Raw genomic sequence first — 230,686 nt, forward strand, 5'->3', positions numbered from 1 at the left:
TTTGTTATGATCATTGTACCGCTGGGCGGGGAGAGCAACATGCATCTGCTCCGTGCGGAAACACCGGGTCCCACAGCCGGAAAACTGGTACCGCGGATGCGGGATACCGCAAAGATCCTCTACGGGATCTACCTGGTCATGACCGTGGTGGAAGTGGTTCTTTTATGCTGCGGCGGTATGTCACTGTTTGACAGTCTGATCAACTCCTTCGGATCCGCCGGTACCGGCGGCTTTTCCAACTGGGGGGACAGCATCGGCCATTACAACAGCGAGTTTTTTGAAGTGGTCATCGGCGTGTTCATGCTTCTGTTCGGTGTGAATTTCAGCCTTTATTATCTGCTGCTTTTAAAACGGGTAAAAGCGGTGTTTAAGAGCGAGGAGCTTCGCTGGTATCTGGGAATTATCGCTTTTGCCACCATCACGATCGCGGTCAATATCGAGCATATCTACGGCAGTTTCCATCAGGCGCTGCGGTATTCCTTTTTCCAGGTTTCATCGATTATTACCACCACCGGTTATTCTTCCGCGGATTTCAACCAGTGGCCCCAGTACGCAAAAACCATCCTGGTGATGCTGATGATCTGCGGGGCCTGCGCGGGAAGCACCGGCGGCGGCCTGAAAGTGTCCCGTGTGCTGATTCTGTTCCGTACCGCCCGCCGGGGACTGAAGCGTCTGATTCACTCCCATTCGGTGGAGGCTGTCCGGTTTGAACGCAAGGGACTGGAAGAAGGCACCATCAGCAACTGCGGGGTCTACCTGATCGTTTACTGCATGATCGCCATCGGCAGCCTGGTGGTGATTTCCATTGACAATTTCTCCTATGAGACCAATGTCACCGCAATGCTGTCCTGCCTGAACAATATCGGACCGGGACTCGGCACGGTAGGTCCCATGGGCAATTTCGCGGGTTATTCCTGGCTGTCCAAGCTGGTGCTTTCCTTTGACATGCTGGCCGGCCGTCTGGAGCTCTATCCGATCCTGCTCCTGTTTGCGCCGTCCATCTGGAGACAGGGACCTTATTCCCGCAGAGGCAGAAAGCGGACCGCCCGGAGAAGAATCAAAAAAGCTGGAAGGGTTATGCATGAAGAAGCATAAAAAAACAATTGCGAAAATTATTTTTCTGGCTGTTATTATCCTGATCATCTGGCGCACATTTAAAGATTCCGCCGGTTCCATTGTCCAGGAAATCAGCGAAACATCCCTTTGGGTCCTCATTGCGGTCTGTGTTTCCTCCGTGATTTACCATGTGTTTGAAGCAGGGATGACCTACAGCCTAGCCAGACGCTACAATCCGGAATTCAGATTTTACCAGGCGCTGTACTGCGCGTTTTACTGCTCTTTTTACCGTCTGTCCACCCTGGGCAGCGGGACAGGGGTAGCGGCCATCTATTATCTGGGCAAATTTGACATCGAATATTCGGAAGCCATCAGCCTGTATATGATCCAGTATGTGGTGCATAAGCTGGGGGTAGCCATATTCAGCGGGATTCTGTTTGCGGTATCCTGGCAGTTTATGATCACCAATTACTCGAAATATGTGTGGCTGCTGGTGCTGGCTTACGGCGTGACAGTGCTGATCTGTGTGGGGCTGGTGCTGCTGATCATGTGGAAGAAATTCCATGAACTGATCCTGAACCTGATCCGCCGGTTCAATAAAAACGGCCGGTTTGACAGTCTGCTCATGACCTTGGAGACCGATGCCGAAATTATGGGCACCACCGCGAAGAAAATTCTCAAAGACAGGGCACAGGTGCTGAAACTGCTGGTGATCACACTGGTGAAATATATCTTCTGGTTTGACATTCCGTTTCTGATTGTCGGCGGAGCGGGAAAAGTCAGCTTTCTGCACTCCCTGTCCGTCAGTTCCCTGGCCATTATGACGGCAGCCGTGATTCCGACGCCTGCCGGCGTGGGATCCAGCGAATTTGTCATGACACTGATGTACGGTCCCCTGGTGGGCATTGAACAGGCGGGAGCTGTGACGATCCTGTATCGTCTGGCGACTTTCATTTTTCCGTTTCTGGCTGGGGCAGCACTGATCATCATCCGCCGGCTCCGTCTGAAAAAGAAAGGCATCCGGGAAAAGAAGCCGTCTTTTCTGAAGGCGGATTAGCGAATGGGGGTAAATTCCTTCCCGCAAAACTCAGGAAAACGTTGCATACAGCAGGCAGGAGTGCTATACTGTCTGTGTCAGAAAGATAACAGACAAGAGCATATCGTATCTTCAGGGATGGGTGCAATTCCCTACCGGCGGTAAAGCCCGCGAGCGTCCGATACGGACAGCAGATCCGGTGAGATTCCGGGGCCGACAGTACAGTCTGGATGGAAGAAGAAGGATTCATTTTTTGCGTGCAAATGATTTCACATCCCTGCGGAGATTCCGCAGGGATTTTTTTACGCGGCGGGCGTCTGCCGGCGGGAATGCCGCCGGTTCGTGGCTGTGCCTGCTGCGGCAGAAAAGGCACGTACCGGAAGGGGCATACAGGATGACGCAGGAAGAACAGTACATGAGCCGGGCCATCCGGCTGGCCAGACAGGGAGCGGGGTATACATCCCCCAATCCGATGGTGGGCTGTGTTGTGGTCAAAGACGGCAGAATCATCAGTGAAGGATATCACGAAAGATGTGGCGAATATCATGCAGAGCGCAATGCGCTGCTGCGCTGCAGAGAGGATCCGGCGGGCGCCGACCTTTATGTTACGCTGGAGCCCTGCTGCCACCACGGGAAGACCCCGCCCTGCACAGAGATTATTCTGGAAAAGAAAATCGGCCATGTCTATGTGGGCAGTATGGACAGCAATCCCCTGGTGGCAGGCAAAGGCGTGCAGATCCTGAGGGATCACGGCATTCCGGTCACGACCGGCATTCTGGAAGAGGAATGCCTGAAATTAAACGAAGTGTTCTATCACTTTATTACCCATGGAACGCCCTATGTGGCGGCAAAATACGCCATGACGCTGGACGGCAAGATCGCCTGCGCTTCCGGCGACTCCAAATGGGTGACCAACGAGTCCTCCCGGCAGGATGTGCAGCAGCTGCGGAAACTGTATTCCGGCATTATGGTGGGAATCGGAACCGTGCTGGCGGATGATCCGATGCTGAACTGCAGAATTGCCGAAGGCGCGGATCCCGTCCGGATTGTATGCGATTCCGGTCTGCGGATTCCGATGGAATCCAAACTGGTGCAGACGGCCCGGGAAATTCCCACTATTGTGGCGGCCGGCGCGGATGCCATAAACCAGAAAAAAGAAAAAGCAGAGCAGCTGACCCGGGCAGGCGTGGAAGTGCTGTGCGCCGGGCAGACCAGGCCGGATCTGAAGGAACTGATGCGGCAGCTGGGAGAAAAGAAGATCGACAGTGTGCTGATCGAAGGCGGCGGAACCCTGAATGCCTCTGCCTTTGAAGCGGGAATTGTCCGCAAGGTATATGTATATATAGCCGGAAAGATCGCAGGAGGCAAAGACGCGCCCACCCCGGTGCGGGGCAGAGGCGTGGAACGGATGGCAGATGCCCTGGCACTGTCAGATCTGGAAGTCAGTCTTCTGGATGGAGACCTGCGGGTCGTCGGTTATCTGAAAGAAAAACAGTAAGAAGGTGATAAGATGTTTACAGGTCTGGTGGAAGAAGTCGGCCGGATCCAGAATATCCGGCGCGGCAGCAGATCCTGTGTGCTGACCGTGGCATGTACCGAAGTGCTGCAGGGCAGTAAGGTCGGAGACAGTATCGCGGTCAACGGCGTCTGCCTGACGGCCACGTCCATCGGCAGCGGTTATTTCACGGCGGATGCCATGCCGGAGACCCTGGACCGGAGTTCCCTGGGACAGTTAGGCCCCGGAAGCCCGGTGAATCTGGAGCGGGCCATGCCCGCAGACGGCAGATTCGGCGGTCATATCGTATCCGGACATATCGACGGTACCGGAATTATCCGTTCCCTGGAACAGGATGACAACGCGGTGTGGTACACTATCGCGGCTTCGCCGGAAGTGCTGCGCTATATCGTGGAAAAGGGTTCCATTACCATTGACGGGATCAGCCTGACGGTGGCATATGTGGATGAGGAGGTGTTCAAAGTCTCCATCATCCCCCATACCCGGGAAGTGACAGCCCTGTCATCCCGGGAGGCCGGCAGTATGGTCAATCTGGAATGCGATATCATCGGCAAATACATAGAAAAACTGATGCGCCCCTACAGCGGCGAAACAGCAGAGAAAAAAACAGAAAGCAGGATCTCAGAAGCATTTCTTATGGAAAACGGCTTTCTGTAGAGAAAGGAAGTAAATCATATGGCAAAAGAAATTGGAACAGTAGAACAGGCACTGGAGGATCTGCGCAACGGCAAGGTAATCCTTGTCATCGACGATCCGGAACGGGAAAATGAAGGAGACCTGATCTGTGCGGCAGAATTTGCCACCACAGAGAATGTAAATATGATGGCATCCGACGCCAAGGGACTGATCTGTATGCCCATGAGCGGCGAGTACTGCGATAAGCTGGAACTGGAGCAGATGGTCAATGTAAATACGGACAACCACTGCACGGCATTTACCGTATCCATCGACCATGTGGACACCACCACAGGCATTTCCGCGGCAGAGCGTTCCATTACCGCGCGGAAAACAGTGGAAGCAGACGCGAAACCTTCGGATTTCCGCCGCCCGGGCCATATGTTTCCGCTGCGGGCAAAAGAAGGCGGTGTGCTTGTCCGCGACGGACACACAGAGGCCACTGTGGATCTCTGCCGTCTGGCCGGCCTGAAACCGGTGGGCCTGTGCTGTGAAATCATGCGGGAAGACGGTACCATGATGCGCACCACGGAGCTGCTGGAATTCGCGGAAGACAGACAGCTGACCGTAATCACCATCGCGGATCTGATCAAATTCCGGTTAAACAACGAGAGCCTAGTACGCAGGGAAGCAGATGCCAAGCTGCCGACCAAATACGGCAATTTCCAGATTTACGGCTATGAAAATATCCTTACCGGCGATCATCACGTTGCCCTGGTCATGGGAGATGTGGCAGACGGGGAGCCGGTTCTGTGCCGGGTACATTCCGAGTGCCTCACCGGCGACGTATTCGGATCCAGCAGATGCGACTGCGGCGATCAGCTGCACAAGGCCATGGAGATGGTGGCGGAAGAAGGCCGCGGCATCGTTCTCTACCTGCGCCAGGAAGGCCGTGGCATCGGCCTGATCAACAAGCTGAAAGCCTACGAACTGCAGGAACAGGGCTATGACACGGTAGAAGCCAACATTAAGCTTGGGTTCCCGGCAGACATGCGGGAATATGGCGTAGGCGCCCAGATCCTCCGGGATATCGGAGCCAGAAAATTGCGTCTTCTGACCAACAACCCGAAGAAAATCACCGGCCTGGCAGGCTATGGCATCACCATCGAGGAGCGGGTGCCGATTCAGATCAAAGCGCAGAAATTCGACTATCGCTATCTGAAGACCAAACAGGAAAAAATGCACCATATGACAAATTACAAATAAAATTACAAAAGACAGCAGGAGAACGGATTATGAATAAGTTAGAAGGTAAAGTAGTAGCCGGAGATGTGAAAATCGGCATTGTAGCAGCGAGATTTAATGAATTTATCGTGTCCAAACTGGTCGGCGGCGCGCAGGATGCCCTGGTACGTCATGGTGTGGCCGATGAAAATATTGATCTGGCCTGGGTGCCGGGAGCGTTTGAGATTCCGCTGATCGCCCAGAAAATGGCAGAATCCGGCAAATATGACGCAGTTCTGTGCCTGGGCGCTGTGATCAAAGGCGCCACCAGCCACTATGATCTGGTATGCAACGAAGCAGCCAAAGGCGTTGCGCAGGTGGGACTGAAATCCGGCGTACCGACCCTGTTCGGTATCGTTACCACCGATAATATTGAGCAGGCCATTGAGCGCTCCGGCACTAAGGCGGGCAACAAAGGCTATGATGTGGCATGCTCCGCAATTGAGATGATCAATCTGATCAAAGAAATTCAGGGCTAGGAACGAGAAACACAGGAAAGTCCCGGAACCGCAGTGGTTTCGGGACTTTCTTTGTGTATGAAAATCTAAAATAAGTGAAGAAAGAATAGCGGACAGGGAATCTGTTTTATTCCGGATCAGGGACATCATTCCGCTGTTTTCTCAAAACCAAACAGCGCCGGTACTTCCTCGGCAGAGTCCAGGACCCAGGTAGCCATGGCGCGGACTTCCGGGGAGGGCTGTTTCAGATCCGGAATGCAGATGACGGGGATGTGTCCGGCGGCGGCTGCGCGGACGCCGTTTTCCGAATCTTCCAGGACCAGGGCGTGCTCCGGCGGTACACCGGCCCGGCGGCAGCAGGTCAGAAACATCTCCGGATCCGGTTTGGAACGGGTTACCTGATCACCGGTCAGAACGAAAGAAAAGGCATCATAGATGCCGCCGGCCTTCAGAAATGAGGCGGCATATTCCGATGTGGTGGAAGTAGCCACACAGGCCGGGATCTGATATACTTTCAGATAGCTGAGCAGAGACAGAATCCCGGGTTTTATTTTCGGGCCGTGGGCTTTCAGGTGGGCAAGTTCCGCCTCCCGTGCCTCGGTTGTAATGGCCTGTTCCGGATAGCCGGGGCCGTAGATTTCTGTGAGAAGAGCAGACAGTGTGCTGCCCGCGGTGCCCATGGTGCGGATATAATCTTCCTCACGGTGGATATATCCGTATTTTTCCAGGACTTTTCCGCGCAGTTCCATAAACAGGCGCTCCGTATCAAAGAGGAGCCCGTCCATATCAAAAATAAATAATTCAGGCAGTATCATAGGTGAATCCTTTCTGTAAGCAATTCGTCGTCCGTTCGGTTTAGCAGGAACAGCACCGCGGCCGGCGGTTACAGGTAGTATACACGATCCGTGCCTGAATGGAAAGAGAGGCAGAAGGCAGTCATGTATCTGGAAGAGGTATATCTGGGAGATGAAAACGGGGGAATCCGCTATTCCTTCCGGCAAGGCATCAACGTGATTTTCGGACCGGATGAAGCCGGGAAACGCAGGCTTCAGGCTGAAATCAGCGCCAGGATCCGACAGGCCCGGGAAGCAGGGAAGGCAGAGGGCGCTGACGCGGAATCGGAAAAGCAGCGCTGCCGGCAGCTGCAGCAGGAACTGGAAGCAGGAAGAACTGCCGTATCCGGCTGGGATCAGGCCACCGGCACGCCGGTGGGACATGCCTGGGGAGGAAAGGCGCGGCACTGGAATCCGCTGATGACGGCGGGAGTGGTGCTGTTTTTGGTGGTGATGTTCGGCTACCGTTCCGGAAATGTATCCCGGACGGCTGTGATTCCGGCCTGTGTGGTATTTGCCCTCATGGTAGCTGTCGGCGCCATACAGGAAAAGAAAAAGATGGATCGATCGGAAACCGCTGAAGAGCAAACGCGGGAAGCGGAAGAAGTGTATCCGGTGCTCGTGGAGGAATCGTATGCAGGGTACAGTGACGAGCAGCTGCGCGCCCGGTTTCGGGAAATCGCCGGCTGGGACTGCCAGGTGTTTCTGACCGGATGTCACAGCAGAGAAATCGAGCTTTTGAAATCACTGGACCTGGAAGTGCACCCGGTCTATGTGGAATAAGCGGCAGAGCTGAGCGGGATGGGAACGGTCCGGAAGTGCAGGGAAACAGCAGAAACGTTACCGGGCATGTGCTCCGGTGTGGAAACGGTTCGGAAGCGCAGGGAAACATCCGGAACGTTACGGGCATGTGTTCCGGCGTGGAAACGGTTCGAAAGCGCAGAGAACAGCCCGATGAAAACAGGTGAAATAAATGGGGAAAAACCGCTTGACGCTGGAAAAAAACCGGATTATAATCGTATCAAAGTTAAATAGCCTATTTACCAGATAGGCAATCGGGGTTATAAGAGAGAGGAAAGCGAAAATGAAGAATCGTCTGCATTATCAGATGACTGACTTTGACTGCGGTCCGGTTACACTGCTGAACGCGGTGAATTATCTGTTTGAACGGGAGGAGATTCCGCCGGAGCTGGTGCGGAATATCTTTTTATTCACGCTGGACGGTTACGGCGCCAGCGGGGTACGGGGCGAAGCAGGCACCACGGCGGAGGCGATGCAGCATGTGGCTTCCTGGCTCACCGGTCTGGGACGCAGCGGCCGCCTGCCGGTACAGGCAGAGTTCCTTTCTGGCGATCAGGTGTCCCTGGAGGAAGGCAGCCGGCTGATCCGGGGACTGCGTCAGGGTGACGCTGTGATCGTCCGGGTGTTCTGCGGCTGCGGCCATTATATATTGCTGACCGGGGAAGAGGGCGATGCGGTCCGGGCCTTTGATCCCTATCAGCGGGAGACTTTTTCTGACACTGACTGCTATCGGAGGATAGAAGGACACCCGTATACACACAATCATATCATTGCCAAGGAGTGCTTCCGCCCGGCCAGAGATGAAGGATTCTTCGCTTTCGGCCCCTATGAAAGACGGGAAGCGGTGATCCTGCACAGAAAATAATATGCCAAAATAATCCACAGGTTTTTAGGAGAATTGCATAAAAGAAGAAAAATGGTTGACCCTGCTTCCCGCTACAGATAAAATAAAAGAGATTATGAATCGCAACTATCATGTGATTGACAGAATAAGGAGAAGCACAATCTATGGACGTTGACCTCGGGCATTTAAGCAAGCCGCGGGTCTGCGGACGGGAGCATCCTGACGGGATCCGGGAGATCCGGATCGAACCGGGGGCTACCGCCAGACTGGATGATATTCTGCTGGAATACCAGTATCAGAATCCGGTCTTTATCTGCGACAGCAGTACGCGGGCCGCGGCTGAACCGTATCTGGAAGAAGAGTTCAAGGATTATCTGGTCATTGAACTGGACCCGACTGGCTTACAGGCCGATGAAGCAAGCAAACAAAAGATTTTGTCTCAGGTGGAGGACTGCGATCTCGGGTTGAGCAGTGTGCCGGTGGACATTCTGGTGGCGATCGGAGCGGGAACGATCCACGACCTGACACGTTACGCGGCAGAGGAGTTCGAGATCCCGTTTATCTCTGTCCCCACTGCGGCCAGCACCGACGGGTTCTCCTGCAGTATGATTCTGCGGGATCCGGACGGAATACGCAAAGAAGTGCCATCCGTGGCGCCAAGCTGGATCCTGGCGGACACAAATCTCTTTGTTCATGCGCCAAAACGCCTGACATTGGCGGGAGTATCCGATGTGATCAGCAGGCTGACCGCGCTGGCCGACTGGAAAGTATCCCATCTGGTAAGTGATGCCTGGTTTGATGAAGAGATTTATCAGGAGATGCGCAGCAGGATTTCCCGGGTGATCGATCAGCTGGAGGATATCTGCGCCGGAGATGTGTTCGCGACAGAAGCACTGATGGATACGCTGATCTATTTCGGTATTATGACGGGTGTACCGGGAGAAAATCAGGCAGTGTGCGGCGCGGAGCACCATGTGGCCCACCTGTGGAAGATGGCAGTGATCAATCCGGCGCCGGACGCGTTATACGGAGAAAGCGTGCTTACAGCCATGTTCCTGGTGCTGGATCAGTATAAGAAAATGGTTCCCGCCATCCGTCAGGGCAAACTCCGGGTGGATACCGAAGAATCCAAAGGGATCGAATACATGCTTCTGGAGCGGGTTTTCCGGGATCCTGAGGTACTGGAGCAGATCATTGCCGAGAATACTCCGAATCCGCTGGAAGACATCGACCTGGATGCCTTTGAAGACAGTCTGGAAGCAATCGCGGATGTCATTGACAGTCTGCCTCGGCCGGACGGTCTGCAGCGCCATCTGAGGGCGGCCGGCTGCCGGACGGCTCTGACACAACTCGGACTCCCGGAAAACATCGCCGCGCTTTCCCTGGACGCCGCGCCGTATCTGCGGGGTACCATTACCCTTCTGCGGCTGCGCAAGCTGCTGGAGTGATTTGCGATATTTGCTTTTTTGCGGGAAGCTGCCGGCTCGACAGATCCGGCGGACAGATAAAAAAGAAAAACAGAATCATACACCGGAGACAAAGGACTCCTGCCGCTGAAACTATGGGGCAAGCGTACCGAAGTCTCCGGTGTTTTTTATTTTTTAACGAAATTACCGCTTTCAGCGGCTGAGATAATCCAGGATCCGGAAGGACAGTTCGTAGAGAAAGAGCAGGCGGCTGTCAGTAATGGAAATTCCCAGGAGTTCTTCGATTTTTTTTACGCGGTAAAAAAAGGTGCTGCGGTGGATGTGCAGCGCTTCTGCCGTGCGGGTGGCATTCCGGTCACAGTCCAGATAGGTGCGCAGGGTGCGGATAAACTCTGTATGATTTGCTTCATCATGATCCCGCAGCTCAAACAGATGATGGTGGATGCCGATTTCCAGGCCGGGATAGTCACAACAGGAAAAGAGATAAGGTACCAGGGCATCCGTACTGTAAAAAAGAATTTGATCCGGGTCGGCAGTATCCGACAGAAGCTCCAGGGTGCGTACAGACTGCTCGTAAAACCGGTTGATTTTCAGAATATCAGAAAACGGCTGGCTGATGCCTGCAATCATGGAATTTCTGCGGCAGAAATCCTCCAGAGGGGACAGGTACTCCGGCGCGGTCTGCACTGGAGTATCCTGATTGATGAAAAGCACAATCCGATCCTTGTAGACCACGGACATGCAGTTAGGATAAAACTTGCGCAGGGTGGACATCTGCCGTTCGTTAAACAGGGAGCTGTCGTGGGGAACCGTGCAGTCCAGTGTGATAATACAGAAAAAATGTCCGAAGCGGCGGTTTAGCAGCTCCAGCCGGGAGGCGATCAGGTTGACATCGGAAAACCGCCCTTCCAGAAGCTCGATCAGAAAATTTTCATACTGCATACCGGTGCGTTCGATGAAAAAGTCGTGTTTCTGCATTTCCACGGAACAGATTTCCGCAAAGGCAGTCGTCAGCCGCAGTTCGTATTCTGAGGCCGTCTGATCGCCGGGCAGACAGACGGCCACATAACCGGTCATTACGTGGTGGATGCGGATGCCGGCAAAGATCCAGTTGGTCTCCGGGTGGTCTTCCGGACTGACGCAGAAGGCTTCGGAGGTGCCGTAGATCCGGTCTTCGATCTGCAGACGCCGGAGGCTTTCGATTTCTGAGGAAGCAAGGAACCGGTCGGTTCCGGATGTTTTGATGCCGAAAGAGACCTGGGACATGGAGGGGGAGGAGGCCAGTATGTTATAGGAGGCATCCAGAATGGACACCGGATGGGAAAGGCAGCGTTCCAGCTCAATGGCCAGGCGGTTCAGGCCGTCCCCGGTGTACAGCGTATGGCACAGGCAGGAGACCGCGGATTCCAGACGGTCTTCCAGGGCCAGCCGTTCATTCAGGACACGGAACAGTTCCGGGGCAGAGAAAGGCTTAGCGGCACAGAGTACGGTAAAGGGGGATGACTGGGGTCTGGCGAGCAGAAGCAGGAAGTCCTCCGGATGCGCCGGGAGATGCGCGGGCGCCGGGAGTTGTCCGTCACAGAGGTAGAGGGTGTCCGGGTCAAACAGCGTGTCCCGGCGAAGCAGGTCCACGTGGCGGATCATTCGGTTTTCCAGGGCGTTCCCGGCGGAAATTGGGCTTTCGCCGGGAAGGGCGTCTCCGCCGGGAAAAATGACGGTAAAGTCCGGCGGAAGACCATTCGCGGATTGTTTCAGAAGCTGGCGCAGGGACATCATAAGAAGAATCTCCTTTCTTGTAAATTCAACATTTGTTGAAAAAGAAAAAATATTTGAAGAACAAGTTTTAACTGGTGTTTGAGGTGTTTTATCCATGCATATGCTATACTTCAATTAAACTATCATAGAAAACACAGAAGTGTCAAACAACTGTAGAACTACCGGATTTCCGGGAAGCGTGAGAGGTGTGTTTTTCGGGACGCCGAAAGGAGAGAAAACATGGCAGAGATAACGATTGACGGTGTCAGGCTGACGGTGCCGGACGGCCAGAATGTGCTGCAGAGCGCGCTGGATGCGGGAATTTACATTCCCCATCTGTGCCATCACAAAGACCTTGCGGAAAACGGCAGCTGCCGCATGTGCATCGTAGAGGTGGAAGGGCAGGAGGAAGTGGTGCCTTCCTGTATGCTGAAACCGGAAGACGGCATGGTGATTCATACAAAGACGGAACGTGTGAACAAACTGCGCATGCTGGCCCTGGAACTGCTGCTGGCAGCCCATCCGGAGGATTGCTCTACCTGTCCGAAATATGGCAATTGCGAACTGCAGACCCTGATTCAGTATGTGGGCGCCAACAATGCCCGGGTGCGCACCCGGAACAAGGGCGCCGCGGCTGAGGAACGAAATCCCCTTCTGATCCATGACATGAACCGCTGTGTGTTGTGCGGCCGCTGTGTGCGGGCCTGCAGAGGCCTGCGCGGCGTGGGAATCCTGGATTATACCAAGAAGGACCTGGAAGTATACGTGGCGACGCTCCACGGAAAATTGTTAAAAGAGGAAGACTGCCGGTTCTGCGGAGCCTGCGCGGAAGTCTGTCCCACCGGTTCCATCCGTGACCGGATCCAGGCGGCAGAAAGCGGCAAAACAAGGGAAGAACTCCTGGTTCCCTGCCGTGCGGCCTGTCCGGCCCATACCGATGTGCCGCGGTATATCCGGTTTGTAAAACAGGGGGATTTTGATGCGGCCACAGCAGTGATCAGGGAAAAAGTGCCGTTCCCGACGGCGCTTGGCTATGTATGCAATCATGAGTGCGAAATGAACTGCCGCCGGGGCGAGGTGAATTCCCCGATGTCCATCCGCAACATCAAGCGGTACGCGTCGGAACACGACACCGGCAGATACTGGAAAGGCAAAGGCAGGCAGCTGCCGGATACCGGCAGGAAAGTCTGCGTGATCGGCGGCGGCCCGGCAGGACTGACAGCAGCGTATTATCTGAGAAAACAGGGACATACGGTGACCGTTAAAGAAGCCCTGCCGAAATGCGGTGGCATGATGCAGTACGGCATTCCTGCCTACCGCATGCCGCGTCATCTGCTGGATGGGGAGATCGATGTGATCCGGCAGCAGGGTGTGAATATAGAGACCGGCGTGAAAGTGGAGGATCCTCAGAAGCTGCTGCAGGACTATGACGCGGTGCTTCTGACCATCGGTTCGCACCAGGGTGTGCGTCTGCCCATGGAAGGCAGTGATCTGCCCGGGGTGCTGCTGAACATTGATTTTCTGCAAAACTGCGCCATGGAACAGGACACAGGCATTGGAAAACGGGTCATTGTGCTGGGCGGCGGAAATGTGGCCTTTGACTGTGCCCGCAGTGCGAAGCGGCTGGGTGCTGAGGAAGTGCATCTGGCCTGCTTGGAGGCGCGGGAGGCTATGACTGCGGATGAGGAAGAGATTCTGCAGGCGCAGGAGGAAGGCGTACAGATCTATCCGGCCCGGACGTTTGAGCGGATTACTGGCAGCGACCGGGTGACCGGCGTGGATTTTATGCAGGTAAGATCCTTTTCGTTTGATGAAAACCATCGGGCAGTCATTGAGAAGGAAGAAGGCTCCGAACAGCGTATTGCAGCGGATACGGTGATTTTTGCCACGGGACAGCATCCGGCGGGAACGGATCAGTTCGGACTGGAACTGGGCCGGGCCGGCAGTATCGCCGTGGCGGAAGATACGGGAGCGTCCTCGGTGGAAGGCATTTTCGCGGCCGGCGACGTGGTGTACGGCACAAAATCGGTAATCAAGGCAATTGCCGCCGGACGGGACGCGGCCTCTGCCATCGACCGCTATCTGGGCGGTGACGGCGATATTTCAGAGACACTGGCACCGGAACAGATCAGAGATCCCCATATCGGAAAAATGGAACACTTCGGCGATCTGGAACGAAAACAGCCCCGAATCCGTGCCTGCGCAGAACGGGCGGACAATTTTGACCAGGTGGATTTCGGCATCTGCGACGGGGATATCTGCGGCGAGACAGAACGCTGTCTTCAGTGCGACCTGCGCCTGGACATCGCTCCGCCGAGACTGTGGAATGAATTTACCGAACGCAAGGAGGTACAGGCCAATGAGTAAAGCAACAGACAGCGCGAAAGCTCTGGGCGCCCGGGGCATTCTGGAAAAAACTGCCGAAGCGGGACTCCTGGAATTCGGCATCAGCAGACAGCCGGTGGCAGAAAAATGGGAGGCAGTGCTGGCAGGAAAAGACACCGCGGAAGTGCCGGTGCGTGTGGCCTGCGGACTGGACAACGCAGATCTTACCGGCGCGCTGCTGGGCATCCTGCGGGAAACTCCCGATAAAGTCTTTGACGGCATGGCGATTGCCGCTCTGGCTCTGAATGTGGAAGAAAAATGGCTCTATCTGCCGGAAGAAGAGACGGAGCTTCGCAAAGAGCTGGAAGAAAAGGCACAGGCGGCAGGCGTGGAACTGATTTCCGGCATTATCAATATCCGTGCCAACCGGGCCGGAGCCATTCATCACATTGAGACCATGGCCGCCCTGGCAGACCTTATGGCGGACAGCTATGAACCGGGGACCTGTCTGGCGGTCCGCCGGATTGCGCCGGGTGACACAGAGACTGTCAGCGCCCTGAAAAAGGTTTCCTACGGGACAACGGTACGTCAGGTGCTTGAAGAAGCCGGCGTCGAGGCAGAAACCGCCCGGGCGGTACTGCTGGGAACCAAAGTGTATGACACCGGTGTGCTGGATACGGTCATCGAAGCGGAAACACCGATGGGCAATGGTGTCATTACCGTCTATGCGGAAGGTTGCTGCATGGTGCATGAGGCAGAACGGGTTCTGCTGGCAGAGCGCAGGCACAGCTGCGGCAAATGCAATTTCTGCCGGGAAGGCCTGTTCCAGCTGCATACCATGACCCGGGAGATGACCGAAGGAAAAGGAAAGAAGGACTACCTTGCGCTGATGGAGGAAATCGGCGAGGCAATGGTCTTTTCCACCCCCTGCTCCATGGGGCAGACCGCATCGGATTTTACCATGGGGACACTGAAACTGTTTGAAACGGAATACAGCGAGCATATCAAGAAAAAATGCAGGAAGGGGATCTGCACGGCTTTCCAGTCCATTTACATTGATCCGAAGCTGTGCACCGGCTGTGAAGAATGCGCGGATGTCTGTCCGGAAGACGCCATTGAAGGCAAGGCGAAATACATCCATATGATCGATGAGTTTTCCTGCACAAAATGCGGCAAATGCATAGACGTATGTGAAGAGGAAGCGATTATCCGCACATCCGGACGTGTGCCGAAACTGCCCACCCGTCTGACCAAGGTGGGAAAATTCAAAAAACACTGATCCGGACGGGATACAGGAAAATAAAACAGTATTTTAACATGTGACAGCTGAACAACAGCAGCGATACACCTGTAAGTAATGGCTGAACAACAGCAGCAATACACCTGTAAGCAATGGCTGAGAAACAGCAGTGATACACCTATGAGGAGGAAAAACTATGAAGACAATGGAAGCGGATGTAATTATCGCCGGCGGCGGCCCGGCAGGCCTGGCGGCAGCAGTGACAGCGGGGGAAAATGACCTGACCTCCATCCTGTTTGAGAAAACCAACACAACCGGCGGCGCGGCCAATATGGGTATGGGCCCCTTAGGCATTGACACCAAGATCCAGAAGCGAATGTTCAACAATATCACAGTGCAGGAAGCGCTGGATGAACACATGCGTTATACCCATTTCCAGGTGGATGAGGATCTGGTGCAGACCTATTTCAACAAATCTGCGGAAACCATCGAATGGCTGGAGGATATGGGTGTGGAATTTGCGGGCGCCTTCCGTTATTTCAAGGAATCCGCAGCCACCTGGCATATCGTTAAGCCGGAAAACGGTGTGATCGGCCCCCGGGCGGCAGGCCCCATGGCCAGAATCCTTGCGGAAAACGCGCAGGAAAACGGCTGTACCATCTGCCTGGAGACATCCATGAAGAGCCTGATTGTTGAGGACGGAAGAGTGATAGGTATCCGTGCTGTGGACAAAGACGGGGAGGAGATCGAAGCTCGGGGCAAAGCAGTCGTAGTCGCTACCGGCGGATTCGGCAACAATGCGGAAATGCTGAAAGAGGACTTCGGACTGGATCTGTGGGAGAACTTCTTTCCCTTCCGGATCCCGGCTCATCAGGGCGACGGCCTGAAAGGCATGTGGGAAGCCGGCGCTGAAAAATACGGGGAAAATCTGGAGATCATTTATCAGTTGAAGGATAATATGAACTGGTTCCTTCTGGACGCGGTGCTTCGACAGCCGAATCTGATGATCAACCAGCGGGGCGACCGTTTCATGAATGAACAGTATATGGGCAATACAACCTATACCGGCAATGCTATTCGGCAGCAGCCGGGCAAATATGCCTATGTGATCATGGACGACGCCATTCTGAAATATTACAAGAAAAACGGACCGGACATTTTTGACATCGTTCATCCGGAAGATGCGTTCCTGGCTGTGGACGAGGAGTTTGAACGCGCCCAGGCAGAAGGGTATGACGGTTATTTCGAGGCGGAATCCATCGAAGAACTGGCAGAGAAGCTGGGCATCGACGCGGACAAACTGGAAGAAACCATCGAAGACTACAACGATATGTGCGACGAAGGCAGAGATACCCAGTTCCACAAGAATCCGGATTTCCTGCATCCTATTATGGGCAAAGGCAAATATCGGGTTGGCAAATATTATGTGGCGGCCTACGGTTCCATCGGCGGCGTGCGGATCAATAAATACTGTGAAGTACTGGACAAAGAGCAGAATCCGATCCCGGGCCTCTATGCCTGCGGCAACGACTCCAATATTATCTACGGAGACAGCTATAACTTCACGCTCTGCGGCAACTCTATGGGATTTGCGGTAAACAGCGGGCGCATGGCAGGGGAAGCCATCGCGGACTATATCGATGAACTCGAAGACTAACTCGCAAGATACAGATCATACAGGGAAGGCGGTCTGGTGTGTCCGCCTTCCAGAAAGATTCCGGCAGTTTGCTGCCGGAATCTTTCTGTGTTTCAGGGAGAGCTGAATCTGCGGGCGGATTTTCCGCAGCTGCAGGCGGTGAACCATTCCGCGCTTGCGGGCACACTTGAATTTTCCTGCGGGAATGCGTATACTTACTCGGTATAACCATTAAAAAATTGCCGGAGGCAGCAGCATGCTGGAACTGAATCATATCACCAACCGATATGCCAATGAACTGTATTTAAATGACATCCATGTCACCATAGAGAAGGGTACCTTATATGGGATCGCCGGGACAGACCGGGAGGGAAAGGCGGCACTTCTGCGCACCATAGCAGGTATTTCACGCCCGGATATCGGTGAAGCGCGTCTGGATGGGGAACCGATCTATGAGAATCCGGAGGCGAAAAAGCGGATCTTTTTCATGGGCCGAACCATGTACATGCGCCCCTGGAGCATGCTGGCGGATACGGCGCGCTTTTACTCCGGGTACTACCCCAACTGGTCCGGCGATACGTTCCTGCAGCTTGCGGATGTATTTTCCCTGAAGACGGATCAGCGGACCGTAACCATGACAGAAGAAGAGCTGCAGCTGGCGAAAGTGGCCATTGGCCTGTCTGCCGGTACGGACTGCCTGCTGATGGAAAAGCCGTTTCACGATCTGGACGACGAGCGGATCGAAATGATCATCAAACTCCTGCATTCTTATATAGAAAAAAGAGAGGCCATCGTGATCCTGACAGCGAAGCATATTCATGAAAAAAATTACACTCGATATGGTTATATGGAGGACCGCATGCTGCTGGACAATGTGACGGAAGCGTATTACCGCAGTATGGAGGAAAAAAGCAAAAAGGAGGGAAAAGTCTATGACCTGGAACACTTCTTCCGATAATCTTTTTGCTTATGACCGAAAGATGCTCTTAAAGAGAAATATGGGAATCTTTCTTACATTTCTGGCGATTATGCTGGTGCTGATTCCCTTTGCGACGGCAGGGATCCCGGGGCGTTCTATTTTTAACGAGGCCATTCACCCGGCATTTGCCTATCGGATCATCAGCCCCCGGTTTGTGATTGTGTCCTATTATACGGTGATTGCCGGCAGCGTGATCCTGGGACTGAGCCTGTATTCCTTCCTGCGGGATCCTTCCCGGGAAGAGATGTTTTTCTCTCTGGGACTGACCAGAAAACAGCTGTTCCAGTCCCGGTTTCAGGTGGGAGCCTTTGGCATCGGCCTGGCTGTGGGAATCCCCATGCTGGTTTCCCTTATTGTGAATCTGATCGCCTACGGCGGATCTGCCCGGATGCTGTGCAGCTGGCTGGCGATCCTGTGCGGGCTGCTGATTCAGGGACTGACTGCTTTTCTGCTGACGGCGGCGGCATGCATCCTGTCCGGAACAGCGACAGAGATTGTGCTGTATGAACTGATGCTTTTCGGCGGCTTTACCGGCCTGGTCTACAGCATCAACCAGATTTTGTACCATATAGCCTGGAATAACCTGGAGCCTACCACGCTGATTCTCCAATATCATCAGGGCGTGGATTTGGTGCGGGGGCTGGATGCCTGGAATCCCATCACCCTGTACCTGCGCCTGATTCTGACGCATGCCTCGGCCGCGCCGGGACAGGAAGCGGCCGGCTACCAGATTGTCCGTCTGATTGTGTGGGCGGGAATCGCCTTTGTACTGTGGGTGCTGGCGGGAAAAGCAATGCAGATCAGGCATGCGGAGCAGGCCGGACGGGATGGCAGACGGATTCAAGTGACCCGGATAGTAGTCTTTCTGTCCATGTTTGTTCTGTTTGCGGTCATGTTTTCGCTGCTGGATTCCAGCAACCGTGTATTTGCGGTTGTCATCGGGCTGCTGGCGGATCTGATTCTTTACATCATCTGGCAGCAGAGCTATATTAAGCAGCATCCCGGTTTCTGGGTGCTGGCCAGCCGGTGTCTGACCATGCTGGTGGCGGTGGCCGTGCTGTTTGCGATCACATCTGTGGCGGGCACACGGCAGGCTGCGAAAAAAAACTTGCAGAATCCCTCAGTTTCGTATAAGATGAAACCATAGATAATTACTAGGAAATAAGGAATTAAGATTCCGCCACCGGGACTCTGCAGGATGCACAGTCTGAGCGCCGGAGAAGTGATTCCCCTGCATAGAAAGAAATTGAGGTGAAGGATGAAAGTATCGACAAAAGGCAGATATGCGCTGCGTCTAATGATTGATCTGGGCACCTATGGAAGCAGTGACACTTATATTTCACTGAAAGATGTGGCCAAAAGACAGCATATCTCCGCAAAATATCTGGAACAGATTGTGACTCCGCTGCATCGGGCAGGACTGGTGCGCAGTGTGCGCGGCGCGCAGGGCGGCTATCGCCTGTCCCGTTCTCCGGAGAAATATACAGCCGGAGAAATCCTGCGTTCCATTGAAGGAAGTTTCGCGCCTATCGCCTGCCTGGAAGATGACGTCAATGAGTGTGAAAACTACCATGACTGCCCGACAGTGGGCTTCTGGGAAGGCATGTATAAGGTGATATCGGATTATGTGGACAGTGTGACCCTGCAGCAGCTCATTGACGAATCCGAGACCAAGGAAAATCAGGAGTCTGTGGCAGAGTGCAAAGAGCGTTAGCATTCACCTGCTTCCGGATGGGAGTCTGCGGCAGAGTGCAGTGAATGATCCGTTTTTCTTCCGTGCTGGAAACAGCACGGAAGAATGAACAGAAGTTAAAACAAAATTTTGAAAAAAGGATCTTGACATTTACGGGCAAAATCGTATATCCTAGTACTTGGCTGTTATAGCTATCGATGCGTGGCTCAGCTTGGTAGAGCGCTGTGTTAGGGACGCAGAGGCCGCAGGTTCAAATCCTGTCGCATCGATTGCAGACGGGAGTCTGATACAAAAGCTGGAAAAAGTAAAAACAGCTTGACATATGATAGCAAAAATCATATACTGTACAGGTGCTTGCAAAACAGCACATGGCGATGCGTGGCTCAGTTTGGTAGAGCGCTGCGTTCGGGACGCAGAGGCCGCTGGTTCGAATCCAGTCGCATCGACTACTTGGCAGGGGCGCCGGAAATCATCGGAATGGATGGTTTCCGGTTCTTTTTTTATTTAAAAATATTCATTTTCTGCACCTTCCATTTTTGTTAATGTTTATTTCTTGTTTATCTAATGTTTGCATATTAACAAAACTGCAGACATTAGATAAAATCATGAGCAGAAGGTGATCAGATGTCCGCTAATATTTCGCAACAACAATTTATTCCGTTCAAGAACTTGAAACATGCAGGCTTTTCGCTGTATAAGATAAACCAGATGGCTGCAGCGGGAAAACTGAATAAGGTTACGAGAAGTTATTATGAAAATACGGAATATGATGGGGAAGTCAATGACTTTTATGCCGTTCCCGCCTATACGAAGGATAAAGGCGTGATCTGCCTGCTGAGTGCTGCCGCCTATTATGATCTGACTACGCAAAGGCCGTCTCGAGTTGATGTCGCTCTTCCCCGTGCATCAAGGATATCTGCATCTCCGGACTGGTCTCAGATGCAGTTCTATCTTTTCTCTGATACCCGATATTATACTGGAATAGAGAAAATCACTCAAAATGGAAATACTTCGGATCAGGACAGTTATGAAGCAATTTGTTGAGGTATTGCTATGAGAAGTGTCGCGTCTGTAAAAGACAGACTGAAAAACTATGCTCAAAAGAGCGGTCGGACGTTTCAGGATGTTTTGACCGTATATGTTCTGGAACGAGTGCTTTATCGGATTTCAAGATCTGTATACGCCGGTAATTTTACATTGAAGGGCGGCATTTTGTTCTATGATATGTATGTCGATGATTAAACCTTGCCCTATATACCAGGCGCACAGAAGATGCGGAAGCACGCCTTCTCACAGAAGCGAAATTTGCCAACGATGAAGATGTCCTGGCTGTTTCCAAGCGTCTGATTGCAGAAAATCGAAAGGCATATGAGGCACTTGCGGAATGATTCTTCGTTCAGGTGTGATAAAATTACATATCGATAACTAACTGGCCCGGAGAATTTTCCGGAAGAATTGCCGGATTTATCCGGGAAAGGACAGTGGTATGATAGAAAAATGGGAATTGAATTCGTTTATATCCTACGTATTTGAACATATGGTGGAAGGCGTTTTGTGCATTGACGCAGAGGGCGTGGTCCTGTACGCAAATGCGTCATATCTGAACTTTATCCATAAAACACCGGAGGAAGTGATCGGATATAAACTGCGGGAAATCCGGCCTCATGCGCAGCTGCCGCTTGTGGTGGAAACCGGTCAGCCGATTCTGCATGCACAGCGTCTGGAGGATCTGGAAGAGGCATACTTTGTAAATATGTATCCGGTCTATGACGGAGATAAAATTATCGGCGGGTTTTCCAGTATTACATTCATGGAGCAGGCATTACGCAACCGGATTGAACTGGAAAATTATGAAAGTACCAGCCAGAAACTTTTAAAACAGGTGAATCAGCAGGGAAGCCGTTACACCTTCGATTCGATCATAGCGGTTTCGCCGGAGTCCCGCGCGACAAAAGCATATGCGCTTCGCCTTGCGGATGGCGATATGACGGTCCTGTTGGAATCAGAGAGCGGAACGGGAAAGGAAGTATTCGCGCAGTCCATTCATAATGCCAGCCGCCGGAAAAATGGTGTTTTTCTGGCAGTTAACTGCGCCGGGTTCAGCAAGGATATGCTGGAAAGTGAATTGTTTGGCTACGCGGAAGGCGCGTTTACAGGGGCGAAAAAGGGCGGAAAAATCGGCCTGTTTGAAGCAGCTTCCGGAGGTACACTGTTTCTGGATGAGATCGCGGAAATGGATCTTGGACTGCAGGCAAAACTGCTGCGTGCGCTGCAGGAACATAAAATTCGTCCGATTGGCGCAGTGAAGGAGATCGACGTTGATGTACGGATTATCTGTGCGTGTAATGTGGATCTGAAAAAACGGGTAGAAGAAGGGCGTTTCCGGCAGGATCTGTACTATCGGATCAATTCTTTTCCGATTCGGATTCTTCCCCTTCGGGAGCGAAGAGAAGATATTCCCGCATTGGTGGAAAGTATTCTGTCTAATATTTGTGAGAAGGAGCATCGGACCATTACGATTTCAGAGCCTGCACTGGACTGCCTGATGCAGTATGACTGGCCGGGGAATGTGCGGGAACTGCGCAATATTGTGGAATTTGCTGCTTATATGAGCATCGATGGAAGGATTGATATGCTGAGTCTGCCGGATCAGCTGCGTTTTTTTGCAGCGGGCAGTCAGACAGAAGAGAGGCCGGATCTTGCAGAGCGGGTGAGAACTTTTGAGAAAAATGAAATCAAACGGACACTGGCGGCTTTCGGGAACACGGTGGATGGCAAGAAGAAGGCTGCAAAACAGCTGAATATTTCGCTGGCGACACTCTACAACAAGCTGAAAGAATAAAAATTCGATTCAGAAAAAAGACAGCAGAAAAAGGTTGTGAATCATTCTAAAATTCTGGAAGTGTTTCAAAAAAATTAGAAATAAATCAAATCCCTGTATTATCAACAGATACAGGGGTTTGTTTTTTAAAGTCTACAAAATTGCTTCCAGAAATTTAGAAAAACACACTGGAGGAAATTTTCTGGAAACCGCATAAAAACGGCATTTTTTAATTGAAGAAAAACTGGCATTGCTCTTGCACTTTATCAGGCAAAGAAGAAAATGTCTGGAAAATGAAAGGAGTAGTAGTTATGTTGGCATTTCTTGGATTTGCGACTGTCATAGTGATGCTTGTGTTGGTTATGACTAAAAAAACATCACCGACAGTAGCACTGATCGGCGTTCCTGTAGTTACAGGAATTATTTCATCGTTTTTTCGTGTCACAGACGCGAAAGCGGCTCCGGGAGTTGTGGATGTTCTGGCGAACATCAAAAATCTGGGAGGATTTATTACTGAAAAATCCGGAATCGGCTCTGTCGCTGCAACGGGTGTAATGTTTATCTTCTCGATTCTGTTTTTCGGAGTTCTCACGGATGCGGGAACCTTCCGTCCGATCATCGGAAAAGTACTGAAGCTGGTGGGGACTGATCCGGTGAAGATCACCATTGGAACAGCCGTGCTTGCCATGATTGTCCATCTGGATGGTTCCGGCGCGGTTACCTTCCTGATCTGCATTCCGGCACTGGTTCCGCTGTATGATGCGGTGGGGATGCGGCGTGTTACGTTGGCGACGATTGTGGCGATGTCAGCCGGCGTCATGAATATTATGCCATGGGGCGGTCCGACGATCCGGGCAGCAACCGCGATGCAGATGGATGTGATGGAGCTGTTCCGGCCGATGATGATTCCGGTAATTGCCGGTCTGGCCATGGTTATTGTTTTTGCAGTACTGCTGGGGAGAGCGGAAAAGAAGCGGATTGGCGCAAGCACACTGGTGCAGGTTTCCGAATATAAAATGGAACTGACAGAAGAGGAAAAGGCTCTGGAGCGGCCCAAACTGTTTGTGGTTAATGTGATTCTCATTATTGCCGCAATTGCAGCCCTTCTGAAGTCTGGATTTCCGCCGGCAGTTGTCTTTATGGTAGCGTTTATCGTGGCAGTGGTGATTAACTATCCGAACCCGGCAGAACAGAAGAAGCGGGTTGACGCACATGCAAAATCAGCTCTGATGATGGCGTCCGTGCTGTTTGCGGCTGGTTGTTTTACAGGAATTATGAAAGAAACCGGTATGATCACAGCTATGGCAACGACACTCTGTTCGATCATTCCTCAATCTCTGGGAAGATTCTTCCCGATTATAACAGGCGTAATTGCCATGCCTGCGTCGCTGCTGTTTGATCCGGATTCATTTTATTATGGTGTGCTTCCGGTGTTGTCCAGTACAGCGGAAGGTTTTGGCGTAGCCGGTGTGAATGTGGCGCGTGCTGCTATTCTCGGACAAATGACAACCGGTTTTCCGGTTTCCCCGCTGACTCCGGCCACATTCCTATTGGTGGGACTTGCCGGCGTGGATTTCGGTGAACATCAGAAACGTACGATTCCATTCGCTTTTATACTTACCATCGTGATGCTGATTGTATCGTTTGCAATCGGATCCATCGCCCTGTAACAATCTGCTGAATCATAGAAATGGAGGAAACACATAATGAAGACAATTCGTATCGGAAGCGGTGCAGGATACGCCGGAGATCGTCTGGAGCCGGCGCTGGAACTTATCGAAAAAGGAAATATTCAATATATCAGTTTTGAATGCCTGGCGGAACGTACCATTGCGATCGGACAGCAGGAGAAACTGAAAGATCCGGAAAAAGGTTATAACAGCCTCCTGGTGCACAGAATGGAGAAGGCAATCCCTCTGGCGGCAAAGCATGGAGTAAAGATCATCACCAACATGGGATCCGCCAATCCGGAAGCGGCTGCGAGAGTCTGTGCGGATCTTGCGGAAAAGAATGGCCTGAAAGGGATGAAAATCGCCTGCGTCCTTGGAGACGATTTGCTGCCGCAGCTGGACAAATATATGGATGTGGAGGTATGGGAAACAAAGAAGCCTTTATCCGAACTGAATGGTGAAATCGTATCTGCCAATGCGTATATGGGCGTAGAGGGAATTCTCAAAGCCCTGGAAGGAGGAGCGGATCTGGTAATCACCGGACGCGTCTCGGATCCGGCGATTTTTATGGCGCCGCTTATTTATGAATTCGGATGGTCTATGGATGACTGGGATAAACTTGGCAAAGGGACAAATATCGGACATTTGCTGGAATGCGGCGCACAGGTGACCGGCGGATACTATGCGGAACCCGGAAAGAAGGATGTCCCGGGAATCGGACATGTGGGATTCCCGATCATAGAAGTCAATGAAGACGGAGAATATTTTGTTACAAAAGTGCCGGAAGCAGGTGGAATGGTTACTGTGGATACCTGCACCGAGCAGATGCTTTATGAAATCCATGATCCGGAAAAATATTTTACCCCGGATGTGGTTGCGGATTTTTCAAAAGTAGTCTTTACACAGCTGGATAAGGACAAAGTAAAGGTAGAGGGGGCAACCGGACATCCGAAGACTGATACATTGAAATGTTCCATCGGTTATAAAGACTGCTTTATCGGAGATGGCGAGATTTCTTACGGCGGTCCGGGATGTGTAGCCAGGGCAAGATTGGCACTGGAAATTCTGAAAGAAAGGCTGGAACTGGTAGCTCCGGGCGCATTTGAAGAACTTAAATTTGATATTATTGGATGCAATTCCCTGTACTGGAATCCTGATTTTAAATATAACGAGGAGCCCAGTGAAGTGCGGGTGCGCGCGGCAGGACGCGCAAAAACAAAAGCAATTGCCGACATCGTTCCGAATGAAGTGGAAGCGTTGTATACAAACGGACCTGCAGGCGGCTGCGGTGCGGTAAAACGCACGCGTGAGATAATTTCCGTTGCGTCCATTCTGGTGGATCGCAGCCTGGTGACCCCTGCTGTAAAATTTTTTGAAGTGTGAGAAGAAAGGAGACTGCAGTATGAAATTATGGGAGATCGCGCATTCGCGCACCGGAGACAAAGGGAATATTTCCAACATTTCACTGATTGCATATGACAAAAAAGATTATGCGCTTCTGGCAGAAAAAGTTACCCCGGAGCGGGTGAAGGAGCATTTTAAAGGAATTGTCAAAGGAGAGGTCGTTCGCTACGATCTGCCGCAGCTCGGTGCCATGAACTTTGTAATGTATGATGCGCTGGGCGGCGGCGTAACCCGTTCGCTGTCTGTGGATATGCATGGAAAGGGGCTCAGTTCCTATCTGCTGAATATGGAGATCTGAGCCGGAATGGCAGTGGTTTCGGCTGCCCTGTTCAAAATCGGGAAAGCCTGAAACTGGTTTAAGAAGAAACGAATAATACTTAGTATGGAAAAGCATGGCGGAAAGATGCGCATTCTTTTTATCGGATGATCCGTGAAAGGGCGTATCATGCGCCATGTTTTTATAGTTCAGCTGCAGGAATTACAATGGTTTTTATTTAAGATGAGGCGCCTGATGGAACGCCCCGTTCGGATTTTGCACAGGTTCATTGACATTCTGTCCATAAGTCGGTAATATCGTTGTACATAACAGACCATGCGAAGCTCTCCGGGTTTTCCGGGGACATTTTCCGGCATGCCTGCACAGAATACCGCTGCGCGTACCGGAACTTTCGCAGGAAAAGGGGTAATTTATGAACAACGAAAACATTAAAATTATGGATCATCCGCTGATCCAGCACAAGATCACGAAACTCCGCGACCGGAGAACCGGCACAACAGAATTCCGGAATATCGTGACAGAGATTGCGATGCTGATGGGATATGAGGCACTGCGGGATCTGGAAGTTGAGGAATGTGAGATTGAGACACCGTTGGAAAAGACCCATTCCCCACAGATCTCAGAAAGGAAGCAGGCGGTGATTCCGATTCTGCGGGCTGGCCTGGGTATGGCGGACGGTGTGCTGCGCTTGATCCCTGCGGCAAAAGTCGGACATGTGGGAATGTACCGGGATCCGGAGACCCATGAACCGCATGCCTATTACTGCAAGCTGCCGGAGCGGATCGAAGATCGGACCATCGTGGTCGTGGATCCTATGCTGGCCACAGGAGGATCAGCCATTGACGCGATTCGCCTGATTAAGGAAAAAGGCGGCCGACGTATCAAATTTATGTGTATTGTGGCAGCGCCGGAAGGGGTAGAGGCTCTTGCAAAAGCACACCCGGATATTCAGATTTACATCGGTCATGTGGATCGGGAGCTGAATGACGCAAAATATATTCTGCCGGGACTGGGAGATGCGGGAGACCGTATTTTTGGCACAATTTAACCGTATGCCCATTATAGAATAACCGTATGTCCACAAGGTAAGCTGTGAGCATACGGTTAAATCATCAGGAAAATACGACTTCAATCAGATCATAATCGCTGTACTCTGACTGTTTCTTTTCCGTGAAGTCCGAGAAAGTCAGCGAAGAAGCGGGGGCAGGATAATAGCCGTAGATGGCCAGAGAGATTTTTTCTCCTTTTTTGATGGGGATCTGTTCCGTCTGGCTGCAGAGCAGACGATAATTCTGTTTGCTTTTTCCCTTCGGAACCGGCTGGGATTCTGTAGTATTCAGATAGCCGCTGTAGGAATCCTCTGACGGGCCGTACTGCATGCTGACAGCAATCTGGTTGGTATCGTGATTGCCGATGGAAATACGTCCCGCAATACTGCTGTCCGAGGCGTCAGACTGGCTGCGGAGCGCATGCTTGATCAGTGTGGAGCTGGATACTGCTTTTGCATTTTTGTATTGGGTCATGTAGACAGCGGCCTTTTTGATGGAAGAATCCCCGTGAAACGTATAAATCCTGTTGGTTCCTTCTCCCACCAGGTCCAGCAGCTGCTGTTCCGAGCTGTTCAGTGAATAGGGATTGAGTGCAGCCGTCTGTTCCGCTTCAGATCCGGATTCTGACTCCGCGGAGCCGGAGACAGACGCAGCAGAACTGCTGCCGGAGCTTGTCGAAGTTTCGGCCTGTGTACCTGCGCAGCTGACGCAAAACAGCGCGCCGCAGATCAGCATTGCGGTAAAAAACAGTTTTTTCTTCATTTTCATTTTCACCTCCAGTTGGATTTGGTTTGTTTCCACCTATCAAAAAAATAACACATTTCTTTGGAATATCCAATGTTTTGAATGACAACTCTGATATTTTTTTGCATTACTCAGACAAAAGAGCAGATTTGTAAGGAAAATCACAGACTCAACCAGCGGTTCGTGTCCTTTTCGGCTGACGTTTGTTAGAATCAAGGCAGAAAGGAGATTCCTACTATGATGAATCAGGAAAAAATCGGCAGATTTATTGCCGCATGCAGAAAAGATCTTGGCCTGACACAGGCGGCGCTTGCGGAGAAGCTGGGGATCACTGACCGGGCTGTGTCAAAATGGGAAACCGGAAAGAACCTGCCGGACACCGCGCTGATGCTGGAACTCTGCGATCTGCTGCAGATCAATGTCAATGAGCTCCTGACCGGAGAACGTCTGGTTTCTGAGGATTATCAGAAAAAGGCAGAAGAGAATCTGTTCCGGCTGCTGCAGCAGGAAAGACAGAACAATCAGAAGCTGCTGTCTTTGGAGACGGTAATCGGTTATGTATCCAGTGTGTCATTCTTGGTGCTTATTTTCTCGGCAAGTTTTGCAGTTACGCAGATGCAGTGGAGAATTCTCATGATTGCCGCAGGGGCGGTGATTTTTGCGGTCGGGCTGTATCATTCGCTGAAGCTGGAGCAGGGGGCGGGGTATTATGAATGCCCGAACTGTCACAAGCGGTATGTGCCCACGATGCGGGCAGTGTTTCTGGCGCCCCATATCGGGAGAAGCAGGAGAATGCGGTGCCCGTACTGCGGGCGGAAAGGGTATCACAGGAAGATGCTGACGAGGTGAGGGGAACTTGCCGCGTTTTAAACCATTTGCAGTCAGCAGCTGTAAAATAAAAATTGAATAATAAAAGCAGATATTGGATCCGGGGAGTAAGCCCTCGGATCTTTTTTACATAAATGAAAATTAGAGGTTGACATCAAAAATAAGTGATATATGATAGAAAAAGATAAAAAATAGAGCATATTGCTGAAACTAAAGACGATTTTTTGCGATTATCTATTACTTTTGACCATAAAATCACAGGAATTATGGGCAGCAGATGATCTGAGGCAAGTGGAGCGAGGAGGACAGGAGAGGAGAGGTCAGAAAATGCATGATAAACTGGGATTTATGAATGATATGATCACTCAGAAGGCGATTATATCAGAGATTTTCAGCAAGTCACTGTTGGATTCTCTGGAAAAACATTTCAGTCTGGATCATACGATGATCGTCTGTTACGATGAGCACCAGCGTTTTTTATCCTGGACAGACCGCAGTAAGTTAATGCTCAACAGCAAAACGCACCCTTACCACGAGTTTTCCAAACGAGATATTTTTACTCAAACGATTAACCAAGAGTCCAAGATGGAAAAATTATTTTATGATAATGTCACGCCAAAGATCTACCGGTCCAGTGTGATTATCCCGGAACATCAGTATGAACAGTCGGCGTATGTTCAGTTCCTGCAGAAACAGTTTGGGATGAAATACTCACTGGTTATGCCCTTTGGACCAAATGGATGCGTCCATATCAGTTCGTTTAAAAAAGATGAGGATTTCACAGAGGCAGAAATCAAAAAATATGAAGACATCTATCAATGCGTTGCGTTATCCTACAAAGATTTTAAAGTATTTGAAAAGGCAAGGATCATATCTTCGATTCAGGATGAAATAATCATGAGCGGCGAGAAGGCATATTTTATCACGGATTCCGGCAAACGGATCCTGGCGATGAACTGTCTGGCAAAGGCTTACCTGAAAGAACTTCTTGGGGAATCTGCCGTGCAGGATGAAGGAAAGAGTCCTTGTACGTGGCTGCCGTTTCTGCTGGAAGGGCATCATGACGAATGTATGGTTTCCACGAAAATCATTGCGCCGTTTTTATTTAAAATCTACTCGTTTCATCAGTCGTATTCCCATGGAATAGTAGAGCGTTATCACTGGATTGTCTTGGACAGACTGCAGGCTGACACGAAGATACAGCGGCAGACAGATCCGGATGTACTGACACCGGCGGAAAGAAAGGTTGCAGATCTCCTGACACAGGGGTATACCTATCGAGCCATTGCCGAAAAATTATTTGTCAGCTATCACACGGTAAAAAATCAGGTAGCGAATATCTATTCCAAATATGGTGTGAACAGCAGATATCTGTTCACTGCTTGTTATAAAAAAGAATAAAGCTGAAATCCGTCGGCTTTCGGAAGAGTCGGATTTTTGTACAGAAGCTTGTGAAATCATCGGCCGTGATTGTGCGGTTCCCCGCAGCAGAGGGAATCGTGCAGTCACGGCTTTTTTGCGAAATTTTTCATATAGGGAATATTACCTATAAAAAAAATAGGAATCTTTTGCGTTGTTGGAATAAAATGCTGGAAATATAATATATTCAAACAAAAGGAAAGAAAAAATGAAAGGTTTGGATAATATAGCGGGGGGTTAATGTATGGGAAAAGAGTGGAAGGGGACGGTATTTGATATTCAGCGGTATTCAATTCATGACGGAGAAGGAATTCGCACCCTGGTATTTATGAAAGGGTGCCCGCTTCGCTGCCGCTGGTGCTCGAATCCGGAAGGATTAGAAGAAGGCAGAAATCTGCTGTATCACACACGGCTGTGCTACGGCTGCGGGCGCTGTGCGGCGGTCTGTAAGGCAGGGGCGATTCAGATAGAAGAAGGCCAGATCGTGTGGAACCGGGAACTTTGTACAGAATGTATGAGATGTGCGGAAGCCTGCAGTATCGTACATGCGCGCCAGGTCTGCGGGAGGGTGTATACGGAAGATGAGCTTCTGGATACAATCGCGGAGGACAGCGTGTATTATTACCGGTCAAACGGCGGGGTGACGTTTGGGGGCGGCGAACCTATGCTCCAGGCAGAATTTGTGAGCCATATGATGGAACGGTGTCACGAGGAGCTTGGCATCAATACGGCGGTGGAAACATCATCCTGTGCGCCGGAGGAAAAAGCGGAACTGATTTACCGGGCGGCAGATTACATTTTTACAGATGTCAAGCATATGGACGCGGACAGGCACAAGGAGTTAACCGGGGTTGGTAATGCGCAGATTCTTAAGAATATCCGACGGGCTGCCGAGATACTGGATGAGAAGCGGCAGACACTGGTGCTTCGGATCCCGGTGATCCCCGGACTGAATGATACGGAAGAGAATATCCGGGAAACGGCAGATTTTGCGAAACACATTGGTAATGTGACCCGGATCGAACTGCTCCCGTATCACAATCTGGGTGAATCCAAATATCAGAAGCTGAGACGGACGGGGGATTATCCGCTGCATCAGCTGAAACCGCCCGCGGAGGAGCACATGGAGCAGCTGCGCCTGATTGCGGAAGCGCAGGGGATTATGGCTAAGACCGGCAGCCTGTAAGGCAGACGGCCGAGCGCAGACAGCCGGAGAGAACACCGGATGGATGCATAGAAAGCAGAAAATGATTTAGACAGAAAGAGGAAAGGAGGAGAACGGAACAAAAGGAGGAGATTCTATTAACCGGATGACCGGAAGAACCGGTCGTCTCAGAGAAGGTAAAAGAAAAGAAGGGTTGACATGAATAAGAGAGGATTATTGAACTGGGCGCTCTGGATTGGGGTTATATCCGGAATTTACTGTGCGGTCTATGCGTTAACACTGCTGCCGTTTACCAGCAATCATCTGCTTGCCGGATGTAATGTTATGTGCGCGACGTTTACGGCGCTTCCGATTTATTTTAACGGCGGGGCCAAACGGGAAGAATTTTTCAAGTACTGCGGAAGCTACTGGGTTGGAATCGCTTGGGCGATCCTTTATCTGTTTATCATTGACCGTCTGACAGCGGCAGGGGTTCCGGTATGGCTGAATTTCGGACTGGTTGTCGGAATCGTATGTACGGTGGAATGCGGACTTCATTTTATTCTTCCGGAAAAGCTGCCGTTTAATGTAATACCGGCACACTTCGGCGCCATTTCCAGTTCTTTCTGGTGCGCGGCGCTTACGATTCTTGCAACCGGTGAAGCCGGACGGACATCCATTGGCGGATGCTACAACCTGAAGGCATTTCCGATTCTTGGTGTTACACTCTGCACAGGCGCGCTGCTTGGACTGGTCTGCAATGAAGGCCTGCATCTGATTGATCCGAATACAGGCAGATGGAGATGGCCGGTCAGTAAGAAAAAGGTAACTGTGGATCAGATGCAGGTGGATCTTATGGACGAGGCGGAGTGATTCCGCACGTGAATTGCATATGGAGCAGAAATAAAACCGGGATAGGAGATCAAACCGGAACAGGGGGGTCAAACCGGAACAGGAGATCAAACCGGAACAGGAGATGAAAGCAGAACAACAGGAGGAGAAACAAATGGGAGCAGAAACAAACAAGAGCGTATTGTATGGTATGGAGAGCGGAACCGGCTGTACGGAGCGTGTGCGGAGACTGAACGCGCAGCTGCGGAAGAAAAAACCTGGGGTGGATCTTCACAGAGCAAGAGTTTTTACGAAGATTTATAAAGAACATGAGGCAATGGATCCGATTTCCAAGAAAGCGCTGGCGCTGAGTGAAACACTGGAAACGATTGAGCCGAAATACAGTGACGGTGAGCTGATTGTCGGCCTGTCCTGCGCGAAGGAAAAATCCCATCCGCTTCATCCGGAAGTGGAAAGCAACTGGATTATGGAGGAAGGCGGAGCAGCGGCGTTGGCGACCCGCGAATACTGCCCGTATCAGATTTCCGCGGAGGAACAGAAAGAGTTTGAGGAAGAGATTTATCCCTACTGGGCGGATAAAACCATCACGGCAAAATGGCGTGCGTCTTGCCCGGAAGATATCCGAAAGGCGATCAGCGGGACAGGATTCGGGGAACCGTCGTTTATGCTTTCCGTCTACGGCAGTCATATGACGCCGGACTGGCCGGAGATTCTTACGAAGGGAACCAATTATTACGTCGATTACGCACAGAAAAAGCTGGAAGAACTGGATCCGAATGATATGACAAATATGAAGCGGATTATTTTCTACAAGAGCGTAGTTCAGGTGTTCCGGTCGGTGGAGAAGTTTGCGCACAACTGGGCAGATTATCTGCGCGGCCTCGCGGAAAAGGAAACGGATGCGGCGAAAAAAGAAGAGCTGGAGAAAATCGCCGAAATATGCGACCGGGTTCCCATGGAACCGGCCAGATCCTTCCATGAGGCGCTGCAGGCGATCTGGTTTATCTTCTGCGTGGTAACGAATGACGGAACCGGCCCGCTGATTTACTTCGGACGTCCGGATCAGTATCTCTGGGATCTGTACAGACATGATATCGATCATGGAATCCTGACACAGGATGAAGCAAAGGAACTGCTGGAATGTCTGTTTATCAAGAGCAACAATACGCTGTTCTTTATTGATATCGAAACAGCACATTTCTTCGCGGGAAATTCTGTGTTCCAGAATCTTATGGTAGGCGGAACCGATCACATGGGAAATGACGCGTCGAATGAACTTTCGTATCTGATTATTGATGCCTTTATCGAACTGCGGGTGGTTCAGCCGGCCATGGTAGTCCGCATGGATGACAATACACCGGAAAAATTCCGGAATAAAGTACTGGAACTGGTAAAGACCGGAATGGGATATCCCTCGATTTACAACGATAAAGTTTCAAGGCAGACCATGCTGCGTTCAGGATTTAATTATGACGATGCCAATGATTATTTCTGCGGCGGCTGCATGGAAATCCAGAAGCCTGCCTACTGGTGGTGGGGCCCCGGACAGATGATTAATATGGGCATGGGCGTAGATCTTGCGCTGCATAACGGAGTCAAACAGAAGACAGCCGGAAACATGCAGGGAGAGCAGATCGGCATCGCCACAGGGGATCCGAGGACCTTTGAAACTTTTGAAGCCTTTGAAAACGCGGTAAAGGCGCAGGTGAAATGTCAGCTGGATTATGACTATATTTCCGCGCAGCACATTGTTAATGCATACCAGGATTATCCGCTGATTATCAATTCTGTGGTACATCATTCCGGACTGGAACGGGGGCTTCCGTTCCACAGCGGCGGCTGCTATGGCAGCGCGTGCCCGGGATACGTAATCCATGGCATTCCGGATGTGGGGAACAGTCTGGCCGCAGTCAAAAAGCTGGTATATGACGACAAGGTGATTACCATGGATCAGCTGATTCAGGCCGTGGACGCGGACTTTGCAGGTTATGACGATATCTATCAGATGTGCATGGCCGCACCGAAATTCGGAAATGATGACGATTATGTGGATATGATTGAACAGGAATTCTTCGCATGGTTTGCAGATGAAGTAAAATCCCAGCCGGGGATCCTTTCATTCTACGATCCGGATCAGGAAACAGCAAGAATCCGTCATCAGCGCGGCGCGGCTTTGGTTCCGCTGTCCGGAGCGATTCCGCAGGGCGCAACAGTGGGCGCACTTCCAAGCGGAAGAAAATCCGGGGAACCTCTGGGCGATTCGGTGGCAGCATATCCGGGAACAGATACCAACGGACCGACCGCTGCGCTGAAATCGGTTGGAAAAATCGATTTTGCCAGAATGCATGGTGAAATTACGAATATCTACATTAATCGCGAGGTGATGGATACGGCAGCAGGACGGACAAGGGTCAACAACCTGATCCGCGCGGCATTTGACAACGGCGTGGCCCAGCTGCAATTTAATGTGATGGATAAAGAAGTATACAAGGATGCGCAGAAGCATCCGGAAAAATATCCGTCCCTTCTTGTGCGCGTTACCGGCTACAGTGCGTACTTTGTAGATCTTGACCGGGAACTTCAGGATTATATTCTGGTTCGCACACAGCATGCGTGTTAATAGATGAGGGAAAGAAAATGGAGACAAAAGAAGTAGTGATTGTAAGCGCGTGCCGTACACCGATTGGAAAATTTATGGGACAGTTCAAAGATGTATCTGCCCGTGATCTGGCGGTGACGGTCGGAAGAGAAGCCATCCGGAGGGCTGGTATTGAGCCTGCGATGATCGAAGACGTAGCCATGGGAGAACTCTATACGGCAATGCAGGGCTCCCTGCCGGCAAAACAGGTGAGCTATCGGATCGGCTGCCCGGCCAGTTCCAATGCCGTCAGCGTCAATCAGAACTGCGCGTCCGGCATGCGCGCGCTGGAAGTAATCTGTAATGACATTCAGCTGGGAAAAGCGGAAATCGGCCTGGCAATCGGAACAGAGAACATGACCAATGCGCCCTACCTGCTGCCGAAAGGGAGAGGCGGCTACCGGATGGGCGCCGGTCAGATTGAGGATTCGATGCTTCATGACGGCCTGGTGGATGAACTGTCCGGCGGACATATGGGACTGACAGCCGAAAATGTGGCAGAACGTTACGGAATTACCAGGGAAGAATGTGATGAGCTGGCTGTGCGCAGCCATAAGAACGCATGTCGGGCCATTGATGAAGGAAGGTTTCAGGCGGAGATTGTTCCGGTTACCGTGAAAACCAAAAAAGGTGAAACAGTAATTGATACGGACGAACATCCGATCCGGAACTGCTCCATGGAGTCACTTTCCAGACTGCGTCCGGTATTTAAAAAAGACGGTGTGGTCACAGCGGCGAATGCTTCCGGAATTAACGACGCGGCAGCGGCCGTAGTGGTAATGAGCAAAGAGAAGGCAGAAGAACTCCATATCACGCCGCTGGTAAAGATGATTCACATATGTGGCGAAGGTGTAGAACCGGAAGTGATGGGGCTTGGACCGGCAGTGGCGATTCCGAAATGTTTAAAAGCAGCTGGAATGAAATACGAGGACGTGGATTACTGGGAAATCAATGAGGCGTTTGCGCCGCAGTTCATTGGAGTCGGACGCATGCTGAAGGAAGAGCATGACATTGAAATGAATATGGATCGGACAAATGTGAACGGTTCGGGAATTTCGTTGGGACATCCGGTGGGATGCACCGCACTGCGGATTATCGTTTCCATGATCTATGAAATGAAGCGGAGCAATTATAAAACAGGAGGCGCGTCACTGTGTGTCGGCGGCGGTCCGGCGATGGCGTCCCTGTGGACGACAGAGATTTAATGACGGGCAGCAGAACAGACCGCTCATGCACAGACGGATAAAAAGGGAATAGGTGTGTAAAGCGCTCACAAGAGAGAAGCAGGGGGCGAGGTATTATGAATGTCCGTATTGCGGGCGGAAAGAGTATCACAGAAAGATGCTGACGAGATGAGGAGAGGGAGCGCTTGCTGTCAGATCATTTGAACCATTTGCAGTCAGCAGTTGTAAAATAAAAATTGAATAATAAAAGAAGATATTGGATCCGGGGAGTAAGTCCGCGGATCCTTTTGTATATTGCGGTATACAGAAAAATTCAGATATATATAAGCAAAAAGCGTAATATTTGTTGAATGACAGATGCTTAGGTTTTTATAATTTATATAATTCAAGAAAAGTGCAGGGAGGAATTATATGTTTGCAGAACTTCTGGATGTGCGTCAGATTACAGAGCGAGATACTGTATATATATTTCAGGGGAGTGAAATTGCCAGGAAAGCAAAAGCAGGGCAGTTTGTTGAGGTCCATGTAAATCCGGGATTGGAACCATTTCTCAGGCGGCCCATCAGCATCTATGATATTGATGGGGAAAGATTCAGTCTCCTGGTACGTACGGTAGGGAGAGGAACAAAAGAAATGACCTGCTGGGAAAAAGGAATGAGAATCGATATCCTTGGACCGCTGGGCAATGGATTTCATCGGATGCTTTCAGATAGAAAAGTGCTTTTGGTTGGAGGCGGGATCGGAGCAGCTCCTTTATATGAACTTGGAAAACAGCTGATAAAAGCCGGTACCAGAGTGGAATTCCTGTTTTCGCCGAAGAGAGACGCAAGGGTTATGGATGCGTTTCAGGGATTGGGTTCTGATATGGAAGTGTATTTCAGCGAAAACAGAACGGAACTGCCAGTGCTGCTTGCACAGCTGTTATCCGGCAGCCATTGCCCGGATCGGGTATATGCATGCGGTCCAAATGCAATGATGCATACGGTAGTTAAAAAATGTGAAGAAGCGGGTATTCCGATTGAAGTGTCGATGGAGGCAATCATGGGATGCGGTATGGGAATTTGTTCCGGCTGTGTCATCAAGATAAAGGATGGAGATGATTTTTCCTATAAAAAAGTATGTCAGGAGGGACCGGTTTTTGATGGGAAAGAGGTGATTTTTGATGTGTGAAAAAAACAGGCTTGCGGTACAGATGGGCAGGATCAGACTTCAGAATCCGATTTTGTGTTCTTCCGGTTGCCTCGGGCATGCGTATGAGGTAGCGGAGTATACGGACCTGTCGAAAATTGGTGCAGTGACGGTTAAGACTGTGACCCTGCAGGAAAGGAAGGGAAATCCGACACCAAGAATTCATGAAATTCGAGCCGGAATCATGTCTTCCATTGGATTACAGAATCCTGGAATTGAAGCATATATTCAAAAAGAGATTCCAAAAATACAGGATGTGCTTCGGCCGGATCAGTTTTTTATTAGTATTGCAGGCGGTGGGCAGTCAGACTATAGGGAGCTTGTGGACCGTCTGTCGTCAGAGTATCCGGCCGGAACGTTTGCGGCGCTGGAAATCAATACGGCATGTCCGAATGTGGAAAAAGGAGCAGGGACAATTGCTCTGGACAGGCACCTGCTGTATGACATAGTGAAGTATGCGGTTGAAAAGGCTCCGTTCCCTGTAGTAGCAAAAATCAGTACAGATTTTGACGCATTCTGCGAATCCGCAAAAGCCGTGGAAGCGGCAGGGGCCGATGCTATATATACAACGAATACACCGCTGGGCATGGCAATTGATGTTCAAACAGGAAGGTCCTGCCTGGGAAGGCTGAAAGCCCCATTGAACGGACCGGTAGTAAAACCGATCGGTATCGGTAAGACCTGGGATTTGTATCATGCGGTTAAGCTGCCGATTATTGCAAGCGGAGGAGTCTGCTGTATGGAAGATGCCCTGGAGTATATGATGGCAGGCGCATCCGCGGTAGCAATTGGAACTTATAACTATATTGATCCGGATATCGCACCGAAAATAATCCGTCAGTTAGAAGAATATGCAGAACAAAAGGGATTGTCCGGGATTTCTGAACTGACCGGCTATACAGCGAGAATTTATGAAGGATGATGAAAGGAAGCAAATGAGAGAGATCAGTACAAAAGATCTGACTGCAGCAGTCAGAGAAATGTGTATGACGGCGAATCATGTCCTGTCAGATGATATGAAAAGCGCCCTAAATCAGGCGGCGGATACAGAGGCTTTCCCCCTGGGGCGGAAAATTTTAAACCAGCTGCAGGAAAACTTGAAAATCGCGGAAGAGGACCGGATCCCCATCTGCCAGGATACCGGCATGGCCGTTTTCTTCTTCGAAATCGGCCAGGAGGTACACTTTACCGGCGGGGACTTTACGGAAGCAGTCAATGAAGGGGTGCGCCGGGGATATCTCGACGGATACCTCCGGAAATCCGTGGTCAGGGATCCCCTGATCCGTGAAAACACCGGAGATAATACACCGGCAGTGATCCACACGGAGCTGGTTCCCGGCGACCGGGTGAAAATCACCTTTGCGCCGAAAGGCTTCGGCAGTGAAAACATGAGCCGTATCTTCATGCTGAAACCGGCGGACGGGATCGAGGGCGTCAAAGATGCCATCCTGACTGCGGTAGCAGACGCGGGTCCCAACGCCTGCCCGCCGATGGTGGTAGGGGTAGGTATCGGCGGAACGTTTGAAAAATGCGCCCTTCTGGCGAAAAAGGCCCTGACCCGGCCGTCAGGCTTCCATTCCGAAATTCCCTATGTCCGGGACCTGGAAGAAGAAATGCTGACAAAAATCAACGGTCTGGGCATCGGCCCCGGAGGGCTGGGTGGAACAAACACCGCCCTGGCCGTTCATATCAATACATTCCCGACACATATCGCGGGTCTGCCGGTGGCAGTAAATATCTGTTGCCATGTCAACCGCCACATCGTTCAGGTGCTGTAGGAAGAGGGGGAAACAGAGCATGGACAAACATATTCACACACCGATTACAAAAGCCGCTGCCGCCGGTCTGCATGCCGGTGACTATGTCTATCTCAGCGGTACGCTTTACGTAGCCAGGGACGCGGCCCACAAACGGATGACAGAAGCCCTGGACCGGGGCGAATTCCTGCCCATCGACCTGAAAGACGCGGCAATCTATTATATGGGTCCTTCCCCTGCCCGGGAAGGGCGTCCCATCGGATCCGCAGGGCCCACCACCGCCACCCGGATGGACCGCTACGCGCCCCGTCTGCTGGATCTGGGCCTTACAGCCATGATCGGAAAAGGGAAACGCAGCCAGGAAGTGATTGACGCCATTGTACGCAATGGAGCGGTGTATTTTGCGGCAGTCGGCGGCGCGGGCGCCCTGCTTTCCAAATGTATCAAAGAAGCGGAAATCCTGGATTATGAAGATCTTGGTGCGGAAGCGCTGCGCCGGATCAAGGTGGAAGATCTTCCGGTTATCGTCGTAATTGATTCCGAAGGCAATAATCTCTACGAAACGGCAGTAGAAGAATATCAGAAATAAGGGATTATGATATCCGAACCGGGCAATTGCTGGAGAATAACAGGGAAACAACCTGTTATTCTCTAGCAATTTTTTTGCCAGTTTGTACAGTATATCGAAAAATACAGAAGTATATCCGGTCAAACAATTGTATAAATAAGAACACGTTGAATGGCAGAGATAGCGAACGATATACTTGTTTCAGGAGAAAAAACAGACTTTTAAGATAATGGAGGGAGAATTATGAGTGAGTCAAAAATGAAATATGCTATCTCAAGAATGGGACCCGGTTTTATTGTAGCCGCTACAACAATCGGTGCCGGTTCGATTGTATCTTTTACAAATGCAGGGGCAAATTTCGGATTTAATTTAACTTGGTGGTTGATTGTGTTAGCAGTGGCGCAATATGCATTTAACTACGGGATGAAGAAATATACGATAGTCACTGGCATGACTGTGCAGGAAGGAATTTTGAAACATTATGGAAAAGGCTGGTCTGCTGTTGTAGGATTTGCAGCATTTGTGGGGCAGGTTATATATGGGATCGGTAATTTCATCGCGGTTGGACTAGGATTTAAAATGCTGTTCCCTATGCTTCCATTGCCTGTTGGTGGACTGATTGGATTGATTGCGTGTATCGCAATGTATGTTATGAAAGACATCTATAAAAAGGTTGAGCATGTAACTAAGATCTGTTCCATCGTAATGATAATAATTTTTGTCATTTCACTGATTGTCACTGCAGCAACCCGTGGATCCGAGAATGTTGTAAGTATGAGCCCTGTAGGAATGCCGGCAGGAAGCTTCCTGGTTATGCTCGCATTAATGGGAACTACATGCAATCTTTCGACACAGGCCTGGGCATGTAATCTGGTAAAACAAAAAGGTTATTCTGTCGAAGATATCAAGAAGGGCGGTTTACGGATCGATACGATTTGTCAGATTGTTGTAGTAATTGGAGTTTCGGCCTGCTGTTTGTTTATCGGAGCTGTTTTACTTGGAGGTACACCAATCACTAACGGAGGGGAACTGGTAGGTGCGTTAATCGGTTTGCTTGGTGTATGGATTCGCCCGGTATTTGGTATTGGCTTCCTGGCAGCTGCATGGTCTTCGCAGATTATGGCACCGCAGCTTGGAGTAGACCTGGTCTTTGATGGTTTGGGCGCAAAAAGAGACAAGAGAAAAATGGAGATTATTATTAATGTGATTCTTTTGATTTTTGCGGCGGTAATTGCGATTACTGCCGGCGGTATTCCGGCTCAGCTATTAACAGCTGCACAGGTTGGAGGAATAATTTGTACACCGCTTCTCGGAGTATTTGCGATTCTGTTAGTGAACAGAGAGGAAGAAATGGGTGAGTACAGAATTAAAGCGCCGTATACTGTGCTTCTGATTATCCTTTATATCATCCAGGTGGCAGTTATTATTAATAATCTGATCCGTTTGGTACATGCATGAAAGTAAATAAAAAATATGAAATTATAAGGAATATAAGGATGGAAAATAATGATGAAATTTGATTTAGTGATTAAAAATGGATTGGTGTGGCAGGAAGATAAAAATTTTTATCCGTTAACCGTATGTGTGAACGGAGAGAAGATTGCGGCGCTATTGGATCCGGGAACGGAAGTTGAGGCAGAACAGGTGATTGACGCTTCCGGAAAATATGTAATGCCGGGTTTTATTGATCCGCATTGTCACATGAGAGATCCCGGCTTAACACAGAAAGAGGATTATTACACGGGAACCATGGCAGCCGCTCATTCCGGAATTACCATGATTATGGCACAGCCGAATACCAAACCGGTGCCTTCCTCACTGGAGGCATATATGGAGCAGGTCAATGAGGCCAAGAAAAAAGCAGTGGTGGATTTTAATCCGATCGGGAGTCCTTTGGGTGATCGGGAGGAAGTGCATAAAATTGCGAAGGCCGGAGCACTTTGGTTTAAGATTTTTGAGAAAGTGGCTACGTATCCGTATAATACTACAGCAGGTACTCTTGATACGCACAGAATTTACGAAGCGTTTCAGGACTGTGAAAAAGAAGGTAAATACTGCTCGGTTCATCCGTTTGACAAACACTTTTTTGATGCAGCAGTGGCAAGGGTAAAAGCAGAAGGCAAGCCGCTTACTTTAGCGAATGTCCGTCATCAGTGGTACAGTGATGAAGAGATGACGGGAGCTGCATATCAGCTGGCTTATTTCGCGCGGAAGACTGGAATGAAATGGTACGCGATGCATTGCTGGATGCCCGGATATATTGACTTGGTAAGGATGCTGAAAAAACGCGGGGATATGACGATTGTATCTTCGTTTGAGTATATGCCGGCAATCGATGCGTCTGATGAAATCTGGGATAAAGAAGGACAGAAATTTATTTACATTAATCATGATGCGGCGCCGGATAAGGAAAAAATCTGGGAGGCTGTACAGGATGGAACATTGGATATGATTGGTTCAGATCATGCACCGTGTAAACCGAGTGAATACAACCCGGAGGATGCGCTGCACACCAGTGCAGGGTTTGCAATGCTGGATTATTTTGGTCATTTACTTCTGAATGAAGTAAACAGCGGGCATTTTTCCATGCAGAGACTGGTGGAAGTGACTTCTGAAAATTGTGCGAAAACTTTTGGTCTGTATCCGAGGAAGGGCTCTAATATTATCGGGTCTGACGCGGATTTTACAATTGCAGATATGAACTGCGAATGGGAAATTACAAAGGATGACATGGTATACACCAAAACGCAGACGGTTCCATATGTTGGAAAAAAACTGAAAGGAAAAGTGACTCAGACGATCGTTCGGGGACGTGTGGTTATGAACGACGGAATCGTAGACTGTGAACCGGGATACGGCAAATTCATTACCGTGGAATAGAACAGGACAGTGTGATGAAAAATACATTAACAGAAGTACAGCAGATATTATCTCGAAATGGAAAATTTACGCGTTGGCTGGCTGTGGAAAAAGCATTGGCAAATGCCCAGGGGAAACTGGGCATTATTCCTGCCAAAGCAGCAGAGCAAATTGATGCGAAAGCCAGTGTTGTGTGTCTTGCAATTGATCAATATGATGCGCTCTACCAAAAAACCGGACATCCGATGGTATCACTGCTGCGCTTATTGGAAGCAGCGGTGGGACCGGAGGCGGGGCAGTATATTCATCTGGGTGCCACAACACAGGATATTATAGATACAGCTACGGTATTAGCAATAAAGCGGACGATCGAACTGACGGAAGAAAAACTGGATCATATGGTTCAGGCAGCAGCCGGATTGGCAGAAAAATATGCCAGAACGCCTATGATAGGGCGAACGCACAATGTACAGGCATTGCCCATCACCTTTGGGTATAAGGCTGCGATCTGGGCAAGTGAACTGAATCGCTGTATGGAAAGAATCCATGAGAGCAGAGAGCGGATCCTTGTCATCCAGTTATCCGGAGCTGTAGGATCTATGGTTTCATTTGGAACGGACGGCCCAAAGATTCAGAAGCTTATGGCAGAAGAACTTGGTCTTGGAGAACCGGATATTTGTTGGCATGCATCCAGAGATCGATTTGCGGAATTTGCCGCAGATATGTCGTTGGTTGGAACGGCATTGGGCCGAATTGCCCAGGAAGTATATTTGCTGATGGGCACGGAGTATGGAGAACTGTCAGAATACTGGGGAGACGGGCGTGTAGGTTCCTCTACCATGCCGCATAAAGTAAATCCCACAAGTACCCAGCATATGATTGGACGCGGGACAGCACTGCGTTACCTGTCTGCACAGATACAGGAACTTGCGTTGGTGGATCATGAGAGAAATATGCAACACTCCATTGAAGAAGAAAGGGCACTGGAAGAAATATGCATGGCAGTCGCTGAACTTATGGACCGTGGCCAGCAGCTGTTGGAAACTCTGGTAGTGAATGAAGACAACATGCTCAGAAATCTGAAACTGCTGGGAGGGCTGACACAGTCGGAGCATATTATGCTGGAACTGGGAAAGACAATTGGAAAACAGAATGCCCATCGAGTTGTGACTAAGATCGCAGTGGACACATTTAAAAATCATTTGAATTTTGAGGAAGAATTAATAAAAAATCACCGGATTACTGAGGCACTGGGGGAAGATAAAATACATGATCTTCTGGATCCGATGAAATATATCGGACTGTGCCCACAGATGGCGATGGACATTGCAAAAAAGCTAAAGAGAAACCGAGAATGAATATGACGAATATAAATAAGCTTGCATTAGAAAAACATAAAGAATTGAAAGGGAAAATTGAAGTGGTTTCCCGCGCGCATCTGAATTCGCTGGAGGATCTGAGCATCCTTTATACTCCCGGTGTCGCAGAACCTTGCCGGGTGATTCAGCAGGATGTCAGCAAGAGTTATGAACTCACCAGACGCGGCAATATGATCGCTGTGATCACAGATGGAACGGCAGTGCTTGGCCTGGGTGATATCGGACCGGAGGCAGGTATGCCGGTTATGGAAGGAAAATGCCTGCTGTTTAAAGAATTAGGAAATGTAGATGCGTTCCCGCTCTGCATCCAGTCCAGAGATGTGGATGTTTTTGTAGAAACTGTTGTACAGATTGCCGGAAGTTTCGGAGGGATAAATTTGGAGGATATCGCTGCGCCGAGATGTTTCGAAATCGAGGAAAAGCTGAAGCAGCGTCTGGATATTCCGGTATTTCACGATGATCAGCATGGAACTGCGGTGGTTGTACTTGCAGGCCTGATCAATGCTATGAAAGTGACCAGAAAGAAAAAAGAGTCATGCAAAGTAGTTGTAAACGGTGCTGGAGCTGCCGGTACAGCGATTACAAAACTACTGTTGCGCTATGGATTTTCAAATATCCTTCTCTGTGATCGTTCCGGTATTATTGTGGAGGGAAGGCCCAATTTAAATAAGGCGAAAAAAGAAATTGCTGAGATAACAAACCGCAGCATGGAACAGGGCGAATTAAAAGATGCCTTGGTTGATGCAGATGTTTTTATCGGGGTTTCCGCACCGGGTATTATTACCCCGGAAATGGTCAGAACGATGCATAAAGATCCTATCATCTTTGCCATGGCAAATCCGATTCCGGAAATCATGCCGGATCTGGCAAAGGAAGCTGGAGCGGCAATTGTCGGCACAGGACGAAGTGATTTCCCGAATCAGGTTAATAATGTGATGGCATTTCCGGGAATCTTTAGGGGAGCACTGGACGTACGGGCATCAGAGATTAATGAAGAGATGAAGATGGCAGCGGCAATAGCAATTGCCGAGTCGATTCCGGATCAGGAATTATCGGCCAGTCGTGTACTGCCGGATGCATTGGATCAGAATGTGTTCCGTCAGGTATCTGAGGCAGTCGCACAGGCAGCAATAGATACAAAAGTAAACAGAATTTAAAATAAATAAACCAGGTGCCGGACATTTTCAGTGTATCATGTCCGGCACCTGGTTTTTATTGAGATGACCTGTTTGTCTGCGCTCCCGGATCATTTGTATACTGCAAATCGGTTCAATATTCATCCTGGAGATATGCAACAATCAGGGAATTCATATATTTTTTGCAAAGGGCATCATTATGCTCTTTATATTTTTTCAGTTCATCCCTGTTGTTGTCAATGATAGTTGCCAGCAGTTCCCGATGATTGTTTACATAGTTTTCTTCATAGTGAAATGGGAGAATATTGTTTGCGATGATTTTTTCTTTAAATTGCAGTCGTTCGGTAATATTGATGAGTTCCGTATTTCCGGTTGCTTTGATGAGCAGAGCATGGAATTCCGCATTGTTATCGTATTGTTTTTTAGGATCTGTTAACGTGGAGCCATATTTTAGATTGGCCTCTAGACGCATGAGTATGGGACGTGGAAGGTGACCTTGGAGAAATTCAATGGCGGCACTGCGCAGCCATTCTAATACCTCTAAGGTGTCGAGACACTCGTCCAACTGTAATTTTTTTATAATAGAGCCCTGCACATGGTCAGTGGTTACCAGACCTTCGTTTTCCAGTCGTTTAATAGTTTCGCGAACTGGAGTACGGCTGACCTGGAAGATTTCTGCCAGATCTTCTTCTTTCAAACGAAAACCGGGAATGAATACACCCTGTACCATAGCGTCCTTAAAAACATGGTACAGCATTTCACTTACCTGCATTTTATCAGTATATTTTTCTCTTATTTTCAGTAGACTATCACGCATAATTCTGCCTCCAGCAATGCATTTACAGTGCTATCAAAGAATTGACTGTTTCGATACTAAGTTTACCATAGGATGTACCCGTAAAGGAGATTTATTGCGGTGTTTTTCTTTTTATGTACCGTTCTGTCATCTCCCCGTTGCAAAACCTGCCGCCCAAAATTGCAGATCCGCAACAACATGAGAGCCAGTGTCGTCCGAATTCATTGGAAATAAAAACAAACGTTCTGACTTTTGGGGGATCCGGCGGAAAAACCGCAGGAATCCGGAATGATTTGCCCGATGATGCTGTTTGTTAAAACTGGCACGGTATTTGCTGTTAATAAAGCGTACAGCGATAACAAAAAAAGATTTATATATTTTTTAAGGAGGCTAATCATGTCAGAGATTCCACAGAGACACACAAGAGAGGAGTGCTTTGCACATACCAATGACTGGAAAAAACCCTATGATGGCAATATTTTCGATATGTTCAAGGATGGAAAATTCGAATTAGTGGATTTGTCCAATCCGTTCGGAAGAGGCAACCCGTTATGGCCGTCAAACGGAGATTTCCACATCGACCGTGTACAGCATATGCCGATGCATTATCGTCTGCTTCAGACTTTTAATTCCTTCCATATGCACAACTCGACCCATGCGGACTCCCCTTCCCATGTCATTCCGGAAAGCCCGTTTACCCATGAGCTTCCTATCGAGAACTACTTCGGAGAAGCCGTATGTCTGGACATTCCGAAAGGCAAATGGGAGCTGATTTCGGTAGAAGATATCGAGAATGCAGCCAAGAAAGTTCCGGGCGGAATCAAGGAAGGCGACTGGGTACTGTTAAATACCGGTACACACAGACGCTGGGGCGAAAATGATGACTATTTCGCATACAGCCCGGGATTATCCATTGAAGGCGCGCACTGGTTTGTGGATCATCACGTACGCGGCGTCGGATTTGATATGCAGGCTATCGACCACATTCTTTATACATACGCGGCAGAGCATGGCCCCGGCCCGTATGTACCCCGTGCGGTAGAAGAATATGAAGAAGAATTCGGCCATCCGGCCAAAGAGGACTTCCCGGAGTGGGAGCCGTGCCATGATATTCTTCTTTCCAACAATGTCATGGGTATCGAAAACCTGGGCGGCGATCTGGACAAACTGACCAACCAGAGATTCTTATTCTGCGCGTTCCCGCTTCGCTGGTACATGGGCGATGGTACAATCGTACGTGCGGTTGCCTTTGTTCCGTCTGACCGGATTGACAGAAGCGTGCCGGATAAAGAATATCCTTACGGTGTATACTAAGAATCACAGAGAACTTCCTGTCTTTTCTGCATGCCTGATGGAACTGTGCAGAAGAAGATCCGCGCTGTGCGGATGACAGAAGAAAATCGAAAAAAGAGTGCTGGAAAATAACAGGAGCTTTGGGGTGCCGCCGGCGGCATTCCAAAGCTCCTGTGCTTTCGTCGGGGATTCGCTGTCGCCATACCGGAGCCATTGTGCTTTCGACGGGGATTCGCCGCCGCCATATCGAACCCCCTGCGTTTTGGAAGGATTCGCCGCCGGTAGGCGCAGCTCTTGTGCTGTCAGGGACACCGTGCTATGATGCGGTAGGCGGGAAATGCACAGGCTTCAGAAGGTTTTTAGAAGGTGATGGTATACAATGGCAAATGATTTTTCCAGAGGAAAGGTATGGCGGATTGTGCTGGCACAGGCGATCCCGCTGACCCTCGCGTCCTTTGTACAGCTCCTGTACAATGTAGTGGACCGCATCTATATCGGACATTTATCCGGCAGCGGCGGTATGGCGCTGACAGGGGTAGGCGTGACCTTTCCGATTGTTACACTGGTGCTGGCCTTTACCATGCTGTTTGCCAGCGGCGGCGCGCCTTTGTTTTCCATGGCGCGGGGCGCCGGAGATACTGAGCGGGCCAGCCGTCTGCAGAGCAGTACACTGACGCTGCTGTTGATCTGTGCAATGTTGATTACTGTCATCGGGCTGGCGTTTGGCCGCCCGATTCTGTATCTTTTTGGCGCCACGGCAGAGAGTTATCCCTACGCAGCCGCGTATTTCCGGATCTATATCCTGGGAACCCTCCCTGTGATGTTTGCTACCGGTATGAATTACTTCATCAATGCCCAGGGATTTCCAAAGATCGGGATGCTGACCACTGTCCTTGGCGCCCTGATCAACCTTGGGCTGGATCCGGTATTTATTTTCGCGCTTCATCTGGGTGTGGGCGGCGCAGCCATTGCGACAGTGATCAGCCAGGCGGTATCGGCGCTCTGGGTTCTCCGTTTTCTGACAGGAGGCCAGTGTCTGATTCCCATCCGCCGTGCGCAGATGCGTCCGGATCTGCGTATAACCGGACAGATTGTGCAGCTGGGGCTGGCGGGTTTTGTGCAGCAGGGAACCAATTCGCTGGTGCAGATCGTATGCAACCTTACGCTTCGCAATTACGGCGGCGCAGTATATGTGGGCGTCATGACGATCCTGAATTCGGTCCGGGAGATCCTGCATCTGCCGATTATGGGGCTGACGACCGGTTCCCAGCCGGTGATGGGATTTAATTACGGCGCGCGCAAATATGAACGGGTCAAGTCGGCGATTCGCTTTAATACGGCAGTAGGTGTGACATTTCTTTTTGCTGCCTGGATTGTGGTGCTGCTTTTTCCTCACCTGTTTGTCTCGCTGTTTACCAATGATCCGGAGCTGATCCGCTTAGGCATACCGGCGATGCATCGGTATTTTTTCGGATTTTTTCTTATGGGACTTCAGTTTTCCGGTCAGTCGGTATTTACAGCATTGGGTTACGCGAAGCGGGCAATTTTCTTTTCTCTGTTCCGTAAGGTAATCATTGTGGTGCCCTTGACGCTGCTGCTGCCCGCCATGGGGATGGGGGTCAGCGGAGTCTTTACGGCGGAACCCATCAGCAATGCTATCGGCGGTATTGCCTGCGCGGTTACCATGTATGTTACGGTGTATCGAAAACTGGGCAGGGAGGACAGAAAGCCGGTGAAAAAACAGGACTGCGGAAACATGCAGTAAGGTTCAGAAGGATGGGAAAGCAGGCGGCGACAGAATGGCAATGACAGAAGAATTATGATATAGTATGGATACAGTTATTTAGAAAAGGAGAGGATTCGGAAATGCGTGAAAATAGAATGAAACGGATACGCAGATGCGGTATGGCTGCGGCACTTTCTGCGGCAGTTGCATGTTCCGCTGCGGCACCGGCTTTTGCAGCCGGAAATGATTTCGGAGACGCACAGCTGATGCAGAAGGGGAAGACTTATACAGGCACCCTGAAAGAAATGGAAGGAGCGCAGTACTATCGGTTCAAGACAGACAGCACAAAAGGAATGAAATACCGCCTGACGGGATCCAACAGCAGGAGCAACGCGCCGGCCGGCGCCTGGGCATTGTCTGTTCAGATATGGGATAAGGCGAACAGCGAAAGTGTCAAAGTATTCCACGCCAATAAGAACGGCAGCAATTACGTGACGTTATCGGACCTCAAGCCGTCGAAAACATACTATGTGATTGTGCAGTCGGAAGGTGGTACGCGGAATTATTATAATGAAAAGTATGCTATTCGCTATACGGCCAGTGCAGTGAAACCGTCCACAGGGAAAATCCGTTCCTTAAAGAGCGGCTCCCGCAAACTGACAGTTACTTACCGCAAGGCATCCTATGGAGAGCGTTACCAGATCAGCTATAAAAAGAAGGGCACGTCCTCCTGGAAGACCGTCCAGAATGGAAAGAAGCTGACCAAAACCATTTCACACCTGAAAAAAGGGAAGAAATACTACGTCAGAGTCCGCGCGCAGCGTAAGGTATCCGGTGTCTGGTACAGCGGCAAGTGGTCGGCGGTAAAGAGCGTAAAAGTTCGATAGAGTTTGTTTAAGGGAGACGGATGTGAGTTTTCGCCGGGGTCGAAAAGACTGCGGCAGATCTCATAACAGTTCGATACAGAATACAGAAACAGATGAAAACGCACAGATCGGGGATGCCGGTCTGTGCGTTCGTTTTCTGCAGTGCCGGGAGCAGCGCACCTGAATAGCAGGGAATGATTTCGCCTGCAGTGAGATTTTTTTAAAAAATCTGTAACGATTCCCGGGTTCCTTCGTCTAAGTTATGAAGACAGAAAGGAGAGTGGATCATGAGTGATCGCAGAAATGAGAAGCAAACAGCGGACTGCGCAGTGATACGCGATCTGCTGCCGCTGTATCAGGATCAGGTATGCAGTGAGGGCAGCAGAAGGCTTGTGGAGGAACATTTGAAATCCTGCGCGGCGTGCAGAAAGATAGCGGAATCTCTTTCGGATACCGAACTGGACCGGGAGCTGAAGCAGAATACGTCGGAGGTACTGAGCCGCCAGGCCAGAAAAGAGAAGCGGCGGGCAGCCAGAGCAGGAGGAATCATGGCAGGAATTTTGCTGATTCCGATCATTATCTGTCTGATCTGTAATCTGGCGGTTGGTCATGGGCTGAACTGGTTTTTCATCGTATTGACGGCTATGCTGATTGCGGCTTCCGTAACCGTGGTTCCGCTGCTGGCGGAAAAAGCCCGTCTGGGAAAGGCATTGATCAGCCTGATGGGATCCCTGATTCTTTTGTATCTGAGTACATCGGTATATGTCGGCGGAAACTGGTTCTTCGCGGCATCTGCAGGTACGGTATTCGGCCTGTCTGCAGTGGCAGCGCCGCTGATTCTGAAAAGTTTTCTGAACAGTTACGGTACCGGTGAAACAGCCGGAAGTCTGACAGATACGATTTCCTGCGGGGAAAGCCGGGCCGTGCAGTGGCTAAAAGGGAAAACAGGTGTGCTTTCCATGCTCTGGGAGAGTCTGTGGATCTATCTGCTGATGCTTGCGGCGGGATGGATGCAGAATCCGGCGGAGCGGGCGGAATTTTTACGGCCGGCGCTGAGCGCGGTAACGGTATTTCTGATTATTGCCTGGGCAGTGTTCCTGATCTGCAGATACCTTCCGCTGAACCGCTGGTTTAAGGCGGCAGCCGGTACGTGGATCGGCGGATTTTGCTTCTGCTTTATGAATGATATTTTTTACCTGCTGCTTGACGGCAGATGGAGACATTCTCTGCGGTTTGTGGATTTTTCACATCCGGTGACGGAGCAGACAATCAATGCGAATATTTGTCTGACAGGATTGCTGATTGGACTTGCAGCCGGTGGGGTATTTCTGATTCTGGGATTTATACGCAGACACAGGAGAGAGAACAGCTGACAGAAAGGTGAAGTTTTCATGGATTTTGACAAACTGTACCGGGTGTACTGGATGCGTGTGTATTCCTATGTCCTGACGCTCCTGCGGGATCAGAACGCTGCAGAGGAAGTGACGCAGGAGACATTTTTCCGCGCACTGAAGGCACAGCACAGTTACAAAGGGAAGGCAGAGGTCTTTACCTGGCTCTGTGCCATCGCGAAAAATCTCTGCATGGACCGGATGCGCGGAAAAAAGACGGAGGAGATTCCGGATACGCTGGCAGCTGCGGATGATACGATGCAGCAGCTGGAGGATCAGGAGGACGTGTTTCGGATCCATCAGGTGCTTCACGAGATGGAGGAGCCGTATAAAGAGGTGTTCCAGCTCAGGGTGTTCGGGGAGATGTCTTTCCGGGATGTGGGGCGGATTTTCGGGAAGACGGAGAATTGGGCCCGGGTGACGTATCATCGGGCCAGGCTGAAGATAAAAGAACGGATGGCAGCGAGGGAAGGAAAAAGTTCGGAGTAGAACTCCACAGTCGCAGCGTTCCGACAGAAAACAGAAAGCCGGATTTTCACCTGGTTTTCACATTCGCGTCATTGCACGCACACCTTCCTATGCTATAGTGACTCTGATAGAGAAACACGAAGAAAATGAGGGAGGTTTTCTTATGACAGCTTTAGGAATTATCGGCATCGTCGTGGGTGTCGCGGTCCTGATCTACGGCGCGTACAAGGGAATCAGCACGATTATCCTGGCGCCCCTCTGCGGACTGCTGATCGCTCTGTTTAACGGGATGGATCTGTTGTCTACGTTTACGAAAACGATGCTGCCGGCAACTTGCAACTATGTGACGGCCATGCTGGGTCCGGTGCTCTGCGGCTGCGTCATTGCGGCGTTATACAATCAGAGCGGCGCGGCGCTGTCCATTGCGAATGCGTTGTATGACCTGTTTACCATCAGAGCCAGAAAAAGGGCTTCCGCGGGCGAGCGTGTCGTGATGCGTCCGATTCTGGCCATTATTACGATTTATGTGATTGGTACAGTACTGGCTTACAGCGGAATGAATCCGGTAGTCCTGATGTTTATTCTGTTCCCCATTTCCATGGATCTGTTTTCCAAAGCGCAAATTCCGAGAGCAATGGGTCCCGGTGTGGTTTTAGGCGCGCTGGCAACCGCTGCCTGCAGTATGCCGGGTACCACATCGGATCAGAACGTTATCGCCGTACAGATGCTGGGAACATCCCCGATGGCAGCTGCCATTCCGGGCTTCATCGGCGGCGGGATTGTGCTGGCGATTAATATTATCATGATGAATGTGATCTCGAAAAAGGAGATTGCGGCAGGACATGTGTATACGCCGCCCAAGGAGCTGGCCGGGAGACCCACAGATGTGAAGACGCCTCACTGGGTGATTTCCGTCATTCCCATTGCGGTTACACTGGTTGCCTTTAACGGCCTGCACTGGAATATTCTGGTGGCCATGATGCTGAATATTATTCTGTCGCTTGTTTTCTTTTTCCCGTATTACGGTAAGTTTATGGGACTGAAAGAACTGATTCAGCCGGTGGGCGAGCAGACGACGATGCTGGTGCTTCAGGTAGGGCTGCTGGGAGCGATCGGCGCGGTTGTGGCGGCGTCTCCGTCTTTCCCGGTTCTGACCAAGGCGCTGCTGTCCATGGGCGGACCGGCACTGTTTAAGGTAGTTGTGGCAATTGCGCTCCTGACCGGCGCTTCCGGTTCCGGACCTGCAGGACTGTCCGCGACGCTGCCTTATATGTCCAAGACTTTCACCAGCATGGGAATCAATCTGAATGCCCTGCACCGGGTATCGGTATTCGCTTCTCAGACACTGGATACACTGCCCACCAATCCGGGTTATATCATTGCTACCGGTATTGCGGAAGTGGAAATTAAAGACTCTTATAAATATGTATTTCTGACAACTGTCCTGAGCACGACCATCACGGCCTTTGTAGTTGCGCTGCTGCTTACGGTTGTGCCGGGCTGGGCTTAAAGAAAGTTCTGACCCCGGTTTCGGAAGGTCTTACGGGCCCAGGGAAACCAGCAGTTTTCAGAGAACCGGCAGAGAATACCTGCCGAAGACCGCCAGTACCGGCAGATGCCGTACTGGCGGTTTCCGTTTCCGGAAAAGCATCCGCTGCGTGGAAAATAGATCTGCTTCATGCTATAATCGGACAAAATGAAGGCGCGGCATACAGCAGCGCCTGACAGATACGGAGATGAGGGACTATGTGCAGATTACTGGTGGCAGATGATGAAGCGGCGATTCGGCTGGGAATCAGGGAATATGCGGAATTCGAAGGCTATGAGGTAGATGAGGCCTGTGACGGCAGCGAAGCGGTGCAGATGTGCAGGGAAAAGGATTACGATCTGCTGATTCTGGACATTATGATGCCGAAGATTGACGGATTCGCGGCCTGCAAAAAGATCCGGAGCATGAAAGACATTCCGGTTATCATGCTGTCCGCGAAAGGGGAAGAGTACGACAAGCTGTATGGATTTGAGCTTGGGGTCGAGGATTATGTGGTGAAACCCTTTTCTTTAAAGGAACTGATGGCCCGGGTGGAAGTGGTGCTGCGCCGCTATCGGAAAGCGGCAGAAACAGAAAAGAATATTCTGAGCTTTGAGGGACTGGAGTTAAACATCACCGGCCGCAGTGTGACGATTGACGGGACACGGGTGTCTATGACACCGAAGGAGTACGATCTGCTTTTCTTCCTGGCGCAGCACAATGACATCGTATTTTCCCGGGATGAACTGCTGGATCGGGTCTGGGGCTATGATTACAGCGGGGACGGCCGGACGGTGGATACACACATCAAGATGCTGCGGCAGTCACTGGGAAACTACAGGAAATTTATTGTTACGCATCGCGGGGCAGGATATAAGTTTGAAAGCTGAGAGAAAAACAGCAGAAAATGGAAACGGCGGGAGATTCCTGTCGCGTATGGGCGTCCGTCTGTGGATTTCCTTTCTTCTGCTCACCAGTGCCATGACACTGCTGTTTTATTTTGTGCTGGCCCAGTCCGTGCGGCTGAACTACGTGCGGGAAAATACAGAAGATATGAATCGGGTCATCTGGGACGCGATGGGAGAGTATGGATCGAAAAACTATTATGACCATCTGTCGCTGATCGCGAAGACCCAGGGTTATTATGTGGCGGTCATGTCGGAAGAGAAGAGCGCGCCTGTTTTTGCGGTGGATACATCAGGAAACAGCGATCCCGCGGTGATGAAGGAACTGGTGCCCGTGGATCTGTATACCCGCCTGGATACGGCGGGCGGCGACTATCACAGCGAGCAGAATGCCCGGGGCGGAAGCGGGATCTGGGTCCTTCACGCGGTGGTAATCGCGGTAAAGGACGGAAACCGGCAGGTGCTGGTTATGGGAAAATCCCTGGTCCGCGTGGACCAGATGCTTCTGCTGCTGCGGAAACGGGCGCTGTTTGCCTTTTTCTGCGCATTGGGGATCGCTGTCATCCTTTCGCTGCTGCTGACACGTTTTTTCGCCCGTCCGCTGCAGCGGCTGACAAAAAAAGCGGAGCATCTGGCGCAGGGAGACTATTCGGTGCAGTTTCAGCCGGAAGGCTGCTATGAAGTCCGCCAGCTGTCGGACACCATGGAGATGGCGGCCCGGGAGTTTCAGCGAACGGAACAGATGCGCCGGGATATTATTGCCAATATTTCCCATGATATGCGTACGCCGCTGACGGTGATCCGGATGTATACGGAAATGGTTCAGACGGTGTCCGGAGAAGATCCGAAAAGGCGGGAGGCGCATCTGGCGCGCATTCAGGAAGAAGTGGATAAACTCACGGACATGATCAGGGAAAATATGGATCTGTCTAAATTGCAATCCGGGACATTTCCGGTAAAAATGAAAGAATTTGATCTGGGGAACCTGATCCGCTCCGCGGCAGAATCCTGCAGACTGCAGTACGGAAATACGGTCACGGTGGATTTCCGACTGGAAGCGCATCTGAATGTCCGGGCGGACCGGAAGCTGATTGCCCGTGTGCTGCAGAATCTGATCGGCAACGCGATGAAATTTTCGGATCCGGGCGGCAGAATCATTCTGCGGGCATACCGCTGCGGCAGCCGGATCCGCACAGAGGTGCAGGATTTCGGGCCGGGAATTCAGAAAGAAGAGCTGACGCAGATCTGGGATCGGTATTATACGTCGGATCCCCACGGAGAAACACGGAGAGGCACCGGCCTGGGACTGCACATTGCGGCAGCGATTTTTAACATTCATCAGATGGAATACGGGGTAGAAAGTGAACCGGGCAAAGGCAGCCGGTTCTGGTTCTTTTTGCCGGCAGCGGAAGGAGAATGACGCATGGGCAGAAGAAAAATCGTTGCATACAGAAAGCGGCTGCTGGATCTGGTGATTCTGGCGCTGGCGCTGCTTCTGCTGTTTCTGGCCTGCCGCCGGGATTCTGAAAATCTGTCTGCTTCTTTCCGGGAGAAGGAAGAGGTCACATACCAGCTTCCGCTGCTTCTGCCGCTGACCGGCACGCTCAGCAGCCTGGGAGAAGACGCGGCATGGGCGGCGGATTATGCCGTGGGGGAGATTAACGCTTCCGGCGGAATCCACGGGGTGCCGGTGCAGATCGTGAAATACGATTCAAAAAACAGTCAGCAGCAGGCAAAGAAATATGCCAGAGAGATCGGGGAAAAGTATCGCTTCTTCATCGGACCGATTGATTCTGTGGGCACAGCAGCCATTGCGGAGCATGTGAAAGAAACGGGTACACCCAATATCGCGGCATATTCCTACGCCTCGGTCCGGCAGCAGACCCGACCCTATGGGATTACTTACATGAGTGATTCCACTGCCGGGGAAAAACAGGCGGTGAAACGGTGGAAAGAATTGAATCCGGATATCCGGAAAACCGTGGTGCTTGTTACTAAAAACGAAAATTCCCAGATGGAGACCGCAGAGGATCTGAAAGCCTACCTTCCGAAACTGTCTATGTCCGTGGTGTCCGTAGTTGCCGTCGATCTGAGCGAACAGAACGGACTGCGGGCGGCAGCGCAGGCGCTGAATGCCAAAGCAGACGGGTACATTGTCCTGGCCCGGGCGGATGAATACGGACCGGTCCTGGCCGAACTGCGGAAACGTGGCATTACGGAGGGCAGGCGTTTTACGGCTTCCTTTGCCAGTTATGACCGCACCCTGATCCGGACCTATGCGTCCGAACTCCGGGACACCTATGTTTGGAACAAATTTGACCTGAATTATCAGGGGAAAAACTGGAAAGAACTGCGCAGACAGTATCGGTCCGCCCATCATGGTTCCGATCCGGATACCAGCATTGTTTCGGATATCTATAATGCGGTCTTTGCCTGGAAACAATGTGTGGAAACGCTTGGACTGAAGCCGGAACCGGAGAACCTGCGGAAGGAAAAACAGGCGATTGCCCGCTGGCTGTACCAGTCTCCGGTGCTGAACGGCGTACAGGGCGCCTATCAGTGGAAGAACGGGAACAAACGATCCGCCGTATATTATTTTCAGTTCGGAGCCTCCGGTGAACTGAATTCCCGCTAGGGATGTTTCCTGTCCTGTTGTCAAAATGGGACAGACAATGTGAAAAAAGCAACAAAACCAGAGAAGGAAAAGGGAAAACAGACAAGTTTCTCGTGGAAAAACGGGAAATTTGTCTGTTTTTTCTGCATTATAAGAAAATAATCCATGAAAATAAAACTGGCACGGGGATTGCACATTATTCAGGCAAATGGCGATTTCGCCGCAAAATGAAAAATATTGGAGGATGAGAAAGCTATGGATAAGAAGCATGTGGCAGTTCTCGGCGCAGGAAAGATGAGTCTTGGAATTGCACAGTTATTTGCCACAAAAGGATATCCGGTAAAAATCGTTGACATTAACAATGACAGGAGCCGTTATGATCCCTATGAGATCATTCGGGGCAACCTGCAGGTGTTGGCAGAGAATGATGCCCTGGAGGAATCCGAAATTCCTGCGATTCTGGATCAGATCTCCATTGTGGAGACGTTGGAGGAAATCCGGGATTTTGCGGACATTGTTTTTGAAGCGATTATTGAAGTGCTGGATATCAAGCAGGAGTGGTTCCGCAAAATGGATGAAATCCTGCCGGAGCATGTGATTCTGGCAAGCAACACATCCGCGCTGAGCATTACAGCTATTGCGGAAAAATCCGTACACAGAGAGCGGATCATCGGTACCCATTACTGGAATCCGGCCTACCTGATTCCGCTGGTGGAAGTGGTAAAGACAGAATATATCGCGGAGGATACGGTGACACGTACCTGCGAGCTGTTAAAAGGCGCAGGCAAGCATCCGGTAGTGGTACAGAAAGACGCGCCGGGATTTATCGCGAACCGCATGCAGCACGCGCTGTTCCGGGAAGCCCTGTATATCATCGAGCAGGGAATCGCAAAGCCGGAAGATGTGGATGACGCGATTAAATACGGCTTCGGCATGCGGCTGGGCATCGCGGCGCCGATCGAAGTCATGGATATGGGCGGCATGGACCTGACCTACAACATCCATAAATATCTGTTCCCGTATCTGAATAATTCCACAGAACCTTCTAAGCTGCTGACCGATGCCATCGCAGCGGGCAACCTGGGATTCAAGACAGGAAAAGGGATTGAAGAGTGGCCGCCGGAAGCAGTCAAAAAGGCAAATACCGAACTGGAGACCGGGCTGATCCGGGTGCTGAAAGCGCTGGATCGTTTATAAAGGAGGAAAGAAAAAGTGAGAAATGTAGTTATCGTTGCCGGATGCAGAACCCCCATCGGAAAGCTGGGCGGTCAGTTCCATACGATCACATCCCTGGATCTGTCGATTCCGGTTATGCAGAATCTGATTCAGCGTTCCGGGATTGATCCGGCAAGCATCGAAGACGTATTTTGGGGATGCAACTATCAGAGAACCTATAAGGAAAACAACTTGGCCCGTGTGGCCCTGGTGAAGGCGGGACTGCCGGACAGCGTGCCGGGCATCACACTGCACAGAAACTGTACCTCATCCATGTCCGCCATTCAGCTGGGATTCTATCAGATCCGGGCGGAAGAAGCGGACTGCATCATGGCCGGCGGCGCCGACAGCATGAGCACTGCGCCCCACATGGTGTTTGACGCAAGATACGGAAAGAAATTCGGCCATATGGAACTCAGGGATTCCATGTGGGATTCCCTGACCAACCTGGGCATCGGACCGGCCATGGGCATCACTGCCGAAAATGTGGCGGAAAAGTATGACGTGACCCGGGAACAGATGGATGCATACGCGCTGCGGTCCCAGCAGCGGGCAGTCGCGGCGATTGACGCGGGAAGATTTGAAGAAGAGATTATCCCGGTTACCGTACACGGAAGAAAAGGGGATATGACCTACTGCGTGGATGAGGGACCCCGGCGGGATGCCTCGATCGAAAGCCTGCGCAAACTGAAACCTACGTTCAAGGAAGACGGCAGAGTAACCGCAGGAAACGCCTCCACCATGAACGACGCCGCATCAGGAGTCATCCTGATGGCAGAGGAGAAAGCAAAGGAACTGGGCGTACCGATCCTGGCTCGTGTGGTCAGCGTGGCAACCACAGGTGTAGATCCCGCCCTGATGGGAATCGGACCGATCAGCGCCACTCAGAAGGCATTAAAGAAGGCCGGACTGACCATAGAGGATATTGATCTGTTTGAAATCAATGAAGCATTTGCTTCCCAGTGTCTGGCCTGCCAGAAAGAACTGGGCATTCCGGATGAGAAGCTGAATGTCAACGGCGGAGGCATTTCCCTGGGTCACCCGGTAGGAGCCACCGGTTCCCGTATCGTCATTTCCCTGATGTATGAAATGAGAAGACGGAAAAACCGTTATGGCGTGGCAACGCTGTGCGCAGGCGGTGGAATGGGTACAGCGGTAGTAATTGAAGCGGTATAGGTACGGAATATGAAGGATTTCATATGGGATAACCCGACCAGGATCCTGTTCGGACATCAGGCGGAAGAACAGGTGGGAAAACTGACAGCTTCCTATGGGAAGAAAGCAATGATTCTCTACGGCAGCGGCAGAATCCGCCAGAACGGACTGTTGGATCGCATCGAGCAGCGGCTGCGTGAGGAGGGGGTCCGGATTGAAACGTTCAGCGGGATAACAGAAAATCCGGAACTGTCTGTGGTGGAGGAAATCAGCGAAATCGTCAGAAGCAAAGGAATTGAAGTGCTGCTTGCGGTAGGAGGCGGCAGTGTCATAGATACCGCGAAAGCGGTCAGCATCGGAAGCTGCAATCCGGAGCCGGTGTGGGAGTTCTTCACACATCAGGCGGAGCCGAAACACGCACTGCCAGTGGGTGTGGTGCTGACCATGGCAGCGACCGCCAGCGAGGCAAACAGCTGCGCAGTCATTACCAATGACCGGATCGGGCGGAAAACGGCATATGAACATCCGCTGCTCTATCCGAAATTCGCGCTTATGAACCCGGAGCTGACAGAAAGCGTACCTCCCGCCCAGACGGCAGCAGGGGCGGTGGATATCTTTGCCCATGCGTTTGAACGGTATTTTGACCGTACGGAGTACGGTACCCTGCGCAGGCTGCTGTGCACCGCGGTGATGCGGACAGTGCGAATCGAGCTGCCGAAGGCGCTGGCCCATCCGGAGGACTACGACACCCGCAGTCAGCTGATGTGGGCCGCAACCATGGCACACAGTAACAGAATCGGTTTCGGCGGCGTATTTGCCTGCCATGAAATGTCACATATCCTGACGGAACGGTTCGGAATCAGGCACGGCGTCGCACTGGCCATTCTGATGCCTGCGTGGCTGAAATATATGATGATTCCCTATCCGAAGGAAATCGCGGAATTCGCGGCGGATGTATTTGATATCCCCGCGGAGGGAAGACCGTCCCTGGATGTGGCACAGGATGGCATATCCGCGTTTCAGCATTTTCTGAATCAGAGCGGACTGCCGGTGACCCTGAAGGACGCCGGGATCCAGTCCAGTGACAGCCGGGAACTGGCAGAGGAGCTGCTAGGCGGAACCGGAACTATCGGAGAGAATTTTTCAAAGCTCGGAAGTACGGAAGTACAGGACATTTTTGAGCTTTGCAAAGGTTAAATAGATGTAGTATCAGGAGGAAAATTATGGCAAAGAAATCATTAGTTGCACTGGCGAAAGGCCTGGATGTTCAGGAGAACATGACACGGGTATTTGACCTGATGGGCGGCGTAACCAACATGATCAAAAAAGGTGAGACGGTAGTCATCAAACCGAATATCGGTCATGCAGAGCCCCCGGAGACATCGGTCTGCACCAGCCCGGACGCAGTAAGGGCATGTATCCGTGAAATCAAAAAGGCAGAGCCGAAGCGGATCATTGTGGCAGAGGCCGCAGCCATCGGATGCGATACCCTGGAATGTTTCAAAGTCAGCGGAATCCAGGACGTCTGTGAAGAAGAAGGCGTGGAAATGATCGATATCAAACGGGATAAGGATCTGATCAATGTGGCGGTCCGGGATTACAAGTCCAATATCGATCATCTGAAACTCCCGAGATTTCTGCTGGAAGCCGATCATCTGGTGAACCTTCCGATTCTGAAGGCACACGCGTCTATGGTATTTTCCGGCGCGCTAAAGAACATCAAAGGTGTAGTTCAGGATAAGGTACATATGCAGATGCATCAGCAGAATCTGACCATGGCAATGATGGATGTGTGGAGCGCCTGCCGGGCGGATATCAACATTATGGATGCCATGCATGCCGCATCCGGATATTCTCCCCATATGCCGGTGCCCATTGATACCAACATGATTCTCGGCTCGAAAGATCCGGTTGCCCTGGACCGCGTGGCCTGCGAGGTGACGGGAATTGATACATCCGGCGTATCCTATTTCCAGGTGGCAAAAGAAACCGGTCTGGGCAATTATGACATGGATATGATTGATGTGGCCGGCGATTCCATTGAGGATGCTTATAAAAAGATGTGGATCCCTTATATCGGCGACATGAGCAAACGCTGGCCGGAATACGATGTGAAGTGTGAAGGCGCATGCTCCAGCTGCCAGGCCCTGCTGGCCATCAATATGGAAGAGTTAAAGGCCGTGGATGAGTATGACAAGAACGCGGGCATGACAATCGTTATCGGCGGAAAGAATGAGATTCCGAAGGATATTCCCGATGAGAAAATTGTCCTGCACGGCAACTGCACCAAGAAATATCTGAAGGATCATCCGAATGCATACTGGATCCTGGGATGCCCGCCCAATGAACCGGCGCTGTATCTGACGGTTCAGAGAAAAGAAGTCATCAACGGCATGGGCGATCAGGAAGAGGAAATCATCCGTCCCTGCATGGCAAGAGACGCTGCGGTATGGAAAGAATATGTGTACAAAGCAGCAGACGAGTACTACAAGGCACATCCGGATGAGAGCCTGCGCTGAAGAAAAGTAAGGAGAATAATGTGATGGAGAACATGAACGGTTATATCACGATTGAGATGGACGAGAAGACGAGGGATCTTCTGGAACTGATTTTTGATGATGAATTTATGCAGGAGAATACCAACTTCAGCAATTTTGAAGGGTTTCAGTATTCCAGCGCGGTTATCGCCAACTGGAAAGCGGACTATATGGTGTATGCGGAACTGCTGATGGACAATTTTGTCAAAGAAAGCACAAAATTCAGTACATTGAATGAAATGGTGAAGGCGGCAGCAGACAGAAAATTCGGAATCTCTGCTTCCGCGTAACCCCGGTCTCCATACAAAGGACTCTGTGCCGGCCCGGGAAACCGGCACAGAGATAATAGGTTAAGAGGTAAAAGTTATGAACAATAATAAAGTAAAAGTGGCTGGATTTGGTAAAGCCGGATGGGGAATTATCATCTTCTGTATGGCGATGTTCTGGTTTTTCGTCGGATTCTGTACGGATGGAAACAATGTATCGGCGCCTGCGGCGGCAGCGCACCTTGGAGTGGATGCGGGCATTGTGCTGACCAGGAACTCCTACGCGGGTCTGATCGGCGTTGTATTCTATATTCTGATGAGTCAGCTGTGCCGTAAGATCGGCGCGAAGAAAGTGGCAGGCATCTGCCTGATTATCTCCGGTATTTCCTTCTATTTCATCGGCAATCCGCCGAGTCTTCTGGGATACACCATTGCTTACACATTTCTGATTGGTTCTGCCATGTCTTCCGGCTATGTAGCCGGCGGCGCGCTGGTAGCAAAGTGGTTTCCGAAACGCAAGGGAATCGTTATGGGATACACCACCATGGGGCTGAATATCGCATCCGCCACCTGGGTGCTGATGATGACCAGTTTCTCCGCAAAGATTTCCTTCGAAAAAGCGGTAATTATTCCTTCTATTTTAGTCATTATCCTGGGCATTATCAGCTTTGCGCTGATCAAGGATGACCCGAAGGAAAGAGGACAGAACCCGGATAATGTATCCGATGAAGTGTATGCGGAAGAGTATGACACCAATGAAGCGGACGCCACCGACAGCAGATGGACCATCGGCCAGCTGCTGCGGACCAAGGAAGTATGGACCGTCGGACTGGCTACCGGTATCCTTCAGCTTTGCTCCACAGGCGTAATGTCACAGCTGGTATCCCGAAACATCGAGCTGGGAATGACTCAGCAGCAGGCAGTCCTGATGATGACTGTGGTAGCGGTTGTGGGAATCTTCGGCTCCTGGCTGATCGGTCTGCTGGATGATAAATTCGGTACCAAGAGGACCATGATCTTCTTCTGCCTCTGGTATGCTCTGGCGGTGCTGGCCAATGTACTGGGAACCACCTGGAGTATGTATCTGGCAGTTGTGATGATCGGTCTGTCCATCGGCGGATCCGCCAACTTTATGTCTTCCTTCCCTACTTCCGTATTCGGCCGTCAGGGATTTGAGAAAATGAACTCTGTCGTATTCCCGATTCAGGCGATCATGACCTGCGTGGCCTTTCTGATTGACGGACTTGCGCTCCATGCAACCGGAAGCTTACGAGGTGCTTATATTGTAGTGGCATGCTTCGCGCTGGGCGACATGATTGTGGTAGGAATTACAAAAGACCACAAATACAATCTGGATTGGCAGGAAGCTGAGAAGGCTGAAAATAAAGAAGGCGTGAAACAGGTAGAAAACGCGTAACTTCAGTGCAAATTAATCAACAGAATACCATAGAAAAAGAGAGCTGCAGGCTGCGGCTCTCTTTTTCTGATGCCTTCGGCGGTTCATCACCGTCTCTGACTCGATCAGCAGGTTCGGATTTCACACCGGTCAGCCAGCGGGATCGGTTTCTTATGATTTGCTGTTGGCGTATTCAATGCCCAGCTGCTTGATTTTCCGGGAAATCGTGGAGGCGTTCAGCCCGAGCTTCGCGCCGGCTTCCCGCAGGTTGGAGGATTCCGCCAGCGCCCGTTCCAGCAGCTGCTTTTCAAACATGGCAACGGAATCGCTGTAGTTCATGCCATCGGCGGATAAGGAGAGGGTCTCTTCCTCGCTGGATACATTCAGCAGGGAGCAGATGACATCATCCTGCACCTGGCCGATGCCGGAGCTGCACAGCACCAGATATTCCATGACATTTTCCAGCTCCCGGATATTGCCGGGCCACTGATACTGGCAGAGCAGGCTGTACTGATGCTCCGTCAGACGGAAGGGGCGGCTGTATTTCTTGGAAAAGATATCGATAAAGTAATTGCAGAGCGCCGGAATATCCACTGTTCTGCCCCGCAGCGGCGGCACATGAATGGGAATGACATTCAGCCGGTAATACAGATCCTGACGGAACTCGCCATTGGCGATTTTTGCCTTCAGGTCGGAATTGGTCAGCGCCAGGAAACGGATATCCAGATGGATCGGCGTGGTGCCGCCGATACGGGTGATTTCCTGGGACTGGATGGCGCGCAGCAGCTTGACCTGCAGGTCCATAGGCATGTCTCCGATTTCATCCAGCATGAGGGTGCCGTGGTTGGCCATTTCAAAGAGTCCGGTTTTTCCCTTGGAATTCGCGCCGGAAAAAGCGCCCTTTTCATAGCCGAAGAGCTCGGATTCCATCAGGGAGGCCGGGATCGCCGCGCAGTTTACTTTGACAAAGGGTTTGCCCACCCGGCTGCTGTTTTTGTAAATTTCATCCGCCAGCACTTCTTTGCCGGCGCCGGATTCGCCGGTGATCAGAACGGTGGCGTCGGAAGCGGCCACATGGCTGATCAGGGTATAGATATTGGCGAGGGACGTGTCTTTCCCGATCATTTCCCTGCTGAGGCTGTTTTCGCCGTTGACCGTGGAAGGGCCGGGTGCCTGCAGCTTTTGCAGTTCCTGGACAAAGGTGGAAAAGTCGGACTTCAGGGCACTCATTTTGACCAGCGGACGGCTGACAGCTACTGCGTGGGTCAGTTCACCCTTCTGATTGAAGATGGGAGTTCCCACCACATATCCAAGCAGAGGCTTGCCGTGGGCGTGGGTCGTGGAAAGCCGGAAGACCGGTTTCTTTGCTGTAAGCACATCGTTGATGGCACCGCCGGTAAACAGCTTGCCGGGGCCGCAGAGGTCGCTGATGTTTTTGTCCATGACATCTCCGGGCTGAATGCCGGTATTTCTGCTGTAGGCGGGATTGGTATAGATGACAGTGCCGGCGGCATCTGTGATAAAGATGCTGTCGTCCAGCTGGTCCACTACTTCCTTGTAATCAATTCCCCGGTCGGAAAATATGAGTAATTCATTTTTGATGGATTCCAGTTTCTGACGGGTATCGGAATCCGCAATCGTGCTGCTGAGGTTGTCAAGTTGTTCATAAATTCTGCGAATTGCTACATATTGATCCATAGGCTCCTCCAAAAGCAGTTAGTTTGTGTCAGCATGAGAATCCGGAAAACCGGATTCGGAGCATAAGAGCATTTTACCACATTATAGCAAAGGAAAAAATATCTGTAAACGGATGTTTCCGAAGCAGTTGCATAAACGCAACAAGAAAAACAGGAAAAACAATTCAAAAACGTTTCCCAGGCGCAACAGAAGCTGACGAATGATTTCTGAAATGCAACAAAAATTCAGAACATTTCGATAACAGCCGGCAGTCCTGCGGCCGAAGACGGCAGGTATTCTTCGGCGGAAGGCGGCAGGCAGCGAAAGGATCCGGGAGAAAACAGGCGGAAACCGGCTGATTTTCTGCAGAACCCGGCGGGGGAGCCGAAGGGCGCAGCTGTTCGAAGGGATTTTCCCGGAGCGGCGGGATCAGGCGGAGATAAGAAAAAAATCTGGCATAAAAGTTGCACTGTATTATAAAAAACAAACAAGAAAACCGATTGAATATGTAGGGATTTAATACAGAAAAGAGGAGACAGCATGGACAGAGCATACCTGGAACAGCTGCTGAAACAGGTGGCAGACCGCAGCATGGGGATTGATGAGGCCGTCGATACCCTGAAACGCCTTCCTTATGAGGAAATCGGCTGCGCGATGATCGACCAGCATCGAAATATCAGAACCGGACAGGCGGAAGTGATCTTCGGCCAGGGGAAAACGTCGAAGCAGATCCGGGAGATCGTGGACCATATGATGAAGTGGAATGAACGGGTCATGGTGACCCGGGCTTCGCGGGAGGATTATCAGGAAGTGCTTCTGGCCGCTTCCTACGCAAAATATCATGAGGCGGCAAGGATCATCACTGCGGGGGATTTCCACGAAACAGGAGAGGGAACCGGCCGGATTGCCGTTGTTACCGCAGGGACTTCGGATATTCCGGTGGCGGAAGAGGCGGCTGTGACGGCGGAATTTTTCGGCAATGAGGTCAGACGGGTCTATGACGTGGGCGTGGCAGGTATCCACCGGCTGTTTATGAAAATGGATCAGATCCTGGAGGCAGACGTGGTGATTGTCATCGCGGGAATGGAAGGCGCACTGGCCAGTGTGGTGGGCGGCCTGGTGCCGACACCGGTGATTGCGGTGCCGACCAGTGTCGGCTACGGAACCAGCTTCGGCGGTGTGGCCGCGCTTTTGTCCATGTTAAACAGCTGTGCCAACGGCATCGGTGTGGTGAATATTGATAACGGATACGGGGCTGCGTGCCTGGCCTCGAAAATCCTTCAGAAAAAACAGTAGAAAAGGACGGCCGGATATGTCAGAAACCAGGATTCATACGCATACAGATCAGGAAGGGAAGCGCCACATGCATGTGCATGCCCATGAGGAGACGGTAAAGATCAAAAATCGTCTGGCCCGGGCCATCGGCCATCTGCAGTCCATTAAGCGGATGGTGGAAGATGAACGGGACTGCGCGGAGATTCTGATTCAGCTGGCTGCGGTCAAATCCGCCATTAATAATACGGGAAAAGTGATTTTGAAGGAACACATCAGCAGCTGTATTGTAGACGCGGTGGAGCAGGGGGACCTGGAGGCCGTGGATGCGCTGAATCAGGCGATTGACAGTTTTATCAAATAAAACGGGAGTACAGGAAAACCGAGAAAAAGAAGGGAGATTTTCGATCGATGCAGACAGTGAACAGAGAACAGGTGGGGGATGAATTATTTGAAAAATATCAGGTACTGCGTGGATACCTGAAAGACATGGGAAGCGCGGCAGTGGCCTTTTCCTCCGGGGTGGATTCCACCTTCCTGCTGCGGACCGCCCGGGATGTGCTGGGGGACCGGACAGTGGCAGTGACTGCGGAGTCCTGTTCTTTTCCGGAACGGGAGCTGAAAGAGGCGCAGCAGTACTGCGCTGCGGAGGGCATCCGACACATGATCTGCCATTCGGAGGAACTGGAGATCGAGGGTTTCTGCGAGAATCCGGTAAACCGCTGCTATCTGTGCAAGAAGGAACTGTTTGAAAAAATGAAGGAGATTGCCGTTTCCCAGGGAATGGCGGAAGTGGTGGAAGGATCCAACATGGATGATAACGGGGATTACCGGCCGGGTCTGCAGGCAGTGGAGGAGCTGGGCATTCGCAGCCCGCTGCGGTACGCAAAGCTGAACAAGGAAGAGATACGGATTCTTTCCCGGGAACTGGGGCTGCCGACCTGGAAGAAACAGTCCTTTGCCTGCCTGTCGTCCCGGTTTGTATACGGGGAAAAGATTACCGAGGAAAAACTGAAAATGGTGGACCGTGCGGAACAGCTGCTGCTGGACATGGATTTCCACCAGGTGCGTGTGCGGATCCACGGGACCATTGCCCGGATCGAAGTAAAGCCGGAGGAACTGGAGCGGCTGGTTCAGCCAGCCATCCGGAAGCAGATCGCGGAACAGCTGCATGCATACGGCTTTTCGTATGTAACCATGGATCTGGAAGGCTACCGGACCGGCAGTATGAATGAAACCTTAAGCCTCTCCTGATTTCGTATGTGGACAGGCCCTCTGACGCCGACTGTGTCTGAAAAACACAGTCGGTGTCAGAGGGCCTGCTTTTTTCGGCAATTCAGAAAAGAAAATTACCGGACAGAGAAAGGGGACTGCCAATCCGGCAGCCCCTTCTCTGTCCTCCTGCCAGTGATCAAAATGGTAAAAATTTCAAAGGGTTAGACTCATAGAGGGTAGAAGTATCATTTATTTATTTTCAGATTCATCGATCTGTGCAATGGATCTGGCAAGAGCTTTTTTCATGGCAAGATTGCCCTGGCGGGCGATCATGATGCGCTGTGCCTGGGGAGAACCGGCGCCGTGCATGGATTCGGTGCGGTAGCCTACCGCTGCGGTGCCCAGCGTCAGGTTTTCAATCAGGCGGAGAATGCGCATCCGGTTCTTTGTGGATACATTGCTGACGCCTTTGAAGTATTTGTCAATGACCGGACCCAGCTTCGGATCGTCTAGATCTTTTTCCGAAGGAGCGGTTACCATCAGTCCGCCGGCAATATCTTCGGCCAGACGAGCGATTTCATAAGGGAAACGGGTGACATTCTGTTTGCACACATTGGCCAGCAGCAGATTGATCATGTAGTTGCCGGAAGGTGTGGCAGAGCCCTCTGCGGAACATGCGATGCCGCAGCAGAACAGGGTTTCGTTTAAATGGGTCATTTCGATCAGTTTATCCTTGATGTGGGAAGCGCGCTGTACGCCGTTGTATTCGGCGGCAACTGCAGCCGCGCCGATCAGCACATCACCTACGCCGACTTTGCAGCCGCCATAGGACTGACGGTGATAACCGGCGAACCGTTCTACCAGGACGCCGGCGAATTCGTATTCGCCGTTCAGGAAGATACGGTCATTGGGCACAAATACATCGTCAAAGACCACCAGCGCCTCTACGCCGCCGAACTCCTTGTTGCCCACATCAATGGTGTCGCCTTCTGCTTTTCTGGTGTCGCAGGACTGCCGGCCGATGATCATATAGATGCCTTCCGTATCGGACGGAACAGCAAAGGATACCGCGTAGTCTGTGTCGTCTTCGCCCATGGCGATGGTGGGCATTACCAGGACTTCATGAGAATTCACGATACCGGTCTGATGGGCTTTCGCGCCCCGTACCACGATGCCGTCCGGTCTGCGTTCCACGACGCGCAGGTAAAGATCCGGATCTTCCTGGGCATGGGGCGCTTTGGAACGGTCTCCCTTGGGATCGGTCATGGCGCCGTCCACCGTCAGGTCTTTTTCCTGGCAGAACTTCAGATAGTTCAGGAAGTTCTGATGATAGGATGTGCCGTGGGCCTGATCGCAGTCATAGGATGTGCTGAACACGGCATTGAATGCGTCCATGCCGACACAGCGCTGGAAGCAGGCAGCTGTTTTCTGCCCGAGCAGACGCTGCATTTTTACCTTATTGCGAAGATCTTCCGTGCTTTGATGGATATGGGTGAAACGGTTGACCTTTTCACCGGTATAGGGTGAGGTAACGGTCATTAGGTTTTCATATTCCGGGATCTGCGCCAGATCGTAGGTCATTTTGACGGAATTCAGAGAAGGCCGCAGAATGGGATCTTCTGTGGGATTTTCAATTTTTTTGCCGAACATATAGATCTGCATGTTCATTTTGCGGATACTTTCCACATATTGTTCACCTGTCATCAGTGCCATAATTCTTATGTTCCTTTCTGCTAATCGTTTGTTTATTTGACAATAAAAACTATGCAAACTTCATGCCAGAAGACAAAGGGCGCCGGCAGCGGATTTTTTCCCGGATTTTCCGGAAATTTGGCGGCCGGCGCTGAAAAACTGTTTCCGGTCTGCAACAGAAGGGCGGAACGTATGCTTCCGTTTTGCCACAGAAGGCGGTGCTGCTGCCTCCGTGGGATGGCTGCTTGGGCGCTTTGCCTGCCGAAGCGCCGGGAAGCGGGCGGAAAATCAGGCGAAAAGCCGGAAAAAACCGCCAGATTTTTTGCCGGACAGCAGAATGCGAAAATGGAACAGGAATTGCATATATAACTTAAAGAAGAGCATGCAGAAACAGAAAGGAAAGAACAGTGATTCAGAAAATAGAAGCGGTAATCGATGAAAAAGTACGCCCGGCACTGCTGGCCCACGAGGGAGATGTGCAGGTTCTGTCCTGTCGGGACGGAATCTGCAGAATCCGTCTGACCGGCAAATGTGCCGGCTGCCCGTCTGCGCGCATCACGACAGAAGAACTGATTGCGGAGGAAATCCGGAACGCGCTGCCGGAGGTGAAAGATGTGGTACTGGTGCAGGCAGTCAGCGAGGAACTGCAGGATCTGGCGAGGAGAATACTGAACCATGAGCAGATATAACATCGGGATCCGTTACTGCGGCGGCTGCAATCCCGCCTATGACCGATCCCGGCTGGTGGCGCAGCTTTTACAACGGTTTCCGGAGATTGCCATTCAGTATGATCCGGAGCGTTACTGCGCCCTGTGGATTGTGGTAAACGGATGCCTTACGGGCTGTGCGGACAGCAGCAGTCTGCCGGGAGATGAGATCTGTGTGATCCGCCAGCCTGCCGATTTGAAGCAGGCGGTGCAAAAGATACAGGAACTGATTGACCGGGGAAATTCCGGAAAATCGGGAGACAGCAATGCGCAGCCGGCAGGAGGCACTGATTCGCGGCAGCCGGGAGACAGCAATGCGCAGCCGGCAGGAGGCACTGGTCCGCGGCAGCCGGGAGACAGCAATGCGCAGCCGGCGGGAGGCGGTGATCCGCGGCAGCCGGAGGACAGCGAGGCGCAGCAACGGATGCGGACGAGAATCGCAGTGGGCGCCTGGGTATCTCTGACCCATACCTTTACAGAGGAAGAGGTCTGCCGGTTTGCGGAACTGACACAGGATGCCAGCCGCATGCACCTGGACCGCGGGTTTGCCAGAACCACACTGTATCACAGACCAGTGGTCCACGGCGTATTTGTCAGCAGTCTCCTGTCCGGGGTAATGGGAACAGAACTGCCGGGAGAAGGCACCGTGCTGCTGGAGGAATCCGTGCGTTATCTGGCGCCGGTGTATCCCGGGGAGACGGTCTGCGCGGAAATCCGGGTGACTGGGATTCAGGAATATCCGAATCATTACTGCTGCCTGCTGCAGGGCGTATGCACCAAAGAAGATCATACAAGGGCGGTGGAGGCTGAGTACCGGCAGCTGCTGCTGAAACGGCTGTTTCCGCCGGAAACGGTGCAGGTGGAACAGGCGCCGATGGAACAGAAGGAGGAAAAATCATGACAAATCTTGAAAAATACAATCGCGCGTTTACCACGATTCTCGGCGTTGCGGAAGAGGACCTTCCGGGCCTGAAATACCGGGGAATTCAGAAGTGGGACTCCATTGCCCACATGGATCTGATGAATGAAATGGAAGAACTGTTTCTGGTGCATCTGTCCACTCTGGATGTACTGAATTTTTCATCTTACGAAAAAGGGATGGATATCCTGGAAGCCTATGGCTGCCCGATCCGGGAGAAGGCATGACAGCCGGAGGAAAAAAACGGCCGGAAGCAGAAGGGGAGTGTCCGGCCGGCGGATTTGAGGAAAAGCTGAAAGCTTTAAACCGGTACCACCGGCTCCACTGCCCGCCTTATGAGCGGCTGTGCCGGGGACTGGGGGAAGAAATGCCGGCGCTGCCGGCAGCGGTATTTAAATCAGTGGATCTGTACAGCACAGAACAGGAAAATCTGATCGGACAGCTTTCTTCATCCGGGAGTTCTGGACAGAAAAGATCCAGGATCTGGCTGGATGCGGAAACCGCCAGGGCGCAGCAGATGGCGCTGTATCAGATTGTATCCGGTGTGCTGGGAACGGAGCGGGTTCCCATGCTGATTGTGGATTCCCCGGAGCTGCTGAAGCACAGCGCTTCCTTTTCCGCGCGGGAAGCGGGAATTCTCGGATTTTCACTTATGGCTTCGAAGCGGATTTACGCGCTGCATGCAGATCATACGTTAAACTGGGAAAATATCCGAAACTATGAACGGTTGGTCAAAGGAAAAAAAGGGCTGATCTTCGGCTTTACCTTCCTTTTGTGGAAGTATTTCTGTCAGCCCCTGTTGGAGGCAGACCATAAGCCGGATCTGTCAGACTGTCTTGTGATCCACGGGGGCGGCTGGAAGAAAATGCAGGATCGCGCCGTATCGCCGGAAGCGTTCCGGGATGGAATCCGAAAGGCCTGCGGCTGCGCAGAAATCTATGATTATTATGGCATGGCGGAGCAGACCGGGAGTATTTTTCTGGCGTGTGGACAGGGGCATCTGCATGAAAACCCCTACGGGCGGATCCGGATCGTGGATCCGATGACCGGCAGAGAATGTCCGGCGGGTACGCCGGGTGTCATTGTCAGTCAGTCTCTTCTGCCCGGTTCCTATCCGGGACACAATATTCTGACGGAGGATCTGGGGGTTGTGCTGGGGGAGGATGACTGTCCCTGCGGGAAAGCGGGCAGGTATTTTCGGGTGCTTGGCAGGATGAAACAGGCGGAAATCCGCGGATGCAGTGATACTTTCGCAGAATCAGAAGACGGTAGTCAGAAGGATGGCAGCGCAGGACAGCAGAAGGACGGGATCACTGTGCTGGCAGGAACCTTTCCTCCGCTGCGGAAGATCCGGAGAGTCGGCGACCAAAAGACGGCCGCGTTTTTCGGAACCCTGTCGGACCGGATTCTGTCAGACCCGGCATGCAGGAAGCAGCCGGATGTATATGCCTTCGGGTTCTGGTGCAGACCCGGCCATGTGCAGGGACTGCTGAGGTCTGGGGACGGATCTCGGCAGGGGAAAGGCACCATTTTGCACATCGCGCCGTCCAATATGCCGGTGATGTTCGGCTATTCCTGGGCAGCCGCGCTGCTGGCAGGAAACGGGAACATCGTCCGTATCCCGTCCAAAACACATCCGGAGACAGAACTTTTGTGCCGGAAAGTCAAAGAAGTGTTTGAACTTCCGGAATTCCGGGAATTTCACCAGTCCAACGCCTTGATTCGTTTTGACAGAAATGACCGGATCCTGGAAGGGCTGACGGACCTGTGCCAGGGGCGGATGCTTTGGGGCAGCACAGCAGTGACCGAACATCTGAGCCGGATCCGCGGCACAGGTTCGGGGTATCCGGCAGATCTGCTTTTTCCCGGAAAATATTCCATCAGTCTGCTGGACGCGGAGCGTATGAACAGACTGTCCCGAGAGGCGCTGGAACAGTATGCCATCCGCTTTTGCGGGGATACATACCCGGCGGATCAGAATGCCTGCTCCAGTCCGAAACTTCTGCTGTGGAAAACCGGAAATCTCAGCGCCGGAGAAACGGACCGGCTGCGTCGGACCTGGTGGAAGCTGGTGTGCCGCTATGCGTCGGATTACCCGATGGATGCCGGAAAAATGATGGAGAAATACCGGGAACTCTGCCTGGCTTATCTGCGGGAAACGGGGCTGAAGCCGGTGAAACGGAGAAGCAGGCAGGTGTGGACCGTGGAAGTTCGGGAGCTTCCGGAGCGTATCAGCCGTCTGGAGGGGAAGCTGGGGCTGTTTTTTGAAGCCCGGATTCAGCGGACGGAGGAACTGTTTCCTTTCCTGACCGGAGAAATACAGACGGTGACAGTGGCGGAAATCGATGGGGAGACACTCTGGAAGCAGATCCGGGCCGCAGGATGCGCCGGTGTGGACCGTGTGGTGCCAATGGGGGAGGCACTGCAGTTTTCTCTGTACTGGGACCGGAAGGATCTGCTGCGGCTGCTTTCGGAGCCGGGCAGGTGACAGAGCAGGGCTGCGTGCGGAAATGAATGCCGGCGGACAGGGCATAGAGATGGAGGAGTGGCACAGATGTATTTCTGGGAAAGACACAGAGAATATCAGGACAGGCCGATGCTGATCACCGAGCAGGGAGAAACGTTTCGCTACGGGGAAGTCTGGGACTGGCAGGAGCGTTTCCTGAGCGGCCTGCCGGCCCGCAGCCTGATCTTTTTTACAGGGGGCAGACGGGCGGCGGATCTTGCGATTTATCTCGGACTGCTGCGTATGGGCCATGTACCGCTGATGCTGCCGGAAACGCTGGGACAGGAGCAGAAAAGGCAGCTGGTGAAAAGGTATCAGCCCAACGGACTGATTGACGGCAGGCAGAAAAACATCCGGATGCTGCATTCCGAAAAGGTAAGGATGCATCCGGACCTGGCGCTTCTGCTGCTTACTTCCGGCAGTACCGGCAGTCCGAAAGCAGTGCGGCTGTCCTGCCGGAATCTTCAGTCCAACGCGGAATCCATTGCGGAATATCTGGAAATCACAGCGGCGGACCGGGCAGTGACCATGCTGCCCCTGTCCTATACCTATGGGCTGTCTGTGATTCACAGCCATGTGTACAGGGGCGCCTGCCTCCTGGTGACGGAACGCAGCATACTGGAGCAGCAGTTCTGGGAATTCCTGCAAACGGCCGGCGCCACGGCCCTGTCCGGCGTGCCCTATACTTACGAACTGTTCCATCGGTTCCATCTGGAAGATATCCCGGTGCCTTCGCTGCGGACGGTTACGCAGGCCGGCGGACATCTGCCGGAAGAGCTGCAGCGGTATATGGCGGAATGGACACGAAAGAGGGGGATTCGGTTCTATGTGATGTACGGACAGACAGAAGCGACGGCCCGGATGGCGTACCTTCCCTGGGAAAAATGTCTGGAGAAGCCGGGCAGCATCGGAAGAGCCATCCCCGGCGGAACGATGGAACTGGCGGATGAAACGGGGGCTCCGGTTACCGGGGCGGATCAGGAAGGCGAACTGGTCTATCACGGTCCCAATGTGTCGATGGGATATGCGGAAAACAGAGAAGACCTGCAGCTGGGGGACTGCCGGCACCAGACTTTGCATACCGGAGATCTGGCCCGTCGGGACAGGGACGGATATTACTATATTACCGGCCGGCGGGCGCGGTTTGTAAAACTGTTCGGAAAGCGAATCAGCCTGGATCAGGTGGAACAGCTGGTGACCGGCCGGTGGCCGGAGGTCAGCTGCGCCTGTGTGGGAGATGATACCGGAATCCTTCTGTGCATGGAACAGAAGGCCGGAAATCCCGCGCCGGAAGCAGTGCGGAACTTTCTGGAAAAGGAGGGGGGAATTCCGGGCAAGGCAGTGATATTACGGACCCTGGAAGAAATTCCGCGAAGGGAGAACGGGAAAACAGATTATCCACAGCTGAAAGCGCTGCAGGCGGAAGCCGGGATGTGACAGATCCGCACAGATTTTTCAGAACCATGACAAAAAAATGAAAACAGCCCCCGGGCAGATGCCTTGTAATTGTTACAAAAAAGAAACAGGAAAGATACATGTTTTAAACGGTATTTTCACATTCATCACGTACAATACAGGTATCAATCAAAGAGCAGGAGGCTGTGTTATGAAAAGAAGAATCATCACGAATGTACTCACAGGATTAGCAATCATATCTATTCCGGCACAGGTCTTGGCATATAGCGCTCCGGCGATGGCTGCGCCGAAAACCACATGGTTTGAGAAAACCTGCCTGAACAATCAGGTAAAAGCGACGAATACAAAAGTCATCACCAGAGGCAGAATCGAACAGGCATCTTCCGAACAGAAACTGTGGGAAGACAACAGCAAAATTTTAAAAGGAAAAACACGGAGCTACAAACTTACCAAACAGACAAAATATTATTCCTATGGGGAAGATGTTCTCCGGATTTCAAAGAAAGACTGGAAAAAACTGGTAAACGCAAACAATGGTCTCGGTATGATCATCCAGGTAAAAGGCGGAAAAGTGACGAAAGCAGTCATTTCCAGCTGAAGGAGAGGCAGGCGGCTGCTGTATCTGCTGATGGGCAGACATCGGTATGTGTGAGAACGTCTGCATGAAAAATAAAAAAATAAAACAGCAAAAATAAAAGATACCCATGCAGCCCGGTCCGCCGCATGGGTATTTGACGGTAAAGGAGCGGGCGATGACATGCAGCGGCTGCGGCATTTACTGAAAAAAACCAGGAAGCAATGGATTCCGCGGCAGGCGGATCCTGTGCTTCCTGGTTTTTTCGGTCACTGGGTATGGTATTCTTTCCGGCCGGTTTTGTCCGGGATGCCCAGTTCCTGCCGGTATTTGTTGACCGTGCGGCGGGAGATGGAGATGTCGAACTGTTCCAGCTCTTTGCGGATGGCTTCATCACTCAGGGGTTTCTTTTTGTCTTCCCGGTCGATGATTTCCCGGATTTTGGCCAGGATGTGTTCCTGGGTCTGCTCTTCCCCGGAAGTGCGGGAGACAGAAGCGACCGGTGTCAGGAAATAATTCAGCGGAAATACGCCCCAGCTGCACTGCAGATATTTGCTGTGGAGGGTCCGGCTGATGGTGGATTCGTGAAGACCGGTATCTTCCGCCAGATCCGCAAGTCCCATGGGCACTTTGTTGCCGGGTCCCCGCAGGAAGAAAAGCTTCTGACGGGTCACCAGGGCGTGCATGACTTTGGACAGGGTGGAAGTGCGCATGCCGATGCTGTCCGACAGGCTCTGGATCTGCTGGATCTTTTCCTTCAGATATTTTCTGGCGGTTTTGTCCGTGGTCTGTTTGGCCAGATCCACATAGAAAGGATTCATGGAAAACCGGGGATACTGGTATTCGTTGATGAGGATGTCGAATTCCTGGTCTGTCTTGATGACAATGGCATCCGGACTGATGTAGCGCAGGTGTTCCCGGTTGCTGAAGGAGTTGCCGGGCTTCGGATTGAAGGTGCGGATCTCCTCACAGGCGGCCAGCACATCTTCGGTGGTCACTTTCATTTTCTTTGCGATCTGAGGGATGTGGTTTTTGGCGACTTCGTCCAGATGGAACAGGATGACCTGTTCGGTGATGGCGGAGTAATTTTTCTTGCGGTGAAGCTGAAGCACCAGGCATTCTTTCAGGTCCCGGGCACCGACTCCGGCAGGATCCAGGTTCTGGATCTCCTGCAGCAGATGAAGCACCGTATGCTCTGACACATGGAACTGGGCGGCGGGAATCGCCGGATCTTCGGTATAGTATCCCTTGGAATCCAGGGAATAGATCAGATAGTTTAAGATCTGCTGTTCTTCCGGGCTGTAGCTAAAGAACATGAGCTGGGAATTCAGGTATTCGGACAGGGCTTTTCCATCTTCGGAAATGTCGTGAAGATTTTCCTGGGAATATTCGGCAGAACTGTCGGACTGATAGTATACTTTGTTCTGATAATCGGTGGATTCCAGCCACTCCAGCTTGCGCTGCCGGTCGATTTCGGAATCTGTGCGGGACGGCTGATCCGGATCCGCCAGTTCCAGTACCGGATTCTCCATGGAAACCGCTTCGATATGGGCTTCAAGTTCGGCTGCGCTCATCTGCAGGATGTCCATATACTGGAGCATCTGCTGGGATATGGTCTGCTTCTGGGTCAGTTCAAGCTGCATTTTATGATTCATGTGGATGCTCCTTCTGCAGGAAATAAATGATACAGTAGTTATCTTAATATTATTTTACAATTGCAGAGGACGGACTGCAAGGTGAAATCTCTTCCTTTGGCTGACGGACAGCGGCCAGGGTAAGATACAACGCGAGGGAAAGGGGGATCCAGCACAGCCAGATGCTCCGGGCACCGAGGTGCAGGACCAGGTACGCGCCTGCCGTGGCAGAGGCATAGAAGCAGATCAGAGTGGAAAGAAAGAAGAGAAATTTTTCTTTCATCCGTGGATCCCCGGTCTGGCGGTAATCCTGGAAGGAGAAGACCGTCTGCTTCAGATTGTTGGAAGAAAAGATGGTGGAACAGCTGAAGCCCCTGGCGCCGGCGAAGCTGCCCCACTGAAAAGCAGTCAGCGCAAACACCGGAAACAACGCGGGAATCGGCGGAGCAGATGGGGGAATCAGCCCCGTAATCAGGATTCCCGCGTATTCCGCCAGAATACAAATCAGACGGCTGCGTCCGGGCAGCCGGCGTTCCAGCATGTGGGCCAGTCCGAGAAACAAGGCAAACAGTCCCAGAGCTGTAGCGCGCCAGAGTACTTCATACCAGGAATGGCCGATTACGATTCGGCTGAAGAGCTCCAGCAGGTTGCCGGTGGCGGCCTGACCGAAATTGTGATCCCGCAGCATGATGGCATAGACGCCGGTAAAACCGCCGACACAGCTCATGGTCATGTGCAGGATGGTGTCATTATTTCGCTGAATCAGATCCATGGATCTACTCCTTTCTGCATCCGTACAGAGATACCTTCCAAAACAGTAACTATACGCTTTCCGGCTGAAAAAAACAATTTTGTATACTGTTTCGGACAATTTCAGACACATTTCGGGAAAAATCAGAGAAATACCGAAAAAACAGCGGGCTGCCCATTGCGAAATGCTGCCGGTGCGCTTATAATAAATGTAACGTGTTGGAAATCTGACAGACCGGCGGAATTATCTGCCTGGGGTGGATTTTGCGGCACTGCAATCACATAACAGGGAGCTTGCAGAAGCAGGCTGAGAGGAGACTGATACTGTCTCGACCGATACCTGATGTGGATAATGCCAACGTAGGGAAATAATCTGCATTCTGCCAAAACTGGGGCAGGATGCGGAAAAGAGTTCAGAACGATTGAGCGGCATCCGAGAGGGTGCCGCTTTTTTCTATGGCAGAAAACTTTGCGGAAAGTTTTCTGCCATGGACAGGTCCGGACATTCGGCGGCAGGATCCGCCATCAGGAAAGCGGCAGATTGGGGGCACCACCTTCTGTCGCGATACAAAATAATGAAGACTCAGACAGGAGGCAAATGTATGAGGACAGCATTAACAATCGCTGGCAGCGACTGCAGCGGAGGCGCCGGAATTCAGGCAGATATCAAGACGATGATGGCCAATGGCGTGTATGCCATGAGCGCGGTCACAGCTCTGACAGCGCAGAATACCACCGGCGTATCTGTGATCAGATGCACGGATCCGGAGTGTCTGGAGGCACAGCTGGATCAGGTGTTTACGGACATCTTTCCGGACGCGGTTAAGATCGGCATGGTGGCGGATACGGAACTAATCCGCTCCATCGCGAAGAAGTTAAAAGAGTATCAGCCGCGTTATATCGTGCTGGATCCGGTTATGGTATCTACCAGCGGAGCAGAGCTGCTGAAAGAAGACGCGGCAGATGCGCTGACCCGGGAGCTTTTTCCGCTGGCGACAGTTCTTACGCCGAATCTTCCGGAAACAGAGGCTTTGACCGGACAGAAGATCACGAAAGAGGGAGAGATGTGTTCGGCAGCAGCCAGTCTTGTCCGCAGATATGGATGCGCGGTACTGTGCAAGGGCGGACACAGCAGCCGGGGGGCCAGTGACCTGCTGGTCCGGAACCCCGCAGATCCGGAATTTACCTGGTTTGCAGGCAGGCGGATTGAGAATCCGAACACCCATGGAACCGGTTGTACATTGTCCAGCGCGATTGCGGCGAATCTGGCCAAGGGATTTTCCCTGACAGCATCCGTGCAGCGGGCAAAAGAGTATGTATCAGAGGCACTGGCGGCCATGCTGGATCTTGGAAATGGAAGCGGCCCGCTGAACCATGGCTTTGCGGTGCATGGTTATTACGCGGAGGATCCGGATCAGACCGCAGCCGGCAGACAGGGAGCGGAAGAGACCGAAGGCTGTCACGAAACAGCTGCACAGAATTTCTGAAAGAGAGGGAGTTTATCATGAAAACATATACCACACAGATGGACGCGGCACGGAAAGGCATTATCACCCCGCAGATGGAGACAGTGGCACGGAAGGAATATATGGAGCCGGAGAAGCTTAGGGAACTGGTGGCAGAAGGCAAAGTGGCGATTCCCGCCAATATCCACCACACATCACTGGATCCGGAGGGTGTGGGCAGCATGCTGCGTACAAAAATCAATGTCAACCTGGGAATTTCCAGAGACTGCAAGGATTATGACGTGGAGATGAAAAAAGTGATGCATGCGGTGGATCTGGGAGCGGAAGCCATTATGGACCTGTCCAGCCATGGAAATACACAGCCGTTCCGTCAAAAGCTTACGGGAGAATGTCCGGCGATGATCGGTACGGTGCCGGTCTATGACAGCGTGATTCATTACCAGAGAGATCTGGCGGAGCTGACGGCGGAAGACTTTGTGGATGTGGTTCGTCTGCATGCGGAAGACGGCGTGGATTTTGTCACGCTTCACTGCGGAATCACCAGAAAAACCATCGATCAGATCCGAACCCACAAGCGGAAGATGAACCTGGTCAGCCGCGGCGGCAGTTTGGTTTTTGCCTGGATGTGCATGACCGGAGAGGAAAATCCGTTTTATGAACACTATGATGAGATCCTGGAGATCTGTGAACAGCACGATGTGACCATTTCTCTGGGCGATGCCTGCCGGCCGGGATGTCTGGCAGACGCTACGGATGTATGCCAGATTGAGGAACTGGTGCGCCTGGGCGAATTGACCAAACGGGCCTGGGCCCACAATGTGCAGGTCATGGTGGAAGGACCGGGACATGTGCCGCTGGATCAGATCGCCGCAAATATGAAGGTACAGCAGACCATCTGTATGGGCGCGCCGTTTTATGTACTGGGCCCCCTGGTGACGGATATCGCGCCGGGATATGACCATATCACGGCGGCAATCGGCGGCGCTCTGGCGGCAGCCAGCGGAGCGGCGTTTCTGTGTTATGTGACACCGGCGGAGCATCTGGCGCTGCCGAATGTAGAAGATGTAAAACAGGGGATCATCGCCTCGAAGATCGCGGCCCATGCGGCGGATATCGCCAAAGGGGTTCCTCACGCCAGGGACATCGATGACCGGATGGCGGACGCCCGGCGGGAACTGGACTGGGAGGCGCAGTTTGCCTGCGCGCTGGATCCGGAAACGGCCCGGAAGATCCGGGAAGACCGCCTGCCGGAAGATGACCATGCGGAAGCCTGCAGTATGTGCGGCAAATTCTGCGCGGTAAGAAGCATGAATAAGGCGCTTTCGGGAGAATATATCGACATTTTGTAAAAAATCCGGTTATACTGTTCTGGAAGCAGCCAGATGAACCTGTGACATGCGCGGAGCATGGCAAAGATACATTTGAAGAGGTGTTCGGGGGGGGAAAACGATGGCCCCGCGCATGCGTGCAGCAGCATTGGAAGAAAGAAGGAGCAGCGTGATGGAGATCGAACGGAAATGGATGGTAGCCGGCTGGCCGGAAGAAAAAGATACGGGGAGACCGGAACATACCTATCAGATGCGGCAGGGCTATATCTCGGTGCGTCCCACCGTGCGGATCCGCCGGGAGGCGGAAGAAGCCGGGGAAACCCATGATATTCTGTGCTTTAAGGGAAAGGGAAGGCTTGCCCGGGAAGAAATCGAGACGGAAATCGATGCGGATTTGTTTGAACGGCTGGCCGCCTTCATCGGCGCGCCCCTGATTACCAAAGAGCGCCGGGATTACCGCCTGCCGGACGGCCATATGCTGGAGGTCAGCTGTGTGGACGCCGGCAGTCCTTCGGAATTTTATTATGCCGAAGTAGAATACGAATCGGAAGAAGAAGCGCGGCGCTGGGAGCCGCAGACTGCCGGGCTGGAAGCCTATCTGATCGATGAGGTGACTGATCAGCCGGGACAGAGCATGGGGGCTTACTGGGAGCAGACCAGACAGACGGAATAGGGTCCGGCGGAAACAGACAGGAAAGGTTCCCAAAATGGCATGCCTCGGATGAGGCAGAATAGCGCCTGGCGGCAGCAGCCAGCGCCAGAGATACAGTGTCTGCAGGGAAAGACCCGGAAAACCTGCGGATCAGACGTCTCCGGCAGGAGAATCCTGCCGGGACGGCTGAAGCCGTCCGGCGGTGACTGCGGCAGTCAGGGGAATAATCAGCAGGCAGCCGATATTTGCCGCGAAAATCAGCAGGACTTCCTGGAGAAGCGAGCGGGAATTCAGCAGCTGGGGCAGGGTATATCCCTGTCGCAGAAAGATCATCCAGATAAAGAACGATTCACCGAATTCCGCGAAAAGCAGCGTATTGATGGTGGTGCCGAGAATGTCCCGTCCGACTCTGCTGCCGGAGCGGTATAATTCCCGGAAACCCAGAGAAGGATTGTTCGCGTGGACTTCATACAGGGCGGAGGAGACGGCCAGCGCCGTATCGGTCAGAGCACCCAGTACGCCCAGCAGAATCGAACAGATCAGCAGGGCATTGGCGCTGATGCCGATTTCGCTGTTTAAAAAGGAGATCTCCTCATCGTAGATATAGAGTTCCCCGAAACCGCCGAGACTGCCGGCATAAATGACCCAGGCGCTGAAACCGGTGACAGCGCATAAGACGATCAGAACCGAAAGGAAGGAAGCGGCGGTCTTCGGATTGGCGCCGTTTTGGGCGAACAGGGTCAGCAGAAGGAACAGAAGGACGCAGACAGCAGTCACCAGATAGGGATTTTTCCCATGGGCGATCAGGTAGAAGCAGAGCAGCATCAGCAGCATATTTCCAAGGATGGTGAACATGGAGGCCACACCCCGTTCGTCCCCGATGGCCACCAGCAGGACGAAGAGAACGACAGTCAGAATCAGAATCATCATTTGCGAAGGGCTCCTTTCTTCAGTAATACAGCAAAAAATCCGGAGATAGGAATCGCGGCGGCGATACCGATGGCACCGGTCAGGAAGCGAATGATCTCAAATTCCGCCCCGTATTTAAAAAGGGTGATCATGGAATAGCCGTTTGCCAGCTTCAGAATGCTGACCGGAAGTTCCCCGCAGATAAAGGTAAAGAACAGGACATTGATCATTGTGCCCATGATGTCATTGCTGATAGCCCGGATGGACTGCACAATATCCCGGAGCCGGAGATCAGAGGCCGTGGCGGTGATCTCGCTGACAGCGGCGTGGATGGTAATGGCCACATCCGTTACCGCGCCGAGAATCGCGAAGACCAGACTGGCCAGATAGTAGGATTCCAGCGGCTCGTTGCCGTTGGCGTAATCAATGAATTCATAGGCGGGAGGGGCTGTGAACCGAAGGATCAGCTCATAGAGCCCGACCACAAGCAGCACCGTTGCCAGAGAGGACAGGATCGCGCCCCAGGACTTGGCGGTACTGCCGTTTAACAGCAGCAGGGCGGCCGTGATGAAGACTGCCGTCAGGACCGCCGTCAGTACGGCGGCGTGGGTGCCGTGGTACAGTCCCCGCATGCCCAGGATAAATACCAGAAGATTCAGTGCCAGAGAGGCAAAAATCAGCAGGCTGCGCCGGCTGGCAATCAGGATCACCAGGGAAATAAATACGGACAGCAGAAGCGCCCAGATGACATCCAGCTTAACCTGCAGGATTTGGGCGGACCGGATGCCGGATGCATTCGTGTTTAACTTCAGAAATAGGTACTCGCCTTTGTGATAGGCGGAGGTGCGGAACAGGGAAGTGGTATAGGTATTGGTGATGGATACCGTCTGTCCCTTATATTCGGTATTCTGAAGTGTCAGAGTCAGCTGCCGGGTATAAGTCTTTTCGCCGGAAGTCCCGGCGGCTCCGGAGACATTGTCTTTGGTGACAGCGGTAACTTTGCCCACTGGCTGCCGGTAAAACCGGCTGTCATGGGCTGTGAAGGTGACAGCAGCAGCCACAAAGATACACAGAAGCACCAGTTTAAGCACCATGGGACGGCGTGTTTTCATAAAATTCATGGTTTCGCCTTTCTGTAACCTGCCGGAAATCCGGCAGGGAAATCGTTCTTATTGTAGTCATGGGAGGCTTTCCGGTCAAGGGAGAAGGCCGGGGGGAGCGCGTTCTAATAAACAGTGAAAATGCGCCGTCTGCGTGCTATAATATATCTGCCGGTGTTTGCCGGTGAGATAAATATACAGGGAAAACCGCTGCATTTTCTGCCGAAAACCGGCAGGAACTGCCGCGGTATTTTTTGAGAGGAGAGAGCGTATGAAACGATGGTTTTACGCAGTAATCGGCGTAATTATTCTGCTGCTGGCAGGAATGGTCTATGCCTGGTCTGTGATGGCAAAGACTATAAGCGCCGCGCGGCCGGAATGGAGCGCAACGGCGCTGTCACTGACTTTTACGCTGGTGATGGCATTGTTCTGCATCGGTTGTCTGCTGGCAGGTATCCTGGCAAAGCGGATCAAGGTCAGAATCTATATTTTGCTGGCAGGTGTGCTGTTTCTGGCCGGATTCTTCCTGGCATCTCTGACGGGCGCTTCCATTCTGCCTTTGTATCTGGGGTTTGGAATTCTGTGCGGAATAGCCTCCGGATTTTGCTACAACGCGGTCATGAGCACCATGTCTGCCTGGTTTCCGGATAAGCAGGGACTGATTTCCGGAATTTTGCTGATGGGATTCGGACTCAGCGCGTTTCTTGTGGGCAAGCTGTTTGCGGCGGCAGCTCCGCCAACCGGGGATGACGCCTGGAAAATGACCTTTCGCATGATGGGAATCATTATTTTCGTGATTCTGATGGTATGCAGCATTTTTGTGACTGCTCCGCCTGAAAATTATGCGCCGGCATCTGATGGAAACCAAAAGAAAAAAGAAGGAAGGGCACCGGCGCTGGATATCGGAACCGGGGAAATGATGAAAAAAGTATCCTTCTGGCTCTATTATATCTGGGCGGTCCTTCTGAGCGTGGCAGGACTGGCGCTGGTATCGCAGGCCAGCGGAATCGCCGCGCAGGTAGGCAGTACGGTCAGTGCCGGCACCATTGCCACGGTTGTGGGACTGATTTCCATACTGAACGGAATCGGCAGGGTGATATTCGGGACAATGTATGACAAAGGGGGATATCGTCCCACGATGGCAGTGGTAATGATCGGATTTCTGGTGACCGGCCTGATCCTTCTGACAGCAATTCGAACCGGCAGCTTCGGGCTGATTATCCTGGGATTTGTCTGCGGCGGATTTTCCTATGGAGGGGTTACACCGACCAATTCCGCACTGATCAGTGATTTTTACGGGCGTACGCATTATTCCATGAATTTCTCTGTCATTAATACGAATCTGCTGATTGCGTCGTTTGGATCCACGATTGCGGGCAGACTGTATGACCGCAGCGGCTCTTATGTAAGCACAATCCTGATGATGATTTTTGTGACTGTTGCGGGATTTGCGGTATATCTCGGGATCCGGCGTCCGAAAAAAGCGTAAAAAAGGTCAGAATTGACAGAATCCGTGAGGACTTTTCCCGAATGAATCCTCGTATGTTCACCTGGTGACGGTCTATCTGATGGAATACTCAGAGGACTGGTCAACCTCCAGAGCGTATATCAAAGAGGAGTCGATATCAGTCTTGTTACCAAAGGAAGCCGCTTAATCATTCTGGCATGAGTCCGGATGGCTTTTGCGAACATTGCTTAACACTATCAAGAGAAGATTTAAAATAAAACGAAAGGAGCAATGTAGTAAATTGGAAATGATTCGTTTTAAAAAGACACTTCTCTTTGTGTTAGCCGTATCTTTGATAAGCTTTATATTTTGTGCGTGCGGAAAAGAAGATCAAAGTAAGACAACTTCAGAATCATCGGAAACATCAGAAACAACGGAAGAGAATGTTTATTATTCAGACATTACCAGTGATATTCTCGGTGGATGGGTTGTTTTACCAAAAAGCAGCGATGATTCAAAGGGTGCTAATGTCAAAGATCAAATGTACTGGAAATATTATAATTTTCTGGAAAATGGAAAATTGATAATTTCAAAAGCAACTATCTCAGATAAGAAAAATAGGGATGCACAGGTTCACGTTAACGTATCTGAAAAAGTTACTTATTCCGGAACTTATAAGTTAAATGGAACAAAATTAATCTGTACCATTAACAATAAAAAAATAATTTATTCCTATCGTGCTCAGACGGATTCTATTGTAGGCATGAATGGTTCGAAATGTACACTTTACCGCGATATTGACCGGATGGATCTAACAGAGCCAAAAGACAAGAGTTTTGCACAAAAATTAAGTGGTAGCTGGAAATGCTCCTGGAAGGTGAAATTAGATGAAAATGGTGAAATTTCTGCATTAAACGCAAGTCGGTCAAAGCTTATATTCAACAATGATTTTACCTGTAATTTGCAAAGAGGCACAAAGGAAGAAAAAACTGGGAAATATACTATTCATGGAAAAGTAATATATGCCAAACCGGGCAATTCCATTTATACAGGGATATTAATTAATGGTTCAGATTCTTCACTTCAACAGTTAAATTTGGGAAAAAAGATTAATTCGTCTGATGATTATTTAGAGATAACAGACAAAAACGGAGAAGTTACAATATGGGAAAAGTTGTAAAATAATTTTTTTGTCGAGCCGGGGGTGCGGACGTTTTCTTGGACAAGCTAGAGCCCTTTTTGTCCGCCCCTTCTATTTTTTGAACAGGGAATTTTTCTTGTTAAGATTATTTTCCCATTACCGTTCTTATATGTTAAAGTTTTACTTCTGGTATCAACTTTTAGCAAAACATGGAAATTTACCACGGATTGTCCTGTAGTAACAAACACGGTAGGATAAGGAGCAATCGGATGAAAAAGAATAAGCTTATTTCCAGCATTATACTGATATGCGCAAATGTTATCGCAATACTGAGGGATTCCTGGTGTGTTGTTTTAGTGCAGCACTTCGTGAAGTCCTATTCTGCCGCAGGATATATGGCAGTTCGCTGTATTCCCCTGATTGCAATTGGAATTTTACTGGCCGTGTATGCATTCATCAAGGCGGAGGACAAATATTTTATCGAACCGATTCTGTTAGTGCTGAACATAATTCTCCTGCTTCTGAGCTTTAAGTTTATGATATTCAGAGATTATACAGGAATTGCGGTCTTTGCCGGCTTCTGTATCGGAGCAGCGGTCTTCCGATTGAAACGAAAATAAACGGGGATTTATCAAAACCTGATAAGTTCATAGCTTTCCTGACACATCAGCCATCTGAGGTTCACAGACAGGATCCTTCTTCGGTAGTTATTTATCTGGGAGGGGTATCCTGTCGCCGCCCGGATGGCTGTTTTTGTACACATTTCTTCCGGTGCAGTATCGTGTATAATATGGTTGATAACACGGAGGCGTGAAGAGCAAAAAGGAGGCAGCCGCCCATGGCTGAAGGAAAAGAAACACATGTAGTGCACACGTTTGCACCGGTTTATGACGCAGACAGCCGGATTCTGATCCTGGGAACATTTCCTTCCGTAAAATCCAGAGAAAATCATTTTTATTACGGGCATCCGCGGAACCGGTTCTGGAAAGTAGCAGCGGCTCTGACCGGCAGTCCGGTGCCGGATACGATTCCGGAGAAGAAAGCGCTGCTTCTGAGCCATGGGATCGCGGTCTGGGATGTGATCGCCAGCTGTGATATCGTCGGATCCAGTGACAGCAGCATCCGGAATGTGACGGCGAATGACCTGTCACAGATCCTGGAGACAGCAGACATTCAGATGATCTGCGGAAATGGGGCGAAAGCCTGTGAACTGTATCAGAAATATACGATGCCGAAAACCGGCAGAGCTATCCGGCGGCTGCCGTCCACCAGCCCGGCGAATGCGGCCTGGAGTCTGGAGCGGCTGGTGGGCGCCTGGGGGGAAGTGATCGGTGCGCAGGTAAAAAAGATCCGGTAAGACAAGACCCTGGCGACTGAAAGCCAAAAACATGGAACCTGCGATTTTACCAAAGGACTGGAAGAGAATGGTGATCAGCAGGATAAAAGCGACACAGACCATGGTGATGAGCTGCCGGCGAAGCATGACGGTGCCAATGGATACGATGGAAGATCCTGCATGAAAATACGGATCAGTGCCGGGGCAAATCCGAAGACAAAGGCGGTCAGGAGCACAGACGCAGGCTGGTATTGGCGGTCTGCTCCACGAAAAAGGTGTCTGCCGGATCGGCGGGGGATGGTTCTGTATGCAGCAGAATGAGGAGGATGGCTTACAAAAGCGCAGCTACCTCATCCCGCAGCCGGCACAGGGCCTGCACGGTGTCCTCGATGGCGGCAGGGGTCTGCACATCCCGGGCTTTCAGCCGGCACAGGGTGTGGGTCAGAAAGATGTCGGCAATTTCCCGGTCGATGCAGGGCAGAAAGCCGCCGTCTAAGAGGAGCTGATCGTTGGCGGTCTTGATGCGGATCATCTGCGCTTTCAGGTCGTTAATCTGCATCTGGAGCTGTTCGACCTGCCCCTGGGCGTCGTTGGTGTCAAAGTATTTGAAGGTGTCCTCCGAGTAATCGATGTCATCGGTGGTATTGGGGTCTCTGGTGCTGTAGAGCTCGTGGATGGACGCGGCATTGGCTTTTGCCAGACGTCCCAGCGCGATGGCCCGTTCGATTTCTGCAAGCTGACGGGTAAGATAAGCGGTTCTGTCCATGCGGCGGTCTCCTTTCCGTGTGTTTTCATAAAACCGGTCCACTTATAATACAGCCGGTATTCTTTTATCATCATAGCATAGAAAAGCGGACAAAAAAACACTTGCAATTTTTTCCTCGGCGGTGTAAAGTAAAAACATAAAGATTGTGCACAATATAATTGCACGCAATAATAAAGCAAATGAGTGGCAGAGAAGCAGAACCGGAACCATGGGGCGCTTCGCTGGCACCCTGTATTTTTGAAATGGAGGAATGGACAGATGGAAATCAAAGCGGTCAGGTTATTTGAAAACGGGTATATGATTCAGTCGATGGCAATGGGCGGCGAAGAAGGCATGGAAGCCTATGATCCCACGGTCAGATACCGTTCCAGCCTGCAGAATTATGTGATTGACACCGGCCGGGAAGTGATCCTGGTGGATACGGGTGTGCCGAAGGAAATGCCGGAGCAGGTACCGGATGAAAAAACCGTGATCTATATGGGAACACGGGTGGATGACTATGTGTCCGGACTGGCAAAGCTCGGCTATCAGCCGGAACAGGTGGACAAGATCCTGGTGACGCACAAGCATGCGGATCACACCGGTGAGCTCAGAAGTTTTCCGCATGCGGAAATCATCTGTTCCGCGGAAGAGGCAGAGGCGGATGAGCTGAAGAACCTTCCGAATGTGCATCCGGCGGAATTTACGGACGGCCCTTACTATAATTTCCCGGCATCCAAAAAAATCGCGGAGGGCGTGTACTACATTCCGGCCAAGGGACATACCACCGGCAACTGTCTGGTCATTGTGGAAAAAGATGACAAATTCTATATGATCCACGGCGATGTCACCTATACGGATGAGGCTCTGTATGACAACAAGCTGTCGATCGTCTTTGAAGATGTGTCAGCAGCCAGAGAGACGCTGGACCGCGTGCGGGCCTTTGTGGCGGAGCATCCTACCGTATATATTTCCACGCATACGCCGCTGGGTTATGAGAATCTGGAGGCAGACCGGGTGATCGACCTGGATAATCCGCCGGAGACCATTGCGCCGGCAGAGATTCAGGCGGGCAAAGCCACCGGCAAATACGTCTGCTCCGTTTGCGGTTATGTTTATGACCCGGCCGTGGGAGATCCGGAACACGGAATCCCTGCAGGAACCAGATTTGAAGATCTGCCGGCAGACTGGAAATGTCCGCGCTGCAGACAGGAAAAGGGCAAGTTCCAGCGCGCGTAAATCAAGCAGGCGCATGTGGGAAGGAGCCGCGGTAAGCGGATCTTCCGTGAATGCCTGCTCCGCCCGGTGTTTCGGGTCCGGAGTGTCCCCGGCAGGCGTTTCTGCCGCGAAACAGCTGCCGGCATCGGGCAGGGAGCGGTTAGTGCAGGATTTTTTCATATTCAAAAGAAAGCAGCAGAAGCAGCCTGGTCTGGTAATCATCCAGATCCAGGCTGTATTTCTGTTCCATCCAGTGAATCCTGCGGATCAGTGTGCTGCGGTGCAGGTGCAGGAGCTCGGCGGTGCCGGACTGGCTGCAGAGGTGTGTCAGATAGGTATACAGCAGCCGGGCATAGTCGCTGCCGTGAGCCCGGTCGTAGTCCCGCAGCGCCAGTACAGCCGGGTGACGGATTTCCAGCCGGGTATTGTTTCGCACCGTCAGGAGAAGGAAGGGCAGGATATAATCTTCGCAGGGATAGAGCATCCCGGGTTCCGAGGGGCTGTATTCCATGGCTGTCCGGGCCTGGATCAGGAAGCCGGACAGTTCGGAAAGGCTGGAGAAGCTGTTGCTGATGCCGCCGTAGTACCCGCTGTTTTTCAGCAGGGGCTGGGCGATGGAACGCACGGTATCCAGGGATGCGGCGGATTCATTGACCAGGACTGCGATGCAGTTCTCATATTCCGCAGCGAAAAAAAGGTTTGCCCGGCGGTTGAGGATTTTTGCCACATGCTGGTTCATGTTCAGATGATCCGAAATGCAGTCCAGCAAAAGCAGACGCATGGAGGCGCCGGTCTGCCAGCCCAGGGTGTTTAAGGCACCCTGAAAGCGTTCCGGGTCGGCAGTGCGTCCGTTTAACATATCCCGGAAAGCGGTCTGCATCATCAGGATTTCGTTCTGTCTGGCGTAGAGAAAGAACCAGTTGATGACATACTGGCAGGCCACATCGAACCAGTCTTTTTCCGCATTGTCCAGGGTTTTTCCCTGCAGAATCAGAGTGACGAATCCCATAAACTCATTCTCAATATAGATGTTGCGGTTGTAACTCTGGAAGGGAAAAGGGTTGGCAGGGACCAGATACGGGGTTTTAGAGGGAATCAGATGCCGGTAGAGGCGGTTGTATTCCTCGATGATATCCACGCCGAAGGTGCCGGTGGCAAGCATTTTGTCCCAGGGCTCATCCACCGAACCGATGCCGTAATTGCCGGAGTGGGCCAGCACGACCTGGCTGGCGTCCAGCACCATGATGGGCATGGGAAGCACATCGGAAAATTCGGTCAGAACATCTTTCAGCATACAGTTGCCGGAGACCATGGCGGAGAGCCGGGTGGACCAGGCCTGTTTTTCCTCCAGAAAAGTAAGGATCCGGTTAAAGATCAGATTCATATCCGTTTCTTCCAGAATCATATAGTTTTTCCCGTGGAGACAGACGACCTTTTCACTGTCATCATGAAAAATATGGCTGCTTTTTTCAATATACAGGAACCGGTTGCGGCGTTCCTCCTGTTCGGAATACATACGGATGTTTTCGATGTTGCGGGCTTCGATGCCGCGAATATAGACCACGGGCTCATAATCGGCGAGAGCCTGGCGGATCATCCAGAGGCTGAATTTCACGGGTCACTCCTTTCTGCCTGTACACAGGAATCCCAGCAGAAACAAGACTGCCGGTCTGCGCAGGGCAATTCTCTGCTCCTGTCATAAAGGAACAAACTGTAGTGTATTTTTGATATTATAATATAATTTTGCTGCAAATTGTATCTTTTCTTCTGAAATCTGAGTTGTTACACTGGAAAAAGAATTGGATGACACAGTAACGAATAGAGAGTTTCAGGAGGAAAGAACTATGGCATTTCAGGTAATGGGCGTAACAGCCGGAAGAAAAGACAGCAATTCAGAGATTCTGCTGAAAGAGGCACTGTTAGCCTGTCAGGAAATGGGCGCGGAAGTGCGCATGATCAATCTGAAGGATTATAACATTATTGACTGCAACGGATGTACCTCCTGCACCATCGGCATGTCCATGGGCAAGTACACCGGCTGCTCCCTGGATGACGCGGATGACAAGAAGAAAATCATGGATGTGATGCTGAATCAGGACGCGGTGATCTTCTCGGCGCCGACCTATGATCTGATGCCGTCTTCCCTGTTCCTGAAATTTATGCACAGAAACCTGGCGTATGAATCCGCCTTTTTAACCAAGATCGGCGCCATTGAACCCAGAGACCGTGTCGGCGCGCTGATTGCAGTGGGCGGATCCACCAGATCCTGGCAGTCCATGGCCCTGGAGTGCATGCAGGCCACCACATTTACCAACAGCTTCAAGATCGTGGATATGTACATGGCGACACAGGTGCCGGCGCCGGCGCAGGTGCTTCTGTATGAAGAAAAAGTAGCCCGGGCCCGGGAAATCGGCCAGAATGTCATGAAAGCGCTGGAGACAAAACCCGAGGAACGCAAATGGCTGGGGGATCCGGATTACGGCTGGTGCCCCAACTGCCACAGCAATTCCCTCTGCCTGGGCGAACCGCAGTGGAAGGGACTGCAGTTCCCGGTGGAATGCACCGTCTGCGGCGCCGGCGGAGATCTGGAGCGTACGCCGGACGGCCGCTGGAAATTTGTCATTGCGCCCAATGGCCTGGAGCGGGACCGCACCACAGAAGAAGGCCGCGGAATCCACTGTGATGAGATCGCGGAAACCCAGGGCGGATTTTTCATGGATCCGGAAAAACGGAAAACAGTGGCAGAGCGTGTGGTAAAATATAAAGAGCTGAAATTCCCGGAACTGGACTGAAAGTAGGCATGACAGAGACGGCAGGAACAGCGGAGACAGCAGGAACTGCAGGAGATACAGAAGGGACGCGGATGAGCCCCTGGAAGCAGAAGAAAGAGGAAGCAAAAGGAGGATGTCAATGAAATTCGAACATTTATTAAGCCCGATGCAGGTGGGAAACCGAACCTATCGAAATCGCGTGGTCAGCGCGCCCATGGCCTTTGGCCTGATTGTACAGAACCCGGAAGCGCGGGAGTTCACCTACCGTAAGCTGGAGAGCAGCGCGGCCGGCGGCAATGCCTGTGTCATTGTCGGCGAGACAGACGTCAACTTTGTGGACGCGGTGCGTATCCCGGGTTTCCGTCCCTTTGACTTCGCGAAACCGGAAGAGGATATGGAGACCTTCCACGCGGTATCTGAGTATGCCACAAGGATTCAGCGCCACGGCGCCATTGCCCTGGCGGAGATCGTACACTGCGGCAAGGAGAAAGTGCCGTTTACACCGGAACAGGAAGCCATCGGACCGGTTGCCTGCAAAAATTCCGCAGGTGTGGACGTACGCCCTATGAACAAAGACGATATGGACCGGATCGCCCATGATTTCGCGGTAGCTGCGGTATACATGCAGAAGTGCGGATTTGACGGTGTGCTGATTCACGGCGGCCATGGATTCCTTTTTACCCAGTTCCTTTCCCCGCTGATCAATACCAGAACCGATGAATACGGCGGATCACTGGAAAACAGGGCAAAATTCCCGATCCAGATCATCAAGGCGATCCGTGAAGCCGTTGGCCCGGATTTCCTGATTGAGCTGCGGATCGACGGAACAGACCACCAGCCTCACGGCATTACCCCGGAGGAAACCGGACAGTTTGTGCAGTGGGTGGAGGATTATATTACTTCTGTGCATGTTACCTGCGGTATTTACGAGGAATCCGTAAAATCCGGTACGGAAAGCTCCATGTTCCATCCCCATGGTCTGAATATCGAACCGGCTTCCATTGTAAAGAAATATACCAAACTGCCGGTGGGGGCAGTCGGCGGGATCAACTCACCGGAAATGTGCGAACAGGCAATCGCGGAAGGAAAGATTGATTTTGCGATCCTGGGACGCCAGATGCTGGCAGATCCGGAATTCACCAACAAATGTATTGCCGGGGAAGAGGACAGGATCCGCAGATGCCTGCGCTGCTACAAGTGCTTCCCGGGATCTCCGGAGGAAGGCTACGATGATCTTCCGTTTACCAGTGAAGAGCTGGCGCTGTATGTGGGACACTGCACCATCAATCCGCTGGCCCATCTGCCTTTTGACCCGAACACCCTGCCGGATGCGTCGAAATCCGCGAAAGTGCTGGTGATCGGCGGCGGCCCTGCAGGTATGCAGGCAGCCATCACAGCCGCAGACAGAGGCCATCAGGTGACGCTGGTGGACAAGGCGGAGAAGCTGGGCGGACTGCTGTACTTTACCGATGTGGATATCGATAAGCCGGATCTGCGCAACTTCAAGAAAGTGCTGATCGGTGAAGTGGAGCGCCGTCCCATCGATGTCAGACTGAATACAGAGGCAACACCGGAATTTGTCCGGGAATTCGCCGCAGACGCAGTCGTAATCGCTACCGGTTCCGTACCTTCCTGCCCGCCGATCAAAGGCATTGAATGCGCGCATCAGGCCATGGAAGTATATGACGGCACCTGCAAGCCGGGGAAAAAGATCGTGATGATCGGCGGCGGCCTGGTAGGCTGCGAGACAGGCCTGTATCTGCAGAAAACCGGCCACGAAGTAACTGTTGTGGAGATGCTGGACCGGATCGCCAACGAATCCTTTGGTATGTACCGGGAAGCCCTGGTATGGGAAATGGAGAAGTGCGGCGTGGCTTCTATGGCAAAAACCAAATGCCTGGAGATCGAGGCAGACGGCGTGACCGTGGAGAACGCGGAGGGCGTACAGAAGCTTCCGGCGGATACGGTACTCTACGCGCTGGGTATGAAGACCGTAAACTATGACGCGCTGAAAGAAGCAGCCGGCGACGCGGAAGTATATGTCATCGGTGACGCGATCCATCCGGGTAAGGTGGATCAGGCCACACGGAGCGCATATCTTGCCGCTGTGGAAATCGCAAAATAATCATCCGAGCATATCTTCTGCCGGCAGGCGGTTTTCGAGACCTGCCGGCGGGATACGGACGCAGTCTGACCCGGGAGGGGAAGGCTGCGTCCGTTTTTTTACGGCTGGCGCATCGGGGAAAAGGTATCTCATGCCGTTTTTGCTGGGGGGTTAGTGATACAAAAAGGGGGAAACAGGAAAGAAAACAGACAAAACAGAAAAAACGGGATGAAAGACTATAAAATTACATGTTTCTGCCTGAAATATGATAAAATAAAAAAATAAACAACTATGAAATCGGAGCACCTGCCTATGACCAATATTTTTACCAACGCCCGCCGGAAAATACTGATCTATGTGCTTTTATTTTTTGGCATTCTTTTCTATTCAAACATCTGGAGGATACTTTCGGAAAACATGGGTTTCCAGGGATCCCTGACGGCTTCCGGGTATATTGCGTTGCTGCTGTCATGGACCATCGGACTGCGCCGCCGGATTCTGGCACCGCCGATTCGCAGGAAGCTGATCGGATGCGCGGGGCTGATGATCGCCTGGATGTTTTTCCGGAACTGCAAATACGATTACTTTTCCCATCTTGAGACCCTGGACCGCCAGATGTGGTACGCTTATTATATCCCGCTCATTTTGATTCCCCTGCTCTGCCTGCTGCTGGCACTGAGTATCGGGGAGGAGGATTCCTTTGTACCGCACCGGGCGAATCTGCTCTGGATACCGGCCTGCGCGCTTCTGGCCGGGATCCTGACCAATGATCTGCACCAGCAGGCCTTTCGTTTCCGGCCGGGTATGGCGCAGTGGAATACAGAGTACCGGTATGGGTGGCTGTACTTCTGCGCAGTGATCTGGATCGGATTTGTTTTAAGCGCAAGTGTGGTCATCCTGCTGCACAGGAGCCGGATCCGGCACAGCCGGCGGCAGCACCTGGTTCCTTTTTTATGGATTCTGGCGCTGGCGGTGTATTCCGTTTGCTATATCCGGGGACCGTTGTTTTTTTCCTGGCGCCTGATTCAGATGCCGGAGGCCTGCTGCAGTTTGTTTGTCGCGCTGATCGAAAGCTGTATTCTGATCGGCCTGATTCCGTCCAATCTGTCTTATGACAAATTTTTCGACGCCTCTTCGGTGGCGGCGCAGATTACGGACAGCGGGGGACAGGTGATGTATGTGTCGGAAACTGCCCGGTATCTGAATCCGATGGAAAAAAGGGAAGCGGCGGACAGCTGTATCTGGCTGGATGAGCATACCCAGCTGTGCGGCAAACGGATTGCCGGCGGCTGTGTGTACTGGGAAAATGACCTGGAAATGATCCATCAGATTCGGGACGAGCTGGCGGAGATCCGGGAGAGCCTGTCTGGGGAGAAGGATCTGCTGGTGGCAGAGAATGAGATGAAAGAGCAGTGGGCGGCGCTGGAAGAACAGAACCGGCTCTATGATTCCATGCTGCAGATCTGCCGGCCCCAGATGAACGCCCTGGAAAAGCTGCTGGATGAGCTGGAGGAGGAGCATGACGGGGACGGATTTCAGCGCAGATTGGGCGAGGCCTGTATCTGTGCGGCTTACATCAAGCGGCGGAGCAATCTGTGCCTGCTGGAGGAAAGAGAAGAAGGGATTGCGGCCGAAGAACTGGCTCTGTGTTTCCGGGAATCCGCGGAATACCTGAATCTGTACGGAGCGGCAGCCTCGTTCCGTCTGCAGGGGAACAGCAGCTGCCGGAGCGCGTATGGGGGAGAATATTACGAATTTTTCCAGAGAACTGTGGAAGAAGTGCTGCCGGTATTGGCGGCGGTACTGATCACGCTGACAGTAACGGAACAGGGGACGGAACTGCGGCTGAGTGTGGAACTGCTGGAAGACGGAAAGCTGTCTTCCGCCCTGTATCCGCTCAAACGGTACGCGGCGGAAGGACTGTTTTTTACAGCAGAGGAAGAGGATGGTGTATATTATCTGAGCCTGAGCCGGAAAGGAGGGGGACGATGACCGTATATCGGGAACTGCATCCGCTTCTGCACGGGCTGCTGCCGGTGATTCTGATGGTGATCACACAGCTGGCGCTGGTCTGTGTGATGATTGCCTTCCGGGACAGACATCAGAGGAAGGTACGGCTCTTCTGTCTGGGCCTTTTCGGCCTGGCGGCAGGTTTTCAGCTTGTCTGCATGCGCATGGAGTGGAAACTTTACGACAAAACAAGGGAATATGCCGGTGAAGCCCCGGCGGTCTTCCTGGCGGGACTCCTGATTGCTCTGGCGGTGCTCCTGATTTTGGAAATGAGGTATCTGCAGCGGTGGCACCGCAGTCATATTACGCAGGAGTCCATACAGGAAAGCATTAATTACCTTCCGGTGGGACTGTGTTTCTACGGCGCGGACGGAAGGGTTTTTCTGGTGAATTACCAGATGAAAGAACTGTGCCGGCGGATCTGCGGAGAGGAGCTGACCAACGGGATACATTTCTGGGAGTGCCTGCGTCAGACGGGAGAACACCCGATTCTGCGTATGCCGGACGGAACGGTGTACAGTTTTACCAGAAGAATCCGCAGCAGGGGCTATCCGGTCTGTGAACTGAAGGCGATGGATGTGACCCGGCAGTATGAACTCAGTATGGAAATCGCGGAAGAAAACAAAATGTTGGAGGCCATGAATGAACGGCTGCAGATCTACGGGGAAACGGTGGAAGCCGTCGCCCGGGAGCGGGAAATGCTGGAGGCCAGAATCCACATCCACGACAGCCTGGGGCAGCTGCTTTTAGCGGCCAGATATGTGCTGCAGCATCCGGAAATCGAGAGGGAAGAGCAGCGCCGGCAGCTGGTGACTCTGTGGCAGCAGAACCTGGGCATGCTCTGGAAGGGAGATCCGCCCGCGCAGGATGCCTATGAAGATCTGGCAGACATAGCGGAAACCGTGGGTGTCAGCATTTTTTATGACGGAAGCCTGCCGCCGGAAGACAGTCGGGAAGGTCGGGTTTTAGCCAGAATCATCCATGAGTGTCTGACCAATACAGTATCCCATGCGGATGGCACCGAGCTCTATGTCCGGATAAGATCCCGGGGAGACGGGCTGCATGTGACCTGCCGCAACAACGGGAAGCCGCCGGAAGGTCCCATTCGGGAAGGGGGCGGTCTGTCCGGCGTGCGCGGAAGCGTGGAAGGAATCGGCGGAACCCTGGAGATTGCCTCGGCACCGGAGTTTCAGCTGACCGCTTTTTTGCCCGCGTATGCGGGCGGCAGCAGAGGGAGAAAAGGATGGAGAAATACAAGGTGTTAGTGGTAGAAGACCAGGCGATGCCCCGGCATTTGTTTGAACTGTTTATCGAACAGTCGGAGCGGTATCAGCTGGTGAAAAGTCTGGAAAGCGCGGAACTGGCGGATATTTACTGCCTGAAGAACCCGGTGGACCTGATTTTGATGGATGTACTTACAAAAAACGGATCCAGCGGTCTGAAAGCGGCGGAACGGATCAAACGAAAAAAACCGGGCATCCGGATCATTATTGTGACGTCCATGCCGGAATATTCCTGGATGGAGCGGGCCAGAAGCATCGGCGTGGAGAGCTTCTGGTACAAGGATATCAGCAAAGAGCCCATTCTGTCTCTGATGGACCGGACCATGGCAGGCGAATCCGTATATCCGGACGCGCCGCCGGAGGTGGAAATCGGATTAACCACCAGCGCCAGCTTCAGCGTACGGGAACTGGAGATTCTCCGGGAGATGACGGGAGGATACAAAAATTCAGAGATCGCCGAGCATCTGTATCTGTCGGTCAATACTGTGAAAAAATATATTCAGTGCATGCTGGACAAGACCGGATTTCATACCAGGACGGAACTGGCGGTAAAGGCCAGGGAACATGGCCTGGTCATTATTGACAAGGAATGGCTGGATGAGTAATATAAAAATGCTGTGTATAAAATGATGTACATTGCGTGGAAAAGTTGAATTTTCTTGTCTGCAGATTGCCTGCATGGTAAAATAGTTCGTCATGTATATAAATAAGAAAGGTAAGCAATCTATGGAAGAAAAGAAAAAGCAGAAAAAGAAAATGCCCCTGGCAGGCCAGATTTTTATCGCGCTGGTTCTTGCCATTGTTGTAGGACTTCTGATTCAGAGTCAGGCAGGTTTTGCCAATACGTATATCAAGCCGTTTGGTACGATCTTTCTGAATCTGGTCAAATTCATTGTCGTGCCGATCGTTCTGTTCTCCATTATGGCAGGCGTAGTATCCATGAAAGATATCAAGACCGTAGGCGCCATCGGCGGTTCATCGCTGGTATATTACTTCTGTACCACGGCGTTTGCCACCATCATCGGCCTGTTTGTGGCGAACCTGTTCAAAAGCCACTTTCCGGCACTGGCTGTGTCAAATCTGAAATATACCGCGCCGGAGAAGGTGTCGGCGATGGATACCATTGTCAATATTTTCCCTTCAAACTTTATCACGCCGATGTCTGAGGCAAATATGCTGCAGGTAATTGTCATGGCGCTGATTATCGGATTTGCCATTATTCTGGTAGGGGAAAAAGCGCAGCTGGTAGTCAAGGGCGTCAATGCGCTGAACGAAGTGTTCATGAAGTGCATGGAGATGATCCTGAAGCTGTCACCGATCGGTGTCTTCTGCCTCCTGTGCCCGGTTGTGGCGGAGAACGGGGCGACGATCATCGGATCCCTGGCCAAGGTCCTTTTGGCGGCCTATATCTGCTACGTGCTGCATGCAGCGATTGTATACTCGATTGCAGTGCGGACCATGGGCGGAATGAGCCCGCTGAAGTTCTTCAGGGGCATGCTGCCGGCAATGTTATTTGCCTTTTCTTCCGCATCTTCGGTCGGCACACTGCCGCTGAACCTGGAGTGTACCGAGAAACTGGGCGCAAGAAAGGAAGTGGCAACCTTTGTCCTTCCGCTGGGCGCCACGATCAATATGGACGGAACGGCCATCTACCAGGGTGTGTGCGCGATCTTTATCGCTTCCTGTTATGGAATTCACCTGACACCCTCCCAGATGGTGACCATTGTTCTGACTGCTACGCTGGCATCTGTCGGTACCGCCGGAGTTCCGGGGGCAGGTATGGTCATGCTGGCCATGGTGCTGACATCCGTGGGACTTCCGGTAGACGGAATCGCGCTGGTGGCAGGCATCGACCGTGTCTTTGACATGGGACGCACCACCGTCAACATCACCGGAGACGCCTCCTGCGTCATGGTGGTCAGCAATCTGCAGAACAGGCGGGAAGCCAGAAAAGCGGCCAGACTGGCCAAAGAAAGCTGATCCGGAGCAAAAATCCGGAGATAGAAAAGGAGCAGTGAATTTTTATGCAAGAACCATCAAAAGTATATTTTACTGATTTCAGAACCCGGCTGGGGGTTTCCCTGACAGAGAAGCTGCAGCGCCTGATGCGGCAGGCCGGGTTTGACCGCATCGACATGGAAGGCAAGTTTGCAGCCATCAAGATGCATTTCGGCGAACTGGGCAACCTGGCGTTCCTGCGTCCTAATTACGCGAAAGCAGTGGCAGATCTGGTAAAGGAAAATGGGGGCATCCCCTTCCTGACCGACTGCAACACCCTGTATCCCGGCAGCAGGAAACATGCCCTGGAGCATCTGGACTGCGCCAATTTAAACGGATTCAATCCGATCTCCACCGGATGCCAGATCATCATCGGGGACGGGCTCCGGGGAACGGATGACGTAGAGGTACCGGTGCCAAACGGTGAATACTGCAAAACCGCCCGGATCGGCCATGCGGTTATGGACGCGGATATCCTGATTTCCCTGACCCATTTCAAGGGCCATGAGCAGACCGGATTCGGCGGAGCGATTAAAAACATCGGGATGGGCTGCGGCAGCCGCGCCGGCAAGATGGCACAGCACAGCAGCGGCCAGCCCCATGTGGAGGAAGAGAGCTGCCGCGGCTGTGAACGCTGCGCGCGGGAGTGCGGATCCGACGCCATTTCCTACAGCAGCCACAAAGCCTGGATTGATCCGGAGCGCTGTGTGGGCTGCGGAAGGTGTCTCGGGGCCTGCGCCTTTGACGCAATTGTGAACAACAACATGGACGCGCCCCAGCTGTTAGGCCGGAAAATGGCGGAATACACCGCGGCTGTGGTCAGCGGACGTCCCTGCTTCCATGTAAGCCTGATTCAGGATGTATCCCCCAACTGTGACTGCCATGGAGAAAATGACGCGCCGATTCTGCCGGATATCGGTATGCTGGCGTCCTTTGATCCGGTCGCCCTGGACCAGGCCTGTGTGGATCTGTGTCAGCAGGCGGCGCCGATCCGCAACAGCCAGCTGGGAGATAATATGGCCAGTCCGCAGTTCCATGATCATCATGACGTATTTCTGAACAGCAATCCGAATACCGCATGGAAGGAAACCCTGGAGCATGCGGAGAAGATCGGCATCGGCAGCCGGAAGTACGAACTGGTAACCATGCGGTAAGACGCAGAAGCGCCCGCGGATACAGATAAAAAGCAGACAGAATGTTATGCTGCAGAAACCTGTGGCATAACATTTTTTTAGCAGATAAAACAAAAAGTTGTATTCAAATAAGTACACAAATAACAAATAATCTGCTATACTAACTTTATGTAAGGAAAAGCCCGTTTTTTTGGAAAAAGGAGAAGGGAAGAAATGAGCAGACTAACGATAGTTACGAAAAACAAAGCTCAGGAAACCGTGGAAGAACTGTACAAGGATCTTGAGCGGAGAATCGTGGCCAGCCAGCCGGGGCTTTGTCCGGTGGAACTGACCTCCGCGTTTCTGCACATGAGTCATGCGCAGTCCTGCGGCAAGTGCGTGCCGTGCCGTGTCGGCCTGGAACGCCTGGAAGAGCTGGTGAATCAGGTTCTGGATCACAAGGCGGATATGGGGACGCTGAAACAGATCGAGAAGACCGCGGAAGTGATTTTTACCACTTCGGACTGTGCCATCGGATATGAAGCCGCGCGGATGGTCCTGAAGGGAATCCGCGGATTCCGGGAAGACTTTGAGGAGCATGTACAGAAGGGCAGATGCCGGATGATGACCAGAGAACCGGTGCCGTGCCAGTCTCTGTGTCCTGCCCATGTCAATGTGCCGGGATATATCGCGCTGATTCACGAGGGAAGATATTCCGACGCGGTGAATCTGATTCGTCAGGACAATCCGCTTCCGGCAGTCTGCGGACTGATCTGCGAGCATCCCTGCGAAGCCCGCTGCCGGCGCTCGCTGGTGGATGACGCCATCAATATCCGCGGCCTGAAGCGCTACGCAGTGGAGCACGAAGGCGAGATCCGCATTCCGGACAAAGCAGAGCAGACCGGCAAAAAGATCGCCGTGATCGGCGGCGGCCCGGCAGGTCTGTCCGCAGCCTATTATCTGTCCCTGATGGGACACGAAGTCATGGTCTACGAGCAGCGGAAGCAGCTGGGCGGCATGCTGCGCTACGGCATTCCGGCGTACCGGCTGCCCCGGGAGATTCTGGATAAGGAGATTGACGCCCTGCAGCTGTCCGGTTTCCAGACAAAGACCAACGTAAGTATCGGCAAGGACATTTCCCTGTCCCGGTTAAAAGAGCAGTATGATGCCCTCTATATTGCCATCGGCGCTCATCAGGACCGAAAGATCGGCATTGAAGGGGAAGACGCGGAAGGCGTGATCTCCGCGGTGGAGATGCTGCGTTCCATCGGCGACAGCTTCCCCATGGATTTCACGGGAATGGACATCGTCGTCGTAGGCGGCGGCAATGTGGCCATGGATGTGGCCCGCTCAGCAGTGCGCCTGGGCGCCAAGTCTGTCCGGGTGGCATATCGGAGAAGAAAGAACGATATGACCGCGCTGGAAGAGGAAATCGAAGGAGCTATCGCGGACGGTGTGGAGATCCGCGGCATGAACGCGCCGATTCGCATCGAAAAGGACGCGGACGGACGGGTAGCCGCGCTCTGGGTACAGCCGCAGAAAGTGGGCGCCATTTCCAAGGGCCGTCCCGCGCCGGATGCGGCAGCCAAGCCGGAGGAGCGCTGGGCCTGTGACCGGGTGCTGGTTGCCATCGGCCAGGGTATTGATTCCAGCGCCTTCCAGGAATTCGGCATTCCGTTCCACCGCGGAACCATTGACGCGCTGGAGTCCGCGGATGTCAAGGACGCGGAAGGCATCTTCGCCGGCGGCGACTGTGTCACCGGACCGGCTACCGTTATTCAGGCCATCGCGGGCGGCAAGGTGGCAGCAGTGAATATTGACGAATATCTGGGCTTCGAGCATGAAATCCGGAACGAAATCGAACTGCCGCCGGTACATCTGAATGACAACGAACCCCATGGACGTGTGGAACTGATCGAACGTCCGGCAGCCGAGCGGATCCATGACTTCTGTCTGATGGAATGCTCCATGTCTGATGAAGAAGCCCATCAGGAATCCGGCCGCTGTCTGCACTGTGATCATTTCGGCTATGGTATTTTTAAGGGAGGGGAAGCAAACGTATGGTAAACGCAATCATTGACGGAAAGAAAATCCAGGTTCCGGAGAAAACTACAATTCTGGATGCGGCGGCCAGCGTAGGCATTCTGATCCCGACCCTCTGCTACCTGAAGGAAATCAACGAAATCGGCGCCTGCCGGGTCTGTGTCGTAGAAGTGGAAGGCCATGAAAAACTCTTTACCGCCTGCAACAACACGGTGGAAGAGGGCATGGTGATCCATACCACCAGCAAGAAGGCGCGGGAAGGCAGAAGAACGAATGTACAGCTGCTTCTGTCCGAGCATGACGACCACTGCACCACCTGTGTCCGCAGCGGCGCCTGCTCCCTGCAGAAACTGGCAAAAGAACTAAACATACAGGAAGTGCCGTTTGAGAAGCATATCCCGGCGCAGAAAGGCAATCCGGAGTTCCCGCTGATCCGGGATTACACGAAGTGCATCCAGTGCCTGCGCTGCGTACAGGTCTGTGAGAAGATCCAGGCATCCAATATCTGGGATCTCATCGGCACCGGTTCCCGTGCCAAGGTGGATGTGCGTGAAGTATATGATCTGGAAGATTCCAAATGCGCGCTGTGCGGCCAGTGCATTACCCACTGTCCGGTGGGAGCGCTGAAAGAGCGGGATGATGTCACCGATGTGATCCACGCGCTGGATGACCCGGAGAAAGTGACGGTTGTTCAGATCGCGCCATCCATTCGTACCGCCTGGGGCGAGATGTTCGGCATGACACCGGAGGAGGCCAGCATGGAGCGGCTGTCAGCCACTCTGAAATTCCTGGGCTTTGACTATGTGTTCGATACGGATTTCTCCGCGGATTTAACCATTATGGAAGAAGGCTCCGAATTTGTTCAGCGTCTGAAGGACGGCAAGCGGGACTTCCCGATGTTCACTTCCTGCTGTCCGGGCTGGGTGCGTTTCTTAAAGGCCCATTATCCGGAATATGTGGACAACCTGTCCACAGCCAAATCGCCCCAGCAGATGTTTGGCGCTATTATCAAGAGCTATGTGGCGCAGATCAAGGGAATCGATCCGAAGAATGTATATTCCGTTTCCCTGATGCCCTGCCTGGCCAAAAAGCATGAATGCGCGATTCCGGTAATGAATGATGCCTGCGGGGATCCGGACGTGGATACAGTGCTGACGAACCGGGAACTGGTACGTCTGCTTCGTTCCCAGCATGTGAATCCGGGCCTTCTGGAGGAAGAACCGCTGGATGATCCGATGGGATTCGGATCCGGCGCCGGCAATATCTTCGGCGCGACCGGCGGCGTGATGGAGGCAGCGCTCCGTTCCGCCTACTACCTGGTTACCGGTGAAAATCCGGATCCGGATGCCTTCCGCGCAGTCCGCGGTATGGACGGATGGAAAGAGGCGGAATTCGAGATCGCCGGCATGACACTGAAGATAGCCGTGGTGAACGGACTGGCGAATGCGGACAAACTTCTGACCGCGCTGCGCAAAGGAAAAGTGCAGTACGACTTTGTGGAAGTCATGGCCTGCCCGGGCGGATGTGTCGGCGGCGGCGGACAGCCCTTCTATGACGGCAAGGAGATGGCCGCTTCCCGCGCGCCGATCCTGTACGCCTTTGACCAGATCACCGATCTGCGGTTCTCCCATGAGAATCCCTCGATTACCAAGGTATACAGTGAGTATCTGGGAGAGCCCCTCAGTGAGAAGTCCCACCATCTGCTCCATACGGATCATCACGCATGGAAGATGCCGGGAGAGAAATAGATTCCACAGGAAACAGAATCCACAGGAAAAAGACTCCACCAGGTGAAAAAAACAGAATCCGTTTCCGGGTATGATCTGGTGAACGAAAGAAAAATAATGTAAGATTAAGACAGTTCCTGAACAGGGGCTGTCTTTTTCTGGTTCAGGACAGGAAAATCAGAAACCAGGGGAAAGGAAAAAGTGAAGGGAAAAATGAAGGGAAAAAGCAGGAAACGCACCGGCAGAATCCTGCGGGCTGCGGCAGGGATCGGACTGTCTGCAGCGATGCTGGCAGCCCCGGCGGGAGATCATGCCGCCGGGGCATCACAGCCGCAGACCGACGCACATGCCGCCGGTGCATTACAGCCGCAGACAGACACGCATGGCGCCGGTGCATTACAGCCGCGGACGAGCGCGCATGCCGCCGGTGCATTACAGCCGAAAACGAGCGGGCGTGGGCTTCGCAGACCGGTGCTTTTGCAGGCGCAGAACCGGAAAGGAACCGTCATTCTGCTGAAGTGGAAAGGAGATCGGGCAGCGGACAGCTGGCGGATCTGCGCCAGAGCGGGCAAAAAGACAAAATATTTTACGGTGAAAGACGGCAGCAAGACGTCCTTAAAGATTCGGAAACTGTCGAAGAAGCAGACGTGGAGCTTTCGGGTGCAGAGCTGCGCGGAGACTGCTGCCGGTATGGTCCGGTCACCATGGAGCAAGGCAAAGAAGGCGAACTTTTTTACCGTGGTCATTGATGCCGGACATCAGAAAAAGGGAAATCTGAACAAAGAACCGGTGGGGCCGGGAAGTGCTGCCAGGAAATATAAGGTGGCCTACGGAACCGCAGGGGTGCGAAGCAGAGTACCGGAATCCAGGGTGACGCTTATGGAGGCGAAATGCCTTGCCGCGCAGCTGCGCAGCCGGGGCTACCGTGTGGTGATGGTCCGCAAAAAACAGAATGTAAATATTTCGAATATACAGAGGGCGAAAATCGCAAACCGGTACCGGGGCGGAGCTGTTTTTGTCAGACTGCACTGTGATGCTTCGGATTCTGCCGGGCAGACGGGATTTTCCATGCAGGCCGCATCCGGAAAGAATCCATACCTTACGAAGAAAAATATCCGGGAATCCGCCCGTTTGTCCGCAAAAATAGGCAGATCCTATCAGAAAGCCACCGGCCTGAAAAATCATGGAATTGTGTACCGGGACGATCTGTCCGGTACAAACTGGTGCAAAATCCCCACCGCGCTGATCGAGATGGGATTTCTGACGAATCCCTCCGATGAGAAAAAGCTGCTTTCTGCAGGGTTTCAGCAGCGGGCGGCCCGGGGGATCGCGGATGGAATCGACCGGTATTTTGGCAGAAAGTCCTGAACCGCATCCGCAGGCGCGCAGCTGCGGCCGGATCAGGAACCGTACTGCTGCGCCGCAATTTTCTGTTCTGCCAGTTCGCTGAACAGGGCAATGGCTGGATTGTAATTTGTTTTGTGCCAGGCAAGGAAGATTTCGTGGCTGCGGGCATCGGGCAGATCAATGGGGCGGATCACCACATGGGGGTTGTAGGCCTCCACGGAACGGCTGCTGGTGATGGCGACCCCGTTGCCTGTCTGCACCCACAGCAGCACATCTTCCATTTTTTCCACTTTGCGCAGGGCAGGGTGGAACCCGCAGCGGGCGCAGAGATTTTCCACATAGCGAAAGCCTTCTTCGCTGGCTTCCGGACCCAGCTGAACAAAGGTTTCGCCCTTTAAGTCGCTTAAAGACAGATCTTTCTTTCCGGCCAGCGGATGCTCGCGGTTTAACATGATGCAGGAGTCATAGCTCTGAATCGGTATGGTCAGAAGGTCCGGTTTGTCAAAGAGGGAAAAGTTGTAAGTGACAATGAGATCCAGCGCGCCGTCATATAATTTCCGGGGCAGTTCCACCAGGGAAAAGCGTTTGAGATCCAGACGGACCGCGGGATGGGCGGACTGGAAGTCTTTCAGCAGATTAGCGAAGAAATCCGAAATATCATACACATCCAGAATGCCGATGTGGAGCGCCCCTTCATAGCCCTGATTCGCGGAATGGGCGTCGTCTACTGCGTCGTGGTACAGCTGAAGGACCTGGGGCAGGCGGTTGTACAGCAGAATTCCGCCCGGAGTCAGCTGCAGCCGCTTTTTATCCCTGACAAATAAAGGCGTGCCCAGTTCCTCCTCCATCACACTGATCTGCCGGCTCAGGGCCGGCTGGCTGATGAAGAGACAGCGTGCCGCTTCTGTAAAATTCAGGCATTCCGCAAGCTTGATAAAATATTTGATCTGGTTAAATGTCATGCTGCCTTCCTCCTGCCTTGTTATAATCTGTTTAGGAAAAGATTATAACAAAAAGTTATAGTTCAATCAATGAATTGATTGTTTCCAGAAGCATACAGTGCGCCGCGGAAAAACAGAGTGTGATACACTGAAAGAAGAACAGGAAAGACTGCGGATTCCGCACAGCCTATGGTAAGACTGACGGGGTTTAAAGAAGGAGGAAAATGACATGAAAGTTATGGGTATCGTGGCAGGGCGCCACAACGGAAACAGCGAAATTCTGGTAAAAGAAGCACTGCTTGCCTGTCAGGAAGCAGGGGCAGAAGTGGAACTGGTGAATCTGTTTGATTACAACATTCTTCCCTGTACCGGCTGCGAAGCCTGCACCATGAGCATGGGGGATGTGGCGATGGGAAAAGGCGACTACAAGGGCTGTGTCCTGAAGGACAAGGATGATGTGGACGCGCTGGTTACAGAGATGCAGACCTGCAACGGACTGATTATCGGGGTACCGACCTATGATCTGATGCCCAGCACAGTATATACCAGATTTACTCATCGGTTCCTGGCCTATGAGCTGTCCTTCCTTCTGAAAATCGGAAAAGTGAAAGAAGATCCCCATCAGGTTGCCGGACTGATTGCAGTCGGCGGCTCCTGCAAAGACTGGCAGGGACTGTCACTGGATAGCCTGTCCGCGACCATGTTCACACAGTCTACCATGGTTGTGGACAAATTCCTCTCCACAAGAAACGGACGGCCGGGCAATGTGCTGCTGAAGGAGGATCAGATTGCCCGTGCCCATAAGATGGGAGAAAATATCATCCAGGCGATCCGCACACCTGTGGAAGAGCGCGGCTGGCTGGGTGATCCGGATCAGGGTCTGTGCCCGAACTGCCACAGCGATCTGATTATGAGAGGCGATAGGCACTGGGACGGAATCCAGTGGCCTTTCGAATGCGTGGTATGCGGCGCCGGCGGAGATATTGTCAAAGATGAGAATGGAAAAGTAAAATTTGTCATTGCGCCGGACGGACTCTCCAGGGACAGAAACGTGAATGAATGCCGGGAAAAACATCTGGAAGAAATTGTATCCACGAGAATTGACTTTATGAAGCGGCAGGAAGAAGCCCGGGCAAAGATGGAAAAATACCGGGAACTGAAGTTCCCTACGGTAGAAATCAGCCGCTAGAGCACGGAAGCGGATACGAAGATCAGATAAAAAGCAGACAGATATACGAAGCAGGTACACGAAACAACTGCGCGAAAACAGATATACGAAACCGATACACAAAACGGATCTGCAAAAAGAAAGGCCGTACGAACCGATGGAAGTTCGTACGGCTTTTTGCGATTCGACCGTATCAGGAACCAGGGTCCCGGACGGCAGAGGGAAGGGGGGACTCCTCACTGCCTGCGAATCGGCAGAAACTTTGCGGACAGCACGGATGAGAAAGCATTACATTCAGATGTAACACGTCCGATATCAAGCGCAACTGGCTGCCATGACAAAGACCCTGCAGCTTTGCGTCACAGATTTTCATCTGTTTTGCCATGATCAGCAGACGAATCGCGGGGGAGCGATCCGTCCTGATCGCTGTTCAAGTTTGAGCCATGCATATTTTAGTACGCGTGGAATATGAAGTCAATAAATACAATGGGTATAAAAACAGATACATGGGGCATGTTCTGCACAAAATACCGGATTCGGGATATGAAGAAGCCGGCGTGTCTGGTTATTTGCAGAGTTCGGTGACTACCTGGTTGATGACTTTGCCGTCTGCTTTTCCCTTCAGTTCGCCCATAACAGCCTTCATGATCTGGCCTTTGTTTTTGGTGGCGATGACAGCGGCAAATTTATCCTGAAGGATCGCTTTGATCTCATCTTCGGAAAGCAGCTTCGGCGCATATTCCGCAATGATATCATAGCGGGCCTGGTACTCTGCCTTCAGGTCGGCGCGTTCTGCCGGACAGGTGTCGATCTGCTCTTTGACGCTTTTCATCTCTTTCAGAATGACGGTATCGGTTAAATCTGCGGGCACATCGTCACGGCAGCCCTGATCGATGGCGGCTTTCTTGACCGCGGACACCAGGGAAGAGATGGCATCTTTGCGCACTTTATCCTTTGCTTTCATGGCCGCCATCATATCTTTTTGCAGTTGTTTTAATTCCATTTCGATTCCTCCTCGTATAATTCTGAACTGTCTTCTACTTTAGCGCAACAGAGAAAAAACTGCAAGTAGCAGGGAAAACAATCCACAGTTTACTGGTATTATTGCAAAATGTGCAAAAGAACTGTGTGGGAATTCAAATTTTTTGTGAAAATTTTAGAAAATGGTATCCACATCCATGCAGAAATGGTATAATTAAATCAGCAAAAATCTTGTGACACCGGCCAGGGTATTCCACAGTCACAGCAGGAGGATCTGACTGATCTGGAAGAATGGCAGCAGATTCCGGCAGGAATCTGACGAACAGAAAGAGAGGTAATATAAATGGATATTATCATTGTTGGAAAAAACATCGACGTAACCGCAGGCCTGAGATCGGTAGTAGAGGACAAACTGTCCAAACTGGAAAAATACTTTACCCAGGAGACTACGATTCATGTAACGATGAAAGCCGACAAAGGCAGACATAAGATTGAAGTGACAATTCCGCTGAAGGGAAGAATTATCCGTGCGGAGCAGGTCAGTGAAGATATGTATCAGACCATCGATCTGGTTGAGGAAGTCATTGAGCGCCAGCTCAAAAAATATAAAAACAAGCTGATCAACAGGAAACATCAGGCGGATGATTATTTCCGTCCGGAATACATTGAAAAGGAGTACGAGGACGAGGATGACGAGGTTCAGATCGAACGTGTAAAACATTTCGAAATGAAGCCGATGTTCATCGAAGATGCATGCGTACAGATGGAACTGCTGGGACATAACTTCTATGTATTCATCAACGCGGAGACGGATGAAACCAATGTCGTATACAAACGGAAAAACGGAGGATACGGTTTGATTGAACCGGAAGCATAAGTTTGTAGAATTCTGAAAACTCCGGAACGAAAGTGACGAGACTGCTGCATGAAAAAATGCGGCAGCCTCGTCTTTTTTATGGTCAGATGCGGGATAATGAGTTAGCCATGTGCACAGTGTGTTAGCGTAAAATATTTTATAATTGCAATAACACACAATAGTAAGTTATAATTAACTATGATTCACAGTATGTGAATCAGAAACAATCCATACAGAAAAAACAGAACAGGAGGCAAATTATGTTCAAAGGATGGAGTAAACTTGGTATTCTCGCAGGCGGTTTTCTGATTGGAACCTATGGCGTGAAATTACTCAGCGGAAGAGACGCAAAAAAAGCCTATACACACTGTACTGCAGCAGTTCTTCGGATGAAGGATCAGGTTGTGAAGGATTTGACCGTAATCGGTGAAAACTGCGGTGATATTGCAGCAGACGCAAAGGAAATCAACGAGAAACGCGCGCAGGAACAGGAAGCGAAAATTATTGAGAATGCAAAAGAAGTTATCAGCAAGACGGAGCAGAAAGAAGCATAGGTACGGAATCATATGAGATGCAGGATATTACATGAATCCCGCGGAAGAATCCGCGTCCGGGCAATGCAGCCCGGGATGAGTATGGAACAGGCGGACAAGCTGGAATATTTTTTGCGGTCGGTAGAAGGCGTCAGCAAAGCGAAGGTAAATGAGCGCACCTGTGATGCCATGATCTGGCACTGCGGTACCAGGGAAAACGTAATCCGCGCACTGTCGGAATATGACTGCCGGACTTTTGAGGCTGCTGTGCCTCAAAGCTCTGGCAGGGCCCTGGCCAGAGAATTCGAAGATAAGCTGTTTTTTCTGATAGCAAGAAGGCTGATCACACGTTTCCTTCTGCCTGCCCCGGTGTCTGCGCTGCTGACCGTGATCCGCGCAGTACCTTATATTACGAAAGGAATCCGCAGCCTGAAACACAAAAAACTGGAAGTATCGGTACTGGATGCCGTAACGATTGCGGTGTCTGTATTGCGGGCAGATTTTGCAACAGTAGGATCGGTAATGTTCCTTCTCAGACTGGGAGAACTGCTGGAGGAGTGGACCTACAGAAAATCTGTGGATGATCTGGCACAGCGCATGTATCTGAATGTTGAAAAAGTCTGGATGAAATGCGGAGATACGGAAGTGCTGGTCAGCGTAGACGAAGTGGAACCTGGTGATCGGATTGTGGTGCGGACGGGCAATGTGATCCCTCTGGACGGCATTATTGTATCCGGTGAGCCTGCAGTGAATGAGGCGTCCATGACAGGAGAATCCCTTCCTGTGAGAAAAGCGGCAGGAAATTATGTTTACGGGGGAACCGTGATTGATGAAGGAATCTGCGAAATAGAGGTGAAGAAGGAGTTTGGTTCCGGACGTTATGACCGTATTGTAGCAATGATTGAAGATTCCGAAAAACTGAAGTCGGCGGTTGAAACCAGAGCGGCTCATCTGGCAGACGCGCTGGTTCCATATAGTCTTGGCGGCACAGCGCTGGCCTGGCTTCTGACAGGAAATGTCGACCGGGCGCTGGCGGTTCTGATGGTGGATTTTTCCTGCGCGCTGAAACTGTCCATGCCGATTGCCGTACTTTCGGCCATGCGCGAGTGCAGCGAACACCAGATTGCGGTCAAGGGTGGAAAATTCCTGGAAGCAGTGTCGGACGCGCGGACGATTATATTTGACAAGACCGGAACCCTGACCCACGCAAGACCTTCCGTGGCCGAAATTATTACTTTTGGAGATTATGAAGAATCGGAGATGCTGCGTCTGGCGGCGTGTCTGGAAGAGCATTATCCGCACTCAATTGCCAACGCGGTGGTTGCGGAAGCAAAGCGCCGCGGCCTGGCACACAGGGAAATGCATTCGGAAGTGGAATATATCGTGGCACACGGAATCGCCAGTACCGTAAACGGGCAGAGAGTGCTGATCGGCAGCCCGCATTTCCTGATGGAGGATGAACACTGCAGAATACCGGACGGCGAACAGGATAAGTTTGAAGCACTGCCGGAAGAATATTCTCATCTTTATCTGGCGATCGGAGGAGAACTGGCAGCGGTGCTCTGCATCGAAGATCCCATTCGGGAGGACGCCGTCGGGATAATCAAAGAGCTTCGCCGGCTTGGATTTGACAAGGTGGTGATGATGACCGGGGACAGCCGGCGGACAGCGGAAACAGCGGCAGCCCGGCTGGGAATTGACGAATGTTACGCGGAACTGCTGCCGGAAGATAAGGCGCGTTTTATTCGTGAGGAGCATGACAGGGGACGCAGAGTCATAATGATCGGAGACGGCATTAACGATTCTCCGGCACTGTCGGAAGCGGATGCGGGAATTGCGATTGCTTCCGGCGCGGCGATCGCAAGGGAAGTGGCGGATATTACGATTTCCGCCGACAGCCTGCATGAGCTGCTTACCCTGCGCCGCATAAGCGACGGGCTGATGTGCCGGATCCGGAGAAACTACCGGGTGATTATGGGGTTCAACAGTCTGCTGATTGCTCTGGGTTTTTTTGGAGTCATTGCTCCGGCTGCAACAGCGACGCTGCATAATCTTTCGACCGTTCTGATCAGCCTGCACAGCATGACGAATTTGATAGAATCGGAAAAAGATCGGAAAAATCATGTTGACAATGAGGTTAGTGCTAATTTATAAACGAGTTAGATGCATTTAACCACAGAAGCTGAATGGAACCAGACATGTGCACAACGGCCGTGTCAGAAACAGGAATGAAGGAGAACCATAGATGTCGGAAGAAGTTCTGATACAGTACTGCGCACCGACCCTGGCGGGACTGAAGACAGGAAATCTGTTTACTTACACGTTTTCTGCCAGGGAGGAAATGCATGCGGAGATCCGCAGATATAATCGGATCCTGGCAGGGAAGAAGCTCTGTATCATACCCATGCGGTACCGAAATGGAAAGGCGCTGCTGTATCTCTACCGGCCGGATGCCCTGCGGCGGGATATCAGCGCTGCGGATACGGCCCGGATGTTGGAAGAGGCGGGCTATGGAAGCGATTCCGCCAGCCGCTGTATCCGGGAACTGATCCGGCGCCTGGAGAGCCAGGAACAGTTTCCCCATGAAATTGGCCTGTTTCTGGGATATCCGCCGGAAGATGTGCGGGGATTTATCGAACAGAAAGCGGACAATTACAAAATGATTGGCACCTGGAAGGTGTACGGCGATGTGGAAAAAGCAAAGCGTACCTTTCAGGCGTTCCGCTCCTGTACCGCCAGATGCCGGAGACAGTGGCAGAACGGCGCGTCATTGGAACAGCTGGCGTCAGAACGGCTTTGCACAGACAGAAGAGAAAGGACACAGAACATATGCGGAAAATAGCAGTAGTATACTGGAGCGGAACCGGCAACACAGAGGAAATGGCCCGGGCGGTGGCAGAAGGAATCCGGACAGCGGGCGCCCAGGCGGATCTGATGACTCCGGGCGAATTTGACGCTGCGAAGGCAGGGGAATATGATGCTATTGCCTTCGGCTGCCCTTCCATGGGAGCGGAACAGCTGGAGGAAACGGAATTCGAGCCGATGTTTGAAGCCGTGAAACAGAGCCTCAGCGGGAAAAGGATCGCCTTGTTCGGATCTTATGGCTGGGGAGACGGCGAATGGATGCGCAGCTGGGAAGAAGACTGCAGAGATGCCGGCGCGGATCTGGCCTGCGACTGCGTGATCTGCAATGAAGCGCCGGATGAAGAAGCCGTACAGGCTTGCGGCGCTCTGGGAAAAGCTCTGGCAGCCTAGCTGGTAAAGAAGCGGATAAATCATCAGACAGAAGGAAGCGGTGTATTGGCAGAGCGCCGATACAGTTAGAACGGCCGCCCCGGAAACCTTGATCGGGTTAACGATCCGGTTTCCGGGGCGGCCGTTTATGGATGAATTTTAGTTGTGGAAACGCGTGATACCGGTGCTATTTTACCTTAACTGTTTTTACCTTGCTGTATGCGCCGTATACGGTTTTGGAACCGGATTTTTTGTAAGCGCGCACGCGGATATAGTATTTCTTTTCGGATTTCAGCTTTTTCAGAACCACTTTGGTTTTGGCGGTACGTACAGTTTTTACGGAAGATTTTTTGAAGCTCTTTTTCAACGTGTACTGTAGCTGATAGCCGGATGCGCCTTTGACTTTCCGAACGGTGACGGCAGCTTTTTTCTTACCTGCTTTTACAGAGGAAATCTGCGCTTTGGCTACGGTTACTTTGGTTTTCTTCGCTTTTTTCAGTGCCTTCTGCGCTTTTTTCAGCGCTGCTTCGGCGGATTTCTGCGCTGCTTTTGCTTTTTTGGCGCTTGTCTGCGCGGCAGCCAGATCTTTCTTGGCTTTGGAAATGGCATTCTGGGCCGCATTCAGCTGCGCTTCCAGGTCGGCGATTTTCTTCGTGTTCGCGTCTGCGGATTCTTTTGCTTCTGCCAGATTGTTTTTGGCGTCGGCCAGTTCCTTTGCTTTTTCTTCCAGTTTGGTCTTTAAGGTGCCTGTTACGTCTGCCTTGTAGACATCGGTGCATGCCAGGATGGCAGCGCCTTCTCCCTGGAAGTCGTTGGCTCCGTCTCCGTTGTAGTCGATCTTCATGTTTTTGATCTGGAAGGTGGTATCCTGGGAGGATGCTTCCGCGATGATGCCGTTGAAGAAGGCGCCGTTGGAGGTCAGGGTGCCGTTTTTGATTCCGGTGCGGTTGTAGGTGGCAGAGGACAGCAGCTGGGGAATGGTTTCACCATCCAGGATATCGCCGTTGCTTAAAGTCAGCGCTGCCCGGTAGGTGTACTGCGCCGTGTTTCCGCCCATGTTTCCGAATTTTGCCATTTCGCTGTAGGACTGGCTGCCGGCGGTCTCGGCAATCGCGTAAGTGCCGGCCTTCAGGGTGGTCTTCTTCTGATATGCCTTCACCAGATTTTCTTCGGTGCCGTTGACTGCCAGAGTCAGAACACCGCTGTCAGAGGAGGCTTTTACCGTTTGTGTTCTGCCGACGCGGTCCTTTAAAGTGACAGAAGTCACATTGGTGGATGCAGAAGGGCTGTTGATGGTATCATCAGCAGTGGCCTTGGTAGCGGTGTAGTTCTTTCCGTAAGAAATGGAGGAAATGGTGACATCTCCGTATACTCTTCCGCTGGTGACCGGTGTCAGGGCCTCGGTGGTATCCACGGTGTCAGTATCCTGGGAATCGCCTCCGTCTCCGCCGGGCATCGGGCCGTCACCGCCGCCGGGCATCGGACCGCCGCCGGGCGTCTGGCCGCCGCCGGAAGAGGAGGCAGTCAGTTTGACAATAATGTTGGTATTTTCGGTGATTTTTTTGCCCGGATCTTTGATGGTGTAGGTGTTGTCTGAGTTTTTCGTAACTTGGATGGCGTCATTTTCCGAGGTGACGCTGCTGACGGAATAGCCGTCCGCCGGTGTGATTTCCATCTGAATGGATTCGGAAGCTACAGCATTTTCTAGTTTGACAGATGCCAGGGAAGAATTCGGTGTGCCTTCAGAATCCTGGGCCAGGACATGGATTTCCGTGCCGGAGCCGATGAAGGTGGAGGTGCCTAATTTGCCGCTGTCCGCGGTATCTTTGCCTTCGACTTCAGCTTCTTTCATGGTGATGTTGGCGCCTAAGGTTCCTTTGATGTCCTGTTTGCCGTAAACATACAGGGTTACCGGTTTGTCAGACTCAATGGAGCAGCCTTCCCCTACGGTCAGGTCATTGATGTAGCAGGCATCGGCTTCCCCGTTGCTCTTGTCTGCCAGCTGAATGTTCCAGGTGGAGCCGTTGCTTAAGGACACATTGACCGGATTGTTGACCTGGGCGCTGGCTACGTTGTACAGGGCGCCGATTTTGGCGTAGTCGCTCTTCTGACCCCGGTAGTCGCCGCCGTAATAGCAGTTCAGCTCCGTACCGTTTTCCATACGGGTGCCGTCGTCATTGACATGGTAGCCGTAGGATGAGGAAATGGTTCCGTTTAAGGTAGCTTTGTCCAGAGTGACATCCAGCGCCTGGTTGTAATTGTAGATATTGTTCCAGATATTTCCGGTGTAGGTCTGATTCTTCAGGGCTGCGGTGGAAGCAGTGATGGTGGACTTGGTATAGGTGGCATGATCCCCGTTGTCATTGATTTTGTAAGTAGTAACGCCCGGATTGCCGGCATCATCGGATTCGATCAGTTCCACCAGGGTGCCGCCCCAGTTGTTGCTGCTTTCCTTTACATTGTCCAGGTTGACTTTTGCGTTATCCAGCACCACATTGGTATATCCGTTGTTGGCGGAGCCGGATTTGATCTGTACGGCGGTGTCTTCCGCGTTGACGGTGGAATCCTTGATGCTGATGGTTCCGCCGGAGTTTTGCTGGGTCATGACGGCGATCCGTCCGGAGGTCAGCTCAGAATCCGTATAATAGGCGGAAGAAGTGCTGGAAGCCATGATCTGCACGTAATCCGGACTGTAGAATTTGGACTTTTCGATTTTGTCATGCACGCCGGAGTCCGCGTAGGCCACGTAGCCGGATCCTTCCATGGTATAGCCGTACTTTGTGCCGTTGACAGTCTTGGTGGCCGTGTATTCTTTGCCGTCTTTTGCTTTTTCCACGCTGCCGATGCCGGCGGTTACATTGGTGGCTTCGATGGCGTTCTTCCTGTTGTTTTTCTCATAAGAAGTGCCGGAATCGGTGGAAAGCACGCCCCAGCCGGAGGATACCATCAGGGAATCGCTGTAGAGTCCCTGGGCACTGCCGAGAATGTTGGTGGCGCGGACAGTTCCCTCTATGCCCAGCGCGAAGGGCGTACGTTTCATCATGGGAACCACGAGGGCATTGTACTCGTCGTCGGTGTCATCGCCTTCTTCCGCGTAGATCACAGAGTCGTCGATTTTCAGGACGCCATTGCCCTTCGCGGCAGCAGCAGTGCGTATGACGCCGGACGTGTGCACATACGTGTCATCGATTTTGACCGTGGACGTGACCGAGCTGTCATCTTCCGAGGTGCTGTCCGCCGCCAGTACGGGAAGTGCCTGACTGGCAGAGAGAGCCCCGATCATAGACATGACCAGGAAAAGTTTCACTTTCTTGTTTTTCATTTCGCTTTCTTATCCTCCTTTTTTTTCTCCGATTCTCCGCAGATGTACGGAAGCAGAGAATCGGATACGATTTGCAGATACTTAGATTTTATGCAAGGACAGGCGGAAGCAATAGGCGATTTTTTTGGAAAAATAAGAAGTTTTCTTGGAAATGTCTGAAAACGCGAAACAGGAATCGGAAAGGCGGGGAATCAGGCACTTTACAGAAAAGGCGTAAGAAGTGTACAATCATCCAGTGATCTGCTATGTTTTGCGGATCACTGGAATAACGGGACACAGTAAGGGAACTGATCAATATATGTTTGTATTATCAATAAATTACCGGATCGCGGGAGCGGAAGAACGGCAGAAATTTTCGCTGCAGGAGGCGGAAAAAGAGCGGCTGTATGCCGGACTGAAAGAACGGGGCATCTGCCAGGCCGTCTATCTGTTTACCTGCAACCGGTGTGAACTCTATGGCATCGGCAGGTTTTACGAAGCCCTGCAGGTCCTGGCGGAAGTCTGCGGAACGGATCCGTCGGAGATGAAGGAGCAGGTGCTGGTTTATGAAGGACGACGGGCCATGGTCCATCTTTTCCGGGTCATAAGCGGGATGGATTCCATGGTGGTCGGCGAGGATGAGATCCTGGGGCAGATGCGTCAGGCGTATCTGTACGCGAAGGACCGGGGCGCCGCGGCCTATGAGCTGAATACAATTTTTCAGGCAGCGCTGGCCGGAGCAAAAAAAGTGAAGACAGATACGCTGCTTTCGAAAAGTTCCGTCAGTGTGGCTACGCTGGCGGCAGCGAAATGCCATGAATGGAAAGAAGGAAAAAAACGGGTGCTGATGATCGGCGCCGGCGGGGATATCGGGGGCAAGACCATGCTGAACCTGCTGTCTTACGGGGACTGTGAGATCCAGGCCACCTACCGGCGGAGAAGGTTCCGGCAGCAGGGGGTGTCCATGCTTCCGTATGAAGACCGGATCGCGGCAGTCCGCGGCGCGGATATTGTGATCAGCGCAACCGCCAGCCCTCACTATACGCTGGTATATAAGGAACTGAAACAGGCCGGCCTGCCGGAGAAGCAGCGGCTTTTTGTGGATCTGGCGGTTCCCCGGGACATTGACGACGAGGTGCGCCGGCTGCCCGGGGCGGAGCTGATCCGGATCGATGATTTTCAGCAGATTGCCCGGGAAAACAATGCCCGGAAGGAATCCGCGGTGCAGTCCGCGGAGGAGATTCTCCGGGAGCAGCTGGATGAGCTGGAAAAGGAACTGGAATTTCACCGGTTTTTCCCCCGGTTTCAGAAAATGCGGCAGGAGCGGGGCGGGGAGTTTGCCCGTCTGGTCTTCCAGTACCGCAAGGCGGCTACCGCGGAGGAGTTTGACAGCTTTATCCGGGTGCTGGAACGGCTGGAATCCCGGGAATAACGGAACGGAATCGCTTCGGAAATGCCGGGGCAGTGCGGCAGAAGGCGGACCGGAACGGAGCAAACGGGAGTTGCAGCAGAAGGAGCAGGATATGGTTTTATTTCCGTTTTATCAGGATATTGAGAAGAAACGGTTTCTGATCATCGGCGGCGGAAGCGTGGCGGAAGAGAAAATCGGCCGTCTCCGTCAGTTTACGGAGCGGATCACGGTGGTGACGCGCCACAGCCATCTGCCCTATCCGGTGATCCCCGCGGCGGGACGCGCCAGGGAGGAAGTGTACCGGGAAGCTGCGGAAAAGGACCGGATCTGTGTGATTGAAAAATGCTATGAAGAAGCAGATCTGGTCCTGGGGGATTATGTCATCGGCACGGCCAGTGACCGGGAGGTAAACCGGAAGATAGCCCGGGACTGCCGCAGCCGCGGTATCCCGGTGAATATCGCGGATGACAGGGAACTGTGTACCTTTGTATTTCCGGCACTCGTGAAGCGGGGCGACCTTACTGTCGGAATTACGACCAACGGCAAAAGCCCCGCGGTCTCTTCCTATGTGCGGAGACGTCTGGAAGAAGCAATCCCGGAAAATATGGAAGAAATTGTGGAACGCATGGGTGCGCTGCGCGCGGTGCTGCCCCGGTATATTTCCAGACAGCCCGAACGGAAGAAAGCCTATCGGGAAATTTTTTCCCTGCTGCTGCAGACCGGCGGACAGGCGGAGGAATCAGAGGTCCTGGCGGTGATCCGGCGTTACGCGGACCTTTGGGAAGGCAGCCCGGCAGAGGACCGGAAAGAATAAGGGACAGGAAGAACAAGAGCAGGAGAGCAGAGATTTTATGAGAAGGATTCGATTGGCCACCAGAAGCAGCCGTCTGGCCCTGGCGCAGGCAGAAGAGGTCAGACATGCCCTGGAACAGCTTGGATACACGGTGGAGCTTAAGACCGTCACCACACACGGAGACCGGGACCGGAAGAGTCCGCTGACACAGATCGGCGGCAGCGGACTCTTCGTTTCGGAGATTGAGCAGATGCTCCTGCGCGGGGAGGCGGACCTGGCGGTGCATTCCGGCAAAGACCTGCCTTACCGGCTGATGGAAGGGATGGTGATCGGCGGCGTGCCGGCTGCCGAAGACGGCAGAGACTGCCTGGTTTCCAGAAAGGGCGAAGAACTGCCGGAACATCCGCGGATCGGCACCGGGAGCCCGCGGCGTGTGGCCCAGGGACGGGCGCTTTTCCCAGGGGCTGAATTTGCGGAGATTCGGGGCAACGTGGACACCAGGCTCAGGAAACTGTCTGAAGGAAGCTATGATGCGGTGATTCTGGCCCGGGCGGGACTGAACCGGCTGAAAGCGGATCTGTCGGCCTATGACTGCCGGGTGCTGGAACCGTCGGAAATGCTGCCGGCGCCCTGCCAGGGAATCCTGGCAGTGGAATGCCGGGCAGAGGATGAAGCGCTTTGCGCAGCGCTGCGGAAACTGTCGGATCCGCGGAGCTGGAAGCGCTTTACCGCGGAGCGCTGTCTGTTTCAGATGCTGCAGGCGGATTGTTCCATGCCTGTGGGCGTGCGGGCCGAGGTGTCTGCCGCCGCGGGATCTTCGGAAAAGGGGAACGCCTGGGAAAGTATGAAATCCGGGGAAAGGATGGAAGCCGGGGAAGCGTCAGATGCCGGACAGGAACAGCTGACCCTGCAGGGATTTTTCGGCGGACGCCGTGCGGTGCGGACCGGACGGTACGCGGAGTATCCGCGTCTTTGCAGGGAAGTGGCGGATGAACTGCTGCGGCAGACCGGCTCGGTCTGTCTGGTGGGCGCCGGCTGCGGCAGGGACCTGATCACCGTAAAAGGCCTGCGTGCCCTCCGCCAGGCAGAAGTGGCGGTCTATGATGATCTGGCGGACGGGGGGCTTCTGATGGAGACCCCTGCGGACTGCCGGTGGATCTATGTGGGCAAACGGAGCGGCAGACACAGCTGGAAACAGGCAGAGATCAATCAGCTGCTGGTGGAGGAAGCCGGGAAGGGATACCGGGTGGTCCGGCTCAAAGGAGGAGACAGCTTTGTCTTCGGCCGGGGCGGCGAAGAAATCCTGGCCCTGCAGGAAGCGGGGATTCCCTATGAAGTGATACCGGGCATCACATCTTCTGTGGCGGTGCCGGAGCATGGGGGGATTCCGGTGACCCATCGTCAGACGGCGCAGTCCTTTACCGTGATAACCGGGCATTCCGCCTCGGACCGGGAAGAAAATTACAGCGCCCTGGCGCAGCTGGACGGTACGCTGGTGTTTCTGATGGGACTGGGACGCCTGCCGCAGATCACCGGGGAACTGATGCGTCAGGGGAAACCGGCGGATACGCCGGCTGCGGTGATTTCTCAGGGATTTGAAGCAGGGGAACGCCGCTATACCGCCACCCTGGGCACCATTGCGGAAAAGGCGTCCGGTGCCCGGACACCGGCGGTGCTTGTGATCGGGGATACGGCAGGATTTCACATGGAAGGAACGGTCCGGCGGCCGCTGCAGGGAGTCGGGGTCACGGTAACAGGGACTGCGGCGTTTGCCGGAAAACTGGAAGCCAGGCTTGCGGAGCTTGGAGCAGATACCGAGCTGCTGCCCTGCCTGCGGATCCTTCCGGCGGGGGAACGCGTGCCGGAGGATCTGACCGCTTATCAATGGATTGTATTCACCAGCAGCAGCGGGGTGGAGATTTTCTTTGATCAGCTGCGCCGGCGAAATACAGATATCCGCAGGCTTTCCGCGGTCAAATTTGCCTGCATCGGCAGCGGGACAGCCGGAAGCCTGCGGAAAAACGGCATCCTGGCGGATTTTGTGCCTTCCGCGTACACGGCGGAATGCCTCGGCCGGGAGCTGCCGGAGGTGCTGGCTGCCGGGGAACGGGTACTGATTCTGCGGGCAGCGCACGGCTCGCCGGATCTGAATACCGGACTGGACCGGGCCGGCACTGCTTACGCGGATATTCCGATATACCGGACCTGCAGGGAGCCGCGGATTCTGAAAGGAAGCAGGGCAGACCGGGATTATATCGTATTTGCCAGCGCCTCCGGGGTGCGGGCTTATTTTGAAAACTATGGATCTATCGGCACTGCCTGTCCGGTGTGCATCGGAGAAAGCACCAGAAAGGCACTTCTGCCGTATAATACCGGCAGGTGTCTGGTGCCGCGGGTGCATACGGCAGAGGGGCTGGTGGAAGTAATACAGAGGGATATGGAAGCAGACAGGAGGAAACAGACACCATGAGACGTTTTCGCAGACTGAGACAGTCAGAAAAAATGAGAGAGTTTGTCCGGGAAAACCGGGTAACAGCGCAGGATTTGATCTATCCGCTGTTTATTGAAGAGGGAGAAAATATCAAAAACCCGGTTCCTTCCATGCCGCAGGTGTATCAGTATTCGCTGGACCGGGTGCATGAGATTCTGGATGAGCTGACCGAATTAAAAATTCCTGCAGTGCTGCTGTTTGGCATTCCGGCGCATAAAGACCCGGAAGGAAGCAGCGCTTACGATCCCCATGGGGTGGTTCAGGAAGCGATCCGCTATATCCGGAAAAATTATCCGCAGCTGCTGATTATCGCGGATATCTGCCTGTGTGAATATACGTCCCACGGACACTGCGGTCTGGTGCAGGGAGAAACCATTTTAAATGACGCGACCCTGCCCCTGCTGGCCCGTATGGCTGTGACTGCCGCACAGGCCGGCGCGGATATCGTGGCGCCTTCGGATATGATGGACGGCCGCGTGGCGGCGATTCGCGAAGCGTTAGACGCGGCGGATCTGTCGCAGGTACCGATCTTAAGCTACAGCGCGAAATATGCCTCCGGCTATTACGGCCCGTTCCGTGACGCGGCGGGATCCGCCCCCCATTTCGGCGACCGGAAATCCTATCAGATGGATCCGGCCAACGGAAGGGAAGCCATGCGGGAGATTCAGGATGACCTGGAAGAAGGGGCGGATATGATTATCGTAAAGCCGGCGCTGGCATACCTGGACATTCTGAGAGAAGCCAGAGAGCAGGTTTCTGTACCAATTGTAACTTATAATGTCTCCGGCGAATATGCCATGGTCAAGGCAGCGGCCCAAAACGGCTGGATCGATGAACGGCGGATTGTGCTGGAGAATATGACAGCCATGAAACGGGCCGGCGCCGACCGGATTATCACCTATCACGCGCTGGATGTAGCCCGCTGGCTGCAGGAAGAAAACTAAGCGGAACGCAGAGAGAGAGAATCCCGGAACGCGTGCACTTGGCGTGCGCCGGGAAGAGAGGTGGAGAATTTGAAGACAGATTGTTCCAAGAAGGAATTTATCCGGGCACAGCAGGTGATCCCGGGGGGAGTCAACAGTCCCGTGCGGGCCTTTCGCGCCGTGGGACAGGATCCGCTGTTTATCAGCCGGGCAGAAGGCTCCCATATCTATGATATGGACGGAAATGAATATATTGACTATGTATGCTCCTGGGGCCCGAATATTCTGGGCCACGCCCATCCCTGGGTGATTCATGAGGTACAGCGGGTCTGCGAGCAGGGGCTGACCTTCGGGGCGCCGACCGTACTGGAGACAGAGCTGGCGGAGATGATTGTGGATGCAGTGCCGGCGGCTGAACAGGTACGGCTGGTTTCCAGCGGGACGGAAGCGGTGATGAGCGCGGTGCGGGCCGCCCGGGGTTATACCGGACGGAATAAAATCGTGAAATTTGCCGGCAATTATCACGGCCACAGCGACGGACTCCTGGTAAAAGCCGGCAGCGGCCTGCTGACCGAGGCGGTTCCGGACAGCAGCGGTGTGCCGGAAGGCTATGTGCAGTACACGCTGCAGGCGGAATACAATGACCGGGATTCTGTGGAGCGTCTCTTTGCGGAACAGGGCGGGGAAATCGCTGCGGTGCTGGTGGAGCCGGTGGCCGCTAATATGGGCGTGGTTCCGCCGGAAGAAGGATTTCTGGCATTTCTGCGGGAGATTACGAAGCGGTACGGCGCGCTTCTGATTTTTGATGAAGTCATCACCGGATTCCGTCTGGCTTACGGCGGTGCTGGTGCCTGTTTCGGGGTAACGCCTGACCTGGTGACCCTTGGAAAGATCGTAGGGGGCGGAATGCCTCTGGCGGCTTACTGTGGAAAAAAAGAGATCATGCAGGTGGTTGCGCCGGCAGGATCTGTGTATCAGGCCGGTACCCTGTCCGGCAACCCGGTGGCGGTAACCGCAGGACTGGAAACACTGAAGATTTTAAAGGAAAATCCGGAGATTTACCGGGAGCTGGATGAAAAAGGGGCGCGGCTGGAAGCCGCTTTTCGCGCGGCCGGAAAGCAGGTAAACCGCGTGGGCTCCCTGTGTTCGGTGTTTTTCTCGGAGGGACCGGTGACGGATTACCGTACGGCACAGACCTGCGATACGGAGGCATTCGCCCGGTATTTCTCGCATATGCTGTCCCATGGAATTTATGTGGCACCCAGTCAGTTTGAAGCCATGTTTGTGTCCTGCGCCCATACGGATGAGGATCTGGAGCGTACGGTGGAAGCGATTCGCACTCTGGAGAACTGAGAAAAGCTGCAGCAAAATCAAAGAAAAATTTTTACATTTGCCCGTGTGTTCGGAAATCACAGCCCCGAACGCACGGGATTTTTTGTACATATATTCCGGAAAGGCAGGAAAACCAGGGGTGACAACGTTTTCATCCGTTGTGCGGGAGAGGCGCATCGCAGCGGATACTGTCCGCCATGGGCCAGAGGGTTCCCGTGAAACCGCCGTCAGAAGCCAGGAGGACGCCCCGCGCATTCTCTGGATACCAGCGGGTGGTAAAGACAAGGGCTCCGCGGTTGACATAGATTTCCAGGAGGGAGGCATCCATGAGGATCCGCAGTTCCCGCACCTGCGGGCAGACCCCATGGCGGATGGTGCGTCCGCGGCCGGTGTTGTTCAGAAAACGCAGGGAAAGCATTCCCTCCGCGAAGGTCAGGACCAGGTCCGAGGAAAACCGCAGGGTAAAGGCCTGCTGTGCCAGCGCCGTCCGGCGCTCCAGTTCCAGATCGAAGGAAAAGCCGGGAGTCAGCACCGTTTGTTTTTCCAGAGGACAGGAAACCGGCGCCTGCCGCAGGGCCTCCAGCTCCCGGATCGGGTACTGAAGAATACGGTCCGGGGTGACGGTAAGCTCCCGGAGCAGTGTCAGGGAATGCTGCCAGCCTTCCGCGACTGCCGGCAGATTGTCATAGGGCGCATCCGGCACACCGGCCCAGCCGATCAGAACCCGTCTCCCGTCGGGAAGGGAAAAGGTCTGGGGCGCGTAAAAGTCAAATCCCTGATCCCATTCCTGAAAACGGTCCGGAAGGAGACACTTGTTTAACGTGTCCGATGGGGCATCGGTCAGGGCCCCTTCCGGAAGGATCAGATAACCGGAGGAATAGATGTTCTGAAATTTTTCCGTGCCCTGGGGAATTCCCTGGGGGCAGAAGGCCAGAACTTCCGATTCGCCGCAGGAAAAGTAATCCGGACATTCCAGCATATAGCCAAAGGGGGCTTCCGGCCGGATATCCCGGGCCAGGGTCCAGTGTTTCCGGTCGGACGACCGGTAGAGCAGGAGCGCGGCCTGGGAGTCTCTGGTACGGGCTCCAAGCAGCAGATAACAGCAGCCGTCCGCCTGCCAGACTTTTGGATCCCGCACATGACAGCTCATGGCAGCCGGATAGTCTTCGTTGGTCAGCAGAACTTCTTTTGGGGAAAAGGACAGGCCGTCCGCGCTTTTCAGATACAGGACATTATGGCCGCGGCCTTCGTTGATATAGTCGTAGTTTCCGGGGTGCTTGACATTTCCCGTGTAAAACAGCTCCAGACTGCCGGATCCGGTGTAAGCGGTGCCGGAGTAGGCGCCGCTGCAGTCGTAGGGAGAATCCGGCGCCACGGCAATGCCTTCGTAGTCCCACCGGATCAGATCCCGGGATGTGTAGTGTCCCCAGCATTTGCTGCCGCTGCCGTGGGGGGAATCCGGCGCGTACTGAAAAAAGATGTGGCAGCGGTCCCCCCACCAGCAGCTTCCGTTGGGGTCATTCAGCCACCCTGCGGGCGGAAGCAGATGAAAATGATGACGATAACGGGGTGTAATCATGGCAGACCTCCTCAGGACGCGGCGGGCGCTTTTTTCTCCACCCGGAGAATCGGCTCCATGGCATTTCTGTGTCCCAGGGGTTCCGGTGTGACAGAAGCGAAATCGTCGGGATTTGCCACCAGTACCGGAGTGGCCAGCGGGTATCCGGCTTCTGTGATTTTCGGAATATCAAAGGAAATCAGCAGGTCGCCGGCTTTGACCGGATCGCCCTGTTTTTTGTGGGCAGTGAAATACCTGCCTTCCAGCTGTACGGTGTCAATGCCGATATGAATCAGCAGTTCGATGCCGTCTGTGGTGGTAATGCCCACCGCGTGCTTCGTGTCAAACAGCATGGACAGGGTGCCGTCTGCCGGCGCGTATACAGCGCCTTCCTCCGGTAGAATGGCGACGCCGGCGCCTAAGAAGCCCTGGGAGAAGGTTTCGTCCGGGACTTCGGACAGGGGGATGACCTCCCCTTTGATGGGCGTCAGCAGGAGGCCTTCTTCATAGGAAGCATAGACAGATGCGGCAGGAGCGGAGGCGGCATCTTCAGACGGACGGCCGGCGGATTCGCCGGAAAGTGACGCGTCAGAAGCAGAAGGGTCGGAAAGGGAAGCTTCCGTGTCATCGGCTGTGTTTTCTGCTGCTGTGGGATCGGCTGCTGCGGCACTGCCGTCTTTTGCCGGATCCCGGTACAGGATGAAAGAGATGAGGAAGGCCACCACAAAGGAAACGGCCATCACCAGCGCGTAGGTGGTAGCGAATTTGGTAGTAATCAGGAAACCAAACAGACCGGTGATTCCATAGGCATTGGCGTAGATTCCGCTGACTGCGGCCACAAAACCGCCGGCAGCGCCGCCGATACAGCCGGCGACAAACGGACGCATGAACCGGATATTGACACCGAAGATGGCAGGCTCGGTAATTCCCAGAAAAGCGGAGAGGGAAGCCGGCATAGCCATGGATTTGATTTTCTGGTCTTTGGACTTGATGCCTACGGCAAGGGCAGCTGCGCCCTGCCCCACATTTGCGGCAGTGGCAATGGGCATCCAGGTATTCATAGGAGTGGCCATCGAGCACATCTCTGCTTCAATCATATTGTACATATGGTGCAGGCCTGCGACTACGGTAATCGCGTAGACGCCGCCGATGATGATGCCGCCGATGCCAAAGGGCAGGCCGATCAGCGCCTGGGCGCCGTCCAGTACCCATCCTTCCACAGTGGAGAATACGGGGCCGATGATGGTCATGGTGAGATAGCCGGTCACCAGGACAGTTACCAGAGGGGTGACAAACAGGTCCAGCATGGCCGGGACGATTTTGTGCAGTTTTTTCTCAAGGACGCACATCAGGAAAATGGCGATAATCACAGGGATCACATGTCCCTGGTAACCGACCTGGTCCACATGGAAGAGCCCGAACCAGACACTCCAGGTGGGAATGGTCTTGCCCGCTTCTTTCAGGGCGGATACACTCCAGGAGTTGATCAGATTCGGGTGAATCATGATAAAGCCGATAACAGCCGCCAGGAACTGGTTGCCGCCGAATTTTTTGGCGGCGCTGATGGCGATCAGAATCGGCAGCATGGCCAGCGCGGCGCCGGCAAACAGATTGATGATGCTGTACAGGCTGCTGTCGGTAATGGAAGGAATGGCTGCGGCCAGACCGCCCAGGATACCGTTCAGAAGACCGCTGGCTACGATGGCCGGGATGATCGGCACAAAGATATCGCCCAGGGTCTTGATGCCCCGCAGGAAAATATTCTGCTTCTGGGCAGCGGCAGCCTTGACATCGTCCTTGGAACCGCCTTCGATCCCTGCCAGGGCGATAAATTCATCAAAGACATGATTGACAATTCCGGTTCCGTAGATCACCTGGATCTGCCCGGAGGCCTCAAAGCAGCCTTTGACTCCCTCGGCCGCCTCCACGGCGTCTTTGTTCAGCTTGCTGTTGTCCGCGATGACAAGGCGCAGCCGGGTGGCGCAGTGGGCAGCGGACACCACGTTTTCCTTGCCGCCGACCGCCTTGAGCACATCCGCGGCAGATGTTCTGTAATTCATAACGTTCCTCCCTGAAGAATATGAAACTGATTACACAAATAACAGATGTAATCGTTGCTAAAAGGTGCAAAATAAAAAAGAAACTTGTGTGAAATCGTTCCCATATATGATAATACAAATTATAGCGATAATCCGAGTTTTGGTAAATTGATAGTTGTTACGAAAATACAACTTTTAATTTAGTAATATTGCTGAAAGGCAGGGAGAGACAGCATGACAATCAATGAGATCGCAAAGATGGCCGGCGTATCCAGGGCAACGGTATCCAGGTATCTGAATCACGGTTATGTCAGTGCGGCCAATCGGGAGAAAATCGGACAGATTATTGAGGAAACGGGGTATGTGCCGTCGGCGCCGGCCCAGACACTGCGGAGCAAGCGGACCAACTACATCGGCGTGGTCATACCGAAGATCAATTCCGATTCCATTGCCCAGATGGTCAGCGGCATTCACAGAAGCCTGGCGGGGACCGGCTATCACATGCTGCTGGCCTGTACCGACAATCATGAGGAAGAAGAGGTGAAAAGCCTCCGCGTGTTCAAGGAAGACAAGGTGGACGGACTGATTCTCATGGGGACGGTATTTACGGCAGAACACCGCAGAGAACTGGAGGACTGCAGTGTGCCGCTGGTGATCCTGGCCCAGAATATCCCCGGTTACCCCTGCGTTTATTCCGACGATTATCTGGCGGGGTATGAGCTGGGCGCCCATGTCCGGGATACCGGGACGGTCTTTGGCATGATCCGGGTCAACGAACAGGACCAGGCGGTGGGCGTCAACCGCCGGCAGGGGGTGCTGGATGCCCTTGCGGAAGCAGGGATCCGGATACCGGAAGGGTACGAGATCACTTCCGGCTTCGACCTGCAGTCCGGGTATTAGAAAGCCAGAGCCCTGCTGGAGGCCCATAGGGATATTGATACCCTGATCTGCGCCACGGATACCATTGCCTGCGGCGCCCTGCGCTATCTGCATGAGATCCATGCGGAGATTCCGGCACAGATTCAGATCGCGGGCTTCGGAGACAGCAATTTTGCCAAAGCTGCCATACCGGAACTGACCACCGTGCATTACTATTATGAGGAGCAGGGCTACGAAGCCGGGTGCATGCTGCAGGATCTGATGAAGCACAAAGGCCAGGCCCTGTCAAAATCCGTAAAACTCGGCATTGACGTGCGGGTGCATCAGTCGACCCGCCGGCAGGAGAAAGAAGAAACTGAAATTTTGTCATAATAAAACAGATTCGGGCAGCTGCCCCGGGGAGGAACAACCGTTCCCTCCGGGGCAGCTTTTTTACTGGAGAAAAATATTCTGCCGCACAGGGCGTGAGAAAAATCAGAGAGATCGGAAAAATCAGTTGACATTTGCAGGCGGTCAGGTATAATGAAAGACAATTAAAGCCTATTAAATACACTAACTTAGTAGGCAAACAAAAACACAATCCGTACAGAGGATGCAGAAGATCCGAGGAAAACCATGAAGACAGAGAAGATTACAGCCGATTTCCTGATTATCGGCGGAGGTACCGCGGGATGCTACGCGGCACTGACAATTGCACAGAAGCGTCCGGACCTGCGGGTGGTCATTGCGGAGAAGGCAGACATCGAGCGCAGCGGCTGTCTGGCAGCAGGCGTAAACGCGCTGAACGCCTATATCACAGAGGGACATACGCCGGACTACTACGTGGATTATGCGGTGAAAGACGCCCACGGGATTGCCCGGGAGGACCTGCTTTTATCCATGAGCGAGAATCTGAACGAAGTAACGGAGCAGATGGAACGGCTGGGTCTGGTGATCCTGAAAGATGAAAACGGCAAATATGTCAGCCGCGGCACCAGAAACCTGAAGATCAACGGGGAGAATTTCAAACCGCTGCTGGCAAAGGCGGTGCGTCAGCTGAAAAATGTCACCGTTTACAATCGGGTGAATATCACAGACCTGATTCTGACGGATGGCAGGGTGACCGGCGCCTGCGGCAATGATGTGCGGCAGAAAGTGCTCTATCTGATCAGCGCCCGGGCCACACTGGTGGCCACCGGAGGCGCTTCCGGCATCTATAAACCAAACCATCCGGGATTTTCCAGACATAAAATGTGGTACAGTCCCTTTAATACCGGCGCGGGCTATGCGATGGGCATTCGTGCCGGCGCGGAAATGACTACTTTTGAGATGCGCTTCATTGCCCTGCGCTGCAAAGATACCATTGCACCGACGGGAACCATCGCCCAGGGAGTCGGTGCAAAGCAGGTCAACAGGCTGGGAGAGGTTTACGAGGACCGGTACGGTCTGACCACTTCTCAGCGTGTCTGGGGAACCGTGGCGGAGAACCGGGCCGGGCGGGGGCCATGTTACCTGCGGACCAGGGGGATTTCCCGGGAACAGGCGGAAGACCTGGAACGGGCGTACTTAAATATGGCTCCTTCCCAGACTTTGAAATGGGAAGCCTCCGGAAAGGATGCCAGTCAGGAAAATGTAGAAATCGAGGGAACCGAGCCCTACATCGTCGGCGGCCATACCGCCAGCGGCTACTGGATCGATAACGGACGGAGGACCACGCTTCCGGGACTTTACGCGGCCGGCGATGTGGCAGGCGGATGTCCCCAGAAGTATGTCACCGGCGCGCTGGCAGAGGGAAAACTGGCAGCTCTGTCCGTCCTTTCGGACCTTCCGGAGCTTCCGGAAGCGGCACTGCCCGGAGATCTGGAGCAGAAGTTGATACAAGCGGTGGAAGCCCATCGGATGCCGGAGGACACACCGGAAAGCGAGGTTTTGACACCGGATCAGCTGGAAGCGGCCATGCAGGATGTGATGGACCGGTATGCCGGAGGAATCCGTACAGACTACGGCTTTACGGAGGAATCCCTGGAGACGGCAGACGAAAAGATCCGCGAACTGACGGATCAGCTGGACCGGGTGAAATGCCGCGGCATGCAGGAGTTCACCAGATTTCAGGAAGTGCGGGAACGGCTGACTGTGGCCCGGGTGGTCATCGCCCATCTGAAGGCAAGAAAAGAGACCCGCTGGCACTGTTTTGCGGAGAATGAGAGCCATCCTGCCCAGGATGACGCCCATTACCGGAAGTATATCAATTCCGTCTGGAAAGACGGCGAGATCCATATCATTGCCAGACCGCTGGCAGCCCGCCGGGGCGTGTATGATCTCAAAGCAGAGGAGGCGCAGGTATGAGTATTCGAATCGACAGAAATCAGTGTGTCGGATGCGGCCGCTGCGAAAAAGTCTGTCCCGGCAGTCTGATTGCCATGAACAGGGAAAAGGCGGAAATCCTCTATCCGGCGGACTGCTGGGGATGCGCCTCCTGCCTGAAAGAGTGTCCCGCGGGGGCCATTGAGTTTTTCCTGGGGAAAGATATGGGCGGCGGAGACACCTATATGAAAGCAGAACGCAGAGGACAGTATCTTGACTGGAAATTCTATCATCCGGACGGTTTGTTCAAAACCATAGAGATCGACCGGACCAGTTCCAATAAATACTAGACAGCGGGAGATCCCGCACATGCCGCTGACGGCATAGAGAGGAGTAACACATTATGAGCAGATTATCGCATCTGGACGAACTGGAGGCAGAAGCCATCTACATCATCCGCGAAGTGGCGGCGGAGTGTGAGAAGCCGGTGATGCTGTATTCCATCGGCAAGGATTCATCGGTGATGCTGCATCTGGCGATGAAGGCTTTTTATCCGGCGAAACCGCCGTTTCCCTTCCTGCATGTAAATACCACATGGAAATTTAAGGAAATGATCGAATTCCGGGACAAAACCGCGAAAGAGCTGGGCATCGAAATGCTGGAATACATCAACGAAGAAGGGGTAAAACAGGGGATCAACCCCTTTGACCACGGGGCGGCCTATACGGACATCATGAAAACCCAGGCCCTGAAGCAGGCCCTGAAAAAATACGGATTCACCGCGGCCTTCGGCGGCGGACGCCGGGACGAGGAGAAGAGCCGTGCCAAGGAACGGATTTTCTCCTTCCGGAACGCGGAACAGGCCTGGGACCCGAAAAACCAGCGTCCGGAGATGTGGAAGCTGTACAACACAGAGATCAACAAAGGCGAGTCCATCCGTGTCTTCCCGATTTCCAACTGGACGGAAACGGATATCTGGCAGTACATCAAACGGGAAAACATCCCCATCGTACCGCTGTATTTCGCGGCGGAGCGACCGGTGGTGGAGCGGGACGGCCAGCTGATCATGGTGGATGATGACCGGATGCGCTTAAAACCGGGAGAAAAGCCGGAAATGAAAATGGTGCGGTTCCGTACCCTGGGCTGTTATCCGCTGTCCGGCGGCATTGAGTCTCAGGCCACAACCATTGACGAAGTCATCGAAGAGACATTGTCCGCAGTGGAATCCGAGCGTACCAGCCGTGTCATCGACCGGGACGGCGGAGCGGCAAGTATGGAAAAACGCAAAAGAGAGGGGTACTTCTAGACATGAACGATTTACTGAAATTCATTACATGCGGCAGTGTGGATGACGGAAAGTCCACACTGATCGGCCATATCTTATATGACGCGAAGCTGCTGTTTGCCGATCAGGAAAAGGCACTGATGCTGGATTCCAAAGTGGGATCTTCCGGCGGCGCCATTGATTATTCCCTGCTGCTGGACGGCCTGATGGCAGAGCGGGAACAGGGCATTACTATTGACGTGGCCTATCGTTATTTTACCACCGACCACCGCTCCTTTATCGTGGCAGATACCCCGGGTCACGAAGAATACACCAGAAATATGGCGGTCGGCGCCTCCTTCGCGGATCTGGCCGTCATCCTGCTGGATGCCACCAAGGGTGTGCTGGTGCAGACCCGGCGTCACGCCAGAATCTGCGCGCTGATGGGAATCAATTACTTTGTCTTTGCCATCAACAAAATGGATCTGGCCGATTACCGGGAGGACACCTTCCGCGGAATTGCGGAGCAGATCCGGGAACTGGCAGAGGAACTGCAGTTAAAAAATGTGAAAATCATTCCGGTGTCCGCCCGGGAAGGCGACAATATCACCAAATCTTCCGAAAACATGCCCTGGTATGAGGGAGAACCGATCCTGGAATATCTGGAAAATGTAGACGTGACGGAACACGAGGAAAAGGGCTTTTACCTGCCGATTCAGCGGGTCTGCCGTCCGGATCACACCTTCCGCGGATTCCAGGGACAGGTGGAATCCGGTGAAATCAGAACAGGCGAGGAAGTGACGGTTCTGCCAAGCAGAGAAAAGGCTCACATCAAAGAAATCCTGGTGGGCGACAGATCTGCCGACCAGGCAGTGACGGACCAGCCGGTGACCGTGACTTTGGATCGGGAAGTGGATGTGTCCCGGGGCAGTGTCCTGACACGGGGAGCGGATATCGGTACCGCCCGTTCCTTCCTGGCGACAATCCTCTGGATGGATGATACCGTGCTGGAAGAGGGCAGAGATTTCTTCGTGCGCCTGGGCACCCGCAAGATTGCCGGCCGTGTCAAGGAGATCATTTACAAGACCGATATCAATACCGGGGATAAAGTCAAGGTTATGAGCCTGGTGAAAAATGAGATCGCCCTGTGCAGCATTGTGCTGGATGAGGAGATTCCGGTGGATCTGTTCCGGAAACACAGGACACTGGGAGAACTGATCCTGATTGACCGGATTTCCAATATGACTTCTGCCTGCGGTGTAGTGGAAGAGCTCACCGATGAAGAAGACGACAGCACCCGTGTGGAAAAAGGAGAGCATTCCGCAAGGATCTCCCTCTTTGACGAATATTTCTACAATGAAAAACACAGCGGCGTCGACAATATTCAGGCGCAGAAGCAGATTTATCAGGTGGGAGACACCTTCCCCCTGTCCGGCGAAAGCTATCAGTATCCGCCTTACTTTGATATCCTGGCCCTTCCCACCGAGCATGTGGTACAGATCCGGGACGGCAGGGTGTTCGATGTCATTCCCCTGTCGGAGTATCAGTTTATCGGACTGCCGACTGTGAATGAAAACGGATTTTCCATCCGGATCGAATCCGCGGATGACCTGAAGGAATTCCTGGCTGATTTCCGCGGAATGGATCAGCAGAAATTCATGGAGAAATGGATGCGTTTTGAAACCTATCGGCGTGTCATCTTCAACAGCAATAACTGGGTACTGTAATTATGGAAGAGAAGCAGAACAAACCGGAACTGGACAGTCTGATGCTGCATGGCGCCTACGATCCGTCGAACTTCCTGGGCTCCACCATGCCGCCCATCTTTCAGACCAGCGCCTTTGCCCATCAGACGGCAGAGGAGCTGGAACGGATCTTCGCCAACAAAGCCGGCGGATTCGCCTATTCCAGAATCGGCAATCCAACCGTCAATAATTTTGAAAACCGTATGATCAAGGCAGAGCACGGCATGTTTGCCACCGCCTGTTCCTCGGGGTCCGCAGCCATTGCCATGACCCTTCTGACGCTGCTGAAAAGCGGGGACGAGATCATCGCGTCCACGGGGCTGTACGGCGGAACCATAGATCTGTTCCGAGACCTGGAAGCCTTTGGCATTCGCACGGTGTATACCTCCGATTTTTCCCGGGCAGCCATGGAACAGCTGGTCAGTGACAGCACAAAGGCCGTGCTGGTGGAGACCATCGGCAATCCGAAGCTGAACATCATTGACATCCGCGGACTGGCAGATACGGTGCATGCCTTCGGAATCCCGCTGATTGTGGACAATACGGTGGCCACACCCGCACTGGTCCGGCCGCTGGAACTGGGCGCGGACATTGTGGTCCATTCCTCATCGAAGTACATCAACGGCAACGGCAGCGCCATCAGCGGCGTAATCGTGGACGGCGCGTCCTTTGATTTCCGCAGTGAAAAATTCCGGGTGCTGGGCGATTATCAGAAATACGGAAAAGGCGCCTTTACCGCCCGCCTGCGGAATGTGATCTGGCGGGACATCGGCGCCTGCCTGTCCCCGGTGACGGCCTATGCCAATATCGCGGGACTGGAGACCCTGAGCCTCCGGATGAAGCGGATCTGTGAGAACGCGGAACAGCTGGCCGTGTATCTGGACGCCTGCGCGCACGTATCCGCGGTGGTCTATCCGGGACTGCGCAGCCATCCGGATTACAAGCTGGTCCGGAAACAGTTCGCGGATGGCATGGCCGGCGGCATCCTTACGATCCGTGTAGGCAGCAAGAAAAAAGCGTTTTCCGTCATAAATCATTTGAATTATGCATGGAATGTTTCTAATATAGGAGATACGAAAACACTGGTGGTGCATCCGTCGTCAACGATTTTTGCTCATTCCAGTGAAGAGGAAAAACAGGCAGCAGGTGTGTATGATGACCAGATTCGCATCAGTGTGGGAATTGAAGATATCCGGGATCTGATCGCGGATTTCGATCAGGCATTATCTGCAGAAGAGTAAAAGGAGAACAGATCTATGGCAGTAGATTATGGAGCGCTGAAAGCAGGCGGCTTTATGCGCCAGAAACAGAAAGACACATTTTCCATGCGTCTGAAAGTCGTGGGCGGTACCGTGACCACTGAGCAGCTGGAGGCAATTGTGGCAGCCGCCAACAAGTACGCCGATGGATATGTGCACCTGACCGCGCGACAGGGCATTGAGATCCCTTTTGTAAAATTAGAAGATATTGAAGACATCAAAAAAGACCTGGAAGCGGGCGGCGTACCCACCAGCGTATGCGGTCCCCGGGTGCGTACCGTTACAGCCTGTCAGGGGGGGAAGTGCTGTGCCAGCGGATGCTTTGACACCTATGAACTGGCGAAAAAGATTGACGCCCGGTATTTCGGTCGGGAACTGCCCCACAAATTCAAATTCGGCATTACCGGCTGTCAGAACAACTGCCTGAAGGCAGAGGAAAATGACGTGGGAATCAAAGGCGGAGAGACCGTTACCTGGGAAAAGGACAGCTGCATTTTCTGCGGCGTCTGTGAAAAGGCATGCCGGGAAGGAGCCATCCGGGTAACAGAGACCGAAGTCCTTCTGGACGAATCCAAATGCAACCACTGCGGCCGCTGCGTCCGGTCCTGTCCCACAGATGCGTGGAAGGGAGAAGGCGGGTATATCCTGTCTTTCGGCGGCACCTTCGGCAATAGTATCAAAAAGGGCAGGGAGCTTCTGCCGATTGTACATGGGGAAGACACCCTGTTCCGCATTACAGACACAGCGATTGAATTCTTCGCGCAGAATGCAAAACCCAGCGAACGGTTCGCCAAATGCCTGGAGCGGGTCGGATGGGATTCCTTTCAGGAGAAAATCAAGGAGGCATATCATGGCTGATTATAAAATAGACGATACGGTGGATATCACGGATGTGGTTTGTCCCGTGACCTTTGTGAAGGCAAAGGTTGCCCTGGAAGAGCTGGATGAGGGACAGATCCTTTCCATCCATATGAATGACGGCGAGCCGGTGCAGAATGTACCCCGCAGCATCAAGGAAGAGGGACACAGGATCCTGAAATTAACAAACAACGAAGACGGTACCTATGATCTGATTGTTGAGAAAGTGGGTGAGTAGCGATGGCAGTACGGCTCACAGAGGAAGAATTTGACGCGTTCCTTCAGAAACAGGAAAAACAGGTACTGGTTGATTTCTACAAGGACGGCTGCGTGCCCTGCCGGCGGGTTGCGCCCCTGATCAGCCGGGCAGAGGAAGTCCATGGAGAGGATACGGTATTTGCCCGTGTGAATCTGGGACAGAATACGGGCCTGGCAAAAAAATACGGGATCCAGGCGGCACCGACACTGATTCTCTTTTCGGAAGGAGAGGAGAAAGGCCGGCACAGAGGCGTGATCACCGAAGAGGAACTGGATCAGCTGCTGGCACAGTAGCCCGAAAACACAGACAGGCAGAGGCTCTGCCGGATATATAGAAGGAGAACAAGATGAAACTGATCGTAGCAGGCAGCAAGAAGGACTATGACGAGGGACTGACCGTACGGGGACTGATCGAGGCAGAGGATGTGGACAATCCGCTGTACGTATCCGTGACGGTAAATGATGAATTTGTAAAAAGCGAGGAATTTGACAGCTTTAAGCTGAAGGACGGCGATGAAGTGGAATTCCTGTATTTCATGGGAGGCGGCCGCTGATGGGATTTACAAATGAACAGCTGGAACGCTATTCCAGACATATTATTCTGCAGGAGGTAGGCGTCAAAGGCCAGAAGAAACTCTTAAACGGGTCGGTGCTGATCATCGGCGCCGGCGGACTGGGCGCTCCTGCCGCTCTTTATCTGGCAGCTGCCGGTGTGGGCAAAATCGGTATCGCGGATGCGGATGAGGTGGATCTGTCCAATCTTCAGCGTCAGGTCATTCATACCACCGCGGATATCGGCAAACCGAAAGTGGAATCCGCCAAAGAAACCATGCAGGCCATCAATCCGGATGTGGAAGTGGTGACCTACCATGATTTCATCGCTTCCGACAATATCATGGAGATCATCAAAGATTATGACTTCATCCTGGACGGTACCGATAACTTCCCGGCGAAATTCCTGATCAACGATGCCTGCGTCATGGCTGGAAAACCCTTCTGCCATGCGGGAATCATTCGTTTTAAAGGTCAGCTGATGACGTATGTGCCGGGCGAAGGCCCCTGCTACCGCTGCGTATTCAAGAATCCGCCGCCGGCAGATGCGGTGCCCACCTGCAAACAGGCCGGCGTCATCGGCGCCATGGCCGGCGTCATCGGATGCCTGCAGGCGATGGAAGCCATCAAATATCTGACCGGAGCGGGAGAACTGCTGACCGGCAAACTGCTGACTTATGATGCGCTGACCAATAACATCCGTACCATCCGTCTGCCGAAAGACCCTGACTGCGGGATCTGCAGCGATCATCCCACCATTACAGAGCTGATTGACTACGAGCAGACGGAATGCGATGGAATTTAAGGGTCCGGCGATACAGAAACAGACACGAAACAAGCGTCAGAGCATCGGCTCCGGCGCTTTTTCCGTACAGAAAGAGGAGCATATGAAAATACTGTTGCCATATGGAGAATACAGAAAACTGCTGAAACGGGCCGCGGCCTGTTATCCGGAAGAAGCCTGCGGGCTTCTGGGCGGCCGGATCGACAGCGAAGGAAATAAACGGGTGGAACAGGTGTACCTGCTGACCAATACGGAGCACAGCCGGATTCATTTTACCCTGGATCCCAAGGAGCAGCTGGCGGCGGTCAAAGACATGCGGGCACAGGGATGGACCCTGCTGGGCAACTGGCACAGCCATCCGGATACGCCGTCCCGCCCCAGCGCGGAAGACCGGCGACTTGCATATGACAGCAGGGCCAGTTATATGATACTATCATTAAAAGACAAGGAACCGGTGCTTCGATCCTTTCACATCGAAAACCGAGATGCGGTGACGGCGGAAGAACTGGTAATCACCGGAACAGACGCAGAAGCCGCGGTTCCCTTTCAGAAGGAAGCAGAGTAGAAAAGAGGATTGCATATGTTAGACCTGATCATTATCGGAGCCGGCGCAGCCGGCCTCTCAGCTGCGATATATGCCGCACGGGGCGGACTGGATTTCCTGGTGCTGGAGCAGGACGGCTGGGGCGGCGGACAGATTACTTCCGCCAATGAGGTGGAAAATTACCCGGGTACCGGACGGATTGCGGGCGGGGATCTGGGCGAACAGTTTAAAACCCAGGCAGAAGAACTGGGCGCGAAGATTCAGATGGGAATCGTGGAGTCCATACGGAGACAGGAGGACCATTTTGAGGTCCTTCTGCACAAAGGGGATTCGCTGCAGGCAAAGACGGTGATTGCCGCGACCGGCGCGGTGCCCCGGAAGCTTGGAATCCCCGGGGAAGGGGAACTGCTGGGCAGAGGGGTGTCCTACTGCGCGGTGTGTGACGGCGCGTTCTTCGCGGACCAGGATGTGGCAGTTATCGGCGGCGGCGACACTGCGGTGGAAGATGCCCTGTTTCTGGCGGGATTCTGCCGCAGCGTCACACTGATTCACCGCAGGGAAGGGTTCCGCGCTCCCGGAAAACGCACTGACGCGCTGCGGGCGGAGGAAAAGATTACCCTTCGGTTAAACCAGACGCCGGAAGCCATTCTGGGAGATTCCTTGGTGGAAGGAATCCGGGTGAAGCGCAGGGACGGCACCACGGAAGATCTTCCGGTCCAGGCAGTATTTGTGGCAGTGGGAACCCTCCCGGTGACGGATTATCTGGCCGGTCTGCCGCTTTCGGTGGAAGAAGGCTATGTGACTGCCGGAGAGTCCGGAGCCACAGAAGTGCCCGGTCTGTTTGTGGCCGGAGACATCCGAAGGAAACGTCTGCGCCAGGTGGTTACCGCTGCGGCAGATGGAGCCAACGCAGCCACGGCAGCCATGGATTACCTGCAGGGAGATCCGGCGGCAGTCCGCTGAAACAGACCGTAGACAAACCAATGATAAGTGCAGTATGATAAGAAGAAACAGCAGGGAAAGAAACAGTTATGTGTGAAATATTCGGCGTCTGCCTGAAGGATCAGGCAGAGATCAACCGCTATCTGAAGCTGTTCTACCGTCATGCCAATGAACATCCGAACGGATGGGGACTGGCGGTGATGAACGGCAGCGAAGTCAATATAGAAAAAGAACCGGAAAACGCGCTGAAAAGCGATTATCTGCACTACCGGCTGCAGGAGTCCCTGGTGGTGAAAAGCGCCTTTGCCCATATCCGTTACGCCACTGTCGGCCATGTGGAATATTCCAACTGTCATCCGTTTTCTGAAAAAGACGCCTGGGGCAATACCTGGACCCTGGTGCACAACGGGACGGTTTTTGACTATCCGGACCTGGACCGCTACTTCTATGTACAGCGGGGAAGCGCCGACAGTGAGCGGATCCTTCTGGGCATGGTCGACAGAATCAACCATCTCGGGGAAACCATGGGCCGGGAGCCGAAGCCGGAAGAGCGCTTCGCGTCGCTGGATCAGTGGATCGGGGATCTGGCAGAGGGAAACAAGATCAACCTCATGTTCAGTGACGGCACCTATTACTATGCCCACTGCAATTATCCCCATACGCTGCACTGCCTCAGACGGCGGGAAGGGCTTTATTTTTCCACCCTCCCGCTGACGAAGGAGCCCTGGGAAGAAGTGCCTTTTACCCGGCTTCTGGTTTACCGGGAGGGGAACAAAGTATACGAAGGCAAGTCCCACGGACATGTATACCAGGATACGGAAGAAAACACCCGTTATCTGTTCCTGCCCTACGCAGAGCTTTAACACCGGATAGGAGGTGGCAGAATGCTGCACATTGAAGAACAGGCAGTCCGGAATCTGCTTTTTCAGGGCCGTTTCGGGTTGGAGGAAGAAAGTCTCCGGGTCACAACAGAAGGCTATATGGCCCAGACGGAGCATCCGTTTCCGGATGACCCGTATATTGTCAAGGATTTCAGCGAGAATCAGACAGAGATCAACACTCCGGTGGCGGACAGCGCGCAGGAGGCAGTGCATCTGCTCAACAGCAATTATGAGCGGATTCAGCAGAAGCTGCGCGGCATGCCGGAGCGGGAGCTGCTCTGGCCCTTTTCCAATCCGCCTTATATCCGGCGGGATTCGGATATCCCCATCGCGATTTTCCGCGGCGGGGATGGAGAAGGCACAAAATACCGGGAATACCTGGCCGAGCGTTACGGCAAGTATAAGATGACATTCTCCGGGATCCATGTGAACTACTCCTTTTCCCGGGAACTTCTGCAGGTCAGCTATGAGATCGCCGGAAAGAAGGGGCAGCTGCCGGCAGCGGTTCATTCCTTTCAGGACTATGTGAATCAGTTCTACCTGGAGCTGGCGGAAAAGGCCGCCGCCTTCGGCTGGCTTCTGGTGGCGCTTACGGCTGCCAGCCCGATCATGGACAGCTCCTATTTTGAGCGGGGGCGTTTCGGCGTGGACCAGTTTGTGGGCATGGCCTCGGTACGGTGCAGCGAGCTGGGATATTGGAATTCCTTTACACCCTATTTCTGTTATGACAGTCTGGAAGCGTATACCGGCAGTATCCGCCAGTTTGTAAACAGCGGCCTGCTGGCGGCAGCCCGTGAACTGTATTATCCGATCCGCCTGAAACCGCCGGGTAAGTACAGCCTGGAAGGGCTGCAGGAAAAAGGCGTAGACCATATCGAACTGCGGATGTTTGACCTGAATCCCTTTGTATACGGCGGCGTCGACTGCCGGGATGTGGAATTTGCCCAGCTGTTTCTGATCTGGCTGGCAGCGAAAGAGAGGATTCCGCTGAATATGCGGGAACAGGTGGAAGCCGCGCAGAATTTCAAAAACGCGGCCCATTATGATCTGAAAACAGTAAAAATCACCTGGATGGATGGCAGACTGCGGTCTGTGGCAAGTGCAGGACTGGCACTGCTGGAGGAGATGCAGGCATTTTACGCGGAGTCCGATGGCCACATCCGGGAAATCCTGGCATTCCAGAAGAGCAAATTCGAAAACGCGGACAACCGCTACGCCTGGCGGTTCCGCAGGGAATACGGCGAATATTTCGTGGCCCAGGGGCTGAAATTCGCGGAATGCCTGCAGCAGAAAGCCTGTGAAAAAGCCGGCACGGCGGATACCGCAGGCGCAGAAGCAGCCGGCGGACAGACAGGGAGGCAGAGATGAAAAAAAAGTATATTGCCATGGGCAGAGAGTTCGGCAGCGGCGGGAGAACCATCGGAAAAGCGGTGGCACAGCGTCTGGGCCTGAAATACTACGACGAGGAACTGCTGCATAAAATCGCGGATTATGCCTCTTATGAGGTGGAATTCGTCCGTCAGATGGATGACACGTATTCGCCGGGGCGAAATCGTCTGTCTTATTATCTTGCCGGCAGGGACAGCCGCGGACAGTCTGTGAATGATTATCTGTTCCAGGCGGAATGTAAAGCCATCCGGGAAATCGCCTCCGGCCAGCCGAGCCTGATCGTGGGACGCTGCTCGGATTATCTGCTGGGAGACCGGGAGGATGTGCTGACCGTCTTTATTCATGCGGATAAAGACTGGAGAGCCGCCCGGATCCTGGAGCAGTATGGAGAGACCAGGACACCCATCATGAAGAGAATTCAGGAAAAAGACACCAGACGCCGGGCAAATTACAACTATCATACCGGCAGGGAATGGGGAAACGTATCCAATTACGACCTGTGCCTGAATTCCAGCCGCCTGGGAATTGAGACCTGCGTCGATGTGATCTGCCGGGTGTTTCAGGAAACCGAAGAGCAGTAAAGCAGGACCGGTAACACCGGTGAAACAGGTGGCAGGCCGCAAATTAGTTGTTGACAATAACAGTTAGTCGTATTAAACTATAGAGGAGAACAGAGCAGACACAAGTGCGTTTTTGAAAATCAGGCATCCGGCGAATGCGTACCGGGTCAGTTGGATTCCCTGCAGGCCTGCAGGGAGAACACTATGCAGACGGAATCGCGGATGACTTTTTTTCTGACTATGAGTTAAACTATACTAACTGAGAGGAGAAGACAATGAGTGTGGTAATCATCGGCGGAAATGAACGAATGGAACGCGAGTACAAGAATATGTGCAGAGACTACGGCTGTCGGGCAAAAGTCTTCTGCAAGTGCAGAGGCAGTCTGGAAAGCCGGATCGGCAGCCCGGATCTTCTGATTCTCTTTACCCATACCGTTTCCCATAAAATGGTGAAATGCGCGCTGGATGTGGCGCACCCGGACACCATGGTCGTACGGTCCCATACCAGTTCCCTGGCATCGCTGCGACAGATTCTGACAGAAAATACCGGTGATTCCATGCAGAAGGCAATCTAATATTACGAGACAGAAAGAAGTGACACAGTTATGTATCAGACAACAGTAAACATCGAGGGAATGGCATGCGGCATGTGCGAATCCCATATCAATGACGCGATCCGGCGGGCATTTCCCGCGGCAAAGAAAGTCAGTTCCTCCCGCAGGAAAAAAACCAGCGTGTTTTATACGGAGGAACCGGTGGATCCGTCGGACATCCAGGCAGTGATCGAGGCTTCCGGCTATCACTACCTGTCATCCGAGACCGCCTGCTGTGAAAAGAAAAAAGGGTTGTTTCGCCGTTCGTAATCCCGGCGGGTTAGAGAAAATGATCCGCCGCCGGGAACTTCGGCGGCCAGAAGGAATAAGCCGCCGCCGGTAATCCCGGCGGAGCGGCAGGAATGGATCCGTGCCGAAAACGGGACGTTTGATTCTGTGAAAAGATGGAGATCCCCCGGGAATGTGTTTTTCCTGCGGGATCTCTGTTTTTTCCTGAAAATCTGTGATAGAATGAACAAAACTGCCTGGCGGCAGCAACTGTGACAGGAAATGACAAAGATTCTGATTTAATTTAAGGAGACAGAGACTATGCCAACATTCAGAGATAACGACGGCAGCGGAAAAGATACAGATCCCAACGCATATGGAGATATTCTGGGAGAATTTGCGGCCCGCAACAAACTGAACCTGCGTTTCGGGCAGAGCAGCACACCCTTTGAACAGGCAGTGGCCAAACGCCATGAAGAAGCAGAGACTGGTGATGAGCGGCTGACCATGGCGGACATACAGGCGATTCTGTCCGATGAGGAAGCGGAATTCGGGCTGACCATGGAAGACGAAGAGGGAGAAAGCACGGACTTTTCCCTGCTGGCCCTGCTGGAGCTGGAGGAACAGGCATACCTGGTACTGGGCCATGAGGCCGAAGACACCATGGAGATCCTCTTTGCCCGCTGTGATGAACAGGCGGACGGAAGTCTGGATTTTACAGTCCTGGAAGACGGCGAGGAAATGGAAGCAGTAAAAGCAGCCTTTGAAGAAGCCCAGAGCGATGACGCGGAGATGACCCTTACCTTTAACTTTGTAAATGAAGCCGGAGAGCCGGATTCACTGGAGCTGATGCGTGTCATGGAAGTAGACGGCAGGCAGTACGGCGTGATGTCCCATGCGGATGAAGACGGCGGAATGGAGATCATCTTTGTGCACTACTGGGAAGACGAGGACGGAACCCCGCAGATCGCCGATATTGAAGATGATGAAGAATATGAAAGAGTAGACCGTTTCTACGACGAATCCCTGGAATAGAACCCAGGCGGAAAAATCATAATCCCTGAAAAAAGCAGCCCCTGTCGGTGTTCTGTCTGAAGACGGCATACCGGCAGGGGCTGCTTTTTTTAAGTAAAGCGCCGAACCCGGTGGATTGCCGGGCTCGGCGCTTTTGAAACGGGTACTTATCCCGCGGATTTCCCGGCGGAAGGGTTAATTTTCAATACCCAGGCGTCAGGGTTGATTTTCAGTATCGTCGGCGCCGGTGTTGGAAAAGTCTTTTTTGGTCAGTGCAACGCCGTTTTTCTTTAACGCAGCAATGGTATACTTGCATTTCGGCGTCAGTGTGATGGTAGTATCCAGCGAGGTGCTGTAGGTACCGTTGGCGTTCCGTTTGGCAGTGGTACCGTCATTCTGCAGCAGATCCGGAAAAGCGTCTGCCAGGGCTTTTCCGCCGATGGCCCGGAGCCTGGTGCGGACACTCTGGGGAGCGCCGGAGACAGTTCCCTTTAATTCCAGAGTAAGGGAATATTCGCTGCTGCCGATGCCTCCTTCCAGACAGTCCGCAGCCGTGTACGCAATGTGATGGGCGTGATAATCCCGGATCACAGCGTTGAAAATCTCCTGGGCGCCTTTGTTGTAGACGGTTTTTTTGTCGCCTGCCGTGGCATTGGTGATGACTGCGTGATTGTAGTTCGTGCAGAACAGATAGTTCAGGGCCTGCGTATAGTCACTCTGAATGGTTTCCAGCTTATGGGTGACAGAAGTGATATCCCGCCGGTCGGCAGCGCGCAGCGGCACGGAATAGTACCGGATTAAGGTATTCCCGTTTTTCAGCTGATAGCCGATGGTTATGCCGGTAACAGTGTCACTGTCGCTGGCGGTATCGCTGTCTGGATTCAAATAGCTGTTTCGATGATCCAGAATCGTCTGCTGCAGATCTCGGATCTGATCAATCTGCGAAGCGTTTTCCGCCAGAACCGGGTAATCGGTCGAAAGGACGGCCGCAGTGACTTCGGAAGTGTCCGGGATGGTATTTTCCAGTTTCCGGCAGTATCCCAGGATCATACCGGCCAGCAGCACGGTAGTGGCTGCCGTGAATACCACCCATTCCAGAATCATCCGGCGGACAAATACCCGGACTGTTTTTTTCAGCACCATTTCGGTAATGAAGAACCAAATCAGGCAGAAGACTACATAGAGGATCAGAAATCTGACCATGGTGGCTCTGCCGGGCGTATCGGAACCGGCGATGACCATGCTGAAAAAATACGCGAATCCAATTCCTCCGGTGAACCCGATGATCCAGCGGCTGATCGGATGCAGGCAAGGAAAGGCGCTGACATCGCCGGCGCACTCCAGCTGACGGCGCCGATACAGAAACATGCCGCAGATCACAAGGGCGGCGGCCACGATGCAGTATCCCAGCAGGCTGGCCCAGCCATAATAATGAAGGGCGGTCTGCGTGACACCTTCCGGTGTGTTGGATATGACATCCATTCCGGTTCTGGTCGTGATATATACTGCCGGTGAGAGATAATTCCCTGCTTCCAGCAGCGGATTTGCGGATACTGTACCGGGGACTCCGAACGTAAACATGTTGGTGAGCATGGAAAACAGCGTCCGCAGTACAGCATACAGAAGATTTACAATGGCATAGTAGATGGCGCCTCCGATGTAATGGGCGGAAAGCATGCAGCAGAATACCGCTATGGAATACAGGATAAAATCCACAAGAACCACATAGCCCAGGGCCGGAAAAATCTGGCTTCCCGGTTTCAGACCGCCCCGGAGAAAGGCCGGCAGGGCAATGAAGAAGTTAATGGTCTGGGGCACAATCAGAAACAGGAGTCCGCTGATGTAATTGGTGATATAAAGTTCCCTGCGGCTGAATGGCAGCGCATGGGTCATATTGCAGCTTCTGGCGCTGCAGAGGTAGGAAAATACCGCGGATGCAGCCAGAATCGCGAAAATAATGATGTGGACCGGGGACTGGAACGTGGACAGTGCCTTGGCCAGTTCGGAAACATCCTGGTTTCCCGTGATAATATGGGGAACCGTGAGGTAGGCGATAAACGGGCAGAGAAAAAACAGGCACACGGTATACAGGATCCATATGACACCGAATCTCCGGATATTTTTGGAAAACACCGTCCGATTAAAGAAGGATGTCTTTGAATTCATAATTCATACCTCCCATTTCATAGATAAAGATTTCTTCCAGCGTCAGCGGAAGGACATCGAGTACCAGCGGATGCATACGGCCGAGGATCTCCTGGATCTGCGCCGGATCCCCGCGTACGATCAGTGTGTGGGCATGCCCGGTGGATGTCTGGTGCAGTACCTGCAGACCATCCGGGAGAGGCGGCATTTCCTCCGGGAAGACAAGCTGAATCTTGGAAATATTGGACTGCAGCTCTTCCAGCGGCCGCTCCATGTGAACCTGTCCCTGGAACATGATTCCGACGGTATCACATACATCCTCCAGTTCCCGCAGGTTGTGGGAGGAAACCAGTACCGTCATATGGCGTTCGGCCACCTCTGACAGCAGGATGCTCCAGATCTGGCGCCGCATAACAGGATCCAGTCCGTCTACCGGTTCGTCCAGAATCATGATATCCGGTTTACAGCAGATGCTGAGCCAGAAAATCACCTGTTTCCGCATGCCTTTGGACAGGCGGCGGATGCTTTGTTTGACATCGATGGCCGGAAAAGCCTCCTTCAGCCGCTCAAACAGTGCAAGGTCAAAGTGGGGGTAGATCCCCTTGTAATAATTCTTCATATCCAGTGTATTGGACTGGAAAAAGTAGAATAGATCGTCCGGCACGTAGGCGATGCGGGCCTTGACGGCCGGATTCTCATACACCGGCTGGCCGTCTACGGAAATGGTGCCCTGATCCGGCCGGTAGATACCGGTTAAGTGCCGGATGATGGTGGATTTGCCTGCGCCGTTTGGTCCCACCAGTCCATAGACGCTGCCGGTGGGAATCTTCATAGTTACATCGGAAAGTGCCTGAAAATCGCCAAATTTCTTTGACAGATGAGATACCTGAATCATACTGGTTCCCCCCTTTCGGACAGTGCTTTGATTCTTTCTGTGAGTTCGTTTACCGTTGTCTGCAGGTAGAGCAGTTCGCTGACCGTTTTGTCAAAAACGGCCAGAAGCTCCTTCTTGCGCGGAGACTCGCTTAAGTCAACCTCTGCGACGAAGGAACCGCGTCCCGTGACTTTGTAGATGTATCCTTCATGCTCCAGTTCACGGTAGGCGCGCTGAATCGTATTGGGATTGATGGCAAGCTGTGCAGCCAGTTCCCGAACAGAAGGAATCCGGTCATTGGGCTTCAGTGCCTGGGTCATAATCAGGCGGAGCATGCCGTCTTTGATCTGTTCGTAGATTGGCCGGGAATCCCGGAAATCAATTTGAATCACGCCGTTTCACTCCTTTTTTCTTCTGCGTTGTCAGGGTCCGCACAGGCACTGCCTCGTCAGGCAGCGAGCCGCAAAGATGCAGCCAGCCGGCACAGTGCTGTCATTCGGTATCCTGTGCTGTGCCGGTCCCTGTGTGTATGGTGTGTATTAAGTGTACCATGTTTACTAGTACACTTATACTAGCATGGGGAAGAATGTCTGTCAAGAGGATTCGATCTGCAGGATGCAAAAGAAACCGGCAGCCGAAGCCGGGAAGTATAGAATATGCACATAGAAAAAGGGCAGATCGGAATTTCTTCCGGTCTGCCCAGTGATCAGATCTGATACACAATGTGCGGTTATTCCGCGTCTTCTGCCTGCCATTCCTCAATGGTTTCATTCAGAATGCGAAGAATGTTTTCTTCTCCCACTTCGTCAAGGGTTTCAGAAATAGATTCCATTTTATCGAAAAAGCTGGGGCCGTTCTGCTCCGAACCGCATCCGGAGCCGCAGGTACCGCAGTTGTGTGTACAGTTTTCCGGTGCATAATCTGGATTGCTCATAACAAGTCTCCTTTCTGTCTGTAATACGGCACAGACAATGGTGTGCCGGGAATGTTTCGAATATTATACTATGGAGGTCAAGAAAAGGCAAGTACAAGATTTGTGATTTTTTTGTCATACCGCGGATTGCCAATCTGCGGGAAGGTGGCTATAATGGGGTCAGCATAAACCGGCGGGATTTGCTGAGAATCCCGGATGGAATGAAAAGAATTGGAGCAGGAGTGAGAGAGATGCGAGCAAGCGGCATATTGCTTCCGGTCAGCAGCCTTCCGTCCCCGTACGGCATCGGCTGTTTTTCCAGAGAAGCGCTGGAGTGGATAGATTTTCTGAAAAAAAGCGGACAGAAGTACTGGCAGATTCTTCCGCTTGGCCCGGTCAGTTACGGGGATTCCCCGTATCAGTCATTTTCAACCTTTGCGGGAAACCCGCTGTATATTTCCCTGGAGGGGCTGGTGGTAGAAGGGCTGCTGAGCAGGGAAGAGTGTGAGGCGGCAGAACTGGATGACGGCAGTGGATATGTGGATTACGGCTGTCAGTTCCGCCGCAGGTATCAGCTGCTGTATCAGGCGTATGTACGCAGCGGATGCCAGCAGGAGGAACGGTACCAGGCCTTCTGCCGGGACAGCAGAAGCTGGCTGGAAGACTACGCGCTGTTTATGGCCCTGAAAGAGGAGAATGGCTGGAAGGCCTTTACGGAGTGGAGCGAAGATCTGCGTCTGCGGCGTCCGGAAGCGCTGCGGAAAGCGCGGGCGCGTCTGGAAGACCGGGTGGAGTTTTACTGTTATCTCCAGTACCTGTTTGATCAGCAGTGGAGCCAGGTGCGCCGCTATGCCAATGAAAACGGGATCCGCGTTATCGGGGACATCCCGATCTATGTTTCCATGGACAGTGCGGATGTCTGGACCAGGCCGGAGCTGTTTCAGCTGGATGAAAACCGGCGTCCGAAGGCTGTGGCAGGGTGTCCGCCGGATGCTTTTTCAGCGGACGGACAGCTGTGGGGCAATCCGCTGTATGACTGGGAGGCCCACAGGAAGGAATCCTACCGGTGGTGGCTGGATCGGATCCGCCACTGCGCGAAACTGTACGATGTGGTAAGAATTGATCACTTCCGGGGATTTGATTCCTATTATTCCATTCCATACGGGGATGAGACTGCCAGAAACGGCAGCTGGGAGCCGGGACCGGGCATGGAGCTGTTCCATTTTGTGAAAAAAGAGATTCCGGAGCTGGCAATTATCGCGGAGGATCTGGGATTTATGACGGATTCGGTCCGTCAGCTGGTCCGGGACAGCGGCTATCCGAATATGAAAGTCCTGCAGTTTGCCTTCGGATCCGACGCGCGGAATGAATATCTGCCCTTCTGGTATGAACGGAACTGTGTGGTATACACCGGCACCCATGACAACGAAACCCTGCTGCAGCACATCGAAGCCGCGGGCGAACAGGAAAAAAACAGAATCCGGGAATATACCGGTCTTGCGGACGGGGACGACAGCGCGCTGTGTGAAGGCGTGATACGCATGGCATTTGCTTCCGTGGCGGATACCTGCATCATTCCCATGCAGGATTATCTGCAGATCGGCGCGGAAGGGCGCATGAATTATCCGTCCACCCTAGGCGGAAACAACTGGAAATGGCGGATGAAGAAAGAAGATCTGACGGAGGAAAGAAGCGCCCGGATCCGTCACCTGACAGAATTGTATGCCCGTTAGTACAATGGCACAATTTTCAGTTGCCGCGTTTTGTGCTATAATTGACTGATATTTTGAATTTGGTAAGGAGACACTAAATATGGAGCTGAGACAGTTACGTCAGTTTTATGAAGTGTGTGAGACAGGCAGTTTTTCCGCTGCGGGCTCCAGCCTTTATATGACACAGCAGGCAGTAGGCAAGTCCATGAAACAGCTGGAAGATGAGCTGGCAGTGGTGCTTTTTATCCGGGAGAAGTCCGGCGTCAGCCTGACGCCGCAGGGAGAATACCTGAAAGAACGCTGCAAGGTAATCCTGGATTATATCCGCGATACGGAAGATCAGCTGCGGGAGATCGGGGCAAACTGCCCCCTTCGCACCAGAATCATGCTGCCGGAAGCCGTGATGCAGGAGATCCGCACCATTGGCGCGTCCAGTGAGGCAGCGCTGACGGACACACAGTTTATTGACTGTCAGGTACAGAAAGACGGAGTAGATGAACAGGCACTGGAGGAAGGAAACTGTGACGCGCTGATTCTTCCTGCGGCGGTGCAGAGAGACGACCTGCTGGCGTATCCGCTGCTGCATGTTCCGCTGTGCGCGGTTTTCGCGGATACCGACAAAAAAATCAACAAAAAAGAGCTGTCCATCCGGGACTTCAGGGGAAAGCGCGTCATTCTCCCTTCGAACTGGATCTATATGAAAAGCAGCCTTCTGCGGGCCTTTAAAGAGCAGAATGTGACACCGGAAGACGTGATTTCCGTAGAGGACCGGGAGGAAGGAATGCGCATGGCGGAGGCCGGCGACGGAATCCTGATCCTGACGGAGCGCAATCTGATGAATTATGACAAATCCGGCTACCGGGTGAAGAGCATCCCGATTAAGAAACGCAGCTTTTCCTGGAACCTGTATTACCTTTTCCGCAAACATGACACCTGTCAGAAGGAAATCCTGCGTGCGTACGAGTTTCTGAAAATACGGCTTCTGATATAGCAGGAAGGGAGCCGAAGGGCGGAAGGTGAAAGATCCGCTGTTTTTATGGCAATACATCCGGAAATAAGTTATGATGGAGTCGGCCCTGCAGAGGGCCGGCTTTTTTCAGAAAACGCAGAACGGATCCTGCGGCAGAGGGCTGCAGACAGAACGGAGCAGGAGGATAGAGAAACATGGATATCAGAGAACGTATGAAACAGGGATTCCTGTGTTATGACGGCGGCATGGGAACAGCGCTGATCCGCCGGGGCTTACAGTCAGGAGAACGTTCCGAACGGTGGAATATCGACCATCCGGAGGAAGTGACTGCCGTCCATCTGGAGTTCCTCAGGGCCGGCGCGGATATTATTCTGGCCAACACCTTCGGGGCAAACCGGTTCCATTATACACAGGAAGAGCTGGAGCAGGTGATCCGGGCAGGCATCCGCTGCGCAAAAGAAGCGGTGGCCCAAAGCGGAAAAGAAGCCTGGGTTGCGCTGGACATCGGGTCTACCGGCCATCTGCTTCCCCCCATGGGAATGCTGCCTTTTGAAGAGGCGGTGGAGATCTTTGGAGAAATCGTGCGAATCGGCGCAGACGCCGGCGCGGATCTGGTACAGATCGAAACCATGAATGATGTCTATGAACTGAAGGCGGCAGTACTGGCAGCCAGGGAAAACTGTGACCTTCCGGTATTTGCCACGGCAGTATTTGATGAAACTGCCCATATGCTGACGGGGACTTCTCCGGAATCCGCAGTCGCGCTTTTGGAAGGGCTGGGCTGCAGCGCAGTGGGACTGAACTGTGGCGTGGGGCCGGAGGCCGCGGAAAAAGCGCTGCGGATCATGTCGGAATACGCATCCCTGCCGCTGATCGCGAAACCGAACGCCGGACTTCCCCGGGTGGAAAACGGCGAAACTTATTTTGATGTAACACCGAAAGCCTTTGCCGCGCAGATGCGAAAAATCATGGAAATCCCCGGCGTGCAGCTGGTGGGCGGGTGCTGCGGCACTACGGCGGAGCATATCCGCCAGACCTGCGAAGCCGCCGGAGAACAGAGGATGCTTCCGGCCGCGGACAAGCCGGTGGCGCTGATTTCCTCGTACCAGTCCTGCGTAAACCTGGGGGACAGCGGCCTGCAGATCAGCACGGCGATTGATCCGGCCAAAGATTCCGAACTGCTGGAAGATCTGCAGGACGGCGCGATTGACACGGTGCTGGATCTTGCGGATGAAGCGCTGGACGACGAAGCAGATGTGCTCAGCATTCGTCTGGCGGCAGAAGGTGTGGATGAGGCAGCCTGCATGAAGGAAGCAGTGATGGAACTGCAGAACATCAACACCATGCCTTTTGCCATAGACTCCACAGATCCGGCGGCCGTGGAGGCCGGCATACGGATTTACAATGGAAAAGCGCTGGTCAATGCAGGCGAAGCATCCGGGGAAACACTGGAGCGTATTTGCCGGATCGCGGCCAGATATGGGGCTGTGGTCAACAGTCAGCGGACAGACCGGGAGGCGGTGCGGACCGCGGCGCGGGACAGCGGACTGAAGGAAAAAGATCTGGTCTTTGGGCTGTATCCGGCCTGATTTTCCGGCCCGGACTGCCGGAGACGCGTAAGCGTGCCGGAAAAACGGCCGGACTGCCGGAAACGCGTAAGAATGCCGGAAATACGGACGGCCCCGGCGGCGCAAACGAGCGCCGGAAAAACGGTCAGATTGCCGGAGACGCAGGAAGAGCGCCGAAAACACAGAAAAACCGGATAGAAACAGGGAGAAACACAGGAAAGATTATGGCAAAGGTATTAGTAGCAATGAGCGGCGGCGTGGACTCCAGTGTCTGCGCCTGGCTGCTGAAACAGCAGGGATATGACTGCATCGGCGTGACCATGCAGCTCTACGAAAATGAGACAGTGGGCAGATGCAGCGGGCATACCTGCTGCAGTCTGGATGATGTGGAAGACGCCAGAAGCGTGGCGTACCGGATCGGAATTCCCTATTATGTATTTAATTTCAAAGAAGCCTTTGAACAGGAAGTCATCCAGCGGTTTGTGCAGGCCTATGAAACAGGACTGACGCCGAATCCCTGCATTGACTGCAATCGTTTTATGAAATTTGAGCATTTGTACCGTCGCGCCAGGGAGCTGGGATGTGACTACATCGCAACCGGACATTACGCGCAGATCTGTCAGGATCCGGAGACCGGGCGTTATCTTCTGAAAAAAGGACCGGATCCGAAGAAAGATCAGAGTTATGTGCTGTATGCCATGACCCAGGAACAGCTGGCGCATACTCTGCTTCCTTTAGGCTCCATGAAAAAAGAAGAAGTGCGACGCATTGCGGAAGAGCAGGGATTTATCAATGCCCGCAAGCACGACAGCCAGGACATCTGTTTTGTCCCGGACGGGGATTATACGGAATTTCTGACCAGACATACCGGGAAAGAGTACCCGGAAGGGGATTTTGTGGATACCAGGGGAAATGTGCTGGGACGCCATAAGGGAATCATTCACTATACCATCGGACAGCGGCGGGGACTGGGAATTCCTGCGGAACACAGGCTCTACGTCCTGCGCAAAGATGTGGAAAACAACCGGGTCATTCTGGGCGAGGAAGATGAACTGATGACAGCGGCGTTTGAGGCAGATGACTTAAACCTGATTTCTCTGGAACAGCTGGATGCGGCGGTTCCTCTGCATGTGAGCATCCGTTACCACCAGAAACCGCAGCCGGCGACTGTGATTCCTGTGGGCGGAAACCGGGTACGGGTCGAGCTGGAGAAGCCCCAGCGGGGAATCGCGCCGGGCCAGGCGGCAGTCTTTTATGACGGGGAAAACGTGGCAGGCGGCGCTACGATCCGGGCGTGCTTTACTGCCGGATGACAGTTTCGGAAAACGGGTTTCTTCCATATTATATATACATAATTTATTGATACGGAAAACACTGCCGTGTGGAAATAACAGCACACCGGTATAAAAAACGGGCCGGAGACGCATCCATGGATGCGCCTCCGGCCCGGCTGTGTCCGCGGCTTTTGAAGCGGCAGATTTATTCGGTATCTTTGCTGCGGTCACGGCCCAGATAGTCCAGCCCGTGTACGGTGCAGCCGTAGACGATTTTGCCTACGGATTCGATGCTCTCCCGGTAACCGTCACAGACCCAGTTTTCCAGAATGCCGATGACACCATAGGAGATATAGGCATAGGCATAGTCCATTTCGGTGGATGTGGCTTCCGGATAGGATTTCTTCCAGAAGCGGAGACTGTTGTCATATCCCAGGTAGATCAGCTGCCGGATAAACTGGGAATCTCCGTGGGGACCGATCAGTACGGTAAACAGGTCCTTGTTTTCGTCCACCAGATGCAGCAGGCCGTCGAACCAGTCGTCGGTGGACATCTGGAGCACTACATTTTCAAAGACTTCATTCTGGATGGAATTCATCAATGCAGTGACATCTTCGTAATAGGAATAAAAGGTGCTGCGGTTGATATCTGCCAGTTTGCAGATGTCGGTGACGGTGACTTTGGCCAGCGGCTTCTCGGCCAGCAGCTCAAAGAGCGCGTCCCGGATGACGGATTTGGTATATTTTGTGCGGCGGTCGCCTGCCATAAGAGAAACCTCCTGTAAAAAAACAACATGCCCTGCTGCAGAAAACCGATTCCGGCACGCAGAAAAAGAAAGACAAAACATGTCGGTTATCCAACACTCTGTTGAAAGTATGTTTGATATTTCACAGGAAGTTGGAAGATTGACGGTTGATTCTGGAGATAAAGAGATTATAATATACTGCAGTTAGAATTTCAACAGGTGTTGTTTTTTTTCCACACAATTGGATAACAGCGCCTCACACAAATAAAGTTGAAAGGGGACATTGAAGTGGCAAGTTTATCACATACAATGCAGAGAAAAGCTTTTAGCGCGGCAATTGATGTAGCGTTAAGAAGACTGAACAAAGACCGGGAAAAGGGACTGCTTCAGATCGTTGATCTGGCAAAGCGTTTCATGGGAGATAATTTTAAGGAAAATGCCTACGAAGGAGCAAAGGCGATTATCCAGAATCCGGATCACAAATGGAACAAATTCGTCAACAAACTGTTAGACGAATTAGACCCGAATGTGGCGAAGATGACTGCCCTGAACCTGGGATTTGAGGCAGCTTTCTACGGCACAAAGACCATCCGCAAGATGCGTGAAGTACATCAGTGCAATATCCCGTGGCTGATCCTGATGGATCCCACCTCTGCCTGCAACTTAAGATGCACCGGATGCTGGGCGGCAGAATACGGCTACAAGCTGAACCTCACATTTGAGGAGATGGACAGCATCGTGACACAGGGCAAAGAGCTGGGCGTTTATTTCTATATGTTTACCGGCGGCGAACCTCTGGTGCGCAAGGATGACATCTTAAAGCTCTGCAGAAAGCACAGAGACGTGGCATTCCACAGCTTTACCAACGGTACGCTGATTGACGAGGACTTCTGCAAGGAAGTGCAGAAAGTCGGCAACCTGTCCTTCTCTCTGAGCCTGGAGGGATTTGAGGAAGCAAATGACGGCCGCCGCGGCGAGGGTATCTTCCGCAAGGTACTGGGCGCGATGGATCTGATGAAACGGTACGGCCTGTTCTTCGGCACATCCGTATGCTACACCAGAAAGAACTTCGAAGCAGTTACTTCCGATGAGTTCTTCGATCTGTTAATCGAGCACGGATGCCGGTACGCATGGTACTTCCATTATATGCCGGTAGGAAACGACGCGGATACCGAACTGATGCTGACACCGGAACAGCGTGTCTACATTTATCACAGACTGCGTGAAGTTCGTGCCTTCGAAGGCGGCAAACCCATCATGCTGATGGATTTCCAGAACGACGGAGAATTTGTAGGCGGCTGTATCGCTGGCGGACGGAACTACTTCCATATTAATGCCAACGGAGATGCGGAGCCCTGCGTATTCATCCACTATTCCGGAGCGAATATCCGCAAGAACACACTGTTAGAGTGTCTGAAACAGCCGCTGTTTATGGCTTACAGAGACAACCAGCCGTTTAATGACAATATGCTGCGTCCGTGTCCGATGCTGGAGAATCCGGAGATTCTGCAGAGAATCGTCAAAGAGTCCGGCGCCGTATCCACAGACCTTCAGTCTCCTGAGACCGCAGAGCATCTGTGTGCGAAGTGTGAAGATTACGCAGATGCATGGACTCCGGAAGCAAATAAGCTGTGGAAAGCACATCCGCATGTAAAACAGGGTTACATCAACTACAAACCGGAAAATCTGGAAGGATTTTTAGAGAGAAATCAGAGAGCATAATATCTGGAGGTAATCACTACAATGGGAGTTAAACATTCAGCAGGAAGAAAAGCCTTTGAAGTAGGCTTTAATCAGATTTACAAATACCTGAATAAAGACCGTGATTCACACTACATCAAACTGTTTAATCTGGCGCATAAAATCACAGGCAATACCTATCCGCAGTATTTCTGGGACAACGCAGTGGAAGAGTTCAAAGACCCGAACCACAAGTGGAGAAAAGTTGTGGATCAGGCCCTGGACAATCTGCACCCGAACGTGGTAAAGCAGCATGTCCTGAACCTGGGTTATGAAGCCGGCCTGACCGGATTCAAGAAGGTTAAGGAAAACCGTGAAAAATACGGATGCAATGTACCGTGGGTCATCCTGATGGATCCCACCTCTGCCTGCAACTTAAAATGTACTGGATGCTGGGCCGCAGAATACGGGCATCAGCTGTCTCTGAGCAATGAACTGTTGGATCGTATCATTACCGAAGCGAAGGAACTGGGCATTCATTTCTTCGTTATGACCGGCGGCGAGCCCTTGGTACGCAAAAAAGACATTATTATGCTGGCAAAGAAGCATAATGACTGTGCCTTCCATATCTTCACCAACGGGACACTGATTGATGAAGAATTCTGCAAGGAAGTGCAGGAAGCAGGCAATATTTCCTTCGCGATTTCCATCGAAGGATCCGAAGCAACCACAGATGACCGCCGGGGAACCGGTGTATACCAGTCCGTTATGGATGCCTTCGATCTTCTGCATAAATATGGTCTGCTCTACGGCGTATCCGTATGCTATACCAGTAAGAACTATAAGGCAGTTACCACCGATGAATTCCTGAATATGCTGGTGGACAAAGGCGTGTTGATTGCATGGTATTTCCACTACATGCCGGTAGGAAAGGATGCTTCCACTGATCTGCTTCTTACACCGGAACAGAGAGAATATATGGTAAAACGCGTCCGTTACATCCGTACCAGAGACTGTGACATCCCGCTCTTTACCATGGATTTCCAGAATGACGCGGAATTTGTAGGCGGGTGCATTGCCGGCGGCAAGAACTACCTGCACATCAACCCGAACGGCGACGTGGAGCCCTGTGTATTCATTCATTATTCCAATGTGAACATCAAGGACCATTCCCTGTTAGAGGCCCTGCAGCAGCCGCTGTTTATGCAGTATCACAATACCATGCCGTTTAACGACAACATGCTGCAGCCCTGCCCGATGCTGGAGAATCCGGAGATGATCAAGAAGATGGTAGAGGCTTCCGGCGCCCATTCCACCGATATGCAGGCGGAAGAGCCGGTAGATGATCTGATCGCCAAGACCAAGCCTTATGCGGAGCAGTGGGCACCTACTGCGGAGAAAATGTGGAACGAGCATCAGAAAGATATTGAAGAGATCAAGCGCAAGAGGGAAGAAAAATACGGTACCGCGTAAGATCGGACAAATCTTACTTTTTAATAAAAAGAGAGTTGTTTGTTGTGACAGCTCTCTTTTTTTAGTATGATTACATTTGGATTTGATCCGAAGTGACACAGCTGGAAATGGAGAAACCTACCATGACGAAAAAGAGAAAAATGAAAAAGAAATACAAAGTTCTTCTGATCCTTCTGATTCTGGCAGCCGTGGTGGCCGTGACAGGAAGTCTGGCGGCAAAGCGGGCGGCAGAAGCTTCCAAACAGCCGACAGCCACAGACAAGGTGGTTCGCAGAACTCTGCAGTCCAGTATCAGCGCGACAGGCACAGTAACCAGTGATTCGGTGACCAATGTATACGGCAAGGTCTCCGGCGCTGCCGGACTGAAGGTGAAGAGCGTCCGGGTAAAGCCGGGTGACAAAGTGAAAAAAGGCGATGTGATCTGCACCTTTGATGTATCGGATGCGGAGCAGAGCCTCAAAGACGCGAAAAATGCCCAGAAAAAGCAGGAAGAGGCGGAGGAGCAGGCAAAAGAAAGCGCCAGAAAAAGCGCGGAAGCATCGGCGTCCGCAGCGAAAAAACAGGCACAGAGCGCGGCCAGACAGCAGGCATCTCGGCAGAAAGCCGCGAAAAAAGCCCTGGATTCCGCGAAAAAATCTTACCAGAACGCACAGAAACAATATGCGGCTGCCCGGAAAAAACAGGAACAGCTGAAAGATGCCTATGAGAAAGCGAAAGAAGCCGCTGCCAAGGCAGCCGGCACGGAGCAGGAAGCTGCCGCCCGGGCTGCGCTGCAGCAGGCACGCCAGAGCTATCAGAGCTACCAGCAGGCCTTCAGTGCCCGCAAAAGCGCCCTTTCCCAGGCAAAATCCGCCCTGGAGATCGCGGAGAGCGCCTATGAATACCTGGCGGGTGCCGCAGGCATTGCCGGAGACCTTTCCGCATACAGCGCGGGAGGACTGACAGGGGATACGACAAGTGCCGCTTCCTCTGCCGCGGATCTGTCCGGTTATGCCTCCGGTATGAGTGGCCAAGGTTCGGACAGCGTCATGAAGAGCTATCAGGACATTATCGACAGCAGGGAACTGACCGCGCCGGTCAGCGGAACGGTTACAGCCGTGCAGGTGGAAAAAGGCGGCACGTATGCCGGCGGAGCAGCGGCTGTCATCCAGGACACCTCAAAACTGTACATTTCCACATCGGTGGATGAATATGATATTTCCAATGTCAAGAAGGGGATGCGGGTACTGATCAAGACAGACGCCACCGGAGACAAAGAACTGGAGGGAACCGTCCGGAGAATTTCCCCGACAGCCTCCGGGGGCACTTCCGGCGCTTCGTCCTCCTCTTCCTCGTCGGCATCCATGGGATCTTCGGATTTTTCCTCCATGCTTTCCGGTTCCGCTTCTTCCGGAACGGTATCCGGCAGCAGTGTGTCCTATCCGGTGGAAATCGCTCTGAAAAAGAAGGATTCCCGTCTGCGCCTGGATATGACGGCCCGCCTGAGCCTGGTGAAACAGGAGAAAAAAGACGTATTGTGTGTCCCGTATGACGCGGTTTATACCAATAAAAAAGGCAAAAAGGTAATTTATCAGATTACGGATGCTTCCGCGGTGACCGGAAAAGACGGAGACCTTTCCGGCATGAAGGAGATCCCTGTGACTACCGGGCTGGAGAGCGGATATTATACCGAAATTTCCGGCAGCGGGATCAAAGAAGGAATGGAAATCCGGATACCGGACAGCGGACACAAGACCACTGTGGAAGAGGCATTTAACGGTATGGATTCTACCGGAGGAATGTAAGATGAGCACAGTGATTGACATGCATGGAATCGTCAAACGGTTTTACGAAGGCCGGGAAAACGAACTGCAGATTTTAAACGGCATTGATCTCCAGGTGGAACAGGGAGAATTTGTAGCCATTGTAGGAGAATCCGGTTCCGGCAAATCGACGCTGATGAATATGATCGGCCTGCTGGACCGCCCGACCGAGGGGAGTTATACCCTCAACGGCACGGATGTCATTCATGCCGCGGACCTGGAGCTGTCCGCCATCCGCTGCAACGAAATCGGCTTTGTGTTTCAGACCTATAATCTGGTGCCGAAGATTACCGCTGTCCGCAATGTGGAAGTGCCCATGATGTATGCGGGAATCTCCCGGAGGGACAGGAATGCCAGGGCAAAAGAGCTCCTGAAGATGGTAGGCATGGAAGACCGTATGAAGCATCGCCCGGAGGAGCTGTCCGGCGGACAGAAACAGCGTGTGGCCATAGCCAGGGCCATGGCCAATGATCCGTCCATTATTCTGGCGGACGAACCCACCGGCGCCCTGGATTCCAAAACCGGGCGCATGGTCATGGATCTGTTCCACGAACTGCATGAACAGCACGGCAAAACCATCGTACTGATCACCCATTCGACAGAACTGTCCGAGGAGACGGACCGGATCCTTACCATTCGAGACGGATCCATTACCGGGGAACGCAGGGGAGGAGGCAGACACCATGTTATTTGAAAATATCCTTCTGGCGCTGGAAAGCCTCAGAGTGAACAAACTGCGCTCTTTTCTGACGATGCTGGGCATTATCATCGGAATCGGATCGGTCATCAGCATAATGACAGTAGGCGATGCCATGACCAGAAGCGTGGAAGATGCCATGTCCGGACTAGGGGGCAATACGATTACTGTTTCCCTGGTCCAGAAAAAAGAGAACAAAGACATATCCGGCAAAGGCGCGGTCTTCGGACAGGAACCGCGGGCAGCCAGTGTGCGGGAAGAGGATCAGTTCACCCTGGATATGATCCGCAGCCTGTGTGAGAAATATCCGGATCAGATCCGCACCATTTCGGCCAGCGAACCGGTTGGCAGCGGATCCGGATCCGTGGAGGGCAATTCCGCCAATATTTCCCTGACGGGAGTCAGCGCAGGCTACTTTATCGCCAACAAACTAGACGTGGTAAACGGTTCCTATCTGTCGGCTGCGGAGCTGGAGGACGGCGGCAATTCCGCGATGGTATCGGACCGGTTCGCGAAAAAGCTTTACGGCAGCGGGGAAAATGCCCTGGGAAAGACGGTGGATCTTTCCGTGGGCAGCCAGAATGTCCCGGTAAGCATTGTAGGCGTGTACCACTATAAAACGGACACCATGGCTGCATCCATGATGGACAGCGAAGATACGGCTACTGAAGTCTATATCCCCCTGAAACTGGCCAAAAGCTACACACATACGGAAAAATACAGCACATTTTCCATCGTGACCAGGAATGGAGTGGACTCCGAGGCCTTTGCCGGCACGGCAGAACGCTTCCTGAGCAGTTATTACAGAACCAATCCGAACTTCGAGCCTTCCTGCTTCAGCATGGCGTCCATCATTGACCAGATGAGCAGCGTGATGTCCACCGTGACGCTGGCGATTACGGCCATTGCGGCCATTGCCCTGGTGGTGGGGGGGATCGGTGTGATGAATATTATGCTGGTATCCATCACCGAACGCACCCGTGAAATCGGCACCCGCAAGGCACTGGGAGCCACCAACGGCTCCATCCGCATGCAGTTTATCGTGGAAGCCATCATCATCTGCCTGGTGGGCGGCGGCATCGGCATCCTTCTGGGAATGGCGTTGGGCGTGTCCATGACCTCCTACCTGCATTACACGACATTCCCGTCCCTGTTTTCCATCCTGCTGTCCCTGGGATTCTCCATGGCAGTGGGCGTGTTTTTCGGATATTATCCGGCCAACAAGGCGGCAAAGATGAACCCCATCGAAGCGCTGCGGTATGAATAACAGGGAATTTGCACGGCCATGCGGCAGAAGGGACCGGGGCAGGCCGGAGTGGAAAAATAAAAAAAGAAAGAAGACAGTGGAATGTTCTGGTTGATTTTTTTGGCAGCCGCCGGCATCCTGATCGCGGCAGGCTGGTTTGGCCTGGGGTATCTGGGGTTCCGGACGGCAATTCTCCGGGGAAGGGAACTGAATATCTATGACCGGGCATCTGTGCGGGGAACTTCCTGGGATAAGTATTACGATGAGATTATGGAGGGAATCCAGTGGATCCATGCCCAGGAAGCGGAAGATATCTGGCTGACCTCCCGGGACGGCCTGAAACTGCACGGCAGACTGATCAAAAATCCGCAGGCGGAGGGAACGGTAATCATGTTTCACGGCTACCGGACCAATGGGGATGTGGATTTCAGCGCGGCAGCCCATGTATATTATGAATGCGGCAATCACATCCTGCTGGTGGATCAGCGGGCCTGCGGCCGCAGTGAAGGGCGTTATATCGGATTCGGTGTGCTGGAACGGTACGATGCCGGCAGCTGGGCCCGCTATGTCAGCCGGCGGTTCGGGCCGGACCGCCGGATCATATTAAGCGGTCTGTCCATGGGCGCCTCCACGGTGCTGATGGCCTTAAGCGTGGACCTTCCGGACAATGTGGTGGGACTGGTGGCGGACAGTGCCTTTTCCTCTCCCCGGGACATTATCCGCAATCAGATTCATCAAAGCTATCACATCAGCGGCCGGTGGATCACGGCAGCCATTGATTTTTGGTCCAGGAGGCGCGCGGGATACGCGCTGGATGAAATGTCCACACTGGAAGCTGTGCGGGGCAGTCGGAGAACCATTCTCTTTGCCCACGGGACAGCAGACAGCCGGGTACCGCTGGAAATGACGCTTAAGGCAGCGGAGCTTTCGGAAGGGGATACGCTTATGGTTATTACGGAGGGCGCGGAACACGGCACCGGATATCTGGCAGACAATGCCAGATACCGGGAGGCCCTGCAGAAGATCTGCACCCTTCCGGTTCCTGCTTCGGAGGTCAGAAAGACAGCTTCCGGCGAATAGCAGACAGCAGGAGAGGCGGTGCCGCCAATCCGGCGCCGTCGGCGCTTTTGCAAAAAACAGCGCTTGCTTATAAACAGACCGGAGGCCGTCCATTGGACGGCCTCCGGTCTGTTTTCCCCTGCCTTCGCAGAGGATTCATGAAACGTGTCTAGACGCTTTCACAAGAGAGATAAAATGTTTTATAAAGGCTTCACCAGTTACCAATAAGTATCTAAGTGAATTTGAGAGTATTATAACATGAGAAAAAATGAAAAGCAAGGGACTCCGCCCGCGCAGATTGTTCTAAACCAGAACCAGAAGCGGGATTTCTGTACTTTCCATCATACATGGTGAAAAAAATCACAAATCATTCCGCCGGTCTCCCGGAAGGGCGTGTGATATGACTGTCTCCGATAAAGCGGAACAGTCCTTCTTTCTCTGTCTCGAAATCCGCAATGCCCAAGTCATAGAGTTCCTGTTCCACGGCGGGGTCCATGGTGTAGGTGCTCATGTTCAGCTGTCGGCTGGCCGCGAAGATAAAGGCAGTACCCTCCTTTTCCATGCGGTAGGACTGGGCCTGGCAGCTGCGGTACATGATGTGCCGGCGGTTCATGTCCCTGATGGTATTCGGATACCGCCAGCAGAGCAGGGTATACAGGGCGCGCATTTTTTCCGGGGTTTTAACGAAATCCCTGGTTTTGCTCATAAGGATCACCACCCGGTCGCATCCGTCATCCAGCGCTTTCTGGACAGGGATGGAGTCGGAAATGCCGCCGTCAAAATATTTTACGCCGTTTACCTTCACCGGCCGGCAGACCGCCGGAATGGCGGAGGAAGCCATGACTTCCCGGTAATTGTCCTTCTGCAACTGATCTTTTGTAAAATAGTGGGGCTTTCCGGTGCGCGCATTGGTGGCCACAATGGTAAGCTCGGCAGGGTTGTTCATAATTGCCTCGTAGTCCAGGGGATCTTTCCCGTCCGAATTGGAAAGTGTGCCATAGATATAGGACAGATTGAAAAGATTGCCGGTCTTTAAGAAGGGCTTCAGCCCGAAATACATGGGGTCTTTCAGGTGTTCCGTATAAAATCTGCGGCACCGGTCCCGCTGTCCGGCGGCAAAGGAGCAGGCGTTGGCAGAGCCGGCAGAGACGCCGATGATATAGTCAAAGGTGATTCCGTAGTCAAGAAATTTATCGAGAATTCCGGCGCTGTAGGCACATTTCATGCCGCCGCCTTCAATAATCAGTCCCAGTTTTCCCATAGAGGTCCTCCTGATAGTTCACATTCTTTAAGTATTTAATAACATGTGTAATACTACACGGATTCCAGGAGAGAGTCAACGAGCTTTCTCGGGTTTCCCCTGTTTTTTGCGGCTGGTTTCGTGTATAATGCAATCGATAAAGCAGTTTTCTTTAAAAGAAAGGAGCAGTTGCTATGGACGCAAAAGTGTATGAATTATTAAATGATCAGGTAAACAAGGAGTTTTATTCCGCCTATCTGTATCTGGATATGGCAAATTACTATACGGCGCAGGGGCTGGACGGATTCGCCAACTGGTTTACCGTTCAGGCAAAGGAAGAGCAGGATCATGCCATCATGTTCTACAATTATCTTCTGGACAACAATGAAAAAGTTGTGCTGGAAGCGATCGCAAAACCGGACAAAACCTACAGCGCTTTCATTGAACCCCTGCAGGAATCCTATCGCCATGAGCAGTATGTCACTTCCCTGATCAACGGCATCTACGCGGCAGCCAATGCAGTGAATGATTTCCGCACCATGAAATTCCTGGATTATTTTGTGACGGAACAGGGCGAAGAAGAGAAAAACGCCAGCGATCTCATCGGCAAGATGGAACTGTATGGAGACGATAAACGTTCTCTGTATATGCTGAACAGCGAGCTGGCTGCCAGAACTTATACCGCGCCTGCGGCTGCAGAATAAAGACAGATGAACAGCAGGCAGATCGAATACTTCCTGGCGGTGGCCGGTGAACTGAATTTCACAAAAGCGGCAGAGCGGCTGTATGTTTCCCAGACAGCCGTGTCCAAACAGATCAGAAACCTGGAGGAACAGCTGGGGGTAAAGCTTTTTACACGCAGCAGACAGCATGTGGAGCTGACCCACGCGGGAATCGTGTTTCAGCGGGAAGCGCAGTACCTGATGGTTCATTATCAGGATGTGGTGAAACGCACCCGCCTGGCGGCAGAAGGCATGTACGGGACGCTGTCCGTGGGATTCGCCACGGGGATGGGCTCCACGGTTGTGAGCAGCGGGATACGCGGATTTAAGGAAAAATATCCGAACATCGAGATGTCCTTTGTCAACGGAACCCCCAGCCGCCTGCTTCAGGAACTGAAAAGCAGACAGATCGATCTGGCGCTGATTCCCCTCTTCGACCACAAATATTACGAAGGCCTTTCCTATGTCCGCATCAGGGAATACGGGATGCAGGTGGCCATGCCCAAGAGCCATCCCCTGGCGTCCCGCCGTCATATTGACCGGGAAGACCTGGAAAATGAGCCGCTGATCTTGGTCTGCACGAAAGAGAGCGAACTGGGAGAAGACAGCCGGATCCTGGATCCGTTCATCCAGAAAGGCATTCAGGTGCAGGTGGTAGATAAAAACGAAGACATAGAGACCATCCGTTTTATGCTGGCGGCGAATATGGGACTGACCATCCTGCCGGAATATCTCCATGTGGCGGATGACCGGCAGAACGGTCTGGTGGAAATTCCCTTCGGCGGGCCCGCGGATCGGATCATGCTGATTGCGGCGTATCTGCCGGACAGCGGTAATCCGTCCATTCCGCGGATTCTTCCATTTCTGGAAAACGCGTAAGCGCTCTTGTCAGAGGGCTCGCGACAGGGATCCCCATACCAAAAGCACCCGTTTCCGTGAAGCATATCACGGAAACGGGTGCTTTTATTCTCGGACTAAGGGAAATGTCCGACATCGGGTCTGCAGAAAGGGATGTCAGATAAAATACTGCAGATCCATGTGTGAAGGGTTGTGCCTGCTCCACGTACCGATTCAGGAGGGAATCGATGGATTGCGCGAAAATGCAGGCAAATGGTAAAAGTGTTCGGCTGGTAATCGGTGCACTTGTTCAGTGCTCACTTATCATAGCCTGCGGCGGAGAATTCGTCCAATGAAAAAATAGCAGGAAATAAGAACCAGAAGTTATTGTTAAATGATTAACAATGTGTTAGAATATGGAAAGCAGCAATTCATGGGTGGACTTTAATTTAAAAAAATAATATGATAGGGGTAGCCAACAGGAAGAAGACGGGCTGTCTTCTTACAGACAGCTATCCGGCTCACGAAGGAGGAAATATTATGCCATTAGTTACAACGACAGAAATGTTTAAAAAAGCGTACAGCGGCGGATATGCCATCGGTGCGTTCAATGTGAACAACATGGAGATTGTACAGGGAATCGTAGAAGCAGCAGGCGAGCTGAGATCCCCGGTGATTCTGCAGGCGTCTGCGGGAGCCCGCAAGTATGCCCATCCTGCATATCTGAAGAAACTGGTGGAAGCAGCTGTGGAAGAGTGCCCGGAGATCCCGATTGCCATGCATCTGGACCACGGCGCAGATTTTGAGACCTGCAAAGCCTGCATCGACAACGGCTTCACCTCGGTTATGATCGACGCTTCCGGCAAGCCGTTTGATGAAAATGTGGAAATCACAAGAAAAGTGGTAGAATACGCGCATGCGCATGGCGTAGTCGTGGAAGCAGAGCTGGGCACACTGGCCGGCGTGGAAGATGATGTGAAGGTAAACGCGGCAGATTCCTCCTACACCAATCCGGACGATGTGGAAGAATTCGTAGGCAGAACCGGCGTAGACTCCCTGGCCATTGCCATCGGAACCAGCCACGGCGCATACAAATTCAAAGCAGGTACAAAGCCGCAGCTTCGGTTTGACATTCTGGATGAAGTCGTAAAACGCCTTCCGGAATTCCCGATCGTACTGCACGGCTCTTCCTCCGTACCGCAGGAATATGTCAAAATCATCAACGAAAACGGCGGCGCGTTAAAAGACGCGATCGGCGTACCGGAAGAGATGCTGCGTCAGGCCGCTGCTTCCGCAGTCTGCAAGATCAACATCGATTCCGATTTAAGACTCGGATTTACCGCAGGCATCCGCGAGACCATGCGGAAAGACCCGTCCATCTTTGATCCGCGGGAATACCTGAAAGTAGCCCGCCAGAACGTCAAGGACATTGTTGCCCACAAGATCGTAACCGTACTTGGTTCGGACGGAAAAATGTAATACAGAATCTGATCCCGGCAGAAATGCCGGATTCCGGGCCGCTGCCTGCCGCAGCGGCCCTTTTTTTCCTCTTTTTTTGTGAAGAAAGCCTATTTACAAAGTCCTTCGGCAGGCTTTATGATAAACCCGGTAAGCGTTCTGCTGACCACCGCAGTGTTCTGCTGCGGAGATTCACCTTATTTTATTTCTGTTTCATTTTCATTTTATTTTTAGAGCAGGCCGGCGGGGGAAGCCTGTACATGTGCCGTCCTGTTCGGAAGGAGGGCCAATGGAGTATCATGAATTTGTGAAGAAAACGGAGCACTGGATCCGGAGCAACTGCGTGGAAGACGCGGAATTCGACGTGCAGACGGATCAGCCGGGAGAATTTCTGGAGACGGCGGAAGAGCTGGCGGCCGGCGCGCTGAAAGACTGCTGTGAACTGTCCCGGGCAGCGCTGCAGGTAAAAGAGGAGTTCGCGGGGCTGGACGCCTGTCCGGTGGAGTTTGATCTGGAGCTGATGGGAGAGGGCTGCCTTTCTTCCCTTGCTTTTTATCTGGAGGTGCTGTACGTTACGTATCTGGATGCCGGCTGGGGGACCGTGGCCCGGACGATGCGCAATGCCATGCGCAAGGCGGGCATGCTGAAAAAGAGCATGAAGCGGGCGGATGAATACGCGTCGATGCTGGATGCGGAAGGACAGGAGCTTTTTGGACGCCTGCGTCAGCTGCGGGCGGGGATTGCCAGGGAACGGGGGCTGCCGCCCTATGTGATTTTTTCCAATGAGACGCTGTATGAGATGTGTACCGCGCAGCCGAAAGATATGGAGGAGCTGTTGCAGATTCACGGAGTCGGAGCCAGAAACTCCGCGCTGTTCGGGGAACAGTTTCTCCAGGCGCTGGGCGGCTGAGGGTTTTTGAACATGGAGGATATCTCCGGTGTTTTTCGCAGAATCGCTGTCCGGGGATTCCCGGAAAATGCAGTTTCTTTTTGTCCGGTCTGCGGGTATAATTGACTGGAAACCCAGAAGATTCGTATCTGCCGGCGTTCTGTGCCGGCGGCTGAAGTGTGAGGAAAACAGAGGAGAAGCGTATGACTGGAATTCTGTATGGCGTGGGAGTGGGTCCGGGAGATCCGGAACTGATGACCTTAAAAGCTGTCCGAATGATTCGGGAAAACCCTGTCATTGCCGTTCCGGGGACGGATCCCCGGTCGTCAACGGCCTATCAGATTGCGGTGCAGGCAGTGCCGGAGCTTGCGGAAAAAGAACTGATTTTCGCGGATCTGCCGATGATCAGAGACCGGGAGAAACTGAAGGAAATCCATGCCGGGACGGCCCGCCGTATGGAGGAGTATCTGGCCCGGGGGGAAAACGTGGTGTTCCTTACCCTGGGAGATCCGACGGTATATTCCACATTTTCCTATCTGCAGCATATTGTGGAGGCGGACGGATATGAGACAGGCCTGGTCAGCGGGGTGACTTCCTTCTGCGCCGCCGCGGCCTGTCTGAATCAGCCCCTGGTGGAATGGCAGGAACCGCTGCATATTCTGCCGGCTGTCCATATGAAGGAACTGAAGCTTAAGGAAAACGGCACCTATGTGCTGATGAAATCCGGCCGGCGCATGGCAGATGCCAGGGAAGTTCTCCGCAGCAGCGGGCGCCGGGTGTCCATGGTGGAAAACTGCGGCATGCCCGGGGAGCGCGTTTACCGGGATCTGGCGGAAGTGCCGGACCGGTCCGGATACTTTTCTGTGCTGATTGCCAGGGAAGGGGAAGCGGATTCCGGCGAGCAGAAAAACCGCTGAAAACAAACAAATTGTCTTGAAACAAATACAAAAGTGATTTATAATAAAAATTACAGTTCAGACGGTTAGGGCTCGTCCCGCGCCGGATGAAGCAGAGAAAAGATATGACTCTGACGGCAAGGGAAGATCCCGCGCAGGAAGAAGCGTATACAGATGACAGACAATCGTATTTTTATCTTTTGTGTCTTTGTGCCCTTCTCCCGGAGTTCTGGGAGAGGGGTTTTTTTATGAATGATCTGAAGGAGAAGCTGCCTATGTTAAAACTGGCAATTTACGGAAAAGGCGGAATCGGCAAGTCCACCATGACATCCAACCTGGCTGCGGCCTTTGCGGTTCTTGGAAAAAAAGTCATCCAGATCGGCTGCGACCCGAAGGCGGATTCCACAATCAATCTGCTGGAAGGGGAACCGCTGCTGCCGGTCATGGATTATCTGAGAGAACATGAAGAGGAGCCGGATTCCATTGAACAGATTTCCCGCAGGGGATTCGGAGATATCCTCTGCATTGAGACCGGCGGCCCCACCCCGGGACTCGGCTGCGCGGGGCGGGGAATCATCGCCACCTTTAACCTGCTGGAGGAACTGGAGCTTTTTGAGACCTGCCAGCCGGATGTGGTGCTGTATGACGTGCTGGGCGATGTGGTCTGCGGAGGATTCGCGGCGCCGATCCGGGAGGGCTATGCCGGCAAGGTCCTGATTGTCACCTCCGGGGAAAAGATGGCGCTGTATGCGGCTGACAATATCTATCGGGCGGTGCAGAACTTTGAGGACCGGGGATACGCGAGTGTCGGCGGCATTATTTTCAACCGCAGAAATATTCCGGACGAGGAGCAGAAAGTAACTGCCTTCGCCAAAGAACGGCACCTGGAGATCGTGGGGGATATTCCGCGGAATGACGAGATCAATCGGTATGAAGAACAGGGCAAGACGGTGATCGAAGGGGATCCGGACCTGCCCATCAGCCGGCGGTTTCTGGATCTGGCCCGGCGGCTGCTGGATGAGAATGCGCGTGAGGAGACAGAATGAACAGGACACAGACTTGCGGAACCGGAAGCATGCCGGAACGAGAGCCGTACCATATTACAATTGCTGAACTGAATGCCCTGGGCAGGGACAGGATTCCGGAAGAACTGATTTCCAGCCGGCAGCTGATCTACAGCTCACCGGCCACACTGGCTTATAATTCCCCCGGGGCCACAGGATTCGGCGTCAAACGCGCCGGCCTGGCGATTCCGGAATCAGTGATGCTTCTGGTGGCACCGGGATGCTGCGGCAGAAATACCAAGCTTCTGGCTGAAGTGCCGGGATATGAGGATCGGTTTTTCTTCCTTCTGATGGAGGAATCGGATATTGTCAACGGGAGCCATCTGGAAAAGATACCGCAGGCCATCCGGGAAATCCTGGAAGAACTGCCCAAACGGCCCTCCTGCGTCATGATCTGCAGTACCTGCGTGGACGCCCTGCTGGGAACCGACTGGGAGCGGGTCTGCCGGAAAGCGCAGCGGGAAGCGGGAATTCCGGTGCGGCCGGCCTATATGTACGCGCTGACCCGGGAAGGAAGAAAACCGCCGATGGTACTGGTCCGGAAGTCCGTATATTCCCTGCTGGAGCCGGCAAAAAAGAACTCCCGTACCGTGAACCTGCTGGGATATTTCGCCCCGCTGCAGGATGACGCGGAGCTGTATGACATCCTGGGACAGATGGGAATTCGCAGAATCCAGGAGATTTCCCGCTGCGAAACCTTTGAAGAATATAAAAAGCTGGCGCAGGCCAATTTCAACCTGGTGCTGGACGCGGAGGCCCGTACCGCGGCAGATGACCTGGAACAGCGCTTAAAGATCCCTTACATCGAACTGCCCCGCCTGTATCAGATGGATAAGATCCATAAGCAATATCAGATCCTTGGGCGTACCCTGGGGGTGGAAGTGGATGACCAGAAAGCCATGGAATCGGCCCGGCAGGCCGCGCAGCAGTTCCTTGACAGACATGGGACCGTAACAGTGGCCATCGGGGAAATGATGAATGCCAAACCCTTTGAGCTGGCCCTTGCTCTGACGAAACAGGGACTGCGGGTATCGGAAATTTACTGCAATATCAGCCCGGAGGATTATGTATACATCCGCCATCTGGCAGACATCAGTCCGGATACGAACGTATACACCAATCTGTCGCCCACCATGCTGTATTATGACTGCAGTGAAGGAACCGCGGATCTGACCATTGGAAAAGACGCGGCGTATTATCATCCGGACAGCCCGAATGTGGCCTGGAATGAAGACCGTCAGCCGTACGGATTCGCCGGTGTCCGAAAACTGTTTGAACAGATGGACGCGGCCCTGGCGCAGAAAGACTGAGTGATATTATGAAGGAAATCTATCATCTGATTGAAAAACTGGACAGAGAGCACCGGCTGGACAAAGGAGAATGGACGGCGCTGATTGCCGGCCGGACCTCCGAGCTGGCAGAGGATATTTTTTCCAGGGCCAGAAGCTATCAGCAGAAATACTACGGGCACGAGATCTTTGTCCGGGGTCTGATTGAGATGACCAGCTACTGCAAAAATGACTGTATCTACTGCGGCCTGCGGCGCAGCAACCGCAGCGCCCAGCGCTACCGGTTAAGCAGGGAGGAGATCCTGGACTGCGCGCAGGAAGGGTACCGCCTGGGATTCCGCACCTTTGTGCTGCAGGGCGGGGAAGATCCCTATTATTCCGCGCAGGATATCGCGGATCTGGTAGCCGAGCTGAAGAAAGCGCATCCGGACTGCGCGGTGACGCTTTCCCTGGGCGAACGGGAACGCCGGGATTATGAACTCTGGCACGAAGCCGGGGCAGACCGGTATCTTCTGCGGCATGAAACCGCTGATTTTGCCCATTATGCCATGCTGCATCCGCCGGAGCTTTCGGCTGCCCACAGGCAGAACTGCCTGAGAGAGCTCAAGGACATCGGCTACCAGGTGGGCACCGGCTTCATGGTGGGTTCCCCGGGGCAGACGGCGGAGCATCTGGCGGAGGATATGCTGTTTTTAAAAGAACTGAATCCGGAAATGGTGGGAATCGGACCGTTTATCCCCCATCATGACACGCCTTTTGCGGACGAGCCTGCGGGTACCGTGGAACTGACGCTGTATCTGCTGGGCCTGATCCGGCTGATGATTCCGGATGTGCTGCTGCCGGCGACTACCGCCCTGGGGACGATTGATCCCCTGGGCCGGGAGAAGGGCGTACAGGCCGGGGCCAATGTCATTATGCCGAATCTTTCCCCCCGGGCAGTCCGGAAGAAATATGAACTGTACGACAACAAGATCTGCACCGGGGAAGAAGCCGCGGAATGCAGAGGCTGTCTGCAGCGCAGGATGGATTCCATCGGCTATACGGTAGTCGTGGACCGGGGGGATGTCCGGCGGCCGGCATAAACGGGCACATGGCGCAGGGCGGAAAGGGGCCGTCCTCTGCACAGACAGGGAGTCTGACGGAAAGTGACAGGAATGCGCACAGACAGCCGCGGGATCCGGCAGCGTGCAGAAAGGAAGAAACATGGGACTGAATGCAACACCATCTGCCGAACGGGTACACATCGGTATCTTCGGTAAGAGAAACGCAGGAAAATCAAGTATCATCAACGCAGTGACAGGACAGAGCCTGGCCATTGTTTCCGAGGTGCGGGGCACCACGACCGATCCGGTGAGCAAAGCGATGGAGCTGCTCCCGCTGGGGCCGGTGGTCATGATCGACACCCCCGGCCTGGATGACAGCGGAGAACTTGGCGCCCTGCGTGTGAAAAAAAGCTATCAGGTGCTGAATAAAACGGATATTGCCGTGATTGTGGCAGACGGCACGGAAGGCTTCGGGCCGGAAGAAGAGGCGCTGCGCCGGCGGATCCTGGAGAAAAAGATTCCCTATGTGATTGTGATCAATAAGGCGGATCAGATGGCAGCCGGCCGGGAGGAAGAAATCCGCCGTCAGCTGGAGCAGGAGAAGAATCTGATCTTTGTCAGCGCGGAAGAGGGGACCGGCATCCATGCGCTGAAGGAAATGATTGCCGCCCAGGCGCCGGAGGAGGACACCAGCCGGCATATTGTGGGAGACCTGGTGGCACCGGAAGATCTGGTGGTCATTGTCATTCCCATTGACAAGGCCGCGCCGAAAGGGCGTCTGATACTTCCGGAACAGCAGACCATACGGGATCTGCTGGATACCGGAGCGGTATCGGTAGTCACCCGGGAGACAGAGCTGGAGAAAACACTGGCTTCCCTGGGGAAACCGCCGGCGCTGGTGGTTACCGACAGCCAGGCCTTCGGAATCGTATCCCGCATTACCCCCCGGGAGATTCCGCTGACCTCCTTTTCCATTCTGTTTGCCCGGTATAAGGGAAACCTGAAGACACTGGTGCGGGGCGTGACCCGGCTGGATCAGTTAAAAGACGGAGATCCGGTGCTGATTTCAGAGGGCTGCACCCATCATCGGCAGTGCAATGACATCGGTACGGTGAAACTGCCGGGCTGGATCGAGGCCTATACCGGAGTCAAACCGGAATACACCTTCAGCAGCGGCACAGGATTTCCGGACGATCTGAGCCCGTACAGACTGATTATCCACTGCGGCGGCTGCATGCTGAATGAGCGGGAAGTAAAATACCGGATTCAGTGCGCGGAGGATCAGAAGGTGCCCATTACCAACTACGGAGTCAGCATTGCGTATATGCACGGGATTCTGGAACGGAGCCTGGAGCCCTTTGCGGACATCGCGGAGATTCTGAAAAAAGAGTAAAGGATGAATACATGAAAGGTTTGCACAAGATTATTTTTCCATTTGCGCCGGATCAGTCCGGGGCGGTTTCTGTCTTTTACGATCTGGGCGGCATGATTGTCATCTGCGATGCCGGCGGCTGTGCCGGAAATATCTGCGGATTTGACGAACCCCGCTGGTTTCAGACAAAGAGCGCGGTATTTTCCGCGGGACTCAGGGATATGGACGCCATTTTGGGCCGGGATGATCTGATGATCCGCAAAATGGAGGATGTGGCAGAAAAACTGGATCTGGAGTTTGCCGCCGTCATCGGGACGCCGGTGCCGGCCACCATTGCCACTGATTACCAGGGAATTAAGCGGCTGGCCGAAAAAAAGATCGGCCTGCCGGTGATCACAGTGCCCACAAACGGCATCCGCTGGTATGATGAAGGGGCGGAACGGGCTTATCTGGAACTGTTCCGGACCTTTGCGGCGGATCCGGATACCGGAAAAGGGCATGCATCGGGAGCACAGGACATCATTCCGCACTCTGTCGGCGTCATAGGCGCGACGCCGCTGGACCTGGGCGGGACAGCTGCCCTGGAGCGGCTGAAACAGGCGCTGCGGGAGCAGGGAGCCGAAACCGTGGTCTGTTACGGAGCCGGAGCTTCGATTTCCGATGTGCGCCGGGCCGGCCGCATGGAAAAAAATCTGGTGGTGGCGCCTTCCGGCCTGAAAGCGGCCCGTTATCTGCAGAGACAGTTCGGCACGCCTTATACCTGCGGCTATCCGATTCCGGAGACGGTTTCCATGCCGGAACCGGCGGCGCTGAACGGAAAACGGGTGCTGATTGTTCACCAGCAGATCCGGGCCAATGCCCTGCGGGAATACCTCCGCGCGGTAAGCAGCGCCTCCGTGGATGTGGCTTCCTGGTTTCTGCTGAAACCGGAAGGAAAGCAGCCGGGAGATTTCCGCCTGCGGGAAGAGGATCAGTTCCGGGAACTGATGGCAGGGGGAACCTATGATGTGGTTTTCGCAGACCCCTCTTTCCGCCGGGCAGCCCGCGGATTTCAGGGCGTGTGGGTGGATCTGCCCCATTTTGCGGTGTCAGGAGTCCCGGAAGCGTAAGAAAGCACAGAAGCAGTCTGCCGAAACGGCAGGGAAAGGAGGGACGGTATGTCAGAAGAGAGACGGGAGGCAGTGATTCGGGTCTATGGAATCGTGCAGGGCGTCGGATTCCGTCCTTTTGTCAGCCGGATCGCGGATCAGCACCAGATCGCGGGCAGTGTCTGCAACAAAGGACCGTATGTGGAGATTGCGGCAGGAGGGAACCGGGATCAGATGGAGGCGTTTCTGTCTGATCTGGAGCACCGTCCGCCGGAGCGGGCAGTCATCCTGAAGATTGATGTGGAGGACCTGCCGGCGGGAAATGTGGCAGAAGACAGGTTTTCCATCATTGAAAGCGCGAAGGAAGAAGGGGAAATCTTTGTATCGCCGGACATCGCCACCTGTCCGACCTGCAGAAAAGAACTTTTTGATCCGTCCAACCGCAGATATCTGCATCCGTTTATCAACTGCACGTCCTGCGGTCCCCGGGTCACCATTCTGGACGGAATGCCCTATGACAGGGAACGGACCAGCATGAAGGAATTTCCCATGTGTCCGTCCTGCGAATACGAGTATACCCATGCGGAAACCAGGCGTTACGATGCCCAGCCCGTGTGCTGCAATGACTGCGGCCCCAGGGTCTATCTGCTGCCGACAGACAAAACGGCGCCGCTGCCGGTATCCGTGGATACCCTGCCGCCGGATCAGACAGACGCGGCAGCCATTACAGCCGCCCGGAGGACGATTGCGGAAGGGGGGATCGTGGCAATCAAAGGAATCGGGGGATTTCACCTGTGCTGCGACGCCACCAGCGAAGCGGCCGTAGCCCTTCTGCGCAGCCGGAAACGCCGGCCGGTGAAACCCTTTGCCGTGATGATGCGGGATCTGGATACCGTAAAACGGGAGTGCGAACTGCCGCCGGAACAGGCAGAAGTGCTGGACGGACACCAGAAGCCGATTATCCTGCTGAAAAAGAAGAAACAGCCGGACTGCCGGCTGGCGCCCTCCGTGGCGCCGGGCAACCCCACCGTAGGCGTGATGCTGCCTTACGCGCCGGTTCAGATGCTTCTGTTTACTTACACGGATTCCGTGAAAATGCCGGATTGTCTGGTGATGACCAGCGGCAACATTTCCGGCGCGCCGATCTGCCGGGACGACGAATCTGCCCGGACGGAACTGTCACAGATGTGTGACCTGATCCTGTCCCACAACCGGCGGATCCGGCTTCGGGCGGATGATTCGGTGATGGATTTTTACAAGGGCAGGCCCTATATGATCCGGCGTTCCCGGGGATATGCCCCCCTTCCGTTTCTGCGGGAAGCGGAATGCAGCGGCACGGTGCTTGCCATTGGCGGCGAGCTGAAAAACACTTTCTGCATCGGTCGGCATCATCTGTTTTACCCCTCGCCTTATGTGGGGGATATGGCGGATATCCGCACCATACAGGCGCTGCGGGAATCCATTGCCAGAATGGAGGATCTGCTGGAGGCGCGGCCGGAGCTGGTGGCCTGTGACATGCATCCTAAGTATCATACGGTGGAAGTGGCGGAAAGCCTCGGGCTGCCGGTGGTGCAGGTGCAGCATCACTATGCCCATATCCTTTCCTGTATGGCGGAAAATGAGTGGGAAGAGGAAGTCATCGGCGTGTCCTTTGACGGCACCGGATACGGCACGGACCATACGATATGGGGCGGCGAGTTCCTGCGGGCATCCGTACGGGGATTTACCCGCCTGGGCAGCATAGATCCCTTCCTTCAGATCGGCGGCGACGCTTCTTCCAGAGAAGGCTGGCGGATCGCGGTTTCCATGCTGCTGGAAGGCGCCGAAACACGGGAAAAAGCGGAAGATCTGGTCCGGCGCCTGGAACTTTGTGATGAAAAGACCATGAAAGTCCAGGAAATGATGGCGGACCGCAGGATCAACAGTGTCTCTTCCACCAGCGCAGGCCGTCTCTTTGACGCGGTCAGTGCCGTGCTTGGCATCTGCAGGCAGTCCTCTTTTGAAGGGGAGGCCTCTATGGCGCTGGAATTTGCGGCGGAATCCTGGGAAGAGAGCCATCCGGCAGGACAGAGGAAAGCAGACAGCCGGCAGCTGGGCAGGGCGGAAGACGGCCGTTTCCTGCTGCCCACCAGAGAACTGTTTCTTTCCCTTGCGGCTTCCCGGCTTTCCGGCAGGGATCCAGAGCTTCTGGCATGGAAATTTCACAGGGATCTGGCGGAAGCCATACTGGCCGGCTGCAGGGAGGCGGAACGGGTGACCGGACTGCATACCGTGGCGTTAAGCGGCGGGGTGTTTCAGAACCGTCTGCTGCTGCGGATGACGGAGGAACTGCTTTCCGCCCATGGATTTCGGGTGCTGCTGCACAGCATGGTGCCGGCGAACGACGGCGGAATCGCGCTGGGACAGGCGGTATATGCCATGGAACAGCTGAATCAGAGAAAAAAATCAGAAAAGGAGAATTGATATGTGTGTAGGATTACCGGCAAGAGTTGTAAAAGTAAAAGACGGAACCGCTCTGGTAGATGCTTCCGGCGCGAAGAGAGAAGTCTCCGCGGAGCTGCTGGATGAGCTGGATCCGGGAGATTATGTGATGGTGCACGCAGGGGTGGCGATCGCGAAAATCACCGATGACGATGAAGACGAGACAGATGCGCTGATGGATGAGCTTCTGTAGGAAGGGGTAGGGACATGAGCGAAGGGAAAAAAACTGCCCGGGAGATTATCACAGAGTACCATGGGCCGAAAATACGGATTATGGAGGTCTGCGGAACCCATACCCATGAGATTTTCCGTCTGGGAATCCGCAGAATTCTGCCGGAAAGCATCGAGCTGATCTCCGGCCCCGGCTGTCCGGTCTGCGTGACGCCGGTGGGATATATCGATGAGGCGGTGATGCTGGCGCTTCAGCACCACTGTACCATCTGTACCTTCGGCGATCTGATCCGGGTGCCGGGATCTGAGATGAGTCTGGCCGGTGCGCGGGCGGAAGGCGCGAAAATCCAGACCGTCTACACGCCGACAGACGCCTATGAATACGCGAAAAACCACAGGGATGAGCAGGTGGTGTTTCTGGCAGTGGGATTTGAGACCACGACGCCCTCCGCGTGTCTGGCAGTGACCAGGGCGCAGAACGACGGACTGGACAATTTTTCCATCCTGACGGCGAATAAAACCATGGGCAACGCTTACCGGGCTCTGAAGGGAAGCGCGGACGCGTTCCTGTATCCGGGCCATGTCAACGCCATTACGGGAACAGAAATCTGCGAAGAACTGGTGCAGGAGGGCATTTCCGGCGTAGTGGCCGGATTTACGGCCAAAGAACTGCTGACCGCGCTGGCATATACCATTGTCAAAGTACAGGAAGGAAAGCCGTTTTTCAAAAACTGCTATCCGCGGGTGGTGACCCGGGAAGGCAGCATTGCCGGCAAACAGATGATGGAGACGGTGATGGAACCCTGTGATTCGGAATGGCGGGGGCTTGGCGTAATCCCCATGTCCGGACTGAAACTGCGGGAAGAATACGCGGCCTATGATGCCCGCAGAAAATACGGACTTCCGCGGATTCAGGGAAAAGCGAACCCGGCCTGCCGCTGCGGCGAGGTGCTGCAGGGCAAATGCAGGCCCTGTGACTGTCCGGTTTTCGGCAGGGGATGTACGCCGCAGCATCCGGTGGGCGCCTGCATGGTGTCCAACGAAGGCGCCTGCTCGGCGTATTACGCGTACGGCATGGAGTAACAGATCAAACAGAAGATTTTGCATACAGGCGGCAGAACTGCCGCCGGCGAGGAGAAAGAGATGAGCAGTGATAAAGTGACACTTGCACACGGTGCAGGGGGCAGACAGACAGCAGAGTTAATTGAACGGGTATTCCAGGCACATTTTTCCAATCCGGAGTTTACTTCAGATGACGCGGCGGTTCTGCGGATCGGCGCAGAGCGCCTGGCGTTTACCACAGACGGATTTATCGTGTCTCCCTATGAATTTCCGGGAGGAAATGTGGGAAAACTGAGTATCTGCGGCACGGTCAACGATCTGTCCTGCATGGGGGCAAAACCGCTGTACCTGTCCTGCGCCTTCGTCATTGAAGAGGGATTTCCCATGGAAAAACTGGAGGAAATTGCTGCCGCCATGGAGAAGACAGCAAAGGAAGCCGGTGTGCGGATTGTGGCCGGTGATACCAAGGTGGCCGGCAAGGGTCAGGTGGACCATGTGTTTATCACAACCACCGGAATCGGACAGATCATGGACGGCGTGCAGACTTCCGGCGCCCTGGCGCGGCCGGGGGACGCGGTGATTGTCACCGGTGATGTGGGACGCCACGGCTGCACCATCCTTCTTGCCAGAGACGAATACGGCATAGACGCGGATGTAACCAGCGACTGCGCGCCCCTCTGGGATGTGGTCCGCTCCATGTTTGACGTGACAAAAGATATCCACGCGGTGCGGGATGCCACAAGAGGCGGCGTGGGCACCGTACTGTATGAAATCGCGGAACAGAGCAATGTGGGCATCCGTCTGGACGCCCAGGCAATTCCGGTAGACGGCGCGGTATCCGGCGTCTGCGGCATGCTGGGCTTGGAACCGCTGTATCTGGCCTGCGAGGGCCGTCTGGTGGTATTTGTTCCGAAAGAAGAGGCACAGGCAGTGGTAGAGGCGCTGCGCGGACAGAAATATTCGGCCAATGCTGCGATTATCGGAGAAGTGACAGAAGATAACGCCGGCAAAGTAATCATGACGACTGAGATCGGAGCGCAGACCGTACTGCCGCAGCCGGGCGGAGAGCTGCTGCCCCGTATCTGCTGAGAGGAAAAGATATGATCGATTTACACAAACAGACAGACACTCCGGTGGATCTTACGGAACGTCCCATCGGGGAGGTCTGCGTCGGTACACCGCCCTTTCCGCAGGGGCTGGAATACTGCGCGCCGGCCCGGGGACACTGGACCATCGCCCATACTCCCATGCTGATTCCCGGAAGTTATATGATCTATCTGTGCGCTTCCGCCTGTATGCGGGGGGTGGTGCTGTCTGTGCTGGAATATGAGGGCATGGACCGGTTCTCTATGATAATCCTGAAGGATGAGGATATCTATGAAGGCAATCTGGAGCAGGTGATGATCGACGGAATCTGTGAAATCATTGACGGACTTAAGGAGCATCCGCCGATTGTCATGCCCTTTACCAGCTGTATCCACCATTTCCTGGCCTGCGATACCACATATATTTATGAGGTTCTGCGCAGCCGATATCCGGATATCGATTTTGTGGAATGCTTTATGATACCCACCATCCGCAAAGGGCATATTACCCCGGAGGAACTGATGCAGGTCAATCTGTACGATGCCCTGGAAGAGGGGCTGGAAAAGGACCGGAGCGTCAATCTCATCGGATGCAATTACCCGGCGGATCCGGCAGATGACTACTGCAGGATGCTTCTGGCAGCAGGCTACCGCCTGCGGAATCTGCCCGCAATGGAAACCTATCAGGAATACAAAGATATGGCCAGAAGCGCGGCCAATCTCTATACAGCGCCGGTTGCCCGGTTTTCTGCCCGGAAGCTGGAAAAACGGCTGAACCAGCAGGATCTGTATCTGCCGTCAGTCTGCACCTTTTCGGAAATCCGACAGGCGCTGACGGATCTGGCGGATACCCTTCAGATTCCGCTGCCGGATCTGGACGCCATGCAGGCGGAAGCGGAAGCAGCGGCCGCCAAAGCGCGGAAACTGCTGGGCGACACCCCCATTGCCCTGGACTACGAGGTGATTCCTCGCTTCTGTTCCATGGCCCGGATGCTGACGGAGCTGGGTTTCCATGTCACGGATCTTTATTCCGATTATGTCCTGCCGGAGGAGCAGGAAGACCTGGACTGGCTGAAGGAACACGTGCCGGAGCTTGTATTCCACGCCACATCCGGCTATGCCTGCCGCATGGAGGAAAATATCAAACGGCCGGAGCCGGAAAGAAAGATACTGGCGATTGGCCAGAAGGCGGCTTATTTTACGGGAACCGCCCATTTTGTAAATATGCTGGAATATAACGGGCTCTGGGGCTTTCACGGGATTGTCCGGCTGATGGAACTGATGATGGAAGCCTATGAGCAGGAAAGCAATGTACCGGAGATTATTTCGGTCAAGGCATGGGGCTGCCATGCATAAGAAGGAAGCAGGAATGAAACAGGTATATCACAATCTGTGTACATATTCGGCAGATTTGTTCGGTGTGAATTCCGCACTGTATGAGCTGGGAGGACTTTTGGTCATGCATGACGCCTCCGGCTGCAATTCCACCTACAATACGCACGATGAACCCCGCTGGTACACCATGGAAAGCATGGTATACGTATCGGGACTGAATGAAAAAGATGCCATTCTGGGCAATGACCAGCGCCTGATTGACGATGTCTGCGCAGTGGCAGAGAAAGAACATCCAAAATTTATCGGACTCACCCGGTCGGTGCTTCCGACTTATATGGGTACGGATCTGAAGGGAATTGCCCGGGTGATTGAAAAACGGACCGGAATCCCGACCTTCGGGTTTCCCACAAACGGAATGGACAGTTATGTGCTGGGGGCCGGTGCCGCCTTTCGCGCCATTGCGGAGCGGTTTCTTCCGAAGGCGCAGCCGGAAAATCACCTGCAGGATACCGACGGCGCCGGCCGTTCGGATGCTTCTGCCTGCGCAGCAGACAGGATCCGCCTGAATCTGATGGGAGTCACTCCCCTGGACTTTTCTGTCTGCGGCAATGTGGAAGCACTGACGGAAACCATGGAACATGCCGGATTTGAGATTCTCAGCAACTGGGCCATGGGCAGCACCCTGGAGGATCTGCAGCAGGCGCCGGCGGCAGATGTGAGTCTGGTGGTATCCGTGACCGGGCTGCCGGCGGCGGAGTATCTGTATGAAACCTATGGGGTTCCCTATGTACTGGGCATTCCGGTGGGACGGGAAGTGACAAAGCAGCTGGAAATACTGATCCGCAGGGCCTTTGACACCGGCAGGAATCAGAGCCTGTTTGCCCTCCGGCGGACACCGCTGCCACAGAGGGATTTCCGGGAGTGCGGCCGGAAAATCCGGATCATAGGGGAAGCCTTTCACTGTGCCTCCCTGCGCTGTTATCTGGAATGGACCTATGGCTGCCGGGACGTATCGATTCTGTGCCCGCTGGAACGGGACGGCGGAGTCCTGCGGGAGACAGATGCCCGCCTGAGCGATGAAGCATCTGTGGCGGACTGGATTTCCGAGGCGGAAGTCGTGATTGCGGATCCTGTATATCAGCGTGTCACAGGGCCGGACATCCGGTTTCTGAAGGATCCCCACGATGCTTATTCCGGCCGGATGTACCACAGGATCGGCAGGCGGTTTGTGGGAGCGGACGCGGATCCCTTTCCGGAATTTCATCACGAACTGCAGGAGTAGGAGCAGGAATCCGTAACTGTGGAAAAAACCGGAAGACGCCGGATTCAGTCATCTGCTGAATCCGGCGTCTTCCGGTTTCGGGCTTATATGATCGCTTCCCGGGAATCAGGCGAATTTCTTATACCAGTAGTTCGCCTTGGAGATTCTGCGGGACATGGCCGGAATACCGGCCCGTTCATAGGTCACTTCAAAATATCTGGTTGCCTGGGCGACCGAGCTGTCATTTCTCGCCATACGTCTTTTCAGTCCGGAGCAGTCTTTGTAGACCATGAATTTCAGCTGGGTCTTCAGGTTGCCGGTACCGGTCCCCTGTTTGCGGGCATACCGCCTCAGGGCGCTTTTGCGGGAGCCGGTCCACTGGATCAGTCCGTAACAGCTTCCGCTGCGGGAAGTGGCGGAAATGCCGGATTCCTGGTCCATATTTCCGAGAATGCCCGCGGTGGCTTTCTTGGAGAAGCCCTGGGAACGCAGGAAGTTCCAGGCAGTTCTGGCCCGCGCGGTCTTGGAACGGGAAGCTGCCTGTGCCGGCTGTGCGATGGATCCGGCAACGGAGGCTGCCATCACTGCAGCCAGCGCAAAGGTCAGGACTTTTCGGAAGGGTTTCTTTTTATGGGAAGCAGATAAATGTCTGGAATCAGTATCGGGTGTCTGTGTGCAGGATTCTGCATGTGCGAATATCATAAGGTCTCCTTTGACAAATTTCTTTTTCTTCTGTAAATAATCACATCAAATCACATCAGCTCATTGCATCCGATTGCATCGGCGGAGCCGGCAGATGCAGCCGCGGCCGTTGCCCGGCCGGATAAATGTTACGTAAATATTACAACAAATTGAAAAATATTGCAAGTTATGTGACGGAATGTTTATGAAATATTTATGGAAAAGTTACTGCAAAAAACATCCAAAGGCCAGTGTTTCTGCGGGATACAGAAGAATTTGAAAATAAAAAATTTTTGACATTCTGTGGGGGGAATCCCGGTTGAAAAACAGTTTTTTTGCGTTATAATTAGGCATAGATCAGGCAGAAAATCCACGGGTTTTCCGTCCGTGCAGCCTGACTGCTAAGGGATGATTTCATGTTTTACGGCACGCAGACAGTTTATCATCAGATCAGCCGGTCTGCTGCGGGACACATGCGGCTGATCTTCTGAACATTTATTCTGAAAGGGTATGATTCAATCATGGGACATCATCATATAGACAGACTTATTTCCGCCACTGCGATTCTGACCGCAGGGGCGTTAGCTTTCTGCGGCATTCCGGGAGCCGGCGCGCTGCCGGGGACTTCAGTGACCGCCCGGGCGGCCATGCGCACCGAGAAGGAGCTGAGCTATCAAGTCAGCCCGAAGCTTTCCGATGAGCAGCAGAACATCTTAAAGGCGGCCCTGTCCCTGGAAGGCAGGATTCACTATGTATGGGGCGGCAAGGCGGCCAGCGCCGGATGGAACTCCGGCTGGGACAGCGGCGGAGGGATGGACTGCTCCGGTTTCGTTCAGTGGGCGTACTGGACTGGCATCAACAAAAAAGACGGCATGCACAGCACAGAAGAGATCAGCAGCTCCGCGAAGGAAATTAAAAAAAGCGAGCTGGAACCGGGCGATCTGGGTCTTCTGTTCCGGGGTGGCAGCCATTATGAGGACCAGAACGGCAATACCTACGAAACAAAGGAAGAGGCCGCAGCGGGTAGCCGGAAGCAGGCGGAAGAGTATATCAAAGCATACGTTGCCGGAAAACCGGCCAAAGGGCCGAAATTAAAAGACGCTTCCGACACCCAGAGCAGCAGTCACGCAGCAGCACTGCGTTATGCCCGGAAAGCAGCCGAAGCGCAGGAAGAGCTGGACAGCCTGAAAAAAACGGAATCTGCAGCAGACAGACTGACCGCGAAAGCCGAGCAGCTGGAAAAACAGGCGAAATATTACCGGGAAAGGGCCGCTGCAGCAGAAGGACAGGCAAAGCACTTCCAAAAGGAAGAAAAAGAAAACCGGGAGGATACCGGCGAGACAGAAAAGCAGCAGGAAGCGGACCAGGAGCCGGAGGTGAAGACAGAGGGGTATCAGGCATCTGTAAAACCAAAAGCAGGGAACCGGTCGGAATATGAGAAAGAGGCCAGGACTTACACCGAACGGGCGGCAGAGTTCGGCCGGAAGGCAGCTGCGCTCCGGAAAAAGGCCGCAGCGGCAGCCCGAACAGACCAGGCACAGCGGAAAAAAGCAGAAACATTGAAAAAACAGGTGAAAACCTTCACAGAAAAAGCCATTGAGAAAGAAGCTTCCGTCTGCAGGACCAAAAAAGTCACCAACCACGTAGGCATTTACGTGGGAAAGGATGCCAGAGGCAGACAGATCTGGGTACACTGCAACGGATCCGCGGATACGGTGTCGGCAGGGACGTTCGGAGGCTTCCGGTATTTCTGCAGGATCAGCTATCCCAGACACTACCGGATCAGGGACGGCAGGCTGGACAAGGAGAAAAAAGCAGAATCTCTCTATGAGGGAATCCAGAAGATTGCGGATGATCTGCGAAAACAGGCACTGTATATGGGACCCAATCAAAAAGATGTAGTCGAAGAAACTCAGGCAGCCGACCAGGCAGATGCCGCAGCTGCGGAGAAATGACGGAATACAGTAAACAGACAGAAAGCCGGATCCCGATCTGATCCGGCTTTCTGCCTGCATGAAAAAAAGAATTGATACACGCTGCTGTCTCAAAGGTTTCAAGGGGGGGAAGATTCCTTCTGACAGCTTGAAGTATAGCGGAAAAATATGACCGCTGTGGGAGCAGAATTTGAACAATTTATGAAGAATATGAACATTCCGGGAATCTTTCCGGAAGCCGGAGGATTTCCAGACAGAAGCAGATGAGAATATGCACGGAATGTGATACAATAGGGCAATAGATGAACCGGAAAGGAAGGCAGAAGGATGAGCAATGAGAATTTAAACAGAGAAATAGAAAATGTCAGCACAGATCCGGAGGCAGTAAAATGCGCCTCAGCACTGAATGAAGTGATTCGTACCCGGGGCATGAATCTGGAAGAACTCTCCGCCAAGTGCGGGATCCCTGTCATTGTTCTGCAGGACTATACGACCACCATCGCAGACATCCGGGAGGCAAAGGCACTGGATCTGCTGAATCTGGCGGAAGCGCTGCAGGTGGATCCTTATATCCTGGTGGGAAAGCATCCGATCGAAGATTTCCAGAAGAAAATGAAGGAAGAATATACGGATTCCTCTTCCCTGGAATATCTGCGCAAGATGCTTTCCAAGCCAATCCGCGGCTGAGAAAATAAACAGGCAGACGATAAGCTTGCGCTGCCGGCTGCCGGCAGAATGGAGGCGATTATGAGAGTTACGGAAGTATCATCCAGAAAGAAAGGCTACGATTCCATCAAAATTCTGTACCATGAAGCATTTCCCAGGCGGGAGCAGATCCCTTTTTCGGTGCTGCGTCTGATGGCGCACCGAAAAGGGATTAATTTTCTTGCCTTTTATGAGGAAGATGAGCTTTGCGGCATGACCTATCTGGTCCGGGATCAGTGGACGGTATTCGTTCTGTTTCTGGCCATTGACGGTAGGAAGAGAGACCGGGGCTACGGCACCAGGATCCTCCGCTGGCTGAAATCCCGCTTTCCGGACTGCGAGATTGTGCTGGAGATCGAGCCTTTGGACGAGGAACAGGCACCCAACCATATGCAGCGGAAAAAGCGCATGGAATTTTATGAACGCAGCGGGATCCGGGACACCGGCTGGGAAGTTTATGAAGGGGACGTCCGCTACTGGCTGCTGTCCAGTGAGGGAAGAGATTTCGATCCTTATGAATTCCGGAAACTGAACCGCTGGTTTTCTCTGGGGTACTTTTCGGAGATGCCCCGCAGAAGAAAACAGAATCTGTGATCGAAATCCGGTCACTCTCAGACAGACGGAAAGCAGGGGGTGCAGAATTCACACACCAGCCCTTTATTCGTTAATTGCATAACAAATAGTCGAAAACCACCAAAAAATCTGAAATAATATCGGATTTTTTAGTGGTTTTTTGTTATAATAGAGGCAAGATGAAAGAAAAGGAGGACAACGAGTATGGCAAAATGGGTTTACATGTTTCATGAAGGCAGTGCGAAAATGCGGGATCTGCTGGGTGGAAAAGGCGCGAACCTGGCCGAGATGACCAAGCTGAATATGCCGATTCCGCCGGGATTCACGATTACGACGGAAGCCTGCATCGACTATTACAATCAGAACGAATCGATTTCCCCGGAAATCGAAAAACAGATCTATGCGGCCCTTCAGAAACTGGAAAAAGAAAACGGCAAAATTTTCGGTGACGAAACGGATCCGCTGCTCCTCTCCGTGCGTTCCGGCGCCCGGGCCTCCATGCCGGGCATGATGGATACCATTCTGAACCTGGGACTGAATGATGTGTCCGTGGAGGGATTTGCCGCCAAGACCAATAATGTCCGCTTCGCGTATGATTCCTACCGCCGGTTTATCCAGATGTTTGCCAACGTGGTAATGGAAGTGCCGAACAGCGAATTCATGGAAATCATCGACCGGGTCAAAGACGCGAAAGGCGTGAAGTATGACATCGACCTGGATGAAAATGACATGAAGGTCCTGGTGGAGAAATTCAAGGAAGTATACAGAAACGAAAAAGGTACGGATTTCCCCCAGGATCCGAAAGTGCAGCTGATGGAATCCGTGATGGCAGTATTCCGCAGCTGGAACAATCCCAGAGCGATTGTATACCGCAGAATGAATGATATTCCGGGAGACTGGGGTACCGCAGTAAATATTCAGACCATGGTATTCGGAAACATGGGTCTGTCTTCCGGTACGGGCGTTGCGTTTACACGGAACCCGGCCACCGGGGAAAAGGGAATATACGGCGAGTATCTGACCAATGCCCAGGGGGAAGACGTGGTATCCGGTGTCCGCACACCACAGCCCATTGAAAAACTGGCCGAAGATTTTCCGGACTGTTACAAGGAATTCATGGACTATGCCATCAACCTGGAAAAGCACTACAAAGACATGCAGGATATGGAATTTACCATTCAGGAAGGAAAACTCTATTTCCTGCAGACCAGAAACGGAAAGCGGACAGCGGCAGCGGCAATCCGCATTGCCAAGGAACTGGTAGAGGAAGGCATGATCACACCGCAGGAGGCGATTCTGCGTATTGACGCAAAATCTCTGGATCAGCTGCTGCATCCGCAGTTTGATGAGGAAGCGCTGAAATCCGCAGAAAAAATCGGCGAGGCGCTGCCGGCATCGCCGGGTTCCGCCGCAGGACGGATTTTCTTCCACGCGGAGGACGCGAAAGAGGCCAAAGCCAGGGGTGAGCGTGTGATTCTGGTGCGCAAGGAGACCTCTGCGGATGATATTGAAGGCATGCACGCGGCAGAGGGAATTCTGACCGTTCGGGGCGGCATGACCAGCCATGCGGCGGTAGTGGCCCGCGGCATGGGCACCTGCTGTGTATCCGGCTGCAGTGAGATCGAAATTGACGAAAACAAGAAGACGATCCGTCTGGGCGGACATAAATACACCGAAGGGGATTACATTTCCTTAAACGGCACCACCGGTGAGATTTATGACGGCGACATCAAAACCGTGGATGCCCCCATCGCCGGAGATTTCGGACAGATCATGGAGTGGGCGGATGCTTTCCGCGCCATGGAAGTCCGTACCAACGCGGACAATCCGGAAGATACGGCCAATGCGGTGCGGCTGGGAGCCGAAGGCATCGGCCTGTGCCGGACCGAGCATATGTTTTTCGCGCCGGAGCGGATTAAGAAAATGCGCATCATGATTCTCTCCCGGACCAAGAAGGCAAGACAGGCGGCCCTGAATGACCTGCTGCCGTATCAGAAGTCGGATTTCAAGGCCATGTACAAAGCCCTGGAAGGCAGACCCATGGTGGTGCGCTATCTGGATCCGCCGCTGCATGAATTCCTGCCAAAGACCAGAGATGAGATGGAAGAGCTGGCCAAAAGCATGAATATGAGCATCGGCCATGTGCGTTCGGTCTGCGCGGAACTGCAGGAATTCAATCCTATGATGGGACACCGGGGCTGCCGTCTGGCCGTCACCTATCCGGAGATTGCCCGTTTCCAGACCCGGGCGGTGATGGAAGCGGCCATCGAAGTGATGGAAGAGACGGACTACACCATTACGCCGGAGATTATGATTCCGCTGGTGGGAGAGCGCCGGGAACTGAAATATATCAAAGATATCGTGGTGGAAACCGCGGAAGCCGTAAAGAAGATCTATGACTCCGACATCGAATATCACATCGGAACCATGGTTGAAATCCCGCGGGCGGCGCTGATGGCCGGGGATATCGCGAAAGAGGCGGAATTTTTCTCCTTCGGAACCAATGACCTGACCCAGCTGACCTTTGGGTTCTCCAGAGACGATGCGGGCAAGTTCCTGGAAGATTATTACAAAAACATGATCTATGAATTTGATCCCTTCCAGAAGTTGGATCAGAAGGGCGTAGGCCAACTGGTGGAAATGGGAGTGGCGCGGGGCCGCGCCCAGAGACCGGAGCTGATCTGCGGAATCTGCGGCGAGCATGGCGGAGATCCTGCCTCCATCGAGTTCTGCCACCGGGCAGGCCTGGACTATGTATCCTGCTCGCCCTACCGTGTGCCGATTGCGCGGGTGGCAGCGGCGCAGGCGAACATCAGGTATCCCCGCGGAAACACCCATCTTTACGATGGACAGAATTAAACCCGGCGCTGCGGCATAAAATACATCGGGTGCTGCTGCAGGAAATCCGACAGCAGCCGCATAGAAAAGGCGGCTGCTGAACAGAGAAAGAAGCAGCCGGACAGAACCAGCCAGCGCGGAGCGAAACAGCGGTTATGCCCGCACCGGAAAAGCCCGGCGGCCCATGGAAGAGGAAACTTCCGTGAGCCGCCGGGCTTTTTGTACCAGTGATTTCTGTGTGTCTCTGTACGCCCCTGCAGCCGCCGGAATTAGAATTCGGCGTAGGTAAACGTAGGGGAATTGGTTACCCCGGACAGCATAATAAAGAAAAAGATTGCCAGCAGAATACCCAGAAACAGAAGGGTATAGCTCCAGTATTCCCGATCCGTCAGAAGACGGAACAGTTTGTTTCGGGAGGGCTTCCCTGTGTTCTCCGGCGTTTGTTCCGCAGTGGGAAGGCCTGCATTTCTGCTGTCCGCCGCAGGTTCTGAGCCGGCGGCGGGGGAATTAATTTGATTTGTTGTAGAATTTGTAGATTTGTTCATTGATTGTCACCCAGCCCAGCTTATACGGATGCACCGCATCTTCAAAGAAATTTTTTGTGTAGGATTCATTGGACAGATCGGCGACCTGTGCCTGATAGCGGGAGGCGATATTGTCGATTTTGTATCGCAGCACATCCCGTCGGATTTCCGGAAGCCCTGTGTAGTCAAACCAGTAGCCGTTTACCGGCTGAAGGATCAGCAGCGGCTGAATGCCCTCTGCTTTGCAGACTTTCAGGAAACATTCCAGATCTTCGTATTCCGGAGAAACCTCATAACTGGAATCTCTGTGGAGCCCCCGGGCCTTTTCCTCGATATGGGAGAATTTCTTCCAGGCTTTGGGCGCCATGTAGTAGGGATTGTTCACGGCAGGAGAAGCAGAGACTGCTTTTTGTTTCCATTTTTCCCAGTTTATGTGTTTTAACGTGTCCGCCGGTCCCTGGTAGTGATCCAGAAAGCGGATGCCCTTCTTTTTCATGAGTATCCGCATGGTCAGATAATCCCGGTCTGTGGTATAGGCATTCAGGATACGGTAGGAGATCCGGTCAAACCCAGTTGCCTTCTTTCCGCCGACGCCGTTGATCCGGTTGTACAGGGCGGCGTGGCGCCGCAGGGTATCATTTTTTTTCAGCAGATGACGGCTGCGCCGGGCCACATATTCCTTGACATCCGCCGGCAGGTCCGGATTGCGCATAAAGGCGGAATATTCCGTTTCTGAAAAACGCATTTCATAACGGGCACCGGAGAGACCGCCCCGGTAAAACCAGGATGGGGAAAGGATCAGAACCACTTTTTTCCCTTTCAGCTGTCTGCCGACAGAACCCAGGACGATACTGTGATTCAGACACTGATTGTAGGCACAGCCGATGGTCATGATGTCCGTATTTGTTCGCTCCAGCAGGCGCTGCGGTCCATAGCTCAGTTTGGCGCCGTGACCGATTTCGGAGGAACCGAAGACCGGCATGGTGCTTTTGTGCAGGTTCTGAGAGATGGCGTTGTAAGAGTTGTCTTTAAAGGAACTGTACCAGTAATTGAATTTCCGGTTGTTGGTATTCAGATTTGGTGAGAGGGTTGCTAAAAAGACAGCAATCACAAGCAGGGTCACTGCGGAAGCAGTCAGGAATGCTGCTAGTTTCTTCATGACAGTTACTGCATCTTTCTGCTGACAACAGCGATGATTTTATTCGGGGTGTTCATTTCTTCTCTGGTTACTTCGGAGGGCGCGATGACCACGCCGAAATTCTCTTCGATTTCCACCAACAGTTCCGTGTAATCCATGGAATCCAGCAGATCTTCCTCCAGAAGGTCGATATCAGGATTTTCCTTAACGATTTCGTCTCCGCAGAGGTCTTCCAGAATGTTTAATAATTTTTCTCTCATGATAAAGTCTCCTTTTGCTGTTTGTTTGCTATAGTGCCCGGCAGATGCCTGCAAAGAGGTCGGTGTATTTGCCCGAGAAGATCAGAAAGCCGAACATGACCAGATGGAAGGTGATGAGCCATTCCATAAAGAGAAACCACTTCTCTTTCCGGTGTTTTTTATAAAATTTTGATTTTTTCTGCCAGATTTCTGTCAGGGACAGCAGTACGCCATGATACAGACCGTAGATGATGTACTGGGCAGACAGGCCGTGCCAGACCCCCATGATTCCCATGTTGATCAGGAATGCGATGGAAGCGCGGGCAAGCTTGTTTTTGCGGAGGATCTTCTTTTTGGTAAAGAACATGACTATCCGCGAGAAAAGAAAGTCCCGGAACCAGTGGGACAATGTGATGTGCCAGCGGTCCCAGAATTCTTTGATGTCCTTGCTGACGAAGGGGGCGTTGAAGTTGACCGGGACGCGGATGCCAAAGAGGGATCCGGCGCCGATGGCCATGAGGCTGTACCCCGCAAAGTCAAAAAACAGATAAAAGCCGTAAAAATACATGTACAGCAGTGTGAAACGAAAGCTGTGCTCACTGGTCAGCCGTACGACTCCCTGATAAAACAGGGCGGCGATGACGATCTTGTACAGCAGGCCCCGGCACAGGGAGAAAATCCCGCTGCCTACCAGCTCCAGATATTCCTTCCGGGGCATCACGGCGGCCAGATCTTCATGGAACCGCCTGCTTCTGTCAATGGGGCCGGACAGGATCGTAGGGAAAAACAGCAGCAGATAGAAGAATTCAAAGGGTTTGACTTCTTCGATCAGTCCGTCATAGATTTCGATGACAATCTGCGTTCCCTTAAAGGTCATATAGGAAATGCCGATGAAGGCAAAGATGTGGTGGGGATTGCCTGCCAGTCCGAATCCCTTGTTCAGCCCCAGGGGCAGCAGGGACAGAATCAGAAACAGCCAGTAGATGCCCGGTTTGCGTCCGTATCGGGTCCGCAGCTTCAGGTATGCCTGAATGATGCAGAATTCAAAGATACAGTACAGTCCCAGGTAAAAGAGGGCCAGAAGATTGTGTCCCAGAACCAGCCACAGGAACAGGAGGCTGACGGCGAATCCGTAGTATTTCAGAGGCTTTTCCAGTATGCCCAGGATGACGGCGGGAATGCCCACACCTGCCAGACATACGAAAAACCAGAAATCGGTAAAAAGTTCCATTTATACGCTCTGCTCCAGACTCTTGCGGTCTGCCTTTCCGTTATTAGTCATAGGGATATCGTTTGTAAAGATGATTTTTTTCGGAACCATATAGGCCGGGATCCGTTCTTTCAGCTTTTCACGGATCCACTTGCGGTCTGCATAGTTTCCCTCATATTCCGGCGCTACCACAAAGGCGGCCAGGTGGCGGATGGCGGAATCTTCCCACTTCGGCACAACGACGGCCTTGTGGATGCCGGTGATCTGCATCAGATTGCTTTCGATATCGCCCAGTTCAATGCGGTATCCGTGATATTTGACCTGCAGGTCGATGCGTCCTTCATAATAGAGGAGTCCGTCCTCCGCAAGCCATCCGGCATCACCGGTATGGTACGCCGGAAGCAGTGTTCCATTTACATCTGTTTTCGTAAAAGCCGCTGCGGTTCGTTCCGGATCCTGAAAGTATCCGGGGCTTACCGTGGTGCCAGCCAGGATGATTTCCCCCGTTTCTCCCGGTTTGGCTTCGCTGCCGTCTTCCCGCCGGATCAGGGCTTTGATCCCCGGCTGCGGGTATCCGATGGGCAGGGAAAGGCCGGATTTTACCATCTGTTCCGTGATTTCCACTGCGGACACGGCCACGGTGGCTTCGGTCGGGCCGTAGGAATTGATGACTTTCGCCTGTGGGAAGCGAATCATCAGCTGCTCCGCGGTATAGGCGGTCAGTGTCTCGCCGCAGAAAAGGAAGGTGTGCAGATCCGGCAGAAGACTGCCGTTGAATTCCGGGTCTGCCAGACACATGGCGGCGAAAGAGGGGGTGGATACCCAGCAGTTGATATGGGAGTCCGCCAGATAGGGCATCAGTTCTCTGGTATTCTGCTGGAGCGGTTTGTCTGTGGCCCATATGGTTCCGCCGGAAGCCAGCGCCGTGTAAGTATCCATGACCGAAAGGTCGAAGGAGTAAGGCGCCTGATTCAGAAAAGTGTTTCCTTCGGAACGCGCGGGCAGAGTGACTGACCATTCCAGGTAGTGGTTCAGATTGTCCGTGGAAATCTGCACGCCTTTTGGATTTCCGGTGCTGCCTGAGGTAAATATAATATAGAAGATATCCGTGCCGCTGCACTGAAAGCTCGAGTCGATGGTCTGGCTGTACTGGCAGACATCGTGGAGCTTCCGTTCGGAGATCAGCAGACGATCCTCCAGTTCCAGGGGTTCGGTGGCGATGACCAGATCGTTGTCTGCAGCTTCAATGATCTGGCGGACCCGATCCGGCGGCATGGAAATGTCTACCGGACAATAGGCTCTGCCGGACCGGACACAGGCCAGAAAACTGACCAGCATGTACGGACTCTTATGGCCGTATACGACAATCGGTTTGCGGCAGTCATCCTGAAGCAGCTGGATCCAGGCAGCCATCCGGCCGGAGCGTTCCCAGAGATCCCGGTAGGTGATTTCACCGAAACGGGAGTGAAATGCCAGCCGGTCCCCGTGTTCCCGGGCGGTCTGTTCAATTCGTGCTAGAATATTCATTTCGGAAATGTCCTCCTTTGACCTGTATGCAGGTATCAGATTTCGTATTTATGTATCCCGTGGAGCCGTGTGCCCAGCAGGAATCGTATGTTATCTTAGGATGTTTACATTAAAATAACCGGTGTTTTTTTCTTAAAGATTCTTAAAAGTCCCCGGGTACTGTAAAAAAAAACCTTGAAATGGTATATTGGTTACTGTATCAGGAAGCAATTGATTGTAAGGAATAAAAGACATGACGGACAGTACAGAGACAAAAATACTGGTAATTGAAGATGACAGAGATATTCGCGAGGGCATCCGCATTCTTCTGGAAGGAGAGGGATATGCGGTGGAAGAGGCGGAAAACGGGATGGAAGGCCTGAAAAAGCTGGACACAGACATGGATCTGGTAATCCTGGATATCATGATGCCCGGAATCTCCGGTTTAAAGACCTGCGAGGAGATCCGCAAGACATCCTACGTTCCGGTGCTGTTCCTGACAGCCAAATCCAAAGAATCCGACAAACTGATCGGCCTGATGGCAGGCGCTGACGACTACCTGTGCAAACCTTTTTCCTATTCCGAGCTTTTGGGCAGGGTCAAGGCGCTGGTTCGTCGGTACCAGATTTACAGCGGAAAAGGGCAGCCCCAGCAGACGCAGCAGGATACCATTCTGGAAATCGGGGAAATCAGACTGGACACCGCCCGCAATGATGTCTGGGTCCGGGGAGAAGAAATCCATCTGTCGGATATCGAATATCATATTCTCATGCTGCTGATGCAGTATCCGGGAAAAGTGTTTTCCGCCCAGAATATCTTTGAAAGCGTATGGAATGAGCCGTATTTCTATAATTCCAGCGGCACGATTATGGTGCATATCCGGAAACTGCGGCTGAAGATCGAGCGGGATCCGCAGAATCCGAAACATATCAAGACTGTATGGGGAAAGGGATACCGGTTTGAGTAAAAACAAATACAGCCTTCGCAAGAAGTTTGTGCTGGTGCTTGTCATCGACTTTTTTCTTGCCGCACTGGTTTGCCTGAGTGTACTGACCTTTGGCACATCCGTGCTGGACAGCCGCCGCGCGGATGGTACCGGTAAGGCCAGGATAGATAATAAAGAAACAGAACTTCAGGAATATATACAGGAGAATAAACTGAGCACAGACGATATGGACCAGGTCGATCAGTGGGTCAGAAAACAGTACGGCGTCTATCTGTCCATTTACCGGGGTAAGACCAATATCTATGATTCGGAGAATTACCCGGCGGTCGGCGGGGGAGAATTATCCGATGTGTATTACAGCGGAAGCTACTACAAACTGAAATTTAAGGATGCTGCTACAGATCTGTATTTACTCTGGGATTATGATCTGCAGTACTATATCGCGCTTATCATTGGATCCGTTGTACTGGGTGTAGTGGTCTTTCTCATTATTGCTCTGATTTATATCAACCGTCTGATCCGGAGGATCCGCAGGCTGGAGTCCGATGTGCGTGTACTGGCTGGCGGCGACCTCAATTATGTCATCGAGCATAAAGGCAGGGATGAACTGACGTCCCTTGCTTCGGAGCTGAATCAGATGCGGATTGCCATGAAGGAAAATATCGAACTGGAAGAGGCACTGAGCCAGGCAAACACCAGGCTGGTGACTAGCATGGCCCATGACCTGCGTACGCCGCTGACCACATTGATCCTGTATCTGGAACTGCTGAACAACAGAAAATACCGTTCAGAGGAAGAGCGGGACAGATACATCGGCAAATCTCTGCGAAAGGCACAGCAGATCAAGCATATGTCCGACCAGCTGTTTGAGCGGTTCCTGATTTTCCGGGACGATTCAGAAGCGACCAAACTGGAAGATCCGCAGCCGGTGGACTTTGTACTGGAAGACCTGCTGTCGGATACGATTATGTATCTGGAATCCCAGGGGTTCCGTGTGGAGACTGCGACCGCGTGGAATGCGCAGGAGCTGAATGCTGTAAAAATTGCGGTAGTCAGCGATTTCGTTACCAGAATCTTTGACAATATCAGTTCCAATCTGCTGAAATACGCGGACCGCAGGGCAGCGGTATTTATCGGGCTGTTTCGGGAAGACGGAAACATACGGCTGCAGTTTACCAACCGGATTGTTCCCAACCGTTCCGATCAGGAAAGTACCCGGATCGGCCTGATTAATGTTCGGCTGATGATGGAAAAAATGAACGGGGAAGCACTCATCGATGAGAATGCCTCCCACTTTTCGATTACCCTCATTTTCCCGGAAATTATATAACACACAAAACAGAACATAAAACAGAACACAAAATAGAACACAAAAAACGAAGAATCCGGAACCAGGGCTCCGGATTCTTCGTCAGGTTAAGAGAGAAAAAATTGGTAGTTATTCGGCTTTGCCGTCTAACCGGTCATAGTTCCAGCGGGTGAAATCCTTTAATGCGATCACTTCCGGCTCCTGAATGGATGCGACATCCGCATGATTCACCTGATACAGGGAAGCGATCTCATTCGTGGAACATGTTTTGTTCTCATTGGTTTTTGCGACAATAAATTCTCGTGTAGCAGCTCTTGCGCCGGCTACAACATCCCCAAATGCTGACATGATACATTCTCCTTTCAAAAATGTTCTGGTTTGTAGTATTATTATAGCTGATTTCACTTTTTTACGAAGCGGAATCCTTTTGGAATACAGAAGATAACCATACAAAAATAAGAAAGTGTTCTATGAAAGTTTACACAGAAAAATGGATAAGTGGTTTTAACCACGAAAAAAGGAGAAAAACAGATGTTTCGTAAAATGAGAAGATTTAAGCAGCAGATTTCACAGGAGGACTGTGAACAGATCCTCCGCCGGGAACCAAGAGGCGTGCTTGCGGTGCTGGGCGATGACGATTACCCTTATGCCGTGCCGCTGGACTTCCTGTATCAGGATGGCAGACTGTATTTTCACTGCGCCAAAGAAGGACATAAGCTGGATGCTATTGCCCGGCATGCCAAGGCATCCTTCTGCGTGATGGATCAGGGATTTCGAAAAGAAGGGGAATGGGCCCTGAACATCCGCAGTGTGATTGCCTTCGGACGGGTGCGTCTCGTGGCGGATCAGGAGAAGACTCTGGCAGTCGTGCGGGACCTTGGTCTGAAATACTATCCGGATGCGGGGGACGTGGATCTGGAGATCGAGCGGACGTTTCGGAATGTGCGGATTCTGGAGATGGAAATCGATCATATGACCGGCAAGCTGGTGAACGAATCCTGATTTTTTACAGAAGTTACAATATATTTACAAATTATGTTTTTAATTGACAGATAATAATAGGAGAAGTACGATATAAACAGATAATAAAAAGGGGCAAACATTGTTATCCCATGGGGAGGTGATAATGATGGAAAATAATTGGGGGAACCACTGTTTTATTCTGCTGTTTTCCACTGTTCCATAACGGGCTTATCAACTCATCAAACGCGGACCGCAAGGGAAAGGGATGCGGTTTGAGAGAAACGATTTCATGATTGAATAGGGAAACAGAAGCCGGCGGTAATTTATGGTTGTTGTATTCCATATGTTTTTGATGAAAGGGAGCCTATGAAAAAGAGAATATTTGCACTGTTGCTTTCCGGACTGCTTGCGGGAACTACCGCAATTCATCCGCAGCTGGCTCAGGCAGCAGGAACATAGAGTATTGCAGCAGATACGTATGTTATCCACACAGCAGATGAAAAATAAAAGTTATGACGGCATACGTATTCTGCGTCCATCTGTCACCTGGAAGCTGAATAATTTAAAAGGATATGCGAAATCGGCTAAAGAACCTGGTTATGCAAAGTATACTGAGGAGGACTGGAAAAAATGTTCGACCGAAAAAGCGGTCTGAAAGGCGGTGAAAAGCATGAAGAAAAGAAGCAGGAAACTCAGTGCTGTGGTACTGGCAGCAGGACTGGCAGTCACTGTCTTTGGAACGGGAGATCTTGCACAGGCGGCTGCAATCGGGTCTACGATCTACTGGGTGAACATCTTATACAAATTAAACCATTTTGATTATGAAAAAAATCCACGAGTTGTTGATGATTATAGCGATACTGTGAGTATACCGGAAAAGTTGCAGGAATATCTGAATACGGTTCACGTCAGCAAGGCATCTGTAAACAAGAAAACGTTTAAAGTAGGAGATAAGCTGACCTACCGGATTGTGCTGAAAGATAACGGGCTGAAATCCCTGGAATCCGATTCTATTGTAGATGAGGAAATTGATTACAGTTCTGTAAAATGTGTCGCATTGAATCTGGCGGCAAAAAAAAGCGGTCAGCGCGTGTGCCTTTACCTGAAGCCGGTACGGAAGAATGCTGACGGGAGTGTAGAGTGGAAAGGCAGTATGAAGATTCGGAAAGGAATGCAGCCAGGGAAATGGATCGTGCAGTCGATGGATGTAAATCCGAACACGACAGAGTGGCATGAGTGGGCCTTTTCTTTACTAAATAGAGAGCAAAATGGAAATCCGCAATATCCGGATCTATCCTGGGGGGACTTTAAAGTCACCGGAACAAAAACGGATCTGACGGCACCAAAAATAGTGCGATTGAAAAACCGTCGGGTATCCAAGCATCGGATTCAGGTACGGTGGAAAGTATTGGATCCGAGCGGGGCGTATTGTTATCTGGTGTGGGGAGGTGATGTTTATGGGGAACGGTTGAAAAAGACCGGGAACTATTACAAGATCACGGAGACAAAGAGTTGGCTGCAGGGTGACATCGGGCTGGTTGCGGTAGATACCTGGGGAAATCAGGTCTACTATGAAATTGTGAAGGGAAAGTGGAGGAATCCGATACGAACGGATCGTGCCTCCAGCCAAATTTCCATCCGGAAGATCACCCAGAAAAAGCCAACGGTAAAACCGGGAGAAATCCAGAAGATTACGCTTTCCATGAAATGGAAAAAGTTCAAACCGGAACGTATGAGAATTGATTACCGTGCCCCTTATGCGTATCTGTGGGATGACCCATCTGCCATAGTAGAGTTGAAGGCAAAGAACCGCAGCAAAACGAAATGGAGTGGAACTTTTCAGCTTAAACCGACTTCCAATTGGAAAGGAACCTGGAGTATTGCCAAGATCTGTGTATTTGGAAAAAACAGCAAGGGAAGGCGAGTAACGCTTACCATTGAAAACAGCAAATGGATGCCGTCCTCCCATGTCGGCAGCGGCTATCTGCGGGCGGATCTGAGCGGCGGAAATATCCGTGTACAGTAATTCTTCCATAAGAAAAACTGACAGTCAGGCCAGACAAAGGGGCGCCGGGATTCTGCACATCCGCAGAATCCCGGCGCCCCTTTGCGATAAAGCCTTTTAGGGGAACGGGGATCAGAGCTCTGCAGAAGCTTCAGTGGAAAGCTCAGAACTGGGAGAATCCGCCTCGTTTACACTGCGCACGACAAAGACGGATACCAGGAAAGCGGCCAGATAGAGTCCGGCCAGAACAAGAAAAACACTTTCGTAACGTCCGGTGCGGTTCATGAGAAACGCAGTGATTTGGTTGCCGGAAAGACCGGCAAATGCCCAGGCGGACAGCGCGAGCCCATGGATGTTGCTGATGTTTTTCATGCCGAACCGGCTGGAGAGCAGGGCCGGCAGTGTGCTGAAGCCGCCGCCGTAGCCTGCGTTGACGGTCAGCATCAGGAGGACAATAATACCCAGGATGCCTTTGGCAGCCGCTGATGTGAAAAAGGACAGCAGAACGGCGAGGAACGACATGGCGAAAATAATACGGTAAATGGTGTTTCGGTCTTTTAAATGGTCACTGACGGTGGAAAAGCCAATGCGTCCCAGCGCGTTGGAAGCGGCGGTGCAGGACTGGATCATGCTGACGGTAACGGCGCCGAAGCCCGCCAGCTGAAGAATCGGTTTTTCATAGGAGATCAGTGCCAGACCGCAGGTGATGTTTAAATAGAACATAATCCAGATGCCCAGGAACGTTTTGTTCCGGAACATCGCCAGCGGCCGGGAGGTTTTGTCCGGAACCGGTTCGGTCCAGCTGTCCGGCTTTTTCAGCAGAAAGTGGCCCAGAAGCATCAGGACAAAATATACGCCGCCCAGAATATAGAACATGGCGGCCAGACCGACACTGTCCTGCAGGGTGTTCATAATAGGGCTGGCAATGGCTTTTGCCAGACCGAATCCCATAATGGAAATGCCTGTGCCCAGTCCTTTCCGGTCATCAAACCAGAGCATCAGGGTTTTGACCGGCGTCAGATAGCCGATGCCCAGTCCGATCCCCATGATACAGCCGTAAAACAGGAAAATGCCGATGGTGGTGCCGACAGGACCCAGAACCGACGCGAACTGAATACAGGCGCCGGTACCCAGCATGCCGCAGGTAAAGCAGATCGCTGCCAGCAGAGAGGATTTGTGGATATCAGCTTCGACAAAACGGCCGGCGAAGGCGGCGGACATACCGAGAAAGAAGATGGCCAGGGAAAAGGCAAATCCGATGACAGAAGGACGAACGCCGATTTGTTCACTCAAAGCTGCGCTGAAAGATGACCAGCAGTATACCGTCCCTATGCTGCAGTGGATGAGCAGCGCCGGAATGGCAGCGCGTGTCCATCTGTTTTCCAGAAAATTCATGAGATTCCTCCTAACAAGAGATACATGTGAAGGCTGTCCTTTTTTCTGCTTTTTTTGGGGGGGGGCAGAGCAGACAGAAAAACTCTGAAAAGGCTCAGGACTCCCGAAAAAAGGGCGAAAAAAAGACAACCCGGTGACGAGTTGCCCAGGCGGTCGGCGTATCCTATCTGGGTGCACTGTGTTCCTTCACATATCCGCCAGCACCTTCAGATGAGGATAGTGTACAGAAGAAAAGGGATGGTGTCAACAGAAATGTATTTTTATGAGTACATCTGTCAGTTGTGAGGGGCAGAAAAATGATTGTTTCATGTCATGGAAATCGTGTATAATGAAAAAATCTATTGGTTCAATAAATAAAGAAGTCTGGGAGTCTGAATATTATGAAAACAGGATTTGATAACGAGAAGTATCTGGATATGCAGTCCAGGTGCATCAGGGAAAGAATCAGTCAGTTCGGCGGCAAGCTGTATCTGGAATTCGGCGGCAAGCTGTTTGATGACTATCACGCGTCCCGGGTGCTGCCGGGATTTGAGCCGGACAGCAAGATCCGCATGCTTTCACAGATCAGGGATGATGTGGAAGTGGTCACGGTCATCAATGCGAACGACATTGAGAAAAACAAGGTGCGGGGCGACATCGGCATCACCTATGATCAGGATGTCCTGCGTCTGATTGACGCATTCCGCGGATACGGCCTGTATGTAGGCAGCGTAGTGCTGACCCGTTTTGCGGAACAGGAGAGCGCAGTTGCCTTTCAGAAAAAGGTGGAGGCGCTGGGCATCCGTGTGTACCGCCATTACAGCATCAGCGGCTATCCGAACAACATCCCTCTGATCATCAGCCCGGAGGGGTTCGGACAGAATGAGTACGTAGAGACCAGACGCTCCCTGGTGGTAGTGACTGCTCCGGGTCCGGGAAGCGGCAAAATGGCTGTCTGCCTGTCCCAGCTGTATCACGAGCATCAGAGAGGCGTGAAGGCAGGATACGCGAAGTTTGAGACGTTCCCGATCTGGAATCTTCCGCTGCAGCATCCGGTGAATCTGGCCTATGAGGCGGCCACCGCAGACCTGAATGATGTCAATGTCATCGATCCCTGGCATCTGGAGGCCTATGGGAAAACTACTGTGAATTACAACCGTGACGTGGAAGTGTTCCCGGTACTGAATGCCATGTTCCAGCAGATCTACGGCGAATCTCCCTACAAATCACCCACAGATATGGGTGTGAATATGGCGGGCAACTGCATCTTTGACGAAGCGGCAGTGCAGGCAGCCGCCGGACAGGAGATTATTCGCCGGTATTACAAAGAACGGTGCGATATCCGTAAGGGAACCGGTTCACAGGAAGCGCTGCAGAAACTGGAGCTTCTGATGCGGAAGGCAGGGCTGACAGAAGCGGACCGTCCGGTGGTCGCTGCGGCAGAAAGCAAATCGGAGGAGACCGGACAGCCGGCAGCCGCGATTGAGCTTCCAAATGGACAGATCGTTACCGGCAGCACAAAATCCCTGATGGGAGCCACTTCCGCGATGCTGCTGAACGCGCTGAAGGTCCTTGGAGGCATTGACGACCCGGTGCGTCTGATCTCGCCGGACGTGATACGGCCGATTCAGCAGCTGAAAGTCAGACATTTCGGCAGCAAGAATCCCCATCTTCACATCAATGAGATACTGATCGCGCTAACCATCAGTGCCGAGAACAGCAAAGAAGCCAGAATTGCCCTGGATCAGCTGGAAAAACTCAAAGGATGCGAAGCCCATTCCTCAGTCATTCTGTCCGGGGCAGATGAGGCCACCTTCCGTCAGCTGAAGATCAATCTGACCTGTGAACCCTGCTATCAGAGCAATAAGCTTTTCCATAAGTGAGACATTCCGGCAGGCAGAAAAGAAACTGCAGCAGGAAGCTTACCGAAGAAAAGACTGTACAGGAGAGTTTCTAACACAAAAAACGCCGGATGCAGCAGACAGCTGGATCCGGCGTTTTTTTTCTGTGTTTCTGTACAGATGATTTGTATCTGTGCACTTTTTGCCGTTTAGCGAAAATCTATGGGTACGGATGGGGAAACTTAGCGGGTTTTGGCGGAAACCGTACCGGATTTGGCGCTGGCGCAATTGCTGCCGTCAATCCGGTTGACCGCTTTGATACAGTAGTAGTAGGTATGTCTGCGGGCCAGCTTCGTGTTTTTAAAGGATGTGGAGGTAACGGTGGCAACCCGTTTCCAGGAACCTTTTTTAGAGGTTTTGCGGTAAACCCTGTAATAATCGGCATATGCCGCTTTTTTCCAACTCAGGGAAATCGATGTGGCGGCGCGGGATTTTACTTTCAGACCGGTTGGTTTGTCCGTGTACGGACGGGTGTAAGAGGCACTTAAGTATCCGGTTTTCCCGCTGTAGGAGACTTTGTACCATTTCATCCCGGTCTTGTCGTAAGTAAATGCAAGACGCTTCATCGTTTTGCCGGAAGGAATCACGGTCAGTTTCTGATAGCCGGTTCCGGCGTATTTGCGCAGGGACAGCGCGGTGGCTGTGCGCAGCTTTGACGCGGTTCCCGAGGTTGTGACCGCTTTGCGGGAGCTCTTGGAGCCGTATGTCTTGCGGGCGGAAGAATAGGCCCGTACCTTGAAGTAATATTCTTCCCCTGCTTTCAGCCCGGTGATTTTCCGGGAAGTTTTTGATGTGGTGTAGGAGCCCACATTGGTATGTCCGACCGCTTTGTAGAGGAAGACCTGGTAGCTGGAGGCGCCGGCTGCGGCATTCCAGGACAGAGTCACGGAAGAGCTGGTGACAGAGGAAGCTTTTACTCCGGTGACTTTTGCCGGTTTGGAGGAAGACGTGTCTTCCGGCCGAACACCGGCGCTGGCGGCATACCAGTAATTCAGATCCACGCGGCTGGAAATTCCGTTTACAGCGGCCTGGGAGGAACACTGCCAGAACGGTACGGCGCCCTGGTAGTAAGCGGAAGAACTTTTGTACGCAGAGGAGGAGTACCGCGCCATCCAGATGCGGTAGCCTTTTGAAGCCAGGGATGCACCGTCCATGTTGCTGACCAGGAAAGTGGAGCTGGCATAGACCATGGGCTGGTAGCCCAGAGATTCTGCCTCTGCGCAGAATGCGGCAGCCACGCTGGTCTGGGCGGATTTGGACAGGTCTGCATTTTCCAGGCGTCCGCCGCCGTTGACATATTCCACGTCGATTACCATGGGAAGATCCAGGGAATAACCGGTGGACTTGACCAGTTTGGCCGCATAGTCAGCCTCTGCCCTGCCCTCTGCTTTTGTAACCGCCTGAGAGAAAATATAGACGCCTACTTTCAGACCGGCCGCTTTTGCGTTTCGGATGTTTTCTTTGAATTTGACATCCTGAGCCAGCGCTCCGGTGGAACTGCCGCGGTAGCCGCAGCGGATAATCACGCCCTGCACGCCGGCGGCTTTGACCTTGGACCAGTTGATGGTTCCGTTGTGGTAAGACACGTCGATGACCGGAAGAATGGTTTTTCCGGATGTATTGCGGGAGTCGTGATAAAAGGTGAGCTTGGACGTGCTGCCGTATTTGTCCCAGGTGGTGACAGAGGAAGTGGACAGCTGCTGAATCCTGCCGCCGGCAGAGCTTTCGGAACGGGGGAGCACCTGTACGCCGGTGGATGCGGCAGTCTGATCTGCTGTGCCGGTGCCGGTTTCTGTATTGCTTTTTGTGCCGTATATCTGCTGGTAAGCCCGGAACCATTCCGGATCATCTTTGTTCCAGCTGTCCGGGCATTTGATCCCGGATACAACGGTATCGTCCGGAGTCTGACTGCCGTAGGTCTTCTTGTCCGCAGAGGACTGAAGCGCCGGTGCGGAGCTGTCAGAAGCGGAAGAATCATCCTGCGCAGCCACAGGTTCCGCCTGCAGGGCAGCGGGAGTTTCCGTTTCAGCAGTATTGGCCGCAGCGGATACGGCAGATGCTTCGGACAGGTCTTCGGAGCCTGCAGACGCAGAGGCAGCAGAAGCTGCGGTGCCTGCAGAGGAAGACGGGCGATCCGGAAGCGCTCCCGGAAGGAGAACAGACGCGGCTGCGGCAGCCGCTAAGGTAAGACTGTAGATGCGTTTCATAATTAAGATAGAACCTCCCTATATGGAAAAACTTTTAGCTCGTCATAAAATCGTAACATTTTTTAAATAAAAATGCAAATATTTCAGGCGGAGCAAGCTGCAGATTTTGATCCATTTGTGCCACAGATTTCCTGCATGCCCGCTTTACTTTGCAGGCGGCAGTTGCTACACTGAAATCAAGAACTGAAAATGAAGAAAACAGGTGCAGCTGTCTGGAAGGAGCAAGTGAAAAGGCGCACGGTAACCAGGGAAAATTTTGCATACGAGGGAGGAATGAAGATGCATGGAGAACGTCAGATTCTGTTTGTCAATGCCTGCGTCCGTCCGGAATCGAGAACCCGAAGACTGGCACAGGCTGTACTGGATGGCATGGCAGGAGTAGTTACTGAGGTGAACCTGGAGCAGACACCGGCGGCGCCGCTGAACCGGGAAAGCCTGGCAAAACGAAACCATCTGCTGCGCGCCGGGAATTATTCGGATGATTTCTTCGCCTTGGCCCGGCAGTTCGCGGCCGCGGATGAGATCGTGATCGCCGCGCCCTACTGGGATCTGGCTTTCCCCGCACTGCTGCGCGGCTATCTGGAGCAGGTGACAGTACCCGGAATCACTTTTGCCTATACGCCGGAAGGAATTCCTTACGGCTTGTGTCAGGCCTGCCGGCTGACCTATGTGACGACTGCCGGCGGACCGATCCTGGAGCACCAATATGGCTATGGCTATATACAGGATCTGTGCCGCACTTTTTACGGGATCAGAGAGGTGATCTGCCGTCAGGCGGAAGGGTTGGATCTGGTGGGCGCGGATCCGGAGGCAATTCTGGCAGATGCAGTCAGAGAGCTGGAGGAAATGGAATGAGAAAAAGAATACGCATCTTATCGGTGGCGCTTGTGGGAATATTTGCGCTGGGTCTGTATGTATACAGTGCAGCCCATGGGTACCGGGTGACGAATCTGACGTTTACGACGCCGTCACTGAAAAACGGGGAAGCGCCTTATGAGTATCAGGGCCTGCTTTATGAACCCGGAGATTTCAGAGTCAAACACCCGGTGATCATCATTGCCCATGGATACAACAGCAGCATGGCCAACTGCGAAGACGCGGCGGTAAAATATAACAAAGCAGGCTATGCCGTAGTGCTGTTTGACTTTGTAGGCGGGTCCCGCAAAAGTACAACCAGAGTGCATTCCAAAGATATGACCACGGTTACGGAAGTGACGGATATGGAACGGGTGCTGGAATGGGTGAAAAAACAGAAGCGTTTTGATCAGTCCAATGTCTTCTTAAGCGGCCAGAGTTTCGGCGGATTGATTGCCACTATGTGCGCGTCTCAGAATCAGGACGAAATCCGCGGGCTGGTACTGTATTACCCGGCTTATAATATGGTAGAGCAAGCCGGCGATTACCTGAAAAAAGCGGAACGGACAGACGGACTTGTGCCCTGGGACGGCCTTCTGGTCAGCGAACGGTATCTGAAGGAACTGCACAGCCTGGATATCAAAAAAGTGATTCGCAGTCTGACCAAAACAGACGCAATCATCATGCAGGGAGACTCGGATACGGAAGTTCCACTGGAATCCACGGAAGAATTTGTCCCGTATTTCCCGCAGGTAAGGTTGGTCAAAATCATCGGCGGAGAACATGGATTCAGCGGGACACAGCTGGAGCAGGCCTGCAAGGAAAGCGTCGGTTTCATGAATACCCATCTGGCATCTTCATAAACACCGGTCGGATATTTTCAGAAATACCATCTGATATCAGAAGTATATGCTCAGTCGAAAGTCATCACTGCCTGGTCTAGAAGGGTACCGTCGCTGCAGACCGCCGCCAGGAGGCAGCCCCCTTCGGTATCCTGCTTTTTCACCTGGATGCTGTCGCCGTAATACGCCTGGCTCAGATAGTGCATCTCAAAAGAAGTGATCGGATGCGTCTCATAAAAGTCGGGACCAAAAGCATCCATCAGCAGATAGATATGCTGCAGATTGTTCATGTGATGGGACACGTCCAGGTTGCAGTAACGGACGGTCTGCGTGTGGCAGTCTGTCATGGCTTCGGTTTCCTTGGGCAGGCGCTGAAAGTCCGGAATTTTTTCCGATGGTGCATGGAGGGAAAGCTCCGGGAACCGGATCTCACGGATGCGTGCCACTTTGCTGGTACCGATATGAAACAGGCAGAATTCCACTCTCCCAATGGCGCAGCATACGGAGTTCTGCCGGATTTCCACATCTTCCCAGAGGCGTACCCGGTCCAGTTTCGTAACGCGGGCAGTGATGGTAATGGGCGCAAATAATTCTGCTTTGCGGTTGATCCGCAGGGAATATTTTGTGATCATCCAGTTGATGCCGTACAGATCCGGCAGAACATCCATGCCCCGTCCCAGTTCATGAAGAAAGGAAGTGCCTGCCTCACAGATATATTCCAGAAATCCCCGCATGCCGATCCGGTAATCGGTATCCGTATCCCTGAGCTGCGGGCGGTGGTTGAATTGATAGATGCCAGAATGCATAGATGTGCTCCTTTGCGCTGTTTGGTCTGCGTGTGCTATCTGTCAGTATAGCATGCCAGGAAAAACTGTAAAGCAACGTCCGCTGCAGACAGCTGAAAAAAATTTTATCTGCGTTTCCAGAGAAGGAACTGCAGTCCGTTTTTCCGGACTCCTGTTTTGGTAAATTTACTGTTGTAAAGAAAATGCCGAAGGGCAGCAAAAACAAGGAGGGAAAGAAAATGACGGAACAGCAGATGGAACAGCTGAGAAAATTGAAAGATCTGTATGAACAGGGCATTCTGACTTCGGAAGAATACGAAGCAAAGAAAGAGAAGATCCTGGCAGAGGCGGAACAGGAGTTTGCGGATCGGATCTCCGCAGACACGCCGAACCTGGCCGGGGCGGATGCCGGCGGGCAGCGGATGCAGGAGGAGGAACCGGAGCAGCGTCGGCTTTTACGGAAAGCGCGGCCTGCAAAGTCACAGGAAAAAAAGAGCGGCCGTCCGAAAAAGCCGACTGGAACATCCGGCCGTCCGGCATCCAAACGTAAGAAACCGATTTACAAACGGGTCTGGTTCTGGATCGTGGTTGTTTTTGCGGCGCTGCTTGTGATCGGAGCAGTGTCAAACGGCGGCTCCTCAGATACCGGCGGAACATCGAAGTCTCAGACGGAAAGCGGCACCGCTTCAGGCGCGAAGGACTCCGCCGGACAGACGGATGCCTCCGATGACAGCAAAGAGGATGCCGAGGACAAGGTTACCGCTATTGCCGCCAGGTACACCGGGGATACCGAAAAAGGGACTGTACTGGATGAAGATAATACCGGAATCGAAGTGACCGCCACATATCAGAGCGGAAAAACCGAAGAGGCAGACGACTGGTTCGTAACCAAGCCCCAGACACTGAAGGCAGGAAAGACTTCTGTCGTAGAGATCGTATGCGGAGACGTGAAATGCCAGCTGAAGGTGAAATGCACATCAGAAACCAAAAAATCCTTCAAAGAATCCTGCAAGAAAATTCCGTATAAGAATCTGGCCAGAACACCGGATAAATATAAGGGAGAGCGCATCAAAATATACGGTCAGGTCATCCAGGTACTGGAAGACGGCGACCAGCTGAATCTCCGGGTGGCCACAAAGGACAGCGGCTACGGGGAATATTACGACGATGTGGTGCTGGTGGATTATACATACAAAAAAGGTGAGAGCAGAATCCTTGAGGATGATATGATTACAGTATGGGGAACCTATGGCGGCACCTATACCTATGATTCCACAATGGGCGGAAAAATCACCGTTCCGATGATGGAGGCAGAGTATTTCAGTGTGAAATAACGCTGTAATATATACTGCCGCAGCCGGCGGAGCATACAGGCGGTTATGGCGAAGGATTTTTGCTTCCGGGCGGAATCCTGCTTTACAGGGGATATAATGTGCGAAACTGGTATCAGCTGGTACAGATAACAAAGTTGATTACAAAGTTTTTTTAAATAATCCTTGACATCTGTACCAGTATCCCCTATAATTCTTTCTTGTAGCACGTATTTACATTGTGGCTGCGATAAGCGCGAGTGGCTCAGTTGGTGGAGCGCGACCTTGCCAAGGTCGAGGCCGCGGGTTCGAGTCCCGTCTCGCGCTCTTTCTTATTAGCTCTCAAACCCAGTAAACTGGTGTGCGACCCGTCAAGTAGACAATCAAAAAAACAAATAGTTTTTCTGCCTGGTATTCTGCCAGGCAGTTTTTATGCGACTTCCCGTAGTACCATTTCATGGTATTCTAACGGCGTCTTTACGTTCAAGTTTCTCTGAACTCGTTTGGTAGTGTAGTAGGCCATGTATTCTTCGATTGCTGAGATCAATTCTTCTTTTGTATTGAACTTATGTCCATAGTACATTTCACGTTTCATGATTCCCCAAAAGCCCTCCATAGGACCGTTGTCGGTGCAATGCGCTACTCTCGACATACTCTGTGTCATTCCGGCTTTTATGATTTTCTGTCGAAATTCTTTTGATGTATACTGATATCCTCTATCTGAATGAAATATCGGTGTCGCTCCGGGGTTGACAGCAACTGCTTTGTCGAACGTGTTAAATACAAGAGGATTATCGTTATGATCCCCATAAACGTATGCCACTGGACGCCTATCACATAAATCTAATATGGCACTAAGGTAAAGTTTCCCATTATTCTCTTCTTCACCACTCCCATATTTAAACTCGCTTACATCTGTAACCCATTTCTCATTTGGTCTATCAGAATGGAAGTCTTTGTTCAGCACATTTTCTGCTATATACGCTGGATCAGAAGCAGGCTTCGTACAGCAGTTATAGCGGTGTTTGATAATGGAACGTATTTTCTTTATGCGACAGATTCGGAGGATGCGTTTATCATTTGCCTTGATATCGTGGTCATGCTCCAATGTATCCCGAATACGTCTGTATCCCATATCTGGATGTTCATTGTGGATCTGTTCTATTTTTTCGGCAATACGTTCATTCAAAATATCGTTTTCGCTATCAGGTCGGTTCTTCCATTTGTAATAGGAAGCTCTTGAGATATGTCCGAGTTCACATAGCCGGCTGACTGGATATTCAGGATGTTCCTCTGAGAGCTCTTTTATCGTGATATAGATGTCCAGATGCTGTGTTCGTTTCAGTGTCACCTCCTCTCTACGGCGTCGAGTTTTTTTAAGAAATCAATCTCCATTTGTTGCTGCTTGGCCTGTGCTTTCAGCATACGGTTCTCTGCCTGGAGTTTTTCCAGTTCGGTAAGCTCCTCCTTGGGTTTTCTCCTCCCACGCTGGTCATATAGCCCCTCAATACCTGCTGTTTCATATTTTTTGACCCATGAATAAACTTGTCCATAAGAACAATCAAACTCTTTTGCAGTAAGTGAGTAGTTTTTTGCATTGGCAGTACAATGTTCTACAATAGCAATGCGCTCTTCCAAAGTAGTCTTTCTGCCCTTATTATTCTTTTTAACCATGAGATATTCTCCTTTCGGTCGGGAGTCTGTTAATTCCTCATGATTATTATACGCTTTTACCCAGTGACAGATAGTACCTGGAGATAAAATCCCATGCTTTTTTGCAAGTGATTGTTGAGATATGCCACCAGCAAGATACTCTTTAACGACCATTTCTTTGAACGCTGCGGAATAATTGAATAAATTACTGTTATGTTGCTCCAGACCGGCTTCTCCATATGCATCATAGGAATGCCACCAGCTGCGAATAATACTTGCTTCAATCCCATATGTCTTTGATAGCTTCCAGAAAGAGATTCCCTGATCTGTATGCTTTCTCAAGAGTTCTAATTTGAATTCTTTTGAGTACTTTTTTCTAGACATAATAAATGCTCCTCATGTGATAGATTTTGGATATTTTCATTGTCTACCATATGGGGAGCATATCAAACATGCGGGTTTGAGAGTTTTTCTTTGTAAAAAATGTTGAATGCCCTGGTCCCGTCTCGTACATGCAATCAAAATGGCGAAAAGAAAGAAGAGATCAGTTTGACGGATATCTTTCACGGCTTAAGCATTGAAAACAGGAATGAAAGAATGATATAAGCAGAATATTTATACGAATAAATATCTTTTTCGAACAATCATATTGACACGCTTAAAACAGCGTGTTATTATTTGTTTATGCTATTTATACGTATAAATCAAAGGTCGTAGTTTTTTGTTTGGAGGAAATAATATTATGAAATTTGGTTTAAGTTCCCTTGCCTGGCAGTCCCCGTTTTCAAACCCGATGGAGATTTTTGCAAAGGCGAAAAAATACGGATGTGATCTCTATGAGATCTGTGTCGAGGATTTTGATTCCATCGACGTTAATGAAATTAGCGAAGCAAAAGCAAAATTCCAGATTGAGACACCTACTATCTGCGGTGCGTTTGGAGACACCAGAGATATCTCTTCCGATAACCCGGAATATCGTCAGGGTGGAATCGAGTATATCAAAGGAATGGTTGACCTGGCAGTAAAGATTGACTGCAAGGTGATCGTTGGACCGATGTACTCTGCTTGCGGCAAAGCCCGTCAGATCAGTGAAGAAGAGAAAAAGCAGCAGTGGGACTGGGCAGTAGAGAACATGAAGATTGTTGCTGCTTATGCAAAAGAGCGCGGGATCCGTTTTGCAGTTGAGCCGCTGAACCGTTTTGAAACGGACTTTATCAATACGGTAGATCAGGCATTAGAGCTGATCCGGCGTGTCGGTGCTGATAACGTAGGTATTCTGCTTGATACGTTCCATATGAATATCGAGGAGTCCAATATCGTAGAAGCGATCCGCAAGGCAGGTGATAAGATTTATCATTTCCATACCTGCGCAAACAACAGAGGTATTCCGGGTGAAGATAACTTTGACTGGGATGCAATCTCAAAAGCGATCAAAGAGGTTGGATATGATGATTATTGTGTCATTGAATCATTTACGCCGGATTGCAAAGAAATCGCCAAATCTGCTTCTGTATGGCGCACATTCGCGGAATCACCGGAAGCAATTCCTGAAAAAGGAATTCCGTTCCTGAGAAAAACATTTGCATAATACCTGAAATGACATTTGTAATAATAAAGGAGTCGAATCATGAAGAAAGTATCAATCGGCAGCTGGGCGTTTACCGGCGAAAACTTTGCGGATAACCCAATTGATCTGGTAACTGTAGTGGAAGAATTGCATAAATTAGGATTTGATGGCATCAGTATGGGCGGTTTTGAGCCACATGCCAATCCAAAGAGATATAACACCCCTGAAAAACGCGCGGAGCTGGCAAAACTGCTGAACGATAATAAACTGGGCGTGGCTGATTACGCGGCAGACCTCTGGAGCGTTGATTCTCTGAAGCAGTCTGAGGAATGGATCGCGCTGTTTGAAGAAGCAGCAGAATTCTGCGATCAGATGGGTTTTAAAACCATCCGTGTGGATTCCGGTACACAGCCGATCCTTCTGGAAGGAATGACATACGAACAGTGTCGTGCAAAAATCGTAGATAACTTCAAACGCATTGCTAAGATCGCGCAGCAGTATGACCAGCAGGTGGTTTGGGAGTTCGAACCGGGATTTATGATCAACGAGCCGAAATACATCGTTGAAACATTTGAAGCAGTCAATGAACCGAATTTTAAGGTGTTATTCGATACATGCCACGCTTATATGTCTTCTGTTAAAGGTTCACGCCATATAGAGGAAGATAAGCTGGAGGGCGGAGTTCTTGAGTTTATTGAGTTGTTGGGCGATCGTATCGGTTTCGTTCATCTGATCGATTCTGACGGTACATTAAATGTTACCGATACCAGCACACATGTACCTTTTGGCGAGGGTAATGTGGACTTTGATCAGGTAATTCCTGCGCTTCTGGAAAAAGCAAACTTTGATGGCGAATGGTGGGCTATCGATCTCTGTGAGTGGCCGGATGCATGGAATGCGATCCGTAAGTGTAAAGAAGCGATAGATGGTTTTAACGAGAAGTTTTGTAAGTAGAGGAGTATAGAATGATGCTTGTATCAATGAACGAAGTCCTTAGAGAACCGTGTGAAAAAGGTTATGCGGTAGGTGCATTCAATGCTTATAATCTGGAAGCTTTGCAGGCAATCATCGAAGCTGCGGAAGAGACCGGCAAAGGAGTCATCATCAACTATGCGGAAGTGCATGCGCCGCTGATTCCGATTGAGGAGATTGCGCCGCTGATGATCCATTACGCTGAAAAAGCTTCCGTGCCGGTATGCCTGAACCTGGATCACGGGACGACTGTAGAGTCCTGCATGCAGGCGATGCGTCTGGGATTCACTTCCGTTATGATCGATTGTTCTGCGTTAAGCTACGAAGAGAATGTTGAGACGACTGCGCTGGTAACACGCCTCGCGCACAGCGTAGGCGTTTCCGTGGAAGCTGAGCTTGGTCATGTATTCACATCTGACATTGGTATGGAAGGCGTGGAGGAAGACGACGCTGAGCAGATGGATGTGTCCAGCATGTACACAGATCCGGATACAGCGAAGGATTTTGTAGAGAAGACCGGTGTAGATGCGCTTGCTATCTGCTTTGGTACGGCCCATGGCATTTATAAAACGAAACCGGTATTGGATTTAGACCGCATCACGGAAATCAGAGAAAAGATTGATATGCCATTCGTTATGCATGGTGGTTCCGGCCTGAGCAAAGAAGAGTTCCAGACTGCAATCCGCAACGGTATCCGCAAAGTAAATTACTATACCTATATGGCTTTGACCGGCGGTAAAGCAGTCAAAGATGCAATGGATCAGGTCAAAGAAGGCGAATCCGTATTTTTTCATGACATTCCAAAGATTGCGCGCGAAGCGATGAAGAAGGATGTCGTTGAGGCAATCCGTATCTTCAGTTTAGAAGCATAAGAAATGGAGCAGATAATGGCAGTTAATCAAAAAGGAATTGCGGTAGCAGGTTCCCTGATTGCAGATCTGGTCTATACCACTGACACCTATCCGTCACCGGGCTTTCTGGCTAATATTCTGGAACAGACCTGGAATGTAGGCGGAAGCGGCAATATGATCCTTGATCTTGCCAAGATGGACCCGGAACTTCCGGTAAAAGTCAGTGCTGTGATCGGTGAAGACGCTGCAGGCAATATGCTCTGGGAGACACTGAACAGTTTTCCGAATATTGAAACAGATAACATCATGCGCGGAGGTCTAAGCTCCGTTACGCATGTTATTCATCCGGCCGACACCAAACAAAGAACATTCTTCTTTCAGGCAGAGGCGAGCAATCGGTATGACGAGAGTTATATTGATTGGGAGAAACTCTCGGCTGATATTTTTGTACTGGAATACCTTCTGCTGATGAAGAAGGTGGATGAGCCGGATGATGAGTATGGTACACATGGCGCAAGGATCCTTCACGATGCGCAGCAACGGGGAATGAAGACGGCCATTGATGTCGTCTCCGAGCAGGGTGACCGCGCAAAGAGTATTGTAAAACCGGCTTTAAAATACACCAGCTATTGTGTGATCAATGAGCTGGAGGCAGAGGCAATCACCGACATTGCAGTTAATGCTGACAATGTTGCGATCGTGTTGAAAGAGATCCGGGAAATGGGTGTTTCTGACTGGGTGGTGATCCACACGGCATCCGATGCTTATGGCCTGGATTGCAGAAACGACAGCATTGTTCATGTGCCGAGCCTGTCTTTGCCTGACGACTATATTAAAGGCAACACCGGCGCCGGTGATGCTTTCTGCAGCGGTATTCTGTACGGTGCGTATTCCGGCATGGATCTGGAAACTTCCATCCGGTTTGCCGTTGCCTCCGCAGCGTGTTCTCTGTCTGAATTAAATGGGACCGATGGTCTGCGCAGCGCAAGCCTGATCTGGGAACTGGAAGCAAAATACAGAAAAACTGATCATTAACAGATACCCCTCCCCTATACCTCATAAAAACACAGGACAGCGACTTTTGGTCGCTGCCCTGTGTTTTTTGTAAAATATTACGCGGATTCTCTGGCAAGCAGGGAAGGTGTTAATGGTTCTGATTCAGACAGGTCCTTATCCTCAGTTGGAAACAGAACATCCAGGATGCGGGAACAGATTTCTTCCAACGGCTGTGCAATAGTCGTTATAGCCGGGATAAAAATCTGTGAGGGCGGGATATTATCATATCCGATGACCCGGAAGTCTTCAGGAACCCGCTTGCCGAGTGATTTCAGTACGCGGATCAGGCCCATTGCGATCAGATCAGAGGTTGTGATGATTGCTTCGTAATCACTCTTGGCTATTTCAGCGCCGATCCGGCAGCATTCCTGATAGTAATCTTTTTCGTTATCGAGATAAAGGGTGTTTGCCGGATCAAAGCAATCGGCTTCTTTCATTGCTTCTGTATGTCCGCGGTAGCGTTCCTGCAGAGCGTCGACAACGACGGTCTGGTTGATATAGGCGATCTTCTTAAGCTGCTGGTTCAGCAGATACTTAGTTGCAAGGTGTCCACCGGCAAAGTTGTCCGTCTGAATATTCGGAATGCCGATCTGTGTACAATGGCTTCCGCCTTCCAGTGCGATGACGGGTTTGCCGGAATTCTTGAGAATATCCCAGTTAGCCGGATCCGTAAACTGATATAACACGATAATGCTATGGACATTATTCGCAAGCAGACGCTGGATGATGTCGCTTTCATATTTCGCATTATATGAAGTAATGTAAACCATGGTATGGTAATCGGACTGGATCAGCAGATTCTCAAGATACTCAATGATGCCGGAATAGTATTGATTTACGATGTCGGGCAGGATGATTCCTACAATCGTAGAGGAATTCGTTTTCAACGCCCTGGCAGCGTAGTTCGGTGTGTAATTGAGTTTCTGAATCGCCTCGTTAACCCTCTGCTTTACTTCGTCTGATATATTTGCTGAATTGTTGATCACATAGGATACGGTAGCCTGTGTGACGCCTGCCAGCTTGGCCACATCCTTCATGGTTGTGCGTTTTTTCGTCATAATTGAAATCTCCTAATTAAGGTTTGATGTATTGATTATACGATTAAATAGAAATAAATGCAAGAATTGCTCTTGCACAAATATTCATAGAACCAGGGAGCTGACAAGATAAGAATTGTGCACAAAAAAAGATCTTTGATAATTAGAATAATCACCAAAAATAGTTTTGTTGGATAAAAGCGGTTGACATAAATATTGCCACCATGCTACTATAAGGCTACGGATTTATACGTATAAATAGCAAAAGAAATAACGTGTAATCCGACTTTTTTTAACACCTTAATTTATACGATTAAATGAAAGGATAGCTAAAGAGGTAAGGAGGTCTCATGAGCAAGATAAGAGAGGTATTTGAAAAGAATGAAGGAATCCTTCAACTGACACCTACCTGGGTGCCAAGACCATTTAACAGACCGGGGAGAAGACTGAGACTTCATCCGGAAGATTACTACGCAATGGGCATGGAAAGAGGCGCGATCGTGGAACGATGGTTTTCTTCCATCACTCATGTAGAAACAAAAGGAGCGGGTGAGTACGAAGGGTTGAGTTTCGTAAATGTAGACGATGATCCGGAACATGCCATTCTGTTTAAAGATTTCATTGATGAATTGGGAGCAGACCTGATCGGACAGGAACTGATGGACAAATATGGTACATGGCCGATGTTCTCCAAATTCTATGATTATCAGTATCCGCTGTTCCATCATATCCATCACACGGAAGAAGCCTGCAAAAAGGTTGGCGTATTGCCGAAACATGAACATTACTTCTTCCCAAGACAGTATAACAATCACCTTGGAGCAATGCCGGTAAGCTACTTTGGATTCGATCCTTCCGTATCAAAAGAGGAAGTTCTGGAACGACTGAGTAACTACTCCAAATGTGACACACGAATCACAGAACTTTCCAGAGCATTTCGGATTGAGCTGGATACCGGATGGTACACACCGGCAGGAGTCGTCCACGCCCCCGGTTCTCTTTGCACCTATGAACCGCAATGGAACAGCGATGCCATGGCAATCTGGGAAAATGTGGTCAACGGCGAGCTTTTTCATGAAGAAGATCTGCGGGCATACCTGCCGGATGATGAAAAGGATGATATCAAAAACGTATTCGAAGTGGCTGACTGGGAATTGAATACAGCTCCGGATTACCGGGAAAGATTCTTCCACAGACCGCAGAACGAATTCGAAGATGATAATTGCACACAGGATTGGATCGTATACGGCAATGATTATGTCGGAGCCAAAGAATTGACCGTATATCCCGGTAAAACAGCAGTTGTCAAAGATCCTTGTGCTTACGGATGTCTGGTTATCCAGGGACATGGAAAACTCGGTAAATATGAATGTGAGTCTCCGACGCTGATCCGCTATGGCGAACTGACTGCAGACGAGTTCTTTGTCAGCAAATCGGCAGCACAGAAGGGTGTTGAGATCGTAAACACATCAAAATATGAACCGCTTGTCATTCTGAAACATTTCGGACCGGACGGACAGATCCTTCAGGGATGCGGAACTCGATCAAACAAATAGAAAACAGAAAGATAAACAGATGAAATACAGGAGGATTTGAAAGATGGAAGGAACAATGAAGGTTGCCCGTTTTATGGAGCCTTTAAAAATGGAATACAGAGAAGAGCCGATTCCGCAGATCGATCCGACAGAGATCCTGATCAAAGTAAAGGCAACCGGAATCTGCGGTTCTGATCTGGTCTACTATTACGGTGAAAGTCCGCTGGATACAGCAGATGGCAAAGGGCCGTTGATCTTGGGTCATGAGACCGCCGGTGAAGTGGTTGAGATCGGTTCGGCAGCAGCAGAACTGAATCTGTTCAAAGTCGGTGATCACGTTGCGGTCAATCCGGTTCAGACCTGCGGTGCCTGCCCGGCCTGTATGCGCGGCGAGTTCAACGAATGTGAACATGCCGGCGTTGTCGGAACCAGCGTAGACGGCGCAATGGCAGAATATGTAAAGGTAAAATACACAAACGTATACAAAATCGATGATAGCATTCCGTATGAATATGCTTCGATCGCAGAGCCGCTGGCCTGTGCACTGCACGCGATCAACAGACTGGATATTCTGCCGGGACAGACGGTAGTCATTTACGGTGTCGGTGGAATCGGTCTCATGATGACGCAGCTTGCAAAGGCGTATGGCGCAGGCAAGGTGATCGTCGTCGCAAGAAAAGATTTCGGCCTGGAAAAAGCCATCGAATGCGGCGCGGATCATGTCATCAACAATTCCAGAACAGATTCCCCGTACTATGCAGAAGATGTTGCGGCAAGGGTAAGAGAGCTGAATGGCGGACTGCTTGCCGAGAGAGCAATCCTGGCAGCGGGAAGTACGGCAGCAATGCAGGATTCCCTGCTGGTCACAGCACCCTGTGCAACCATCGTATTCTTCGGCCAGGCAGGACCGGATGACAGACTTTCTGTTCCGGTACTTGACTGTCTGAAGCAGGAAAAAACACTGAAGTTCTCATGGCTTGCGCCGCTGGTATGGGATCAGGTGTTTAAATTGATCGCCAGCGGGCAGGTGGATTTAAGCAAAATCATTACACACAGATTCACACTGGAAGAAGCAGAGCAGGGCATCCGCTTCATGAGAGAGTCCAAAGAAGGAAAAGTAAAAGGCGTCATCGTGGTAGATCCGGAATAAAGCGGAAGACAGACGACGATTGGAGAGGAGGAACAACAGGATGAAATATTCATTCAGTTTAGGAACAACCGGTTGCGAAAGCTACATCGCACTTTGGTACTGGAACGACATCGTTGAAATGGTCGGCGTATGTGGATACGAGGGACTGGAGATCCCGTTCCAGGCATGGTCGTTTAACGGCGGCCGCGGGGCATGCCCAATCTGTGCAGAGGCGATCCGTTCCAAATACGGTTCCGCTGCAAACTATCAGAAATTCCTGGTAGACAACGGAATCAAAGAAGGCCTGTCCGGTCTTCATATTACGGCACAGAACATTCTGATGACGATGCTTGATATGGGAATGCCGCGGGAAGCATTTTTTGATCAGATTCTTGCACTTACGAAAGAAACCGCTGACGTTCTGGCAGAAATGGGAAGCAAAGATCTGATTTTCTCCCCGTCCGCCATGTTTGGCATGACACAGGGCGTCTTCCACGGCAGCGAAATTCTGGATTCCTATGAAGACAGAATGGCGGAGACCATCATGAAGATGGAAGAGATCGCCAAAGAAGCAGACGTGAAAGTATCCCTGAGAAACGAATACTATGGACTGTTCCGCGGAGAGATGATCGACTCTCTGATGGCAAAGCTCCCGGAGACCGTATTATACAGTCCGGATCTGGCGCAGCTTCACATTGCAGGCGTAGACCCGATCGCGATGATCAATAAATATGCCGGCAGACTTGGCAGCGTGAAGATGGATGATTCCAAATTTGTGGATACCATGGGCGTGTTCGCTACGCCGTTGCCGGAAGCGCCGCAGGAAGGTGACCAGCAGCGGGTTTACTGTACATTTGGAAATGGTGACGTAGATAAGGTCGGTGCATACCATGCATTAAAAGAGGTCGGATACGATGACTGGATTACAATGGAATCGAAGCAGGCCTTCAATGTAGAAAAGACCATGATGAAAATGCAGGGTTATAAGAGAAAATACTTTGTGTAGAATGGAGGGATAAAGATGGAAAACATTAAATACAGCTTTCAGATGAATATGTGGGGCGTTCCACAGTTCAAGCAGATCAACAATCTGGGAGAGTGGTATGACGAAGACTTCACTGCACATGGGTATATGCAGGACTGGGATAATATCTTAAAGTATCTCTCCACTGCCGGATATAAAGGCATTGAGCTGGTATGGTATCAGGTAGACTTCCTGCGCATGCAGTTCGGAAGCCTGGCAGCATTTGCGGAGTTTGTGAAAAAGAGAGGCATCGAGAAGGTGACGGGCGGTTTCAGTATTCATTTCAATTCCGAGAGAAAAGACGCCCTTCCGGGAATCATTGCTGCACAGCAGAAAAACATTGATAACCTTGCAGAGCTTGGTGCAGAAGCAATGATCGTGATGCCGGCAGGCCAGTACTTCGGAACCGGCCCGCTGGATGATGATCAGCTGCAGAATGTCGCAACCGCTCTGAATGAAGTCGGCAGGCGCGCAAAAGACAAAGGGCTGGATCTGGCGATCCACAATGAGTTCTGGTGCGCAGTTAACCTGAGCAATCATGAGAAGCTGTTAGAGTTGACAGATCCGAGATACGTTCAGTATTGTCTGGATACGGCACAGATCTCTCTGATGGGTGTAGATATCGTTGATTTCTATGACAGATGGCATGATCGTATGAAATATATGCATCTGAAAGATACCAACAAGAAGAACCTTCCGGATGAAGAGCGTTTCAAAGCGGGTGCTGAGTACGACGATGAGGGCAAGCGCTGGTTCTACGAGCTCGGCGCCGGCGATGTAAACCTGACAGGTCTTTATGAGATGTTCAAGAAGCATAACTTCAAAGGCTGGGCGACGGTAGAAGCAGACGGCGCGCCGGATAATCTGGCAGCGATGCTGTTATCCAAGTGGTATATTGATAATGTACTGTCACCGATTTACAAATAATATAGAAATTAATAGACATTGATCTGATAAAACAGGGTTTAGTACAATAAACCGGTAAGGAGAAAAACGATGAAATATTCATGTATGGTAGATATCTTTTTTGGCCAGTGGGGTGTGCCGATGAGCACAGAAACCTATCTGGAAAGTCTGGAAACACTGAAAGAGGCAGGTTACGACGGATTTGAGATCCTAAGCTGGTGGGATGATGATCTGGATGCGATCAAAGCAAAAGCAGATGAGTTGGGACTGGAAGTTGCTTCCATCATGTGCAAATGCGACTGCATGGGTGCGCCGGAGTTAAAAGAAACTTATCTGAATGATCTGAAAGCCAGTATCGAAGCAGCGAAAAAGCTTGGCTGCAAGCAGGTGTTCAATTCTCTGGGACATGAGAGAATGTTCCTTTCCAGACAGGAGTTTTTCGCAAATACGATTGACACACTGAAAGAAGCAGATAAGCTTCTGGAGGGTACCGGGGTTGAACTGCTGATCGAGCCGGTGAACGTTGATGTGGATCATGCCGGCGTATTCCCGTTAAATTCGCACGATGCATTCTTCCTGATCCGTGCACTGGGTGACACACCGAATATCAAGATTCTGTTTGATCTGTATCATCAGCAGATTACAGACGGCAACCTGCTTGAGACCATCACCAGAAATATCAACCGTATTGGTCACTTCCATGCTGCCGGTTCAAAAGGACGTAATGAGCTCGAGTATTCAGAGCTGAATTACGCATTCCTGCGTGAGGAAATTGAAAAGCTGGGATTCGACGGTTATCTGGGTATGGAGTATGATCCGACCATGGATAAACTCGAAAGCCTGATCCGTTCAAAGAACGTAGTGAACGGAATTGCTAACAACTAGTTAAATCATCATTAGCGTGACGGAAAGGACGCCGGGAGTCTGTCCTTTTGCCTCACGGAGGAGGTAATAAAATGGATGAAAATAAAAAGTTTAATTTTGGTGTATTTGGTTGGCTTTTAGTAATATATTGTTTCCTGACATTCCTGATCTTCAGTCTGGGAAACGGAACCATGAACGTTGCAGTAGCATTGTTTGAACAGAGAAACGGCTGGAATCAGACATATTTGCTTTCGCTCCAGTCAATCGGCGCATGGACGGCGATTCCGTTCATCTTCATTTTCGGTCAGTTATATGCAAGAGGAAAAATAAAGCTTCGCCACCTGATCCTGGCAGCCGGTCTTCTTTATGCAATTGGCATCTTCCTGTGGGGACGTGTTACAAACCTGGCTGTTTTCACAGTGGTATTTATGATCTGCTACATCACATATCCGTTATGGGGAACATTTTCCAACAACTCACTGACAAATAACTGGTTCCCGCGAAAAAAAGGTCTGATCATCGGAATCACAACCATCGGTTTTCCGCTTGGTACCGGCTTGGGATCCATGGTATTCAATATATTAAATGGTAAAGTTGGTTTCTCTAATGCGTATCTGATCATTGGCGTTGTAGCGGCAGCGATCTGTCTGTTCGGTTTCTTTACATTCACAGAGTATCCGGAGCAGAGAGGACAGTTCCCGGACAACAACAGATCATTAACTTCCGAACAGGCAAAGGCTGAGTTTGAAGAAGGACAGAAAATGCTGGCCGACAGCCCGTGGACAGTGAAAAATCTTCTGAGAACAAAAGAAGTATGGCTCCTTGGTATCGCAAACTCCTATCTGTTCGCTATCGCATCAGGTTGTATGGGTACGATGGTTCCGCGTCTTCTTTCCACAGGAAGATATTCACCGGATCAGGCAGTTCTGTTCCTGCTGGTAGCTGCATTCTGTGCATGCCCGGGCAGTTTCCTGTGCGGATTTATCGATAACAGAACCAATCCGAAAACAGCATTTATGTTCACGAACATCTGCTGCGTTGTTGCATGTATCTTAAACATCATTCCGACCACTCCGACACTGATCATTTCTCTGGTCTTTATCGGTATCGGTACCGGTGGTTCCGCAAACTTCATCATGTCTATGACAACGGAGTACTGGGGCAGATTTAAGTTTATCAAGGCATATCCGACTGTTCTGACCATTAACCAGCTGCTCGGAAGTGCCGGCCCGATGCTGATGGCTGTTATTGCGGCAAAAGCCGGCTGGGATATGTCTTACATCGTAATGGCGATCCTCGGTGTTGTGGCAACATTAATTGCAATACCGATCAAGAAAGGTTTCGTTGAGAAAGCAGAGGAGAAATTCGCAGCAGAGGCGAACGGAGTTGTAAAACAGAGTTAACGTATTATGAGAGAATGCAGGGGGCTGTCAATACAGGGACGGTTCCTTGTGTTCTCAGAGGAGAAGAGCATGAAGACTTACAATCTTTTTATCAATGGAGAATTCGTACCAAACGGCGATCGGGAAATGATTCAGGTGCTGAATCCTGCTACAGAAGAAGTCATTTCTGAAGTGCCAAAGGCAACAAAAGCAGATGTGGATGCAGCGGTTGACGCTGCATACGAAGCGCAGAAGGAATGGGCGAAAGTGCCGCCGATTCAGCGCGCACAGTATCTGATGGAGCTGGCAGCACTGGTAAGAGAGAATCAGGACTTGTTTGCGCAGACCAATACAGAAGAAGTAGGCAAATTGAAGGGACAGTCTCATGATGAGGCAGGATGGCTTTCCGACTATATTACATATTTTGCAGCGATGGCACGTCATATCAAAGGAGAGATCATCCCGAGTGACCGCCCGAATGAGAACATCTTTCTCTATAAGATGCCGATCGGTGTTGTGGCAGGTATCATGCCATGGAACTTCCCGCTGTTTTTGATCGGCCGTAAAGTCGCACCGGCTCTGATCGCAGGTGATACGGTTGTGTTAAAACCTTCCAGCGACACGCCAAACGGTGCTTACGAATTCGCAAAGCTGGTAGAAAAGAGCTCTCTGCCGAAGGGCGTGATCAATGTTATCACCGGCTCCGGATCTGAAGTCGGTAATGCGCTGGCAAGCAACAGGAAAGTAGCTATGGTTTCCATGACCGGTTCCACCGCAGCAGGTAAACAGATCATGAAAACGGCTGCAGACAATATCACAAAAGTATCGCTGGAATTAGGCGGAAAAGCTCCGGTTATCGTTATGGATGACTGTGATGTGGATGCTACCGTTGAACATGTATTCAATTCCAGATTCATCAACTGCGGCCAGGCATGCAACTGTGCAGAGCGTGTATACGTTCAGGAAGGTGTTTATGAAGAGTTCATTCAAAAGCTTTCTGATCGTATCAAAAACGCAAAATACGGTATGCCATACGAAGACGGTATCGATATCGGACCGATGATCAATGCAAAACAGGTTGAGCATGTTGACGAGCTGGTACAGAGTGCCATTGCAGAAGGCGCAACTCTGGTATGCGGCGGACACAAGACAAGTGTAAACGGAAAAGGTTTCTTCTTCGAACCAACTCTCCTGACAGACTGCAGGCATGATATGAGAATCATGAGAGAAGAGATCTTCGGGCCGGCGCTGCCTGTTACCACATTCAAGACCCTTGATGAGGTGATCGAACTGGCCAATGATTGTGACTACGGTCTTACATCCTCCATTTACACGCAGAATACCGACACAATGATGCGGGCGTTAAATGAGATCCATTTCGGTGAAACTTATGTAAACCGGGAGCATTTCGAGGCGTTTCAGGGATTTCATGCGGGTGTGCGCCAGTCTGGTATTGGTGGAGATGATGGAGAGCGTGGATTAGAGGAATTCCTTGAGACGCATGTATGTTACGTAGATTATAATCTGGGAAGGTAGTGTGAATCATTATTCACAGAAGGCGCATAGCAAAACACCAGGGGCAGGTCGTCGTAACCTGCCCCTGACACATTGGTATCGGACACTAAAATCTTCCCACAAAAGTTTCTGCCAGTTACATTTTTATGTTTCAAATCATCTCGTGTTATAACATGTTACAGGTGCCGCGAAGCCAGTGTTTATGCGGGTTTGAGCGATGATGAGAAAATGAAAAATTGAATGCCCTTGAATGCCTTTGTGACAGAGTTTGATTGCCTTAGGGTATATGTCAGTCTTTAATCCGGATGTGTGATATAAGTTCTATAAAAACGAACATATGTACGTAAAATAGAACAGGTGTTCGAATTTTGAGTGCCCTTTTGAATGCCCTAAGGAAAGGTGCTTCGGAAACCCGCTTCCTTTCTGGGTTTCAGACGAGGGGGAGTATTCGAGTCCCGTCTCGCGCTCTGAATCAAGGATCATCCGAAAGGATGGTCCTTTTTTGTGTCTAAAGCCCGCAAACCCAGTGTTTTCAATGGTTTGCGGGCTTTTTTATGATTGATCCTTCACAAAAGATTTCCCAAGTAAAATAAGAAAAAACCAGAGGGCGGGCATCGGACCCGTCTCGCGATAATACACTATCCATTGAAACGCCGTATTCATGCGGGTTTCGGTAGTTCGCTAAGCGAATGTGTTCGGGGCCCCTTGGGTCCGTTTGAAATATAATCTACATTCTACTTTAGGATTTACCTAATTTATTCCCCAATTTATTCCCTATATGATATACTTCATAAATGGGGAATAAAATTGCAAAAAGGAGTTTTTATGGATATTAAATCTATTGTTTTAGAGTTATGTAGTTATAAAGATGAACAGGAATGGTTTGAGTTCAAAGAAAACTGGTTTCAGCCAGAGACTTTAGGAGAATATGTATCTGCATTGTCAAATGCAGCCGCTTTTCATTATAGGAATAATGCTTTTTTTGTATGGGGAATAAATAATGATACACATGAAATAGTTGGTACTGATTTTAATCAGTATGGTGAGTACAATAAGGAACCATACCAGAACTATCTGGCGAGGAATTTGTCGCCAAGCATTAATTTTTCGTTTGAAGAAAGCTTTATTGATGATAAGAGAGTAGTTGTACTTGTTATTCCGGCAGCAAAAGAAATTCCTACTGCTTTTAGAGAAAAACGATATATTAGAATCGGTTCATCGAAAGTTAACTTGCGGGATTATCCCAAAAGAGAGATTCAACTGTTTAAGCTTCTTGATGGGAGGGAGGAAACGATTGAGACAATTCCTTCAAAATATCAAGAACTCACATTTTCTAAATTGTTTGGGTATTATGGATCAAAAGGAATCGTATTAAGTAAGGAAACGTTTGTTAAGAATCTGGGGCTTAAAAATAGTGAGGGGGAATATAATTTGCTTGCCCAGCTTTTATCTGATGATTCCCATATTCCTCTTCGTGTTTCTATTTTTGATGGAGAAACAAAAGCATCACCATTGTTTTCCGTAAGAGAATTTGGTAATAATTGTTTGCTATATAGTCTTGATGAATTACTTCGTTATGGAGATGTACTTAATCTAATTCAAGCAGATGAACGAGGGCGTGTAGTTGAAAGAAAAGAAATACCATTATTTGATAATGATGCCTTCCGTGAAGCAATTATTAATGCAGTATTGCACAATAAATGGGTTGAGGGAAATGAGCCTATGATATCTGTTTTTTCTAATCGAATTGAGATCCTTTCAAGAGGAAGCATACCATCAGCACAGACTATGGAAGGTTTTTTTCTGGGGGAATCTGTACCGGTTAATGAAAAATTGTCTGAAATATTCTTGCAATTGCATATTAGTGAAAAATCAGGAAGAGGAGTTCCAAAGATTGTTGAAGTCTATGGAAAGAATGCTTACTCATTCAGAGAAAACTCCATTGTAGTTACGATTCCGTTTAAGAGAATTCATAATCCCCAGTTTGTATTGGGGAATAACATTGGGGAAAAAAGAAATTTGAATGAGAGACGCAGTCGAATTATTGCTGAAATGAGAAATAATCCCAATATTACGATTGCACAGTTGAGGGTGATCCTGGAGTGTACGGAATCTACAGTTGAAAATAATATAGCATACCTTCGTAATAATGGATATATAGAAAGAATAGGTTCACGGAAAAACGGTTACTGGAAGGTACTATAAGATACTGAGGGGTTTTTATGCGTATTGATGAACATAATCTTGATTCTCTTCGAAGAATTATTCGTGACCTGCAACAGGAAAATGAAAGCTTAAAGGCTTTGCTTAAACAAAACCAGATACCTTTCGAAGATCAGGAAATCTTGGAAGAGCAACCAATTCCTGACGAATATGATGAAGATCAGGGAGCGCGTATTCTGCCGATTCGTCCAACGGAAGATATGGCAAAAGAGTTTTACAGTTATTTCTGGGGACGTACAGATGTATATGCAAAGCGCGGAAAAAACGGAGGATATTTCCCTCAATGTGCCTCGAGATGGAATAATCCTTTATGCCCGAAGGCAAGAGATGCAAAAGTTTTTTGTGATGAAGACTGCCAGTATAAGGAATGGAAACGGTTAGAACCTTGGATGATTATGTATCACCTACAGGGTAGAAAGGAAGATTGTTCGGATGTTCTGGGTGTTTATCCTCTGTTTCCGGATAATACATGTCGTTTCCTTGTTTTTGATTTTGATAATCATGATAAAGGTGCGTATAAGAATGATGATGCCAATTCGGATGAGTTGTGGAAAAGTGAAGTAGATGCTCTGCGCCGAATATGCGAGATAAATAATATCGATATACTTGTCGAACGATCAAGGTCTGGCAGAGGTGCTCATTTATGGATTTTTTTCAAAGGAGCAGTACAGGCATCACTCGCCCGTGCATTTGGTTATGCATTATTGGATTGCGGTGCATCATCAATAAACCTTCCATCATTTCGTTATTATGACCGGATGTATCCGTCACAGGATGTATTAAGTAAGCTTGGAAATCTTGTGGCATTACCATTGCAGGGAAGAGCATTAAAACAAGGAAACAGTGCGTTTGTTGACCATGCCTGGAATGCATATCCTGATCAATGGAAGCGGCTTCGATCGGTCAAGAAGTTGTCTGCAGAAGAATTAATGAGTTTTTTGAATAAGCGGGGCATGGAGTCACCAATAGAACTGAGTTCAACGAAATATGGGAGAAACAATCGTCAAATCAGACCTTGGAGAAATGAAGAAGGATTTCATGCAAATGATGTCGTAGGAGAACTCCATATTGTACTGGATAATGGGGTATATGTGGACACCTTGAATCTGCTCCCGCGTCTTCAAAATCAGTTGAAAGGACTGGCAACGATCGACAATCCTGAGTTTTATAAAAACAAAGCGATTGGGCGATCTAATTATTACAATTTGCGTACAATATCTTTGTGGGCTGAAACAAATGGTTATATTAAAATACCGCGTGGTTTATTAGATAAGATTATTGATAAAGCAACAGATAGCAATATACGCTGTGAGATTATTGACAAGAGACATTACGGGGAACCAATCCGTGTACATTTTAAAGGAGAACTCAGAGAACAGCAGGAGTTTGCTGCGGCAAAATTAGAACGCTATGAAAATGGGGTGCTCAGTGCACCGACGGCATTTGGCAAAACCGTTCTGGCTGCGTATTTAATATCGAGGCATAAGGTCAATACGCTCATTCTTCTTGATAAAACGGATCTGATTCCGCAATGGATCAGTGAATTTGAAAAGTTTCTCGATATTGATGAAAAACCTCCTGTGTATTACACAAAGACAGGAAGGAAAAAATGCAGAGATAGTGTGATCGGAACATTAAAAGCTGGTCAGGATAAGACGACCGGGATCATAGATTTTGCATTGATCGGCTCTGCATATCATAAAGGAGTTTTTTTTGAAAATATAGATTCCTATGGCATGGTTTTGATAGACGAATGTCACCATATTGCATCGGCCCAGGGAAAAGCACTCATGCAGAGGATTCGAGCAAAATATGTTTATGGACTTTCTGCTACCCCAAATAGAAGTGATCGACTGGATGATATCATTTTTATGCTTTTGGGACCGGTGAGACATAAGTATACGGCGCGAGAACAAGCTGATGAGCAAGGATTGGATAGATATGTGATCCCTCGATTTACAAGAGTTGTCAACATTTCCGGCGAACACCTGGATATCCATAAGGCAGATGGTTTGATTGCGGATAGTGCTATTCGTAATGAGCAGATTATTAGGGATACGGAAAATGCAATTGCAGATGGCAGAACACCGGTGATACTCACGAAACTAAAACGTCATGCAGAAACACTAGCAAAACAATTAAACGGGAAAGCAGATCATGTTTTTCTGATTTATGGTGGCCAAACAGAGAAACAAAATCAGGAAATAAAAAATAAAATGTTATCAGTGCCACAATCAGAGACATTGATTCTGATTGCGACTGGTCAGAAGATAGGGGAAGGTTTTAATTTCCCGAGATTAGATACATTAATGTTGGCTGCACCAGTTAAATTTGAGGGCAGGTTGGTCCAATATGTCGGAAGGTTGAATCGCGTTTATTCCGGGAAACAGGATGTCTTGGTATATGATTATGTTGACACGCATATTGGATTCTTTGATCGACAATATAAAAGTCGGCTGGCGGCATATAGAAAACTTGGATATAAGATATTGTCAGAATCAGCAAAACAAATATTACAAGTAAATGCTATTTATGATAGACGCGATTATTCACAAACATTCGAAAGAGATTTGGCATACGCTAATACAGAAATTGTAATTGCCAGTCCCGGATTACGGCGAAATAAAGTGGAGCGCTTTATTGCCCTGGCGAAACCAAGGCAGGAGGCGGGTGTTTCTGTTACAGTGATTACTTTAGATCCGGATAGTGCCGGATACGATGACGTGATAGAATTAAATATCCTTATTGATGAATTGCGAAAAAATGGAATCATTGTTAGGATGACAGAAGAGGAAAGTGAACACTATGCAGTGATTGATAATCGGGTTGTCTGGCATGGAGGGATAAATCTTCTTGGAAAAGCGGATGCTTGGGATAATCTTATCCGTGTGGAAAATGAACAGGCAGCATCTGAGTTGCTTGAGATGTCGGAAATGGTGTTGTCATAGAAAAAGCTTGGGTCCCCAATTGGGTCCCCTGAAGAATGAGTATCCTGAAACCCGCTTCCTTTCTGCGTTTCAGACGAGGGGGGGTATTCGAGTCCCGTCTCGCGCTCTCTATGAAGGATCATCCAAAAGGATGGTCCTTTTTTGTGCTCAGAGCCCGCAAAGCTAGTATTTTCAACGGTTTGCGGGCTTTTGCCGTGTTTGAGAAATGATGGAAAATCAGGTAAAAAACAATGGCAGAATATATATACGGGAAACGGGCCTGTCTCGTTCCTGTGGTTAATATGGCGAAAACCCAGTGTTTATGCGGGGTTGAACGACTTCAGAAAGTGAGAAAAGATGAATGCCTTTTTAAAGAATAAAAAGATTTCTTTCTGGCCTGAAGGTATAAGGGAATCAGAATACATGAAGGTAGATTTTTAGTATAAATCAGTAATTTCAAAGGAATATGTGAAGGAAAAGGTGCTGAAGAGTGAGTCAGTAATTTTATGAAATCATATTGACTCAAATTTTGGATAGGTTATTATAGAGTTAGATTTGGGCTGACCGAAAGGTCTTTGGCCCACCGGCTGGCGGGGATTTACCCCGCCAGCTTCTTTTATTGATGAGGATTAATTTCTTTATGAAGCTCGTGGATGTATGTCCAGATGGAAACTGCTACAACCTTTTAACCGGAGGCCGACGTGGTAGATATCTTAAGAATGGCAGGAATATTCCTATGCCACTGACTCCTGGTGAGATCAATGAGTATCAGATTGAATTGCATGCAACAAGCTGCACGTTCAAAAAGGGTCATCGGATCCGGGTAGAGGTTTGCAGTTCTGATGCGATGAACTTCGACATTAATCCAAATGTATTTATCGATTTAAACAAAGCAAAGCTGGAGGATTATGTGACAGCGGCACAGACAATTTACCATGACGCAGAACATCCGTCCTTTATCGAACAGCCGATCATTCCGGCCGATAGGAAACGGAAGTGGATTGAAGTAAAAGATTTCCCGTTCCGTTCATCGATTTCCGGTTTTGATTATGTGCTCACAGCTGCCGGTGCGGTGAGTGTCAGCGCTCCGGTTGAAAAGGATCGTGCAGATCTGTCGTGTACAACACCTCAGAAACCGAGCGAGCATGCAGAAGTTAAGACTGGAGAGAATGCAATTAAATTCTAGATGTCATAGGAAAGGAGACAATATGTTTCAATTCACAGAAGACCAGTTGGCGATCCAGAAAGTGATGAAATAGCCAAAGCGTTGACGGTTATGGAAGAGGCACAGGCCTGCGCCTCTACAGCAGAGATCCTGGATGTACATTATTTGTCTACCGATATCAACATGCGAAAAGGAATTGAGGGAGCAGAAAGGATTGTATCTTCCACAGGCGGCAGAAGGAAAGCTTGGCGGATTTGCTCTGACCGAACCGGGAGCAGGTTCAGATGCCGGCGGGTTAAAAACCAAGGCTGTAAAGGATGGGAATGGACGAATGAGCAGACTACTTACATTACTTCTGCTGTATAAAAAGCGGCATACTCATATAAGATAGACGGGTTACGAAACCTGAGAAAGTGGTAAAAGAGTATCAGGAGTATCTCGGAAAGATATTAGAAAGGTATTGAAGTGATTGTTGAAAATACTATTATGCAACGATATAATGAAATCAAAACAAAGTGAAGGAAGTCCCATGTATACGATTAACGATTTTCGAGTTTTAAACAATCCTGAGAATATAATTTTGACTCAGCATAGTAGAAGACGTTTTGCCGAAAGAAATATAAGTATTGATGATATCTGCAGCACAATAAATTCGGGAGAAATAATCGAACAGTATTCTGATGATCATCCGTTTCCGAGTTGTTTGATAATGGGTATGTCTAATGATAGGATTATTCACATATGTGCAAGCATTGATGATGAAATGATATATCTGATTACAGCTTATATACCGAATCCTGAAAAATGGGAATCAGACTGGAAAACGAGAAGGAATTAGTCGAGAGGAGACCTACTATGAAATGTATGAAGTGCGGAAAAGATGCATATAAAGATACGACAACTGAAGCAATTGAATTAGGTTTTGGAGTTTTGGTTATCAGAAATATTCCGTGTTATAAATGTGATGAATGTGATGATATTTTCTATACAGGAGATGTGGTAAAGAAAATTGAACAGTTGACAGAATCAGTAAAAAAACTCATGCAGGAATTAACTGTTATTGATTATGCAAAGGTAGCATAGAAGACAGGATATCCAGGGTATATAGTGCTTCGGAAACCTGCTTCCTTTCTGGGTTTGCGGACACGGTGAGTTTTCGAGTCCCGTCTCGCGCTCTCTATGAAGGATCATCCAAAAGGATGGTCCTTTTTATTTTTTAATCTGCAAAGCCGGTGTTTTCAAAGGCCGGCATCTGTTTCTTCAATGCCGATTCTGTTCCTGCAGCAGATGATGTCTACGACAGTTTTTTCAATATCGAAAGAAATACGTTATCACCTTCACGGACTTCGGTAACGCCAAGGTCCATGCGGACAGGGGCGAAGTAGAATATCTTTATTTTCGGCCAGTCCGGCAGAAAATTGGTCAGTTCATTCGGCAATTATATTCATCAGCCGAATTTAATTAAAACAATTCAAAGCCGCTTTGCGAAGAATTAAAACTATATTCAAGCTTTTGTAAAGAAGGATTCACGAACGCTTAATTGCAATCGGCAAAGACAGGAATATAATAAATATATAAAGTTTTTCCGTAGTTCAAACTGGAGCCAGAAAGGGGAACACTGAACATGAAAAGAAAAGGCGTGACAAGATATGCGGCAGTCGCACTGAGCGGAATCCTGGCAGCATCGATGGCGGTACCGGTACAGGCGTTCGCGGGAAGCAGGCCTTTGAAGACGATCAAAACCATCAAGTCCTATGATATTACAGGGAACGGAAAGAAGGACACGATCCGGGTGAAAGCCCGGAAGGACATAAATGGCTGTTATCAGGACGTGACTGTTTACGTCAATGGAAAGAAAAAATACAGCAGTCCGGTATTTGGCTGCAGCTGGTCAGTGAAAGTCAGTGCCTTCCGTTTGAAAAATAAAAAGGTTTTTCTGGCCATTGACGCAAAGCAGGACAATGACGGGCATGCCTGCCGTGTGCTGCAGTACAAAAAGGGAAAATTACATTCCGTGCTGAATGGGTACAAAGTGGTTTCCATCAAGGGAAGTGATGCCGGAGATGCGGTTTATACCGGGAAAAAAGGAAACACGGTGACGATGCGTGCGGCAGTCATGAGTCCTACGATCGGGAATTATACCTGCCGTGTAACGTATACATATAAAAACGGTGCCTTTCGGCGAACAGCGTATACACATAAGGTATACCATAATTACGTCATGTCATCCCGTGACTTAGACAGCAATCTTAAAGTACAGAACACGATAAAACTTTACTCCAAACCGGGGAAACTGAGCAGCCGCCAGCTGGTTCCCGGTGATTCCGTGCGGATCAATGCCGTACACTTTTCCGGACGGCAGACCTGGTATCGTACAGAAGTCAGCGGCAAAAATTACTGGATCAAGGGAATTACAAACAAAAAATATTACGCCTACCAGGAGTCAGTAGGCTGGGAACAGCCGGGAAATGGGATGTTTTCCAATATGATGCTGGCAGGATGACCGCATCACCGCATCGGATGGGCAGCGTCACAGCGCTGCTGACGAGGTGCCGATGGCTGATATGAAAATTTAACAGGACGAACAGACAGACAGTTGGTATTCCGACTGTCTGTTTGTTTGTAATAAGGGGATGTAAGGCTGCAGGCAGGAACGAACGCAGAATGGAACAGGCAGTGAAAAGAGAAAAGCCTGCTGAGTAAAAGTCAAAGATAAGTTAAAAAAGTGGAGGATCTGCTTTTTCGGATGTGTGGGAGGTTATATAGCTGCGGTATTCTGCAGGACGCATGCCGGTGGCCTTTTCAAAAAATATAGAAAAGCTGCCGGGCTTGCGGTAGCCGATCTGCCGGGCGATTTCGGCGAAGGACAGGTGCGGATCTGCGAGAAGCTGCAGGCTTTTTTCCAGGCGCAGCCGTCTGCGATACTGTCCGATGGAGTATCCGGTAATCGCCTTAAAAGTGTATTTCAGTTTGGACGGACTCATGCAGGCGATGCGTGCCAGCGTGTTCAGATCAGGATTTTCATGCAGGCGGTCACGAAGTATCCGGGCTGTCTGCTCGATTTGTGTATAGTCGGAAGAATATTTGTTTTTGCTGCCGGGGTTCACCGGTTCCGGAGAAAGACGGACAGCGGATAAACGCAGCAGTTCGGCTTTCTTTTGCTGAAGAAATTCTGTTTCGCCGCCGGGAGCGGGTTCATTTCGAATTTCAAAAAGGAGACGGTCTAATGTTTCGCCGGAAAGGCGCTGTTTATTTTCTCTCAATTTCTATCCCCTCCTGTTTTGGGTAAAAAAGCAGCTGTTATGTTCAAAAATCAGAGA

General features: G+C 51.8%; 201 protein-coding genes, 3 tRNA genes and 3 riboswitches (1 of these 207 running past the window's edge). Of the genes, 168 read left to right on the top strand and 36 right to left on the bottom strand.

What is annotated here, in order from left to right:
- The 6 genes from CXIVA_RS07135 to ribE form a co-directional block, all read left to right on the top strand.
- Positions 1-1,095 carry the 3' portion of a TrkH family potassium uptake protein gene (locus tag CXIVA_RS07135; protein WP_013977332.1) on the top strand. The gene continues 429 nt to the left of window position 1, outside the view, so 1,095 of the gene's 1,524 nt are visible here — the last part of the coding sequence; its start codon lies off the left edge, out of view; it ends in the stop codon at positions 1,093-1,095.
- Positions 1,082-2,113, top strand: a complete 1,032-nt coding sequence (locus CXIVA_RS07140) for a lysylphosphatidylglycerol synthase transmembrane domain-containing protein (protein WP_013977333.1) — start codon at positions 1,082-1,084, stop codon at positions 2,111-2,113. Before CXIVA_RS07135 ends, CXIVA_RS07140 begins: the two co-directional genes overlap by 14 nt.
- A gap of 103 nt (positions 2,114-2,216) precedes the next feature.
- A riboswitch (FMN riboswitch) is annotated at positions 2,217-2,338 on the top strand.
- A 148-nt stretch (positions 2,339-2,486) separates the two neighbouring features.
- Complete coding sequence (ribD, locus tag CXIVA_RS07145; protein ID WP_083834977.1) at positions 2,487-3,590, top strand: bifunctional diaminohydroxyphosphoribosylaminopyrimidine deaminase/5-amino-6-(5-phosphoribosylamino)uracil reductase RibD; 1,104 nt, start codon at positions 2,487-2,489, stop codon at positions 3,588-3,590.
- A 12-nt stretch (positions 3,591-3,602) separates the two neighbouring features.
- A complete protein-coding gene (locus CXIVA_RS07150; RefSeq protein ID WP_013977335.1) occupies positions 3,603-4,265 on the top strand; it encodes a riboflavin synthase in 663 nt (220 codons plus the stop codon).
- 18 nt (positions 4,266-4,283) lie between these two features.
- Entirely contained in the window at positions 4,284-5,489 is a 1,206-nt protein-coding gene (locus CXIVA_RS07155) for a bifunctional 3,4-dihydroxy-2-butanone-4-phosphate synthase/GTP cyclohydrolase II (protein WP_013977336.1), read from the top strand.
- Between the two features lie 29 nt (positions 5,490-5,518).
- Positions 5,519-5,986, top strand: coding sequence for a 6,7-dimethyl-8-ribityllumazine synthase (ribE, locus tag CXIVA_RS07160; RefSeq protein WP_013977337.1), 468 nt, complete (start codon positions 5,519-5,521; stop codon positions 5,984-5,986).
- 125 nt (positions 5,987-6,111) lie between these two features.
- Here ribE and CXIVA_RS07165 read toward each other — a convergent pair whose 3' ends face one another.
- Complete coding sequence (locus CXIVA_RS07165; protein WP_013977338.1) at positions 6,112-6,780, bottom strand: HAD family phosphatase; 669 nt, start codon at positions 6,778-6,780, stop codon at positions 6,112-6,114.
- A gap of 123 nt (positions 6,781-6,903) precedes the next feature.
- Between CXIVA_RS07165 and CXIVA_RS07170 the strand changes: the two genes are divergently transcribed.
- The 3 genes from CXIVA_RS07170 (at position 6,904) to CXIVA_RS07185 (ending at position 9,891) form a co-directional block, all read left to right on the top strand.
- A complete protein-coding gene (locus CXIVA_RS07170; RefSeq protein WP_013977339.1) occupies positions 6,904-7,581 on the top strand; it encodes a hypothetical protein in 678 nt (225 codons plus the stop codon).
- A gap of 301 nt (positions 7,582-7,882) precedes the next feature.
- Positions 7,883-8,464 carry a hypothetical protein gene (locus CXIVA_RS07180; protein WP_013977341.1) on the top strand — a complete coding sequence of 194 codons (582 nt, stop codon included), beginning with the start codon at positions 7,883-7,885 and terminating at the stop codon, positions 8,462-8,464.
- 143 nt (positions 8,465-8,607) lie between these two features.
- Positions 8,608-9,891 (top strand): sn-glycerol-1-phosphate dehydrogenase, encoded by a 1,284-nt coding sequence (locus tag CXIVA_RS07185; protein WP_013977342.1) that lies wholly within the window; start codon positions 8,608-8,610, stop codon positions 9,889-9,891.
- A gap of 171 nt (positions 9,892-10,062) precedes the next feature.
- Here CXIVA_RS07185 and CXIVA_RS07190 read toward each other — a convergent pair whose 3' ends face one another.
- A complete protein-coding gene (locus CXIVA_RS07190) occupies positions 10,063-11,646 on the bottom strand; it encodes a helix-turn-helix domain-containing protein (RefSeq protein ID WP_041727727.1) in 1,584 nt (527 codons plus the stop codon).
- Positions 11,647-11,865: 219 nt separating this feature from the next.
- Here CXIVA_RS07190 and CXIVA_RS07195 point away from each other — a divergent pair, with 219 nt between their 5' ends.
- The 14 genes from CXIVA_RS07195 (at position 11,866) to upp (ending at position 26,718) form a co-directional block, all read left to right on the top strand.
- The gene (locus CXIVA_RS07195; RefSeq protein WP_013977345.1) at positions 11,866-13,992 is read left to right on the top strand and encodes an FAD-dependent oxidoreductase; all 2,127 of its coding nucleotides are present in this window, start codon (positions 11,866-11,868) and stop codon (positions 13,990-13,992) included.
- Positions 13,985-15,229 (top strand): NADH-ubiquinone oxidoreductase-F iron-sulfur binding region domain-containing protein, encoded by a 1,245-nt coding sequence (locus CXIVA_RS07200; RefSeq protein ID WP_013977346.1) that lies wholly within the window; start codon positions 13,985-13,987, stop codon positions 15,227-15,229. The genes CXIVA_RS07195 and CXIVA_RS07200 overlap by 8 nt, the downstream gene beginning before the upstream one ends.
- Positions 15,230-15,386: 157 nt before the next feature.
- Positions 15,387-16,847 (top strand): FAD-dependent oxidoreductase, encoded by a 1,461-nt coding sequence (locus CXIVA_RS07205; protein WP_013977347.1) that lies wholly within the window; start codon positions 15,387-15,389, stop codon positions 16,845-16,847.
- Between the two features lie 235 nt (positions 16,848-17,082).
- Complete coding sequence (locus tag CXIVA_RS07210) at positions 17,083-17,784, top strand: ATP-binding cassette domain-containing protein (protein ID WP_013977349.1); 702 nt, start codon at positions 17,083-17,085, stop codon at positions 17,782-17,784.
- Positions 17,759-18,952 carry a hypothetical protein gene (locus tag CXIVA_RS07215; protein WP_013977350.1) on the top strand — a complete coding sequence of 398 codons (1,194 nt, stop codon included), beginning with the start codon at positions 17,759-17,761 and terminating at the stop codon, positions 18,950-18,952. The genes CXIVA_RS07210 and CXIVA_RS07215 overlap by 26 nt, the downstream gene beginning before the upstream one ends.
- A gap of 111 nt (positions 18,953-19,063) precedes the next feature.
- A complete protein-coding gene (locus CXIVA_RS07220) occupies positions 19,064-19,519 on the top strand; it encodes an Rrf2 family transcriptional regulator (protein ID WP_013977351.1) in 456 nt (151 codons plus the stop codon).
- A 174-nt stretch (positions 19,520-19,693) separates the two neighbouring features.
- Positions 19,694-19,767: transfer RNA gene (locus CXIVA_RS07225), tRNA-Pro, on the top strand.
- Between the two features lie 103 nt (positions 19,768-19,870).
- Positions 19,871-19,944: transfer RNA gene (locus CXIVA_RS07230), tRNA-Pro, on the top strand.
- Positions 19,945-20,122: 178 nt separating this feature from the next.
- Positions 20,123-20,542 carry a hypothetical protein gene (locus tag CXIVA_RS07235; RefSeq protein WP_013977352.1) on the top strand — a complete coding sequence of 140 codons (420 nt, stop codon included), beginning with the start codon at positions 20,123-20,125 and terminating at the stop codon, positions 20,540-20,542.
- A gap of 442 nt (positions 20,543-20,984) precedes the next feature.
- Positions 20,985-22,340 (top strand): sigma 54-interacting transcriptional regulator, encoded by a 1,356-nt coding sequence (locus CXIVA_RS07240; RefSeq protein WP_013977354.1) that lies wholly within the window; start codon positions 20,985-20,987, stop codon positions 22,338-22,340.
- Positions 22,341-22,630: 290 nt separating this feature from the next.
- A complete protein-coding gene (locus tag CXIVA_RS07245; RefSeq protein WP_013977355.1) occupies positions 22,631-23,989 on the top strand; it encodes a citrate:proton symporter in 1,359 nt (452 codons plus the stop codon).
- A gap of 36 nt (positions 23,990-24,025) precedes the next feature.
- Positions 24,026-25,372 carry an acyclic terpene utilization AtuA family protein gene (locus tag CXIVA_RS07250; RefSeq protein WP_013977356.1) on the top strand — a complete coding sequence of 449 codons (1,347 nt, stop codon included), beginning with the start codon at positions 24,026-24,028 and terminating at the stop codon, positions 25,370-25,372.
- A gap of 19 nt (positions 25,373-25,391) precedes the next feature.
- Positions 25,392-25,691, top strand: a complete 300-nt coding sequence (locus tag CXIVA_RS07255) for a hypothetical protein (RefSeq protein WP_013977357.1) — start codon at positions 25,392-25,394, stop codon at positions 25,689-25,691.
- Between the two features lie 391 nt (positions 25,692-26,082).
- On the top strand, positions 26,083-26,718 hold the full coding sequence (gene upp, locus CXIVA_RS07260) for a uracil phosphoribosyltransferase (protein WP_013977358.1): 636 nt from the start codon (positions 26,083-26,085) through the stop codon (positions 26,716-26,718).
- Between the two features lie 64 nt (positions 26,719-26,782).
- On the opposite strand, the gene CXIVA_RS07265 is transcribed toward upp, so the two are convergent.
- Positions 26,783-27,487, bottom strand: coding sequence for a hypothetical protein (locus tag CXIVA_RS07265; protein ID WP_013977359.1), 705 nt, complete (start codon positions 27,485-27,487; stop codon positions 26,783-26,785).
- Between the two features lie 213 nt (positions 27,488-27,700).
- On the opposite strand from CXIVA_RS07265, the gene CXIVA_RS07270 reads away from it, so the two are divergent.
- The 14 genes from CXIVA_RS07270 to CXIVA_RS07335 all read left to right on the top strand — a co-directional run bounded on the left by CXIVA_RS07270 (position 27,701) and on the right by CXIVA_RS07335 (position 44,436).
- A complete protein-coding gene (locus tag CXIVA_RS07270) occupies positions 27,701-28,312 on the top strand; it encodes a helix-turn-helix domain-containing protein (RefSeq protein ID WP_013977360.1) in 612 nt (203 codons plus the stop codon).
- A gap of 306 nt (positions 28,313-28,618) precedes the next feature.
- A complete protein-coding gene (locus CXIVA_RS07275; RefSeq protein WP_013977361.1) occupies positions 28,619-29,692 on the top strand; it encodes a helix-turn-helix transcriptional regulator in 1,074 nt (357 codons plus the stop codon).
- Positions 29,693-29,954: 262 nt separating this feature from the next.
- On the top strand, positions 29,955-30,896 hold the full coding sequence (locus CXIVA_RS07280; RefSeq protein WP_013977362.1) for a glycyl-radical enzyme activating protein: 942 nt from the start codon (positions 29,955-29,957) through the stop codon (positions 30,894-30,896).
- Positions 30,897-31,073: 177 nt separating this feature from the next.
- Positions 31,074-31,727 (top strand): hypothetical protein, encoded by a 654-nt coding sequence (locus CXIVA_RS07285; protein ID WP_013977363.1) that lies wholly within the window; start codon positions 31,074-31,076, stop codon positions 31,725-31,727.
- Positions 31,728-31,860: 133 nt separating this feature from the next.
- Positions 31,861-34,326: a pyruvate formate lyase family protein gene (locus CXIVA_RS13405; RefSeq protein WP_013977364.1), complete on the top strand. Its 2,466-nt coding sequence runs from the start codon at positions 31,861-31,863 to the stop codon at positions 34,324-34,326.
- 17 nt (positions 34,327-34,343) lie between these two features.
- Entirely contained in the window at positions 34,344-35,549 is a 1,206-nt protein-coding gene (locus CXIVA_RS07295; RefSeq protein WP_013977365.1) for an acetyl-CoA C-acyltransferase, read from the top strand.
- Between the two features lie 390 nt (positions 35,550-35,939).
- Positions 35,940-36,698: a dihydroorotate dehydrogenase electron transfer subunit gene (locus CXIVA_RS07300; RefSeq protein ID WP_013977366.1), complete on the top strand. Its 759-nt coding sequence runs from the start codon at positions 35,940-35,942 to the stop codon at positions 36,696-36,698.
- Positions 36,691-37,638: a dihydroorotate dehydrogenase gene (locus tag CXIVA_RS07305; RefSeq protein ID WP_013977367.1), complete on the top strand. Its 948-nt coding sequence runs from the start codon at positions 36,691-36,693 to the stop codon at positions 37,636-37,638. Before CXIVA_RS07300 ends, CXIVA_RS07305 begins: the two co-directional genes overlap by 8 nt.
- A 13-nt stretch (positions 37,639-37,651) precedes the next feature.
- A complete protein-coding gene (locus CXIVA_RS07310; protein ID WP_013977368.1) occupies positions 37,652-38,494 on the top strand; it encodes a fumarate hydratase in 843 nt (280 codons plus the stop codon).
- A gap of 19 nt (positions 38,495-38,513) precedes the next feature.
- Positions 38,514-39,062, top strand: a complete 549-nt coding sequence (locus tag CXIVA_RS07315; protein ID WP_013977369.1) for a Fe-S-containing hydro-lyase — start codon at positions 38,514-38,516, stop codon at positions 39,060-39,062.
- Between the two features lie 222 nt (positions 39,063-39,284).
- Positions 39,285-40,499, top strand: coding sequence for an Nramp family divalent metal transporter (locus CXIVA_RS07320; RefSeq protein ID WP_013977370.1), 1,215 nt, complete (start codon positions 39,285-39,287; stop codon positions 40,497-40,499).
- 48 nt (positions 40,500-40,547) lie between these two features.
- Positions 40,548-41,921, top strand: coding sequence for a dihydroorotase family protein (locus tag CXIVA_RS07325; protein WP_013977371.1), 1,374 nt, complete (start codon positions 40,548-40,550; stop codon positions 41,919-41,921).
- A 14-nt stretch (positions 41,922-41,935) separates the two neighbouring features.
- Positions 41,936-43,258: an adenylosuccinate lyase family protein gene (locus CXIVA_RS07330; protein WP_013977372.1), complete on the top strand. Its 1,323-nt coding sequence runs from the start codon at positions 41,936-41,938 to the stop codon at positions 43,256-43,258.
- Positions 43,255-44,436: a malic enzyme-like NAD(P)-binding protein gene (locus CXIVA_RS07335; RefSeq protein WP_013977373.1), complete on the top strand. Its 1,182-nt coding sequence runs from the start codon at positions 43,255-43,257 to the stop codon at positions 44,434-44,436. Before CXIVA_RS07330 ends, CXIVA_RS07335 begins: the two co-directional genes overlap by 4 nt.
- A gap of 112 nt (positions 44,437-44,548) precedes the next feature.
- On the opposite strand, the gene CXIVA_RS07340 is transcribed toward CXIVA_RS07335, so the two are convergent.
- Positions 44,549-45,232, bottom strand: coding sequence for a GntR family transcriptional regulator (locus CXIVA_RS07340; RefSeq protein WP_013977374.1), 684 nt, complete (start codon positions 45,230-45,232; stop codon positions 44,549-44,551).
- A 375-nt stretch (positions 45,233-45,607) separates the two neighbouring features.
- Between CXIVA_RS07340 and CXIVA_RS07345 the strand changes: the two genes are divergently transcribed.
- The 15 genes from CXIVA_RS07345 to CXIVA_RS07425 all read left to right on the top strand — a co-directional run bounded on the left by CXIVA_RS07345 (position 45,608) and on the right by CXIVA_RS07425 (position 62,592).
- Positions 45,608-46,525 carry a cyclase family protein gene (locus tag CXIVA_RS07345; protein WP_013977375.1) on the top strand — a complete coding sequence of 306 codons (918 nt, stop codon included), beginning with the start codon at positions 45,608-45,610 and terminating at the stop codon, positions 46,523-46,525.
- A 358-nt stretch (positions 46,526-46,883) separates the two neighbouring features.
- A complete protein-coding gene (locus CXIVA_RS07350; protein ID WP_013977376.1) occupies positions 46,884-48,269 on the top strand; it encodes an MATE family efflux transporter in 1,386 nt (461 codons plus the stop codon).
- Between the two features lie 101 nt (positions 48,270-48,370).
- Positions 48,371-49,117 (top strand): fibronectin type III domain-containing protein, encoded by a 747-nt coding sequence (locus CXIVA_RS07355; protein WP_013977377.1) that lies wholly within the window; start codon positions 48,371-48,373, stop codon positions 49,115-49,117.
- 266 nt (positions 49,118-49,383) lie between these two features.
- A complete protein-coding gene (locus CXIVA_RS07360; RefSeq protein ID WP_013977378.1) occupies positions 49,384-50,469 on the top strand; it encodes a zf-HC2 domain-containing protein in 1,086 nt (361 codons plus the stop codon).
- Positions 50,470-50,487: 18 nt separating this feature from the next.
- Entirely contained in the window at positions 50,488-50,976 is a 489-nt protein-coding gene (locus CXIVA_RS07365) for a sigma-70 family RNA polymerase sigma factor (protein WP_013977379.1), read from the top strand.
- 142 nt (positions 50,977-51,118) lie between these two features.
- Positions 51,119-52,465, top strand: a complete 1,347-nt coding sequence (locus CXIVA_RS07370; protein ID WP_013977380.1) for a GntP family permease — start codon at positions 51,119-51,121, stop codon at positions 52,463-52,465.
- Between the two features lie 236 nt (positions 52,466-52,701).
- Positions 52,702-53,373, top strand: a complete 672-nt coding sequence (locus CXIVA_RS07380; protein ID WP_013977381.1) for a response regulator transcription factor — start codon at positions 52,702-52,704, stop codon at positions 53,371-53,373.
- Positions 53,363-54,808, top strand: coding sequence for a HAMP domain-containing sensor histidine kinase (locus CXIVA_RS07385; protein WP_041727734.1), 1,446 nt, complete (start codon positions 53,363-53,365; stop codon positions 54,806-54,808). Before CXIVA_RS07380 ends, CXIVA_RS07385 begins: the two co-directional genes overlap by 11 nt.
- A 3-nt stretch (positions 54,809-54,811) precedes the next feature.
- The gene (locus CXIVA_RS07390) at positions 54,812-56,023 is read left to right on the top strand and encodes an ABC transporter substrate binding protein (RefSeq protein ID WP_013977383.1); all 1,212 of its coding nucleotides are present in this window, start codon (positions 54,812-54,814) and stop codon (positions 56,021-56,023) included.
- Between the two features lie 234 nt (positions 56,024-56,257).
- The gene (locus CXIVA_RS07400) at positions 56,258-57,199 is read left to right on the top strand and encodes a 3-hydroxyacyl-CoA dehydrogenase family protein (protein ID WP_013977384.1); all 942 of its coding nucleotides are present in this window, start codon (positions 56,258-56,260) and stop codon (positions 57,197-57,199) included.
- Between the two features lie 15 nt (positions 57,200-57,214).
- Entirely contained in the window at positions 57,215-58,393 is a 1,179-nt protein-coding gene (locus CXIVA_RS07405) for a thiolase family protein (protein ID WP_013977385.1), read from the top strand.
- A 9-nt stretch (positions 58,394-58,402) separates the two neighbouring features.
- Positions 58,403-59,569, top strand: a complete 1,167-nt coding sequence (locus CXIVA_RS07410; protein WP_013977386.1) for an iron-containing alcohol dehydrogenase — start codon at positions 58,403-58,405, stop codon at positions 59,567-59,569.
- Positions 59,570-59,595: 26 nt separating this feature from the next.
- Positions 59,596-60,891: a DUF362 domain-containing protein gene (locus CXIVA_RS07415; protein ID WP_013977387.1), complete on the top strand. Its 1,296-nt coding sequence runs from the start codon at positions 59,596-59,598 to the stop codon at positions 60,889-60,891.
- Positions 60,892-60,914: 23 nt separating this feature from the next.
- Positions 60,915-61,199, top strand: coding sequence for a hypothetical protein (locus CXIVA_RS07420; RefSeq protein ID WP_013977388.1), 285 nt, complete (start codon positions 60,915-60,917; stop codon positions 61,197-61,199).
- A 76-nt stretch (positions 61,200-61,275) separates the two neighbouring features.
- Positions 61,276-62,592, top strand: coding sequence for an MFS transporter (locus tag CXIVA_RS07425; protein WP_013977389.1), 1,317 nt, complete (start codon positions 61,276-61,278; stop codon positions 62,590-62,592).
- 150 nt (positions 62,593-62,742) lie between these two features.
- On the opposite strand, the gene CXIVA_RS07430 is transcribed toward CXIVA_RS07425, so the two are convergent.
- Positions 62,743-64,269 carry a sigma 54-interacting transcriptional regulator gene (locus CXIVA_RS07430; protein ID WP_013977390.1) on the bottom strand — a complete coding sequence of 509 codons (1,527 nt, stop codon included), beginning with the start codon at positions 64,267-64,269 and terminating at the stop codon, positions 62,743-62,745.
- Positions 64,270-64,788: 519 nt separating this feature from the next.
- On the opposite strand from CXIVA_RS07430, the gene larB reads away from it, so the two are divergent.
- Genes larB through larE form a run of 3 tightly spaced genes read left to right on the top strand, consistent with a single transcriptional unit; the run spans position 64,789 to position 66,774 of the window.
- Positions 64,789-65,544 carry a nickel pincer cofactor biosynthesis protein LarB gene (larB, locus tag CXIVA_RS07440; protein ID WP_013977391.1) on the top strand — a complete coding sequence of 252 codons (756 nt, stop codon included), beginning with the start codon at positions 64,789-64,791 and terminating at the stop codon, positions 65,542-65,544.
- Between the two features lie 16 nt (positions 65,545-65,560).
- The gene (locus tag CXIVA_RS07445; RefSeq protein ID WP_013977392.1) at positions 65,561-65,884 is read left to right on the top strand and encodes a metal-sensing transcriptional repressor; all 324 of its coding nucleotides are present in this window, start codon (positions 65,561-65,563) and stop codon (positions 65,882-65,884) included.
- A 47-nt stretch (positions 65,885-65,931) separates the two neighbouring features.
- Positions 65,932-66,774, top strand: coding sequence for an ATP-dependent sacrificial sulfur transferase LarE (larE, locus tag CXIVA_RS07450; RefSeq protein WP_013977393.1), 843 nt, complete (start codon positions 65,932-65,934; stop codon positions 66,772-66,774).
- A gap of 210 nt (positions 66,775-66,984) precedes the next feature.
- Here the strand turns inward: larE and CXIVA_RS07455 are convergent, their stop codons facing one another.
- Positions 66,985-68,448, bottom strand: a complete 1,464-nt coding sequence (locus tag CXIVA_RS07455) for a 4-hydroxyphenylacetate 3-hydroxylase family protein (protein ID WP_013977394.1) — start codon at positions 68,446-68,448, stop codon at positions 66,985-66,987.
- Between the two features lie 386 nt (positions 68,449-68,834).
- On the opposite strand from CXIVA_RS07455, the gene CXIVA_RS07460 reads away from it, so the two are divergent.
- From CXIVA_RS07460 to CXIVA_RS07485, 6 genes are all read left to right on the top strand, one after another.
- On the top strand, positions 68,835-69,116 hold the full coding sequence (locus CXIVA_RS07460; RefSeq protein WP_013977395.1) for a NifU family protein: 282 nt from the start codon (positions 68,835-68,837) through the stop codon (positions 69,114-69,116).
- Positions 69,103-70,035, top strand: a complete 933-nt coding sequence (locus CXIVA_RS13410; RefSeq protein WP_013977396.1) for a MaoC family dehydratase — start codon at positions 69,103-69,105, stop codon at positions 70,033-70,035. Before CXIVA_RS07460 ends, CXIVA_RS13410 begins: the two co-directional genes overlap by 14 nt.
- On the top strand, positions 70,032-70,280 hold the full coding sequence (locus CXIVA_RS07470) for a hypothetical protein (protein ID WP_013977397.1): 249 nt from the start codon (positions 70,032-70,034) through the stop codon (positions 70,278-70,280). The genes CXIVA_RS13410 and CXIVA_RS07470 overlap by 4 nt, the downstream gene beginning before the upstream one ends.
- On the top strand, positions 70,277-72,541 hold the full coding sequence (locus CXIVA_RS13415) for an acyl-CoA reductase (protein WP_013977398.1): 2,265 nt from the start codon (positions 70,277-70,279) through the stop codon (positions 72,539-72,541). The genes CXIVA_RS07470 and CXIVA_RS13415 overlap by 4 nt, the downstream gene beginning before the upstream one ends.
- 66 nt (positions 72,542-72,607) lie before the next feature.
- Entirely contained in the window at positions 72,608-73,996 is a 1,389-nt protein-coding gene (locus CXIVA_RS07480) for an AMP-binding protein (RefSeq protein WP_013977399.1), read from the top strand.
- A 169-nt stretch (positions 73,997-74,165) separates the two neighbouring features.
- Positions 74,166-74,573, top strand: coding sequence for a hypothetical protein (locus CXIVA_RS07485; protein ID WP_013977400.1), 408 nt, complete (start codon positions 74,166-74,168; stop codon positions 74,571-74,573).
- Between the two features lie 245 nt (positions 74,574-74,818).
- Here CXIVA_RS07485 and rpoN read toward each other — a convergent pair whose 3' ends face one another.
- Positions 74,819-76,204 (bottom strand): RNA polymerase factor sigma-54, encoded by a 1,386-nt coding sequence (gene rpoN, locus CXIVA_RS07490; RefSeq protein ID WP_013977401.1) that lies wholly within the window; start codon positions 76,202-76,204, stop codon positions 74,819-74,821.
- A 49-nt stretch (positions 76,205-76,253) separates the two neighbouring features.
- Positions 76,254-76,955 (bottom strand): YoaK family protein, encoded by a 702-nt coding sequence (locus tag CXIVA_RS07495; RefSeq protein ID WP_013977402.1) that lies wholly within the window; start codon positions 76,953-76,955, stop codon positions 76,254-76,256.
- A 254-nt stretch (positions 76,956-77,209) separates the two neighbouring features.
- Positions 77,210-77,319, top strand: a riboswitch (TPP riboswitch).
- A 216-nt stretch (positions 77,320-77,535) separates the two neighbouring features.
- Between CXIVA_RS07495 and thiD the strand changes: the two genes are divergently transcribed.
- The 3 genes from thiD (at position 77,536) to CXIVA_RS07510 (ending at position 80,400) form a co-directional block, all read left to right on the top strand.
- On the top strand, positions 77,536-78,420 hold the full coding sequence (gene thiD / locus CXIVA_RS07500; protein WP_013977403.1) for a bifunctional hydroxymethylpyrimidine kinase/phosphomethylpyrimidine kinase: 885 nt from the start codon (positions 77,536-77,538) through the stop codon (positions 78,418-78,420).
- Positions 78,421-78,437: 17 nt separating this feature from the next.
- Entirely contained in the window at positions 78,438-79,748 is a 1,311-nt protein-coding gene (thiC, locus tag CXIVA_RS07505; RefSeq protein WP_013977404.1) for a phosphomethylpyrimidine synthase ThiC, read from the top strand.
- Between the two features lie 151 nt (positions 79,749-79,899).
- Positions 79,900-80,400 (top strand): hypothetical protein, encoded by a 501-nt coding sequence (locus CXIVA_RS07510; protein ID WP_013977405.1) that lies wholly within the window; start codon positions 79,900-79,902, stop codon positions 80,398-80,400.
- A 129-nt stretch (positions 80,401-80,529) separates the two neighbouring features.
- On the opposite strand, the gene CXIVA_RS07515 is transcribed toward CXIVA_RS07510, so the two are convergent.
- Together CXIVA_RS07515 and CXIVA_RS07520 are read right to left on the bottom strand one after the other, a co-directional pair.
- On the bottom strand, positions 80,530-81,309 hold the full coding sequence (locus CXIVA_RS07515; RefSeq protein WP_013977406.1) for a YibE/F family protein: 780 nt from the start codon (positions 81,307-81,309) through the stop codon (positions 80,530-80,532).
- The gene (locus CXIVA_RS07520) at positions 81,306-82,409 is read right to left on the bottom strand and encodes a YibE/F family protein (protein ID WP_013977407.1); all 1,104 of its coding nucleotides are present in this window, start codon (positions 82,407-82,409) and stop codon (positions 81,306-81,308) included. Before CXIVA_RS07520 ends, CXIVA_RS07515 begins: the two co-directional genes overlap by 4 nt.
- Positions 82,410-82,659: 250 nt before the next feature.
- Here CXIVA_RS07520 and CXIVA_RS07525 point away from each other — a divergent pair, with 250 nt between their 5' ends.
- The 5 genes from CXIVA_RS07525 to CXIVA_RS14490 all read left to right on the top strand — a co-directional run bounded on the left by CXIVA_RS07525 (position 82,660) and on the right by CXIVA_RS14490 (position 86,496).
- Entirely contained in the window at positions 82,660-83,877 is a 1,218-nt protein-coding gene (locus CXIVA_RS07525) for an MFS transporter (RefSeq protein ID WP_013977408.1), read from the top strand.
- A 259-nt stretch (positions 83,878-84,136) separates the two neighbouring features.
- Positions 84,137-85,015 carry a hypothetical protein gene (locus tag CXIVA_RS07530; protein WP_013977409.1) on the top strand — a complete coding sequence of 293 codons (879 nt, stop codon included), beginning with the start codon at positions 84,137-84,139 and terminating at the stop codon, positions 85,013-85,015.
- 356 nt (positions 85,016-85,371) lie between these two features.
- Positions 85,372-85,596, top strand: coding sequence for a hypothetical protein (locus CXIVA_RS14030; RefSeq protein WP_148267802.1), 225 nt, complete (start codon positions 85,372-85,374; stop codon positions 85,594-85,596).
- A gap of 218 nt (positions 85,597-85,814) precedes the next feature.
- Entirely contained in the window at positions 85,815-86,333 is a 519-nt protein-coding gene (locus tag CXIVA_RS07540; RefSeq protein WP_013977411.1) for a DNA-deoxyinosine glycosylase, read from the top strand.
- Positions 86,334-86,364: 31 nt separating this feature from the next.
- The gene (locus CXIVA_RS14490; protein ID WP_278244592.1) at positions 86,365-86,496 is read left to right on the top strand and encodes a hypothetical protein; all 132 of its coding nucleotides are present in this window, start codon (positions 86,365-86,367) and stop codon (positions 86,494-86,496) included.
- Between the two features lie 147 nt (positions 86,497-86,643).
- Here the strand turns inward: CXIVA_RS14490 and CXIVA_RS07545 are convergent, their stop codons facing one another.
- Complete coding sequence (locus CXIVA_RS07545) at positions 86,644-87,078, bottom strand: hypothetical protein (protein ID WP_013977412.1); 435 nt, start codon at positions 87,076-87,078, stop codon at positions 86,644-86,646.
- A 258-nt stretch (positions 87,079-87,336) separates the two neighbouring features.
- Between CXIVA_RS07545 and CXIVA_RS14495 the strand changes: the two genes are divergently transcribed.
- The gene (locus CXIVA_RS14495) at positions 87,337-88,296 is read left to right on the top strand and encodes a rubredoxin (protein ID WP_013977413.1); all 960 of its coding nucleotides are present in this window, start codon (positions 87,337-87,339) and stop codon (positions 88,294-88,296) included.
- Positions 88,297-88,435: 139 nt separating this feature from the next.
- On the opposite strand, the gene CXIVA_RS07555 is transcribed toward CXIVA_RS14495, so the two are convergent.
- Positions 88,436-89,890 carry a helix-turn-helix domain-containing protein gene (locus CXIVA_RS07555; protein ID WP_013977414.1) on the bottom strand — a complete coding sequence of 485 codons (1,455 nt, stop codon included), beginning with the start codon at positions 89,888-89,890 and terminating at the stop codon, positions 88,436-88,438.
- A 229-nt stretch (positions 89,891-90,119) separates the two neighbouring features.
- On the opposite strand from CXIVA_RS07555, the gene CXIVA_RS07560 reads away from it, so the two are divergent.
- The 10 genes from CXIVA_RS07560 to CXIVA_RS13425 all read left to right on the top strand — a co-directional run bounded on the left by CXIVA_RS07560 (position 90,120) and on the right by CXIVA_RS13425 (position 104,691).
- A complete protein-coding gene (locus tag CXIVA_RS07560; protein ID WP_013977415.1) occupies positions 90,120-91,067 on the top strand; it encodes a flavodoxin family protein in 948 nt (315 codons plus the stop codon).
- 118 nt (positions 91,068-91,185) lie between these two features.
- Positions 91,186-93,171 (top strand): FAD-dependent oxidoreductase, encoded by a 1,986-nt coding sequence (locus CXIVA_RS07565; protein WP_013977416.1) that lies wholly within the window; start codon positions 91,186-91,188, stop codon positions 93,169-93,171.
- A 291-nt stretch (positions 93,172-93,462) separates the two neighbouring features.
- Complete coding sequence (locus CXIVA_RS07570) at positions 93,463-95,142, top strand: histidine kinase N-terminal 7TM domain-containing protein (protein WP_013977417.1); 1,680 nt, start codon at positions 93,463-93,465, stop codon at positions 95,140-95,142.
- On the top strand, positions 95,139-96,425 hold the full coding sequence (locus CXIVA_RS13420) for an ATP-binding protein (RefSeq protein WP_013977418.1): 1,287 nt from the start codon (positions 95,139-95,141) through the stop codon (positions 96,423-96,425). The genes CXIVA_RS07570 and CXIVA_RS13420 overlap by 4 nt, the downstream gene beginning before the upstream one ends.
- A complete protein-coding gene (locus CXIVA_RS07580) occupies positions 96,404-97,048 on the top strand; it encodes a response regulator transcription factor (protein ID WP_013977419.1) in 645 nt (214 codons plus the stop codon). The genes CXIVA_RS13420 and CXIVA_RS07580 overlap by 22 nt, the downstream gene beginning before the upstream one ends.
- Before the next feature lie 121 nt (positions 97,049-97,169).
- A complete protein-coding gene (locus CXIVA_RS07585; RefSeq protein WP_041727745.1) occupies positions 97,170-98,423 on the top strand; it encodes a dicarboxylate/amino acid:cation symporter in 1,254 nt (417 codons plus the stop codon).
- Between the two features lie 44 nt (positions 98,424-98,467).
- Complete coding sequence (locus CXIVA_RS07590) at positions 98,468-99,595, top strand: DUF362 domain-containing protein (protein WP_013977421.1); 1,128 nt, start codon at positions 98,468-98,470, stop codon at positions 99,593-99,595.
- A gap of 192 nt (positions 99,596-99,787) precedes the next feature.
- On the top strand, positions 99,788-101,620 hold the full coding sequence (locus CXIVA_RS07595) for an NAD(P)-binding protein (protein ID WP_013977422.1): 1,833 nt from the start codon (positions 99,788-99,790) through the stop codon (positions 101,618-101,620).
- Positions 101,614-103,344: a [FeFe] hydrogenase, group A gene (locus tag CXIVA_RS07600; RefSeq protein ID WP_013977423.1), complete on the top strand. Its 1,731-nt coding sequence runs from the start codon at positions 101,614-101,616 to the stop codon at positions 103,342-103,344. Before CXIVA_RS07595 ends, CXIVA_RS07600 begins: the two co-directional genes overlap by 7 nt.
- Before the next feature lie 180 nt (positions 103,345-103,524).
- Positions 103,525-104,691, top strand: coding sequence for an N-acetylmuramoyl-L-alanine amidase (locus tag CXIVA_RS13425; protein WP_013977424.1), 1,167 nt, complete (start codon positions 103,525-103,527; stop codon positions 104,689-104,691).
- A gap of 32 nt (positions 104,692-104,723) precedes the next feature.
- Here CXIVA_RS13425 and CXIVA_RS07610 read toward each other — a convergent pair whose 3' ends face one another.
- Positions 104,724-105,632: a LysR family transcriptional regulator gene (locus CXIVA_RS07610; protein WP_013977425.1), complete on the bottom strand. Its 909-nt coding sequence runs from the start codon at positions 105,630-105,632 to the stop codon at positions 104,724-104,726.
- A 208-nt stretch (positions 105,633-105,840) separates the two neighbouring features.
- Between CXIVA_RS07610 and CXIVA_RS07615 the strand changes: the two genes are divergently transcribed.
- A complete protein-coding gene (locus CXIVA_RS07615) occupies positions 105,841-106,800 on the top strand; it encodes a flavodoxin family protein (protein ID WP_013977426.1) in 960 nt (319 codons plus the stop codon).
- 296 nt (positions 106,801-107,096) lie between these two features.
- A riboswitch (cyclic di-GMP riboswitch) is annotated at positions 107,097-107,172 on the bottom strand.
- Between the two features lie 172 nt (positions 107,173-107,344).
- Here the strand turns inward: CXIVA_RS07615 and CXIVA_RS07620 are convergent.
- Complete coding sequence (locus tag CXIVA_RS07620; RefSeq protein WP_013977427.1) at positions 107,345-107,782, bottom strand: GatB/YqeY domain-containing protein; 438 nt, start codon at positions 107,780-107,782, stop codon at positions 107,345-107,347.
- 321 nt (positions 107,783-108,103) lie between these two features.
- Between CXIVA_RS07620 and raiA the strand changes: the two genes are divergently transcribed.
- The 5 genes from raiA (at position 108,104) to CXIVA_RS07645 (ending at position 112,404) form a co-directional block, all read left to right on the top strand.
- Positions 108,104-108,637, top strand: a complete 534-nt coding sequence (gene raiA, locus CXIVA_RS07625; protein WP_013977428.1) for a ribosome-associated translation inhibitor RaiA — start codon at positions 108,104-108,106, stop codon at positions 108,635-108,637.
- A gap of 239 nt (positions 108,638-108,876) precedes the next feature.
- Complete coding sequence (locus CXIVA_RS07630) at positions 108,877-109,170, top strand: DUF6110 family protein (RefSeq protein WP_013977429.1); 294 nt, start codon at positions 108,877-108,879, stop codon at positions 109,168-109,170.
- A gap of 12 nt (positions 109,171-109,182) precedes the next feature.
- Positions 109,183-111,303: a heavy metal translocating P-type ATPase gene (locus CXIVA_RS07635; RefSeq protein ID WP_041727748.1), complete on the top strand. Its 2,121-nt coding sequence runs from the start codon at positions 109,183-109,185 to the stop codon at positions 111,301-111,303.
- Between the two features lie 91 nt (positions 111,304-111,394).
- Entirely contained in the window at positions 111,395-111,991 is a 597-nt protein-coding gene (locus CXIVA_RS07640; protein ID WP_013977431.1) for a DUF3793 family protein, read from the top strand.
- Positions 111,979-112,404, top strand: coding sequence for a flavodoxin (locus CXIVA_RS07645; protein WP_013977432.1), 426 nt, complete (start codon positions 111,979-111,981; stop codon positions 112,402-112,404). The genes CXIVA_RS07640 and CXIVA_RS07645 overlap by 13 nt, the downstream gene beginning before the upstream one ends.
- A gap of 166 nt (positions 112,405-112,570) precedes the next feature.
- On the opposite strand, the gene CXIVA_RS07650 is transcribed toward CXIVA_RS07645, so the two are convergent.
- Positions 112,571-115,705, bottom strand: a complete 3,135-nt coding sequence (locus CXIVA_RS07650; protein WP_013977433.1) for a hypothetical protein — start codon at positions 115,703-115,705, stop codon at positions 112,571-112,573.
- A 298-nt stretch (positions 115,706-116,003) separates the two neighbouring features.
- Between CXIVA_RS07650 and hemA the strand changes: the two genes are divergently transcribed.
- The 5 genes from hemA (at position 116,004) to hemL (ending at position 122,655) form a co-directional block, all read left to right on the top strand.
- Complete coding sequence (gene hemA / locus CXIVA_RS07655; protein WP_013977434.1) at positions 116,004-117,116, top strand: glutamyl-tRNA reductase; 1,113 nt, start codon at positions 116,004-116,006, stop codon at positions 117,114-117,116.
- 91 nt (positions 117,117-117,207) lie between these two features.
- The gene (locus tag CXIVA_RS13430) at positions 117,208-117,909 is read left to right on the top strand and encodes a bifunctional precorrin-2 dehydrogenase/sirohydrochlorin ferrochelatase (RefSeq protein ID WP_013977435.1); all 702 of its coding nucleotides are present in this window, start codon (positions 117,208-117,210) and stop codon (positions 117,907-117,909) included.
- Between the two features lie 37 nt (positions 117,910-117,946).
- A complete protein-coding gene (gene hemC, locus CXIVA_RS13865; protein ID WP_083834986.1) occupies positions 117,947-120,358 on the top strand; it encodes a hydroxymethylbilane synthase in 2,412 nt (803 codons plus the stop codon).
- The gene (gene hemB, locus CXIVA_RS07670; RefSeq protein WP_013977437.1) at positions 120,355-121,323 is read left to right on the top strand and encodes a porphobilinogen synthase; all 969 of its coding nucleotides are present in this window, start codon (positions 120,355-120,357) and stop codon (positions 121,321-121,323) included. The genes hemC and hemB overlap by 4 nt, the downstream gene beginning before the upstream one ends.
- A 69-nt stretch (positions 121,324-121,392) precedes the next feature.
- Positions 121,393-122,655, top strand: a complete 1,263-nt coding sequence (gene hemL / locus CXIVA_RS07675; protein WP_041728747.1) for a glutamate-1-semialdehyde 2,1-aminomutase — start codon at positions 121,393-121,395, stop codon at positions 122,653-122,655.
- Positions 122,656-122,785: 130 nt separating this feature from the next.
- On the opposite strand, the gene CXIVA_RS07680 is transcribed toward hemL, so the two are convergent.
- The gene (locus tag CXIVA_RS07680) at positions 122,786-124,213 is read right to left on the bottom strand and encodes a glycoside hydrolase family 32 protein (RefSeq protein ID WP_013977439.1); all 1,428 of its coding nucleotides are present in this window, start codon (positions 124,211-124,213) and stop codon (positions 122,786-122,788) included.
- Between the two features lie 11 nt (positions 124,214-124,224).
- On the bottom strand, positions 124,225-126,252 hold the full coding sequence (locus tag CXIVA_RS07685; protein WP_013977440.1) for a PTS transporter subunit IIBCA: 2,028 nt from the start codon (positions 126,250-126,252) through the stop codon (positions 124,225-124,227).
- Between the two features lie 213 nt (positions 126,253-126,465).
- On the opposite strand from CXIVA_RS07685, the gene CXIVA_RS07690 reads away from it, so the two are divergent.
- The 20 genes from CXIVA_RS07690 to CXIVA_RS07780 all read left to right on the top strand — a co-directional run bounded on the left by CXIVA_RS07690 (position 126,466) and on the right by CXIVA_RS07780 (position 142,285).
- Positions 126,466-127,131 carry a LacI family DNA-binding transcriptional regulator gene (locus tag CXIVA_RS07690; protein ID WP_013977441.1) on the top strand — a complete coding sequence of 222 codons (666 nt, stop codon included), beginning with the start codon at positions 126,466-126,468 and terminating at the stop codon, positions 127,129-127,131.
- A gap of 45 nt (positions 127,132-127,176) precedes the next feature.
- Entirely contained in the window at positions 127,177-127,482 is a 306-nt protein-coding gene (locus CXIVA_RS13870) for a substrate-binding domain-containing protein (RefSeq protein ID WP_278244626.1), read from the top strand.
- A 243-nt stretch (positions 127,483-127,725) separates the two neighbouring features.
- On the top strand, positions 127,726-129,435 hold the full coding sequence (locus CXIVA_RS07695) for an adenylyl-sulfate reductase subunit alpha (RefSeq protein ID WP_013977443.1): 1,710 nt from the start codon (positions 127,726-127,728) through the stop codon (positions 129,433-129,435).
- A complete protein-coding gene (locus CXIVA_RS07700) occupies positions 129,432-129,743 on the top strand; it encodes a ferredoxin family protein (RefSeq protein WP_013977444.1) in 312 nt (103 codons plus the stop codon). The genes CXIVA_RS07695 and CXIVA_RS07700 overlap by 4 nt, the downstream gene beginning before the upstream one ends.
- 53 nt (positions 129,744-129,796) lie before the next feature.
- A complete protein-coding gene (gene cysD / locus CXIVA_RS07705; RefSeq protein ID WP_013977445.1) occupies positions 129,797-130,699 on the top strand; it encodes a sulfate adenylyltransferase subunit CysD in 903 nt (300 codons plus the stop codon).
- A gap of 2 nt (positions 130,700-130,701) precedes the next feature.
- A complete protein-coding gene (locus CXIVA_RS07710; protein WP_013977446.1) occupies positions 130,702-132,384 on the top strand; it encodes a GTP-binding protein in 1,683 nt (560 codons plus the stop codon).
- 2 nt (positions 132,385-132,386) lie between these two features.
- Positions 132,387-133,643 (top strand): PLP-dependent transferase, encoded by a 1,257-nt coding sequence (locus CXIVA_RS07715; RefSeq protein WP_013977447.1) that lies wholly within the window; start codon positions 132,387-132,389, stop codon positions 133,641-133,643.
- Between the two features lie 15 nt (positions 133,644-133,658).
- Positions 133,659-134,519, top strand: coding sequence for a 4Fe-4S binding protein (locus CXIVA_RS07720; protein WP_013977448.1), 861 nt, complete (start codon positions 133,659-133,661; stop codon positions 134,517-134,519).
- Positions 134,512-134,757: a sulfurtransferase TusA family protein gene (locus CXIVA_RS07725; RefSeq protein WP_013977449.1), complete on the top strand. Its 246-nt coding sequence runs from the start codon at positions 134,512-134,514 to the stop codon at positions 134,755-134,757. The genes CXIVA_RS07720 and CXIVA_RS07725 overlap by 8 nt, the downstream gene beginning before the upstream one ends.
- Before the next feature lie 2 nt (positions 134,758-134,759).
- A complete protein-coding gene (locus tag CXIVA_RS07730; protein ID WP_013977450.1) occupies positions 134,760-135,071 on the top strand; it encodes a thioredoxin domain-containing protein in 312 nt (103 codons plus the stop codon).
- A 53-nt stretch (positions 135,072-135,124) separates the two neighbouring features.
- The gene (gene thiS / locus CXIVA_RS07735; RefSeq protein WP_013977451.1) at positions 135,125-135,331 is read left to right on the top strand and encodes a sulfur carrier protein ThiS; all 207 of its coding nucleotides are present in this window, start codon (positions 135,125-135,127) and stop codon (positions 135,329-135,331) included.
- A complete protein-coding gene (gene moeB, locus CXIVA_RS07740) occupies positions 135,331-136,134 on the top strand; it encodes a molybdopterin-synthase adenylyltransferase MoeB (RefSeq protein WP_013977452.1) in 804 nt (267 codons plus the stop codon). The genes thiS and moeB overlap by 1 nt, the downstream gene beginning before the upstream one ends.
- An 82-nt stretch (positions 136,135-136,216) precedes the next feature.
- A complete protein-coding gene (locus tag CXIVA_RS07745; RefSeq protein WP_050979266.1) occupies positions 136,217-136,678 on the top strand; it encodes a M67 family metallopeptidase in 462 nt (153 codons plus the stop codon).
- 15 nt (positions 136,679-136,693) lie between these two features.
- Positions 136,694-137,620, top strand: a complete 927-nt coding sequence (locus CXIVA_RS07750) for an FAD-dependent oxidoreductase (RefSeq protein WP_013977454.1) — start codon at positions 136,694-136,696, stop codon at positions 137,618-137,620.
- 68 nt (positions 137,621-137,688) lie between these two features.
- Positions 137,689-138,462 carry a class II glutamine amidotransferase gene (locus CXIVA_RS07755; RefSeq protein ID WP_013977455.1) on the top strand — a complete coding sequence of 258 codons (774 nt, stop codon included), beginning with the start codon at positions 137,689-137,691 and terminating at the stop codon, positions 138,460-138,462.
- Between the two features lie 21 nt (positions 138,463-138,483).
- Positions 138,484-139,848, top strand: a complete 1,365-nt coding sequence (locus CXIVA_RS07760) for a hypothetical protein (RefSeq protein WP_013977456.1) — start codon at positions 138,484-138,486, stop codon at positions 139,846-139,848.
- Positions 139,845-140,450, top strand: a complete 606-nt coding sequence (locus CXIVA_RS07765; protein ID WP_013977457.1) for a cytidylate kinase family protein — start codon at positions 139,845-139,847, stop codon at positions 140,448-140,450. The genes CXIVA_RS07760 and CXIVA_RS07765 overlap by 4 nt, the downstream gene beginning before the upstream one ends.
- A gap of 254 nt (positions 140,451-140,704) precedes the next feature.
- Entirely contained in the window at positions 140,705-141,004 is a 300-nt protein-coding gene (locus tag CXIVA_RS07770; protein WP_013977458.1) for a DUF2325 domain-containing protein, read from the top strand.
- Positions 141,005-141,034: 30 nt separating this feature from the next.
- Positions 141,035-141,292 carry a heavy metal-associated domain-containing protein gene (locus tag CXIVA_RS07775; RefSeq protein ID WP_013977459.1) on the top strand — a complete coding sequence of 86 codons (258 nt, stop codon included), beginning with the start codon at positions 141,035-141,037 and terminating at the stop codon, positions 141,290-141,292.
- Positions 141,293-141,571: 279 nt separating this feature from the next.
- On the top strand, positions 141,572-142,285 hold the full coding sequence (locus CXIVA_RS07780; protein WP_013977460.1) for a DUF1292 domain-containing protein: 714 nt from the start codon (positions 141,572-141,574) through the stop codon (positions 142,283-142,285).
- A gap of 195 nt (positions 142,286-142,480) precedes the next feature.
- Here CXIVA_RS07780 and CXIVA_RS07785 read toward each other — a convergent pair whose 3' ends face one another.
- From CXIVA_RS07785 to CXIVA_RS07800, 4 genes are all read right to left on the bottom strand, one after another.
- Positions 142,481-144,430 (bottom strand): ABC transporter permease, encoded by a 1,950-nt coding sequence (locus CXIVA_RS07785; protein ID WP_013977461.1) that lies wholly within the window; start codon positions 144,428-144,430, stop codon positions 142,481-142,483.
- Positions 144,405-145,304, bottom strand: coding sequence for an ABC transporter ATP-binding protein (locus CXIVA_RS07790; RefSeq protein ID WP_013977462.1), 900 nt, complete (start codon positions 145,302-145,304; stop codon positions 144,405-144,407). Before CXIVA_RS07790 ends, CXIVA_RS07785 begins: the two co-directional genes overlap by 26 nt.
- Positions 145,301-145,675, bottom strand: coding sequence for a GntR family transcriptional regulator (locus tag CXIVA_RS07795; protein ID WP_013977463.1), 375 nt, complete (start codon positions 145,673-145,675; stop codon positions 145,301-145,303). Before CXIVA_RS07795 ends, CXIVA_RS07790 begins: the two co-directional genes overlap by 4 nt.
- Before the next feature lie 338 nt (positions 145,676-146,013).
- Positions 146,014-146,217, bottom strand: coding sequence for a hypothetical protein (locus CXIVA_RS07800; RefSeq protein WP_013977464.1), 204 nt, complete (start codon positions 146,215-146,217; stop codon positions 146,014-146,016).
- Positions 146,218-146,417: 200 nt separating this feature from the next.
- Between CXIVA_RS07800 and malQ the strand changes: the two genes are divergently transcribed.
- The 4 genes from malQ to mnmA all read left to right on the top strand — a co-directional run bounded on the left by malQ (position 146,418) and on the right by mnmA (position 151,759).
- Complete coding sequence (malQ, locus tag CXIVA_RS07805; RefSeq protein WP_278244593.1) at positions 146,418-147,929, top strand: 4-alpha-glucanotransferase; 1,512 nt, start codon at positions 146,418-146,420, stop codon at positions 147,927-147,929.
- 79 nt (positions 147,930-148,008) lie between these two features.
- On the top strand, positions 148,009-148,899 hold the full coding sequence (locus CXIVA_RS13440) for a LysR family transcriptional regulator (RefSeq protein WP_013977466.1): 891 nt from the start codon (positions 148,009-148,011) through the stop codon (positions 148,897-148,899).
- 173 nt (positions 148,900-149,072) lie between these two features.
- Positions 149,073-150,467: a homocysteine S-methyltransferase family protein gene (locus CXIVA_RS07815; protein ID WP_013977467.1), complete on the top strand. Its 1,395-nt coding sequence runs from the start codon at positions 149,073-149,075 to the stop codon at positions 150,465-150,467.
- 203 nt (positions 150,468-150,670) lie between these two features.
- Positions 150,671-151,759, top strand: a complete 1,089-nt coding sequence (gene mnmA / locus CXIVA_RS07820) for a tRNA 2-thiouridine(34) synthase MnmA (RefSeq protein ID WP_013977468.1) — start codon at positions 150,671-150,673, stop codon at positions 151,757-151,759.
- Positions 151,760-151,925: 166 nt separating this feature from the next.
- Here the strand turns inward: mnmA and CXIVA_RS07825 are convergent, their stop codons facing one another.
- Positions 151,926-152,486, bottom strand: coding sequence for a TetR/AcrR family transcriptional regulator C-terminal domain-containing protein (locus CXIVA_RS07825; RefSeq protein WP_013977469.1), 561 nt, complete (start codon positions 152,484-152,486; stop codon positions 151,926-151,928).
- A 288-nt stretch (positions 152,487-152,774) separates the two neighbouring features.
- Here CXIVA_RS07825 and CXIVA_RS07830 point away from each other — a divergent pair, with 288 nt between their 5' ends.
- The 6 genes from CXIVA_RS07830 to CXIVA_RS07855 all read left to right on the top strand — a co-directional run bounded on the left by CXIVA_RS07830 (position 152,775) and on the right by CXIVA_RS07855 (position 160,443).
- On the top strand, positions 152,775-154,187 hold the full coding sequence (locus CXIVA_RS07830) for a radical SAM protein (RefSeq protein WP_347475645.1): 1,413 nt from the start codon (positions 152,775-152,777) through the stop codon (positions 154,185-154,187).
- A gap of 21 nt (positions 154,188-154,208) precedes the next feature.
- A complete protein-coding gene (locus CXIVA_RS07835) occupies positions 154,209-155,618 on the top strand; it encodes a radical SAM protein (RefSeq protein ID WP_013977472.1) in 1,410 nt (469 codons plus the stop codon).
- A gap of 122 nt (positions 155,619-155,740) precedes the next feature.
- Entirely contained in the window at positions 155,741-157,402 is a 1,662-nt protein-coding gene (locus tag CXIVA_RS07840) for an HlyD family efflux transporter periplasmic adaptor subunit (RefSeq protein WP_013977473.1), read from the top strand.
- A gap of 1 nt (position 157,403) precedes the next feature.
- Entirely contained in the window at positions 157,404-158,114 is a 711-nt protein-coding gene (locus CXIVA_RS07845; RefSeq protein WP_013977474.1) for an ABC transporter ATP-binding protein, read from the top strand.
- Complete coding sequence (locus CXIVA_RS07850; RefSeq protein WP_013977475.1) at positions 158,104-159,384, top strand: ABC transporter permease; 1,281 nt, start codon at positions 158,104-158,106, stop codon at positions 159,382-159,384. The genes CXIVA_RS07845 and CXIVA_RS07850 overlap by 11 nt, the downstream gene beginning before the upstream one ends.
- Before the next feature lie 81 nt (positions 159,385-159,465).
- The gene (locus CXIVA_RS07855; RefSeq protein ID WP_013977476.1) at positions 159,466-160,443 is read left to right on the top strand and encodes an alpha/beta hydrolase; all 978 of its coding nucleotides are present in this window, start codon (positions 159,466-159,468) and stop codon (positions 160,441-160,443) included.
- Positions 160,444-160,789: 346 nt separating this feature from the next.
- Here CXIVA_RS07855 and CXIVA_RS07860 read toward each other — a convergent pair whose 3' ends face one another.
- Positions 160,790-161,683 (bottom strand): patatin family protein, encoded by an 894-nt coding sequence (locus CXIVA_RS07860; RefSeq protein ID WP_013977477.1) that lies wholly within the window; start codon positions 161,681-161,683, stop codon positions 160,790-160,792.
- Positions 161,684-161,856: 173 nt separating this feature from the next.
- Between CXIVA_RS07860 and CXIVA_RS07865 the strand changes: the two genes are divergently transcribed.
- From CXIVA_RS07865 to CXIVA_RS07945, 16 genes are all read left to right on the top strand, one after another.
- Complete coding sequence (locus CXIVA_RS07865) at positions 161,857-162,366, top strand: ferritin (RefSeq protein WP_013977478.1); 510 nt, start codon at positions 161,857-161,859, stop codon at positions 162,364-162,366.
- A 6-nt stretch (positions 162,367-162,372) separates the two neighbouring features.
- The gene (locus CXIVA_RS07870) at positions 162,373-163,263 is read left to right on the top strand and encodes a LysR family transcriptional regulator (RefSeq protein ID WP_013977479.1); all 891 of its coding nucleotides are present in this window, start codon (positions 162,373-162,375) and stop codon (positions 163,261-163,263) included.
- 498 nt (positions 163,264-163,761) lie between these two features.
- The gene (gene fba / locus CXIVA_RS07875; protein ID WP_013977480.1) at positions 163,762-164,700 is read left to right on the top strand and encodes a class II fructose-1,6-bisphosphate aldolase; all 939 of its coding nucleotides are present in this window, start codon (positions 163,762-163,764) and stop codon (positions 164,698-164,700) included.
- Positions 164,701-164,968: 268 nt separating this feature from the next.
- Complete coding sequence (locus CXIVA_RS07885; RefSeq protein WP_013977481.1) at positions 164,969-165,589, top strand: HRDC domain-containing protein; 621 nt, start codon at positions 164,969-164,971, stop codon at positions 165,587-165,589.
- A 182-nt stretch (positions 165,590-165,771) separates the two neighbouring features.
- Positions 165,772-166,485, top strand: coding sequence for a precorrin-2 C(20)-methyltransferase (gene cobI / locus CXIVA_RS07890; RefSeq protein WP_013977482.1), 714 nt, complete (start codon positions 165,772-165,774; stop codon positions 166,483-166,485).
- Positions 166,486-166,739: 254 nt separating this feature from the next.
- Complete coding sequence (locus CXIVA_RS07895; protein ID WP_013977483.1) at positions 166,740-167,510, top strand: nitrogenase iron protein NifH; 771 nt, start codon at positions 166,740-166,742, stop codon at positions 167,508-167,510.
- Positions 167,507-168,838 (top strand): oxidoreductase, encoded by a 1,332-nt coding sequence (locus CXIVA_RS07900; protein ID WP_013977484.1) that lies wholly within the window; start codon positions 167,507-167,509, stop codon positions 168,836-168,838. Before CXIVA_RS07895 ends, CXIVA_RS07900 begins: the two co-directional genes overlap by 4 nt.
- An 8-nt stretch (positions 168,839-168,846) precedes the next feature.
- Positions 168,847-169,899 (top strand): [FeFe] hydrogenase H-cluster radical SAM maturase HydE, encoded by a 1,053-nt coding sequence (gene hydE, locus CXIVA_RS07905; protein ID WP_013977485.1) that lies wholly within the window; start codon positions 168,847-168,849, stop codon positions 169,897-169,899.
- 121 nt (positions 169,900-170,020) lie between these two features.
- Positions 170,021-171,253, top strand: coding sequence for a [FeFe] hydrogenase H-cluster maturation GTPase HydF (hydF, locus tag CXIVA_RS07910; RefSeq protein ID WP_013977487.1), 1,233 nt, complete (start codon positions 170,021-170,023; stop codon positions 171,251-171,253).
- A gap of 11 nt (positions 171,254-171,264) precedes the next feature.
- Positions 171,265-172,341, top strand: a complete 1,077-nt coding sequence (locus CXIVA_RS07915) for a nitrogenase component 1 (RefSeq protein WP_013977488.1) — start codon at positions 171,265-171,267, stop codon at positions 172,339-172,341.
- Between the two features lie 48 nt (positions 172,342-172,389).
- A complete protein-coding gene (hypF, locus tag CXIVA_RS07920; RefSeq protein WP_013977489.1) occupies positions 172,390-174,783 on the top strand; it encodes a carbamoyltransferase HypF in 2,394 nt (797 codons plus the stop codon).
- A gap of 1 nt (position 174,784) precedes the next feature.
- Positions 174,785-174,994 carry a HypC/HybG/HupF family hydrogenase formation chaperone gene (locus CXIVA_RS07925; protein ID WP_013977490.1) on the top strand — a complete coding sequence of 70 codons (210 nt, stop codon included), beginning with the start codon at positions 174,785-174,787 and terminating at the stop codon, positions 174,992-174,994.
- Between the two features lie 14 nt (positions 174,995-175,008).
- On the top strand, positions 175,009-176,055 hold the full coding sequence (gene hypD, locus CXIVA_RS07930; RefSeq protein ID WP_013977491.1) for a hydrogenase formation protein HypD: 1,047 nt from the start codon (positions 175,009-175,011) through the stop codon (positions 176,053-176,055).
- Positions 176,056-176,115: 60 nt separating this feature from the next.
- On the top strand, positions 176,116-177,123 hold the full coding sequence (hypE, locus tag CXIVA_RS07935; RefSeq protein WP_013977492.1) for a hydrogenase expression/formation protein HypE: 1,008 nt from the start codon (positions 176,116-176,118) through the stop codon (positions 177,121-177,123).
- A gap of 11 nt (positions 177,124-177,134) precedes the next feature.
- On the top strand, positions 177,135-178,475 hold the full coding sequence (locus tag CXIVA_RS07940; protein ID WP_013977493.1) for a nitrogenase component 1: 1,341 nt from the start codon (positions 177,135-177,137) through the stop codon (positions 178,473-178,475).
- Between the two features lie 13 nt (positions 178,476-178,488).
- The gene (locus CXIVA_RS07945; RefSeq protein ID WP_013977494.1) at positions 178,489-179,736 is read left to right on the top strand and encodes a nitrogenase component 1; all 1,248 of its coding nucleotides are present in this window, start codon (positions 178,489-178,491) and stop codon (positions 179,734-179,736) included.
- Positions 179,737-179,841: 105 nt separating this feature from the next.
- Here CXIVA_RS07945 and CXIVA_RS07950 read toward each other — a convergent pair whose 3' ends face one another.
- Positions 179,842-180,417 (bottom strand): phage tail tip lysozyme, encoded by a 576-nt coding sequence (locus CXIVA_RS07950; protein ID WP_013977495.1) that lies wholly within the window; start codon positions 180,415-180,417, stop codon positions 179,842-179,844.
- 500 nt (positions 180,418-180,917) lie between these two features.
- Between CXIVA_RS07950 and CXIVA_RS07955 the strand changes: the two genes are divergently transcribed.
- From CXIVA_RS07955 to ppdK, 4 genes are all read left to right on the top strand, one after another.
- Positions 180,918-182,351, top strand: a complete 1,434-nt coding sequence (locus CXIVA_RS07955) for an NlpC/P60 family protein (RefSeq protein ID WP_013977496.1) — start codon at positions 180,918-180,920, stop codon at positions 182,349-182,351.
- Positions 182,352-182,657: 306 nt separating this feature from the next.
- Positions 182,658-183,017, top strand: a complete 360-nt coding sequence (locus CXIVA_RS07960; protein ID WP_013977497.1) for a transcriptional regulator — start codon at positions 182,658-182,660, stop codon at positions 183,015-183,017.
- Between the two features lie 60 nt (positions 183,018-183,077).
- A complete protein-coding gene (locus CXIVA_RS07965) occupies positions 183,078-183,629 on the top strand; it encodes a GNAT family N-acetyltransferase (protein ID WP_013977498.1) in 552 nt (183 codons plus the stop codon).
- 183 nt (positions 183,630-183,812) lie between these two features.
- A complete protein-coding gene (ppdK, locus tag CXIVA_RS07970) occupies positions 183,813-186,467 on the top strand; it encodes a pyruvate, phosphate dikinase (RefSeq protein WP_013977499.1) in 2,655 nt (884 codons plus the stop codon).
- A 486-nt stretch (positions 186,468-186,953) separates the two neighbouring features.
- On the opposite strand, the gene dltD is transcribed toward ppdK, so the two are convergent.
- Genes dltD through dltA form a run of 4 tightly spaced genes read right to left on the bottom strand, consistent with a single transcriptional unit; the run spans position 186,954 to position 191,084 of the window.
- A complete protein-coding gene (gene dltD, locus CXIVA_RS07980) occupies positions 186,954-188,129 on the bottom strand; it encodes a D-alanyl-lipoteichoic acid biosynthesis protein DltD (RefSeq protein WP_013977501.1) in 1,176 nt (391 codons plus the stop codon).
- 5 nt (positions 188,130-188,134) lie between these two features.
- Positions 188,135-188,368: a D-alanine--poly(phosphoribitol) ligase subunit DltC gene (gene dltC, locus CXIVA_RS07985; protein ID WP_013977502.1), complete on the bottom strand. Its 234-nt coding sequence runs from the start codon at positions 188,366-188,368 to the stop codon at positions 188,135-188,137.
- A gap of 28 nt (positions 188,369-188,396) precedes the next feature.
- Positions 188,397-189,578: a D-alanyl-lipoteichoic acid biosynthesis protein DltB gene (dltB, locus tag CXIVA_RS07990; RefSeq protein ID WP_013977503.1), complete on the bottom strand. Its 1,182-nt coding sequence runs from the start codon at positions 189,576-189,578 to the stop codon at positions 188,397-188,399.
- Positions 189,579-191,084 (bottom strand): D-alanine--poly(phosphoribitol) ligase subunit DltA, encoded by a 1,506-nt coding sequence (gene dltA, locus CXIVA_RS07995; RefSeq protein WP_013977504.1) that lies wholly within the window; start codon positions 191,082-191,084, stop codon positions 189,579-189,581. It lies immediately after the preceding gene.
- 232 nt (positions 191,085-191,316) lie between these two features.
- Between dltA and CXIVA_RS08000 the strand changes: the two genes are divergently transcribed.
- Together CXIVA_RS08000 and CXIVA_RS08005 are read left to right on the top strand one after the other, a co-directional pair.
- Positions 191,317-192,030 (top strand): response regulator transcription factor, encoded by a 714-nt coding sequence (locus tag CXIVA_RS08000; RefSeq protein WP_013977505.1) that lies wholly within the window; start codon positions 191,317-191,319, stop codon positions 192,028-192,030.
- Positions 192,023-193,339, top strand: a complete 1,317-nt coding sequence (locus CXIVA_RS08005; protein WP_013977506.1) for a HAMP domain-containing sensor histidine kinase — start codon at positions 192,023-192,025, stop codon at positions 193,337-193,339. The genes CXIVA_RS08000 and CXIVA_RS08005 overlap by 8 nt, the downstream gene beginning before the upstream one ends.
- A gap of 108 nt (positions 193,340-193,447) precedes the next feature.
- On the opposite strand, the gene CXIVA_RS08010 is transcribed toward CXIVA_RS08005, so the two are convergent.
- Complete coding sequence (locus tag CXIVA_RS08010; RefSeq protein WP_013977507.1) at positions 193,448-193,666, bottom strand: hypothetical protein; 219 nt, start codon at positions 193,664-193,666, stop codon at positions 193,448-193,450.
- A gap of 183 nt (positions 193,667-193,849) precedes the next feature.
- Here CXIVA_RS08010 and CXIVA_RS08015 point away from each other — a divergent pair, with 183 nt between their 5' ends.
- The 3 genes from CXIVA_RS08015 to CXIVA_RS08020 all read left to right on the top strand — a co-directional run bounded on the left by CXIVA_RS08015 (position 193,850) and on the right by CXIVA_RS08020 (position 196,307).
- Complete coding sequence (locus tag CXIVA_RS08015) at positions 193,850-194,320, top strand: pyridoxamine 5'-phosphate oxidase family protein (protein WP_013977508.1); 471 nt, start codon at positions 193,850-193,852, stop codon at positions 194,318-194,320.
- Between the two features lie 439 nt (positions 194,321-194,759).
- A complete protein-coding gene (locus CXIVA_RS14110) occupies positions 194,760-194,936 on the top strand; it encodes a hypothetical protein (protein WP_013977509.1) in 177 nt (58 codons plus the stop codon).
- A gap of 15 nt (positions 194,937-194,951) precedes the next feature.
- Positions 194,952-196,307, top strand: coding sequence for a GTPase (locus tag CXIVA_RS08020; RefSeq protein ID WP_013977510.1), 1,356 nt, complete (start codon positions 194,952-194,954; stop codon positions 196,305-196,307).
- A 111-nt stretch (positions 196,308-196,418) separates the two neighbouring features.
- On the opposite strand, the gene CXIVA_RS08025 is transcribed toward CXIVA_RS08020, so the two are convergent.
- Complete coding sequence (locus CXIVA_RS08025; RefSeq protein WP_013977511.1) at positions 196,419-197,681, bottom strand: OFA family MFS transporter; 1,263 nt, start codon at positions 197,679-197,681, stop codon at positions 196,419-196,421.
- Between the two features lie 380 nt (positions 197,682-198,061).
- Between CXIVA_RS08025 and CXIVA_RS08030 the strand changes: the two genes are divergently transcribed.
- Positions 198,062-199,543 carry a DUF1846 domain-containing protein gene (locus CXIVA_RS08030; protein ID WP_013977512.1) on the top strand — a complete coding sequence of 494 codons (1,482 nt, stop codon included), beginning with the start codon at positions 198,062-198,064 and terminating at the stop codon, positions 199,541-199,543.
- A gap of 200 nt (positions 199,544-199,743) precedes the next feature.
- On the opposite strand, the gene CXIVA_RS13445 is transcribed toward CXIVA_RS08030, so the two are convergent.
- Positions 199,744-201,768, bottom strand: a complete 2,025-nt coding sequence (locus CXIVA_RS13445; protein WP_013977513.1) for a GH25 family lysozyme — start codon at positions 201,766-201,768, stop codon at positions 199,744-199,746.
- Between the two features lie 279 nt (positions 201,769-202,047).
- On the opposite strand from CXIVA_RS13445, the gene CXIVA_RS08040 reads away from it, so the two are divergent.
- Both CXIVA_RS08040 and CXIVA_RS08045 read left to right on the top strand, forming a co-directional pair.
- A complete protein-coding gene (locus CXIVA_RS08040) occupies positions 202,048-202,623 on the top strand; it encodes an NAD(P)H-dependent oxidoreductase (protein WP_013977514.1) in 576 nt (191 codons plus the stop codon).
- Positions 202,620-203,486 (top strand): alpha/beta fold hydrolase, encoded by an 867-nt coding sequence (locus tag CXIVA_RS08045; RefSeq protein ID WP_013977515.1) that lies wholly within the window; start codon positions 202,620-202,622, stop codon positions 203,484-203,486. The genes CXIVA_RS08040 and CXIVA_RS08045 overlap by 4 nt, the downstream gene beginning before the upstream one ends.
- A 50-nt stretch (positions 203,487-203,536) precedes the next feature.
- On the opposite strand, the gene CXIVA_RS08050 is transcribed toward CXIVA_RS08045, so the two are convergent.
- The gene (locus CXIVA_RS08050) at positions 203,537-204,271 is read right to left on the bottom strand and encodes an acyl-ACP thioesterase domain-containing protein (protein WP_013977516.1); all 735 of its coding nucleotides are present in this window, start codon (positions 204,269-204,271) and stop codon (positions 203,537-203,539) included.
- Positions 204,272-204,489: 218 nt separating this feature from the next.
- Here CXIVA_RS08050 and CXIVA_RS14205 point away from each other — a divergent pair, with 218 nt between their 5' ends.
- Both CXIVA_RS14205 and CXIVA_RS08060 read left to right on the top strand, forming a co-directional pair.
- Positions 204,490-205,584 carry an SHOCT domain-containing protein gene (locus CXIVA_RS14205; protein ID WP_013977517.1) on the top strand — a complete coding sequence of 365 codons (1,095 nt, stop codon included), beginning with the start codon at positions 204,490-204,492 and terminating at the stop codon, positions 205,582-205,584.
- Positions 205,585-205,814: 230 nt separating this feature from the next.
- A tRNA-Gly gene (locus CXIVA_RS08060) sits at positions 205,815-205,887 on the top strand.
- Between the two features lie 103 nt (positions 205,888-205,990).
- Here CXIVA_RS08060 and CXIVA_RS08065 read toward each other — a convergent pair.
- A complete protein-coding gene (locus CXIVA_RS08065; RefSeq protein WP_013977518.1) occupies positions 205,991-206,911 on the bottom strand; it encodes an IS3 family transposase in 921 nt (306 codons plus the stop codon).
- Positions 206,908-207,597 carry a helix-turn-helix domain-containing protein gene (locus CXIVA_RS08070; protein ID WP_013977519.1) on the bottom strand — a complete coding sequence of 230 codons (690 nt, stop codon included), beginning with the start codon at positions 207,595-207,597 and terminating at the stop codon, positions 206,908-206,910. The genes CXIVA_RS08065 and CXIVA_RS08070 overlap by 4 nt, the downstream gene beginning before the upstream one ends.
- Before the next feature lie 358 nt (positions 207,598-207,955).
- Between CXIVA_RS08070 and CXIVA_RS08075 the strand changes: the two genes are divergently transcribed.
- The 4 genes from CXIVA_RS08075 to CXIVA_RS08090 are packed head-to-tail and all read left to right on the top strand — an operon-like array spanning position 207,956 to position 211,638.
- Positions 207,956-208,801, top strand: a complete 846-nt coding sequence (locus tag CXIVA_RS08075; RefSeq protein ID WP_013977520.1) for a sugar phosphate isomerase/epimerase — start codon at positions 207,956-207,958, stop codon at positions 208,799-208,801.
- Between the two features lie 39 nt (positions 208,802-208,840).
- Positions 208,841-209,734 carry a sugar phosphate isomerase/epimerase family protein gene (locus tag CXIVA_RS08080; protein WP_013977521.1) on the top strand — a complete coding sequence of 298 codons (894 nt, stop codon included), beginning with the start codon at positions 208,841-208,843 and terminating at the stop codon, positions 209,732-209,734.
- Between the two features lie 11 nt (positions 209,735-209,745).
- Entirely contained in the window at positions 209,746-210,624 is an 879-nt protein-coding gene (locus CXIVA_RS08085) for a class II fructose-bisphosphate aldolase (protein WP_013977522.1), read from the top strand.
- Between the two features lie 15 nt (positions 210,625-210,639).
- A complete protein-coding gene (locus tag CXIVA_RS08090; protein WP_013977523.1) occupies positions 210,640-211,638 on the top strand; it encodes a carbohydrate kinase family protein in 999 nt (332 codons plus the stop codon).
- 77 nt (positions 211,639-211,715) lie between these two features.
- On the opposite strand, the gene CXIVA_RS08095 is transcribed toward CXIVA_RS08090, so the two are convergent.
- The gene (locus tag CXIVA_RS08095; RefSeq protein WP_013977524.1) at positions 211,716-212,717 is read right to left on the bottom strand and encodes a LacI family DNA-binding transcriptional regulator; all 1,002 of its coding nucleotides are present in this window, start codon (positions 212,715-212,717) and stop codon (positions 211,716-211,718) included.
- Positions 212,718-213,046: 329 nt separating this feature from the next.
- Between CXIVA_RS08095 and CXIVA_RS08100 the strand changes: the two genes are divergently transcribed.
- The 13 genes from CXIVA_RS08100 to CXIVA_RS08165 all read left to right on the top strand — a co-directional run bounded on the left by CXIVA_RS08100 (position 213,047) and on the right by CXIVA_RS08165 (position 229,869).
- Positions 213,047-214,252 carry a hypothetical protein gene (locus CXIVA_RS08100; RefSeq protein ID WP_013977525.1) on the top strand — a complete coding sequence of 402 codons (1,206 nt, stop codon included), beginning with the start codon at positions 213,047-213,049 and terminating at the stop codon, positions 214,250-214,252.
- Positions 214,253-214,295: 43 nt separating this feature from the next.
- Positions 214,296-215,381 (top strand): alcohol dehydrogenase catalytic domain-containing protein, encoded by a 1,086-nt coding sequence (locus CXIVA_RS08105; RefSeq protein WP_013977526.1) that lies wholly within the window; start codon positions 214,296-214,298, stop codon positions 215,379-215,381.
- Between the two features lie 40 nt (positions 215,382-215,421).
- Entirely contained in the window at positions 215,422-216,366 is a 945-nt protein-coding gene (locus tag CXIVA_RS08110; RefSeq protein ID WP_013977527.1) for a sugar phosphate isomerase/epimerase, read from the top strand.
- A 15-nt stretch (positions 216,367-216,381) separates the two neighbouring features.
- The gene (locus tag CXIVA_RS08115; protein WP_013977528.1) at positions 216,382-217,311 is read left to right on the top strand and encodes a sugar phosphate isomerase/epimerase; all 930 of its coding nucleotides are present in this window, start codon (positions 216,382-216,384) and stop codon (positions 217,309-217,311) included.
- 69 nt (positions 217,312-217,380) lie between these two features.
- Entirely contained in the window at positions 217,381-218,175 is a 795-nt protein-coding gene (locus tag CXIVA_RS08120) for a TIM barrel protein (protein WP_013977529.1), read from the top strand.
- A 71-nt stretch (positions 218,176-218,246) separates the two neighbouring features.
- Positions 218,247-219,557, top strand: a complete 1,311-nt coding sequence (locus CXIVA_RS08125; protein WP_013977530.1) for an MFS transporter — start codon at positions 218,247-218,249, stop codon at positions 219,555-219,557.
- Positions 219,558-219,626: 69 nt separating this feature from the next.
- Positions 219,627-221,072, top strand: coding sequence for an aldehyde dehydrogenase (gene aldA, locus CXIVA_RS08130; RefSeq protein WP_013977531.1), 1,446 nt, complete (start codon positions 219,627-219,629; stop codon positions 221,070-221,072).
- An 804-nt stretch (positions 221,073-221,876) separates the two neighbouring features.
- Positions 221,877-223,256, top strand: a complete 1,380-nt coding sequence (locus CXIVA_RS08135; RefSeq protein ID WP_013977532.1) for an RNA-binding domain-containing protein — start codon at positions 221,877-221,879, stop codon at positions 223,254-223,256.
- A 17-nt stretch (positions 223,257-223,273) separates the two neighbouring features.
- Positions 223,274-226,222, top strand: coding sequence for a DEAD/DEAH box helicase family protein (locus CXIVA_RS08140; RefSeq protein WP_013977533.1), 2,949 nt, complete (start codon positions 223,274-223,276; stop codon positions 226,220-226,222).
- Positions 226,223-226,841: 619 nt separating this feature from the next.
- A complete protein-coding gene (locus CXIVA_RS13455) occupies positions 226,842-227,387 on the top strand; it encodes a CocE/NonD family hydrolase (RefSeq protein WP_158309835.1) in 546 nt (181 codons plus the stop codon).
- A gap of 508 nt (positions 227,388-227,895) precedes the next feature.
- Positions 227,896-228,204 carry a DUF4258 domain-containing protein gene (locus CXIVA_RS08155; protein ID WP_013977536.1) on the top strand — a complete coding sequence of 103 codons (309 nt, stop codon included), beginning with the start codon at positions 227,896-227,898 and terminating at the stop codon, positions 228,202-228,204.
- 17 nt (positions 228,205-228,221) lie between these two features.
- The gene (locus CXIVA_RS08160; protein WP_013977537.1) at positions 228,222-228,449 is read left to right on the top strand and encodes a YgiT-type zinc finger protein; all 228 of its coding nucleotides are present in this window, start codon (positions 228,222-228,224) and stop codon (positions 228,447-228,449) included.
- Between the two features lie 541 nt (positions 228,450-228,990).
- Positions 228,991-229,869, top strand: a complete 879-nt coding sequence (locus CXIVA_RS08165) for a hypothetical protein (RefSeq protein WP_013977538.1) — start codon at positions 228,991-228,993, stop codon at positions 229,867-229,869.
- 214 nt (positions 229,870-230,083) lie between these two features.
- On the opposite strand, the gene CXIVA_RS13460 is transcribed toward CXIVA_RS08165, so the two are convergent.
- Positions 230,084-230,629 (bottom strand): AraC family transcriptional regulator, encoded by a 546-nt coding sequence (locus tag CXIVA_RS13460; RefSeq protein WP_013977539.1) that lies wholly within the window; start codon positions 230,627-230,629, stop codon positions 230,084-230,086.
- Positions 230,630-230,686: the final 57 nt, after the last annotated feature.

It is taken from the genome of Clostridium sp. SY8519 (genome assembly GCF_000270305.1).
GTDB lineage: Bacteria > Bacillota > Clostridia > Lachnospirales > Lachnospiraceae > SY8519.

Bases quoted from the DNA above. Each gene is read 5' to 3' on its own strand.
- larB (WP_013977391.1), top strand. From the start codon at position 64,789: ATGGACAGAGCATACCTGGAACAGCTGCTGAAACAGGTGGCAGACCGC.
- CXIVA_RS07185 (WP_013977342.1), top strand. From the start codon at position 8,608: ATGGACGTTGACCTCGGGCATTTAAGCAAGCCGCGGGTCTGCGGACGG.
- upp (WP_013977358.1), top strand. From the start codon at position 26,083: ATGAACAACGAAAACATTAAAATTATGGATCATCCGCTGATCCAGCAC.
- CXIVA_RS08105 (WP_013977526.1), top strand. From the start codon at position 214,296: ATGGAAGGAACAATGAAGGTTGCCCGTTTTATGGAGCCTTTAAAAATG.
- aldA (WP_013977531.1), top strand. From the start codon at position 219,627: ATGAAGACTTACAATCTTTTTATCAATGGAGAATTCGTACCAAACGGC.
- CXIVA_RS08100 (WP_013977525.1), top strand. From the start codon at position 213,047: ATGAGCAAGATAAGAGAGGTATTTGAAAAGAATGAAGGAATCCTTCAA.
- CXIVA_RS07165 (WP_013977338.1), bottom strand. From the start codon at position 6,780: ATGATACTGCCTGAATTATTTATTTTTGATATGGACGGGCTCCTCTTT.
- dltC (WP_013977502.1), bottom strand. From the start codon at position 188,368: ATGAGAGAAAAATTATTAAACATTCTGGAAGACCTCTGCGGAGACGAA.
- CXIVA_RS07560 (WP_013977415.1), top strand. From the start codon at position 90,120: ATGGCATTTCAGGTAATGGGCGTAACAGCCGGAAGAAAAGACAGCAAT.
- CXIVA_RS07150 (WP_013977335.1), top strand. From the start codon at position 3,603: ATGTTTACAGGTCTGGTGGAAGAAGTCGGCCGGATCCAGAATATCCGG.
- CXIVA_RS08125 (WP_013977530.1), top strand. From the start codon at position 218,247: ATGGATGAAAATAAAAAGTTTAATTTTGGTGTATTTGGTTGGCTTTTA.
- CXIVA_RS07205 (WP_013977347.1), top strand. From the start codon at position 15,387: ATGAAGACAATGGAAGCGGATGTAATTATCGCCGGCGGCGGCCCGGCA.
- CXIVA_RS07280 (WP_013977362.1), top strand. From the start codon at position 29,955: ATGGGAAAAGAGTGGAAGGGGACGGTATTTGATATTCAGCGGTATTCA.
- CXIVA_RS07445 (WP_013977392.1), top strand. From the start codon at position 65,561: ATGTCAGAAACCAGGATTCATACGCATACAGATCAGGAAGGGAAGCGC.
- hydF (WP_013977487.1), top strand. From the start codon at position 170,021: ATGGGACTGAATGCAACACCATCTGCCGAACGGGTACACATCGGTATC.
- CXIVA_RS08025 (WP_013977511.1), bottom strand. From the start codon at position 197,681: ATGAATTTTCTGGAAAACAGATGGACACGCGCTGCCATTCCGGCGCTG.
- CXIVA_RS14110 (WP_013977509.1), top strand. From the start codon at position 194,760: ATGTTATCCACACAGCAGATGAAAAATAAAAGTTATGACGGCATACGT.
- CXIVA_RS07885 (WP_013977481.1), top strand. From the start codon at position 164,969: ATGGAGTATCATGAATTTGTGAAGAAAACGGAGCACTGGATCCGGAGC.
- CXIVA_RS14030 (WP_148267802.1), top strand. From the start codon at position 85,372: ATGGCAGTTCGCTGTATTCCCCTGATTGCAATTGGAATTTTACTGGCC.
- CXIVA_RS08115 (WP_013977528.1), top strand. From the start codon at position 216,382: ATGGAAAACATTAAATACAGCTTTCAGATGAATATGTGGGGCGTTCCA.
- CXIVA_RS08020 (WP_013977510.1), top strand. From the start codon at position 194,952: ATGAAGAAAAGAAGCAGGAAACTCAGTGCTGTGGTACTGGCAGCAGGA.
- CXIVA_RS13415 (WP_013977398.1), top strand. From the start codon at position 70,277: ATGACAGCCGGAGGAAAAAAACGGCCGGAAGCAGAAGGGGAGTGTCCG.
- CXIVA_RS08095 (WP_013977524.1), bottom strand. From the start codon at position 212,717: ATGACGAAAAAACGCACAACCATGAAGGATGTGGCCAAGCTGGCAGGC.
- CXIVA_RS07455 (WP_013977394.1), bottom strand. From the start codon at position 68,448: ATGGCACTGATGACAGGTGAACAATATGTGGAAAGTATCCGCAAAATG.
- CXIVA_RS07950 (WP_013977495.1), bottom strand. From the start codon at position 180,417: ATGATATTCGCACATGCAGAATCCTGCACACAGACACCCGATACTGAT.
- CXIVA_RS08070 (WP_013977519.1), bottom strand. From the start codon at position 207,597: ATGTCTAGAAAAAAGTACTCAAAAGAATTCAAATTAGAACTCTTGAGA.
- CXIVA_RS08040 (WP_013977514.1), top strand. From the start codon at position 202,048: ATGCATGGAGAACGTCAGATTCTGTTTGTCAATGCCTGCGTCCGTCCG.
- CXIVA_RS08160 (WP_013977537.1), top strand. From the start codon at position 228,222: ATGAAATGTATGAAGTGCGGAAAAGATGCATATAAAGATACGACAACT.
- CXIVA_RS08030 (WP_013977512.1), top strand. From the start codon at position 198,062: ATGAAAACAGGATTTGATAACGAGAAGTATCTGGATATGCAGTCCAGG.
- hypF (WP_013977489.1), top strand. From the start codon at position 172,390: ATGTCAGAAGAGAGACGGGAGGCAGTGATTCGGGTCTATGGAATCGTG.
- CXIVA_RS07235 (WP_013977352.1), top strand. From the start codon at position 20,123: ATGTCCGCTAATATTTCGCAACAACAATTTATTCCGTTCAAGAACTTG.
- cysD (WP_013977445.1), top strand. From the start codon at position 129,797: ATGAGCAGATTATCGCATCTGGACGAACTGGAGGCAGAAGCCATCTAC.
- CXIVA_RS07730 (WP_013977450.1), top strand. From the start codon at position 134,760: ATGGCAGTACGGCTCACAGAGGAAGAATTTGACGCGTTCCTTCAGAAA.
- CXIVA_RS07760 (WP_013977456.1), top strand. From the start codon at position 138,484: ATGCTGCACATTGAAGAACAGGCAGTCCGGAATCTGCTTTTTCAGGGC.
- CXIVA_RS07370 (WP_013977380.1), top strand. From the start codon at position 51,119: ATGACAGCTTTAGGAATTATCGGCATCGTCGTGGGTGTCGCGGTCCTG.
- fba (WP_013977480.1), top strand. From the start codon at position 163,762: ATGCCATTAGTTACAACGACAGAAATGTTTAAAAAAGCGTACAGCGGC.
- CXIVA_RS07900 (WP_013977484.1), top strand. From the start codon at position 167,507: ATGAACAGGACACAGACTTGCGGAACCGGAAGCATGCCGGAACGAGAG.
- CXIVA_RS07690 (WP_013977441.1), top strand. From the start codon at position 126,466: ATGACAATCAATGAGATCGCAAAGATGGCCGGCGTATCCAGGGCAACG.
- thiS (WP_013977451.1), top strand. From the start codon at position 135,125: ATGAAACTGATCGTAGCAGGCAGCAAGAAGGACTATGACGAGGGACTG.
- CXIVA_RS07515 (WP_013977406.1), bottom strand. From the start codon at position 81,309: ATGATGATTCTGATTCTGACTGTCGTTCTCTTCGTCCTGCTGGTGGCC.
- CXIVA_RS08015 (WP_013977508.1), top strand. From the start codon at position 193,850: ATGTTTCGTAAAATGAGAAGATTTAAGCAGCAGATTTCACAGGAGGAC.
- CXIVA_RS07525 (WP_013977408.1), top strand. From the start codon at position 82,660: ATGAAACGATGGTTTTACGCAGTAATCGGCGTAATTATTCTGCTGCTG.
- CXIVA_RS08155 (WP_013977536.1), top strand. From the start codon at position 227,896: ATGTATACGATTAACGATTTTCGAGTTTTAAACAATCCTGAGAATATA.
- hemB (WP_013977437.1), top strand. From the start codon at position 120,355: ATGAGACGTTTTCGCAGACTGAGACAGTCAGAAAAAATGAGAGAGTTT.
- CXIVA_RS07330 (WP_013977372.1), top strand. From the start codon at position 41,936: ATGAAAAATACATTAACAGAAGTACAGCAGATATTATCTCGAAATGGA.
- rpoN (WP_013977401.1), bottom strand. From the start codon at position 76,204: ATGAATCATAAAATGCAGCTTGAACTGACCCAGAAGCAGACCATATCC.
- cobI (WP_013977482.1), top strand. From the start codon at position 165,772: ATGACTGGAATTCTGTATGGCGTGGGAGTGGGTCCGGGAGATCCGGAA.
- CXIVA_RS07610 (WP_013977425.1), bottom strand. From the start codon at position 105,632: ATGACATTTAACCAGATCAAATATTTTATCAAGCTTGCGGAATGCCTG.
- CXIVA_RS07240 (WP_013977354.1), top strand. From the start codon at position 20,985: ATGATAGAAAAATGGGAATTGAATTCGTTTATATCCTACGTATTTGAA.
- CXIVA_RS13445 (WP_013977513.1), bottom strand. From the start codon at position 201,768: ATGAAACGCATCTACAGTCTTACCTTAGCGGCTGCCGCAGCCGCGTCT.
- CXIVA_RS08090 (WP_013977523.1), top strand. From the start codon at position 210,640: ATGGCAGTTAATCAAAAAGGAATTGCGGTAGCAGGTTCCCTGATTGCA.
- CXIVA_RS08110 (WP_013977527.1), top strand. From the start codon at position 215,422: ATGAAATATTCATTCAGTTTAGGAACAACCGGTTGCGAAAGCTACATC.
- CXIVA_RS07725 (WP_013977449.1), top strand. From the start codon at position 134,512: ATGGCTGATTATAAAATAGACGATACGGTGGATATCACGGATGTGGTT.
- CXIVA_RS07815 (WP_013977467.1), top strand. From the start codon at position 149,073: ATGGATATCAGAGAACGTATGAAACAGGGATTCCTGTGTTATGACGGC.
- CXIVA_RS13455 (WP_158309835.1), top strand. From the start codon at position 226,842: ATGAAGCTCGTGGATGTATGTCCAGATGGAAACTGCTACAACCTTTTA.
- CXIVA_RS07840 (WP_013977473.1), top strand. From the start codon at position 155,741: ATGACGAAAAAGAGAAAAATGAAAAAGAAATACAAAGTTCTTCTGATC.
- CXIVA_RS07170 (WP_013977339.1), top strand. From the start codon at position 6,904: ATGTATCTGGAAGAGGTATATCTGGGAGATGAAAACGGGGGAATCCGC.
- CXIVA_RS07335 (WP_013977373.1), top strand. From the start codon at position 43,255: ATGAATATGACGAATATAAATAAGCTTGCATTAGAAAAACATAAAGAA.
- CXIVA_RS07895 (WP_013977483.1), top strand. From the start codon at position 166,740: ATGTTAAAACTGGCAATTTACGGAAAAGGCGGAATCGGCAAGTCCACC.
- CXIVA_RS07340 (WP_013977374.1), bottom strand. From the start codon at position 45,232: ATGCGTGATAGTCTACTGAAAATAAGAGAAAAATATACTGATAAAATG.
- CXIVA_RS07545 (WP_013977412.1), bottom strand. From the start codon at position 87,078: ATGGACAGAACCGCTTATCTTACCCGTCAGCTTGCAGAAATCGAACGG.
- CXIVA_RS07755 (WP_013977455.1), top strand. From the start codon at position 137,689: ATGTGTGAAATATTCGGCGTCTGCCTGAAGGATCAGGCAGAGATCAAC.
- CXIVA_RS07830 (WP_347475645.1), top strand. From the start codon at position 152,775: ATGCAGAGAAAAGCTTTTAGCGCGGCAATTGATGTAGCGTTAAGAAGA.
- CXIVA_RS07510 (WP_013977405.1), top strand. From the start codon at position 79,900: ATGGAGATCGAACGGAAATGGATGGTAGCCGGCTGGCCGGAAGAAAAA.
- CXIVA_RS07630 (WP_013977429.1), top strand. From the start codon at position 108,877: ATGTTCAAAGGATGGAGTAAACTTGGTATTCTCGCAGGCGGTTTTCTG.
- CXIVA_RS07215 (WP_013977350.1), top strand. From the start codon at position 17,759: ATGACCTGGAACACTTCTTCCGATAATCTTTTTGCTTATGACCGAAAG.
- CXIVA_RS07300 (WP_013977366.1), top strand. From the start codon at position 35,940: ATGTTTGCAGAACTTCTGGATGTGCGTCAGATTACAGAGCGAGATACT.
- CXIVA_RS07620 (WP_013977427.1), bottom strand. From the start codon at position 107,782: ATGGAATTAAAACAACTGCAAAAAGATATGATGGCGGCCATGAAAGCA.
- CXIVA_RS07850 (WP_013977475.1), top strand. From the start codon at position 158,104: ATGTTATTTGAAAATATCCTTCTGGCGCTGGAAAGCCTCAGAGTGAAC.
- CXIVA_RS07485 (WP_013977400.1), top strand. From the start codon at position 74,166: ATGAAAAGAAGAATCATCACGAATGTACTCACAGGATTAGCAATCATA.
- ribD (WP_083834977.1), top strand. From the start codon at position 2,487: ATGACGCAGGAAGAACAGTACATGAGCCGGGCCATCCGGCTGGCCAGA.
- hypE (WP_013977492.1), top strand. From the start codon at position 176,116: ATGAGCAGTGATAAAGTGACACTTGCACACGGTGCAGGGGGCAGACAG.
- CXIVA_RS07565 (WP_013977416.1), top strand. From the start codon at position 91,186: ATGAAATTCGAACATTTATTAAGCCCGATGCAGGTGGGAAACCGAACC.
- CXIVA_RS07350 (WP_013977376.1), top strand. From the start codon at position 46,884: ATGGCAAATGATTTTTCCAGAGGAAAGGTATGGCGGATTGTGCTGGCA.
- CXIVA_RS08135 (WP_013977532.1), top strand. From the start codon at position 221,877: ATGGATATTAAATCTATTGTTTTAGAGTTATGTAGTTATAAAGATGAA.
- CXIVA_RS07190 (WP_041727727.1), bottom strand. From the start codon at position 11,646: ATGATGTCCCTGCGCCAGCTTCTGAAACAATCCGCGAATGGTCTTCCG.
- CXIVA_RS07430 (WP_013977390.1), bottom strand. From the start codon at position 64,269: ATGGATCAATATGTAGCAATTCGCAGAATTTATGAACAACTTGACAAC.
- CXIVA_RS07315 (WP_013977369.1), top strand. From the start codon at position 38,514: ATGGACAAACATATTCACACACCGATTACAAAAGCCGCTGCCGCCGGT.
- CXIVA_RS07685 (WP_013977440.1), bottom strand. From the start codon at position 126,252: ATGAATTACAGAACATCTGCCGCGGATGTGCTCAAGGCGGTCGGCGGC.
- hypD (WP_013977491.1), top strand. From the start codon at position 175,009: ATGAGCGAAGGGAAAAAAACTGCCCGGGAGATTATCACAGAGTACCAT.
- CXIVA_RS07580 (WP_013977419.1), top strand. From the start codon at position 96,404: ATGGAGAAATACAAGGTGTTAGTGGTAGAAGACCAGGCGATGCCCCGG.
- malQ (WP_278244593.1), top strand. From the start codon at position 146,418: ATGAAAAGAATTGGAGCAGGAGTGAGAGAGATGCGAGCAAGCGGCATA.
- larE (WP_013977393.1), top strand. From the start codon at position 65,932: ATGCAGACAGTGAACAGAGAACAGGTGGGGGATGAATTATTTGAAAAA.
- CXIVA_RS07400 (WP_013977384.1), top strand. From the start codon at position 56,258: ATGGATAAGAAGCATGTGGCAGTTCTCGGCGCAGGAAAGATGAGTCTT.
- CXIVA_RS07780 (WP_013977460.1), top strand. From the start codon at position 141,572: ATGCCAACATTCAGAGATAACGACGGCAGCGGAAAAGATACAGATCCC.
- CXIVA_RS08000 (WP_013977505.1), top strand. From the start codon at position 191,317: ATGACGGACAGTACAGAGACAAAAATACTGGTAATTGAAGATGACAGA.
- CXIVA_RS07295 (WP_013977365.1), top strand. From the start codon at position 34,344: ATGGAGACAAAAGAAGTAGTGATTGTAAGCGCGTGCCGTACACCGATT.
- CXIVA_RS07210 (WP_013977349.1), top strand. From the start codon at position 17,083: ATGCTGGAACTGAATCATATCACCAACCGATATGCCAATGAACTGTAT.
- CXIVA_RS08120 (WP_013977529.1), top strand. From the start codon at position 217,381: ATGAAATATTCATGTATGGTAGATATCTTTTTTGGCCAGTGGGGTGTG.
- hemC (WP_083834986.1), top strand. From the start codon at position 117,947: ATGAGAAGGATTCGATTGGCCACCAGAAGCAGCCGTCTGGCCCTGGCG.
- CXIVA_RS07585 (WP_041727745.1), top strand. From the start codon at position 97,170: ATGGAAGAAAAGAAAAAGCAGAAAAAGAAAATGCCCCTGGCAGGCCAG.
- CXIVA_RS07965 (WP_013977498.1), top strand. From the start codon at position 183,078: ATGAGAGTTACGGAAGTATCATCCAGAAAGAAAGGCTACGATTCCATC.
- CXIVA_RS07870 (WP_013977479.1), top strand. From the start codon at position 162,373: ATGAACAGCAGGCAGATCGAATACTTCCTGGCGGTGGCCGGTGAACTG.
- dltD (WP_013977501.1), bottom strand. From the start codon at position 188,129: ATGAAGAAACTAGCAGCATTCCTGACTGCTTCCGCAGTGACCCTGCTT.
- CXIVA_RS07595 (WP_013977422.1), top strand. From the start codon at position 99,788: ATGAGCAGACTAACGATAGTTACGAAAAACAAAGCTCAGGAAACCGTG.
- CXIVA_RS07835 (WP_013977472.1), top strand. From the start codon at position 154,209: ATGGGAGTTAAACATTCAGCAGGAAGAAAAGCCTTTGAAGTAGGCTTT.
- CXIVA_RS08045 (WP_013977515.1), top strand. From the start codon at position 202,620: ATGAGAAAAAGAATACGCATCTTATCGGTGGCGCTTGTGGGAATATTT.
- CXIVA_RS07635 (WP_041727748.1), top strand. From the start codon at position 109,183: ATGAGATGCAGGATATTACATGAATCCCGCGGAAGAATCCGCGTCCGG.
- CXIVA_RS08075 (WP_013977520.1), top strand. From the start codon at position 207,956: ATGAAATTTGGTTTAAGTTCCCTTGCCTGGCAGTCCCCGTTTTCAAAC.
- CXIVA_RS07590 (WP_013977421.1), top strand. From the start codon at position 98,468: ATGCAAGAACCATCAAAAGTATATTTTACTGATTTCAGAACCCGGCTG.
- CXIVA_RS07325 (WP_013977371.1), top strand. From the start codon at position 40,548: ATGATGAAATTTGATTTAGTGATTAAAAATGGATTGGTGTGGCAGGAA.
- CXIVA_RS07305 (WP_013977367.1), top strand. From the start codon at position 36,691: ATGTGTGAAAAAAACAGGCTTGCGGTACAGATGGGCAGGATCAGACTT.
- CXIVA_RS07365 (WP_013977379.1), top strand. From the start codon at position 50,488: ATGGATTTTGACAAACTGTACCGGGTGTACTGGATGCGTGTGTATTCC.
- CXIVA_RS07410 (WP_013977386.1), top strand. From the start codon at position 58,403: ATGAAGGATTTCATATGGGATAACCCGACCAGGATCCTGTTCGGACAT.
- CXIVA_RS07285 (WP_013977363.1), top strand. From the start codon at position 31,074: ATGAATAAGAGAGGATTATTGAACTGGGCGCTCTGGATTGGGGTTATA.
- CXIVA_RS07200 (WP_013977346.1), top strand. From the start codon at position 13,985: ATGAGTAAAGCAACAGACAGCGCGAAAGCTCTGGGCGCCCGGGGCATT.
- CXIVA_RS07155 (WP_013977336.1), top strand. From the start codon at position 4,284: ATGGCAAAAGAAATTGGAACAGTAGAACAGGCACTGGAGGATCTGCGC.
- CXIVA_RS07720 (WP_013977448.1), top strand. From the start codon at position 133,659: ATGGCAGTAGATTATGGAGCGCTGAAAGCAGGCGGCTTTATGCGCCAG.
- CXIVA_RS07220 (WP_013977351.1), top strand. From the start codon at position 19,064: ATGAAAGTATCGACAAAAGGCAGATATGCGCTGCGTCTAATGATTGAT.
- thiD (WP_013977403.1), top strand. From the start codon at position 77,536: ATGAGGACAGCATTAACAATCGCTGGCAGCGACTGCAGCGGAGGCGCC.
- CXIVA_RS07650 (WP_013977433.1), bottom strand. From the start codon at position 115,705: ATGAAAAACAAGAAAGTGAAACTTTTCCTGGTCATGTCTATGATCGGG.
- CXIVA_RS07825 (WP_013977469.1), bottom strand. From the start codon at position 152,486: ATGGCAGGCGACCGCCGCACAAAATATACCAAATCCGTCATCCGGGAC.
- CXIVA_RS07940 (WP_013977493.1), top strand. From the start codon at position 177,135: ATGATCGATTTACACAAACAGACAGACACTCCGGTGGATCTTACGGAA.
- CXIVA_RS07640 (WP_013977431.1), top strand. From the start codon at position 111,395: ATGTCGGAAGAAGTTCTGATACAGTACTGCGCACCGACCCTGGCGGGA.
- CXIVA_RS08010 (WP_013977507.1), bottom strand. From the start codon at position 193,666: ATGTCAGCATTTGGGGATGTTGTAGCCGGCGCAAGAGCTGCTACACGA.
- CXIVA_RS07275 (WP_013977361.1), top strand. From the start codon at position 28,619: ATGCATGATAAACTGGGATTTATGAATGATATGATCACTCAGAAGGCG.
- CXIVA_RS14205 (WP_013977517.1), top strand. From the start codon at position 204,490: ATGACGGAACAGCAGATGGAACAGCTGAGAAAATTGAAAGATCTGTAT.
- CXIVA_RS07355 (WP_013977377.1), top strand. From the start codon at position 48,371: ATGCGTGAAAATAGAATGAAACGGATACGCAGATGCGGTATGGCTGCG.
- dltA (WP_013977504.1), bottom strand. From the start codon at position 191,084: ATGAATATTCTAGCACGAATTGAACAGACCGCCCGGGAACACGGGGAC.
- ribE (WP_013977337.1), top strand. From the start codon at position 5,519: ATGAATAAGTTAGAAGGTAAAGTAGTAGCCGGAGATGTGAAAATCGGC.
- ppdK (WP_013977499.1), top strand. From the start codon at position 183,813: ATGGCAAAATGGGTTTACATGTTTCATGAAGGCAGTGCGAAAATGCGG.
- CXIVA_RS07680 (WP_013977439.1), bottom strand. From the start codon at position 124,213: ATGATTACACCCCGTTATCGTCATCATTTTCATCTGCTTCCGCCCGCA.
- CXIVA_RS07570 (WP_013977417.1), top strand. From the start codon at position 93,463: ATGACCAATATTTTTACCAACGCCCGCCGGAAAATACTGATCTATGTG.
- CXIVA_RS07960 (WP_013977497.1), top strand. From the start codon at position 182,658: ATGAGCAATGAGAATTTAAACAGAGAAATAGAAAATGTCAGCACAGAT.
- CXIVA_RS13410 (WP_013977396.1), top strand. From the start codon at position 69,103: ATGAGCAGATATAACATCGGGATCCGTTACTGCGGCGGCTGCAATCCC.
- CXIVA_RS07380 (WP_013977381.1), top strand. From the start codon at position 52,702: ATGTGCAGATTACTGGTGGCAGATGATGAAGCGGCGATTCGGCTGGGA.
- CXIVA_RS13430 (WP_013977435.1), top strand. From the start codon at position 117,208: ATGGTTTTATTTCCGTTTTATCAGGATATTGAGAAGAAACGGTTTCTG.
- raiA (WP_013977428.1), top strand. From the start codon at position 108,104: ATGGATATTATCATTGTTGGAAAAAACATCGACGTAACCGCAGGCCTG.
- CXIVA_RS07140 (WP_013977333.1), top strand. From the start codon at position 1,082: ATGAAGAAGCATAAAAAAACAATTGCGAAAATTATTTTTCTGGCTGTT.
- CXIVA_RS07700 (WP_013977444.1), top strand. From the start codon at position 129,432: ATGAGTATTCGAATCGACAGAAATCAGTGTGTCGGATGCGGCCGCTGC.
- CXIVA_RS07715 (WP_013977447.1), top strand. From the start codon at position 132,387: ATGGAAGAGAAGCAGAACAAACCGGAACTGGACAGTCTGATGCTGCAT.
- CXIVA_RS07255 (WP_013977357.1), top strand. From the start codon at position 25,392: ATGAAATTATGGGAGATCGCGCATTCGCGCACCGGAGACAAAGGGAAT.
- CXIVA_RS07600 (WP_013977423.1), top strand. From the start codon at position 101,614: ATGGTAAACGCAATCATTGACGGAAAGAAAATCCAGGTTCCGGAGAAA.
- CXIVA_RS07845 (WP_013977474.1), top strand. From the start codon at position 157,404: ATGAGCACAGTGATTGACATGCATGGAATCGTCAAACGGTTTTACGAA.
- CXIVA_RS07865 (WP_013977478.1), top strand. From the start codon at position 161,857: ATGGACGCAAAAGTGTATGAATTATTAAATGATCAGGTAAACAAGGAG.
- CXIVA_RS07710 (WP_013977446.1), top strand. From the start codon at position 130,702: ATGAACGATTTACTGAAATTCATTACATGCGGCAGTGTGGATGACGGA.
- mnmA (WP_013977468.1), top strand. From the start codon at position 150,671: ATGGCAAAGGTATTAGTAGCAATGAGCGGCGGCGTGGACTCCAGTGTC.
- CXIVA_RS07360 (WP_013977378.1), top strand. From the start codon at position 49,384: ATGAGTGATCGCAGAAATGAGAAGCAAACAGCGGACTGCGCAGTGATA.
- CXIVA_RS07855 (WP_013977476.1), top strand. From the start codon at position 159,466: ATGTTCTGGTTGATTTTTTTGGCAGCCGCCGGCATCCTGATCGCGGCA.
- CXIVA_RS07195 (WP_013977345.1), top strand. From the start codon at position 11,866: ATGGCAGAGATAACGATTGACGGTGTCAGGCTGACGGTGCCGGACGGC.
- CXIVA_RS07345 (WP_013977375.1), top strand. From the start codon at position 45,608: ATGTCAGAGATTCCACAGAGACACACAAGAGAGGAGTGCTTTGCACAT.
- thiC (WP_013977404.1), top strand. From the start codon at position 78,438: ATGAAAACATATACCACACAGATGGACGCGGCACGGAAAGGCATTATC.
- CXIVA_RS07390 (WP_013977383.1), top strand. From the start codon at position 54,812: ATGGGCAGAAGAAAAATCGTTGCATACAGAAAGCGGCTGCTGGATCTG.
- CXIVA_RS07480 (WP_013977399.1), top strand. From the start codon at position 72,608: ATGTATTTCTGGGAAAGACACAGAGAATATCAGGACAGGCCGATGCTG.
- CXIVA_RS14490 (WP_278244592.1), top strand. From the start codon at position 86,365: ATGGAACCTGCGATTTTACCAAAGGACTGGAAGAGAATGGTGATCAGC.
- CXIVA_RS07785 (WP_013977461.1), bottom strand. From the start codon at position 144,430: ATGAATTCAAAGACATCCTTCTTTAATCGGACGGTGTTTTCCAAAAAT.
- CXIVA_RS07615 (WP_013977426.1), top strand. From the start codon at position 105,841: ATGAAAGTTATGGGTATCGTGGCAGGGCGCCACAACGGAAACAGCGAA.
- CXIVA_RS07180 (WP_013977341.1), top strand. From the start codon at position 7,883: ATGAAGAATCGTCTGCATTATCAGATGACTGACTTTGACTGCGGTCCG.
- CXIVA_RS07250 (WP_013977356.1), top strand. From the start codon at position 24,026: ATGAAGACAATTCGTATCGGAAGCGGTGCAGGATACGCCGGAGATCGT.
- CXIVA_RS07860 (WP_013977477.1), bottom strand. From the start codon at position 161,683: ATGGGAAAACTGGGACTGATTATTGAAGGCGGCGGCATGAAATGTGCC.
- dltB (WP_013977503.1), bottom strand. From the start codon at position 189,578: ATGGAACTTTTTACCGATTTCTGGTTTTTCGTATGTCTGGCAGGTGTG.
- CXIVA_RS07270 (WP_013977360.1), top strand. From the start codon at position 27,701: ATGATGAATCAGGAAAAAATCGGCAGATTTATTGCCGCATGCAGAAAA.
- CXIVA_RS07770 (WP_013977458.1), top strand. From the start codon at position 140,705: ATGAGTGTGGTAATCATCGGCGGAAATGAACGAATGGAACGCGAGTAC.
- CXIVA_RS07265 (WP_013977359.1), bottom strand. From the start codon at position 27,487: ATGAAAATGAAGAAAAAACTGTTTTTTACCGCAATGCTGATCTGCGGC.
- CXIVA_RS07955 (WP_013977496.1), top strand. From the start codon at position 180,918: ATGGGACATCATCATATAGACAGACTTATTTCCGCCACTGCGATTCTG.
- CXIVA_RS07750 (WP_013977454.1), top strand. From the start codon at position 136,694: ATGTTAGACCTGATCATTATCGGAGCCGGCGCAGCCGGCCTCTCAGCT.
- hemA (WP_013977434.1), top strand. From the start codon at position 116,004: ATGTTTGTATTATCAATAAATTACCGGATCGCGGGAGCGGAAGAACGG.
- CXIVA_RS07645 (WP_013977432.1), top strand. From the start codon at position 111,979: ATGCGGAAAATAGCAGTAGTATACTGGAGCGGAACCGGCAACACAGAG.
- CXIVA_RS08080 (WP_013977521.1), top strand. From the start codon at position 208,841: ATGAAGAAAGTATCAATCGGCAGCTGGGCGTTTACCGGCGAAAACTTT.
- CXIVA_RS07745 (WP_050979266.1), top strand. From the start codon at position 136,217: ATGAAAATACTGTTGCCATATGGAGAATACAGAAAACTGCTGAAACGG.
- CXIVA_RS07540 (WP_013977411.1), top strand. From the start codon at position 85,815: ATGGCTGAAGGAAAAGAAACACATGTAGTGCACACGTTTGCACCGGTT.
- CXIVA_RS08050 (WP_013977516.1), bottom strand. From the start codon at position 204,271: ATGCATTCTGGCATCTATCAATTCAACCACCGCCCGCAGCTCAGGGAT.
- CXIVA_RS07425 (WP_013977389.1), top strand. From the start codon at position 61,276: ATGAACAATAATAAAGTAAAAGTGGCTGGATTTGGTAAAGCCGGATGG.
- CXIVA_RS07420 (WP_013977388.1), top strand. From the start codon at position 60,915: ATGGAGAACATGAACGGTTATATCACGATTGAGATGGACGAGAAGACG.
- CXIVA_RS08165 (WP_013977538.1), top strand. From the start codon at position 228,991: ATGAAAAGAAAAGGCGTGACAAGATATGCGGCAGTCGCACTGAGCGGA.
- CXIVA_RS07925 (WP_013977490.1), top strand. From the start codon at position 174,785: ATGTGTGTAGGATTACCGGCAAGAGTTGTAAAAGTAAAAGACGGAACC.
- moeB (WP_013977452.1), top strand. From the start codon at position 135,331: ATGGGATTTACAAATGAACAGCTGGAACGCTATTCCAGACATATTATT.
- CXIVA_RS07520 (WP_013977407.1), bottom strand. From the start codon at position 82,409: ATGAATTTTATGAAAACACGCCGTCCCATGGTGCTTAAACTGGTGCTT.
- CXIVA_RS08085 (WP_013977522.1), top strand. From the start codon at position 209,746: ATGATGCTTGTATCAATGAACGAAGTCCTTAGAGAACCGTGTGAAAAA.
- CXIVA_RS13420 (WP_013977418.1), top strand. From the start codon at position 95,139: ATGACCGTATATCGGGAACTGCATCCGCTTCTGCACGGGCTGCTGCCG.
- CXIVA_RS07415 (WP_013977387.1), top strand. From the start codon at position 59,596: ATGGCAAAGAAATCATTAGTTGCACTGGCGAAAGGCCTGGATGTTCAG.
- CXIVA_RS07695 (WP_013977443.1), top strand. From the start codon at position 127,726: ATGAAGACAGAGAAGATTACAGCCGATTTCCTGATTATCGGCGGAGGT.
- CXIVA_RS07765 (WP_013977457.1), top strand. From the start codon at position 139,845: ATGAAAAAAAAGTATATTGCCATGGGCAGAGAGTTCGGCAGCGGCGGG.
- CXIVA_RS07320 (WP_013977370.1), top strand. From the start codon at position 39,285: ATGAGTGAGTCAAAAATGAAATATGCTATCTCAAGAATGGGACCCGGT.
- CXIVA_RS08140 (WP_013977533.1), top strand. From the start codon at position 223,274: ATGCGTATTGATGAACATAATCTTGATTCTCTTCGAAGAATTATTCGT.
- CXIVA_RS07800 (WP_013977464.1), bottom strand. From the start codon at position 146,217: ATGAGCAATCCAGATTATGCACCGGAAAACTGTACACACAACTGCGGT.
- CXIVA_RS13440 (WP_013977466.1), top strand. From the start codon at position 148,009: ATGGAGCTGAGACAGTTACGTCAGTTTTATGAAGTGTGTGAGACAGGC.
- CXIVA_RS07945 (WP_013977494.1), top strand. From the start codon at position 178,489: ATGAAACAGGTATATCACAATCTGTGTACATATTCGGCAGATTTGTTC.
- CXIVA_RS07915 (WP_013977488.1), top strand. From the start codon at position 171,265: ATGAAAGGTTTGCACAAGATTATTTTTCCATTTGCGCCGGATCAGTCC.
- CXIVA_RS07470 (WP_013977397.1), top strand. From the start codon at position 70,032: ATGACAAATCTTGAAAAATACAATCGCGCGTTTACCACGATTCTCGGC.
- CXIVA_RS07310 (WP_013977368.1), top strand. From the start codon at position 37,652: ATGAGAGAGATCAGTACAAAAGATCTGACTGCAGCAGTCAGAGAAATG.
- CXIVA_RS13405 (WP_013977364.1), top strand. From the start codon at position 31,861: ATGGGAGCAGAAACAAACAAGAGCGTATTGTATGGTATGGAGAGCGGA.
- hydE (WP_013977485.1), top strand. From the start codon at position 168,847: ATGAAGGAAATCTATCATCTGATTGAAAAACTGGACAGAGAGCACCGG.
- CXIVA_RS14495 (WP_013977413.1), top strand. From the start codon at position 87,337: ATGGAAATCAAAGCGGTCAGGTTATTTGAAAACGGGTATATGATTCAG.
- CXIVA_RS07245 (WP_013977355.1), top strand. From the start codon at position 22,631: ATGTTGGCATTTCTTGGATTTGCGACTGTCATAGTGATGCTTGTGTTG.
- CXIVA_RS07775 (WP_013977459.1), top strand. From the start codon at position 141,035: ATGTATCAGACAACAGTAAACATCGAGGGAATGGCATGCGGCATGTGC.
- CXIVA_RS07790 (WP_013977462.1), bottom strand. From the start codon at position 145,304: ATGATTCAGGTATCTCATCTGTCAAAGAAATTTGGCGATTTTCAGGCA.
- CXIVA_RS07495 (WP_013977402.1), bottom strand. From the start codon at position 76,955: ATGGATCTGATTCAGCGAAATAATGACACCATCCTGCACATGACCATG.